This is a genomic window from Paraburkholderia silvatlantica, from assembly GCF_003096715.1.
GTDB lineage: Bacteria > Pseudomonadota > Gammaproteobacteria > Burkholderiales > Burkholderiaceae > Paraburkholderia > Paraburkholderia silvatlantica.
Window position 1 is genome coordinate 1 of the sequence record NZ_QEOL01000003.1, and the last position, 230686, is coordinate 230686.

196 protein-coding genes, 11 pseudogenes and 1 riboswitch (1 of these 208 cut by a window edge) are annotated in these 230686 nt (G+C 65.3%); of the genes and pseudogenes, 120 read left to right on the forward strand and 87 right to left on the reverse strand.

Annotated elements, in window-relative coordinates:
• Positions 1-237 (forward strand): annotated as a pseudogene (locus tag C7411_RS04465) (branched-chain amino acid ABC transporter substrate-binding protein); the annotation flags it as partial.
• Positions 238-301: 64 nt separating this feature from the next.
• Here C7411_RS04465 and C7411_RS04470 read toward each other — a convergent pair.
• The 4 genes from C7411_RS04470 to C7411_RS04485 all read right to left on the reverse strand — a co-directional run bounded on the left by C7411_RS04470 (position 302) and on the right by C7411_RS04485 (position 6300).
• A complete protein-coding gene (locus C7411_RS04470) occupies positions 302-2287 on the reverse strand; it encodes a heavy metal translocating P-type ATPase (RefSeq protein ID WP_110383913.1) in 1986 nt (661 codons plus the stop codon).
• On the reverse strand, positions 2284-3318 hold the full coding sequence (gene hflK / locus C7411_RS04475) for a protease modulator HflK (RefSeq protein ID WP_110383912.1): 1035 nt from the start codon (positions 3316-3318) through the stop codon (positions 2284-2286). The genes C7411_RS04470 and hflK overlap by 4 nt, the downstream gene beginning before the upstream one ends.
• The gene (gene hflC, locus C7411_RS04480) at positions 3315-4298 is read right to left on the reverse strand and encodes a protease modulator HflC (protein ID WP_243413043.1); all 984 of its coding nucleotides are present in this window, start codon (positions 4296-4298) and stop codon (positions 3315-3317) included. Before hflC ends, hflK begins: the two co-directional genes overlap by 4 nt.
• Before the next feature lie 115 nt (positions 4299-4413).
• Entirely contained in the window at positions 4414-6300 is a 1887-nt protein-coding gene (locus tag C7411_RS04485; protein WP_243413044.1) for an SPFH domain-containing protein, read from the reverse strand.
• A gap of 267 nt (positions 6301-6567) precedes the next feature.
• On the opposite strand from C7411_RS04485, the pseudogene C7411_RS04490 reads away from it, so the two are divergent.
• Both C7411_RS04490 and C7411_RS04495 read left to right on the forward strand, forming a co-directional pair.
• Positions 6568-7976, forward strand: a pseudogene (locus C7411_RS04490) (sensor domain-containing diguanylate cyclase).
• Positions 7977-8253: 277 nt separating this feature from the next.
• A complete protein-coding gene (locus C7411_RS04495; protein WP_207786524.1) occupies positions 8254-9579 on the forward strand; it encodes an MFS transporter in 1326 nt (441 codons plus the stop codon).
• A 12-nt stretch (positions 9580-9591) separates the two neighbouring features.
• On the opposite strand, the gene C7411_RS04500 is transcribed toward C7411_RS04495, so the two are convergent.
• The 6 genes from C7411_RS04500 to C7411_RS04525 all read right to left on the reverse strand — a co-directional run bounded on the left by C7411_RS04500 (position 9592) and on the right by C7411_RS04525 (position 20424).
• Positions 9592-10389, reverse strand: a complete 798-nt coding sequence (locus C7411_RS04500; protein ID WP_110383909.1) for a sulfite exporter TauE/SafE family protein — start codon at positions 10387-10389, stop codon at positions 9592-9594.
• Between the two features lie 131 nt (positions 10390-10520).
• Positions 10521-11033, reverse strand: coding sequence for an H-NS histone family protein (locus tag C7411_RS04505; RefSeq protein ID WP_110383908.1), 513 nt, complete (start codon positions 11031-11033; stop codon positions 10521-10523).
• A 231-nt stretch (positions 11034-11264) separates the two neighbouring features.
• Positions 11265-14735 (reverse strand): ATP-binding protein, encoded by a 3471-nt coding sequence (locus C7411_RS04510; RefSeq protein ID WP_110383907.1) that lies wholly within the window; start codon positions 14733-14735, stop codon positions 11265-11267.
• Positions 14736-14738: 3 nt separating this feature from the next.
• Positions 14739-15989, reverse strand: coding sequence for a metallophosphoesterase family protein (locus C7411_RS04515; RefSeq protein WP_110383906.1), 1251 nt, complete (start codon positions 15987-15989; stop codon positions 14739-14741).
• A gap of 2234 nt (positions 15990-18223) precedes the next feature.
• Positions 18224-19219, reverse strand: a complete 996-nt coding sequence (locus C7411_RS04520) for a ParB/RepB/Spo0J family partition protein (RefSeq protein WP_110383905.1) — start codon at positions 19217-19219, stop codon at positions 18224-18226.
• Positions 19216-20424 carry an AAA family ATPase gene (locus C7411_RS04525; protein ID WP_062859876.1) on the reverse strand — a complete coding sequence of 403 codons (1209 nt, stop codon included), beginning with the start codon at positions 20422-20424 and terminating at the stop codon, positions 19216-19218. The genes C7411_RS04520 and C7411_RS04525 overlap by 4 nt, the downstream gene beginning before the upstream one ends.
• A 1396-nt stretch (positions 20425-21820) precedes the next feature.
• On the opposite strand from C7411_RS04525, the gene C7411_RS04530 reads away from it, so the two are divergent.
• Entirely contained in the window at positions 21821-23164 is a 1344-nt protein-coding gene (locus C7411_RS04530; protein ID WP_243413045.1) for a replication initiation protein, read from the forward strand.
• Positions 23165-23418: 254 nt separating this feature from the next.
• On the opposite strand, the gene argG is transcribed toward C7411_RS04530, so the two are convergent.
• A complete protein-coding gene (argG, locus tag C7411_RS04535; protein ID WP_110383903.1) occupies positions 23419-24753 on the reverse strand; it encodes an argininosuccinate synthase in 1335 nt (444 codons plus the stop codon).
• 274 nt (positions 24754-25027) lie between these two features.
• Between argG and C7411_RS38580 the strand changes: the two genes are divergently transcribed.
• Positions 25028-25159, forward strand: coding sequence for a hypothetical protein (locus C7411_RS38580; RefSeq protein ID WP_258365417.1), 132 nt, complete (start codon positions 25028-25030; stop codon positions 25157-25159).
• Positions 25160-25167: 8 nt separating this feature from the next.
• On the opposite strand, the gene C7411_RS04540 is transcribed toward C7411_RS38580, so the two are convergent.
• Positions 25168-26178 (reverse strand): glycosyltransferase family 2 protein, encoded by a 1011-nt coding sequence (locus C7411_RS04540; RefSeq protein WP_110383902.1) that lies wholly within the window; start codon positions 26176-26178, stop codon positions 25168-25170.
• A gap of 326 nt (positions 26179-26504) precedes the next feature.
• Between C7411_RS04540 and C7411_RS04545 the strand changes: the two genes are divergently transcribed.
• From C7411_RS04545 to C7411_RS04595, 11 genes and pseudogenes are all read left to right on the forward strand, one after another.
• Complete coding sequence (locus tag C7411_RS04545) at positions 26505-27590, forward strand: aromatic acid exporter family protein (protein WP_110383901.1); 1086 nt, start codon at positions 26505-26507, stop codon at positions 27588-27590.
• A 94-nt stretch (positions 27591-27684) separates the two neighbouring features.
• A pseudogene (locus C7411_RS04550) lies at positions 27685-27912 on the forward strand (Rieske (2Fe-2S) protein); the annotation flags it as partial.
• Between the two features lie 130 nt (positions 27913-28042).
• Positions 28043-28768 (forward strand): 2OG-Fe(II) oxygenase, encoded by a 726-nt coding sequence (locus C7411_RS04555; protein WP_165822739.1) that lies wholly within the window; start codon positions 28043-28045, stop codon positions 28766-28768.
• A 54-nt stretch (positions 28769-28822) separates the two neighbouring features.
• Entirely contained in the window at positions 28823-29374 is a 552-nt protein-coding gene (locus C7411_RS04560; protein WP_110383898.1) for a methylated-DNA--[protein]-cysteine S-methyltransferase, read from the forward strand.
• Between the two features lie 19 nt (positions 29375-29393).
• Positions 29394-30140, forward strand: a complete 747-nt coding sequence (locus tag C7411_RS04565) for a 2OG-Fe(II) oxygenase (RefSeq protein WP_110383897.1) — start codon at positions 29394-29396, stop codon at positions 30138-30140.
• A gap of 283 nt (positions 30141-30423) precedes the next feature.
• On the forward strand, positions 30424-31134 hold the full coding sequence (locus C7411_RS04570) for a DUF969 domain-containing protein (protein ID WP_110383896.1): 711 nt from the start codon (positions 30424-30426) through the stop codon (positions 31132-31134).
• A complete protein-coding gene (locus tag C7411_RS04575; RefSeq protein ID WP_110383895.1) occupies positions 31131-32081 on the forward strand; it encodes a DUF979 domain-containing protein in 951 nt (316 codons plus the stop codon). Before C7411_RS04570 ends, C7411_RS04575 begins: the two co-directional genes overlap by 4 nt.
• Positions 32082-32091: 10 nt before the next feature.
• The gene (locus C7411_RS04580) at positions 32092-33114 is read left to right on the forward strand and encodes a DUF2891 domain-containing protein (protein WP_110383894.1); all 1023 of its coding nucleotides are present in this window, start codon (positions 32092-32094) and stop codon (positions 33112-33114) included.
• Between the two features lie 151 nt (positions 33115-33265).
• Positions 33266-33706, forward strand: coding sequence for a CBS domain-containing protein (locus tag C7411_RS04585; RefSeq protein ID WP_110383893.1), 441 nt, complete (start codon positions 33266-33268; stop codon positions 33704-33706).
• A gap of 242 nt (positions 33707-33948) precedes the next feature.
• Positions 33949-35514 carry a methyl-accepting chemotaxis protein gene (locus C7411_RS04590; RefSeq protein ID WP_110383892.1) on the forward strand — a complete coding sequence of 522 codons (1566 nt, stop codon included), beginning with the start codon at positions 33949-33951 and terminating at the stop codon, positions 35512-35514.
• 67 nt (positions 35515-35581) lie between these two features.
• Positions 35582-35980 (forward strand): VOC family protein, encoded by a 399-nt coding sequence (locus C7411_RS04595; RefSeq protein ID WP_110383891.1) that lies wholly within the window; start codon positions 35582-35584, stop codon positions 35978-35980.
• A 55-nt stretch (positions 35981-36035) separates the two neighbouring features.
• Here the strand turns inward: C7411_RS04595 and C7411_RS04600 are convergent, their stop codons facing one another.
• The 3 genes and pseudogenes from C7411_RS04600 to C7411_RS04610 all read right to left on the reverse strand — a co-directional run.
• A complete protein-coding gene (locus tag C7411_RS04600; protein ID WP_110383890.1) occupies positions 36036-37778 on the reverse strand; it encodes a Na/Pi cotransporter family protein in 1743 nt (580 codons plus the stop codon).
• Between the two features lie 39 nt (positions 37779-37817).
• Positions 37818-40592, reverse strand: coding sequence for an HAD-IC family P-type ATPase (locus C7411_RS04605; RefSeq protein WP_110383889.1), 2775 nt, complete (start codon positions 40590-40592; stop codon positions 37818-37820).
• A 278-nt stretch (positions 40593-40870) separates the two neighbouring features.
• Positions 40871-41254 (reverse strand): annotated as a pseudogene (locus C7411_RS04610) (cupin domain-containing protein); the annotation flags it as partial.
• Between C7411_RS04610 and C7411_RS04615 the strand changes: the two are divergent.
• From C7411_RS04615 to C7411_RS04675, 12 genes and pseudogenes are all read left to right on the forward strand, one after another.
• Positions 41237-41629, forward strand: a pseudogene (locus tag C7411_RS04615) (N5,N10-methylene tetrahydromethanopterin reductase); the annotation flags it as partial. The pseudogenes C7411_RS04610 and C7411_RS04615 sit on opposite strands and share 18 nt — an antisense overlap.
• Before the next feature lie 89 nt (positions 41630-41718).
• Positions 41719-42222, forward strand: a complete 504-nt coding sequence (locus tag C7411_RS04620) for a flavin reductase (RefSeq protein ID WP_110383888.1) — start codon at positions 41719-41721, stop codon at positions 42220-42222.
• A 2-nt stretch (positions 42223-42224) separates the two neighbouring features.
• The gene (locus C7411_RS04625) at positions 42225-43505 is read left to right on the forward strand and encodes an MFS transporter (RefSeq protein ID WP_243413066.1); all 1281 of its coding nucleotides are present in this window, start codon (positions 42225-42227) and stop codon (positions 43503-43505) included.
• 187 nt (positions 43506-43692) lie between these two features.
• Positions 43693-44859, forward strand: a pseudogene (locus C7411_RS38720) (GNAT family N-acetyltransferase).
• A gap of 201 nt (positions 44860-45060) precedes the next feature.
• Complete coding sequence (deoC, locus tag C7411_RS04640; protein WP_110383887.1) at positions 45061-46074, forward strand: deoxyribose-phosphate aldolase; 1014 nt, start codon at positions 45061-45063, stop codon at positions 46072-46074.
• A 13-nt stretch (positions 46075-46087) separates the two neighbouring features.
• Complete coding sequence (locus C7411_RS04645; RefSeq protein ID WP_110383886.1) at positions 46088-48469, forward strand: aldehyde dehydrogenase family protein; 2382 nt, start codon at positions 46088-46090, stop codon at positions 48467-48469.
• A 48-nt stretch (positions 48470-48517) separates the two neighbouring features.
• Positions 48518-48997, forward strand: a complete 480-nt coding sequence (locus C7411_RS04650) for an RbsD/FucU family protein (protein ID WP_110383885.1) — start codon at positions 48518-48520, stop codon at positions 48995-48997.
• Positions 48994-49935 (forward strand): ribokinase, encoded by a 942-nt coding sequence (gene rbsK, locus C7411_RS04655; RefSeq protein ID WP_110383884.1) that lies wholly within the window; start codon positions 48994-48996, stop codon positions 49933-49935. Before C7411_RS04650 ends, rbsK begins: the two co-directional genes overlap by 4 nt.
• A 39-nt stretch (positions 49936-49974) precedes the next feature.
• Positions 49975-51012, forward strand: coding sequence for an ABC transporter permease (locus tag C7411_RS04660; RefSeq protein ID WP_110383883.1), 1038 nt, complete (start codon positions 49975-49977; stop codon positions 51010-51012).
• A 100-nt stretch (positions 51013-51112) separates the two neighbouring features.
• Positions 51113-52117, forward strand: a complete 1005-nt coding sequence (locus C7411_RS04665) for an autoinducer 2 ABC transporter substrate-binding protein (protein WP_110383882.1) — start codon at positions 51113-51115, stop codon at positions 52115-52117.
• Between the two features lie 73 nt (positions 52118-52190).
• Positions 52191-53711 (forward strand): sugar ABC transporter ATP-binding protein, encoded by a 1521-nt coding sequence (locus C7411_RS04670; RefSeq protein ID WP_110383881.1) that lies wholly within the window; start codon positions 52191-52193, stop codon positions 53709-53711.
• A gap of 35 nt (positions 53712-53746) precedes the next feature.
• Positions 53747-54784: an ABC transporter permease gene (locus tag C7411_RS04675; RefSeq protein WP_373682575.1), complete on the forward strand. Its 1038-nt coding sequence runs from the start codon at positions 53747-53749 to the stop codon at positions 54782-54784.
• A 46-nt stretch (positions 54785-54830) separates the two neighbouring features.
• On the opposite strand, the gene C7411_RS04680 is transcribed toward C7411_RS04675, so the two are convergent.
• The 4 genes from C7411_RS04680 to C7411_RS04695 form a co-directional block, all read right to left on the reverse strand.
• Positions 54831-55559 carry a DeoR/GlpR family DNA-binding transcription regulator gene (locus tag C7411_RS04680; protein WP_110383879.1) on the reverse strand — a complete coding sequence of 243 codons (729 nt, stop codon included), beginning with the start codon at positions 55557-55559 and terminating at the stop codon, positions 54831-54833.
• A gap of 105 nt (positions 55560-55664) precedes the next feature.
• Positions 55665-56087 (reverse strand): GFA family protein, encoded by a 423-nt coding sequence (locus C7411_RS04685; RefSeq protein ID WP_110383878.1) that lies wholly within the window; start codon positions 56085-56087, stop codon positions 55665-55667.
• A gap of 48 nt (positions 56088-56135) precedes the next feature.
• Positions 56136-57029: an alpha/beta fold hydrolase gene (locus C7411_RS04690; RefSeq protein WP_110383877.1), complete on the reverse strand. Its 894-nt coding sequence runs from the start codon at positions 57027-57029 to the stop codon at positions 56136-56138.
• A 96-nt stretch (positions 57030-57125) separates the two neighbouring features.
• A complete protein-coding gene (locus tag C7411_RS04695; protein WP_110383876.1) occupies positions 57126-57968 on the reverse strand; it encodes a DMT family transporter in 843 nt (280 codons plus the stop codon).
• Between the two features lie 108 nt (positions 57969-58076).
• Between C7411_RS04695 and gcvA the strand changes: the two genes are divergently transcribed.
• The 6 genes from gcvA (at position 58077) to C7411_RS04725 (ending at position 65291) form a co-directional block, all read left to right on the forward strand.
• The gene (gene gcvA, locus C7411_RS04700) at positions 58077-58967 is read left to right on the forward strand and encodes a transcriptional regulator GcvA (RefSeq protein WP_110383875.1); all 891 of its coding nucleotides are present in this window, start codon (positions 58077-58079) and stop codon (positions 58965-58967) included.
• A gap of 471 nt (positions 58968-59438) precedes the next feature.
• On the forward strand, positions 59439-59801 hold the full coding sequence (locus tag C7411_RS04705) for a BON domain-containing protein (protein WP_110383874.1): 363 nt from the start codon (positions 59439-59441) through the stop codon (positions 59799-59801).
• A gap of 431 nt (positions 59802-60232) precedes the next feature.
• Positions 60233-60526 carry a hypothetical protein gene (locus C7411_RS04710; RefSeq protein WP_110383873.1) on the forward strand — a complete coding sequence of 98 codons (294 nt, stop codon included), beginning with the start codon at positions 60233-60235 and terminating at the stop codon, positions 60524-60526.
• Positions 60527-60673: 147 nt separating this feature from the next.
• The gene (locus C7411_RS04715) at positions 60674-61783 is read left to right on the forward strand and encodes a GGDEF domain-containing protein (RefSeq protein WP_110383872.1); all 1110 of its coding nucleotides are present in this window, start codon (positions 60674-60676) and stop codon (positions 61781-61783) included.
• Between the two features lie 158 nt (positions 61784-61941).
• A complete protein-coding gene (locus tag C7411_RS04720; protein WP_110383871.1) occupies positions 61942-63774 on the forward strand; it encodes an SLC13 family permease in 1833 nt (610 codons plus the stop codon).
• 44 nt (positions 63775-63818) lie between these two features.
• Complete coding sequence (locus C7411_RS04725) at positions 63819-65291, forward strand: alpha/beta hydrolase (protein WP_110383870.1); 1473 nt, start codon at positions 63819-63821, stop codon at positions 65289-65291.
• Between the two features lie 49 nt (positions 65292-65340).
• Here C7411_RS04725 and C7411_RS04730 read toward each other — a convergent pair whose 3' ends face one another.
• A complete protein-coding gene (locus C7411_RS04730; protein WP_110383869.1) occupies positions 65341-66426 on the reverse strand; it encodes a S1C family serine protease in 1086 nt (361 codons plus the stop codon).
• A 310-nt stretch (positions 66427-66736) separates the two neighbouring features.
• On the opposite strand from C7411_RS04730, the gene C7411_RS04735 reads away from it, so the two are divergent.
• From C7411_RS04735 to C7411_RS04745, 3 genes are all read left to right on the forward strand, one after another.
• Complete coding sequence (locus C7411_RS04735; protein WP_110383868.1) at positions 66737-67786, forward strand: AI-2E family transporter; 1050 nt, start codon at positions 66737-66739, stop codon at positions 67784-67786.
• Between the two features lie 27 nt (positions 67787-67813).
• Entirely contained in the window at positions 67814-69283 is a 1470-nt protein-coding gene (locus C7411_RS04740) for a metal-dependent hydrolase family protein (protein ID WP_243413046.1), read from the forward strand.
• A gap of 564 nt (positions 69284-69847) precedes the next feature.
• Positions 69848-70999, forward strand: a complete 1152-nt coding sequence (locus tag C7411_RS04745; RefSeq protein ID WP_110383867.1) for a hypothetical protein — start codon at positions 69848-69850, stop codon at positions 70997-70999.
• A gap of 248 nt (positions 71000-71247) precedes the next feature.
• Here the strand turns inward: C7411_RS04745 and C7411_RS04750 are convergent, their stop codons facing one another.
• The gene (locus C7411_RS04750) at positions 71248-72174 is read right to left on the reverse strand and encodes a carbon-nitrogen hydrolase family protein (RefSeq protein ID WP_110383866.1); all 927 of its coding nucleotides are present in this window, start codon (positions 72172-72174) and stop codon (positions 71248-71250) included.
• 83 nt (positions 72175-72257) lie between these two features.
• On the opposite strand from C7411_RS04750, the gene C7411_RS04755 reads away from it, so the two are divergent.
• Both C7411_RS04755 and C7411_RS04760 read left to right on the forward strand, forming a co-directional pair.
• Entirely contained in the window at positions 72258-73169 is a 912-nt protein-coding gene (locus C7411_RS04755) for a LysR family transcriptional regulator (protein ID WP_110383865.1), read from the forward strand.
• Between the two features lie 108 nt (positions 73170-73277).
• The gene (locus tag C7411_RS04760) at positions 73278-74387 is read left to right on the forward strand and encodes an aromatic ring-hydroxylating oxygenase subunit alpha (RefSeq protein ID WP_110383929.1); all 1110 of its coding nucleotides are present in this window, start codon (positions 73278-73280) and stop codon (positions 74385-74387) included.
• A 38-nt stretch (positions 74388-74425) separates the two neighbouring features.
• Here C7411_RS04760 and C7411_RS04765 read toward each other — a convergent pair whose 3' ends face one another.
• Both C7411_RS04765 and C7411_RS04770 read right to left on the reverse strand, forming a co-directional pair.
• Positions 74426-74833, reverse strand: coding sequence for a DUF1801 domain-containing protein (locus C7411_RS04765; protein ID WP_110383864.1), 408 nt, complete (start codon positions 74831-74833; stop codon positions 74426-74428).
• Between the two features lie 116 nt (positions 74834-74949).
• Positions 74950-76020: pseudogene (locus tag C7411_RS04770) on the reverse strand (tartrate dehydrogenase); the annotation flags it as partial.
• Positions 76021-76125: 105 nt separating this feature from the next.
• On the opposite strand from C7411_RS04770, the gene C7411_RS04775 reads away from it, so the two are divergent.
• From C7411_RS04775 to C7411_RS04795, 5 genes are all read left to right on the forward strand, one after another.
• On the forward strand, positions 76126-77064 hold the full coding sequence (locus C7411_RS04775; protein ID WP_042264153.1) for a LysR family transcriptional regulator: 939 nt from the start codon (positions 76126-76128) through the stop codon (positions 77062-77064).
• Between the two features lie 192 nt (positions 77065-77256).
• Entirely contained in the window at positions 77257-77895 is a 639-nt protein-coding gene (locus C7411_RS04780; RefSeq protein WP_110383863.1) for an FMN-binding negative transcriptional regulator, read from the forward strand.
• Positions 77896-78040: 145 nt separating this feature from the next.
• Positions 78041-78961, forward strand: a complete 921-nt coding sequence (locus tag C7411_RS04785) for an SMP-30/gluconolactonase/LRE family protein (protein ID WP_110383862.1) — start codon at positions 78041-78043, stop codon at positions 78959-78961.
• Positions 78958-80505 (forward strand): UxaA family hydrolase, encoded by a 1548-nt coding sequence (locus C7411_RS04790; protein WP_110383861.1) that lies wholly within the window; start codon positions 78958-78960, stop codon positions 80503-80505. Before C7411_RS04785 ends, C7411_RS04790 begins: the two co-directional genes overlap by 4 nt.
• 78 nt (positions 80506-80583) lie before the next feature.
• A complete protein-coding gene (locus C7411_RS04795; RefSeq protein WP_110383860.1) occupies positions 80584-81714 on the forward strand; it encodes a malate/lactate/ureidoglycolate dehydrogenase in 1131 nt (376 codons plus the stop codon).
• Between the two features lie 10 nt (positions 81715-81724).
• Here C7411_RS04795 and C7411_RS04800 read toward each other — a convergent pair whose 3' ends face one another.
• Positions 81725-82138: a hypothetical protein gene (locus tag C7411_RS04800; RefSeq protein WP_110383859.1), complete on the reverse strand. Its 414-nt coding sequence runs from the start codon at positions 82136-82138 to the stop codon at positions 81725-81727.
• Between the two features lie 110 nt (positions 82139-82248).
• On the opposite strand from C7411_RS04800, the gene C7411_RS04805 reads away from it, so the two are divergent.
• The 4 genes from C7411_RS04805 to C7411_RS04820 all read left to right on the forward strand — a co-directional run bounded on the left by C7411_RS04805 (position 82249) and on the right by C7411_RS04820 (position 86945).
• Positions 82249-83175 (forward strand): LysR family transcriptional regulator, encoded by a 927-nt coding sequence (locus C7411_RS04805; protein ID WP_110383858.1) that lies wholly within the window; start codon positions 82249-82251, stop codon positions 83173-83175.
• A 148-nt stretch (positions 83176-83323) separates the two neighbouring features.
• Positions 83324-84538, forward strand: coding sequence for a YbfB/YjiJ family MFS transporter (locus tag C7411_RS04810; RefSeq protein ID WP_110383857.1), 1215 nt, complete (start codon positions 83324-83326; stop codon positions 84536-84538).
• Complete coding sequence (locus C7411_RS04815) at positions 84535-85815, forward strand: MFS transporter (protein ID WP_110383856.1); 1281 nt, start codon at positions 84535-84537, stop codon at positions 85813-85815. Before C7411_RS04810 ends, C7411_RS04815 begins: the two co-directional genes overlap by 4 nt.
• A 29-nt stretch (positions 85816-85844) precedes the next feature.
• Positions 85845-86945, forward strand: coding sequence for an NAD(P)H-dependent flavin oxidoreductase (locus C7411_RS04820; protein WP_110383855.1), 1101 nt, complete (start codon positions 85845-85847; stop codon positions 86943-86945).
• An 88-nt stretch (positions 86946-87033) separates the two neighbouring features.
• Here C7411_RS04820 and C7411_RS04825 read toward each other — a convergent pair whose 3' ends face one another.
• On the reverse strand, positions 87034-87498 hold the full coding sequence (locus C7411_RS04825; RefSeq protein ID WP_110383854.1) for a RidA family protein: 465 nt from the start codon (positions 87496-87498) through the stop codon (positions 87034-87036).
• A 112-nt stretch (positions 87499-87610) separates the two neighbouring features.
• Here C7411_RS04825 and C7411_RS04830 point away from each other — a divergent pair, with 112 nt between their 5' ends.
• Positions 87611-88558, forward strand: a complete 948-nt coding sequence (locus C7411_RS04830) for a LysR family transcriptional regulator (RefSeq protein ID WP_110383853.1) — start codon at positions 87611-87613, stop codon at positions 88556-88558.
• A gap of 133 nt (positions 88559-88691) precedes the next feature.
• Positions 88692-89831 carry an NHL repeat-containing protein gene (locus C7411_RS04835; protein ID WP_243413047.1) on the forward strand — a complete coding sequence of 380 codons (1140 nt, stop codon included), beginning with the start codon at positions 88692-88694 and terminating at the stop codon, positions 89829-89831.
• An 87-nt stretch (positions 89832-89918) separates the two neighbouring features.
• Here C7411_RS04835 and C7411_RS04840 read toward each other — a convergent pair whose 3' ends face one another.
• Together C7411_RS04840 and C7411_RS36920 are read right to left on the reverse strand one after the other, a co-directional pair.
• On the reverse strand, positions 89919-90278 hold the full coding sequence (locus C7411_RS04840; protein WP_110383852.1) for a COG4315 family predicted lipoprotein: 360 nt from the start codon (positions 90276-90278) through the stop codon (positions 89919-89921).
• A gap of 82 nt (positions 90279-90360) precedes the next feature.
• On the reverse strand, positions 90361-90645 hold the full coding sequence (locus C7411_RS36920; RefSeq protein ID WP_133253614.1) for a hypothetical protein: 285 nt from the start codon (positions 90643-90645) through the stop codon (positions 90361-90363).
• A gap of 42 nt (positions 90646-90687) precedes the next feature.
• Here C7411_RS36920 and C7411_RS04845 point away from each other — a divergent pair, with 42 nt between their 5' ends.
• The 3 genes from C7411_RS04845 (at position 90688) to C7411_RS04855 (ending at position 93036) form a co-directional block, all read left to right on the forward strand.
• Positions 90688-91758, forward strand: coding sequence for an MBL fold metallo-hydrolase (locus C7411_RS04845; RefSeq protein WP_110383927.1), 1071 nt, complete (start codon positions 90688-90690; stop codon positions 91756-91758).
• Between the two features lie 22 nt (positions 91759-91780).
• Positions 91781-92044, forward strand: coding sequence for a hypothetical protein (locus tag C7411_RS04850; protein ID WP_110383851.1), 264 nt, complete (start codon positions 91781-91783; stop codon positions 92042-92044).
• Between the two features lie 107 nt (positions 92045-92151).
• A complete protein-coding gene (locus C7411_RS04855; protein ID WP_110383850.1) occupies positions 92152-93036 on the forward strand; it encodes an AraC family transcriptional regulator in 885 nt (294 codons plus the stop codon).
• Between the two features lie 181 nt (positions 93037-93217).
• On the opposite strand, the gene C7411_RS04865 is transcribed toward C7411_RS04855, so the two are convergent.
• Positions 93218-93970, reverse strand: coding sequence for a hypothetical protein (locus C7411_RS04865; protein WP_110383848.1), 753 nt, complete (start codon positions 93968-93970; stop codon positions 93218-93220).
• An 836-nt stretch (positions 93971-94806) separates the two neighbouring features.
• On the opposite strand from C7411_RS04865, the gene C7411_RS04870 reads away from it, so the two are divergent.
• From C7411_RS04870 to C7411_RS04885, 4 genes are all read left to right on the forward strand, one after another.
• Positions 94807-95766, forward strand: a complete 960-nt coding sequence (locus C7411_RS04870) for an ABC transporter substrate-binding protein (protein WP_373682574.1) — start codon at positions 94807-94809, stop codon at positions 95764-95766.
• Positions 95767-95827: 61 nt separating this feature from the next.
• Positions 95828-97204 carry a sensor histidine kinase gene (locus C7411_RS04875; protein ID WP_110383846.1) on the forward strand — a complete coding sequence of 459 codons (1377 nt, stop codon included), beginning with the start codon at positions 95828-95830 and terminating at the stop codon, positions 97202-97204.
• 19 nt (positions 97205-97223) lie between these two features.
• Positions 97224-97943 carry a response regulator gene (locus tag C7411_RS04880; protein WP_110383845.1) on the forward strand — a complete coding sequence of 240 codons (720 nt, stop codon included), beginning with the start codon at positions 97224-97226 and terminating at the stop codon, positions 97941-97943.
• Positions 97944-98052: 109 nt separating this feature from the next.
• Entirely contained in the window at positions 98053-99225 is a 1173-nt protein-coding gene (locus tag C7411_RS04885; RefSeq protein WP_110383844.1) for a porin, read from the forward strand.
• 79 nt (positions 99226-99304) lie between these two features.
• Here C7411_RS04885 and C7411_RS04890 read toward each other — a convergent pair whose 3' ends face one another.
• Positions 99305-99604 carry a hypothetical protein gene (locus C7411_RS04890; protein WP_110383843.1) on the reverse strand — a complete coding sequence of 100 codons (300 nt, stop codon included), beginning with the start codon at positions 99602-99604 and terminating at the stop codon, positions 99305-99307.
• 388 nt (positions 99605-99992) lie between these two features.
• Between C7411_RS04890 and C7411_RS04895 the strand changes: the two genes are divergently transcribed.
• From C7411_RS04895 to C7411_RS04905, 3 genes are all read left to right on the forward strand, one after another.
• Entirely contained in the window at positions 99993-101333 is a 1341-nt protein-coding gene (locus C7411_RS04895; protein ID WP_110383926.1) for a 2-hydroxycarboxylate transporter family protein, read from the forward strand.
• A 118-nt stretch (positions 101334-101451) separates the two neighbouring features.
• Positions 101452-103317: an ATP-binding protein gene (locus C7411_RS04900; protein WP_110383925.1), complete on the forward strand. Its 1866-nt coding sequence runs from the start codon at positions 101452-101454 to the stop codon at positions 103315-103317.
• Positions 103307-104677 (forward strand): sigma-54-dependent transcriptional regulator, encoded by a 1371-nt coding sequence (locus C7411_RS04905; protein WP_110383842.1) that lies wholly within the window; start codon positions 103307-103309, stop codon positions 104675-104677. Before C7411_RS04900 ends, C7411_RS04905 begins: the two co-directional genes overlap by 11 nt.
• Positions 104678-104682: 5 nt before the next feature.
• On the opposite strand, the gene C7411_RS04910 is transcribed toward C7411_RS04905, so the two are convergent.
• The 3 genes and pseudogenes from C7411_RS04910 to C7411_RS38850 all read right to left on the reverse strand — a co-directional run.
• On the reverse strand, positions 104683-105120 hold the full coding sequence (locus C7411_RS04910; protein ID WP_110383841.1) for a hypothetical protein: 438 nt from the start codon (positions 105118-105120) through the stop codon (positions 104683-104685).
• A 182-nt stretch (positions 105121-105302) separates the two neighbouring features.
• Positions 105303-107228, reverse strand: coding sequence for a hypothetical protein (locus C7411_RS04915; protein WP_110383840.1), 1926 nt, complete (start codon positions 107226-107228; stop codon positions 105303-105305).
• A gap of 643 nt (positions 107229-107871) precedes the next feature.
• Positions 107872-107976, reverse strand: a pseudogene (locus C7411_RS38850) (aldo/keto reductase); the annotation flags it as partial.
• Between the two features lie 208 nt (positions 107977-108184).
• Here C7411_RS38850 and C7411_RS04920 point away from each other — a divergent pair.
• Entirely contained in the window at positions 108185-109501 is a 1317-nt protein-coding gene (locus C7411_RS04920; protein ID WP_110383839.1) for an ATP-binding protein, read from the forward strand.
• Positions 109502-109547: 46 nt separating this feature from the next.
• Here C7411_RS04920 and C7411_RS04925 read toward each other — a convergent pair whose 3' ends face one another.
• Positions 109548-109913 carry a cupin domain-containing protein gene (locus tag C7411_RS04925; protein WP_110383838.1) on the reverse strand — a complete coding sequence of 122 codons (366 nt, stop codon included), beginning with the start codon at positions 109911-109913 and terminating at the stop codon, positions 109548-109550.
• A 143-nt stretch (positions 109914-110056) separates the two neighbouring features.
• On the opposite strand from C7411_RS04925, the gene C7411_RS38855 reads away from it, so the two are divergent.
• Genes C7411_RS38855 through C7411_RS04935 form a run of 3 tightly spaced genes read left to right on the forward strand, consistent with a single transcriptional unit; the run spans position 110057 to position 111082 of the window.
• Positions 110057-110215 (forward strand): hypothetical protein, encoded by a 159-nt coding sequence (locus tag C7411_RS38855; RefSeq protein WP_373682572.1) that lies wholly within the window; start codon positions 110057-110059, stop codon positions 110213-110215.
• Positions 110212-110376 (forward strand): hypothetical protein, encoded by a 165-nt coding sequence (locus C7411_RS37315; RefSeq protein ID WP_165822740.1) that lies wholly within the window; start codon positions 110212-110214, stop codon positions 110374-110376. The genes C7411_RS38855 and C7411_RS37315 overlap by 4 nt, the downstream gene beginning before the upstream one ends.
• Positions 110339-111082 (forward strand): response regulator, encoded by a 744-nt coding sequence (locus C7411_RS04935; RefSeq protein ID WP_110383837.1) that lies wholly within the window; start codon positions 110339-110341, stop codon positions 111080-111082. Before C7411_RS37315 ends, C7411_RS04935 begins: the two co-directional genes overlap by 38 nt.
• Before the next feature lie 42 nt (positions 111083-111124).
• Here the strand turns inward: C7411_RS04935 and C7411_RS04940 are convergent, their stop codons facing one another.
• From C7411_RS04940 to C7411_RS04960, 5 genes are all read right to left on the reverse strand, one after another.
• Complete coding sequence (locus C7411_RS04940; protein ID WP_243413048.1) at positions 111125-112045, reverse strand: alpha/beta fold hydrolase; 921 nt, start codon at positions 112043-112045, stop codon at positions 111125-111127.
• Positions 112046-112121: 76 nt separating this feature from the next.
• Positions 112122-112778 (reverse strand): TetR/AcrR family transcriptional regulator, encoded by a 657-nt coding sequence (locus C7411_RS04945; protein ID WP_309147572.1) that lies wholly within the window; start codon positions 112776-112778, stop codon positions 112122-112124.
• Between the two features lie 20 nt (positions 112779-112798).
• Entirely contained in the window at positions 112799-114853 is a 2055-nt protein-coding gene (gene fusA, locus C7411_RS04950) for an elongation factor G (RefSeq protein ID WP_110383834.1), read from the reverse strand.
• Between the two features lie 177 nt (positions 114854-115030).
• Positions 115031-115804: a slipin family protein gene (locus C7411_RS04955; protein ID WP_110383833.1), complete on the reverse strand. Its 774-nt coding sequence runs from the start codon at positions 115802-115804 to the stop codon at positions 115031-115033.
• Complete coding sequence (locus C7411_RS04960; RefSeq protein WP_110383832.1) at positions 115801-117345, reverse strand: NfeD family protein; 1545 nt, start codon at positions 117343-117345, stop codon at positions 115801-115803. The genes C7411_RS04955 and C7411_RS04960 overlap by 4 nt, the downstream gene beginning before the upstream one ends.
• Before the next feature lie 200 nt (positions 117346-117545).
• Between C7411_RS04960 and C7411_RS04965 the strand changes: the two are divergent.
• Positions 117546-118255, forward strand: a pseudogene (locus C7411_RS04965) (sulfatase-like hydrolase/transferase); the annotation flags it as partial.
• 207 nt (positions 118256-118462) lie between these two features.
• Here C7411_RS04965 and C7411_RS38585 read toward each other — a convergent pair.
• Positions 118463-118588 (reverse strand): hypothetical protein, encoded by a 126-nt coding sequence (locus C7411_RS38585; RefSeq protein WP_256094506.1) that lies wholly within the window; start codon positions 118586-118588, stop codon positions 118463-118465.
• 325 nt (positions 118589-118913) lie between these two features.
• On the opposite strand from C7411_RS38585, the gene C7411_RS04970 reads away from it, so the two are divergent.
• A complete protein-coding gene (locus tag C7411_RS04970) occupies positions 118914-119276 on the forward strand; it encodes a DUF4148 domain-containing protein (protein ID WP_110383831.1) in 363 nt (120 codons plus the stop codon).
• A 223-nt stretch (positions 119277-119499) separates the two neighbouring features.
• Entirely contained in the window at positions 119500-120534 is a 1035-nt protein-coding gene (locus C7411_RS04975) for a 2-hydroxyacid dehydrogenase (RefSeq protein ID WP_110383830.1), read from the forward strand.
• 88 nt (positions 120535-120622) lie between these two features.
• On the opposite strand, the gene C7411_RS04980 is transcribed toward C7411_RS04975, so the two are convergent.
• A complete protein-coding gene (locus C7411_RS04980; RefSeq protein WP_042264136.1) occupies positions 120623-121045 on the reverse strand; it encodes an organic hydroperoxide resistance protein in 423 nt (140 codons plus the stop codon).
• A 40-nt stretch (positions 121046-121085) separates the two neighbouring features.
• Complete coding sequence (locus tag C7411_RS04985) at positions 121086-121334, reverse strand: DUF4148 domain-containing protein (protein ID WP_110383829.1); 249 nt, start codon at positions 121332-121334, stop codon at positions 121086-121088.
• Positions 121335-121748: 414 nt separating this feature from the next.
• Between C7411_RS04985 and C7411_RS04990 the strand changes: the two genes are divergently transcribed.
• Together C7411_RS04990 and C7411_RS04995 are read left to right on the forward strand one after the other, a co-directional pair.
• On the forward strand, positions 121749-122792 hold the full coding sequence (locus C7411_RS04990; RefSeq protein ID WP_110383828.1) for an alpha/beta fold hydrolase: 1044 nt from the start codon (positions 121749-121751) through the stop codon (positions 122790-122792).
• A gap of 151 nt (positions 122793-122943) precedes the next feature.
• Positions 122944-123351 carry a GFA family protein gene (locus tag C7411_RS04995; RefSeq protein WP_110383827.1) on the forward strand — a complete coding sequence of 136 codons (408 nt, stop codon included), beginning with the start codon at positions 122944-122946 and terminating at the stop codon, positions 123349-123351.
• A 92-nt stretch (positions 123352-123443) separates the two neighbouring features.
• Here the strand turns inward: C7411_RS04995 and C7411_RS05000 are convergent, their stop codons facing one another.
• Positions 123444-124007 carry a thioredoxin family protein gene (locus tag C7411_RS05000; RefSeq protein WP_110383826.1) on the reverse strand — a complete coding sequence of 188 codons (564 nt, stop codon included), beginning with the start codon at positions 124005-124007 and terminating at the stop codon, positions 123444-123446.
• Between the two features lie 318 nt (positions 124008-124325).
• Between C7411_RS05000 and C7411_RS05005 the strand changes: the two genes are divergently transcribed.
• From C7411_RS05005 to C7411_RS05025, 5 genes and pseudogenes are all read left to right on the forward strand, one after another.
• Positions 124326-126194: a cytochrome c biogenesis protein DipZ gene (locus C7411_RS05005; RefSeq protein WP_110383825.1), complete on the forward strand. Its 1869-nt coding sequence runs from the start codon at positions 124326-124328 to the stop codon at positions 126192-126194.
• A gap of 273 nt (positions 126195-126467) precedes the next feature.
• Positions 126468-126668: a DUF4148 domain-containing protein gene (locus C7411_RS38860; RefSeq protein ID WP_110383824.1), complete on the forward strand. Its 201-nt coding sequence runs from the start codon at positions 126468-126470 to the stop codon at positions 126666-126668.
• A 51-nt stretch (positions 126669-126719) separates the two neighbouring features.
• Positions 126720-127508: an alpha/beta hydrolase gene (locus C7411_RS05015; RefSeq protein ID WP_110383823.1), complete on the forward strand. Its 789-nt coding sequence runs from the start codon at positions 126720-126722 to the stop codon at positions 127506-127508.
• A gap of 148 nt (positions 127509-127656) precedes the next feature.
• A complete protein-coding gene (locus C7411_RS05020) occupies positions 127657-128847 on the forward strand; it encodes an MFS transporter (protein ID WP_110383822.1) in 1191 nt (396 codons plus the stop codon).
• Between the two features lie 43 nt (positions 128848-128890).
• Positions 128891-130292, forward strand: a pseudogene (locus C7411_RS05025) (amidase family protein).
• Between the two features lie 109 nt (positions 130293-130401).
• On the opposite strand, the gene C7411_RS05030 reads toward C7411_RS05025, so the two are convergent.
• On the reverse strand, positions 130402-130788 hold the full coding sequence (locus C7411_RS05030; protein ID WP_110383821.1) for an MAPEG family protein: 387 nt from the start codon (positions 130786-130788) through the stop codon (positions 130402-130404).
• A gap of 24 nt (positions 130789-130812) precedes the next feature.
• Positions 130813-132096, reverse strand: a complete 1284-nt coding sequence (locus tag C7411_RS05035; protein ID WP_110383820.1) for a sensor domain-containing diguanylate cyclase — start codon at positions 132094-132096, stop codon at positions 130813-130815.
• 456 nt (positions 132097-132552) lie between these two features.
• Between C7411_RS05035 and C7411_RS05045 the strand changes: the two genes are divergently transcribed.
• Complete coding sequence (locus tag C7411_RS05045; RefSeq protein WP_110383818.1) at positions 132553-133431, forward strand: 4-hydroxy-tetrahydrodipicolinate synthase family protein; 879 nt, start codon at positions 132553-132555, stop codon at positions 133429-133431.
• Between the two features lie 105 nt (positions 133432-133536).
• Positions 133537-133971, forward strand: a complete 435-nt coding sequence (locus C7411_RS05050) for a phosphate-starvation-inducible protein PsiE (RefSeq protein WP_110383817.1) — start codon at positions 133537-133539, stop codon at positions 133969-133971.
• 38 nt (positions 133972-134009) lie between these two features.
• On the opposite strand, the gene C7411_RS05055 is transcribed toward C7411_RS05050, so the two are convergent.
• The 5 genes from C7411_RS05055 to C7411_RS05075 form a co-directional block, all read right to left on the reverse strand.
• Positions 134010-134825, reverse strand: coding sequence for an IclR family transcriptional regulator (locus C7411_RS05055; protein WP_110383924.1), 816 nt, complete (start codon positions 134823-134825; stop codon positions 134010-134012).
• Between the two features lie 54 nt (positions 134826-134879).
• Positions 134880-135608, reverse strand: a complete 729-nt coding sequence (locus C7411_RS05060; protein WP_110383816.1) for an SDR family NAD(P)-dependent oxidoreductase — start codon at positions 135606-135608, stop codon at positions 134880-134882.
• 27 nt (positions 135609-135635) lie between these two features.
• Entirely contained in the window at positions 135636-136937 is a 1302-nt protein-coding gene (locus C7411_RS05065) for an MFS transporter (protein WP_110383815.1), read from the reverse strand.
• Between the two features lie 133 nt (positions 136938-137070).
• Positions 137071-137592: a 2,4'-dihydroxyacetophenone dioxygenase family protein gene (locus C7411_RS05070; RefSeq protein WP_110383814.1), complete on the reverse strand. Its 522-nt coding sequence runs from the start codon at positions 137590-137592 to the stop codon at positions 137071-137073.
• Between the two features lie 115 nt (positions 137593-137707).
• A complete protein-coding gene (locus C7411_RS05075; protein ID WP_110383813.1) occupies positions 137708-138643 on the reverse strand; it encodes a LysR family transcriptional regulator in 936 nt (311 codons plus the stop codon).
• Between the two features lie 174 nt (positions 138644-138817).
• On the opposite strand from C7411_RS05075, the gene C7411_RS05080 reads away from it, so the two are divergent.
• Positions 138818-139957, forward strand: coding sequence for an iron-containing alcohol dehydrogenase (locus C7411_RS05080; RefSeq protein WP_110383812.1), 1140 nt, complete (start codon positions 138818-138820; stop codon positions 139955-139957).
• A gap of 91 nt (positions 139958-140048) precedes the next feature.
• On the opposite strand, the gene C7411_RS05085 is transcribed toward C7411_RS05080, so the two are convergent.
• From C7411_RS05085 to C7411_RS05100, 4 genes are all read right to left on the reverse strand, one after another.
• Complete coding sequence (locus C7411_RS05085; protein ID WP_110383811.1) at positions 140049-141281, reverse strand: MFS transporter; 1233 nt, start codon at positions 141279-141281, stop codon at positions 140049-140051.
• Positions 141282-141445: 164 nt separating this feature from the next.
• The gene (locus tag C7411_RS05090) at positions 141446-144193 is read right to left on the reverse strand and encodes a bifunctional diguanylate cyclase/phosphodiesterase (RefSeq protein ID WP_110383810.1); all 2748 of its coding nucleotides are present in this window, start codon (positions 144191-144193) and stop codon (positions 141446-141448) included.
• Between the two features lie 8 nt (positions 144194-144201).
• Positions 144202-144984, reverse strand: a complete 783-nt coding sequence (locus C7411_RS05095) for a substrate-binding periplasmic protein (protein WP_110383809.1) — start codon at positions 144982-144984, stop codon at positions 144202-144204.
• A gap of 308 nt (positions 144985-145292) precedes the next feature.
• Positions 145293-146645: an MFS transporter gene (locus C7411_RS05100; RefSeq protein ID WP_110383808.1), complete on the reverse strand. Its 1353-nt coding sequence runs from the start codon at positions 146643-146645 to the stop codon at positions 145293-145295.
• 332 nt (positions 146646-146977) lie between these two features.
• On the opposite strand from C7411_RS05100, the gene C7411_RS05105 reads away from it, so the two are divergent.
• From C7411_RS05105 to C7411_RS05115, 3 genes are read left to right on the forward strand one after another with little or no spacing between them, the layout of a single operon-like run.
• Positions 146978-148762 carry an IlvD/Edd family dehydratase gene (locus C7411_RS05105; protein WP_110383807.1) on the forward strand — a complete coding sequence of 595 codons (1785 nt, stop codon included), beginning with the start codon at positions 146978-146980 and terminating at the stop codon, positions 148760-148762.
• A gap of 26 nt (positions 148763-148788) precedes the next feature.
• Positions 148789-149967, forward strand: a complete 1179-nt coding sequence (locus C7411_RS05110; RefSeq protein WP_110383806.1) for a fumarylacetoacetate hydrolase family protein — start codon at positions 148789-148791, stop codon at positions 149965-149967.
• 23 nt (positions 149968-149990) lie between these two features.
• A complete protein-coding gene (locus tag C7411_RS05115) occupies positions 149991-151433 on the forward strand; it encodes an aldehyde dehydrogenase family protein (RefSeq protein ID WP_110383805.1) in 1443 nt (480 codons plus the stop codon).
• A 43-nt stretch (positions 151434-151476) separates the two neighbouring features.
• On the opposite strand, the gene C7411_RS05120 is transcribed toward C7411_RS05115, so the two are convergent.
• Positions 151477-152172, reverse strand: a complete 696-nt coding sequence (locus C7411_RS05120; protein ID WP_110383804.1) for a phosphatase PAP2 family protein — start codon at positions 152170-152172, stop codon at positions 151477-151479.
• A gap of 665 nt (positions 152173-152837) precedes the next feature.
• Positions 152838-153134: a hypothetical protein gene (locus tag C7411_RS05130; RefSeq protein ID WP_110383803.1), complete on the reverse strand. Its 297-nt coding sequence runs from the start codon at positions 153132-153134 to the stop codon at positions 152838-152840.
• Between the two features lie 279 nt (positions 153135-153413).
• Between C7411_RS05130 and C7411_RS05135 the strand changes: the two genes are divergently transcribed.
• The gene (locus C7411_RS05135) at positions 153414-155354 is read left to right on the forward strand and encodes an enterotoxin (protein WP_110383802.1); all 1941 of its coding nucleotides are present in this window, start codon (positions 153414-153416) and stop codon (positions 155352-155354) included.
• On the opposite strand, the gene C7411_RS05140 is transcribed toward C7411_RS05135, so the two are convergent.
• Positions 155351-157180, reverse strand: a complete 1830-nt coding sequence (locus tag C7411_RS05140) for a beta-galactosidase (RefSeq protein WP_110383801.1) — start codon at positions 157178-157180, stop codon at positions 155351-155353. The two genes, C7411_RS05135 and C7411_RS05140, sit on opposite strands and share 4 nt — an antisense overlap.
• A gap of 156 nt (positions 157181-157336) precedes the next feature.
• Here C7411_RS05140 and C7411_RS05145 point away from each other — a divergent pair, with 156 nt between their 5' ends.
• Both C7411_RS05145 and C7411_RS05150 read left to right on the forward strand, forming a co-directional pair.
• A complete protein-coding gene (locus C7411_RS05145; RefSeq protein ID WP_110383800.1) occupies positions 157337-157855 on the forward strand; it encodes a DUF308 domain-containing protein in 519 nt (172 codons plus the stop codon).
• 126 nt (positions 157856-157981) lie between these two features.
• Positions 157982-158362 (forward strand): SHOCT domain-containing protein, encoded by a 381-nt coding sequence (locus tag C7411_RS05150; RefSeq protein ID WP_110383799.1) that lies wholly within the window; start codon positions 157982-157984, stop codon positions 158360-158362.
• A gap of 88 nt (positions 158363-158450) precedes the next feature.
• On the opposite strand, the gene C7411_RS05155 is transcribed toward C7411_RS05150, so the two are convergent.
• Positions 158451-158777: an RcnB family protein gene (locus C7411_RS05155; protein ID WP_110383798.1), complete on the reverse strand. Its 327-nt coding sequence runs from the start codon at positions 158775-158777 to the stop codon at positions 158451-158453.
• 460 nt (positions 158778-159237) lie between these two features.
• Between C7411_RS05155 and C7411_RS05160 the strand changes: the two genes are divergently transcribed.
• Genes C7411_RS05160 through C7411_RS05170 form a run of 3 tightly spaced genes read left to right on the forward strand, consistent with a single transcriptional unit; the run spans position 159238 to position 165070 of the window.
• The gene (locus C7411_RS05160) at positions 159238-160401 is read left to right on the forward strand and encodes an efflux RND transporter periplasmic adaptor subunit (protein ID WP_243413051.1); all 1164 of its coding nucleotides are present in this window, start codon (positions 159238-159240) and stop codon (positions 160399-160401) included.
• Positions 160402-160413: 12 nt separating this feature from the next.
• The gene (locus C7411_RS05165) at positions 160414-163602 is read left to right on the forward strand and encodes a multidrug efflux RND transporter permease subunit (protein WP_110383796.1); all 3189 of its coding nucleotides are present in this window, start codon (positions 160414-160416) and stop codon (positions 163600-163602) included.
• A complete protein-coding gene (locus tag C7411_RS05170; RefSeq protein ID WP_110383923.1) occupies positions 163595-165070 on the forward strand; it encodes an efflux transporter outer membrane subunit in 1476 nt (491 codons plus the stop codon). Before C7411_RS05165 ends, C7411_RS05170 begins: the two co-directional genes overlap by 8 nt.
• A gap of 134 nt (positions 165071-165204) precedes the next feature.
• Here C7411_RS05170 and C7411_RS05175 read toward each other — a convergent pair whose 3' ends face one another.
• The 4 genes from C7411_RS05175 to C7411_RS05190 form a co-directional block, all read right to left on the reverse strand.
• On the reverse strand, positions 165205-165939 hold the full coding sequence (locus tag C7411_RS05175; protein WP_110383795.1) for a metallophosphoesterase family protein: 735 nt from the start codon (positions 165937-165939) through the stop codon (positions 165205-165207).
• A 193-nt stretch (positions 165940-166132) separates the two neighbouring features.
• On the reverse strand, positions 166133-166447 hold the full coding sequence (locus tag C7411_RS05180; RefSeq protein ID WP_110383794.1) for a high-potential iron-sulfur protein: 315 nt from the start codon (positions 166445-166447) through the stop codon (positions 166133-166135).
• A gap of 19 nt (positions 166448-166466) precedes the next feature.
• Positions 166467-167669: a c-type cytochrome gene (locus tag C7411_RS05185; RefSeq protein WP_110383793.1), complete on the reverse strand. Its 1203-nt coding sequence runs from the start codon at positions 167667-167669 to the stop codon at positions 166467-166469.
• Between the two features lie 92 nt (positions 167670-167761).
• Positions 167762-169489, reverse strand: coding sequence for a methanol/ethanol family PQQ-dependent dehydrogenase (locus C7411_RS05190; RefSeq protein ID WP_110383792.1), 1728 nt, complete (start codon positions 169487-169489; stop codon positions 167762-167764).
• A gap of 443 nt (positions 169490-169932) precedes the next feature.
• Here C7411_RS05190 and C7411_RS05195 point away from each other — a divergent pair, with 443 nt between their 5' ends.
• From C7411_RS05195 to C7411_RS05240, 10 genes are all read left to right on the forward strand, one after another.
• On the forward strand, positions 169933-172251 hold the full coding sequence (locus tag C7411_RS05195) for a TonB-dependent receptor (RefSeq protein WP_243413052.1): 2319 nt from the start codon (positions 169933-169935) through the stop codon (positions 172249-172251).
• Between the two features lie 276 nt (positions 172252-172527).
• Positions 172528-174516, forward strand: a complete 1989-nt coding sequence (locus tag C7411_RS05200) for a sigma-54-dependent Fis family transcriptional regulator (protein ID WP_110383790.1) — start codon at positions 172528-172530, stop codon at positions 174514-174516.
• 226 nt (positions 174517-174742) lie between these two features.
• A complete protein-coding gene (pqqA, locus tag C7411_RS05205; RefSeq protein ID WP_006410019.1) occupies positions 174743-174817 on the forward strand; it encodes a pyrroloquinoline quinone precursor peptide PqqA in 75 nt (24 codons plus the stop codon).
• 64 nt (positions 174818-174881) lie between these two features.
• A complete protein-coding gene (gene pqqB, locus C7411_RS05210; protein WP_110383789.1) occupies positions 174882-175805 on the forward strand; it encodes a pyrroloquinoline quinone biosynthesis protein PqqB in 924 nt (307 codons plus the stop codon).
• Between the two features lie 2 nt (positions 175806-175807).
• The gene (pqqC, locus tag C7411_RS05215; RefSeq protein ID WP_110383922.1) at positions 175808-176527 is read left to right on the forward strand and encodes a pyrroloquinoline-quinone synthase PqqC; all 720 of its coding nucleotides are present in this window, start codon (positions 175808-175810) and stop codon (positions 176525-176527) included.
• A complete protein-coding gene (pqqD, locus tag C7411_RS05220) occupies positions 176524-176811 on the forward strand; it encodes a pyrroloquinoline quinone biosynthesis peptide chaperone PqqD (protein ID WP_110383788.1) in 288 nt (95 codons plus the stop codon). The genes pqqC and pqqD overlap by 4 nt, the downstream gene beginning before the upstream one ends.
• 1 nt (position 176812) lies before the next feature.
• On the forward strand, positions 176813-177931 hold the full coding sequence (gene pqqE, locus C7411_RS05225; RefSeq protein ID WP_110383787.1) for a pyrroloquinoline quinone biosynthesis protein PqqE: 1119 nt from the start codon (positions 176813-176815) through the stop codon (positions 177929-177931).
• Between the two features lie 13 nt (positions 177932-177944).
• Positions 177945-178721: an energy transducer TonB gene (locus C7411_RS05230; protein WP_110383786.1), complete on the forward strand. Its 777-nt coding sequence runs from the start codon at positions 177945-177947 to the stop codon at positions 178719-178721.
• 13 nt (positions 178722-178734) lie between these two features.
• Positions 178735-179433, forward strand: coding sequence for a MotA/TolQ/ExbB proton channel family protein (locus tag C7411_RS05235; protein ID WP_110383785.1), 699 nt, complete (start codon positions 178735-178737; stop codon positions 179431-179433).
• Positions 179430-179858 (forward strand): ExbD/TolR family protein, encoded by a 429-nt coding sequence (locus C7411_RS05240; RefSeq protein WP_110383784.1) that lies wholly within the window; start codon positions 179430-179432, stop codon positions 179856-179858. Before C7411_RS05235 ends, C7411_RS05240 begins: the two co-directional genes overlap by 4 nt.
• Before the next feature lie 3 nt (positions 179859-179861).
• On the opposite strand, the gene C7411_RS05245 is transcribed toward C7411_RS05240, so the two are convergent.
• The 3 genes from C7411_RS05245 to zwf form a co-directional block, all read right to left on the reverse strand.
• A complete protein-coding gene (locus C7411_RS05245) occupies positions 179862-180392 on the reverse strand; it encodes a cytochrome b (RefSeq protein ID WP_110383783.1) in 531 nt (176 codons plus the stop codon).
• A gap of 229 nt (positions 180393-180621) precedes the next feature.
• On the reverse strand, positions 180622-181473 hold the full coding sequence (locus tag C7411_RS05250; RefSeq protein ID WP_110383782.1) for an ROK family protein: 852 nt from the start codon (positions 181471-181473) through the stop codon (positions 180622-180624).
• Positions 181474-181510: 37 nt separating this feature from the next.
• Positions 181511-183121: a glucose-6-phosphate dehydrogenase gene (gene zwf / locus C7411_RS05255; RefSeq protein ID WP_110383781.1), complete on the reverse strand. Its 1611-nt coding sequence runs from the start codon at positions 183119-183121 to the stop codon at positions 181511-181513.
• A 232-nt stretch (positions 183122-183353) separates the two neighbouring features.
• Here zwf and C7411_RS05260 point away from each other — a divergent pair, with 232 nt between their 5' ends.
• The 4 genes from C7411_RS05260 to C7411_RS05275 all read left to right on the forward strand — a co-directional run bounded on the left by C7411_RS05260 (position 183354) and on the right by C7411_RS05275 (position 187483).
• Positions 183354-185108: an IlvD/Edd family dehydratase gene (locus C7411_RS05260; protein WP_110383780.1), complete on the forward strand. Its 1755-nt coding sequence runs from the start codon at positions 183354-183356 to the stop codon at positions 185106-185108.
• A 124-nt stretch (positions 185109-185232) separates the two neighbouring features.
• Positions 185233-185336, forward strand: a riboswitch (SAM-I-IV-variant riboswitch).
• Between the two features lie 42 nt (positions 185337-185378).
• Positions 185379-185702, forward strand: coding sequence for a hypothetical protein (locus tag C7411_RS37320; protein WP_165822741.1), 324 nt, complete (start codon positions 185379-185381; stop codon positions 185700-185702).
• Positions 185703-185745: 43 nt separating this feature from the next.
• Positions 185746-186714: an ROK family protein gene (locus tag C7411_RS05270; RefSeq protein WP_110383779.1), complete on the forward strand. Its 969-nt coding sequence runs from the start codon at positions 185746-185748 to the stop codon at positions 186712-186714.
• Between the two features lie 121 nt (positions 186715-186835).
• On the forward strand, positions 186836-187483 hold the full coding sequence (locus C7411_RS05275; RefSeq protein WP_110383778.1) for a hypothetical protein: 648 nt from the start codon (positions 186836-186838) through the stop codon (positions 187481-187483).
• A gap of 188 nt (positions 187484-187671) precedes the next feature.
• On the opposite strand, the gene C7411_RS05280 is transcribed toward C7411_RS05275, so the two are convergent.
• From C7411_RS05280 to C7411_RS05295, 4 genes are read right to left on the reverse strand one after another with little or no spacing between them, the layout of a single operon-like run.
• A complete protein-coding gene (locus C7411_RS05280) occupies positions 187672-189951 on the reverse strand; it encodes a xanthine dehydrogenase family protein molybdopterin-binding subunit (RefSeq protein ID WP_110383777.1) in 2280 nt (759 codons plus the stop codon).
• Positions 189948-190979: an FAD binding domain-containing protein gene (locus tag C7411_RS05285; RefSeq protein ID WP_110383776.1), complete on the reverse strand. Its 1032-nt coding sequence runs from the start codon at positions 190977-190979 to the stop codon at positions 189948-189950. Before C7411_RS05285 ends, C7411_RS05280 begins: the two co-directional genes overlap by 4 nt.
• The gene (locus C7411_RS05290; RefSeq protein ID WP_110383775.1) at positions 190976-191575 is read right to left on the reverse strand and encodes a (2Fe-2S)-binding protein; all 600 of its coding nucleotides are present in this window, start codon (positions 191573-191575) and stop codon (positions 190976-190978) included. The genes C7411_RS05285 and C7411_RS05290 overlap by 4 nt, the downstream gene beginning before the upstream one ends.
• Positions 191514-191972 carry a cation efflux transmembrane domain-containing protein gene (locus C7411_RS05295; RefSeq protein ID WP_110383774.1) on the reverse strand — a complete coding sequence of 153 codons (459 nt, stop codon included), beginning with the start codon at positions 191970-191972 and terminating at the stop codon, positions 191514-191516. The genes C7411_RS05290 and C7411_RS05295 overlap by 62 nt, the downstream gene beginning before the upstream one ends.
• 297 nt (positions 191973-192269) lie before the next feature.
• Between C7411_RS05295 and C7411_RS05300 the strand changes: the two genes are divergently transcribed.
• A complete protein-coding gene (locus C7411_RS05300) occupies positions 192270-193094 on the forward strand; it encodes a CHAD domain-containing protein (RefSeq protein WP_110383773.1) in 825 nt (274 codons plus the stop codon).
• Here the strand turns inward: C7411_RS05300 and C7411_RS05305 are convergent.
• Genes C7411_RS05305 through C7411_RS36925 form a run of 4 tightly spaced genes read right to left on the reverse strand, consistent with a single transcriptional unit; the run spans position 193091 to position 197722 of the window.
• Positions 193091-194659, reverse strand: a complete 1569-nt coding sequence (locus tag C7411_RS05305) for an efflux transporter outer membrane subunit (protein ID WP_110383772.1) — start codon at positions 194657-194659, stop codon at positions 193091-193093. The genes C7411_RS05300 and C7411_RS05305 overlap by 4 nt on opposite strands.
• A gap of 1 nt (position 194660) precedes the next feature.
• Entirely contained in the window at positions 194661-196241 is a 1581-nt protein-coding gene (locus tag C7411_RS05310; RefSeq protein ID WP_110383771.1) for a DHA2 family efflux MFS transporter permease subunit, read from the reverse strand.
• A 10-nt stretch (positions 196242-196251) separates the two neighbouring features.
• Complete coding sequence (locus tag C7411_RS05315) at positions 196252-197436, reverse strand: HlyD family secretion protein (RefSeq protein WP_110383770.1); 1185 nt, start codon at positions 197434-197436, stop codon at positions 196252-196254.
• On the reverse strand, positions 197429-197722 hold the full coding sequence (locus C7411_RS36925) for a hypothetical protein (RefSeq protein WP_133253615.1): 294 nt from the start codon (positions 197720-197722) through the stop codon (positions 197429-197431). The genes C7411_RS05315 and C7411_RS36925 overlap by 8 nt, the downstream gene beginning before the upstream one ends.
• Between C7411_RS36925 and C7411_RS05320 the strand changes: the two genes are divergently transcribed.
• The 3 genes from C7411_RS05320 (at position 197691) to C7411_RS05330 (ending at position 200996) form a co-directional block, all read left to right on the forward strand.
• The gene (locus C7411_RS05320; protein WP_110383769.1) at positions 197691-199487 is read left to right on the forward strand and encodes a thiamine pyrophosphate-requiring protein; all 1797 of its coding nucleotides are present in this window, start codon (positions 197691-197693) and stop codon (positions 199485-199487) included. The two genes, C7411_RS36925 and C7411_RS05320, sit on opposite strands and share 32 nt — an antisense overlap.
• A gap of 366 nt (positions 199488-199853) precedes the next feature.
• Positions 199854-200198, forward strand: a complete 345-nt coding sequence (locus C7411_RS05325) for a hypothetical protein (protein WP_110383768.1) — start codon at positions 199854-199856, stop codon at positions 200196-200198.
• Positions 200199-200249: 51 nt separating this feature from the next.
• Positions 200250-200996, forward strand: coding sequence for a glycoside hydrolase family 15 protein (locus tag C7411_RS05330; protein WP_165822742.1), 747 nt, complete (start codon positions 200250-200252; stop codon positions 200994-200996).
• Positions 200997-201021: 25 nt separating this feature from the next.
• Here the strand turns inward: C7411_RS05330 and C7411_RS05335 are convergent, their stop codons facing one another.
• The gene (locus tag C7411_RS05335) at positions 201022-201759 is read right to left on the reverse strand and encodes an MgtC/SapB family protein (protein ID WP_243413053.1); all 738 of its coding nucleotides are present in this window, start codon (positions 201757-201759) and stop codon (positions 201022-201024) included.
• Between the two features lie 172 nt (positions 201760-201931).
• Here C7411_RS05335 and C7411_RS05340 point away from each other — a divergent pair, with 172 nt between their 5' ends.
• Positions 201932-202231, forward strand: a complete 300-nt coding sequence (locus C7411_RS05340; RefSeq protein WP_110383765.1) for a hypothetical protein — start codon at positions 201932-201934, stop codon at positions 202229-202231.
• A 70-nt stretch (positions 202232-202301) separates the two neighbouring features.
• On the opposite strand, the gene C7411_RS05345 is transcribed toward C7411_RS05340, so the two are convergent.
• The 4 genes and pseudogenes from C7411_RS05345 to C7411_RS38865 form a co-directional block, all read right to left on the reverse strand.
• A complete protein-coding gene (locus C7411_RS05345) occupies positions 202302-203714 on the reverse strand; it encodes a c-type cytochrome (protein WP_110383764.1) in 1413 nt (470 codons plus the stop codon).
• On the reverse strand, positions 203711-204535 hold the full coding sequence (locus C7411_RS05350) for a cytochrome c oxidase subunit 3 (protein ID WP_110383763.1): 825 nt from the start codon (positions 204533-204535) through the stop codon (positions 203711-203713). Before C7411_RS05350 ends, C7411_RS05345 begins: the two co-directional genes overlap by 4 nt.
• A 252-nt stretch (positions 204536-204787) precedes the next feature.
• Positions 204788-204940 carry a DUF6496 domain-containing protein gene (locus C7411_RS37325; protein WP_165822743.1) on the reverse strand — a complete coding sequence of 51 codons (153 nt, stop codon included), beginning with the start codon at positions 204938-204940 and terminating at the stop codon, positions 204788-204790.
• Between the two features lie 60 nt (positions 204941-205000).
• Positions 205001-205150, reverse strand: a pseudogene (locus tag C7411_RS38865) (GMC oxidoreductase); the annotation flags it as partial.
• A gap of 186 nt (positions 205151-205336) precedes the next feature.
• Between C7411_RS38865 and C7411_RS05360 the strand changes: the two are divergent.
• The 3 genes from C7411_RS05360 (at position 205337) to C7411_RS05370 (ending at position 211106) form a co-directional block, all read left to right on the forward strand.
• Complete coding sequence (locus C7411_RS05360) at positions 205337-206326, forward strand: chemotaxis protein CheB (RefSeq protein ID WP_110383762.1); 990 nt, start codon at positions 205337-205339, stop codon at positions 206324-206326.
• A 73-nt stretch (positions 206327-206399) separates the two neighbouring features.
• Positions 206400-210479 (forward strand): CheR family methyltransferase, encoded by a 4080-nt coding sequence (locus tag C7411_RS05365; RefSeq protein WP_110383761.1) that lies wholly within the window; start codon positions 206400-206402, stop codon positions 210477-210479.
• Positions 210480-210512: 33 nt separating this feature from the next.
• A complete protein-coding gene (locus C7411_RS05370) occupies positions 210513-211106 on the forward strand; it encodes a recombinase family protein (RefSeq protein WP_110383760.1) in 594 nt (197 codons plus the stop codon).
• Here C7411_RS05370 and C7411_RS05375 read toward each other — a convergent pair.
• Positions 211099-211455, reverse strand: a complete 357-nt coding sequence (locus C7411_RS05375; RefSeq protein WP_110383759.1) for a hypothetical protein — start codon at positions 211453-211455, stop codon at positions 211099-211101. The genes C7411_RS05370 and C7411_RS05375 overlap by 8 nt on opposite strands.
• Positions 211456-211737: 282 nt before the next feature.
• On the opposite strand from C7411_RS05375, the gene hpnJ reads away from it, so the two are divergent.
• On the forward strand, positions 211738-213159 hold the full coding sequence (hpnJ, locus tag C7411_RS05380; RefSeq protein WP_110383758.1) for a hopanoid biosynthesis associated radical SAM protein HpnJ: 1422 nt from the start codon (positions 211738-211740) through the stop codon (positions 213157-213159).
• Between the two features lie 198 nt (positions 213160-213357).
• Here the strand turns inward: hpnJ and C7411_RS37330 are convergent, their stop codons facing one another.
• From C7411_RS37330 to C7411_RS05390, 3 genes are all read right to left on the reverse strand, one after another.
• On the reverse strand, positions 213358-213510 hold the full coding sequence (locus C7411_RS37330; RefSeq protein ID WP_165822744.1) for a hypothetical protein: 153 nt from the start codon (positions 213508-213510) through the stop codon (positions 213358-213360).
• A 367-nt stretch (positions 213511-213877) separates the two neighbouring features.
• Positions 213878-214138, reverse strand: coding sequence for a DUF1488 family protein (locus C7411_RS05385; protein WP_028204289.1), 261 nt, complete (start codon positions 214136-214138; stop codon positions 213878-213880).
• An 81-nt stretch (positions 214139-214219) separates the two neighbouring features.
• A complete protein-coding gene (locus C7411_RS05390) occupies positions 214220-214474 on the reverse strand; it encodes a hypothetical protein (protein WP_110383921.1) in 255 nt (84 codons plus the stop codon).
• A gap of 149 nt (positions 214475-214623) precedes the next feature.
• Here C7411_RS05390 and sufB point away from each other — a divergent pair, with 149 nt between their 5' ends.
• From sufB to C7411_RS05440, 10 genes are all read left to right on the forward strand, one after another.
• Positions 214624-216072: a Fe-S cluster assembly protein SufB gene (gene sufB / locus C7411_RS05395; protein WP_110383757.1), complete on the forward strand. Its 1449-nt coding sequence runs from the start codon at positions 214624-214626 to the stop codon at positions 216070-216072.
• 13 nt (positions 216073-216085) lie between these two features.
• On the forward strand, positions 216086-216898 hold the full coding sequence (gene sufC / locus C7411_RS05400) for a Fe-S cluster assembly ATPase SufC (protein ID WP_110383756.1): 813 nt from the start codon (positions 216086-216088) through the stop codon (positions 216896-216898).
• Positions 216895-218220 (forward strand): Fe-S cluster assembly protein SufD, encoded by a 1326-nt coding sequence (sufD, locus tag C7411_RS05405; RefSeq protein ID WP_110383755.1) that lies wholly within the window; start codon positions 216895-216897, stop codon positions 218218-218220. The genes sufC and sufD overlap by 4 nt, the downstream gene beginning before the upstream one ends.
• The gene (locus C7411_RS05410; RefSeq protein ID WP_110383754.1) at positions 218217-219470 is read left to right on the forward strand and encodes a cysteine desulfurase; all 1254 of its coding nucleotides are present in this window, start codon (positions 218217-218219) and stop codon (positions 219468-219470) included. Before sufD ends, C7411_RS05410 begins: the two co-directional genes overlap by 4 nt.
• Positions 219467-219919, forward strand: a complete 453-nt coding sequence (sufU, locus tag C7411_RS05415; protein WP_042267683.1) for a Fe-S cluster assembly sulfur transfer protein SufU — start codon at positions 219467-219469, stop codon at positions 219917-219919. The genes C7411_RS05410 and sufU overlap by 4 nt, the downstream gene beginning before the upstream one ends.
• Positions 219920-219947: 28 nt before the next feature.
• The gene (locus tag C7411_RS05420; protein ID WP_243413054.1) at positions 219948-220274 is read left to right on the forward strand and encodes an SUF system Fe-S cluster assembly protein; all 327 of its coding nucleotides are present in this window, start codon (positions 219948-219950) and stop codon (positions 220272-220274) included.
• A 1-nt stretch (position 220275) separates the two neighbouring features.
• The gene (locus tag C7411_RS05425) at positions 220276-220608 is read left to right on the forward strand and encodes a non-heme iron oxygenase ferredoxin subunit (protein WP_110383752.1); all 333 of its coding nucleotides are present in this window, start codon (positions 220276-220278) and stop codon (positions 220606-220608) included.
• A gap of 50 nt (positions 220609-220658) precedes the next feature.
• Positions 220659-220874, forward strand: a complete 216-nt coding sequence (locus C7411_RS05430) for a hypothetical protein (RefSeq protein ID WP_110383751.1) — start codon at positions 220659-220661, stop codon at positions 220872-220874.
• Between the two features lie 70 nt (positions 220875-220944).
• Entirely contained in the window at positions 220945-221691 is a 747-nt protein-coding gene (locus tag C7411_RS05435; protein WP_110383750.1) for an SDR family NAD(P)-dependent oxidoreductase, read from the forward strand.
• A 330-nt stretch (positions 221692-222021) separates the two neighbouring features.
• On the forward strand, positions 222022-223692 hold the full coding sequence (locus tag C7411_RS05440; protein WP_110383749.1) for a phospholipase C: 1671 nt from the start codon (positions 222022-222024) through the stop codon (positions 223690-223692).
• A 95-nt stretch (positions 223693-223787) separates the two neighbouring features.
• Here C7411_RS05440 and C7411_RS05445 read toward each other — a convergent pair whose 3' ends face one another.
• From C7411_RS05445 to C7411_RS05460, 4 genes are all read right to left on the reverse strand, one after another.
• On the reverse strand, positions 223788-225158 hold the full coding sequence (locus C7411_RS05445) for an MFS transporter (protein ID WP_110383748.1): 1371 nt from the start codon (positions 225156-225158) through the stop codon (positions 223788-223790).
• A gap of 188 nt (positions 225159-225346) precedes the next feature.
• Positions 225347-227128: an ABC transporter transmembrane domain-containing protein gene (locus C7411_RS05450; RefSeq protein WP_110383747.1), complete on the reverse strand. Its 1782-nt coding sequence runs from the start codon at positions 227126-227128 to the stop codon at positions 225347-225349.
• Between the two features lie 73 nt (positions 227129-227201).
• Positions 227202-227504: a hypothetical protein gene (locus C7411_RS05455; protein WP_110383746.1), complete on the reverse strand. Its 303-nt coding sequence runs from the start codon at positions 227502-227504 to the stop codon at positions 227202-227204.
• Positions 227505-227521: 17 nt separating this feature from the next.
• Complete coding sequence (locus tag C7411_RS05460) at positions 227522-228091, reverse strand: RNA polymerase sigma factor (protein ID WP_110383745.1); 570 nt, start codon at positions 228089-228091, stop codon at positions 227522-227524.
• Positions 228092-228267: 176 nt separating this feature from the next.
• Between C7411_RS05460 and C7411_RS05465 the strand changes: the two genes are divergently transcribed.
• Complete coding sequence (locus C7411_RS05465) at positions 228268-229218, forward strand: flagellar brake domain-containing protein (protein WP_110383744.1); 951 nt, start codon at positions 228268-228270, stop codon at positions 229216-229218.
• 32 nt (positions 229219-229250) lie between these two features.
• On the opposite strand, the gene C7411_RS38060 is transcribed toward C7411_RS05465, so the two are convergent.
• Positions 229251-230105: a phospholipase D-like domain-containing protein gene (locus tag C7411_RS38060; protein ID WP_243413068.1), complete on the reverse strand. Its 855-nt coding sequence runs from the start codon at positions 230103-230105 to the stop codon at positions 229251-229253.
• Positions 230021-230686, reverse strand: partial view of a hypothetical protein gene (locus C7411_RS05475; protein WP_243413055.1) — the 3' portion only. The gene runs 273 nt beyond the window's last position; 666 of the gene's 939 nt are visible here — the last part of the coding sequence; its start codon lies off the right edge, out of view; it ends in the stop codon at positions 230021-230023. The genes C7411_RS38060 and C7411_RS05475 overlap by 85 nt, the downstream gene beginning before the upstream one ends.

Consider the following 230686-nt stretch of genomic DNA (forward strand, 5'->3'; position numbering starts at 1 on the left):
GTGCTCTCGTACGCGCCGTTCGGCTACGACGCGGCGTGGGCCGCCATCAAGGCGATGCAGGCCGCCAATTCGACGAAGCCCTCCGACTATCGCGCGAAGCTGCAAGCCAGCAGCTTTGACGGCATCACCGGCGATATCGGGTTCAACACGAATGGCTCGCTGAAGAACGGTTCGTCCACGGTCTATCAGGTGAAGAACGGCCAGTGGGTGACGGTCAAGACGGTCAGCGGTCTTTGATCGCCAACGCGGGCTTCGCCGCTTTCAGGCGAGGCCCGCAGCCGTCGACGATAAAGGCCGTTCGTCACTCGTCGCGCAACAGACGCCCCGCGTTCGCGATCACCACGAACGTGCCCACGTTGTGCAGCACCGCGCTAGCCACGGCGCTCAACACCCCAAGCGCCGCGAGCGTGATGACGGCCACCGTCCATGCGAGCCCGATCGCCGCGTTCGCCGTCGCGATGCGCCGGCAGCGCCGCCCGAGGCGCACGCTGTCCGGCACGCGGCGCAGGTCGTCGGCGAGCAGCACGATATCGGCAGCGGCCACGGCGATATCGATGCCGCGCTCGCCCATCGCCACGCTGGTCGCGCCGGCCTTGATCGCGAGCACGTCGTTCAGGCCGTCGCCGACCACCATCGGGCGATGCCCCGCGCCGATCTCGCCCAGCACATAGTCGAGCTTGTCGTGCGGCAGCGCATGCGCCACCATGGTGTCGATGCCCACTTCGGCCGCCACGCGGCGCGCCACACGCTCGCGGTCGCCCGTGAGCAGCGTCGCACGCTCGATGCCGAGCGCGCGCAGCCCGTCCAGCGCTTCGCGGGCTTCCGGGCGCACCGTGTCGGCAAAACCGAACCATGCGAGCAGGCGGCCATTGAGCGCGATGCCTGCGCACGGGCCGTCCAGTTCCGCAGGTGCGGGCGGCAGCACGCTCACGTATTGTTCGAGCAGGTCATGGCGGCCCAGCACGGCCTCGCCTTCGGACGTCGTCGCGAGCACGCCAAGTCCGCGCAGTTCGCGCGCGTGCGGGGGCGGCGCAGTTTGCGGCATTTCCGGCGCGCCGTAGCGCAACAGCGCGCGACACACGGGATGCGCGCTGATCCGGGCGAGCTGCACGGCCAGCGCCAGCGTGCCGGCTTCGTCCGCGCCCGGCTGCAGCACCACCGTCGTCACGCGCAACTCGCCGTGCGTGAGCGTGCCCGTCTTGTCGATCACGAGCGTATCGATCTCGGCCAACGCGTCGATAAAGGCCGCATTCCTGAACAAGATTCCGCGCCGCGCGCCCGCCGCAACCCCGGCGATCGCGGTGGAGGGCGCTGCCAGCACGAGCGCGCATGGGCACGCGGCGACGATCACCGCCAGCATGGCAGAAGCGTTCGCGCTCACGAACCACACGATCGCTGCGATCAGCAGCACGAGCGCGAGGTAGGCGTCCATATAGCGTTCGAGCGCCTGCGTGATGGGCGGCTTCGCGGCCTCGGCGCGCTGCATCAACTCGACGACCTTGCCCAGCGTCGAGGCCGCGCCGACATGCGTGATTTCCACGCGCAGCGGGCCGTCCAGATTCATCGCGCCGCCGAACACGCGCGCGCCCTCGCCCGCGTCCTGCGGCAGCGATTCGCCCGTGATCGGCCCGTTGTCGATGGCTGAGCGGCCGTGCCGCACGATGCCGTCCGCGGGCACGCGCGAGCCGGGCAGCACATCGACGACGTCGCCCGGGCGCAGCGCGTCATAGGGCACGGTCTCGATCGCGCCCGCGGCACTCACGCGCCGCACGTCGCCGGCAGTAAGGCGGCCTAGCGCACGGATCGCTTCCTGCGAGCCGAGCACGCTGCGCTCTTCGAGCGCGTGGCCGAAAGTCATCACGATGGGCAGGAGCGCGGCCGTCGTCATGTCGCCCATGGCCCAAGCGCCCAGCATGGCGAGCGCGATGAGGCGGTCGGTCACGCCGTGCAGACTCGGTGTCCTGAGGCTGCGCCACGCGCCCGCGAATACGGGCGGCGCGACCACGAGCGAAGCTACCGCCGCGAGCGCTTGCGCGAGCGTGGCGTTACCGTTGAACAGATAAGGCCACGCGAGCGAGAGCAGCAGCAACGCGCCCGCGAGCAGCGCGAGCAACGTGTGGCGCGTGATGGCGCGGCGCTCGGCGTCCGACATGACGAGCGTGGCGACGGATTGCCCTGCCTGCCCTTCATGACCTTCGCGCGCGTGGCCGTGGCCGTGCGCCGATCCGGTTTCATGTGCGGCACCGGGCGCGCGCTGACTCGCCGGCGTTTCGTATGGCGTGGTCATGGCGCGCGCCCCGGCAGCACGAGGCTCGACGCATCGTTGGGGTCGAGCGTCGTCACGCGCGCGGCGTGCGCGAGCACCGCCTGCACGCGGTCGCGATACGCGCGCGCAAGCAGCCCCGGGTCGTGGTTCGCGCCCAGTGCCGCTTCGAGCTGCGCGATCGTCGAGGTTTCCGACTGCGCCGTCGCCACGCGTTCCGCCGCGCTGGCTTGCGCGTCCTGCACGATGCGGTCGGCGCTTTGCTGCGCGTGCTGCCGCGTTTTCTCCGCGAGCGTGCGCGCCTGCGCGACATCGCGCTCGGCGTTCTGCAGCGAAGTCAGCACCGCATTGAACGCATCGACCGCCGAAGCCGGAAACGACGCTTGCCAATCCATGCGCGAGACTTCGATGCCGAGCCCAGCATGCACGGCAGTCAGCGCATCGAGCTGACGCTGGACTGCGCGCGCGAGATCGCCGCGTAATTGTTCGCGACGCGCGGCCATTTGCTGATCGGCGGCCATCATCTCCGGGCGAGCGACGAGGATCGAATCGAGGTCGCGTTGCGCCGCGGTTTGCGCGACCGCCGCCGAGACGATGCGTTCGAGCGCGGCATCGAGGCGCCCGAGCTGCAACGCATACGCGTATGGATCGCTCACGCGGTAGAACAGCGTCGCGCTCACCTGCACGACGCCGTTGTCGCCCGTGAGCACGTAGCCGGAGCCGGCGAGCGCGTCGCTGGCATCGCTCAGTTGCGCGGGCGCACCCGGATCGCGTGTGAGCGAGACGATGCGCCGTTCGAGCACACGCTCGCTGCCCGGCACGAGCAGCACCGTTTCGAACGGCCGCGGCAACGCGACGAGCAGCCCCGCGCCCTGGCTGCGCACATAGGCGCCAAAGCGCATCACGACGGCGCTGCTGTCCGCGGGAATGCGGCGTACGTTCGAGGTGGCCCACGCGAGCGCCGCGAGCACGGCCAGCGCAGCGATGAACCAGAACGACACACGCACCGCCTGTGCGCCGGGCCCGAGCGCCGCGAAGTTATCGCTCGTGTTCATGGTGTGTGCCCGCGTGCTCGCACAGTCGTTGCGGGCGCAACGACATGGCTCGATGGCGTCTTGGCCGCACCGAGCCCAGGCGGGCCCTGCACCAGCGCGCGGAATGGCGCGGCGTCGGTGCTCAGGATCAGGTTCGTGTTGCTATTGACGACCGTGCCGAGCGTGTCGAGCGAACGCAGCATCGTGTAGAGCTGCGGATCGGCGGCGTAGCTCTTGCCGTAGATGGCCGCCGCGTCCTTGCGCGATTGCGCCTCGATATCGGCGGCCTTCACGTTGGCGTCGGCGATCAGTACGCGCGCGTCGCGATCGGCGTCCGAGCGGATCTGCGCCGCTTCGCGCAGGCCTTCGGCCGTGCGCTGCGCGGCCACGGTCTCGCGCTCCGCGCGCATGCGATCGACGGTCGCGGCCAACGTCACGGCAGGCAGCGTGAGGCGCTCGAGACCCACCTGCACGACGTGCACGCCATAGGCCGCATAGACCTGCGCATCGGCCTGGCGGCGCAGCGCCTCTTCGAATGCACCGATGCGGACCTGCGACGGATCGGTATTCACGAGCGAAGCCAGATCGAAGCCGGCAGACGTGGTCTGCAACGCCGAGCCGGCCAGCGAGCGAATCTGGCGCGCGGCTTCGTCGGGTTCGTTGCGCACCGCGCGCACGAAGCGGCCAATGTCGTTCGGATTGGCGGGCACGCGCCACGCCACATAGGCCTGCACGATGATGCGCAACCCGTCGCGCGTGCCGACGTCCTGCAAGCCGCTCGACGTCGTGTGCAGCCGCAGATCCACCGGCACTGCCGCCTCGACGGGCGCGGGCAGCCGCCACGCAAGACCGGGCCGCAGCAGCACGCGCACGGGGTCGCCAAAGCGCGTGACGACGGTGGCTTCGCCCTCGCGCACCTGCACGACGCTCGCCACGATGAGCGCGACGATCACGCAGAACAGCGCAAACGCCGCACGCAACGCGAAGCGCCGGGGATTCACGGGCGCTGATCCGGCTGCGCCGTGGTCATGATGATGATGAGAATGCGCATCGCCGTGCGTATGCAAAAGGCTCACGTTCGAATCACCTTGCTCTATATACGTATGGGGTAACGGGTTACCAGGCCTGCTTCATGCCTGCCGCCGTGGGCGGGCTCAACGTGCGCAGGTCGATCGTCGCGCGGCTGCCGCTCGCGAGCCGGTCGTCGATCACGGTCACGCTTGCGTTTTTCAGCCCTTTTTGCAGGCTGTGCAGGTAATACTCGAAGCCGAAAGCCGGGCCGCCGAGCTGCTGCGCGATCACATCGGCGTCGAAGCCGATCTGCTGCGCGCGCGCGGCGGCAAGCGTGTCCGCCGCGTTCGCGCTGCCTTGCGCGATGGTCTCGATCGCCTGTTGCTGCGCCTGCCCGAGCGTCGCCGCCGCGAAGCCGCGCGCCTGCACCACGCTGGCCTGCGCGCGAATCTGCGCGGCCTGCACGCCGTGATACGCGGCGGCCGCGCCCGCGGGCGGATGCACGCTCTCGATCACCACGGCCACGACCTCGATGCCGCTCGCGAGCCGGTCCAGCTCGTGCTGTACAGCGCCGCGCAGCGCGCCGGCCATGGCCGTTTGCGGCGTGTCGAGCAGCGACGGCAACGTGCGCGACGCGAGGTAACGCACGACCTCGCGGTTCGCGATCGAGCGCACGGTGCCGTCCATATCGACCGCTCGATAAAGCGAGGCGCGCGCCGCCGCGTCCGTGAGGCCGACGCGATAATCGAGCCGCACGTCCGCGCTCACGATCTGGAACGCCTGCTGGGCGCCGCTCGTGCCCGCTATCACCTGAGTCGTCTCCCAAGGATGCACCACGTCCCACAGGCGATTCAACTGCGCGGGTGTGTCGCCATCTGCGGAAACGACGGGCGCGGCGCGGCTGCTGTCGTTCGCGCTGCCCGAGACGATCAGTTGATGGACCGCGCCGTTGTCGATCACGCGCGCGCGGCCGAAGGGCCAGGGCAGGCCCGCGTGCAGGCCCGGCTGCCACACGGCGACAGGTGCGCCAAAACGCTCGTATACCGCGCGCTGATCGGGGCCGAGGATCGTCACGCCGCCGAGGAGCCAGCCCGCCGCCACCATGGTCACCAGCGCGCCTGGCAGGAGGCGGGCGAAGCTCCGCAGCGCCCAGTTCTGCCGCAGATCGATGCCATAGCGCATCCGCATTTGGGCATTGAGCACGGCAAGCGGACGTGCCTGCACGCTCAGCACGCCCGCGATGCTGCTATGCAGGAAGCGGCCCTCGTCGGGCTTTGCCAGCGCCGCGAACACCGCACGCAGACCGAGTTCAACGGCAATCGCGCCACAAAGCACGGCGACGATACGCACGAGCCACGTCAGCGCCTCGCCCGCGTAAGCGAGCGCCGCGACCGAAGCCGCCATACTCAACGCAGCGACGAGCACCACGCGCAACACTCCCGCGAGCGCGGCGGATTCACGCGATTGTGCGGCGCGTTGCGCATGAGAGCGCTCGGCCACAAGCACAGCAAAAGCGATCACGAACGCGGCGGCTTGCGCGACGAGGAAAGGCGCGGATTCACGCTGCGAAACCATGGGTGCAAAGGCGGTGGACGTCCACGCAGAAATGGCGAGCGCAAGCGAAACGAGCGCGGCGAGCGGGGCGATCCACCCTTGCCACGGAAGCGACTGCAGCAGGCCGCGCATGTCGGCGGCCTCCGAATTACGCCGGAACGCGAGGCGCAGGAGGCGCAGCGTGGTCTTCGAAACTGGCTCGACGGCCGGCACGCGCGCCGCCAACAGCCGCGCGCCGAAGACGACGATGAAGAGATTGAGGCACGCGCTCGACATCACGGCGCATATGCGCACGTCGAACAACGTAGCGGGAACGAATGCCAGCACGCCGAACACGGCGGCCACCCCCAAAGCCGACCAGCCGAGCCTCGTCTGGCCCGCACGACCGCCGAGCCAGCCATATCCTTCGCGGTGGTCGCGAGATGCGCGATGCATCATCAGCAATCCTTACATACGAATTACACGAAACAGCCCGGTACGATACGCCCGCCGATCGCACCAGACTCAATTTCGCGCGCCCAATGTAGCGCGCTCAAAACCGAAACTCAATATAAGTGGGCCCGTGCATCCGTGCCCCACTATTTAGCCGATTCGGAGCACAATACCTTCAGTCAAATTTGTCTGCTTTCCGGACGCGAGCGGCCCCTCACGCTGTCACACCACGATCACCGTTTTCGAGCTGCGCATCAACCCCAAAGTCATCATATGGACGGCTTGCTGATCGGTCCGGCAACACGCAGGCAGGCGCTGTTCGCCAGCGTATGCGCGTTTGCGATCCTCCTCACGTTCGCGCTCGCGGCGCCGCGTGCGCGCGACGCTCTGCCCGGCATCGCCCCGTTCATGCCGATGTGCGCGCTCACGGTGTTCACCACGTCGAGCATCGCGGCGTTCCTGCTGGGCGCGCGTTTCGCGGCCACGCGCGTGGCCATGCTCGCCGCGCTGGGCGGCGCTTACGCGTTCACGGCCATTACCGTTGCGCTGCAACTGTTGATGTTGCCCGGCGTGTTTGCGCGCACCGGGCTATTCGGCGCGCTCCCGAATAGCGCCGCATGGATGTGGGTGTTCTGGCACGCAGGCTTTCCCGCGCTCGTCATCGTGGCCGAACTGGTGAGAAGCGCCTGCCCGCCCCGCCGTTCGCCCGCGAACGTCTCGACGCGCGCGGCTGGCTGCTGATCGTGGGCCCGGCGGCGGTCGCCGCCCTGCTGGGCGTGCTCGTCACGCATGTCGACCTCGCATCGCCGTTTCGCGACGTTGCGAACGCTGCGCCGGCGGCGGCTCCCTCGCCGGCATCGGCCATCGCGAACAATCTCGCGGGCCTCGTGATTTGCGCGCTCAACCTGATCGCCATCGCGCTCGTGCTGCTCAAGGGACGGTTGCGCCTCGTGCTCGATTTGTGGATCGTCGTGGCGCTGCTCGCGTCGCTCGTCGACGCCGCGCTCAATACGCTCAGCATCGAGCGCTTCACGGTGGGCTGGTATGTCGCGCGCGTGTTCAGCATGTTCGCGCCAGGCGTGCTCGTGTGCGTACTGGTGTGGGAAGTGACGGCGCTCTATCGCCAGCTCGCCGATGAACACGCTACGCTGATCCGCGCCTCCGCCCGCGATGCGCTCACGCGCGTCTATAACCGCAGCTATTTCGACGAGCAGTTCCGCGAGGCCTTCGAGCGCGCCGTGCGCAGCGGCCGGCCGCTCTCGCTCGTGATGTTCGATGTCGATCACTTCAAGCACTACAACGACGCCTTCGGCCATCTGCATGGCGACGCTTGCCTCGGCGCCGTAGCGGGTGCGCTAGCCGCCACGCTTGCGAGCGCGTTGCCCGCGCCGGGCGGTTTCGTCGCGCGCTATGGCGGCGAAGAATTCGCGCTCGTCCTGCCCGATACCGGCGCGGATGAAGCCGCGGCGCTCGCCGAACGCGCACGCGCCGCCGTCGAGCAACTCGGCATTCCCGCTCCGGCCGCAGGCGGCCTCGTGACGGTGAGTGCGGGCTGCGCCACCCGCGACGCGATCGTTGCGTCGTCCCCCAATGCGCTGATCGAAGCCGCCGATGCCGCGCTCTATGCGGCCAAACACGCCGGCCGCAACCGCGTGAGCCACGCGGGCGCGAGCTTCGCGTAACGCGCGCCGCTTATGTCGGCATAAGCGGCATTACCAGAAGCGCAACGCATTTGGGTTTCAACCAGGTGCTTCCATGTCCCGGCATCAATAAAGTGCGTGCTATGGCCTGTATCGGCATTTGCATACGTTGCGCGCAACCATGCAAATACATCGATGCATGCACATATGTTCCCCACACGCTTTCAAAATGTAATGAGGAATCGGGATGTCCATTGAAAAATCGGCGGAAATTGCCGCCCGCTTCGACCGGCTGCCGCCTTCGCGCACCGTCTGGTCGATGGTGATTCTGCTGTCGCTCGGCGGCGTATTCGAGTTTTACGACCTCTTCTTCACGGGCTATGTCGCGCCCGGCATGGTGCATTCGGGTCTTTTCACACCAGAATCGCTAGGCTTCTTTTCCGCACTCGGGCCGCTCAAGGTAGCCGGCTTCGGCACCTTCGTGTTCTCGACCTTCGCCGGGCTGTGGGTCGGCGCGCTCGCGTTCGGCCAGGTCGCGGACCGGTTCGGGCGGCGCATCATCTTCACGTGGTCGCTGATCTGGTACATCGTCTGCACGGCGATCATGGCATTTCAGACGAGCGGCCAGGCGCTCAATATCTGGCGCTTCATCGCCGGCATCGGCATTGGCATCGAGCTCGTGACCATCGACACGTATATTTCCGAGCTGATCCCAAGCGGCGAGCGCGGCCGCGCCTATGCGGTCAACCAGTTCATCACGTTCAGCGTGGTGCCCGTGGTCGCGTTTCTCGCCTATATCCTCAAGGACTCGCACCCTATCGGCCTCGACTACTGGCGCGTCGTGATCCTGATCGGCTCGATAGGCGCGGTGGCGGTATGGTTCCTGCGCCGGAGCATCCCCGAAAGCCCGCGCTGGCTCGCGCGCAATGGCCGCGAGGACGAAGCAGAGCGTATCGTTGCCGACATCGAGCGGCGCGTAGCCGCCGAAACGGGCACGGCTTTGCCGCCGCTCGGGGCGATCTCGCTCGAAAAGGCCGGGCGCGGCTCGCTCGGCGAAGTGCTGCGCGCGCCGTATTTGCGGCGCACGGTCATTCTGTCGATTTTCAACATGGCGCAGGTGATCGGATTTTACGGCTTCGCCGCATGGGTGCCGACGCTGCTGATCGCCCGTGGCGTGCACATCACGCAAAGTCTTGCGTACGCCTTTGTGATTGCCATTGCCAATCCGTTCGGACCGCTGATTGGCGTGTGGTTCGCCGACAAGCTGGAGCGCAAGACACAGATCGTCGGCGGCCTCCTCATGATGGGAGTGGTCATCACGCTATTCGCACAAGCCACGCAGCCGTGGGTCCTGATCGTGCTAGGCGTGCTCTTCACGCTCGCTTCGAACGTGATGTCCTACGCCTATCACGGTTACCAGGCCGAGCTTTACCCTACGCGCATCCGCGCTCGCGCCGTCGGCTTCGTCTATTCGTGGAGCCGCATTGCCGCCGCGTTCGCGGGGTTGGCCATCGGCATTCTGCTCCATCATTACGGTGTGCCTGGCGTCGCGGTGTTCATTGGCGCTTCGATGCTCGTGGGCATCGTGATGATTCTGCTTGGGCCGGTTACGCGCGGGCTCTCGCTCGAATCGATCAGTCATTGAGTCAGGCGATCGTCAAAACAGGACGTGCGATTTGACGATCATCTGCACGGCTGCGGCCAGCACGCACACGAGCACGACCACGCGAAACACGAGCGGATGCAGGCTGTCGCGCAACGGCCGAATGAGCAGCATGCCCGCGATGGCGGGCACGCTGGCCGCCGCCGAAATCGCGAGATCCATGAGACCCGCGTGCGCGCCGTGGCTGAACGTCGTGATGAGCGTGATGACCGAAACGACGAGAATGATCGCAATCTGTTTCGTGAAGGCGCGACCCGTGGCGCCCGACGCGATCAGATACATGGCGAGCAACGGCCCCGGCACGGCGGCAATGCTCTCCATGAGCGCCGCCCCGAAGCCGAGCGCGAAACCCACTGGCCGCGCGAGCGCAGGCGCGAGTTTGAAACGCGGCGAAACGAGCAAAAGCAAGGCCGCCACGATCAACGCCACGCCCGAGGCCGCCTGGGCGTGATGCGGCTCCAGCGCGATCAGCACGGAAACCCCAATCACATTGCCGATCACGGTGCCAATCAACGGCGCCGCGATATTGCGCACGGTAGGCAGCATTTCGCCACCCTCCAGCGCCTGCGGAATATTGCCGAGAATGATCGGCATGGACAGCAGCAACACCGCTTCCTTGACCGGCAAAAAATGCGTGACGATGGGCATGGCCACGAGCGGCACGCCGATGCCCGTCACGCCCTTCACCATACCGCCCAGCACGAGCGCAACCGCAATGCCGAGCCATTGAAGTCCGTCGAGCGACTGCAGATGGGGCGCGAGAAGGCCCGAGGAAAAAGAAAAGCCGGACATCGGTGACGATCAGGGCGTTGGCGCGTGTCGTTTCGCGCCGCTCATGTGAAAGTGGCCGCGGGCGTCGAAACGCCGGCGCGGCCACCGGTTCGCAAGCGAATTTCGCTTATGCGCTTTTCTCAGCGACTTTATTAAGCAGCCGCTGCGGCTTGTGCCGGCCTGGCGGCGGCTTTACGGCCTGCCGTTTTACGCGCCGCCCGCTTTGCGGGTGCAGCTTTCTTCGCGGGCGCGGCCTTGGCGCGTTTCGCCGCGGTCTTTTTCACCGCTGCAGCATTGGCGCGCGGTTTGCGCGCGACCTTGGTAGCAGCCGTTGCCGCGCTGCCGTCGATCAGGAATTTCGAACGGTCTTTCACGTCGCGAATCCATGCCGGCGCACGGCCACGGCCGGTCCACGTGGCGCCCGTTTTCGGATCGGCGTATTTGGCCGCAACGGTGCGTTTTGCACCGGCAGCCCTGACGCCTTTGCCAGGCTTGCGGCCGCGCTTCTTGCCGATGAAGCGGTCGATGTCGGCCACGCTCAGGCCATGTTTGACCATCAGATCGCGGATTTTTGCGAGACCGGCCGACGCTTGTTTTTCCACGATCGATTCGGCCTGCTTTTGCAGCTTCGCGATCTTCGATTGAATTGCATCCAGGGTGACCATTCACATCTCCTTATTCACGGTTTTTACGGACACCCTTCAACCGTTACTGGCCGATCGAATTGCGATCTTGTCGGCCGGGGCGTCGCGAAAGACAGGTGATTATGAAGTCAAATCACGCATGCTGGCAAATTATACGAATGTTTTGTAGTGGAAAACATGTTTCCTGATCAGACTATTGATCGTTCCGCATACAAAGTCCCCATGAATTCTCTTTCGGCAACATTCGCACCGCTACGCGGCGAGAGGCGTGCGCTGCAATTCGACTACATTGACCTGCGCGCCAAATATCTCGCGAATCAAGGGCAAAAGGTGATCGTGGTGCGTGAGAAACAACACCTGGGTTTTCGCGGAGAGATTCCGTAAAGCCGCGAAACCGGCCTTTGCGCGCTCATCGTCGAAATTGATGAAGAGATCGTCGGCAACGAAGGGCAGCGCCGCCTTGCTCACCAGCTGCAATTCAAGGGCCGCGATGCGCAGCGCGAGAAAGAGCTGGTCGCGCGTGCCTTCGCTCATTCCACTCACTTCCACGGTTTTGCCGGTGTTGCGGCGCGCATACAATGCGGGCGGATTGCGTTCGTTATCCACCACGAGCCTCGCGAAATCACCGAGCGTGAGTCCGCTGAATATTTCACCCGCGCGACGCAGCATCGGCCCCTGCTTCTGGTCGCGATAACGGTCCGTTGCCCATTTGAGCAGGCGGCTTGCGGTCGCGGCTTCGAGATATTGCTCCGCGGCGTCGCCCATGGCGCTCAGGGCTTCCTGTCGTTTCGCTTCGGCGAGCGCGGCATTGGCCTGGCCGTTGATCGCGTCGAACGCCTGCCTCGCGCTCACCTGTTGCTGCAGGCACTCGCTCAACGCGCGCTCGCCCGCTTCGCGTTTCTGGTTCACGGTTGCGAGCAGCGCGGGCACCTCGGTGATGGGCTGCTCCGCGATCTCCGCCTCGATGGCCTCTTGTGCAAGTCCGTCGCCTTCGCGCACGAGCGTGTCACGCGCCGCCGAGATCGCTTTCGACAGCGCGCGACGCGCGTCGGAACGCTCGGCGAGCGGCAATGCTGCGTCAATTTCGCTCACGCCGGCCAGCTTCAGGATGGGCTCGATCCGCGCCTGTGCGCCCGCCACCGCCGCCGCGGCGTCGGCCACGCGCGTGCGGGCAACCTGCACGTCGGCGTCGGCCTGGGCGAGGGATTTCGCCGTTTCGCGCGCGGCTGCGAGTCGCGCCGCGAGTTGGCGCGCCACGTCGATGCCATCGCTCGACGCAGGCCATTCGGGCGCGAGCGCCTCGGCGAGACGCCGCGCGTCGGTTTCCAGCATCGCCAATTGCGTGCGGATTGCGCGAATGCGGTTACGGGGTGCTTCGGCGTCCGAAAAAGCGGCTGCAATGGTGTTGGCGAGTTCGACGGCGCCTTCCGCCGCCGCGAGCGTCGCCGCGCGGGCGCCGAGATTCGCTTGCGCGAGTGCCGCGCGCCATTGCGTCTGCCACTTTGCGTAGGCCTCCTGTTCAATCGTCAAACGGGCTTGCGCGGATGCACTCGCGCGTTCGGCGTCGCGAATCTGCGCCGCCAGACCTTCTCGCTGCACGGCGCTCTTTTGAGCCGATTGCACGACGGTTTCCGCCTTGCCGATCAAGGTCGTCAGTGCATCGTCTTCGTTCGCCGGCACCACCGGACGCAACGTTTCGAATAGCGCCGCATGCGCGGCGATGCGCGCCGCTCGACGCGCTTCAAGCTCGCTCGCGCGCCGATCGCATTCGCCCTGTGCGTTGAGCGCCGCTTCGCGATTCGCGAGCCACGCGCTCATATCAGCAAGCGGCAGGCCAGCCAGCTGCGCATCAATGGCAGTTTGTGCCCAGGCATTGCGAAAGGCTTCGAGTTCGCGCTCGCGTTCGCCCAACGCCGCAAGCTTGCGCTGCGCATTCGCGCGCGCCGTTTCGACTTGCTGACGCAAGTTCAGCAACGTGGCCGCAGCCTGCGAAGTGCCGAGTTGCGCGTCGACGAGTTCGTCGGCCAGACGCATCGCATCGTCCACGGCGGGGGCACCCTCAGCGAGACTGACGCGCGCCGCCTTGACTTCGCGCCACGCGCTATCGCGGCGCGTGCGCGCCGCCTGCACTTGCGCAGTCGTGACAACCTTGTTGCCCTGCGTGAAATGCTTCTCCTGCAATTCGAAACGCTCGGTATCCTCCAACGCGGCAGCGGCGGCTTCCTGCGCCGCGGCCACCGCGCTCATGCGCTCGCTTTCTTCCTTTTGCAGTGCGGCGAGGCGTGTGGCCGAGGGCAGGTCGAGCGCGCGCAGCGCCGGCACCGGCTTGCTCCATTGGCCCAGCAGTTGGCGTTTCTCTTCGACTGTGCGCTGCGCATCCGCCAGTTCGCGCTCGAGCGCGCCTTCCTTCGTCGCACTGTTGCGGAACTCGCGCGCATCGTCGAGCGCGGCGTGCAACGCATGCGGCACGTCGATGCCGGGCAGGTGCGCAAGCTGCTGCTGCAATTGCGCAAGCTTGCGCGTCTGTTCGTCATGTGCCTCGCGCGCCGTCGTGAGCGCCTGCTCGCGAAGACCGTGGTCGCGCAGCAGGTTCGTCACTGTCTTGCGCGCGAGCGCGCCGGGCAGCGCCGCGCGCAATGCGGCTTCGTCGCCCGGCCAGCCAAGCTGGGCGGCCGCGGCGAATGCGGCGTCGAGATGGTTGCGGATCTCGGTTTCACGCACCAGCAATTCGCGCGGATGATTGACGCATTCGCCTCGCAGCGTATCGAGCGCGTCGATTTCGGCGGCGAGTGCAAGTGCGGCACGATCGGGCTCGATCGCATCACGTGACGTTTCTTTGCCTGCGAGATCGGCCTGGCGCGCTTCCTGCACTCTGCGCTCGGCGGCGATGTCAGCTTGCGCCTTCAACAGATCGGCATGAGCGGTGGGCGGTAAATCGACGACCTCGCCCAAGGCGGCCAACTCGTGCTGCTTGAGCGAAAGCTCTTCTATATAGGGAGCGAGGCGGCGCACGCGCTCGAGCTTCGAGCGCTGCGACTCGAGACTGCGCTGTTCGGCACGCAAGCGTTCGATGGCCTGTTCGACCGCTTCGAGGGCGTCTTTCTTCTCGACCCAATCACGCGTGCGCACCTGCGCGGCCTTCAGTTCGCTCGTTGCCTCGGCGAACGACGCTTCCGCCTGTGCATATGCACTGCCACTGCGTCGCGCAGCCCAAAGCCCGGCCGCGCGACTCTCCAGTTCCTCGCGCACGGGCCCGAGACTCCCCACGCCCGCCGCCGATTCGAACAGGACCTGCCCGAGTTTGTCCGATGCATCGAGAATGCTGCGGCCGCCTTCAACGAGCCGGGCATGATCAAGGCCGAACATCTGCTCGAAGAAGTCCTTGCTCGTACCGTCGAGAAATGCGGCGAGAAAGTCGTCGGGCAGTTTGTCGTCCTGCGGGGTGCGCAGCGAGTTGCGGCCGCGCGCGCGATGAAATCGTTGCTCGGCCGCGCCGTTTTCCAGCACGCCGCCAATGCGCAATTCCGGCGTGTTGTGGAGAAAGTCGAGCGGCGTTTGCAGGCGCATGCCGAATAACAACTCCGACACAGCGGTCCGCACCGTAGACTTGCCCGCTTCGTTCGGCCCCACGATGACGTGGAAATCGTGCGCCGCGTGGGGAAACGGCAGGGTCGTATCGGTGAACTTGCCGTATTTGATCAAATCGAGTTGCTTCAGACGCACTGGTCATTCTCCCGTGGAAAGGCGCGCAAGCAGCGCGGGACCGACCTGCTCCACCAGCGCCGCGAGTTTGCCCTCGCGCGCGAGTTCGAGCAGCGGCGCGTCTTCTTTCACTTCGCTGCGCACCTTGCCGACGAAGGCGCGCAAATCGCGTTCGAGCAGCGCAAGAAATTCGCCGTCTTGCGCGGCGGCTTCGACTAGCAGTTTGAGATCGGCGAGCGCTTCGATCTGCTCGTTCTGCGCAGCAGCCGTATCGGCGGCGCTCGTTTCGAGCTTGACCTTTTCCAGCCACAGCTTGTCATTGCCGATAATGCCGATCTGATTGAGCACTTCGGCGCGCAATTGCGTAGCGCGCCCGAAAAAGAGTCCATGTGCCGGCGACTTGCCCGTCACCGTCACGCGCACCGCGCGCGGCACATGCGCGTCGACGGACAGCAGCGCTTCGAGCGCAGTGCCAATCTTGCGCGACAGATCCGCGACGCTCTCGCAGTCGCTTGCGTCGACACGCACCGATTCCCAGCGCAGCACGTCGAGGTAGAGACGCTCGACCTCCGTGCGGCCGCCCTCGACGCTCACGAGCACAGCGCCCCGGCGGCCCGTTTCGCGGATGTGCCGGCCCTGCAGATTGCCCGGGAAAACGATGGTCGACTCTTGCGCCCACTGCTGAAATTCGTGGACGTGACCAAGCGCCCAGTAGTCGTAGCCCTTCGCGTGCAATTCGGCACGCGTGCATGGCGCATAGGTCGCGTGCGCGGCATAGCCTTCGAGCGCGGTGTGGAGCACACCGATGTTGTAGTAGCCGGAAACCGGCGACGGATAACCCACGGCGAGATTCTCGACCACGACCTTGTCCTTGAAGCTCTGTCCATGCAGCGCCACCTTGATGTCGTGCAGCGCGTGGGTTTCAGGCTTGCGATGACTGAACACCACCACGTTGTCCGGCAATGTGAGCTTCCTGGTCATTTCACTTTCCGCGTCGTGGTTGCCCCACAACGCGAAGACGCGAATGCCGGCCTTGCGCAGACGTCCCATCTGCTGGCCGAAGAAAATGCCGGTGTTGTGGTCCTTCCAGTCGCCGTCGTAGAGATCGCCGGCAATGACGACGAACGCGACCTCCTCTTCGATGGCTCGATCGACTAACTGGCGCAACGCCTCGCGCGTGGCATTGCGCAATTGAGCGGCCGGCGCATCGGGATAGGCGCTCAGGCCATGTAGCGGGCTGTCGAGGTGCAGGTCTGCCGCGTGGATAAACTTCACGACGTGTCCTCTATGGTGTTTGCGGGCGCTTGACGAAGAAAGGGCGATTGCTGTTTTATCGCTCGAGCGACAAGTGATGCGCGCTGGCGATTCGAGCATGACTGTGAGCCCGGATTGCAGCCTGGCCTGAAATGTGGCTCGGCAACGGGGCCCAATTTTAATCGACGCGGATGGGCGGCTTCGGGCAAGGTGGTGCGTCGAGATTGAAGCGCTCCTCGCACATCAATTCCGCTCTAACTTTGAAAACTACAAAATACGTATTGAAATATACGACTGGCGCCGGTGAGGTGGTTTCTGGCTCGTTGACGACCATTGCCGCTGTGTTTCAGGGGTCGGAGAGCGGTTGTGCCCGTGAAACAAGCACGAGAATTTGGATTGTTTCCGGCGTGTAACGCTTATGGAATAAGGGCTTCGCCAATTTCTCCGTTTAGAGAGAAATGTTTCACGCTGGTTTGACGGTTCTTCGGCGCGGCGCGCCGTGTATCTTGCTCTGACGCGTCCGTTGTTCTCTTCCTCAAGGTCGCTGAGCGGCTGGCTAGCTTCCGGGAGCTGCTCACTCCGGCCGCCTAAAACAAGAAAGCAAAGTAGCGATCAGCGAGCCAACACCGTGGAGATACAACGGAGGCGTTGTACGGGGCGCACGTCTTATATTGCTTGCTCCGTCCGCAGCGGCATTGGTAGGTTTGTCGGTTAGTTGCATTTATAGCGTTTCTTTGCTGAACGAATGAAGCCGATTTATTCAGCGCCGGGGAGACATGTCCCCCTGTCGCTTGCCGGTTGTGCAACGAATAACCGGACAAGCTCATTGCAGGGAGGCGGAGGTCAGCCGCCTTGGCGCGTCGCCGTGGCGAGCGGTATCCACCGCTCGCCTCCCAGCCTTCCCGAAAACTGGTACCACGTGAGAATTAGCGGGCGGCGCTACTTCGGCTATGCCGGAGGCAACCGGTCTGGAATCCCGGCGTAAAGGTCACTGATTGGGCATGAGCGCAAAGCGTGAGAATTTATTCTGGCGCGTGGACGCAGCGCTCGTCGTCGATGATGGTGTCGAGGACAAATCAAGGTCGGCGATGTTGGAAAGTTGTGGCGCTAAGCCACGTGGACGGCTCGCTGTGCCGGCGCTTCATGGGCCACGCCTGGCGTTGGCACAACATCGCAGTCGGTCCATACGGCACTCCGCAACTACTAGCCCTAATTGTCGCCGGTGCATTGTGCGATACGGCTCAATGCGATGGCCTACACATTTCGATCAGCCGCCCCAACGGACGACGCGTCGACATGCCGCGAACGGATGCCTACGAGCACAACGCTAAGCGCTACGCCCGACCGCACCCCCGCTTATTCTTGTTCTTCAAGAGTGGAACATGGCGCTTATCCATTTCATCAGATCGGCCCTATCTCGGCCGGAACGGCTGGGGCGCCATCGTCTTCCGCAGGCGAACAGATACCCCGTATTTGAAGCCATGGAGCGTTGGGGTACGTCGGCGGTGTGTCGACTCGACACACGGGTTGGCATGATGGGACATATGCGCTGACGACGCTAACGGCAACCGTGGCGGCCGGCGCCAAGGGCATCCGCGTGAGCGGATCGTGCATCTTTCACGCGTGGGGCGCGCCAGGCGCTTCCTCGCGAACCGTGCGATCCACCACTGTGGCATGCCCCAAATCATATTGACCTCAGGCCATCACTGTGGGAGCCAACGACCGTGTGTCGACTCGACACACTGCTCCGGGTCGCAAATCACTATGCGAGCGCACAAGCGACGGATCGTCCTCTCGTATGCAGCACGATTAACACGCGGTGGAGATGCCTCATCCTCATGGGGTGTTGTCGTGCGTCCCATGCCTCTGTCCGCGTGTGTCGACTCGACACAGCGGCCAACCCCAAGCAAATGAATTCGGGGACCACTGCACCGGTTTTCGAGCACGCCGCACGCCGACCGCAACCGTTTGACGCCGGGCGAGTAGTCGATGCGGCCATCCCCTTCGTCTTTCGGCAAGCATGATCGGTCGTGTGTCGAGTCGACACACGAAGCAGGTCGACGGATCCTGGCGCCTCGATACGCTTGTCCACGCGACCACCCCCCCGACGCGTCGACCGCAAGCGGCACCGCCCCGCCAACGCGTCGCCCTTGCGATCGACCTTAACCGTGTGTCGAGTCGACACACCACCCAAGCCGCAAAAAAAAAGCCCGCCGAAGCGGGCTTCCATCCACATCAACGACCTCGCGGCTTAATCAGCCGGGCTTTACATTGAACAACTGACTAATCAGCTCCCGAATTTGCGTTTCCTGGGCGTCCGACAACACGCCCGTCTTGAGCTTCACCGTGAAGCTGTTGGTATCTTTGGTTATGCTGCCGGCGTGGCTCTTGCCCGAAAAGATTTTCTCGATGCTGCGCTCGGATACCCTTTCGGACGATTCACCCCGGCTAGCTTGCGCTCCGATCGCCGCGGCCAGCTTGCCTTGATCCAGCGTCCGGCCGACCACGGCCGGCCATAGCTCGCGCGCCGCCGAAAGACCCGCCGAGCCGTACTTCTTGATTGCCGAAACTACCTCGTCAGCAGCCGACCCGCCGAGTAGCCGCGGATTCAAATCAAGATCGCGTCGAATGAAATCCGGAAGATTTTCGAAGGCCAAGAAGCGGTACAGGCCTTTGCGCGACATGCCCAACGCCTCGGCCATGCGCTTGCGAGTCGGAAATTCCCGTTCGGCGCGGCGCAGCGATTGCCCAATTTCATAATCGGTGAGGTCTTCCCGTCCCACGTTTTCCACGAGCGCGAGCACTGCCATGTCCTGATCGGAGCACTCGATCACAGAGGCACGAATATCCTGCGCCTGAATCAGCGCGTGCGCACGAAGACGCCGTTCGCCGGCGATTAGCTGATAGCCGTTCTCCGCGCGGCGAACGACGATCGGCTCGACAAGCCCGACTTCGCGGATCGATTCCGCCAGAGAGGCCAGGCCCTCGTCGCTGAAAATCTTGCGCGGCTGCCACGGGTTCGGCTGAATCGCGCTCACCGGAAGCATGAGCTTGTCGCTCGTGTTCTCCAGTTCCTGGATGCGCTGCTGCGCCACCGCCAACGCGCCGAGCATGCCGGGCCCGGTCTTGAACGCACTGCTGCGGCGCGGCTCGGCCGGCGCGACGGCGGCCGGTCGTTCGGCGGCGGGGCGCTCCGAAGACGAGCCGAGTTCACGGGTCTTCGCCGCCATCTTGTCGCGGAATGAACTCACTTGCCGGCCCTCCATTGTTCTACGTAAAGATCGTCGATCCACTGTACGTAATCAGTCAGCGGCTGACGCACGCGCGCCACCGTCTTGTCAGCGAGGTCTCCCTTGCTGATGTCGAACACGGTGGCCATGGCGAGCGCACCGTTACTCATCGCGGAACTGGCCGGCACCTCGAGCGCGTTCACCCAGTCCTTGTAGGTCCGCTGCACCCATGAACGCACGACGGGTGCCGACGACGTCTTGCCATAGTCGACCTTCGAAAGCAGGACGGAAACGAAGTCGTAGGTCTTCTCGTCGCCGCGCTCCATGATCGTGTGCGCGAGGTCTGAAAACAGGCTCCAGAACGACACCGAGCTGATGAAATCCAGGCTTTCGGGCACGAGCGGCATGACCATCGCGTCGGCGGCCATGAGCGCATTGATCGTGAGATAGGACAGCGACGGTGCCGTATCCAGAATGATGTAGTCGTATTGCTTACGCAGCGCTTCCACTCCCTGGCGCAGCAGATCCCAGAACTTGAACCCCGGGTTCTTGATCACGGTACCGGGAATGTGGAACTCTGCGGAAAAGAGCGTAGGGTGCGCGGGAATGACGTCGAGCCCATCCCAGTAGGTTTCCTGCACGAAATTCAGCAGACCGCCTTCCATATGCGGGTCGTAGATGAACGGCAGGACCGTGCTATCCTCAGTCACTTCCTTTTCGGCATACAGACCGCAGAGTTCCGTGAGCGACGCTTGCGGGTCCAGGTCGATCAGCAGAACCTTGCGGCCACGCAAGGTCAGGCCTTGCGCGAGACACATGGTCGTGGTCGTTTTCGTCGAGCCGCCCTTGAAGTTGGCAACGAGGATCACCTTGCCGTCGGCATCGCGCACGCCGGTATGGAGCGGTGTCTGATAAATGTCGGAAACCTGCTGGACCCAGGTTCTCGCTTCAGGGAGGGTGAAGACCCGGCTGCGCCCGGATCCTTGCGCCACGCCTTGCGGGAGACCCTCGCGGGTGGCGAGCAGGTTGTTCAATTTGATGCGATCAATGCCGCACATCTCTGCGACTTGAGCGGACGTAAATGTGGGCGCCATCTTTCGCGGCCGCGGCGCCAGCATCATCTCCCGAAGCTCTTCGGACAGACGGCCGGCCTCTTCGGCAAATTCAGTGATCGCGGAAAGATCCACACGTCGATCGATCGACGGCAATTCGATGGTTTTTGCCATTAATACGCTTTTTATCAGAATTTGGATAAAGCGTAGAATACAGCAAAAGCGTATGAAAACCCACTAATTGAGGGCGATATGAAAAAAAGTGACCCTCCAAAACGCCCTCTATGGCCCTCGTCGGACACTCCCAAGGGGCAAAGTACCAGCAAAACCGACAACGTCACCAAGGCCTCTGTAGGCCATCCCCCTCCGATCCGCCTAATTTTTATGCAATTTGCCGGGGCCAGTGCTCTCCGTCGCAACCGCGCCGGTCGAGGTTTTTGTGCAAATCGACCTGCGGATCTTTCTGCGTAGGCTTCATTGCTCGCATGCACCTCGGACAGTCACGGTTTTTGTGCAGTTCCCTCGCCTGATCTGCCGGCACTCTCTGGTCAGGCAGCCGGGTAACGATTTTTGTGCTTCCAGATTTTCGCTGGCCAGCCTGGCCGGCGACAATTGCACAAAAACCGTTACCGTGTGTGCCGGGAAAGCCTTGCCGCGTCCGCCCCTGCCGCCGCATTGCACAAAAACCGTTGCCTGATTCCCCCTCGGCGACCCCTACGGTAGCTATTTCGCCATCTCCAGGCGGTTCGACTTCGCCAAAACGCGCCTCCACGCCAACGTTGCACAAATTTCGTTACCTCGCGCAGACGGCGAAGGGCAATACACCACATCGCGAGCGCACAATAAACGTTACCTCCCGTTCGCCTTCCAGGACGTGCACAAAAAACGTTGCCATCACGGAGCCGCTTGCCCGCGCACAAATTTCGTTGCCTTCAGTCCTCGTACCGAAAAATCGCTTCCTGAACAACGTGCCACCGATCCCCCTTACCGCATTCGACTCGATCCCGGCTCGTCTACCGACGCCCTGCACATAACCACGTCCATAGACCACGGGAGCTGCACAGAAATCGTTACCCTTCCACGGGTCTCACTGGCCGGAAAGCAGGTCGAGTCCGGATACCCGAGCGTCGAGAGCCTTTTTACACACGGGCCGTTGAAGCCAATTCGTCCTGAATTCCCTGACCGAATCGCGAGACACAACCCGTCAAAATTCGCGTTGAGCATCTTTTTTGGCGGGCGGTTTGTTTGTTTACTTAAAGATAAAAACCCACCAACCAACTAACGTACGCACACGTTCGCTTTTATTTCAGGCACTTGCCCTTCAAAAGCACCGTTCTATGTGCTCGCTGCACCGTTTTATGTGCGCCCGGGTGCCGTTTTATGTGCTGTCGCTGTAGAGATATTTGTGCGATCAGGTACGGTTTTTGTGCGCGAGCCGGATCGGGTGCCTGTTTGAGGTAACGTTTATTGTGTTGACTTGCGTTTGCGTAGTGATAGAGTGCCCGCCAATGTCGACGGGGAGAGCGTGCGTATGTCGGAGGAGAGCGGGCGAAGGACAACAACACTGCAGATGTCGCTGGGGCTCTTTGAGGAGATGTCCGGTCAGCCGATCAACGAGAGCACGCGTGAGATCGGCTTTCAGCGCAACAACGTGTTCGTCGCCATCAATGGGCTTGGGCTGTCTTCGCGCCGTTTCATCGACGCCGCCTATTTCATTGCCGCCCAGGAACCCGCGCCGCGCGACACCTACGACGTCGACCTGAACTACTTCAAGTGGCTCATGCGTTATGAGAGCCGCAACGTGCGTCATCTGCAGAGCGTCATCAAGGAGGCGCAGCGCGTGCTGATCGAGGTGACCGACACGCCGCCCGACCGAGCGCCCAGCGAAGACGACCAGTGGATTTCCGAGCAGCTGATGGGCAGCGTCAAGATCGGCAAGGGGCGCATCCAGTTCCGCATTCCGCCGCTCATGCTGCGCCACATCACCGGGCCCGACAAGCATCACTGGCTGAATCTGTGCATCACGGCGTCGTTCTCGCAAACCTACGCGCGCGCGATCTACGACTACGTGCTGCCCTTCGTAGCAGCCGGTTTGACCGACTGGATCGAACTCGACGTCATGCGGCGCTGGCCCGGCAAACTCGGGACGAGCGCGTCGGAGTTCAAGCACTTCCGGCCCAAATACCTCGATCCGGCGGTGCGCCAGATCAACGAGCTATCGGACATCGACCTCAGCTACGAAACCCGGGCGGACTCGGAAACCTCGCGCAAAATCAACAAGATCCGCTTCCGGATGAAGCGCAAGGATACGGTCGCCGCACTGCTGTCCCGGCAGCCTGACGCGCACGACCTGCTGCTTACGCTCAAGGAGGAGTTCGGCCTCTCCAACAAGCAGTTCGACGTGATCGCGGAGCACCGCATGAGCTGGACCGACGAGCGCATCCAGCAGGCGATCGAATACACGCGTTTCCGGCTCAATCAGGGGAAGGTGACCAAGAGCCCTGCGGGCTATCTGATGAAGGCGCTGAGCCACAACTGGCAGGTCTCGGAGGCCGAGCGCAAGATGGTGGCGATCCAGGGCGAGCTGGCCGTGGCGGCGGCCGCTCAGGAGACCGCCAGGACGGTCGCGACCACGGCGGTGAAGCAGAGTATCGCGGCGCGCGACGAAGAGGCGCGCTCGCAGCGCAACGAGGAGGTCAGGCAAGGCCGCGAGCACTTCGAATCGGCCGACGAGAAGACCCGCAAGGAGCTGGTGCGGCTCTACATCGCCTCGCAGGCCGGCAAGCTCATGCTCCGTCGCCTGAAGCTCGAGGCTGGGGCGCTGTCCGATGCGAACATCCTCAACCACTCCGACCTATCGTGGTACTTCGGGCAATTCGTCTACGGGAAGATGAAGCAGCTTGCCGCGCAGTAAGTGTCTTCAATACGCCTGACGGCTGATATGCCGGTCAGCGTATTGGGGCCTCGCCCCGTAGCCCTTCACTGCCTTCCGCGTTCACGCGGCGGAAAATATCCAGTCGATCAACGGGTTAGGGCACTCGTTCCAGGCGTTCTCCACAAGCTTGTCAACGAAATCTGTGGGTAACTTCAACGCCACGGCCAAACCCGCGCAGACACAAAAAAAGGGAAGGCGCACTGCCTTCCCTTTCTTCATAAAGCGACGACGCCTTACTTCTTCTCGTCGTTCAGCTGCGGCAGCGTATAAGCCGCACCCGGCGCGAGCAGACCGACCTTCGAGTACACGCGCAGCTTCTCGCGCGTATCGGTGATGTCGAGGTTGCGCATCGTCAGCTGGCCGATACGGTCGCGCGGCGAGAACGTCGAGGCGACCTTCTCCATCGACAGTCGCTCCGGCTGATACGTGAGGTTGTCCGACTTCGTGCTGAGGATCGAGTAGTCGTTGCCGCGGCGCAGTTCGATCTTCACTTCGCCGGTGATGGCGCGCGCGACCCAGTGCTGGGCCGTTTCGCGCAGCATGATGGCCTGCGGGTCGAACCAGCGGCCCTGATACAGCAGGCGGCCCAGACGGCGGCCGTTCTCGCGGTACTGTTCGATGGTGTCTTCGTTGTGGATGCCCGTCACGAGGCGCTCATACGCGATATAGAGCAGCGCCAGACCCGGGGCTTCATAGATGCCGCGGCTCTTCGCCTCGATGATGCGGTTCTCGATCTGGTCGCTCATGCCAAGACCATGGCGGCCGCCGATGCGGTTCGCTTCGAGCAGCAGTTCCACGGCGTTCGGGAAAGTCTGGCCGTTCAGCGCGACCGGCTGGCCTTCCTCGAAGCGGATCGTCACTTCTTCGCGGTCGATCTTGACGTCGTCGCGCCAGAACGCCACGCCCATGATCGGGTTGACGATCTTGATGCCGCTTTCCAGGCTCTCGAGGTCCTTCGCTTCGTGCGTGGCGCCGAGCAGGTTCGAGTCGGTCGAATAGGCCTTCTCGGCAGACATCTTGTACTCGAAGCCCGACTGGCGCATGAACTCGGACATTTCCGAGCGGCCGCCCAGTTCGTCGATGAACTGCTGGTCGAGCCACGGCTTGTAGATCTTCAGGTCCGGATTGACAAGCAGGCCATAGCGGTAGAAGCGCTCGATGTCGTTGCCCTTGTAGGTCGAACCGTCGCCCCAGATGTTGACGCCGTCTTCCTTCATCGCGGCCACGAGCATCGTGCCCGTCACGGCGCGGCCAATCGGGGTCGTATTGAAGTACGTGACGCCGGCCGTCGAAATGTGGAACGCGCCGCATTGCAGGGCGGCGATGCCTTCCGCCACGAGCTGTGCGCGGCAGTCGATCAAACGGGCACCGGCGGCGCCGTATTCGGTCGCGCGGCGCGGGATCGAATCGTAGTCGTCTTCGTCGGGCTGGCCCAGGTTCGCCGTATAGGCGTAAGGCACGGCGCCCTTGAGCTTCATCCAGTGCAGCGCGGCACTGGTGTCGAGGCCGCCGGAGAAGGCGATACCGACCTTTTGGCCGGTCGGAAGGCTTTCAAGAATTGTGCTCATGATGAGAAAAAGACCCGGTAGAACGAGAATGCGGAGGGAATTCGGTCGAACCGCCAAGTATGTTGTATCCCCGGGCTTTCGGCAAGCTTGGCGGGGGGGCCGCCGGCGCCGATCGACGCGGCATCCGCATTAATAAAAAGGGGCATAGCGGGGCGTGTGCCCGGCGCAGGCGGCGCGTGCGCATGCACATGGCGTCCCTGGGTGGGCCGCGGCTTCGGTCAGCTTGCCGTGTGCGTGCCATCGGCACGAAGGAGAATCGCTGAGCGTCGCCCAAGTGAACGACGAGGCGCGCGATCCCACGGAACCGGTGCCCGGCCAGCATAAGACCGCGCAACGGATCGAACGGATCAACGCGCAGGCGCACGTCGCGAACGTGGCCGACCTGCGCCTGCTGTTCACGACGTGATGCGTTCGCTACGGCATGCGCGTTCGGGGTGTATCCCCGACTTGCTCGTCCTTCATGCCCAACAGGGCGACGGGCGCCGTGCCGGGCCGACGCGTGGCTTTCCAGATCATCAGCAGGTGGTAGTAGAGGCGCGGGCTGAAGCCGAACCGGTATGCGTAGAGATTGCCGAGCGCAAGCTGCAGCCCGGCGCGCGCCTCGCGATTGCGCGCGAGCAGCGAGACCACGATCGGCACGAGCCGGCGCATGGCGAGCTTGCGCGCCGGTTCGAGTTCGGGCGGCAGCGCGAGGCTCCTGAGAAAGCGCCACGCCGAAATCGACGATGCGTTGATGCTCGTGCGCGTCGCCTGGGATACCGAAATGTCCGTGATGCGATAGCACGAGACGTATTCGTTCACGTAGCACACGCGTTTTGCCGCGAGGCACAAGCGCGTGCCGAACACGTAATCGCAGCAGGTGCCGTAGTGGTCGTCGTAGCCGATGCGCTTGACGAGCGCCGCATCGGCGAGCCAGCCGTTGTTGGGGAACATCTGCACGATGCCGGCGCGCCCCGGCGGGTATTGCAGCCCCGCGGCGCTGGCCGTACGGTAATACGCGATGTTCATGCGTTCGCTAGCCGCGTGCATGATGCGCCCGTCATGATCGGTTTCGTATTGATTGCCGAACGCGACTTCCAGATCCGGATAGCGTTCCCACTGGGCAAGCAGCTTTTCGATGCAGTGCACGAGGAGATAGTCGTCGTCGTGGATCAGGAGGATCTTGTCTCCGCTCGCCCGCTCGAAGAGGCTGGCCACGTTGGGCGCCTGACCGAGCGCGGGCACGTTGCGCCGGTAGGCGATACGCGGGTCGCTGCCGTAACGCGAGGCGATCAGTTGCTGCGTGCGATCGTCGCTCGAGTCGTCGCCGATCACGATCTCGATGTTCGCATGCGTTTGCATGAGGCACGATTCGATGCAGCGAACCAGCAGTTCGGGCCGGTTGTACGTCGGCAGGCAAATGGAGACCTTCGTTGTTGTCGTCATGGGCAGACCCCAGTGCTGGAGGGATGCGGAGACGTTCGCCAAGGTGGGTTCGTAATGCGAACTTCATCCGTTGGAGATGACGGTAAATGAACAAAACGCGAAAGAAATTGAAAATAATTCGCAAGGAATGGGCCTTGCGCACGGCGACCCGCAGAGCCCGCACGGGCGGGCATCCGCACAAAGTGCCTGGCTTTGGTATGACGAATCGGAAAGAAAAACCGGGCGGCACAATAATCGGGAAGTCGTCGAGGACGGACTGAGTGCCGGAACAGCCATGGCATTAGCGCTAACATTGGCGCTCCGCCCCGAAACGACCGCTGGCATCCATGGCCTCCATCTCCTACGCCCACAAACCGCTCACGCCGTTTCGCCGTGCGCTCGCACGCTTTTCCCTCTCCGAACTCGCGAAATACACGAAACTCACGCTCGGCATGTGGATCGGCTTTGGCATTCCGTATGCATGCGGATTTCCCGAAGCGGCAGTCGCGCTCTCCGGCTCGGCCATGCTCACGCTCGCGCTTGGCAGTTCCATCTCGGCGGCGCGCGGGTACTTCTACAAGCGCGTGATGTCGAACCTCGTCGCGATGCCGGTCGGCACGCTCCTGATCTGGCTGACCGCGCCGCACTTGTGGCTGGGCGTGATCCTGCTGCCGCTCGTGATCTTCACGATCGTGCGTATCCGGCCTTCGGTGTTCCAGATGACGAGCATCACCGTGCCGATGACGCTCGTGCTCTACACGGGCGAGCACATACCGCTGCTGGAGCAGAGGCTGATCGGCGTGGTGCTCGGCATGCTGCTCGGCTTCATCATCCAGCAGATTGCCTTCCCGCCCGATCACGGCTTCTGGGCGAATACACTCGTGAACGACGGCAACGCACAGGCCGAGGCCTTGCTCACCGAGGTCGCAACGAAAACGCTGGACCGCGCGAAGCTGAAATCGGCGACGGCCGCGCTGCGCGTAACGAGCAGCAATCTGAAGCAGGCGCACGATCTCCTCAAGTCGGACCTGGAGCAGTCGTGGGTGTCGGCGCATCTGAAGCGCAATCGCGATCGCCTGCCGCTGTTCGCGTGCTACCACGAGCTATTCGATTCGATCGTCGGTTTCCTCGAAACGCTCGACACGTTCAACGCGCAATACGAGGCGCTGGACGCGCAATGGAGAGAGGCATACCGGCGCGGCCTCGTGCGCCTCGTGGACGTGCATCGGCAACTGGCTTCGCAGGCCGACCTTCGGGTGGAGCGCCCAGGCCTGCTCGTGGCGCCCCTGACTCGCGAGGAGCTGCGTGCGCTGGTCGAGGCGCTGCCCGCAACGGGCGTGTTCACGAGCGTCTATCTCGGGCATTTGACCGGCTACGGCATCCTGCTGAGCCGTTTGAGCGACATGCATACCGGGCATTTGCGCAAAGCGTGAGCGCCGACCTCATTCCTCGCGGATCGATGCCGGGCAATTCGATCGCCATGGCCGCTACGACGACCAAGGTCGCGATGCCGCCGATGCGCGGCCATGGGCTTACGCGAGCCGCTGCCCGCACTTCCCGGTGCCGCTCGACTACGAGCCGGGCCATGTCCCGACGTATCGCGCCCAGGTGATCATGTGCGCGCATCACAGCGCGTTGTTTCGCTTCGAAGACGGGCGGTGCATCGAAGGCCCGTGCGCCGGCGCGAAGCTCGATGCCGTTGCCGTGTGGCTCGACGCGCAGTCCAACGTCGTGGCGCATTGCGGCGGCGCCTGAGTATTCCACGCCGTGGCGCGCGCCGAATTAGAGCGCAACATCCGGATCGGAACGCACGGTGCGTTGGCGTATCGTGGGTCCGTATGCGAGATCGGCGAGTATGCCGGTTGCCAGGGGAGGGATACACGCGATGAAAACCGGAGCCATGCGAGCAGAAAAGCCGGAATCCGGGACGTACGACTGGGTCGAGATCGAGCGATCGCTCGACGCGCGCGGCTATGCCGTCCTGCCCCGCGTGCTCAGGCCCGGGCAATGCGCGCAGCTCGCCGCCCTGTACGCGAGAGACAACGGCTTTCGCTCGCGCATCGTCATGGCGCGCCATAATTTCGGGCGCGGGGAATACAAGTACTTCGCGTACCCGCTGCCGTCGCTGCTTCAGCGGTTGCGGCATGCGCTCTATCCGTACCTCGCGCCCGTCGCCAACCGCTGGAACGAGCAATTGGGGATCGACACACAGTATCCGGCCGATCTCGACGCGTTTCTCGATCAATGTCACCGCGCGGGGCAAACCCGGCCGACACCGCTCATCCTCGAATACGGCCCCGGCGACTATAACTGCCTGCACCAGGACCTCTACGGCGAGCATGTGTTTCCGCTGCAGGTGGCGATGCTGCTCTCACGGCCCGGCATCGATTTCGAGGGCGGCGAGTTCGTGATGACGCAGAGCGCGTCGAACGGTCAGCGTGCCGAAGTGATTCCGCTGGAGCAGGGCGACGCGGTGCTGTTCACCGTCAATCAGCGGCCGGCTGCGAACCGGCGCGGCGGCACGCGCAGGGTGGCCATGCGGCACGGCGTGAGCGCGGTGCGCAGCGGCAAACGGCATACCGTCGGCCTGATTTTTCACGATTCACGTTAGGGCCTGTTCACGCTAATAACAGGCCCTGGCGCACGCAACGTAAAGGAACGCATCATGCAACGGTTTCTCAGCCATATCGAGTCGCCGCCCGGCGACCTCATGCTGGTGAGCGATGCGCAGCAGCGGCTGCATGCGCTCGAATTCGCCGATCATCGCCCGCGTCTGCATCGTGGTTTGCGCGATCGTTACGGCAGTGCGGATTTGATCGAAACTGCCGCGCCCGCTTCGATTGCCGACGCCATGACGCGCTATTTCTCAGGCGAATTGACTGCACTCGATTCTCTGCCGGTCGTCATGGCGGGTTCGGACCTGGAAGAAAAGGTGTGGGCCGCGTTGCGCCGCATTCCGGCCGGCACCACGACCAGCTACGGCAAGCTCGCGAGAGCGTTGGGATTCGAAGACCCGCGCGCGGCGATCGACATCGGCGCGGCGAACGGCGCGAATCCCATCGCTATCGTCGTGCCGTGCCATCGCGTGATTGCCAGCAACGGCGAGTTGAAGGGCTACGCCTGGGGCCTGCATCGCAAGCGCTGGCTTCTCGAACACGAGAAGGCGATTGCGCTCACGCGCGAGGTTGCGCAGACTGCAACGCTCCCGGGATTTTGAAACCAGCACGTCCTCGTCCATGACTTTATCTGCCGATACATTCGAGAAGCTCGATTGGAGCGCAATCGCCGCGCAACTGGCTGGCGAAGGCTATGCGGTACTGCCTCGGCTAGCCGGCGCGGACGAGGCCCGCAGGCTCGCGCGCGAAGCCGGCACATCGACAGCATTGCGCCGCGTTTCGCTTGACTCGCTCGATCTCGGCCGAGGCGATCTGCTGTATTTCGGCGCTGCGCTACCGCAGCCCTGGGCGCGATGGCGTGCGGACCTCTATCGTCATCTGGCACCCATCGCCAATCGATGGAACGAGATGCTTGGCATACCTTATCGATTCCCGGCGGCGCTGGGCGCGTTTCTGGAGCGCAGCCGGCGAGCGGGGCAAACGCAGGCGCAGTCGCATTTGAATCAACTGGGCGCCGACGACTATCTGGCGCTGCATCAGCGCAGCGAAGGCGAGCATGTGTTTCCGCTGCAAGTGGTCGCCTTGCTCACGGCGCCGGGGAAAGACTTCACCGGCGGCGAACTGGTGCTGACGGAGCAGCGTCCGCGCATGCAGTCGCGCCCGACGGTCGTTCCGCTCGGCCTTGGTGACGCTGCGATCATCGCCACGGCCCAGCGGCCATTCAAGGGCAGCAGCGGTTATTACCGTGTGAACCTCCGGCATGCCGTCAGCCGCGTGCGCAGCGGCGAGCGCATTGGCGTCGAGTTGTCGTTCCACGACGCGCCGCAAGCGGCAAACGATCAACGCGCCTTCGATCTGGATACTTGAGTCATCGCGCACTGTCGCGCTGAGGCATACGCAGGCATCCGGATCCATCGCATGCAGATGCAACTAACTGCCTAGCCCGCCAAACCCCGCCTTTCGCCGCGCTAGCGCGCGGCGGCATCGATCCGTCTTCAACCGTCGCGCCCGGCCCAGGGACTTCCCTTATAAAGACTTTGTCGAGTATTTATCGATAAATTCTCGTGATAGATTCCTGGGCTGAACTGGGCGCAACGGGGAAGCGCGCCGGCTCCACGAGACCGGCGGAAATCGATAAGGCGGAGGAGAGATGCTGGTTTTGATAGGGGTGCCGATCGTGGTGATCGGCTTTGCATTGCGCCTGAACGCGCTGCTCGTCGTGACCGCGGCGGGCGTGGCGACGGGGCTTGCGGGCGGGCTGCACACGGTCGAGATCGTCAGTGCCTTCGGCAAGGCGTTCGCCGACAACCGCTATATGGGCCTCATCTGGCTCACGCTGCCCGTGATCGCGCTGCTCGAGCGCAACGGCCTGCGCGAGCAGGCCAAGCACCTCATTTCGCGCGTGCACGCCGCCACCACCGGCCGCGTGCTGATGCTCTATTTCGCGATCCGCCAGATCACGGCCGCGCTCGGCCTCACCTCGCTGGGGGGCCACGCGCAGATGGTCCGTCCGCTGATCGCGCCCATGGCCGAAGCCGCCGCCACGAAACGCTACGGCGAGGTGCCCGACGCCGTGCGCCAGCAGATCCGCGCCAACGCCTCGGCCGTGGACAACATCGCCGTGTTCTTCGGCGAGGACATCTTCATCGCGATCCAGTCGATCCTGCTCATCAAGGGCTTCCTCGAGCAGAACGGCATCGTCGTTCAGCCGCTGCAGGTTTCGGTCTGGGCGATTCCCACCGCGGTCGCGGCGCTCCTCATCCACTGCGTGCGCCTGAAGCTGCTCGATCACGATCTTTCGCGCCGCGTGGGCGCGGCCAACGCGCAGGGCGCCGCGAGCCGTCAGGGAGCCGCATCGTGATCAAGCTCGAATCGCTCTATGTCGTCGCGGGCCTGATGTTCGCGTCGTTCGCGATCTTCAACCTGCTCGACCGCGCGAACCCGCGCCGTGTCGTCAACTTCGTGTTCTGGGGCGTCTATGCCGCGACGTTCCTGTTCGGCGGCGTGCTGCCGCATTTCGTGATGGGGTGCCTCGCCATCGCACTCGCCTTGATCGCGGGCTCGGGCAAGCTGGGCCGCAGCCCCGCGGGCAACGACAACCCCAAGGCCGAGGCGCGCCGCGAACAAGGGGCGCGGCGCTTCGGCAGCCGGCTCTTCGTTCCGGCGCTGCTCATCCCCGTGGTGACGCTCGTCGGCACGCTCACGCTCAAGTACGCGCCCTTCGTCGAAGCGAAGAACGTCACGCTCATCTCGCTCGTGACCGCCACGCTCGTGGCGTTCGGCGCGGCGCTCGTCATGTTGCGCGATTCGCCCGTGCAGGCGCTCAAGGGCGCGCGGCACACCATGGACGCCGTCGGCTGGGCCGCCATCCTGCCGCAAATGCTCGCGGCGCTCGGCGCGCTGTTCGCCGCGGCGGGCGTAGGCCACGTGGTGTCCGAGCTCGTCACGAACTGGATTCCCCAAAATTCGGCGTTCGCGGTCGTGGCCGCCTACACTTTCGGGATGGCCCTCTTCACGATGATCATGGGAAACGCGTTCGCCGCCTTTCCGGTGATGACCGCCGGCATCGGCTTGCCGTTGATCGTGCAACAGTTTCACGGCAACCCGGCTATTCTTGGCGCGATCGGCATGCTCTCGGGCTTCTGCGGCACGCTCATGACGCCGATGGCCGCGAACTTCAACATCGTCCCGGCGGCGCTGCTCGAATTGAGCGACAAGAACGGCGTGATCAAGGCGCAATGGCCGACCGCCGTGCTGCTGCTCGTCGTCAACACGCTGCTGATGTACGCCTTCGTTTTCCGGTTCTGATGAGTTCACGATGACCCCACACCTCACCGCCGCCCATGCCTCGAAATTCGCCTCGCTCGCGCTTGCCCACCTCACGCGCGAGTACCCGAACAAGCTGACGCACTCGCTCGACGGCCCGCAGGACGTGCAGGCCCCGCGCGCGCTGCACCCGGTCTTTTACGGCAGCTACGACTGGCATTCGTGCGTGCACGGCTACTGGCTCGTGCTGCATCTGCTGGAGCGCTTTCCCGGCTTGCCCGAGGGGCCGCAGATCGTCGCCGTGGTCGACGAGCACTTCACGCCGGAGAAGATGGCGGGCGAAATGGCCTACCTCACGCTCGCGCACAACCGCGGCTTCGAGCGCCCTTATGGCTGGGCATGGCTGCTCGCGCTCGCGGCGCAGGTCGAGGCGCTGGCCAGGTCGATGAAGCTGCCGCAGGCCGCGCGCTGGCAGGCGGCGCTGGCGCCGCTGACCGGCTGGTTCGTCGAGCGCTTCGAGGAATTCCTGCCGAAGGCGACCTATCCGTTGCGTGTGGGCACTCACTTCAATACGGCGTTCGCGCTCACGCTCGCGTACGACTTCGCGAAAGCCACGTCGCATCCGGCGCTGGCGACGCTGATCGAAGACACCGCCACGCGCTGGCACGCGAACGACGCGGGCTGCCAGGCGTGGGAGCCGGGCGGCGACGAATTCCTGTCTCCCGCGCTGAGCGTGGCCCTGCTGATGAGCCGCGTACTGCGCGCGCACGATTTCGAGCCCTGGTTCACGCGCTTCTTGCCCAACCTTGCGGTGCAAGAGCCGGTCACGCTGTTTACGCCGGCCACCGTGACCGACCGCAGCGACGGCAAGATCGCCCACCTCGACGGACTCAACCTGAGCCGCGCGTGGTGTCAGCGCTCACTTGCACGCGCACTGCCCGAGGGCGACGCACGCGTGGCCATCCTCAACGAGGCCGCGCAATTGCATCTGGCCAGCGCGCTCGACCACGTGGCCGGGGACTACATGGGCGAGCACTGGCTCGCCACCTTCGCGACGCTCGCGCTCGAAGCTTGAGGCGCGCCATGTGCGCGTGCCCCACGCCCCTTTCCAGACTGAAGATTTACGCGCACGCGGTCGATATAACGGGCTGAAGCCCCGCGCCGCGGCCGGAATCTGCTGTGCATCGGTCCGCTCGGGACATCGAACCCACTCTGGTCTGGAAGGTATGCAAGTAGAGAAATTCATGACGAGCCGTGTTGTCACCGTCGGTTTCGACGACACGCTCGCGACCGTGCGCGAGATCTTCGCGCAAGCGAGCTTTCACCATCTGCTCGTGGTCGACGAGGGCAGGCTGCAAGGCGTCGTCTCCGATCGCGACCTGCTGCGCGCGATCAGCCCGTTCATCGACAGCGTGGTCGAATCCGCGCGCGACCTCGGCACGCTCAACAAGCGCGTGCACCAGATCATGAGCCGCAAGCCGCTCACGCTGAGGCCCGAGTCGAGCCTCTCCGACGCCGTGGCCCTCTTTCTCTCCAGCAAGATTTCGTGCATCCCCATTGTGGATGCCGAATTTCGTCCCGTTGGCATTGTGAGCTGGCGCGACGTGCTGCGCTATCTCGTGCCGATGGACGAGGGCGGGGCGGGCGCACAGGAAGCCGGCGCGTGATGCGGATCGACTCGCCGCCCATCCCACATATTGGTCTGTATTGCGAAGTGCTGCTGACGATCGTACTTCTTTGCTGTGAACCATAAAGTTCGCAAGCTCTCTTGCCGTTGTTATGTACAGGGCGCTTAATCAGCCATGAACGCATGAGCTGCACTGGGTAAGCGCACCGGCACATTCGATGAAAAACGACTGGGACACGCGCGGCCTCCAGAGCCGCGCGCCCCACGCAAGAGAGACCACGAATGCTTCACAAGCTGTCGATACGCGCGAGCCTGACCCTGATGATCGCCTTCTTCGGCATCGTCCTGATCGTCGGCGCCGCCACAGGACTCCTGTCGATGCGGGCGGGCAACGAGTCGCTGCGCACCATGTACACCGTCGATACGCCGGCCGTCGCCGACCTCGAAGGCAGCGCCGGCCAGTTGCTGCGTCTGCGCCTCGCGCTCGCCACCAATGCTTCGCTGTCCGATCTCGGCGACCACGATGCAGCGGACGCGGTGCTCAAGCGCTTCGACCAGTACCTGAAGAACTCGAACGAGCGTCTGGACCACTATCTGTCGATTGCGAGCGGCGAGGGCGAGGCGCAGGACCTCATCGCCGACATGCAGACCAGGCGTAACGCTTTCCTGCACGATGGCGTCGATCCGGCGCTGGCGGCGCTCAAGGCCGGCGACAAGACCGCGTTCCAGGAACTGCAGGGCCACAAGCTGCCGGCGCTCTACAGCAACTACGAAAAGGCGATGCTCGTGCTCGAGAAGCGCCAGATCGACCTCGGCGCGCAGCGCTACCAGGAAGCCCAGGACCGTTTCAATGCGGTAAGCATCGCCGTGGCTGTGGGCATGGTGCTCTCGCTGCTGTTCGCGTGGATTGGCCGCTCGGCGCTCATGCGTGCGATCGTGCATCCCGTAGACGCGGCGATCGCGCAGTTCCAGCGCATCGCCGCCGGCGACCTGAGCGGTACGGTTAATGCGACGAGCAACAACGAAATGGGCCGCTTGCAGGCCGCGCTGCGGCAAATGCAGGATGCACTCATCAAGACGGTCAGCAGCGTGCGCGAGGGCGCGCTGTCGATCGACAAGGGCGTGAGCGAGATTGCCGCGGGCAATACGGACCTTTCGCAGCGCACCGAGGAGCAGGCTGCCTCGCTCGAGGAAACGGCGGCGAGCATCGAAGAGCTGACCTCCACCGTCAAGCAGACCGCCGAAAACGCACGCCAGGCCAGCACGCTCGCGGAGGGCGCTTCCGGTCTCGCCGCGCAGGGCGGCGCGCTCTCGCGCGAAGTGGTCGGCACGATGCAGGACATCGTGGGCGACTCGCGGCGCGTGGGCGAGATCGTCGGCGTGATCGAGGCGATCGCGTTCCAGACCAACATTCTCGCGCTCAACGCGGCCGTGGAAGCGGCGCGTGCGGGCGAGGAAGGGCGCGGCTTCGCGGTGGTGGCGAGCGAAGTGCGCTCGCTGGCACAGCGCAGCGCCGCGGCGGCCAAGGAGATCAAGGAGCTGATCGAATCGTCGACCTCGCGCGTGGAAACGGGCGCGGGCCTCGTCGAGCGCTCGGGCTCGACGATGAGCGAAATCGTCGAAGCGATCGCGCGCGTGAGTGCGATCATGAACGAGATCGCATCGGCGGCGGCGGAACAGAGCACGGGCATCGATCAGGTGAACGTCGCCGTGGGACAGATGGACCTCGTGACCCAGCAGAACGCGGCGCTCGTCGAGCAGGCAACGGCCGCGGCATCGTCGCTCGAAAACGAGGCGCACCGGCTGAACGCCGCGGTTTCGGTGTTCCGCACCGGCCGCGCGGAGTAACGCTGACGCCGCATGGTGCGATGCGCCGGTTATAGTCGTGCATTCACGACTGCGGACTTCCAGCACCATGCAGCTTCTCGATCACGTTTCGATCGGCGTTCCCGATCTCGACGCCGCGCGCCCCTTCTACGATGCGATCATGAATGCGTTGGGCGCGCTCAAGGTCTACGACCGCCCCAATGCGCTCGGCTACGGCGAGCGTTGCGACGCAGCCGAAACGCAGTCGTCGTATCTTTCCGTCTACCTGGATGCCGGCGCCATCGAGCCGAACAAGCGGCACTGGTGCTTCAAGGCCGCTACACGCTCGCAGGTCGATGCGTTCCATGCCGCCGGTCTCGCGTCCGGCGGCCGCACCGATGGCGATCCGGGCTTGCGGCCGCATTATCACGCCCACTACTACGCCGCCTTTCTCATCGATCCGGCTGGCAATCGGGTCGAGGCCGTGTGCCATACTGCATCGGTCTGAAGTTGCGCATTGCTCGACGCGGCGCCTGAAGGCGTCGAGTCAGGCGGCCGGTTCTTCACGCCTGAGCTTGCGCCTCGGTCCCGGCCACGGCTTCCGCGCTTTCCGGCTCCAGCACTTTCACATCGTGCAGCCACCGCGTGGCCTTGGCGATGGCGCGGGAGAGCCGCGCCACCTCGTTCAGCTGCTCGATCACGTCGTTGGCGAAACGGAAAAGGAACGCCGCGCCCTCGTTGCGCAGTTGCAGCGCAGACATGATGCGCTGCCGCGCAGAGTCGGACTGGGCTTCGATTTCCGGCTTGGCGTCGACGATGCCCGTCACGGCGTCGGCCTCCGGGTGCGCGATCATCTGCACGGCAAGCGTGAAACGCTCGATGACGGACCGGGCGAATTGCAACAGCTCGGGGTTGCTTGCCAGCATGGTCACGTCCGCGCTTTGCGCGGCTCGCCTCTGGCTTAGCGCAAGCATGCTCGTCGTGGCCACTTCGCGGATGGCGTCGAGGCAGGTGGCGATACGCGCGAGATCCACCAGTTGCCGGCCTTCGTCGTCGCTTTGCACGGCGTCGGAGAGCTTGCCGATATAGGTGAGGATGGCGGTGCTGAGCGAGTCCGCCGCCTTGTCCTCGTTCGTCACCGTGGAAAGCGCCTGCGTGGAGCTTTCGACCAGGAGCCTCGCGCTATGCTCGACGAGCGTCTGTACGAGCTTGCCGAGCGAAGCCAGCTCGAGTTGCACGCGAGCAATGGCGAGCGCCGGCATTTCGACCAGCGTTTCGTCGAGGTAACGCGGCACGCCGGGGTCTTGCCACCCTTCGCGGCGCACCGGGGCCAGGCGTTCGGCGAGCTTCGCAATGGGCCCCGTGAACCAGATCAGCACGAGGGTACTGAACACGCTGAACACCGTGTGGGCGTTGGCAGCCTGCCGCGGCGTTTCCGCCGCGAGGCGCGCAGCGCCGGTCAACTCGGGCGAGGAAGGCGAGATCGTGCGTATGAAGTCGGCGAACTGGGGAATCACAAAGACGAAGAACAGCACGCCAAGCACGTTGAAGATCAGGTGAACGATGCCGACTTGCGCCGCCTCCGCCGATTTGCCGATTGAAGCGAGCAGCGCCGTGCCGCAGGTGCCCACATTGGCGCCGAGTATCAGCGCGATGCCCGATTCGAGCGGAATCAGTCCCTGGCTACCCAGCGCGATCACGATCGCGAGCGTGGCCGCCGAGCTTTGCACGATGGCCGTAAACACCGCGCCGATCACCACGCCGATGAGCGGATTGCGCATGTTCTGCATCGCGTCGATGAACGGCTGGTAGTCGCGCAGGGGACGGGTGGCGTTGCCCATCATCTCGATGCCGAGAAACAGCAGGCCGAGGCCGAGCAGCGCGCCGCCCAGTTCGCGCAGCGTGTCGCGTTTCGCAAAGCCGTAGAGCAGGAAGCCGCCGCCGAGCATGAACGGCGTGAGCGCGGAGATATTGAACGCGATGATCTGCGCGGTGAGCGTCGAGCCGATATTGGCGCCCATGATCATCGGGATGGCCTGCATCAGCGTCATGAGCCGTGCGGAAACGAAGCCCACCAGCAGCACCGTGGTAATGGTCGACGAATTGAGCAGCGCCGTGATGCCGGCGCCCGCCAGCACGCCGCGAAAGCGGTTGGCGGTGAGCGAACCCAGCAGCGATTGCAGGCGCGCGCCGGCAATCGTCTTGAGCGCCCCCGTCATGAGATCCAGCCCGAACAGGAACAGGGCGAGCCCGCCCACCAGCAATCCGGACACCTCGACCAGGTTCAGGTTCGCACCAGGCAACATGGCATTGAGCCCTCGCTCTGAAGACGGGACGAAACGATTCTACGCGTCATGGTACTGGCTCGTGGCCGCGCCGCGCTGCTGCGGACTGACGGATTTTTTCAGCGCGGGTATCGAGCGAATGACGAGCTTCTCCAGCTCCACCACGAGGAAGAACAGGATCGCACCCGCCACGAGCCAAAGCCAGGTCGCGAGCGGCAGGGACTCGGTATCGAACACGGCGTGAAAGGGCAGCGTATAGGTGAACAGGATCTGCAGCACAATGACAGCACCCATGCCGTACCAGAGATACCGGTTGCCCATGTGCGCGCGTACCGATAGCGCCGAATGGATCAGCGAGCGGCTATTGAGCAGATAGAAGACCTGTCCCAGCGTGATCGCGTTGACGGCGGCCGTGCGCGCCATCGAGTCCGGCGCGCCCTGCGACTTCATCCAGAAGAATGCCGCGAGCGTATAGAGCACGAGCGCGGCGCCGACAAAGAGAATGCGCCACACGCCGAATGGTGTGACGATAGGACGGTCGATCGAGCGCGGCGGGCGCTGCATCACGTCATCCTCGTGAGGCTCGAAGGAAATGACGAGGCCGAGCGCGACGGACGTGACCATGTTCACCCACAGCACCTGCGGCGCGGTGATCGGCAGCACGAAGCCGAACAGGATCGCGATGGCAATCACGGCGCCCTGGGCGATATTGGTGGGCAGCATGAAGAGCATGGCCTTTTCGATGTTGTTGTAGACCGTGCGCCCCTCCTTGACTGCCGCCGAGATCGACGCGAAATTGTCGTCGGCGAGGATCATGCCCGCGGCTTCCTTCGTGACCTCCGTGCCCTTGATGCCCATCGCCACGCCGATGTCGGCCTTCTTGAGCGCGGGCGCATCGTTCACGCCGTCGCCCGTCATCGCGACCACCTGCCGGTTGGCCTGGATCGCCTTCACGAGCCGCAGCTTGTGCTCGGGGCTCGCGCGCGCGAACACATCCACGCTGCGCACGCATTCCTGCAGCGCGGCGTCGTTCATCGCCTCGATCTCGGTGCCGGCCACGGCCGTCTTGCCGTCGCCGATGCCGAGCATGCCCGCGATCGCGGCGGCCGTGACCTTGTGGTCGCCTGTGATCATCGTCACGCGGATACCGCCGCCGTGACATTCGCGCACCGCGTCGATCGCCTCCTTGCGCGGCGGGTCCATGAGGCCCACGAGACCGAGCAGCACGAGCGTCTTCGGCAGGTCCTGCGGGCCGAGGTTGCCCACTTCGAGGCCGGGGTCGGGCAGCCACGCGAGCGCCAGCACGCGTTCGCCCTGCGAGGCGAGCCGCTCGCCTTCGCGCGCAAAGCGCTCGCGCTCGAGCGGCGCGGGGCCGCTCGCCGTTTGCTGGCGGTCGCAATTTTCGATGATCACTTCCGGCGCGCCCTTCACGAGCAGCATCTCGCCTTGCGCCGAGCGGTTCAGCGTGGCCATGAACTTGTGTTCGGACTCGAAGGGAATGCCGTCGATGCGCGGTGCGGCGGCGGCTTCCGCGCCGCGGTCCATGCCGAGCTTGCCGGCGAACGGGTAGAGCGCGCCCTCGGTCGGGTCGCCTTCCACTTTCCACTTGCCGTCTTCTTCGAAGAGGCCGGCGTCGTTGCACAGAATCGATACGCGTCCCATGAGCGTGAGCACTTCCGGCCGCTCGGCGCCGAGCGCCTTGCCGCCCGCGCGCACCTCGCCTTCGGGTGCGTAGCCATCCCCCGTCACTTCATAGGGCGCGTCCGCCGTCACGACCGAGGTCACCATCATCTCCATGAGGGTGAGCGTGCCGGTCTTGTCCGAGCAGATGCGTGAGACGGAACCCAGCGTTTCGACCGCGGGCAGGCGGCGGATGATGGCGTTGCGCTTCGCCATGCGCTGCACGCCAATGGCGAGCGTGATGGTGATGAGCGCCGGCAGGCCTTCCGGGATCACCGAGACCGCGATGCCCACCACGGCCTGGAACAACTGGATGAAGGTCATGTGGCCGAGCCAGTGGCCCCATGCGAAGAGCAGCACGCTGAGGATGCCGATGGCGATCGTGATGACGTATCCAAACTTCTTGATCTGCCGCAGCAGCGGCGTTTCCAGCGCGCTGACCTCGGCCAGCATCTGGTTGATGCGGCCGAGCTCCGTCTGGCTGCCCGTCGCCACGACGATGCCGGTTGCGCGGCCCGAGAGAACCATCGTGCCGGAAAAGGCCATATTCTCGCGGTCGCCTACGGTGGCTTGCGCCGGCACCGCGCCGGTGTTCTTCTCCGCAGGCACGGACTCGCCCGTGAGCGCCGCCTCCTCCGTGCGCAGGTTGCGCGCTTCCACGAGGCGGATATCCGCGGGGATTTTGTCGCCCGATTCGAGCAGCACGATGTCGCCGGGCACGACCTCGTCGGCTGGGACGAGACGCACCTCGCCGGCGCGCAGCACGCGTGCTTCCGCGGAGAGCATGTTGCGAATCGAATCGAGCGCTTTCTCGGCGCGCCCTTCCTGCAGGAAGCCCAGCAGCGAATTGAGGATGACCACCGCGAAGATGATCGAGGCGTCGAGCCACAGGCTCAGCATCAGCTTGATGAAGCCCGCCGCGAGCAGCACGTAGATGAGCACGTTGTTGAACTGGGCAAGGAACCGCGCAAACGGGCCGCTTTTCTTGCCCTGGGGCAGCACGTTCGGCCCATGGGTGCCGAGGCGCTGTGCGGCGTCCGCCACGTCGAGCCCTTGCGACGGATTCACGCCCAGCTGGCGCTCGATCTCGGCGGCGGGCATGGCGTGCCACTGCACGGCACCCGCACCGTTTGCCGCATGCTCGGCAGAACTCATCTTCGCCCCCTTGGTTGCGCAGAGATTCAACGCAATAGTAAGTTTTTTTCGCAGGAGGCACGCGCAACCTGGTGCGCGCAGTTTTTGTCCGTGGCCGCCGCCGTGGGATGTATGGCAACGTCTGCCTGCCGCGACCCGCCCGAGTCATTCCATGCGCATCACGCCTCTGCTCCCGCTGCCGCGGCGGCTACTATGTGATCTCGCCCGGCGACCGCGCGCAGAAGCAGGCGGCATGCCAATCTTTCGGTTCAGAACTTAATCGGGCGGCGTACTCGCATTCAGCGGCGCACGAGCGCCACGACATAGGCACACGGGCCGTTGCCCGGATTGAAGAACGCGCAGTCGGCCGGCGGCCCGAGCTGCAGGCAGTCGCCCGCTTCGAGCGTGTGCACCTGATCGCCTTCCTCGAATACCAGCGTGCCGCTGCGCACCCAGATCTGCTGATGCTGGAACGTGAACGCCGACGCGGGATACGCGACACGAACCCCGCCTGGCAACTCGATTTCCACGAGTTCGAGCATGCCGCCGTTGCGCGGCGAGACGGCCCGGCGCGTGTAGCCCGTTTCGGGGTCTCGCCAGACCGGCTGATCGGCGGCGCGGCTCAAACGCTCGCCGGTTTGCTCGGCGAGCGCGAGCAGCATGGACCCATCGAGACGGGCAAGAGCCAGGCGATCGTCTCCAACGTCGAAGCCATGACGCGCAGCGCCGGGCCGCGATGGACGCGCCGCAAACTGCTCGAGCACATGGTGCTCGGCAGCCGCCAGGCGCCGTGGGTGGGTTCGGCCGAGCGGATCGCGCAAACCTTGATCGAGTGGAGCGAAACGGCCGGCGTGGATGGCTTCAATCTCTCGCGCACGGTGGTGCCGGAATGCTTCGACGACGTGGTCGAACTGCTGGTGCCCGAACTGCAAACACGCGGCGCGTATAAAAGCGCGTATCGTGAGGGCACCCTGCGGGAAAAGCTCTCCGGCGGCGCGCGCCTGCCGGCGTCGCACGCGGCAGCGCAGTATCGCGGCGCGCGTGTGGATGCCGCATGAGCGATGCACGAGTGATGCATGAACGACGCATGAAAATCGGGCACTGAATTCCCGCTACGAGGAGACCGCGGCAGCAAGCGGGCAAGGATATGGTAGACAAATCCCTCTTTCGCGACGCCATGGCCGGTCTTGGTGCCGCCGTGAACATCGTCACCACCGACGGCGACGCCGGGCGCGCCGGCTGCACGGCGTCCGCCGTGTGCGGCGTGACGGACGAGCCGCCCACGCTGATCGTCTGCATCAATCGCACGAGCCGCAACAATGCGATCCTGCGCGAGAACGGGCGGCTCTGCGTGAACGTGCTGGCAGCCGATCAGCGCGAGGTGGCCACGCGCTTCGCCACGAAAGACATGGACATGGACGCGCGTTTCGCGCTCGCCGAGTGGTATCGGCTCGAAACGGGCGCGCCCGCGCTGCGCGGCGCGGTGAGTTCGTTCGATTGCCACATCGCGCGCACGACCGAAGTCGGTACGCACACGGTGTTCTTCTGTGAGATCAAGGCAGCGCGCATGGTGGGCGGGCGCGACGGGCTGATCTGGTTCGGCCGCGCGTTTCATCGCGTGCTTGCGCAGGCGCACGCGGCGGCGGCTTGAGCGTGGCGCGCACGCCTTCGCGAGGCGCTGCCGGTTCCCGTTCGCCGGACGAAACGGGGCCGCCGGGGCTTGGCACGGCGCAACGCGGCAAGGCCGCCTCGCTCGCATTGCTGCTCCTCGCGCAGGTGGCGGCGATGGGCGTGTGGTTTTCGTCGAGCACCGTGGTGGTGCTCATCAAGCAGGCGCACGCCATTGCCGCCTTCGACGAAGCCTTGCTCACGAGCGCCGTACAGTGCGGCTTCGTGGCCGGCACGATCACGTCCGCGTTGCTTTCGCTGCCCGACCGCTACGATCTGCGCCGGCTGCTCGCGGGCTCCGCGCTCGTGGCGGCTGCGGCCACGGCCTCGCTCGCGTTCCTGCCGCCGGTTGGCGTCGCGGTCGTCGCGCTGCGGTTCATCACCGGCATGTGCATGGCGGGCGTGTATCCGGTCGGCATGCGGCTCGCGGCCACGTGGGCGCGAGGCGACCTGGGTCTTCTCGTCGGCCTGCTCGTGGGCGCGCTCACGCTCGGTTCGGCGAGCCCTCATTTGCTGGCGGCCACGGGCGGGCTCGGCTGGCGCACGATCTATGGCGTCGCCGCGGCGTGCGCGGCGGGTGCTGCCGTGCTGATCGGCTTTGCGGGAATCGGGCCGAATATCCGGCGCGCCACGCGCATCGACTTCGCGAAGGTTACACAGGCGTGGCGGCGGCCCGCCTTGCGGCTCGCCAATCTCGGCTACCTCGGCCACATGTGGGAGCTTTACGCGATGTGGGCGTGGCTCGCGCTGTTCCTCCAGCAGACGTTCGTCGCGCGCGGCATGGCCAACGCCAGCACGCGCGCGGAATGGATGACCTTCAGCGTGATCGCGATCGGCGCGGCGGGCGCGTGGCTCGGCGGCGTGCTGGCGGACCGCGTGGGGCGCACGGCGGTCACGGTCGGCGCGATGGCGACGAGCGCAACGTGTGCCGCGCTGATGGGCTGGCTGGCTCACGCGCCGCTCGTCGTGATGGGGGCGGTCGCGCTCGTGTGGGGCGTCTCGGTGATCGCCGATTCGGCGCAGTTTTCGGCGAGCGTGGCCGAACTGGCCGACCCGGACTCGGTCGGCACGCTGCTGACTGCGCAGACCTGCGCGGGTTTTTTGCTCACGCTGGCGAGCATTCATCTCGTGCCGTACGTGGTGGGGTGGCTGGGATGGCGCGGCGGCTTCGGCATGCTGGCCGTGGGGCCCGCGCTCGGCTGTGTCGCGATGCTGCGGTTGCGGCGTCATCCCGATGCCGCGAGGCTTGCGGGCGGACGCCGGTGATCCGCAAGGCGCAGGCGCGCGGGAATCCAGAAGCAGAGGAAAACTGAACAATTGGCGTACGCGCCGCGCCTGGCTGCATGCGTGGTTCCATGCTGCCAGTCATTCGTGGACCTTTTCACGGAACCATGACCTGCGGTAACCTGGCGCGGATAACGGATACTTTCCGCGCAAGAGGAGCCTGTCACGCATGTCAGCAAGACTGAACGAATTCCAGCAGCCCATTGGCGACCCTGTGGCAGGCTGGCAGCCGCGCGAACGGCCTGCGCGCGTGACGATCGAGGGTCGGTTCTGCCGCATCGAGCCGATCGACCTCGACCGTCACGCCGCCGATCTCTTCGAGGCTTACGGCACGGCGGCCGACGGTCGCGACTGGACCTACCTGTTCGCCGAGCCGTTCACCGACTTTGGCGCGTTTCGCGAGTACCTCGCCAAAGCGGCGGCATCGAGCGACCCGTTCCATTACGCCGTGATCGACCGCGCGAGCGGGAAGGCCGTGGGCACGTTCGCGCTCATGCGCATCGAGCCGGTGCATGGCGTGATCGAAGTGGGCAGCGTGACGTTTTCGCCGCGCCTGAAGCAAACTCCGCTTTCCACCGAGGCGCAGTACCTGCTGATGCGCTACGTGTTCGACGATCTCGGCTACCGGCGCTACGAATGGAAATGCGACAGCCTCAACGCGCCTTCGCGCAAAACGGCGTTGCGTCTGGGCTTCCAGTTCGAGGGCATTTTCCGCCAGGCGATCGTGTACAAGGGCCGCAACCGCGACACCGCCTGGTTCGCGATCATCGATCGGGATTGGCCGCTCGCGAAAGCCGCGTTCGAGAGGTGGCTCTCGAAAGAGAACTTCGACGCGCAAGGCCAGCAGCGCGCGTCGCTTGCCAGCTTCAGAGAAGCAAAGGCGTCCTGAATGTCCGCGGCGATCCTGATCCGCGACCTCGCGAGCGCCGACCGCGACGCGTGGTTCGGCCTTTGGGCGGGCTACAACGCGTTCTATGAAACGAGCGTTGCACCGCACATCAGCGAGCGAACCTGGCAGCGCATGCTCGATGCGGACGCGCCGGTATTCGCCCGTGTGGCCGAAGTCGAGGGACGGCTGGCGGGCTTCGGCCTTTGCGTGCTGCATGCGGGCACATGGGTCGATGCGCCCATTTGCTACCTCGAAGACTTGTTCGTCGATCCCGCTTGCCGCGGGCAAGGCGTCGGCAGGCGGCTCATCGAAGACCTCATCGCACTGGCGCGTTCGCGCGCCTGGTCGCGTCTTTACTGGCACACGCGCGAGGACAACCCCGCGCGCAAGCTCTACGACGAATTCGCGCAAGCCGACGCTTTCGTACGGTACCGGTTGCAGTTCTAAACCGCTCTCTGGACGTGGCGTGCGGGTGCGCGCAAACGGAGGTCCCAGGCTAAAGCTGAACGCGCGGCCCGGCGTTCTAACGTCCCAAGCCCGATAGATAGGATTGTAACGAGTATTGTCACGATCATCTCATCGGTATAGGATGGGTGCGAATAAACCACCACGGTTTGATGTGCATTGCACAAATTCGCCTCCCAACCTATGTCAGAAGCCTCAACGAACTCGCTCGTCGTGCTGCGCGGCGCGCCCGTCCAGCCTGCTGCGCATGTCGCGCGCAACGCCGGCGTGGCGTTCGACGCCGCGTGGCTCGATGCCTTGCGCGTCAACCAGTCCGCCGTCGAGCGGCGCACGGCCACGCTCGGCACGCGCCGCGCGGTCAAGAAGGACGCGCAGGCCGCGTGGCTCCTGAAGGCCATCACCTGCATCGATCTCACCACGCTCAACGGCGACGACACCGAAGGCCGTGTGCGGCGCCTGTGCACGAAGGCGCGCCACCCCGTGCGCGCCGACCTGCTTGCGGCGCTCGGCTTTGCACCCGAGGCCATCACGACGGGCGCGGTGTGCGTGTACCACCGCTTCGTCGCGGCAGCCGTGGACGCGCTGGCGGGCAGCGGCATTCCCGTCGCGGCGGTCTCCACCGGCTTCCCGGCGGGCCTCAATCCGCACGCGCTCAAGCTCAAGGAAATCGAGGCCTCCGTTAAGGATGGCGCCGGGGAAATCGACATCGTCGTCACGCGCGAGCACGTGCTCACCGGCAACTGGCGCGCGCTCTACGATGAAGTGCGCGAGTTCCGCGCGGCCTGCGGCGAGGCGCATCTGAAGGCGATTCTCGCCACGGGCGACATCCGCGTGCTGTCGAACGTCGCGCGGGCGTCGATGGTCTGCATGATGGCGGGCGCGGACTTCATCAAGACGTCCACGGGCAAGGAAGGGGTCAACGCCACGCTCGACGTTTCGCTCGTGATGGTGCGCATGATCCGCGAGTACCGCGAGCGCACCGGCGCGCTGGTGGGCTTCAAGCCCGCGGGCGGCGTATCGAACGCCAAGACCGCGCTTGCCTACCAGATCCTCATGAAGGAAGAGCTGGGGCGGCCCTGGCTCGAGCCCGAGCTGTTCCGCTTCGGCGCTTCGAGCCTGCTGGCCGACATCGAGCGCCAACTCGAACACCACGTGAGCGGCCGCTATTCCGCCTTCCACCGCCACCCCGTAGCCTGAGCAGACCATACCGATGAGCGTAGCCGAGTATTTCCGAACGATGGATTACGGTCCCGCCCCCGAGGACGATCAGCCCGTGCGCGCATGGCTCGCGCAGCACGAGGCGGCGTTTGGGCATTTCATTGACGGCGCGTGGCGCGACAGTGTCGATGGCGCGCGCTTCGAAGTGCGCGCGCCCGCCACGGGCGAGGCGCTCGCCGCCGTGGCGCAAGGCGGTGCGGCGGATGTGGCGGCGGCCGTCGCGGCGGCGCGTGCGGCGCAGCCCGGGTGGTATGCCATGGGCGGCGCGGCGCGCGCGCGGCATCTCTACGCGCTCTCGCGTATGGTGCAGCGCCACAGCCGTCTCTTCGCCGTGCTCGAAGCGCTCGACAACGGCAAGCCGATTCGCGAGGCGCGCGACATCGACGTGCCGCTCGTAGCGCGCCATTTCCTCCATCACGCGGGCTGGGCGCAACTTCAGGAGAGCGAACTGGCCGGCTGGTCGCCGCTTGGCGTGATCGGCCAGATCGTGCCGTGGAATTTCCCGTTGCTGATGCTTGCGTGGAAAGTGGCGCCCGCTATCGCGCTCGGCAACTGTGTCGTGCTCAAGCCCGCCGAGTACACGCCGCTCACCGCGTTGCTGTTCGCCGAACTGGCGCATCGCGCCGGGCTGCCCAAGGGCGTCCTCAACGTGGTGACGGGCGACGGCGGCACGGGCGCGGCGCTCGTCGAGCATCCCGGCGTCGACAAGATCGCCTTCACCGGCTCGACCGAAGTAGGCCGCCTCATCCGCACGGCCACGGCCGGCACGGGCAAATCGCTCACGCTCGAACTGGGCGGCAAGTCGCCGTTCATCGTGTTCGACGACGCCGACCTCGACGGCGCGGTGGAAGGCGTAGTGGACGCCATCTGGTTCAACCAGGGCCAGGTGTGCTGCGCGGGCTCCCGGCTGCTGGTGCAGGAGGGCGTGGAGGCGCGCTTTCTCGAAAAGCTCAGGCGCCGCATGGCGACGCTGCGCGTCGGGCCCTCGCTCGACAAGGGCATCGACATCGGCGCGATCGTCGATCCGGTGCAGCTCGAACGCATCGAGTCGCTCGTGGAAGCCGGGCGGCGCGAGGGCTGCAACGTGTGGCAACCGCGCGAAGTCGAGCTGCCCTCGAGCGGCTGCTTCTATCCGCCGACGCTCGTCACGGGCATTGGACCCGCCTCGACACTCGCGCAGGAAGAAATCTTCGGGCCGGTGCTCGCGGCCATGAGCTTTCGCACGCCCGAAGAGGCCGTGGCGCTCGCGAACAATTCGCGCTATGGACTCGCCGCGAGCGTGTGGAGCGAGACCATCGGGCGCGCGCTCGACATCGCGCCGCGCCTGCAATGCGGCGTGGTGTGGATCAACGCGACGAACCTGTTCGACGCGAGCGTGGGCTTCGGCGGCTACCGCGAGTCGGGCTTCGGGCGCGAGGGCGGCCGCGAAGGCGTGTTCGAATATCTGAAGCCGGCCGCATGGAGCAAATTGCCGATGCGCGCGCAGCGCGAGGCGCGTGCGCCGGCACAAGACTTTGCGCACGCGGGCGCGGGTCTCGATCGCACTGCGAAGCTATTTATCGGCGGCAAACAAGTGCGGCCCGATAGCGGCTATTCGCACGCCGTCTACGCGCCGACTGGCGAATGGGTCGGCGAAGTCGGCTCGGGCAGCCGCAAGGACGTGCGCGATGCCGTGGCTGCCGCGCGCGGCGCGAGCAAGTGGACGCAGATGAGCACGCACGCCCGCGCCCAGGTGCTGTACTACCTCGCGGAAAACCTGAGCGCGCGCGCCGAAGAATTCGCGCGGCAGCTCACGCGGCGCGCGGGGCACGACGCGCGCGCGGCCGTGCATGAAGTGGAGACGGCGATCGACCGGCTGTTCAGCTACGCGGCGTGGGCCGACAAGTTCGATGGCGCGGTGCATACGCCGCCGTTGCGCGGTGTCGCGCTCGCCATGCACGAGGCGCTTGGCGTGGTCGGCATCGCTTGCCCCGACGAAGCGCCGCTGCTCGGCTTCGTTTCGCTGATCGCACCGGCGCTCGCGATGGGCAATCGCGTCGTGGCGCTGGCGAGCGAGGCGTGCCCGCTGGCGGCGACGGACTTCTATCAGGTCGTGGAAACCTCGGATGTGCCTGCGGGCGCGCTCAACATCCTGACCGGCGAGCGCGCCGCGCTGCTGCCGGCCCTCGCGAAGCACGACGACGTGGACGCGCTCTGGTGCTTCGGCACGGCGGCCGATTCGTCCCTCGTGGAGCGCGAGTCGGTCGGCAATCTGAAGCGGACTTTCGTCGATCATGGCCGCGAGGTTGACTGGTTCGACCGGACGAGTGCAGGATTGCCGTTCCTGCGCCATGCCGTGCAGGTGAAGAACATCTGGATACCGTACGGCGACTGAGCGCTTCGAAAGACAGAGACGCCAGGCCCATACCGGAGGAGACAAAAAATGCTGAAGAATCTCGACCCGCTTCTGAACGCCGATGTCCTGCAAGCGCTGCGCGCGATGGGCCACGGCGACGAACTCGTCGTTTGCGACGCCAACTTTCCCGCCGACTCGGTTGCGCGCGCCACGGTGCTCGGCAAGCTCCTGCGCATCGACGGTGCCGATGCGCCCCGCGCCGTGCGCGCGATCCTCTCCGTGCTGCCGCTCGACACGTTTGTCGAGGCCCCGGCCATGCGCATGGAAGTGGTGGGCGAACCCGACACGATTCCCGCCGTGCAGCACGAAGCGCAGGCCGAGGTCGACGCCGCGGAAGGCCGCGCCGTGCCGTTCGCGCCCATCGAGCGTCATGCGTTCTATGCGCGCGCCCGCAAGGCCTACTGTGTGATCGCTACGGGCGAAACGCGCGGCTATGGCTGCTTCGTGTTCACCAAAGGCGTGCTGCTCGCACCCGACGCGCCGCGCGCGCAGGAGCACGGCCAATGAGCGGACGTGTCGTCATTCTCGGCATTTATGTGACCGATCTCGCGTTCCGCGCGAGCCGCATGCCGATGATCGGCGAGACGCTCGCCGGATCGGCATTCGCGATGGGGCCAGGCGGCAAGGGCTCGAACCAGGCCGTGGCCGCCGCGCGCGCGGGCGCGCAGGTGGTGTTCTGCACGCGCGTGGGCAACGACGCGTTCGGCGACATCGCGCGTGCGACGTGGGCCGCCGAAGGCATCACGGCGCGCACTCGGGCGGTGGACGGGCTGGCCACGGGCGCGGCGCACATCTTCGTGGACGACACGACGGGCATGAACGCGATCATCGTCGCAGCGGGTGCAGCGGGCACGATGGAGCCCGGCGACGCCGAAGCGATCGAAGCCGATATTGCGGCCTCCCAGGTATTCGTCACGCAGCTGGAGCAACCGCTCGCGGCGGCGCGGCGCGGCCTCGAACTCGCGCGCCGGCATGGCGTGAAGACGGTGTTCAATCCGGCGCCCGCCATGGCGCTGCCCGACGACATCTTCCCGCTGTGCGACTACGTCACGCCCAATGAGACCGAGGCGCAGGCGCTCACCGGCATCGAGATCCGCAATGCCGACGACGCGCGCCGCGCCGCCGACGTGCTGCTCGCCAAGGGCGCGGGCGCCGTCATCGTGACGCTGGGCGAAGCCGGCGCGCTGCTCCATACGCGCGATGCATCGGTGCTGCTTCCCGCCTTCCATTGCGGCCCGGTAGTCGAAACGGCGGGCGCGGGCGACGGCTTCACGGGCGGCTTCGCGGCGGCGCTCGCGCGCGGCGACGACGCGCTCACGGCCACGCGCTTTGGCTGCGCGCTGGCGGGCATTTCCGTTACGCGCGCGGGCACCGCGCCCTCCATGCCGCGCAAGGAAGAAGTCGACGCCATGCTCGCGCGCACGGCGAACGCCGGTGCGCATTGAGCGTTGCCGGGTGAAAACACACCGCAAAGGATGAGGTCCATGAAGTCTGCACTCTTTGCCAAATGGTTCGGCGACCGGCAGTTGAACTTCCTGCTGGCCGTGAACCTGCTGGTCGTGCTGGTCGCGGTCTGGGTGTCGCGCGGGCAGTTCGTCGGCATCGACAACCTGCAGTCGATGGGCGCGCAACTGCCCGAAGTCGCGCTGCTCGCGCTCGGCATCATGCTCTCCATGCTGTCGGGCAACGGCGGCATCGACCTCTCCGGCGTGGGGCTCGCGAATCTTTCCGGCATGATCGCCGCGCTGGTCGTGCCGCGCTTCGTGAGCGGCGACGACTCGCCCGTGCTGTATACGGCGCTCTTCTGCGTGATCGTCTTGTGCATGGGCCTTGTCGGCGGCCTGCTCAATGGCGTGGTCATTGCGCGCCTCGGGCTCACGCCGATTCTCTGCACGCTCGGCACGCAACTGCTGTTCACGGGCTTCGCGGTGGCGCTGAGCAACGGCGCCTCCGTGCACGTGGATTACGTCGAGCCGCTCGCCGATATCAGCAACGGCACGTTCTTCCAGGTGCCGATCTCGTTCCTGCTGTTCGTGGCGGTGGTCGCGCTGCTGGGGTGGCTGCTCAGGCGCACGCCATTCGGGCTGCGCCTCTACCTCATGGGCACGAACCAGCGCGCGGCGTTCTATGCCGGCATTCCGCGCGCACGCATGCTGATCATGACCTACGCGATGTGCGGCGTGCTCGCTTCGCTCGCGGGGCTCGTGAGTGTTTCGCACACGCTCAGCGCGAAATGGGACTACGGCAATTCGTATCTGCTGATCGCCATTCTCATTGCGGTGATGGGCGGGGTGAATCCGGCGGGCGGCTATGGACGCATCATCTGCGTGTTCTTCGCCGCAACGGTGCTGCAATTCCTTTCGAGCCTCTTCAATCTGATGGGCGTTTCGCAGTTTTTCGGCGACTGCGCCTGGGGCTTCCTGTTGTTGCTTTCGCTCGCGTTCGCGGGCGGCGAGCGGGTACGCGCAATTTTCGGTCTGGGCGGCTCCACGTCTGCTGGCAAAGGGCGGACCTCGGGCTGACCGGCGCAACCGTGCAGCAGGCGGGCCTCGAGCCTCGGAGGTCCGCCGCCATCTCTTTCGGGGCGACGGCTAATCGGCTAATAAAAAACGGAGACATCACATGAAGATCAAGCGACTCAGCGTGGCAATCACGGCGTGTGCACTCGCCGCCGGCATGGCGGCCGTGGCGTACGCGGCGGAGAACCCGACCATCGTCACAGTGGTGAAGGTGACCGGCATCAGCTGGTTCAACCGCATGGACGACGGCGTCAAGGAGTTCGGCAAGGGCAACCCGAACGTTTCGGTCTACCAGACGGGGCCGGGCCGCGCGGACGCCGCGCAGCAACTGAAGATCATCGACGACCTGATCGCGAAGAAAGTGAGCGCGATCGCCGTCGTGCCGTATGACCCGCCCACGCTCGAACCGGCCCTCAAGAAGGCGATGGACCGCGGCATCAAGGTCGTCACGCACGAAGCCGACAACGAAAAGAACACGATGGTCGACGTCGAGGCGTTCGACAATTCCGCCTACGGCGCCGCGCTCAACGACCGCCTCGCCTCGTGCATGCACGACGAAGGCAAGTGGGCGACGATGGTCGGCTCGCTCGGCAGCCGCTCGCAGGTTCAGTGGGCCAATGGCGGCATCGACAACGCGAAGAAGAAGTTCCCGAAGATGCAGCTCGTCGAGACGAACCTCGAGACCAACAACGACGGCGAGCACGCCTATGAAGTGGCCAAGGAAGTGCTGCGCAAGCATCCGGACATCAAGGGCTTCCAGGGCTCGTCGTCGCTCGACGTGATCGGCATTGGCCGTGCGGTCGAGGAAGCGGGCCTGCAGGGCAAGATCTGCGTGTATGGCACCGGCTTGCCGACCGAGGCCGGCAAATACCTCGAAAGCGGCGCGATCAACGGCATTGCATTCTGGGATCCGAAGCTGGCGGGCATCGCCATGAACAAGATAGCGATGATGCTGATCGACGGCAAGACGGTGGAGAACGGCGCGAACCTCGGCCTGCCGGGCTACGAGAAGGTCACGGTGTCGAAGGGTCCGGGCAAGGGCATCATCGTGCGCGGCCAGGGCTGGGTGAGCGTGGACAAGTCGAACTACAAGCAATACAACTTCTGATCGGGAGAAGGTGGCGCGCGCAACGGCCATGGAGCCGGGCGCGCGCTTCGCCGTAACGTAACGAAGAGACGACATGGCTTCAGAACCGTTATTGCAGGTGCTCGGCGTGCACAAGCGCTTCACGGGCGTGCACGCCTTGCGCGGCGTGACGCTCGCGTTCGAGCGCGGGCAGATCTATCACCTGCTCGGCGAGAACGGGTGCGGCAAGAGCACGCTCATCAAGATCATCTCCGGCGCGCAGCCGCCCGACGAGGGCGAACTGGTGATCGACGGCGCGCGCCACGCGCGGCTCACGCCGCTCGAATCGCTCGCGGCGGGCATCGAGACCGTGTACCAGGATCTTTCGCTGCTGCCCAACATGAGCGTGGCGGAGAACGTCGGGCTCACCACCGAACTCGCTGAGCATGCTGGACGTCTCGCGCGCACCTTCGACCGCCGCGAACTCGCCCGCACGGCCGAGCGCGCGCTGAAAGCCGTGGGTCTGCCCGGCGACGCCGACTTTCAGGCGACGCTCATCGAGCAACTGCCGCTCGCCACGCGCCAGCTCGTGGCCATCGCGCGCGCCATTGCGAGCGAGGCGAAGTTCGTCATCATGGACGAGCCCACGACCTCGCTCACGCAAAAGGAAGTGACCAACCTCATCGCCGTGCTCGGCCAGTTGCGCGCGCAGGGCGTAACCGTGCTGTTCGTGAGCCACAAGCTCGACGAGTGCTATGCGATCGGCGGCGAAGTGATCGTGCTGCGCGACGGCCAGAAAGTGACGCAAGGCCCGATCGCGAATTACACCAAGGCGCAGTTGAGCGAACTGATGACGGGCCGCGAGCTTTCCACCGAACGCTACCGCAACGCTGCGGCTGAAGCGGACGTGCTGCTCGACGTTCGCGGCCTTGGCCGCGCGGGCCTGTTCAGCGACGTGTCGTTCAAGCTGCATCGCGGCGAGATTCTCGGGGTGACGGGCCTGCTCGATTCGGGCCGCAACGAACTCGCGCGCGCGCTTGCGGGCGTCGCGCCCGCCGATGCGGGCGAGATCGTGCTCGAAGGCCGCGCGATCAAGCTTTCGACGCCGGGTGACGCGAGGCGGGAGCGCATTGGCTACGTGCCGGAAGACCGCCTGAATGAAGGCCTCTTCCTCGACAAGCCGATTCGCGACAACGTGATCACGGCGATGATCGCGAGCCTGCGCGACCGCTTCGGCCAGATCGACCGCACGCGCGCACGTGCGCTGGCCGAAAACACCGTGAAGGAATTGCAGATCGCCACGCCCGATGTGGACAAGGCCGTGCAGTCGCTGTCGGGCGGCAACCAGCAGCGCGTGCTGATTGGCCGCTGGCTCGCCATCGACCCGCACGTGCTGATCCTGCACGGACCGACCGTGGGTGTGGACGTCGGCTCGAAGGACATCATCTATCGCATCATGCAGCGGCTCTCGCAGCGCGGCATCGGCATTCTGCTCGTGAGCGACGACCTGCCCGAGCTGCTGCAGAACTGCGACCGCGTGCTGATGATGCGTAAGGGCCGTCTTGCTGAAGAGCATCACGCCGACGGCCTGACCGAGGCCGAGCTGTACCGCGCGCTGCTTGCAGAGGCAGCCTGAATTCCGCGTAACGTTTTGCCGGACACCGCATGAGCATGAATCAGACAATGAGCACGTCGTCCAACACCGTCGAAGTCGCGCGCCAGAGCGTACCGCTCAACTGGCGCGCGAAGCTCGCCCGCAACCCCGAATGGTTCACGGCCACGCTGATCGTCATTACCTGCGTGATCGTCGCTTCCATCAACCCGCGGTTTTTCCAGTGGGCCACGCTGTTCGACCTGCTGCACTCGGCCACGATCACGTCGCTGTTTGCGCTCGGCACGCTCGTCGTGCTGGCGTCGGGCGGCATCGACGTCTCGTTCACGGCGATCGGCGCGCTCACGATGTACTCGATCACGAAAGCCGTGTTCGCGTGGTGGCCCGATGCGCCGTTCGCGCTCATTCTGCTCACGGGCGCCGCGGGCGGCATCGTGCTCGGCGTCGTCAACGGCATGCTCGTGCACCGGCTGCAGGCGCCCTCGCTGATCGTGACGATCGGCACGCAGTACCTCTATCGCGGGCTGCTGCTCACCTTCGTGGGCACGACGTTCTTCATGAACATCCCGCACAGCATGGACCGCTTCGGACGCATTCCGCTCATCGCCTACAAGACCGCCGACGGGCTCAACGCGGTGCTGCCGGTTTCCGCGATCGCACTCGTGGCAGGCGCGCTTCTCACGTGGTGGCTGCTCAACCGCACGATGATGGGGCGCGGCGTCTACGCCATGGGCGGCAGCACGGCGATTGCGGAGCGGCTCGGCTTCAACCTGCGCGCGATCCGCCTGTTCGTGTTCGGCTATACGGGTTTTCTCGCCGGCGTGGCGGGTATTTTGCACGTGGCGAACAACCGCCTGGCCAATCCGTTCGACCTCGTGGGCTCGGAACTCGACGTGATCGCGGCAGTGATCCTGGGCGGCGCGCGCATCACGGGCGGCAGCGGCACGGTCGTGGGCACGCTGCTCGGCGTGGCGCTCGTTACGCTCATCAACAACGTGCTCATTCTCGTGGGCGTGCCGAGCACCTGGCAGAAGGTGATTGTCGGCGCGTTCATTCTGGTGGCCGGCACGCTGTTCGCGCTGCGCCGGCGCGGCTGAGCCGGCGGGCCATTGGTGCGGCCGGCACTGCGCGGCCGGTCGCCGCTTACGCGCTGTGCTTGCGCAGCGTCTGGCCTTTCTCGGTGATGACGGAGTTGAAGTCGTCCACCTGCGAAAAGCGCCACGCCTTCACGATGCCGTATTTGCTGGCGTCCACAACGAGATGGCTTTCCACGGCGCTGGCCATCGCGGCCTGCTTGAGCGCCACTTCGTGGAAGTTCCAGCATGTGACGCCGCGCGCGGCGTCCACGCCGCCCGCTGAAATAAACGCCTTGTTGATGCCCATGCGGCGCAGCGTTTCCAGGCTCTCCTCGCCGGCAAACGAGTCCGACGACGGCACATACACGCCCCCCAGCAAGATCATGCGCACGTTGGGCATGCGCCGCAGAATCTCGGCCACGTTGAGCGAATAGCACACCGCCGTGATCTGCAACTGGGAGGGGATGAGCCGCGCGAGTGCGGCAAGCGTCGTGCCGCAGTCGATGAACACGGTGTCGTTGTGCGCGATGAGCCGCGCCGCGTGCGCGGACGCTTGCGCCTTGGCCTGCGCAAAGTGATCCTTTTCGTGTTCGAGCGAGTAGCCGGCGGTATTGGGCACGTCCTGCGCGCTCACGATATAGCCGCCCAGATACGTGAAACGCTCGGGATTCGCGGCGATGTCTCGCCGCACGGTCATTTCGGAGACACCCAGCGCGCTGGCTGCATCGCGCAGATGCATGACGTTGTGTTTTGCGAGCGCGTCGGCAAGGGCGCGCAGCCGGTCGGTTTTGGCCATGGAGTGGGTGCTGCGCCGGAGTGTGCTGCGTTCCGGCGAACGTTAGATTTGTTTCGTTCGCGTGAGCGAATTATAACAAGCAAGGCGTGTGATGGCCATGCGGCTTCAGTCAGCCGCAATGAAGCGCAAGGTGCCGGCGAGGCGCGCCGGCCCGCCGGTATCGTTTGGATGATTCACGCCGTCCATGACAGGGACCTCGGCGAAATCGAATGGGCTGACGCCGTCGAGGCAAGCCACGTTCACGCCGTACAGGTTCGGGTTCGAGCGCCGTTGAAGATGGGTGGCGATTCCGCAGCGGGAACAGAAGAAGTGCTGCGCCGCTCCGGTGTTGAAGCGATAGCTCGTTAGCACCTCTTTGCCCTGCAGGAACTCGATCCCACCCATTTCGGCGGCGACAATGACCGCGCCTCGCATACGGCAGTAGGAGCAGTTGCAGCGGCGGATCGAGTTGAGGCCGTCGCTGAGCGTCGCCACAAAACGCACCGCGCCGCAATGGCATTGGCCTGCCCATTGGCTGGTATCGCCCATCGTTGGTTTCTCCTTCGCTGATCAAGCGTGTTGCGCAAGGACGCGGCGTCAACCGGTCCACGCGTTGATGTCGAGAATCGCTGCGGCGAACGCGTCTGGCGCCTCCTGCGGAAGGTTATGGCCTGCATTCGGCACGATGCGGTTCTCATGGCGCCCGCTGAAGCGCTTCGAGCGGGTCTCTCGTACGCCGGGAGGCTGGACACCGTCGGCATCGCCGTCGAGCGTGATCGTGGGCACGGCGATCGGCGGCGAGGCGGCGAGGCGGCGCTCGATGTCGTCGAAGCGGGGATCGCCTTCGACCAGTCCGAAACGGTGACGGTAAGAATGGACCACGACGTCGACGAATTCGGGATTGTCGAACGACGCTGCCGTGCGCGCGTAGATGTCGTCGTCGAAGCGCCAGGTCGGCGACCAGAGCGACCACAGGAGACGGCAGAACGCGCGGCGTTTTTCGGTCAATCCAGCCCTGCCGCGCTCGCCATGCAGGTAGTACTGGTACCACATGCGGTGTTCCTTTTCGGGGTCGGCCGGCTGCACGGCAGCGGCGATATCCTGGATGTTGTAGCCGTTGACCGAAACCAGGCCCCGCGCTCTCGACGGGTAGAGCGCCGCCACGATGCACGCCGCCCGGCCGCCCCAATCGTATCCGCTGAGGATGGCCCGCTCGATCTCGAGGGCGTCGAGCAGCGCCAGCAGGTCGGCGCCAAGTGCCGCCTGCTGGCCTGAGCGCAGTGTCGTGGGCGAAAGGAAGCGCGTTGGGCCGTATCCCCGCAGGTAGGGGACGATGACGCGGGCGCCCTCGGAAATCAGGCGTGGCGTCACCTCGTCGTATGCATGGATGTCATAGGGAAAGCCGTGCAGCAGGACGACCGGCCATCCGTTCGCGTCGCCCTGTTCGTCATAGGCGATGTCGAGCAGTTCGGTTTCGACATGGGTAAGCATGGGGCGCTCCTTTGCGCTCAGTTGCGTGCGAGGTTGCTTTATGTCGTTTGTGACGTCGATGACGCACGGGTAGCAAACGACGTGCGTGAAATCATGTCAGATCCCGAGACAAACCGAACCGGCCGCGACGACCACGCAGGCAAGCCAGCGCGCTCCACTCACCGTTTCCCGCAAAAACATTCGCCCGATCAGCACCGCGAACACCACGCTGGTCTCGCGCAACGCCGATACTGCGCCCATCGCGCCCGACTGCAGCGCCCAGATGACGATGCCATATGCACCGATCGACACGAGGCCGCCGGCCAGCGACGAGGCGATCGACAGCGGCTCGGCGCGTACCGGCGCCCATAGCGCCGCGTGCCCGCGCCGCGCGACGAACAGCACCGGCATCGCCCAATACGACAGGAACATCCATGCGGTGTAGCTGAACGGCTGGCCGTCGGACAACCGTACGCCGATGCCGTCGATCACCGTATAGAGCGCGATCGTTGCGCCGGTCGCCAGCGCGGCGAGCGCACCCGCGCGCGACACGTGACGCCCCTGCAGCGCGATTGCGATGATGCCGCCCGAAATCATCGCGATCCCGAGACCGTGCAACGGTCCGATCGCTTCATGCGCGAACAGCGCCGCGCCGAGCGTGACGAGCAGCGGCGACGAGCCTCGGGCGATCGGGTACGCCAGCGCCAGGTCGTTGCGGCGATACGACCGCACGAGACTCACGTTATAGACGATATGCACGAGCCCCGACGCGACGATATAGGGCCACGAGGCGCGCGCCGGCGAGGGCATGGACAGGACGAGAAGCGTGGCGGCCAGCCCGATGGCGCTGCTCATCCACGCCATGGAGAAAAACCGGTCGCGGTTGCCATGAAGCATCGCGTTCCAGCTCGCGTGGAGCAGCGCGGCGAACAGCACGATACCGCCGGTATAGCTAAGCATGAGGGTGCGGGCACGGTTGCATGAATGGTCTGGCAAGAAGGATAACTATCTTGTAACCGGTCAACAAACCAGATAAATTGGGTATATGCATTAGATAAACTCTCTCGAATGAAGCCGGTATTGCCCCCACTCAATGCCCTGCGCGCCTTCGAGGCTGCGGGACGGCTCGGCAGCTTCAAGGACGCCGCCGTGGAACTTCACGTGACGCCCGGTGCAGTGAGCCAGCACGTGCGCTTGCTGGAGGAGTGGCTTGGCGCGCCGCTCTTCGAGCGGCACAACCGCCGCGTGCAGCTGACGCCGGCAGCGAAGGCTTATCTGGCGGAAGTCGGCCCCTTGTTCGAACAGCTCGCGCATGCAACCGCGAGATTTGGCGTGCCGCAAGCGGTCTCCCGAACACTGTCCGTGAACGCGCCCGCGACATTCACGCTGCGCTGGCTGGTGCCGAGGCTGGCGAAATTCCGCGCCGGGCATCCCGGCGTCGACGTCAAGGTGGAGACGTCCAACGAGCCGCTGGAGAGTCTGAAAGATGACTACGACCTCATCATCCGGGGTGGCCCGGACACCTTCTACGGCTATTCGATGCAGCCGTTCTTGTCCGAAGAGCGGCTTCCGGTCTGTAGTCCTACGCTTTTACGGGGCATGCCGCTGCGCGCGCCTGGCGACTTGCGAGGGCACACGTTGCTGCACACCTCGAGTCTTCCGCGGCTTTGGCCCGACTGGCTGGCGTGCGCGCAGGTGCCTGACCTGAGGCCGGCCGCCGTTTTGACCTTCGACCACTTCTTTCTGACCTTGCAGGCTGCCATCGACGGAATCGGCGTCGCGATGGGGCCCACTGCGCTGGTCTTTGACGATCTTGCCGCCGGCCGGCTCGTCGCCCCGTTCGCAGGTCCACGTCTGCCGTCGCGCAGCTATTGCACTTACGTGGCGCACGAGAAGTCCGGCGATGAGCGGATCGCCTTGTTCCGTGCATGGCTCGAGCGCGAGGGGATAGGTTCCTGAACGCAAACGCGCCGCGCGAAGCAAAAGGAAGTCGGCTCTCGCGCGGATCCGAAGGCTGCCGGGCGTCGCAATTACGCGACGCCCGGCAGTCCTTTTTTTGCGCACGCGCGGCGGGAGACGGGCTGCATTTTTCTTCCAACCGTGAAAACGCGCAGTGAAGTCGTTCGATCGTTGATGGACGCAATTGGGGGCGGCGGCGATGTGACCACAAGCCCGTGGCCATAAACGGTGTTCCTACTCCATGCGGCGGTCGATATCAAGCCATTGCATCAGCCGCATTTTCCCCGCCCTGTGCCGCACATTACATTCTTATAATCTGCCGCGCGCTCGCGCAAATGGGCGCGATGCGGCAACAAAATACGGCCCTGCGTCGCGCGCCGTTTTGGGTACGCGAATGCTTAGTCGTGGATGGTGTAGTGCAACGGCCCGTTCGTGGGCCCACAACAAGACTGTGACAACAGGAGAAACTGCATGAAGGCTATTCAAGTATTCAAGCTGGCCGCGGCGACGGCTCTCGTGGCGGCGTCCTTGCACGCCTATGCGCAGGGCGACGCGACTGCCGCTGCCCAGCAACAAGCCAGCCCGACGCAGGCGCAATCGAAGCAGGCCAAGGCCGCTAACCGCGCGCTCAGCCACAAGATCCGCTCCGCTCTCGCCAAGGACAAGAAGATCGACATTGCCAAAATTACCGTGCGTGTGCGCGACGGCGCCGTGGTCCTGCAGGGCTCGGTACCGGAGCAGTCGCAGATCGAACACGCCACCGAAGTCGCCAAGGGCGTGCAAGGCGTAACGTCGGTCAAGAACGCGCTGACGATCCGTCCGAACGAGTCCTGAGCATCGCTCACACAGCATTGCGCCCAACCGGGCGCATGCACCGACGCCCTGCGTATGCAACGAAAATCGCGCAGGGCGATTATGTGGCCCGCAATAAACGCGCCGGATTTTTCGCAATATGGATGCGAAACGTAGTCTCGCAAAATGCGGTGTAAATCGTTAAGCCGATTTTCAACCGTGGCGGCAAGAATCCATTACGGCATTGCGGGTAATTGCCAAAAAACGAAATATATCGTTGCGCACAATGCGCTTAATTATCCGCGCTCGCTTTCCTAAACTTGTTATGAACTGGCAGGGATTTGCTTTACGTGCACCTCTGCGAACAGTTACGCGATTTTAATCGCCGCGAGCCGCGCATAACGACCGCCCAATGAGAAATATCGCGGGTCGTTTGTGCCGGAATTCCAGTCCAATCAAAGGAGGAGCGAGTCATGAACAAGACAACCAGCACACTGATCGCGGCCGTCGCCGCACTCATGCTGTCTGGCGGTGCGTATGCACAGAGCAACAATACGCTGGCAACCCCGAGCGTTGTGTCGCCCGCCGCTGCCAATAACACTGCAACGAGCGGCTACGGCACACCAGGCGCCACCAGCTCGGACAGCGGCATGAGCGCCGCGTCGCCGAACAACTCGAGCGCGAACAATAGCGCAACGTCGGTCACCCCCGCGTATGGCAGCAACAACACGCTGGCGAAGCCGACGACCGCGTCTCCGGCCAAATAACAGCAGTCTGTTACCGTAAGCAAGACCGCTGCCCTCACGGACAGCGGTCTTTTATTTTGCCCGACCTCGTGCGGCTGTCGCCGTCCCACGCTCAAGTCTGTCCCAAGGCTGCCGTAATAGCAGGCTTCGGAATATTCTCGATGCATCGTGACACATCCCGGGACTCAGCCTTCACTGGATCTTGCCGCGCTAATCGAAACCGTCCAGCGCAACGAGCGTGCGTCGAAGTCGTTCCAGGACGTGGAGCTGCGCCTGATCGGCGCGCACGACTGGTGCGCCTTTCTCGAAGGGATATTCGTCTATCTGCCCGAGGTGTTCCGGCTGGCTTCAGCCGGCCTCTGGCTCGACGTGCGCATGCCGCTGCTGCGCGACCTGCTCGAATCCGGCTGCGGGCGCGCCGACCTCGAAGCGAACCTGCGATCCGGGCTCCAGGGCGGCCTCGCGCTGTCGCGCCTGTGCGCGGGAAGCCAGCCGTGGCTTGGCCGCGTGAGCGAACTGAGCGATCTCGAGCCCGCGGTGAGCGAGACCTTTTTCGACGCGCGCACCGCAACCGGCAGCGCGATCGTGTTGCCGCTTCTGAACCGCACCCAGCTGCTCGGCTATCTGTGCCTCGCAAGCGATGACTCCGCTCGCTTCGACGCCAGCATGGGAACCGATCTGCTCGCGCGCTTCAGCCGCGTCGCGGCGGCGAGTCTCGACAACGTCGCCCACCGCGAGCATCTGCGCAAGACCGGCGTGACCGACCCGCTCACGGGCCTGTCGAACCGCCGCTACTTCGACGAGCGCCTGCATCACGAGATTCGGCGCGCGAACTCGCACGCGGCGCCCATGTCGTGCCTGTTCATCGACATCGATCATTTCAAGCAGATCAACGACACGCACGGCCACGCAACCGGCGACCTCGCGCTGGGCGCCATCGGCACCTGCCTGAAGCAGCAGGTGCGCGTGGGGGACACGGTGTCGCGCTACGGCGGCGAAGAGTTCGTCGCGCTGCTGATGTGCGAGCTGCCCGACGCGCTGGCCGTTGCGGAGCGCATCAGGATCGCGGTCGAGGCGCTCGAAGTGCTCGACGACGAGGGCAGACGCATTGCGCTCAGCGTGTCGATTGGCGTGGCGGCATACCGGCTGAACAGCGAGGCGAACTCCGGCGCCGCGAGTCCCGAAGCGCTGGCGCGCTCGCTGCTCGACCAGGCCGATCAAGCCATGTACCGCGCCAAGCACCAGGGGCGCAACCGCGTTTCGCTGCGGGAGGCGTGAAGGCATCGACGTTTACAAACGTTGCATCAAAACGGCGGCGTCGCGGGCATGACGCGCGAGTTCGACTCAAGGCCGCGCTGAAACGTAAGTTTTCAAAATCCGGCACTATTTGCGGTAGCAGTGGTTTCTGAGGCCCGCCCAGCAGGCAAAGCGAAATCATGTCTACCGACCTTTTGATGACCGTTGCCTGTCTGGCCTGCGCGATCGCGATGTTCCTGATCGGCCGGCCGCGCGCGGACGCGGTGGCGCTCATCATGATCGTCGCGCTGTCGCTCGCGGGCATCGTGACGGTCAACGAGGCGCTGGCCGGCTTCTCGGACCCGAACATCGTGCTCATCGCGGCCCTCTTCGTGCTCGGCGACGCGCTCGCGCGCACGGGCGTCGCCCAGCGCGTGGGCGACTATTTGATCGAGCGCGGCGGTTCCAACGAACGCCGCCTCGTCGTGCTGATCATGATCATTGTCGGCGTCATGGGCTCGGTCATGAGCTCGACGGCCGTCGTGGCGATCTTCATTCCCATCGTCGTTCGCATTGCGCGCCAGTCGGGTGTCTCGCGCGCGCGCATGCTCATGCCGGTCAGCATGGCCGCGCTCACGAGCGGCATGCTCACGCTCGTCGCCACGACGCCGAATCTCGTCATCAACAGCGCGCTCGTCTATCGCGGCTACCGGCCCTTCAGTTTCTTCGCCATCACGCCGCTGGGCGTGCCGATTCTCGCCGCGAGCATCGGCTGGATGCTATTCGCGAGGCGCTTTCTGAGCGGCACGGGTGGCGCCGAGACGATCACGCGCCCCTCGCTGAACGACTGGGTCACGCGCTATTCGCTCGCAGGGCGCGCCTTTCGCCTGGAAGTCGGCGCGGATTCCCCGCTCGTGGGGCAGACGCTCGGCCACACCGGGCTCGACGACGACCCCGTGGCGCACGTCGTCGCGATCGAGCGGCGCGCGCGCATGGGCGCGACCGTGCTGCCCGCAACCGCGGACAGCAGCATCGCGCCCGGCGACGTGCTCCTGCTCGACGTGGAATCCGCGAGTTTCGACGTGCAGGCGTTTTGCGCGCGCCATGCGCTCGCGATGCGCCGCATGTCGGGCGCCTACTTCACCGACCAGAGCCACGATGTGGGCATGGCCGAAGTCATCGTGCCGCCGGACTCGTCGCTCGTGGGTAACGTCGCGCGCAGCTCCGCGGCGCTGCGCCGGCACGGCGTGACGGTGGTCGGCCTGCGCCGCGCCGATGCCGCGCTCGAGCAGGACCTGCAGGCCACGCAGCTCAAGGTGGGCGACACGCTGCTGGTGGTCGGACCGTGGATCGACATCTTCTCGATGCAGTCGGTGGAACGCGACATCGTGTGTCTCGCCATGCCGGTCGAAAGCGACGCCTACGTGCCGGTGCCGCACAAGGCGCTGCACGCGCTCGCCATCATGGCGCTCGTCATCGCGATGATGCTCACGCCGCGCGTGCCGAACGTGCTCGCGGGCCTGATCGGGTGCCTGCTGATGGGCGCGTTCGGTTGCGTGAGCCTCGACAGCGCGTATCGCGCGATTCACTGGCGCAGCCTCGTGCTGATCGTGGGCATGCTGCCGTTTTCCATCGCGCTGCAGCGCACGGGCGGCATCGACATGGCCGCCGACGCCGTGCTGCGCGTGGCCGGCAACTGGGGCGCGCATGGCCTGTTGGGCGCCGTCTTCCTGCTGACGCTCGTGATCGGCACCGTGATTTCCGGCACGGCAACGGCGGTGCTGATGGCGCCCGTGGTGCTTGCGATGGCGGCGCACCTGCATGCGTCGCCGTATCCGTTCGCAATGACGACGGCGGTTGCCGCGTCGGCGGCCTATATGTCGCCGGTCTCGACACCCGTGAATGCGCTCGTCAGCACGGCTGGCGGCTATCGGTTCCGGGAATTTTTCATGGTGGGTTCGCCGGCTGCCCTCGGGGCGCTCGCGATCACCGTAATGCTGGTACCGCTCATTTGGCCGGTTTTCCCGCGCTAGCGCGAGGAAAAGCCGGCCACCCGTTCGCGAGGCATTGACCGGACATGGCGAATTTCTTGACGAGTGCGTGGGCCCTTCGCTGGATCAAGCGGTTTGTCCTTTTCGTGCTGATCGCATTCGTGTGCATTGCCGGCGTGCGGTTCTACGACGCGCAGCGCAAGGCGCCGTTGAGCCTGTGGCACACCTATGTGCCGGAAGACATGCACGCGCACGAAATCGATCACGCGACGTGGGAGGAGTACATCGCGAACGAGAACCGCCTGTTCGACTCGGTGAAGAAGAACGTAACCGACAAACTGCCGGCAGAAGAACGCGTTCCCGCCAATCGTTATTTCTCGGGCAGCCCGATTTACCCGGGGCACTTTCGCACCGACTGGAACCGCTCGTACACACTCATGCCGCAAGGTCCGCCGCGCGGCGTGGCCGTGATGCTGCATGGGCTGACCGATTCTCCCTATAGCCTGCGGCACATCGCGCAGCGCTATCAGAAAGACGGTTTCGCCGTGGTGGCGGTGCGCTTGCCGGGGCACGGCACCGTGCCCTCGGGGCTGACCGAAGTGACGGCGGAAGACTGGGAGGCGGCCACGCGCCTCGCCGTGCGCGAAGCGCGGCGCCTCGTGCCGGCGCCTGCGCCGCTGCATATCGTGGGTTTTTCGAACGGCGGCGCGCTCGCGCTGCAATACTCGCTCGAGGCGCTGGACGACCCGAGCCTGCCGAAAGCGGACCGCCTGATCCTGCTCTCGCCGATGATCGGCATTACGCGCTTCGCGCGTTTTGCGGGGCTCGCGGCACTGCCCGCGATCTTGCCCGCGTTTGCGAAAGCCGCGTGGCTCGACATCGTGCCGGAATTCAATCCGTTCAAGTACAACTCGTTTCCGGTGAACGGCGCACGCCAGTCGTGGCGAGTCACGCGCAAGATCCAGCAGGAAGTGGCGGACGCGGCGCGCAACGGCAAACTGGCGGCGCTGCCGCCCACGCTCACCTTCCAGTCCGTACTCGACTTCACGGTGAGCACGAGCGCGATCGTCAGTTCGCTGTACGCGCAACTGCCCGCCAACGGCAGCGAGCTCGTGCTATTCGACATCAACCGCACGGCACAATGGAGCCCGCTGCTACGCGCTTCGATGCGTGACGCGCTGCGCCGTATCGCGCCCGTGCCGCCGCTGCGTTACCGCCTGACCGTGCTCACCAACGCCTCCGCCACCTCGCCGCAGGTGGTCGAACAGAGCACGGCGCCGAACGGGACAACGGCGAAAGTCGAACCGACGGGGCTCGACTATCCGCTCGATGTCTATTCGCTTTCACACGTGGCCCTGCCGTTTCCGGTGACCGATTCGCTGTACGGCCGCAACCCCGATCCCGACGACGACCTGGGCATCCATCTGGGCGCCCAGTCCGTACGCGGCGAAACCGGGGCGTTGATCGTGGGCGCGGGGCTCCTCACGCGGCTCTCGTGGAACCCCTTCTACGACTACATCGTCGAGCGTATCGACTACCTGGCGAGCCATGGGCCGTGATCGTCGCGCAATCCGCACGCGCGAGATCAGGCCCGGACCCGGCGAGAGATCAGGCACGCGGCGCGAGTTCGACCTGCGCGGTCATTTGCTCGCCGTCGCGGGCCACGACGATCGATACGTTGCTGCGTGCGCGCGCGATCATGCTTTGCAACTGCTCGACGTTGTCCACCTCGATGCCGTTGACCGCGACGATCACGTCGCCCGCGTTGATGCCGGCGGCCTTTGCCGCGCCGCCCGCTTTCACGACGAGCACGCCGCCGTTCACGCCGATCTGCTGCGCTTCGTCGCCGCTGAGCGCGCGCACGGCGACGCCGAGACGCGGGTGCGCATTGCGGGCCAGCGTGGTGCCATTGCCGTTGCCGCCGCCCTGCACGATCTGATCCTTCATGTGCATGGCTTCGTCGATCGGAATCGCGAACGAGAGACCCTGGAAGCCGCCCGTGCGCGAATAGATCATCGAATTGATGCCGATGACTTCGCCGTTCAGGTTGAAGAGCGGGCCGCCCGAATTGCCCGGGTTGACGGGCACGTCGGTCTGGATGAGGTGCGTCGGGCTATCTTCCGAGAGCTGGCGCGACTTCGCGCTGATGATGCCCGAAGTGACGGTGTTGTCGAGACCATAGGGCGAGCCGATCGCAACGACCCAGTCGCCCACCTTGCTGTTCGCCGGATTGCCGATCTTCACCGTGGGGAAACCCGTGCCGGCGATTTTCAGCACGGCCACGTCGCCGGCCTTGTCGGTGCCGATCACGCGCGCGGGGAACTTGCGGCCGTCGGTGAGCTTGACTGTCACGTCGTCGGCGCCTTCGACGACGTGATTGTTCGTCAGGATGTAGCCATCCTGGCTCACGATGAAGCCCGAGCCCAGGGCGCCCGAATGGCCGTCTTCGGAGTCCGGGTTTTCCTTGACGACCTCGACATGGACCACAGCCGGGCCGTACTGCGCGACGATTGCCGAGAAGTTCGGCGCCGCGCCCCTGACGTCGTCCGCCTTCGGCACGGGAGCCGACAACGTCGTTTTCGTGATGCCGCTTTCGTCCGCGCTGGCGTGCTCGTGGCTCACGACCCAGGCGCCGGCAAGCGCCACCGCCACACCGGCGATCAGGCCCCGGCGCCGATATTTGATGGTACTCATTGCTATGGTCTTCGAAGAGATTGGTGAAGGTGCGCGTAAGGTACTTTTTGCTGCTTAAACGTGACTTAAATGCCGGAGAGATCTTTTGACCGCTCGAAGAGTCGATGTGCGCGCAACGAAAATCCAGGGTGCGGTTGTGGGCAGTCCTCGCCAGCCAGCGCGCACGTCTTCGTCAAAGCGGCTAGTCTTGCGAAGTAGCGCCGATCGCGCCCCGAAGACGCTTTATTGAGGGCCGGATAATCGCGGCGAGGCGTCGATCGCTTGCAAACGTCTCACCTGCGCAACGTGGTTCGTCATCCAAAGCATCTCCATGAAACAGGATCTCGTCACGTTCACCTGCGTGGCCGTCATCGCCGTCATCACGGGGTGGGTGCTGTACATCGGGCGCCCGGTGCTGGTGCCGATCGCATTCGCGATCATTACGTCGTATGTGATCTACGGTCTCGCCGAGATCCTGCGGCGCGTGCCCCACGTGGGCACGCGCATTCGCGCAGGCGTGCGCTACTGGAGCGCCGCCGCGCTCATACTCGCGGCCGCCTGGCTCGCCACCGAACTGCTGCTCTCCGACACCGACCGCATGCTCGCCGTGGCGCCGAAGTACGAAGCCACGCTGCTTGCGCTGCTCGCGAAAATCACCGCGCTGTTTCATCTCGAGACCGAGGCTTCGTGGACGGCGTTCCGCCGCGAGCTGCTCGCGACCGTCAACGTCCAGTCGCTGCTCACCTCGCTGCTCGGCTCGCTCTCTTCGCTCATGGCGACGACGCTCGTCGTTCTGCTGTACACGGCGTTCTTCATGGTCGAGATGGGGCGGTTCCGCCGCAAGCTTTCCGCGGTCATGCGTGGCAAGGCGGACATGGAGCCCGTGATCGATGCCATCAATTCGAAGATCGGCACGTATCTGGCGTTGAAAGCGCTGCTCGGCGTGGTGCTCGGCATTCTCAGCTGGATCTGCATGCATCTGGTCGGGCTGGAGTTCGCGCCGCTGCTCGCCGTGCTCATCGTGCTGCTCAACTTCGTGCCCTATGCGGGGTCGCTCATTTCCGTTGCGCTTCCCGCCTTGCTCGCGGCGCTTCAATTCGGCCAGTGGAACGAATCGGTCACGCTGCTCATTGCGCTTTCGGCGATCAACTTCGTGATGGGCAACCTGCTCGACCCATGGTTGATGGCGGGGTCGCTGAATCTGAGCCCCGCGGTCATCCTCATGAGTCTCGCCACATGGACGGCGATCTGGGGCATTCCCGGCGCCTTTCTCGCCGTGCCGGGAACCGTGGCGCTCACGATCATTTTCTCTGCGTTCAGCTCCACACGGCCGCTGGCGCTGCTGCTGACGAAGGACGATGTCGTCAGGCATGCAGAATAAATGCATGGGCTTCTTCACAGGTGATCTATGGCTTCCAGAATCAACCGCCGCGGCAACGCGATCGGCCCGGTTTCCGCGTGCCTGTGCGACAAGGCGCTCGCGGAGTTCGCCAATCGCCGCATCGGCGCCGATCTTGCCCGGCGCGGCTTCCTGATCGGCATGGGCGCATCGCTGTTGAGCGCGGTGCTGCCCGAGTTCAGCAGCGCGCAGCAGCCCGGCGCCGCGGCCCCCGCGCAGCCCACGACGTTCACGAACTTTCGCCTGTTCGACGGCAAGTCCGCGGCGCTGCAGGACGGCATGTCCCTCGTCGTCGACGGCAACCGCATCTCGCAGCTGCGGCGGGGCTCGCCTGACACGCAGAACGCGTCGGGCGGCCGCGTGATCGACTGCGGCGGCAAGGTGATGATGCCGGGCCTCATCGACATGCACTGGCATTCGCTTCTCGCCGCGGTCCCGATTGCGACCATCCTTCAGTCCGACCTCAATTTCGTCTACCTGGCCGCGGGCGCGGAGGCCCAGCGCACGCTCTTGCGCGGCTTCACGACCATTCGCGACGCCGGCGGTCCCGCGTTCGCCCTGAAGCAGGCCATCGACGCCGGCATGCTGAGCGGTCCGCGCATTTACCCCTGCGGCGCGATGATCACCACGACGGGCGGCCACGGCGACTTTCGTCTGCTGACCGACGTGCCGCGCACGAGCAGCCAGATCAGCGAGATCGAACGAACTGGCGCTGCCGCCATTGCCGATTCGGCCGACGAAGTGCGCCTGCGTGTGCGCGAGCAGTTCATGATGGGCGCCACACAGATCAAAATCGTGGGCTGCGGCGGCGTTTCCACGCCGCGCAGTCCGCTCGACATGCTCACGTTCACCGAGCCGCAACTGAGGGCCGCGGTGGAAACGGCGTCCGACTGGGGTACCTACGTGCTCGTGCATGCCTACACGCCGGAATCAGTGAAGCGCTCGGTGGCTGCCGGCGCGCAATGCGTCGAGCACGGACATCTCATCGACGACCGCACCGCCGAAGTTCTGGCGAAGAACGGCACATGGTTGAGTACGCAACCGTTTACCAGCGAAGAGGATGTTGCGCCGTTGGCGCCGTCGAGCCGCGAGAAGTTTCTCGAGGTGACAGCCGGGACCGACAACATGTACAAGCTCGCGCGCAAGCATGGGCTCAAGGTGGCGTTCGGCACGGATTTGATCTTTTCGCAGGCGCTGGCCACGCGGCAAGGCACGATGCTCGGGCACATGACGCGCTGGTATTCGAATGCCGAGGCATTGCGCATGGCCACGGCCACGAACGGGCAGTTGCTCGCGCTGGCGGGCGAGCGCAATCCGTATCCGCACAAGCTGGGCGTGCTGGAGGAGGGCGCGTACGCGGATCTGCTGGTCGTGGCGGGCGACCCGCTTCAGGACATGACGCTGCTGGCCAGGCCCGATCAGAACTTAAGCCTGATCATGAAGGATGGCCGGGTCTACAAGGATGCGTTGAAGGCGTGAGGCTGCGGGGCGCGGGCCCTTCGCGTCACCAGGGCACGTAACCGGACCCCGGCATCGCGATCGCGATTTGGCACGCAAATCGAAGGCCAGAACAGCCCGCTCGGGCATGGCGAACGCTCCGTTCATGGCGTATTAGCCACAATGAGCCGTGCGATTTCTGTATCAAGATGTCACGGCGTGGGGACGCATCGAGCGGGCACATTTGCCTGCGCGGCGCAGCCATCATGGCACGTCCAGAGGGCCCCCGGCGGGGGTCGAAATCCCGTCTGTCCAAATCCGCCATCTGGCCGATTCTGCCGGTTGAACTTCGCGGCGAAGTAGCCCATATTCAAAACGACTATTTGTTACACCCGTCCAGCGATCCGCGCAATACAGTAGGGACTACAGTCGATACTTCGAATCCGTGCCGCCTGGTTGCCTCCGTTGCGACGCGCCAGTCGCCGGTAGCCAACCCGAAACCATCCTGTCAAAGCTTCCATGCCTGCAATGTTCAACGAACCTGGCCGCGCCAAGTCTGGTCCGTGGGGATGTCCATACTGCGGGACCGGCTTTAATGCGCCACTGATGATCTGTCCTCAGTGCGGCGCGAAGCAGCTTTCCTCCGGCCCGCGCATGCCGCCGGCAAGCGAACCCGCCGCGCCCGAATGGCACGATGGTTTCGCGCGCCATGCGCGCACGGAATGGAACCCTTCCGCATTCAGTTTCAGTGGTGCGCCGCGCGACAGCGATTACGAGCTGCGCGATGAAGCGCCTCGAGCGCAACGCTCGTGGATGCCTTTCTATGCCATTGGCAGCGTGGTGTCGATCGCGTTCCTGCTGACCGCGTACATGATTTCGCACCGGACCGAGCGGGAGCCGGCCCTGGGCGCCCAGATCGTGGAGGGTGCGATCCTCGGACCCAAGGCCACATCGGCCGCGCATGACACGAAGCCGCACACGGTGCGCAGTGCGCCGCCCGTAGCCGTCGCGCAGTTGCCGCCTCCGGCTGCCAGTGCGCCATCTGCTCCCGTTGCCAGCGTGCCGCCCCCGGTCGCCAGCGTGAAGCCGCCTGCTGTCAATACAGCGCCGCCGCCTGTGGTGGCCCATGTCGCGCCGCCCGCACCGGCACCCCAACCGATGCCGGCTCAAGCGCAGCCGCCGCGTACCGCGACGGCTCGCGCGGAGACCGTGCCGTCGAGCGTTGCCGCGCGCAAGAGCGCTGCCGAAGAGCGCGCGCTAGCTGCAGCGAAGGTCAAGGCAGACAAGGCCAACGCGGAGAAGGTCGCCGCCTCGAAGGCCAACGCAGAGAAGCTTGCCGCAGCGAAGTCCGCCGCCGATGCGCGTGCCGGCGTCTCGAGAAATCTGGCGATGGCGCGCGCGAGTCTCGACAAGAACAGCCTCGGGCCCGCGCGCAGCGCGATCAATTCCGCGCTCGCGGAACAGCCCGGCAACGGCTCCGCGCTGCAAATGCAGGCCGAATTGACGTCGCGCGAAGATCAGCGCGATTCGCTGCTTGGCTACGCGCGGCTTTGCGCGCGTGATGGGCGGTGGGTGTGCGCCTGGCATAACGCGGGACACGCGCTGACCGTCGATTCGTCGAGCGCCGAAGCGCGTGAGATCCTCTCGCGTTCAATCGCAGCTCAGGGCGCGGGCAACATGGCACAGGGAGTGGGCCCAGCGGCCCCGATGAGACAGGTGGACTCGGGCCCTCCGGGGCCGCCGATCGATCCCAATTGACGAAGTCCATAGCGCAGGCGAGCACAGGGCTTCACGTATTTCACGGCGTTGTTGAGAGGCAATCCGGTCGTTGCGCGAAAACGCGAGACCGCCGCCCAGGCCACCCGTCGCCGCATTAGCTTGAGCCTCGGTGGCGCGCGCAGCCACGCGGCGCTGCGAGATGGGCTGGAACTGCTGGCGCGTACGCTGCGCAACGGGCCGGAAGGGCATTATTCGGCGTGACGGCGGGCCTTTGACTTCGCGCCGCGTTACCCGGCGATGAACGAGACCGTGCGCTTGCGCCGTTCATCGACCGAAAGCGCAAACACATCGGGCCGCGCATAGTGGCCCACCACATCGAAATCGTAGCGGGCGCGCGTGAGTTCTCCGGTGTCGATCTCGGCGACGATGAGTCCGGCTTCGCCGCGCAGCGGGCCGGCCAGCACGTCTCCGAGCGGCCCGACGATCAGGCTGCCGCCATTGATGAGCGGCCGGTCCTCGTCCCAGCCCGGCACCTCGACGCCGAGCGCCGCGGGCGACGGCTGCACCTGGCAGGCGCTGATCACGAAGCATCGTCCTTCGTGCGCGATATGGCGCATGGAGCACTGCCAGATGTCGCGCTCGTCCACAGTGGGCGCGCACCAGATCTGCACGCCCTTTGCGTACATCGCCGTGCGCAACAGCGGCATGTGGTTTTCCCAGCAGATTGCCGCACCCGCTACGCCGGATTCGGTGCGAACGGTGGGCAGCGTCGAGCCGTCGCCCTGCCCCCAGATGAGCCGTTCCGTGCCGGTCGGCATGAGCTTGCGATGCTTCGCCACGAGCCCCTCGCCCGGATTGAAGAACAGCGCGGTGCAAAAGAGCGTGCTGCCATCCCGCTCGATCACGCCGATCACGAGCGATGCGCCGCAACGCGTCGAAAGCTCCGCGAGCGCTTCGGTCTCCGCACCGGGCACGTCGATCGCATTCTCGTAGTAGTGCGCGAACGCCTCGCGGCCTTCGGGCAGGCGGTAGCCCAGACGCGTGCCGAATATTTCTCCCTTCGGGTAGCCGCCGAGCAACGCCTCGGGCATGACGACGAGCTTCGCGCCCGAGGCGCGGATCTGCGCTTCGAACGAGAGAATCTGTTCCAGCGTTTGCGCTTTGCCGGCGGCGGACGAACCGATCTGCAGCGCGGCGACTTTCGACTTGGCCATGATGGCGTGCTCCCACGGGGTTGGACAGCCCACATCTTTCCACGGCGATAAAATCGCGAGAACGTATATCGATACTATGTGATATGAACCAGTTTGATATCGCCGGCGTGGACCTGAATCTGCTGAAGATATTCGAGGCGCTGTTCGAAGAGGGCGGGGCGAGCCGCGCCGCGATTCGCCTCGACATGACGCAGTCGGCCGTGAGCGCGGCGCTCAGGCGTCTGCGCGCGCTCTATGCCGATACGCTGTTCGTGCGCACCGGCCGCGGCCTCGCGCCGACCTCGCGCGCGCAGGAGCTCAAGCCCGTGATCAGCGAAGCGCTCGACCGTTGCCGCCATAGCCTCGCGATCGCCTCTCCCGATGCCACCACGTTTCACGGGCGGGCGGTTTCCATCGGGCTTTCCGACGACTTCGAGGTGGCCATCGGCCGGCGCATCATCGAAACGCTGGAAACCAGCGCCCCGGGCCTGCGCATCATCTTTCGCCAGACGCACAGCCAGATCGTCGCCGACGCGCTCGCGAATCAGGACATGGATCTCGCGGTCGCGGCGGGCGGCTTCGCTTCGCGCGGCCTGAGCCACCGGGTGCTCGGCGAGGGCAGCTATGCGTGCCTCGTGGACGACGCTGCGCGCACGCCGCGGCGTTTGACGCTTGCCGACTACGTGTCGAGAGGGCACATCCTGGTGTCGTCGGGCGGCGTGGTCGGGATCGTCGACGAAGGGCTCGCCGCGCGCGGCCTGAAGCGCAATGTCGTGGCATCGACGACGCATTTCGCCGCGTTGCCCTTTCTGCTCAAGGGCACGCGCAGCGTCGCCACGATTCCGCGCCACGCGGCCGAGGCGATCGCGCGCGTGGCGGGCCTGAAACTGCTCGCGTGTCCGATCGATCTGCCGCGGTATCCCGTGGAACTCGGGTGGCGCAACAGTTCGCTGCGCGACGCCGCCATCGTCAAGGTTCAGGCCGCCATCATCGCGTGCTTTCCGGCAAAACACTGATCGACACCCATGCGCCATTCGCGTTGAATGGTCGGGCACGAGATTTGCGCCGAGGCATTGATTTTCCATAACGACGATATCGAAGGACTCGACAAGGAGTGTCTCCGCATGCGCGCAATGCCTTTCCCCGACGGCTATACGATCGAGTCACCTTTGCCGGAACCGCGCGACCTGCGCCGAGTGCCCATTCATCCCGATCACTGGTATCCGCTCGCCTGGTCGCGCGAACTCAAGCCTGGGAAGACGCTGGGCACGCAATTCGCCGGCGAGCCCATCGTGCTCTTTCGCACCGCGTCGGGTGCGGTGCACGCGCTGGAAGACCGCTGCGCCCACCGTCAGGTGCCGCTGCATGCGGGCGTGGTGGACGGCGAGTCGTTGCGCTGCGGCTACCACGGCTGGACCTACGATTGTTCGGGCCAATGCGTGGACGTGCCTTATCTCGGCAGGGAGCGCCTGCCCAACGGCGTGCGCGCGTATCCGTGCCGCGAGGCGCACGGCATGATCTTCGTCTTTCCGGGCGACGCCACGCTCGCCGAAGAAACGCCGCTGCCCGTGCTGGATTCGGTGACGGACAAGGCATACAAGACGCGCCGCTTCGGGCGGGAGGTGAAGTGCCACTACTCGTTCATGCACGAGAATCTGATGGACATGAATCACCAGTTTCTGCACCGCCGCCAGATGGGCCAGATGCGGGCGCGCTCGCTCGGCCGGCGGCGCGGCGAGAACGCTATCGAAGTGGACTACACGTTCGCGCGCATGGCAGGCAAGCAGCCCGCGGGCGAGGCGCTCGTGTTCGGCGCGAGCAGGAACCGCGCGAACCCGAGTGACCAGAGCGTGATGACGATCCGCACGCAATATCCGTATCAAACGCTGAAGATACGCTCGAGCGACGACTCGCTTCTCATGGACCTGTGGATCGTCTACGTGCCGCTCGACGCGCGGCAGCGCACGAACCGGACATTCGGACTCCTTTCGGTCCGCAGGCCCGCTGTGCCGTTCCTGCTCGATGCGGCGTGGCCGCTGCTGGTCTGGTTCACGGAGCGCATCTTCAAGGAAGACCGCACCATCGTCGAACTCGAACAGGCCGCGCACGACAACCAGGGCGCCGACTGGAATCACGAAGTGTTTCCCGTCATCAATGATTTGCGCGACCTGCTGCGCGATTGCGGCGCGCGCACCGTGATTCCCATTCGCCAGGTTAGCGAAGCCGATGCCTGAGGCGAAGGCGCCTCGACGCGCCGCGGCTTGCGCTCGCGTCAGGCCGTTTTGCTGGCGCGCGGCCTGGCACGTGCTTTATTCTTCGCTTTGCCCTGGTTAAATTCGATCGCCGCGCGAACGAGCGCCGTCAGTGCGCGCTTGTCGACCTTGTCGCCCTCGAGATAGTCGATGGCGCGTCGCGCGTTGCCGTCGAGCCCGGCGTTGAACAGCTTCTTCGGGTCGGGCAGGCTCGCGCCGCACAGGAACGTGAGATTCACCTTGCCCTTGTGCGCGTTGCCCACGGCGATCATGCCGTCCCGATACCACACGGGGCTGCCCATGTATTTCCATTCCTCGACGATCGCCGGGTCGGCCGCGAGAATGGCATCGCGCATCGCGGCGAACGTTTCGCGGCGCCAGTCGGTCAGTTCCGCGATTAGCTGGTCAATCCGTTCCGATGGTGTCATTCGCGCTCCGTGCGTTGGATGACTTCCTGTTGTCGCGCAATCTCGCTGGCGGCTTGCGGGGTTGCGGTGCAGCTGGCGGGCAAGGCGTGACGCGCTCTGCCGATGCCGCGTTCGCGGGCCGCCTTCCCGACGAGTTCGCACACCGCGGCCGTGACCTGCGCGGTGGTCGCCTTGCCGCCCAGGTCGCCGGTGTGCAGCGCGGGGTTGGCGGTCGCGGTCTCGATGGCCTGCATCACATGAGAAGCGGCTTCGATCTCGCCGAGGTGCTCGAGCAGCATCACGACCGACCAGAACGTGCCGATCGGATTGGCGAGCCCCTTGCCCATGATGTCGAAGGCCGAACCGTGGATCGGCTCGAACATCGACGGATAACGCCGCTCGGGGTCGATGTTGCCGGTCGGCGCAATGCCCAGGCTGCCCGCGAGCGCGGCGGCGAGGTCGCTGAGAATATCCGCGTGCAGGTTGGTCGCGACGATCGTATCGAGCGAAGCAGGTCGGTTGACCATGCGCGCCGTGGCCGCGTCCACCAGTTCCTTGTCCCACTTCACGTCCGGGAACGCCTTCGAAATCTGTTGCGCGATCTCGTCCCACATCACCATGGCATGGCGTTGCGCGTTGCTTTTGGTGATGACCGTGAGCAGCTTGCGGGGGCGCGACTGCGCGAGGCGGAACGCAAAGCGCAGAATGCGTTCGACACCGGCGCGCGTGAGGATCGACACGTCGGTCGCGGCTTCGAGCGGATGGCCCTGGTGCACGCGGCCGCCCACGCCCGAATACTCGCCTTCGGAGTTCTCGCGCACGATCACCCAGTTCAGGTCTTCGGGCATGCAGCGCTTCAAAGGCGCGTCGATGCCGGGCAGGATGCGCGTGGGGCGCACATTCGCGTACTGATCGAGCCCCTGGCAAATCTTCAGGCGCAGGCCCCAGAGCGTGATGTGGTCGGGCACGTCCGGGTCGCCTGCGGAGCCGAACAGAATGGCGTCCTTGTCGCGGATGGCGTCGAGGCCGTTGGCCGGCATCATCACGCCGTGCTGGCGGTAGTAGTCGGCGCCCCAGGCGAAGTTTTCGAATTCGAACGCGAAGCGCTGCGTGGTTTTCGCAAGCGCTTCCAGCACCTCCTTGCCCGCGGGCACGACTTCCTTGCCGATGCCGTCGCCGGGAATGGTTGCGATGCGATAGGTCTTCATGTCTCGTTCCCTGGAGTGTCGTGTGGGTTCACTTTACCAAGCTCCCGGTTCAAAAACCGATGCTAGACTCCAAGCATCCTTAACCTGAATTCACAAGTGGCGACCGTGACCGACACCGTGCTACCCGCCGATCTGGGCTTTTTCTCGACACTCGCCTCCTCGGGCAGCCTGAGCGCCGCCGCGCGCGAGCTTGGCCTCACGCCCGCCGCCGTGAGCAAGCGGCTTGCGCAAATGGAGGAGCGCGCCGGGGTGCCGCTCGTGAACCGCACGACCCGCCGCATGATGCTGACGCCCGAAGGCGAGGTGTACCTGGAGCACGCGCGCCGCATTCTCGACGAGATCGACGAGCTGGGCGAACTGCTGGGCGGCTCGAAGAAGCATCCCAAGGGGTTGCTGCGCGTGAATGCGACGCTAGGCTTTGGGCGCAGCCATATCGGGCCGGCGCTTTCGCGTTTCGTCGCGCAGTATCCGCAGGTTTCCGTGCAGCTTCAGCTTTCGGTCATGCCGCCGCCGCTCACGGAAGATTCATACGATGTCTGCATTCGCTTCGGCGAGCCGCCCGATACGCGCGTGATCGCACGGCGTCTCGCGGCGAACCGGCGTTTGCTGTGCGCTGCGCCCGCCTATCTCGCGAGCCGGGGCACGCCCGCCACGCCGCACGATCTCGCGAAGCACAACTGCATCAGCATTCGCCAGGGCGACGAAGCCTATGGCGTGTGGCGGCTTTCGCACGAGCGCGGCAATGCCCGCAAATCGGAAGCAGTCCGGATCAATGGCAATCTCACGACCAACGACGGCGAGATTGCCGTGAAGTGGGCGCTGGACGGGCATGGCATCTTGATGCGCGCAGAATGGGACATCAACGAATATCTGGCGGACGGGCGGCTCGTGGTCGTGCTGCCCGAGTACGAAACGCCAGGCGCGGACATCTACGCCGTGTATGCGCAGCGGCACCAGCTTTCCACGCGCATTCGGGCGTTTGTCGACTTCCTCGCGATCGAATTGAGCAAGTCGCAGCGATGTCCAGTAGCCCGGAGCGTTTAGCCTCGATTCATTGCGCCGCCGTGGCAAGCACGGCGGAGAGGCGCTCTGCGGCCTGCGCGGTTCCCGGCATGATTCTGGTTCACTGGAATATGAATAAACTGGATCTGCCGGATAAGCCGCTTTTGAGGCAGACTCGGGTCTGCGGCGGCTCCAGCCGCGCCGACCCACCACCTTACGAGCAGGGACAGACGCATGTACGTACCAGCCCATTTCGCCGAAAACCGCAAGGACGTCCTGCACGATTGCATCGCCCAACATCCGTTCGGCACGTTGGTCACGCAGGGAAAAAACGGGCTCGATGCCAATCACATTCCCTTTGAACTTGCGGCGGGCGAGGGCGAGTTGGGCGTCCTGCGCGCGCACGTCGCGCGGGCCAACCCGGTTTGGCAGGACGTGGCGAACGGCGACGAAGTGCTCGTGATCTTCCGCGCGGGCGACGCGTATATTTCACCGAACTGGTATCCGAGCAAACACGAGGCGCACAAGCAGGTGCCGACCTGGAATTACGTCGTGGTCCATGCTCACGGGCGCATCAGGATTCTCGACGACGAGCGCTACGTGCGCGGCGTGATCGGCCGCCTGACACGCGCGCACGAAGCCGCGCAGCCCAAGCCGTGGAAGATGGCCGACGCGCCGAAGGACTACACGGACACGCTCGTCAAGGCGATAGTCGGCGTGGAGATCGAGATCACGCGTCTGGTCGGCAAGAGCAAGCTCAGTCAGAACAAGGAAGAGCGCGATATTCGCGGCGCGGGCGAAGCGCTCAAATCGGGCGGTGAGTCTCGCATAGCCGGCGCCATGCTTGCCGCTGCCGACGAAAAGGCGCAATAGGGTAAGCACGGGTAAACCACATTCCAGGCGCTTGAAGAAAATCTTCACAGGCCTATTCAACTAGTATTTAATAAACCGGCGCGGCATTGAGCGACGGGTCACGCGCGTCGCCGTGACCTGACCCTGACGGTACGAGGCCGGAACGATGAATCCCCACGAATACGAAATCCACGATGCGCGCTTTCGCATGCTGCTGCAGCCTAACGCGCAGTTCGAGAAGCTCGCGGGCGGTTGCATGTGGGCGGAAGGACCGGTGTGGTTTCCCGCCGGCGACTTTCTTGTCTGGAGCGACATTCCCAACAACCGGATGATGCGCTGGGTGCCCGGCATCGGCACGGGCGTGTTCCGCGCGAACTCGAATTTCAGCAACGGCAACACGCTCGACCGCGAATGCCGGCTCGTGACCTGCGAGCACGGCACGCGCCGAGTCACGCGTACGGAGCACGACGGGCGCGTCACCGTCATTGCCGACCGCTTTGAGGGCCATCGGCTGAATTCGCCTAACGACGTGATCGTGCATTCGGACGGCTCGATCTGGTTCACCGACCCCGACTACGGCATTCTCGGCGACTACGAGGGCTTTCGCGCGCCGAGCGAGATCGGCGCATGCCATGTGTATCGCGTGGCGCCCGATACCGGTGTGGTGCAGCGCGTGGCCGACGACTTCACGAAGCCCAACGGGCTCGCATTCTCGCCCGATGAATTGCGGCTCTACGTGGCCGACTCGGGCGCATCGCATATCGAGAACGGCCCGCATCACATCCGCGTATTTGACGTGGACGCGCAAGGCGGGTTGCACAACGGCCGGTTATTCGCCGAGGTGTCGCCGGGTGTGCCCGACGGCATGCGCGTGGACGAGCACGGCAACGTCTGGACGAGCGCGGGCGACGGCATCCACTGCTATGCGGCTGACGGCACGTTGCTCGGCAAGATCCTCGTGCCGGAAACCGTCGCGAATCTCGTGTTCGGCGGCCCGAATCGCAATCGTCTTTTCATTGCAGCCAGCACGTCGCTGTACTCGCTTTACGTGGGCGTGCGCGGCGCTTGCCTGGGAGACCGGCCATGACGCTGCTCGACCCCGCTTCGCTTTCGGCCGCGCTCATTCTCCTCAACCGGCGCGACGACGTTGCCATCGCGCGCGGGCAGTTGATGCCCGGCTCGACACTGTACGGCGACCATACGGTCGCGGGCATGATTCCGCCTGGCCACAAGGTCGCGTTGCGCGACATCGAGCCAGGCGAACCGGTGCGCCGCTACGGACAGATCATCGGCTTCGCGAGCCGGCCGATCCGCCGCGGCGAACACGTGCATACGCACAATCTCTCGATGGGCGACTTCGAGCGCGACTACGCATTCGGCGTGGACGCGCACGAGACGCCCGCCGCCGCGCAGCCTGCCACGTTTCTTGGCATTCGGCGCGCGGATGGCCGCGTCGCGACGCGTAACTACATCGGCATCCTCACGTCGGTCAACTGCTCGGCCACGGTTGCCCGCGCGATAGCCGATCACTTTCGCCGCGACATCCACCCCGAAGCGCTGGAGGCGTTCCCCAACGTGGATGGGGTGGTGGCGCTCACGCACGGCGAAGGCTGCGCGCTCGCGGCAGAAGGCGAGCCGATCACGGTGTTGCGCCGCACGCTCGCGGGCTACGCGCGGCATGCCAACTTCTACGCCGTGCTGATCGTCGGCCTCGGCTGCGAGACGAACCAGATCGACGGCCTCGTGGAAGCCGAGCAGCTCGAGCGCGGCGCGCGCCTTTCGACCATGACGATCCAGCAGACGGGCGGCACCGCGCGCACGGTTGCAGCGGGCATCGAACAGGTGCGTGCGCTGCTGGCCGACGCGAATCGCGTGACGCGCGAGCCTGTCGATGCGCGTCATCTCATGGTCGGCTTGCAGTGCGGCGGTTCGGACGGCTACTCCGGCATTTCCGCGAATCCGGCGCTCGGCGCGGCGGTGGACAGGCTCGTCGCGCACGGCGGCACGGCGATCCTCTCCGAAACGCCCGAAATCTACGGCGCCGAGCATCTGCTCACGCGGCGCGCGGTGTCGCGCGAAGTGGGCGAAAAGCTGGTGGCGCGCATCCGCTGGTGGGAAGCGTATTGCGCGCGCATGCAAGCCGACATGAACAACAACCCTTCTGCCGGCAACAAGGCGGGCGGCCTCACGACCATTCTCGAAAAGTCGCTCGGCGCGGTGGCGAAGGGCGGCACGACGCGGCTCGTCGAAACCTACGAGTATGCGCAGCCCGTGCGCGCGCAGGGGCTCGTGTTCATGGATACGCCAGGCTACGACCCGGTGTCCGCCACCGGACAGGTGGCGGGCGGCGCCAACCTGATCTGCTTCACGACGGGCCGCGGCTCGGCCTACGGCTGTGCGCCTTCGCCGTCGCTCAAGCTGGGCACGAACAGTGCGCTGTGGCGGCGCCAGGAAGAAGACATCGACCTGAACTGCGGCCGCATTCTGGACGGCGAGCAAAGCGTGGACGAGACCGGCGCAGCGATCTTCGAGCTGATGCTCGCGACGGCCTCCGGGCAGCGCACGAAGAGCGAGCTGCACGGTTACGGCCAGAACGAATTCGTGCCCTGGCATCTGGGGGCGGTCATGTAGAGCAGGAGCGATTCGCACAGGCGCCGCTAGCGCATCGGCACCGCCTCTTGCTTCGCTGCCACACACAGGGTCACGTACATGTCGAATGCCACTGCTGCTAAAGGTTCGGAAGTCGTTATCGAGGCTCGCACGCTGCACGCCTTCGTCGTCGCCATCTGGCGTGCGGCCGGCAGCGAGGCGCGCGAGGCGACGCTGGTTGCCGATCATCTTGTCGAGGCGAATCTCGCCGGGCACGACTCGCACGGCGTGGGCATGATTCCGCGCTACATGCTGGCGTGCCGCGAAGGCGAGCTCAAACTGAACGCGCACGCGCAGGTCGTGCGCGACGCGGGTGCGGTGCTCACGATCGAAGCCGGGCGCGGCTTCGGGCAAGTCACGGCGTTCGAGGCCATGGAGCATGGCATCGAGCGCGCGAAGTCGCTCGGCGTGTGCGCGCTCGGCCTGCGCAACGCCCATCACATTGGACGCATCGGGCACTGGGCGGAGCAATGCGCGCGCGCCGGGCTCGTATCGTTCCACTTCGTCAACGTCGCGGGCGATCCGCTCGTCGCGCCGTTCGGCGGCATCGACCGGCGCTTCGGCACCAATCCGTTTTGCGCGGCGTTTCCGCTGGAGGGGCGCTCGCCTCTCGTGCTCGACTTCGCCACGAGCGCGATTGCCGCGGGCAAAGTGCGCGTGGCTTACAACAAAGGCGTGGATGTGCCCGCCGACGCGTTGATCGACAGCGACGGCCGCCCCACGCGCGATCCGGGCGCACTCTTCAGCGATACGCAGCATGGCGCGCTGCGCGCATTCGGCGGCGCGGTGGCGGGCCACAAGGGGTCGGGGCTCGCCGCGATGTGCGAGATTCTGGCGGGCGCGCTCTCGGGGGGCTTTACCACGCGCGAGCAAACCATCGTCTCCACGCATGCGATCGTCAATTGCATGACGTCGGTGATCGTCGATCCGGCGGCGTTCGACGCGCCCTCGCGCGAGCAGGAAGCGCTCGCGTTCGTCGAATGGCTAAAGGCCGCGCGGCGGGCTGCGGGTGTCGACGAGATCCTGCTGCCCGGCGAGCGCGAGGACGCGACGCGGCGCGCGCGCGAGGCGCAGGGCATTCCCGTGGATGCAACGAGCTGGTCGCAAATCGTCGACGCCGCGCGCATGGCGGGCGTGACGGAGGCGGAAATCGCGGCGTGCGAGCCGCTCAAGCCAACTGCGTCGCGCTGACTACGATCGTTCACTCGTCGCACTTCACCTCGTTGCTGGGCGCGACGATGATTACCGGGTAGGTGCCGCGATCGAGTTCGACGCGCACGACGATGGCGGTGGTGGCAGGGTCGCTATCGTCGTACACGCTCACCTTCTCGTTCTTCAATAGCGTGACGCCGGTGCAGCCGGACGCGTGGCTGTCGTCGTCGGCGATCTTGCATTGAATCTCGTTGTCTTTGAGGTAGCGAATGCGGTCGCGCTCGGGCGTGGCCAGATAGTCGCGCACGCTTTGCGCCGAGCCTGCAACGCCCGTCACATAACCGATTGCGCAGTCGCGCTTCGAATTCGAAGCGCCCGCCGACGTTTGGGCAAGGGCGGGCGCGGCGGCCAGCGCCATGGCAGCGAAGGCAGCGAGGACCGGCGAGAGGGTGAGGCACTTCATGAGTGATCGATTGCCGCAAAAGTGGAAGCGCCGATTTTAACGCTTGTGCGATATCCGCTAAGATCGACGCGGAATTCACAGAGCGAAGCGACCGCACGCCAAAACGCGCAATGGACCGAATCGACGCCATGAAGGTTTTCGTCGCCACGCTCGACGAGGGAAGTCTCGCGGGCGCGGGCCGGCGCCTCGGCCGCTCGCCCGCGGCGGTGAGCCGCGCGATTGCGTTCCTCGAGGCGCACACCGGCACGCCGCTGCTGTACCGCACCACGCGCACGATCCGCCTGAGCGAGGCGGGCGAGCGCTATGCGCTGGCGTGCCGGCGCATTCTCGCCGATCTCGAAGAAGCCGACCTGCTCGCCGCCGACGAGCGTTCCGCGCCGCGCGGGCTGCTGGGCGTCACGGCGGCAGTGGCCGTGGGCGAGGAGGTGCTGCGCCCGATGATCGAGGAGTTCATCGACCGCCACCCCGAGGTGTCGATCCGCCTGCACCTGCTCGACCGGCCCGCGAGCCTCATCGACGAGGGCATCGACGTGGCGTTGCGCATTGCGCATCTGCAGGATTCGACGCTCGTCGCCATTCCGGTGGGTGAGGTGCGGCGCGTGGTGGTGGCCTCGCCCGGCTATCTCGCCACGCATCCGGCCATCGAGACGCCCGCCGATCTCGCGAGCCACGTGATCATCTCGATGACCCATTTCGGGCTCGACTCGTGGAGCTTCCCGGCGGCGCGCCAGACCGCGCTGCCCCAGGTCGTGCAGTTCTCGCCGCGCTTCATCGTCAATACGATACGCGCGGCGCGGGCTTCGGCCGTGGCGGGGCATGGCGTCACGCGGCTCTTTTCCTATCACGTGGCCGAAGAGGTCGAGGCGGGGCGGTTGCGGATCGTGCTGCGCGACAGCGAGCATGCACCGCTGCCCGCGAATCTCGTCACGCCGCACGGGCGCCTTTCGGTGCCCAAGGTGCGTAGTTTCGTCGATTTCGCCGCGCCCCGGCTGCGCGAGTACTTCGAGCAGGCGCGGCGTATTACAGACGCGGATTGAGAGAGCCGGCCTGAGCGGCATAGGCCCATCCGTTCGCCGCGCGGAAGAATGACTTACGCGCCGCGGCGATTCTCTCGCCGGGCGATCTAACCTAGACTGATTCCCATTTTCAGCGGGCGCTTCATTGTCTCGCTTGCCGGGAGTCGTCATGCATCAAGCCGTCTCGAATCCTGCCGCGCCTGCGGCCTTCAACGTCTGGAGGGGCACGCTCGCCGGGGCCAGCGCAAGCCTGATCGGCATAGGCCTCGCGCGGTTCGCCTACACGCCGCTGTTGCCCGCCATCATCGGCGCGCACTGGTTTCCCGCCTCGACTGCCGCCTACCTCGGCGCTGCAAACCTCGGCGGTTATCTGGCCGGTGCGCTGCTCGCGGGCGCGATGGCCCGCGCCGCCAAACCCGCCGCCGTGCTGCGCGCGATGATGCTGCTCGCGACCCTCGCCTTCGTCGCCTGCGCGGTGCCTGTTTCGTTCCTCTGGTTTTTCGTCTGGCGCTTCGCCTCGGGCCTCTCGGGCGGCGCGCTGATGGTGCTCGCCGCGCCCACGATCCTCGCGCACGTCCCTGCCGCGCGGCGCGGCTTTGCGAGCGGCGGCATCTTCACGGGCATCGGACTCGGCATTGCCGCCTCGGGCACGATCGTGCCGATCCTGCTGCGCCAGGGCCTCACGGCCACCTGGCTCGGACTCGCCATCGTTTCGCTGCTGCTCACGGCCGTGGCGTGGAACGGCTGGCCAGAGCACGGCGCGCCCGCGCTCGCTCATGCTCACGCGCCTTCGCGCTTCGAACATGCCAGGGCCTACCCCCGCGCGGAGCTGCGCGCGCTGTACGCCGAATATGGGCTGAATGCCGTGGGGCTCGTGCCGCACATGATCTTCCTCGTCGACTACGTGGCGCGCGGGCTGGGCCGCGGCGTGGATGCGGGCGCCGAATTCTGGGTGCTGTACGGCATCGGCGCGATCGTCGGCCCGCTCGCGGTGGGGCACGTTGCCGACCGTGCGGGCTTCGGTCCGGCATTGCGCGCGGCGTATCTGGTGCAGGCCGCCGCGGTCGCGATTCCGGCGCTCGGCCTCTTCGGCCCGGCGGGGCTGATGGTGTCCGCCGTGCTGGTGGGCGCGTTCACGCCCGGCATCGTGCCGCTCGTGCTCGGCCGCGTGAACGAACTGCTCGCGCATCATCCGTCGGCCGTGAAGAACGCGTGGACCCGCGCCACGACCAGCTTCGCCGTGATGCAGGCGGTTGCGGCCTACGGCCTGTCGTTCGTGTTCTCGTCGAGCGGCGGGAATTATCTCGTGCTGTTCGCCATCGGTGCCGCGGCGCTCGTGCTCGCGCTCTGTGTCGATCTCTTCATCGCGTTGAGGGCCAAGTGAATACCACGCTTTCTTCCCCGGCGGCCGCGCCGCGGCAGACAAAGCCGCCGCCGCGCGGCTACGCGGAACGCAATGCGCACTACTGGCGGCGCAATCTCGTCGTGTGCGTGATCGGCTCGTTCACGACGCTCGTGAGCCTCAGCATGCTGCTGCCGTTCCTGCCGCTCTATGTGCGGCAGCTCGGCGTGACCTCGCAGTCCGCCGTGATCCAGTGGTCGGGCGTGGCGTTCGGCGCGACCTTCCTCGGCACGGCGCTCACCGCGCCCATCTGGGGGCGCCTCGCCGACCGCTATGGCCGCAAGCCCATGCTCGTGCGCGCGGCCATCGGCATGGCCGTGGTGATGTCGTTGATCGGCGTGGCGCACAATGTGTACGAGCTCGTCGCGCTGCGTCTGATCGCCGGCCTCGTGGGTGGCTACGCGTCGGCTTCAACGGTGATGGTCGGCACCCAGGCGCCGCGCGAGCGCGCGGGCTGGGCGCTCGGTATTCTTTCCACGGGGGCGCTCGCGGGCAATCTCGTCGGACCGCTCGTGGGTGGCGTGCTGCCAGGCTGGATCGGCATTCGCGGCACCTTTTTCGCCGGCGGCGCAATGATCGCCGTGGCGGCGCTCCTGACCATCTTCGTGGTGAAGGAAGAGTTTCATCCGGAAAGCGACGCGAAATCGCACGCGCGCCACGCGGCGGCCGGTTCGGGCAGCGGCGTGCGCCGTCCCGATTATGCGGTGGTGTCCGCGCTGCTCGTGACCGCGATGATGGTGCTGCTCGCCAACATGTCGATCGAACCCGTCATCACGGTTTATATCGGCAGTCTGGGCGTGGGCGCGGCGCATCTCGCGCGCGTGGCGGGCGTGGTCATGGCATGCTCGGCGCTTGGCAGCATGCTCACGGCGGCGCGCCTCGGCGCACTGGCCGACCGCTTCGGGAGCTGGCGCGTGATCGTCGCCTGCCTCGTGCTCACGGGGCTCGCGATGGTGCCGCAAGCGTTCGTCGCACACTGGTGGCAGCTTGCGGGCCTGCGCGTGGTGATGGGCATGACGCTCGCGGGGCTCTTGCCTTCCATCGGCAAGCTCGCGCGGCAGTCGGTAGACGAAAGTAAAACGGGCCGCATGCTCGGCTATCTGCAGTCGGCGCAATTCAGCGGCCAGGTGGTGGGCCCGGTGATCGGCGGCGTGATCGGCGTTCACTTCGGCCTGCACGCCGTATTCTTCGCGACCGGCGCGCTGCTGGTCGCATGCGGTGGACTTGCGCACTGGGCGCAGCGCCGCGCTCACGCCTGAAACTGGAACGCATCCGGAGGGAACGCAACATGAGCACTCAAGTGGACGAACGGGCGTTGTTGCGCTCGCTCGGCATTCAGAAGCCGATCATTCAGGCGCCTATGGCGGGCACCACCACGCCGGCGCTGGCCGCCGCCGTGTCGAATGCGGGTGCGCTGGGCTCGCTGGGCGTGGCCGCGATGAGCGCGGAGAACGCGCGCCGCGCGATCCACCAGACGCGCGAGCTGACGGCCAGGCCGTTCAACGTCAACGTGTTCTGCCATCGCCCGGCCACGCCCGACGCGGCCGTGGAGCGTGCATGGCTCGACTGGCTCGCCCCGGTGTTCGAGCAATACGGCGCGCAGCCGCCTGCGTCGCTCTCGGAGATCTACACGAGTTTTGTCGTGGACAAGGCCATGCAAACCATGCTGCTGGAAGAGAAGCCGGCGGTGGTGAGTTTCCATTTCGGCCTGCCGCCCGATGCGGTGATCGCCGAACTCAAGCACGCCGGCATTCGTTTGTTTGCGAGCGCAACGAATCTCGACGAAGCGGCCGCGGCGGTGGAGGCGGGCGTGGATGCGATCGTCGCGCAGGGTGTGGAGGCGGGCGGCCATCGCGGCGTGTTCGATCAGCATGCCCGCGACGACGGCCTTGGCACGTTCGCGCTCACGCGCCTGCTGGTGAGCGAATTCGACGTGCCCGTGATCGCGGCGGGCGGGATCATGGACGGCGCGGGCATTGCGGCTGCACTCGCGCTGGGCGCGCAGGCGGCGCAACTGGGCACGGCGTTCGTGGCCTGTCCGGAGAGCGCGGCCGACGAAGGCTATCGTGCCGCCTTGCTCGGCGACGCGGCGCGCCATACCACGTTCACCTCGGCGATCTCGGGGCGGCTGGCGCGCAGCATCGTCAACCGCTTCACCGCACTTGGCGAAGACCCGAAGGCGCCGCGCATTCCGTCTTATCCGATTACGTACGATGCTGGCAAGGCGCTGATCGCGGCAGCGAAGGCCAGGGGCGAATTCGGCTACGGTGCGCAGTGGGCGGGCCAGGCCGCGCCGCTCGCGCGTGCGTTGCCGGCGGCGGAGCTGGTGGCGCAACTGGAGCGTGAAACGCGCGAGAGCATTGCACGGTTGCAGTCGGTATGGGCTTGAGCGGGACCGGATCGACGCAAACGGGAACATCGGCACGCGCGGGCGGCTGCGCGTGCCGATGTTCCTTTACGTGGCGGACAAGACGCCCTCAGGCAGGCAGAATCTGCGCGATCACCACGAGTTCGACGGGTAAATCGAGAGGCAGTCGCGGGTGCGAGAACGCAGAGCGAGCATGCCCGGCCTTCTCGCCGAGCACGGCAGCGAAGAGATCCGACGCGGCGTCGAGCACGGCAGGCTGCTCGAAAAAGCCTTGGGCGCTGCTCACGTGGCCCTCCATGCGCACGATGTGATGCAGGCGCTCGAAACTGCCCAAATGCCGCTTGATCTGCGCGAGCACGTTCAAGGCGGTGAGCTGCGCGGCCTCGCGGCCTTCCTCGAGCGTCAGCTCCGTGCCCACGCGTCCAGTCCAGCGCAGTTTGCCGTCGACGAGCGGCCCCTGGCCGGAGATGAAGAGCAGATTGCCCGCCTCGGAAACGGCCGTGTAGTTGCCGAGCGGTTGCGGCGCGGCGGGCAGGGCGAGACCGAGATCGGCAAGTTTCTGTTCGACGGACACGATGTTCTCCTCGAGTGGTGGTGAGCATTTGCCTGATGTGGGAGCCTTCAGAATAGAACTAAAGCATCAGGCGCCAACAGGAGCAATCAGGAGCAATCAGGAGAAAGCGGGCATGCAACGCAAATTCGACGATCTGCTGCTGGGCAGCATTGAACTGTTTTGCCAGGCGGCGGAACTGGGCAGCTTCACGCTGGCGGCCAATGCGGCGAGCGTCACGCCCGCCGCGGTGAGCCGGTCCGTGGCGCGGCTCGAAGAGCGGCTCGGCGTGCGCCTGTTCGTGCGTACGACGCGGCAGATCCGCCTGACCGATGCGGGGCGGCGTTACTTCGAGCAGTGCCGCCAGGCGCTCTCGCAACTCGTGGACGCCGAGCGCGAAGTCACGGGCGAACAGACCACGCCGGCTGGCGTGCTGCGCATCAGCATGCCCACGCCGTACGGACACTATCGCGTGCTGCCGCTCTTGCCGGCGTTTCGCGAGCGCTATCCGGAGGTGCGGGTCGACATCCATCTGAGCAACCGCAACATCGACTTCGCCGACGAAGGCTTCGACCTGGCGATTCGCGGGCGCGCGCCGGCCGATTCCAACCTGGTGGCGCGCAAGCTGGAAGACGCAGAGATGGTGGTGGTGGCCACGCCCGCTTATCTGAAGCGCGCGGGCGTGCCGAAGACCGTGGCGGATCTGCAGTCGCACGAATGCATACAGTTCGAACTGCCAAGTAGTGGGCGCCATGTTGCGTGGACGTTCGAAGGCAATGCCAGTGAAGATGGCGATGTGATCACGAGCGGAAGTTACGGAACGTCGGGCGACGCGCTCGCCGGGGTGACGCTCGCTCGCGCGGGTGCGGGGCTCTTCCAGACGTATCGCTTCGTGGTGGCCGGCGACCTGCGCGAAGGCAGGCTCGTGGAAGTGTTGCGCGAGGAAGGGGGACGTACCCGGCCGTTTATCCTGCTGTATCCGCACGCACGTTATTTGACGTCGCGTGTGCGCGCGTTCGTGGATTTTCTCGTGGAGCAGCTGGCGGGGCCTGCGGATGCGCCGCGCGCGAAGCGTGCGCGGTGAGGGGGCGACCAACGGAATAGCCTCGCCGCAGGATCGTTTACGCAAAACGCGGGGCGCGCGAAGCATGGTGCGTTCACTGGCCGCGCGAGTTGTCCCGGCGTTCCGGATCGTCCCCGCGAGAAGGAGGTGTCAGATGAAAGCTTCTCGCTCGTTGTCTGCATGTCGTTCATACATCCGCAGGAACCGGGCAGCGCTCGTGCCGCGAATGCGCTGCCTCGCGTTGGGCGCCGGGCTCTTCGCCCTGTCGCTGGGAACGGTTCGCGCCGACCCCCAGCAAGCGATCCTGCCGCCGGCGTTCGCGACTTCATCGACCGTGCCGGCCAATGGCGACGTCAATCCGTATGGCATTGCGTTCGTACCGGTCGGCGTGCCCTCATGGAGCACGCTCAAGCCCGGCGATGTGGTGGTGTCCAACTTCAATGCGCAATCGAATCTGCAAGGCACCGGCACGACGATCGTGAAGCTCGTACCGAATGACCAGCCGGTGACGTTCTTCCAGGGCGCGCACCTCGGTCTCACGACGGCGCTCGCCGTGCTGAGAAGCGGCTTCGTGCTGGTGGGCAACGTGCCGACCACCGACGGCAAGAACGTGATTCCGCCGGGCTCGCTTCTCGTCATTAATCCGCAGGGCCGGCTCGTCAAGGAGCTGAAAGATGCGCGCCTGCTCGATGGCCCCTGGGACCTCACCGTGATCGACGGCGGGAAATTCGTGAAGGTCTTCGTCTCGGACGTGTTGAACGGTACGGTTGCGAGAATCGACCTCGCGATTGGCGAGAACGGCGTAACGGAGTTGCCGACCTCGACGATCGTCGCTTCAGGGTACTTGCATCGCACCGATCCGGCCGCGCTGGTCGTCGGCCCGACGGGGCTCGCCTATGATGGCCAGCGCGACGTGCTCTACGTCGCCTCGACGGGCGACAACGCGGTGTTCGCCATTTACGGCGCGGCGGATGCGAACCATAGCGGCGGAGTGGGGAGGCTGATCTATCAGGACAACACTCACCTGCATGGACCGCTTGCCCTGGCGCTCGCCCCTAACGGCCATCTCGTCACCGCCAACGGCGACGCCGTGAACGCTGATCCGCAACAGCCCAGCGAGATCGTCGAATTCACCGTGGATGGGCAATTCGTCGCGCAAATGTCGGTCGATCCCACGGCGGGATCGGCGTTCGGGCTCGCATTCGGCATGGACAGCCAGCGCCACGCGCAGTTTGCCGCGGTCGACGACAACACCAACTCGGCGACGGTCTGGACACTGCGCACCGGCAACTGACAGCGACGCAACGTCATGACTCACGCCCCGCTCCGAAGCGCCGGAGTGGGGCGGTCGATGGAAATTCATTAGCGTGCCGAAATAGCGTCAGGGCTTCACGGTGTGCCACATCCCTTTGAAACCGTCGCCGTTCATTTGTCCGGCTTGTGTGTCCTTCGAGTAGCGATAGAGGGGGTGGCCCTTGTAGGTCCATTGATGCTTCCCGTCAGCGGAAGCGATGAGCCCCCAGTCGCCGCTGGCCTTGTCGTAAGGGTCGGCGCGCGCTGCCGGCCACATGGTTGCGCACGCACCGGTGCAGGCGCTTTTGCCGTGTGCCGTGTCCTTGTCGAACGTATAGAGCGTCATGCCGTCGTCGTCGACGACCATGCCGTTGGCCACCTTCGGCGCCTCCGCGAACACCGCAATGGGCAGAACGCAAGCCAGGGCGCACAACAAGATTCTGGTCATGATTTCAGTCCTTGTAAAAACCCCGCCGGGATACGTGTTAAACGGCTGAACGCGGCCTTTCTTCCATTTTCGGTTCGACCTGTCACGAACAGGAGTGATGCCGATCGTGCCGGATCGTCTGGACGATGGGCAGATGGCTTTCGATATGAACCTGCGGCACGAAGCACTGGCCGGAGAGGTCGGCCGGCTGGGTCCCGAGTCGTTCGAATTCGGCGGCGGATGCTGCGATTGCGCCGCAGCGCTGGCGAGGCAACGGTGGACCTGGTGAAGCATTGGCATTGCCGGCCTCGCGCTCCTTCGTACGCTGCCGAACAAACGCGGGTATATGGCGCACGTCGAGCAGCCGGGCGGAAAGCAGATGCGGCATACTGCAAAGCGAACCACGCGTTTGCCAAAACAGAGCGCCGCGATGATCTTTCGCCAGCTTTTCGACCCCGTATCGTCTACTTACACCTACCTGCTCGGCGACCCCGAAAGCGGCGAGGCGCTGCTGATCGACCCTGTCTACGAACAGGTGCCGCGCGACCTCGCGCTTTTGCAGGAACTGGGCCTGCGCCTGAAGGCGACGCTCGATACCCATGTGCACGCCGATCATGTCACGGGCGCATGGCGCTTGCGCGAGCGCAGCGGCAGCCAGATCGCGCTCGCCGAAGTCGTGGGCGCCGAGGGCGTGAACCTTCCGTTGCGGCACGGGGACCGCATCGCCTTCGGCAAGCGGTATCTGGAAGTGCGCGCCACGCCCGGCCACACCAGCGGCTGCCTGACCTACGTGCTCGACGACGCAGGCATGGCTTTCACGGGCGACAGCCTGTTGATACGCGGCTGCGGCCGCACCGATTTTCAGGGCGGGAGCGCGGAACAGCTGTTCGCTTCCGTGCGCGAGCAGATCCTCACGCTGCCCGGCGACTGCCTGCTCTACCCGGCGCACGACTATCGCGGCATCACGGTCACGAGCGTGGCGGAGGAGCGGCGCTTCAATCCGCGCCTGGGCGGCGACGTCGATCTCGGCGACTTCGCGGGCTACATGCACAACCTGAATTTGCCGCACCCGAAGCAGATGGCTGTCGCGGTGCCCGCTAACCTGCGCTGCGGCAAGCCCGAAGGCGACGCGCCCATCCTGGACACGCCCGACTGGGCGCCGCTCACGCTGCGCTTTAGCGGCGTATGGGAAATCGAGCCCATGGCGCTGCTGGAGCATGCGGCTCAGATGCAGATCGTCGACGTGCGCGAGGCGCCCGAGTTCATCGACCCGCTCGGACATCTGCAGGATGCGAAGCTCGTGCCGCTCTCGCAGCTCATGTCGCGCATCGACGAGCTCGATCGCGACCGGCCGGTCGTGGCGGTGTGCCGCTCGGGCGTGCGTTCGGCGCAGGCAAGCATATTGCTGACCAAGGCAGGCTTCGGCAAGGTGGCCAATCTCGCCGGCGGCATGTTGCGCTGGAAGGCCGAGGGATTGCCCGTCGCGCCGTGCAGTCCCTGATGACGCCCTGGAGGAGACGACCATGACAGCCCACGACTTCGCCGAGTTTTCCTGGGACGAGCAGGAAGACGTCAAGGCTGTGCTCGCGAGCCGGGGCCTCGACCTGCGCGAGTTCCGGATCTCGGCCAACGAGAAAACCGCCGCCGGAGGCGAGCGCGCGGCGATCCGGCAGGTATGCGTCACGCGGATCGCAAACGGCAAGACGGCTACCTACGACACCGACCACTTCGCCCCATGGATCACGGATTTCGACGAAGCGCTGAAGGCCGGCGAATTCGACGACTGAGCGACGGCTAAACGCGGCCGAACGGGCGCCGAGGCCGCGTTCCGTCCTCTGCGCATGGCTGGCGTACACTCGTGCCCTTGGGAAAGGAACCGGGAACGAGGCTAGCCATGACGAACGCGACGGTGACTGAGGGCCGGAACGATCACTGGCTCGTCGCGCGGCGCGATGCGCAGACGGGCGTCGAAAGTCTGCGCGCGCATTTCAGCGGCCACGCCTACGACCCCCACGATCACGACGACATGCTGATCGGCTATACGGAGCAGGGGGTGCAGCGTTTTCAGTGTCACCGTTCGCTGCATACGAGCGTTCCGGGCCGGGCGATCCTGATCGAGCCGGGCGCGCTGCACGACGGCCATGCGCCCGAGCCGGGCGGCTTCACCTACGCGATGTTGTACCTGCCGCAGCCATGGGTCGAACGCGCGGCGCGCAGGCTGAACATTGCGGGACTCGGCGGCGTGGAGGCCGCATTCGGCCAGACGCTCGTCGACGACCCGCGCCTGATCGATGCGATCCGCCGCGCGTTTCTCGCGCTATACGGCGAGGAAGGCCGGCTCGCGCGCGATGAGGCGCTCGACCGCTTGCTGGAGCACCTGGGGGGCCATCTGCTCGATACGGCCGCGGCGGCGACGCCCACTTCGCCCACTTCGCCCACTTCACCCGCGCTCGCCCGCGTGCGCGATCTGCTGCACGAACACATGAGCGCGAACATCGGGCTCGACGAACTCGCCGACAGCTCGGGCATCGACCGGTTTCGTCTGACGCGCCTGTTCCAGCGCGAGTTCGGCACGTCGCCCCATGCGTACCTGGTGCGCTTGCGCCTGCGCGCCGCGCGCAGGCTGCTGGCGGCGGGCCACACGCCGGCCCGGGTCGCCGCGGAAGTGGGTTTTGCCGACCAGAGCCATCTCGGCCGCTGGTTTCGGCGCGCGTACCGCATGACGCCGGCCACTTACCGGCGCATGTGCGTGCGCATGGATATGGGCACGCCCGACTGAACGCATCCCGCAGGCAATGTCATATCGACTCCAGACTCGGTGACCGGCGCACACCATCGCACCGCGGCGGTGCCTGGCGCGGTGATAGAAACTGGACGGCAACCGACTGGTTTTTTTCTGGCGCCGCGTTTTCGGCGATTCCCGTCTGGCTGCTCACGGTCTTCTCGCGGGAAGGTCTGCGCTAGCGGCTCAACGCGGCCTGAGCCCGTTGCAGCCACTCGCTATTGTGCTCGCGTGCGTGGCGCGGCCAGTGCTTCGCGTCGTGCACGATGTCGGCATAAAGCTCGCGCGAGCGCTGGCGATCGGCGTCGCCGGGCTGCTTTGCCAGCCAGTCGGCGAAGAGGCATCGCGGGGCGGCGTCGCTCGCGCACGAAAGCGCGGCTTCGAACGCGGCGCGCGTGCCCGCAGCGCCATTCGCGGCGAGCGAGCGTGCATACAGCAAACTGGGTTCCGGCTGCTGGCGGGCGACAGGCTGGACGGCGAACAGCTTTTCCAGCGTCTCCTGGGTGGCCGCCGCATTGCCATTGGCAAACTGCGCGCGCGCGAGGCCCTCGAGCAATGCGGGATCGGATGCGAACGGCCCGGTGGCCGCGGCCTGGTAATGCTCCAGCGCTTCGCCGGCATCGCCCGCGTCGAGTAGCGCAGCGCCGAGGCGCATACGGTGCGCAACGGTCGGCGCACGGTCGAAATCGTTGCGCGCTTCGCGCACCGCGCGGTTGGGATCGACCAGTTGCGAGATGGCCCGGCCAGTCGCCCTCGCCCCGCGCGACTGGCGCAGGCTCGGCAGATAAATGACGAAGAAGTAGACGAGGCTGCCAAGGCCGGGAAACAGAAACAGGATCAGCAGCCAGTACATGTTCTGCTGGTTGCGGATGGCATGCACTGCAAAGAGCAGGGCGACGATGACGTAAAGGCTGATTCCGAAGATGCGCATTGACGAGAGGGCCCGTGGTGGTGGGGGGGGTGTGTCTTTTCAATGATACCCGCCGGCAGCTTGCGTTCGTGCGCAGCCGCCGTGTTATCGCGGGCTTTCGGATCGGCAATGGATGGGCCGGCTCCCGCGCCGATCAACAACGCGGGGGTGACGGGTTCGAAAGCGGTCTGCCGCCAGTACGCCGGGCGCGGGCCCGGCGTGCTGCGAGCACAGCGATCATGAGCGTCAGCGCAAACAGCGCCAGCGCCACGGCGCCTGCAATGCCGCCAGCCTTGCACAGCGAGCAGGACGATTCCCGCCGCGAAGAGGCGAGTTCCTTCTTCGGGTTTGAACAGGGTCCAGGGCAGGCTCGCGGTCATCGAGGCAACCGGCACGAAAAACGCATAGCGTGCGGCGCGCGGCAAGCGCAGCATGCGGGTGAGTTCGAGCCGCTCGGCGGCGAGAGAGCCAGCACGGCACGGAAGACGACACATCGTTCGTGCATAACGCTCTGGCGCATTCCAGCCCTGTGCTAATTGACCGCACATCCAGAGGAATATTCTCGCGCTCAAGCGCAGGAGGCCGGCGAAAAACGACTGCATACCGGTCTTCATTCTGAATAAAAGCCATTTTTATTCAGAATGATTGAAAGCATGGATAATGCCGCCGCTCATGGAAATCCCGTATAAATCGGCCCGACCCGCGAAAGCTTCGGGAAGGGTTTGAATCACTAGAATCCCCGAAACGATCGAGGTGGCGAGCATCGCGCCGCCGGCCCTTCCCGACGGAGACAATCCATGCAATTGAGTTTTGGCGCGCTGCGTCGAGCCGCCCTCGCCGGCGGCGTGCTGTTTGCCATGACGCTTCAAGGCGCGCATGCCGCCGACGAAGCCGGCGACAAGATCACTATCATGGTCGGCGGTATTACGAAGCTCATTTACCTGCCCGCGCGCCTCACCGAGCAACTGGGCTATTTCAGGGACGAAGGGCTGAACGTCGAGTTGCTCTCGCAGCCCGCGGGCGTGGATGCGGAAAACGAACTGCTCGCCGGCGCGGTGCAGGCCGTGGTGGGCTTCTACGATCACACCATCGACTTGCAGACGAAGGGTAAGGACGTCAGGGCGATCGTCGTGTTCGGTCAGGTGCCGGGCGAAGTGGAAATGGTGTCGTCGAAAGCGGCCGGCACGATCAAGTCGATGGCCGACGTCAAGGGCAAGACGCTTGGCGTGACGGGCCTTGGGTCTTCGACCAGTTTTCTCACGCAGTATCTCGCGAGCCAGCATGGCATTGCCTCCAGCGCATACACCATGTTGCCGGTGGGCGCGGACGCGAGCTTCATCGCGGCCATCAAGCAGGGGCGCATCGACGCGGGCATGACGACCGAGCCGACCGTCTCGGCGCTGCAGAAAGCCGGCGACGCGAAGGTGCTCGTCGATATGCGCACGGTGGAAGGCACCCGCGCCGCGCTCGGCGGCACCTATCCCGCCGCAAGCCTTTACGTACAGGACGCGTGGGCCGAGTCGCACAAGGCTCAGGCGGTGAAACTCGCGCACGCGTTCGTGCGCACCATGCAGTTCATTCACACGCACAGCGCCGAGGAAATCGCCGCGCAAATGCCCGCCGACTATCAAAAGGACAAGGCGCTTTACGTGAGCGCACTCAAGGCCTCGCTGCCGATGTACACCTCGGACGGCAAGATGCCCGCCGACGGTCCGGCAACCGTGCTGAAGGTGCTCTCCAGTTTCAATCCGTCGGTCAAGGGCAAGCACGTGGATTTGTCTGGCACCTACACGAACGAATTCGTCAGCGCGAAATGAAGCATGCCCGGAGCCGCCGTCCGGCGCGCGCCTCGCGGTTCGGTATCTGAGAGAGCGCGACATGGTGCATAGCCTGCGTGGGCGATTGCTGTTGTGGCTGCTGGTGCCGCTCGCCGCGTTTGTCGTCGTGACGGGTTGCGAGTCGTACGATGCCGCGCGGCAGACCGCGGATCTCGTGCAGGACCACTCGCTGCTGGATTCGGCGCGCACGATCATCGAAGACGTCGACTGGGACAACGGCTCCCTCAGCGCGACGATCCCGCCGGCAGCGCTGGAGCTGTTCGAGTCGCCCTGGCAGGATCATGTCTTCTATAAGGTGCTCGCCGGCAATGGCCGCTTGCTGGGCGGCGCGCCGGACTTGCCGCTGCCGCGCGCGAACACAGCCGAGGCGCCCGTGTTCTACGACACCACGTATGCGGGTCTGCCGATCCGCGCCGTGGCCTACGAGCGCATGCTCTACGACTCGGGCCGCGCCGAGCGCGTCATGGTGATCGTCGGCAAGACGATCGCATCGCGCGAGGCAATGATCAACGCGTTGTGGAGGCCGCAGCTCGCACGCCAGTGGTTCATGCTGGCGCTCGTCGCGCTGCTCGTGCCGCTCGGGCTCACGCTCGAGCTGCGCCCGCTCATGAAGCTGAAGGACGACGTTGCCGACCGCGAGCCCGTGCAGCTGGAGCCGATCCGCCCGGATCATCTGCCATCGGAGCTGAGGCCGATCGTCGAGGCGATCAACCAGTGCATCGCGCGGCTCAAGGTGCATGCCGCCACGCAGCGCCAGTTCATCGCCGACGCGGCGCACCAGCTGCGCACGCCGCTCACGCTGCTAACGACCCAAACCCAATTCGCGAGTCAATGCGAGCCGGGCGATCCCGCGCTTTTCGACGCACTCAACGGCGTGCGCCGCACCAGCCAGAAAATGGCGGAGTTGACGAATCAACTGCTATTGCTCGCGCAGGCCGAATCGATGACACAGTCGTCGCGCGGCCAGACGCGCGTCGATCTCACCGAGGTGGTGTCTTCCGTGCTCGAAGAGATGGTCCAGGCCGCGGAACGGCGCGGTATCGATCTCGGCGCGGAACTCGACGAAGACGTGCACGTGGCGGGCAACACGGGCCTGCTGGCGTCGCTCGTGGCCAACCTGATCGATAACGCGATCCGCTATACGCACAAGGGCGGCCGCGTGACGGCCGTGTGCCGCAGCGAAGGGGAACAGGTCATGCTGCAGGTGGTCGACAACGGCCCCGGCATTCCAGCCGAGGCGCGTGCGCATGTGTTCGAGCGCTTCTATCGCGTGGCGGCGGATACCGAGGGCACGGGGCTCGGTCTCGCCATCGTCCATCAGGTCGCGCGCTCGCACGGCGGCTCGGTGAGCGTTGCTGCGGGCGCCGAGCGGCTGGGTCTGGTCGCGACGGTGCGCTTGCCCGTCTGGCGCGGATGAGGAGAGGTGAGGGGGGATCGTGAAGCTGCTGCTCGTAGAAGACAACGCCGAACTCGCGCACTGGATCGTCAACCTGCTGCGCGCCGAAAATTTCACGGCGGACTGCGTGGCCGATGGCGAAGCCGCAGACTCCGTGCTGCTCACGCAGAGCTACGATCTCGTGCTCCTCGACATGCGTCTGCCGCGCCTGAGCGGCAAGGATGTGCTCAACCGTTTGCGGCGTCGGCGCAACAATGTGCCCGTGCTCATGCTGACCGCGCATGGTTCGATAGACGACAAGGTGGCGTGTTTCGGCGCCGGCGCCGACGACTACGTGGTCAAGCCGTTCGACAGCCGCGAACTGGTTGCGCGCATCAAGGCGCTGATACGCCGGCAGACGGGCGAGAGGTCGGGTTGGCTGACCTGCGGCGACCTGCAGTACGTCTGCGACACGCGCGAGTTCCGCCACAAGGACGTGCCGCTCACCCTGCGCCGGCGCGAACATTCCGTCCTCGAAGCACTCATGCTGCGCCAGGGCAAGGCTGTGCCGAAGCAGGCGCTGCTGGAGCGCATCTGCAGCCTGAGTGACGAACCGAGTGCGGACGCGATCGATATCTACATCCATCGCCTGCGCAAGCATCTGGCGGAGTCGAGCGTGCAGATCACCACGCTGCGCGGCCTGGGCTACATCCTTCGCGCGAAAGAGCCGGCGGAGCCCGAGCAGGTAGGCTTCTTTACCGGTATTGGTGGATGTACTTAGGAATACGCATCGCTCGTGAAAGAATCGCGAAGGATTCACTTCTCTACTATTCGTCTCACCCGCTGATTCACACGGCTCGCCGCAACCGGCGAGTGATGGCAGCGGGTCCATGAAAACTTCCAACGAAGCAACCCTGGAGACGATCTTGAAGAGAAAACAATTTGCCGCCGCTGCAGCCGGCGCGACCTTCGGCGTATTCGCGGCAAGCGGCGCACACGCGCAGTCGAGCGTTCAACTCTATGGCCTTATCGACCTGAGCGTCCCCACGTATCAATCGCATGCAGACGCCAACGGCAACCACGTGATCGGCATGGGCATTGCCGGCGAGCCGTGGTTCAGCGGCAGCCGCTGGGGCTTGAAGGGCGCAGAGGACATCGGCGGCGGCACGAAGGTGATCTTCCGGCTCGAGAGCGAATACCGCGCGAGCGACGGCCAGATGGAAGACCCGGGCCAGATCTTCGACCGGGACGCCTGGGTAGGTGTGGAAGACGAGCGCTTCGGCAAGGTCACGGCGGGCTTCCAGAACACTATCGCGCGTGACGCCGCGGCCATTTACGGCGACCCGTACGGCAACGCGAAGCTCACGACGGAAGAGGGCGGCTGGACCAACGCGAACAACTTCAAGCAGATGATTTTCTACGCGGCGAGCGCAACGGGCACTCGTTACAACAACGGCGTCGCGTGGAAGAAGGTGTTCGACAACGGCATCTTTGCCGCGGCGGGCTACGCGTTCGGCAATTCAACGAGCTTCGGCAACAATGCGAACTATCAGTTCGCACTCGGCTACAACGCTCCGACGTGGACGGCCTCGACCTTCTATAACCACGTGAACCGCGACGGCAACACGAACCAGGCGTTCTCGGTTGGCGGCAACTACACGATCGGCATCGTGCGCGCCAATGCGGGCTATTTCCGCTACTGGGGCAACCAGGGCGCGCTCGGCCAGCGCCAGGACAATGCGTGGACGGTCTCGTTCAAGCTCGTGCCGAAGGGGGCGTTCGACTACGAACTCGGTTATCAGCAAATGCGCACGCACAACGCCGCGTATAACGCCGATGGCGATATTCCGAACGCCAACATCGGCGCGTTCGATCCCACGAGCGGGCTGCACAACGGCTTCAAGGAAACGCTCTACGGCTCGATCTTCTATCACCTGTCCAAGCGCACCGAGGTGTATCTGGCCGGCGACTACATGAAGCTGCACGGCGGCTACACGGTGGGCACGACCTTCGGTGCGACCAACCAGGTCGAAGTGACGACGGGCGTGCGCACGCGCTTCTGATCCGGCTTCTCAGCGATTCTCGTAGCATGCGTGGCTCGATTCGTCAGGCGAATCGAGCCACGCGGTTCTTTCTGCGGCATCAACCCGCATCCACGCAGGCAACGCTCGGCGCCGTATAGGCCGAGGGATAAGGCGATTCCGGTCCGCTCACGAGCCTCAAGCGCTGCGTGGCGAGGACGTCGGCTTCCACCTGCTCGCGACGCGTGAGCGTTGCCGTTTCGCCGGCAGGCTGTGATTCGTTCACGCTGCAAAGCAGATTCCTTCCGCTCGATAACTGCACCGGCGTCTGGTAGGCCGACCCCGGCGGCGAGGCCAGCGCGCCGGCACTCCACAGCGCCGCGGCGCAAACGGCGGCGCACCCTGGCAAGACGATCTTCATGGCTCGCTCCTCACATTGCGGTGATTCATCTTCTGCCAACGATCGGCGTCGTTCCAGAGCGAATTCTGAAAATCACTCTTGCCATGCCGTCAAAGGTCAGGCCGAGATTTCAGCCAGCGGCTCGGGTCGATTCTGAAATCTCGGACCGGTAGCGGCTTCGCGACAAGTGGCGTTCCTGAAAAACATCAAGAAAATCAACGCGTTACCAATTATTCCGGAAGCCGGCACGCGCTGGCACGGCTACTGCTTTACAGAGACCCGGCGGCCTATCTCCCTCGATAGCCCGCAACCCTCATTAAACAAGCACCGGAGACGCGACGCAGTCCGGTCGCGAAAACGAAGGAGACATCCCGTGCAGAACAGCGCATCCGTACCCGCCGCCTCGCAGGTGAGCCAGGCGGTCCCCGAGTCATCCCCGACGACCCAAACCCGCTTCTGGCCCGAAGGCTGGTGGAAGCTGATGGAAATCCGCATCGGCATCATTCCGCTGCCGATCTACGTGATCCTGTTTGCGCTGATCGCGGGCTTCGCGCTCACCGGCAAGGTGCCCGGCGAGATCTCGATGGCCATCGCCGTGCTCGCCTTTTGCGGCTTCACGTGCGCCGAACTCGGCAAGCGCTTGCCGCTGTTGCGCAATATCGGCGCGGCGGCGATTCTCGCCACCTTCGTGCCCTCGGCGCTCGTGTACTACCACGTGCTGCCCAAGCCCGTGCAGCACCTCACGGTCGAGTTCACGAAGCAGACCAACTTCCTGTATCTCTTCATCGCCTCGATCATCGTCGGCAGTATTCTCAGCATGGACCGGCGCGTGCTGATTCAAGGGTTCCTGAAGATCTTCATTCCGCTTGCGGCCGGCACGGTGGCGGCGACCATCGTGGGCACCGCCGTAGGCGCGGCGCTCGGACTCGGCGTCAAGCACACGCTGCTCTATATCGTCGTGCCGATCATGGCCGGCGGCGTGGGCGAAGGCGCGATTCCGCTTTCCGTGGGCTACTCGGAAATCATGCATGTCGCGCAAGGCGACCTGTTCGCACAGGTCTTGCCGCCCGTGATGCTCGGCAGCCTCATGGCGATCATCCTCTCGGGCATGCTCGACATGCTGGGCAAGCGCATGCCGCATCTCACCGGCAATGGCCGTCTGCAAGTCGGCGCGCGCGATGAACTGGCGTCGTCGAACGACGAAGTCCGCGCTCACGTGGACGTGAGCCACATCGCCGCGGCCGGCATCACGGCGATCACGCTGTACCTCATCGGCCTGATGGCGAACAAGCTGTTCGGTCTGCCCGCGCCGGTGGCGATGCTGTTCCTCGCCGTGCTCGTCAAGCTTGCGCGCGCGGTTTCGCCGCCGCTGCAGGAAGGCGCGTTCGTGGTCTACAAGTTCTTCTCGACCGCGGTCACCTACCCGCTGCTATTCGCGATCGGCGTGGCGATGACGCCGTGGGACAAGCTCGTGGCCGCGTTCACGCTCGCCAATGTCGTGACGATCGCCGCGACCGTGGTCACCCTCATGGGCACGGGCTTCGTGGTGGGCCGCCTGATGAAGATGTACCCTATCGACACCGCAATCGTGAACGCGTGCCACAGCGGCCAGGGCGGCACCGGCGACGTGGCGATCCTCACCGCCGCCAACCGCATGCAGCTCATGCCGTTCGCGCAGATCGCCACGCGCATCGGCGGCGCCATCGTCGTGACCGTGACGCTCATCCTGCTCGCCCATTTCGGCGCATGACGCGCGGGTGTGCGTCCCTCGCGCGCGCCTTCGCGATGGCAGCGCCGGTGCATCCGGCGCGCGGTATCCGCTGAATCCGCCGTCCGGCGGCAGCCAATCGACGAGGGCGAACGTGCAGATGCGTTACAAGGGCATTCCATGGTGGGGATGGGCGGCGGCGGCCGTGCTGTATGTCGGTGCGGCCGCCGCCGCGGTGGAGTTCGCATGGAATCGCGCGATCGACGCGCTGGCCGACGTCGGCGAGCATCGGCTCGATCTCTACACGGCAAGCCTGAAAAGCGAGCTGGGACGCTTCGAGTTGGTCCCGGCACTGGTGGCGCGGCAGGACAGCGTGCGCGCGTTGCTCAAGGCCTCGCCCGATGAAGCGCACGGCATGTTGCCCGCAGTCGATACGTACCTCGAAGCCGTCAACAACGATGTCGGCAGCGGCGCCGTAGACGTGATCGACGCGCACGGCACGGTGGTGGCCGCGAGCAACTGGGACCAGCCGGTCAGCTTCGTCGGCACCAACGTGTCGTATCGCCCCTACTTCAAGGATGCGCTCGCAAAGGGCAGCGGCCGCTTCTTCGGCATTGGCACGAACACCGGCATTCCTGGGCTGTATTTCGCGAACGCGATCCACGATGGCGACACGGCAATCGGCGCTGCGGCCGTGAAGGTCAGCGTCGACGCGCTCGAATCCGCGTGGCGCACGCCTGGCGAGGCGGCGATCGTCGTCGACAGCAACGGCGTCATCGTGATCTCGACGCAGCCCGAATGGAAATTCACGGCCATGCGTGCGATGACCGAGCCGCAGCAGCGCGATATCCAGGCGTCGCGCCAATACGCGGGCCGCATCGTCGAGGCGCTGCCATACCGGCGCGTCGGCGACTGGAATGACAACGCGTGGCTTGGCATCTTTCCCGACCTGCGCGACGCGGGCCGCACGGCCCGTTTTCTCGTGATGTCGCGCCCCGCGCCGCAAGGGCAGGACACGATCATGGTGCTGCTCGACACGGCGGGCGCGCGGCGGCAGCAACGGCTCGCGCTTGCGTTCGTGACGGGCGTGTTTCTGATCGCCGCGCTCTATGCGCTGTATGCGGTGCAGCGGCGCCGCGTGATCGTGGAAAAGCTCCGGTCGCAAGAAGCCTTGCGGCGCGCGAACGACCAGCTGGAAACGACCGTGGCGCAGCGCACCGCCGCGCTAAGGGAAGCCAACGCCCAGATGCAGCGCGAGATCGCCGAGCGCGAACGTACCGAGCAGCGCTTGCGCGCCACCCAGCAGGAGGTGGTGCATGCCGGCAAGCTCGCCGTGATCGGCCAGATGGCGGCGGGGCTCACGCACGAACTGAACCAGCCGCTCGTCGCGATCCGCACGCTCTGCGACAATGCGCGTACCTTCTTCGAGCGCAATCAGGGCGCACAGGCGAACGCCAATCTCGAGCGCGTCGGGCGCCTCGTGGACAGCATGGCAGTGCTCACGAGCGAGTTGAAGGCGTTTGCGCGCAAGCCGGAAGTCGAGCGTGTGGCGGTGTCACTTGGCGAAGCCGTCGCGCATGCACGGCTCATCTACGAGCCGCGCATTCGCGACGAAGCGGTGCGGCTCGACGTGCGGATCGCGCCGGGCACGACGGTGTATGCGGAGTCGAGTCAACTGCAACAGGTGATCGTCAATCTGCTCGGCAATGCGCTCGACGCCGTGCGCGAGGCGAGCACGCGCGTGATCGCGATGCAGGCGAGTGAGCCTGACGCGCAAGGCCGCGTGCGCTTCACAATCGAAGACAGCGGCCCCGGCATCGCGCCGGATGTGCTGGCGCACCTGTTCGAGCCGTTCGTGACGACCAAGCCGCGCGGGCAAGGTCTCGGGCTCGGGCTGGCGATCACGTCGCGCATCGTCGAAGGCTTTGGCGCGAAAATCACCGCAACGAATCGCGACGAAGGCGGAGCCCGCTTTACGATCGAATTCGCGGCAGCCGGGCCGCAAAGGACAGAACATGGCAGATGAGATTCGGGTGCTGGTCGTCGAGGATGACGAAAATGTCCGCATCGGCGTCGAGCAGGCGGTGGCGCTGGCGGGCTTTCCGGTGAGCGCGTATGCGTCGGCGGCCGACGCGTATGCCGACATCGCGCCGGGCGCCCCGATCGTGATCGTCTCGGACGTGCGTATGCCCGGCATCGACGGCCTGCAACTGCTCGACCACGTAATGGCGATCGACCCGCAAATTCCGGTGCTGCTGATCAGCGGTCATGCGGACATTTCGACGGCGGTCAGCGCGATGCGCGTGGGCGCGTACGACTTCATCGAAAAGCCGTTTTCGTCCGACGTGATCGCGGGCCGCGTGGCGCGTGCGGTCGAGAAGCGGCGGCTCACGCTCGAAGTCGAGGGCCTGCGCGCATCGCTGCACAACTGGCAGGGGATCGAGGCGCTCGTGCTCGGCAAGTCGCCGGCCATGGCGGAGGTCCGCAAAAAGATTCTGCGCCTCGCGGATACCTCCGTGTCGGTGCTGATCACCGGCGAAACGGGTACGGGCAAGGAACTGGTCGCACGCAGCCTGCACGACTTCAGCGCGCGGCGCGACGCGCATTTCGTGGCGCTGAACTGCGGCGGGTTGCCCGAGCAGGTGTTCGAGAGCGAACTGTTCGGGCACGAGGCGGGCGCGTTCACGGGCGCGATCAAGAAGCGCGTCGGCAAGATCGAATGGGCGAATGGCGGGACGCTCTTTCTCGACGAGATCGAAACGATGTCGATGCCGCTGCAGATCAAGATGCTGCGCGTGCTGCAGGAGCGCGTGGTCGAACGCCTCGGCGCAAACGAACTGATTCCGGTGGATTGCCGGATCGTCGCCGCTTCGAAGGCCGACCTCGCCGAAGTGTCTGCGCAAGGAGACTTTCGCGCCGACCTGCTGTACCGGCTGAACGTCGCGCAGATCGAATTGCCGCCGCTGCGCGAGCGGCGCGAGGACGTGCCCCTGCTGTTCGAGCATTTCGTGCTCGCGGCCGCGCGGCGCTTCGGCACGCCGGCGCCGGTCGTGACGGCTGCGCAGGTCTCCGAACTCATGATGCACGCGTGGCCCGGCAACGTGCGCGAGCTGCAGAATGTCGCCGACCGCTTCGTGCTCGGGCTGACCGGCGACAGCCTGCTTTCCGCTGGCGCGGCTGCGCTGAAAGGAGAGACGCTGGCGGACCAGCTAGCGTATTTCGAGCGGATGCTGATCGAGAACACGCTGCGCCGCCATCGCGGCAACGTCGCCCAGACGAGCGAGGAGCTTGGGATGCCGAAGAAAACGCTTTATCACAAGCTGCGTCAGCTGAAGATCGCGGACCGCGACTCGCAGGGTGACGAGAAAGACGAGAAAGACGTCTAACCGGGTTAGTTGGTGCGGTACGTGGTCGTTGACGATTGCAGCCTGGTGAGCGTGCCGTTTTTGAGCCGGAACCAGCCCTCCGAGCCTTGCATCACGACTTCGTCGGGTTGCCAGAACACGCGCTTGATCGTCATGTGTGCGCTCACGTGCCGCACGAGCGGCGGATTGTGGCGAAAGTCGTACAGCACCGGGCCGTAGCCGGTCTGCACGAGCATGCGCGTAATCGTGCTGTTGTCGTGGCCCACTTCGTCGAAATGCGCGAGCGTCTTCGCGTCGAAGCGGTCGAAGATATCCTTGCCGAGTACCGCCACGAAGTCGCGGTCGTCGCGCACGAATTGCACTGTGCCTGCGGGGGTGGAGAACGAGCCGGTCGCGTCGCTTTGCGCGTGAGCGCAGGTCGCGAACGAGGCGGCGGCGAGTGCGGCGAGTAACAGTCGTTTCATGTTTCTATCCAGTGGGTTCGCAGCATTTTCGTTCATTTCTGTTGTAGCGTCGCAAGTTTACCGCGGCAAGCGTGCTCCGCCGGCCATAAACGGAAGAGGCGCCCGGTCCGCTGAACAGTGTCCGCGGACCGGGCGCCTCAAGGTACAGCCCTTTCGTGCGGCCGGGTGGCCGCCCGGTTCGATTAGTTCGCCACGTAGCCCGCGGGCAGCGTCGCATTGGCGCTCGCGACCGTTGCGTTCTGCGAAATCACATACACCGGCGATTCGGTCAGGCTCAGCGCGACCTTGCCGTTGCTGTAGCTCTTCGTCGTCGGATTGCCCATTTCGTCGAGCACGGTGACCGTGCCGCTCGTGCCGGGTGCATCCACCGCGAGGCTGTAGCCCACGCTATACGTCGAACTGTAGCCGGCGCTCGCGCTCCACACGTTGTTGTTGTGCGTCCAGAGGGCTGTGATGACTGCGCCGTTGCTCAATTGCCGGAACGCATAACCGTAGACGCCCGAGGGCGTGCTCTTCACCGGGCCGAGCGTGTTGGTGCCGTCGAGAATGCGCGTCATTGCCGCGACGGCCATGGCCGCCGGCTTCGGACTGATGTTCTGCGCACCATATTGGCCCTGCGCGTCGGCGAGATCGAAGAACGTGCCGTAGCCCACCAGGCCCGGGAAATCCGCACCATAGAAGATCCAGGTCTGATCGGCGCCTTCGCCCAGGATGATCACATGGCTGCGTGCTACCAGCGCGCCTTGTGCGTACAGGACATTGCCAGTCGGATAGCTGGCGCTGTACGTCGTGCCATTGTCGTAGCTGATGCCAAGCTCCGTGCTGAACAGCTTCATGCCCGGCTTGTAGTCGGCCGCCATTTCGCTGCGCAGCGCGCGCATTTGCCCCATCAGCGAGCCGGACGCGTTGGCCGGATCGGTTTCGAGACGCTCGGGCGGAAACGAAGGCGAGCTGCCGTTGATGTCGTAGTAGCCGTGCGTCGTCACGCCGTCGATGTCCTGCGCGTAGCCGAGCGGCGCGAGAGCCTTCAGATGGTCGGCGGTGCCGGACGGCGCTGTATCGGTCGGCCCCATTACGACCGCGTGAGGATCGGTCGAGTGGATACCCTGATAGACGGCCTGATAGAGCTGCACGAACTGCGTGTTCGTGCCTTGCCATTGGGCATCCGGTTCCCACGTCAGCTGGTAGTAGTTGGCCGCCTGCTTCGGAAAGTAAGTCGTCCGAATGAGGTTCGATTCCGTACCGATGCGGGCCATGTAGTTCTGGTAGTAGCCGGAGTCGGCCGGCGGAAGCGATTCGTCCTCGAACGCGCCCGTCGGGCTCGCCCAGGCGGGAATGCCGTCCAGACGCACGAGGCGCATCACGTTGCCCGTGGTGTAGAACGGGTCGAGGTTGTTCGCGTTCGGATTGAAGGTGTTGGGGCCGCTCGGCTCCATGTTGTACAGCTCGCGGTGGTCATAGGTCCACGAGATGCCGAGCGAGGAGAGCACGGACGTGTTGTCGTCTTCGCCTTGCATGCCGAAGCGGTGCAAGTCCTGATGCGGATAGGTCACCGCCGGCACGATGCCTGCCAGATTGGGCAGCACGCCGAAGGTCGCAGTACCGGCGGGGCGGGTGCCCAGTTCCGGGAGCTGGCCGCCGGCAGTGGCGAGCTTCGCGCTCACGGAGAAGTAGCCTGCGAGCGTCGACGTGCAGCTCAGCGTGGTCGTCGCCGGACCTGCCGTCACGCGCAGGCTGCCGCTCGTGACCACCTTGCCGACGTGGTCGGTGATCGACCAGTTGAGCATGTCGGCTGCGGGCGCATTGGTGGTGAACGCGAGGGGAAACGCCGTACCCGAGGCGAAGATACGGCCGCTTTGCGTGGTCGGCGTATCGGCGCTCACCAGCTCGCTGCTGGAGCTTGCGCCCGATTTCACGGCGGAGCCGCAGTGCAGCGTGCCGCGCGTGCTGGTGGCCGCATTCGCGGTGGCGTCCGCGGCGGTCGCGTCACTCGCGTTTTGTGCCGTGGCCGAGGCATTGGACGCATCCGTCCCGGAGCTTCCGGAACCGCCACCGCCGCACGCCGCGAGGAAGAGCGACGACGACAGCAAGAGATAGAAGAGTTTCATCGATCGAAAAAAATGGACAAAACGACGCCCAGCCGGCGACGGCGCGCAATGCGCGCCCGGATGCTGGCTAAGGTCTGAAGAATGAGATTTAACGGACGCCGCACAACGGCTCGCCGAGCCCTGCGCCCGCTACGTGCGCCGCGCCGCTCGCGCTATTGCGCGAACGTGCGTATCTGTCCTTTTGCTTTCGCGCGGGTAAATATTGCCCCCTCGCTACGGCTGCCCCGTCGGGAATTTCGGCCCTGCGCTGGATCCCTGAAGGAGGGGAGACGTGCGCAATTTTTTCGGACGAAGATTACGAAGTCACTGCTTGAAGTCAGACGCGCGGCGGATATTACCGATAATTCCCCCTGGCATGTGAAAATCAGACGTAACAAAATGTCACACGAATTGCCTCGAGTTTCAATTACCGAAACTTAGTCAATTTCCGCCAATAGCAAGGTATTAATTACCTCAAATACAGGAGGTAATGCTTACTGCATGGATTGCGTGTTTCACCTGCTATTGCCCGCTATATCGGCAGTTCCGGGATGGACTGAAGCGCGCGGATGTAATTTATTCTTTAGTCTATATTTCCCTTTTAAATCCCTTTCTAATTTATTCGGGTCGGACGTTAATTGACTCTGCTGATGGTATTGCGGGCATGCGAATCGAGCCGTGAAAGCTTCGCGGTGCCAGGAACAGGAATCGGCACGATCCACGGCTTTTGCGCGAGCAGCCAGGCCAGCGCGACCTGCGCGCGCACCGCAGCGCAAGCCACAGACGTAAAAGGACGCGCTGAAACGAACCGGCCTGCAATGTATTGTGTCCCGCGCCCGCACCGATACAGTGAGATACAAAGCCTCTCGCGGCATGCGGTATAAACCCATCATTCCCCGCACATGGAGTCCGAACATGCTCGCCGATGGATTTGCGGTCTGCCGCCGCGCACCGCTGGTTTTGCGGATGGCGCGGCCATGAGCGCGCCGCACTGGCCGCGCACGCTGTTCGCGCGCCTCGCCCTGATCCTTTGCGTCGGCCTCGCGCTCGCACAGGGGCTGTCGTTCAAGCTCACGATGACCGAGCGTAACGACGCCACCGCGAACATGATGACCAATTACATCGCGCGCGAGGTCGCCATTTCCGTGGCGCTGCTCGACCATCTGCCCGCAGCAGAGCGGGCGGCGTGGCTGCCGCAGCTCGCGCGGCGCACCTACAGCTTCATCCTCGGTCCCGGCACGCCGGGCGAGCCGCCCGAGGCGAGCCGCTCGAAGAGCGTGGCCGCGGCCATCGCGGCGGGCCTCGGCGAGAAGTACGCGCTCACGACCAATTCGGTGCCCGGCAAGGGCGAGCGCCTGCAGATCCATCTGCGGCTTTCGGACGGCTCGCCGCTCACCATCGATTACCGTCCGGGTCCCGCGCTGCCCCTGTCGGGCTGGCTGCCGGCCGTGCTCATCGCCCAGCTGATCGTGCTGGCGGCGTGCTGCTGGTTCGCGGTGCGCACCGCCACGCGGCCGCTGCACGAACTCGCGCGCGTGGCCGACGCGCTCGGTCCGGACCTGAAGGCGGAGCGCCTCGAGGAAGACGGGCCTTCCGAAGTGGCGCGCGCGGCGCGTGCGTTCAACGCGATGCAGCAGCGCATCTCGGCGCACGTGGCGGAGCGCATGCAGATACTCGCGGCCATCTCCCACGATCTGCAGACGCCGATCACGCGCATGCGGTTGCGCGTGGACCAGATGGACGACGAAGCGCAAGCGGACAAGCTCGCGCAGGACCTGCACGAGATGGAGCAACTGGTGAAGGAGGGCGTGGCCTACGCGCGCACGCTGCACGGCACCGGCGAAGCGCCCGCCCGCGTCGACCTCGACGCGCTGCTCGACAGTCTCGTGTGCGACTACGTGGATGCGGGCTCGCCCGTCACCTTCGAGCGCCGCCTGAACGTGGCGATCGTCACGCGCGTGCAGGCGCTGCGCCGCATCGTCGGCAATCTCGTGGATAACGCGCTGAAGTATGGAAGCACGGCTGCCATCGAGGTGAGCGCGTCGCCGCGGGACAAGACCGTCACGATCTCGGTGCTCGACAGCGGCCCCGGCATTCCCGAGGACGCGCTCGAAAAGGTGTTCGAGCCGTTCTACCGGCTCGAGACCTCGCGCAACCGGGGCACGGGCGGCACGGGCCTCGGCCTCGCAATCTCGCGCCAGCTCGCCGTGGCGATGGGTGCAAAGCTCACGCTGCGCAACCGGCCCGAAGGCGGGCTGGAAGGGCGGCTCGTGCTCGGCGGCGCGGATGCATGAAGGGCAGCGCGCCACGAGCGCCACGCCGTGCGAGTCGAGCCGTTGCTCAAGCGAGCGGAATGAACACGTTGAACTGGCCTTCCTCGGGATGGCGCGAGCGATGGCCCTTGCCCACGGTGTCTTCGCACAGCACGACCGTGCCCGGCTCGCAGTGGCGCGTGTCGCCGTCGCTCGTTTCGAACTCGACCCAGCCGGTCATCCAGATCACGAACTGCCGAACCGGCGTGGTGTGCCAGTCTGCCTCCTTGAGGCCCGCCGGCACCCAGCCGAAGCGCACCGCCTTCGCCTGCTCCCACGTCGAAAGATAGATGGGCGGGATGTTGGGAAAAAGCTCGAGCGGCGTAAGCGGGATATCGATGTCCTCGAAATGGGACTCGCCCTGGGCGTCGGCGTAGATGCGCAGACATTTCATGGGAACCTCCTGGAGCCGTTCTCTCTCGTTTCGCCCGCTTCCAGCGTACATTGTCGTCCCGAATCGGACCGCACGGTTCCATGTTGTACGCGGCGGGTGGCGCGCTATCCATCGCCTGTTAAATCAATCGAGCGGAGCGCAAGATGAGCGCGTCGACGAGCACAACCAGCTGGAAGGGTTTCTGTCATTGCGGTGCGGTACAGTTCGAAGTCAATCCCGGCTGCCTGGAGGGCGCGGACGGCTACGCGCTCGAAGCATCGGTTGCCGACGGCGGCAGCCTTTCCGTAGTGGAGAACGCGTGAAACGCCTGCTCGCCATCCTGTTCTTCGCTGCGAGCGGCCTGGCTGCGGAGATTGCGCATCCGGTGTACTGTTCGTGCATCGTGGAAACCCGTTCACGCCTCGCGCGCAAGGAGAAAAACACCGATGACGGAGAAGATGGACCACGTTCTGATCGTCGATGACGATCGCGGCATACGTGAGTTGGTCGGAGCCTACCTCGAAAAGAACGGCATGCGCGTGTCGCTGGCCGCGAACGGCCGCGAAATGCGCTTGGTTCTGGAGGGCGGCGCGCCCGACCTGATCGTGCTCGACCTCATGATGCCCGGCGACGACGGGCTCGTGCTGTGCCGCGAGTTGCGCGCGGGCAAGTTCCGCGCCGTGCCCGTGGTGATGCTCACCGCGCGCAATGAGGAGACGGATCGAATCGTGGGCCTCGAAATGGGCGCCGACGACTACCTGCCCAAGCCCTTCGCCGTGCGCGAACTGTTCGCGCGTATCCGCTCGGTGCTGCGCCGCACACGCATGCTGCCGCCGGGCATGGAAGTGAGCGAGTCGGCGCAACTGCTCGCGTTCGGCGACTGGCGGCTCGACACCACGGCGCGGCACCTGCTAGACGCCGAGGGCACGATCGTGGCGTTGAGCGGCGCGGAATACCGGCTGCTGCGCGTATTTCTCGACCATCCGCAGCGCGTGCTCACGCGCGACCAGCTGCTTAGCCTCACGCAAGGCCGCCAGGCCGACGCGTTCGACCGCTCGATCGACCTGCTCGTGAGCCGGCTGCGCCAGCGCCTGCGCGACGAGGCGCGCGAGCCGCGTTACATCAAGACGCTGCGCAGCGAGGGGTATGTGTTTTCGTCGGCGGTGACCACGGTCGAGGCGCCGGAGTAACGCCGGTCCGGGTCAGGATGGCCCGCGTCAGGGCGGCCCGCGTCAGGGTTGGCCGAAGAAACGCAGCAGTTCTTCGGCCACGGCTGCGGGCTGCTCCTCCGGCAGGAAGTGACCGCACCAGGCGATCGTCGCGCCTCGCACCTCATCGGCGTAATCGCGCAGCGGACCCGCCATGTCCGCAATCGAGCCCAGATCGGCGCTCAGCGCGAGAACGGGCATCCGCAATTTCCCGCGCGTGCTCAATTCACGATTCTGGCGCGCCGAAACATCGGCCGCGCGGTAGTAGGCGAGCCCCGCGCGCAATCCGCCTTCCCTGGTGAATACGCGCAGATATTCGTCGATATCGGCATCCGTGAAGGTTTGCGGATTCGCCGTTTTGCGGCGCAGAAACCACTCCAGATACGTGCGCTCCTTGCCCGCTATCAGCAATTCCGGCAGATCGGGAATCGCATGGAAGGCGAAGTGCCAGGTGCGCCACGCGCGCTCGGGCGCGACGGGCAGCGCTTCCGGCAGCGTGATGCCTGGAATGCCGGCGTCGAGCAACGCGAGTTTCGACACTTCGTCGCCGAATAGCGCCGCATAAGGGTAAGCGACCCAGGCGCCGACGTCATGGGCGGCCAGGTGGTAGCGGTGCGCTTCGAGCTTTTCCAGCAACGCATGCAGCGAAGTTGCAAGCGACTGCGTGTCGTAGCCGCCTTGCGGGCGATCCGAATCGCCCTGGCCCGGCAGGTCGGGCACGATCACACGGTATCGCTCGGCAAGGAGCGGCATGACCTTGCGCCACGCGAACCAGCTTTCCGGATAGCCGGCCAGCAGCACGACTGTTTCGCCATCCTTATTTCCTCCGATTACGTAGTGGAGTCGTGTGCCTTCGATGGTCGCGAAGCGATGCTCGAAGCCCGGCAGGATGGGATCGGGCAGCGACGCCGGACCGTGGTCGATCATGTGTGAGGGCGTATTCATGACGTGAAGCTCCTATGGACGTAGTGGAACGCAGGCGTAGATTGGAAATAATCATTTCCAAATTGGCCAAAAAAATTCAACCGAGCAAACGCATGGCTTCTTCAGTGGCGGCCAGCATGTCGCGCTGCGTGCGACCGGATTTGCCGATCAAACGAAAACCGTGAAGCAGAGCGAGCAACGTGCGCGCCATGGCCGGGACGTTGATTTCGTGTGCAACGGAGCCATCTTTCTGGCCTTGCTGGAGGAGTTCGCGCAGCATCTCTTCGGTGCGCCGCATCGTGGTTTCGATGCGCGTGGCGATTTCGTCGTCAAAGGTGGCTAGCGCCGTTGCGCTTGATACGACGAGGCATCCGCGCCGTCCTTCGCTGCCATGGGACGATTCGGCGTAGAAGAGGAGGATTACGCGGATTTTTTCGCTTGCTTTGGATTGCCTGGCGATGCGATGGCGCAATTCGGCGTTGCGTGTGGTGACGTAATGATCGAACGCGGCGAGAAAAACACCGCGCTTGTCGCCGAACGCTTTGTAGAGGCTGCCTGCGGTCAGACCCGTAGCTTCGCTGAGATCGCCTACGGAAGTGGCGTGGTAGCCGCGCTCGCGGAATACGCGCACGGCGCCGTCCACGACGGTTTGCATGTCGAATTCGCGCGGGCGGCCGGGGCTGCGGGCTATGGGTTGGGATGGGGACTCGGATGTCATGGGGGCGATTATAGGAAATGTTCGTTTCCTAATCAACTACCCCATTTCAAACACCCTCACTCCACACTCTCCCCCCGCCCCTTATGCTGCGCCGCGAGTCTTTCCTGATGCGTCGGCGGCACCGGATCGTAATGGCTCAGCTGAATGCTGTAATTCCCATGCCCGCCCGCGAGCGAGTTCAACCGCGACTGATAATCGTTAAGCTCGGCTAACGGCACCTTCCCCGCAATGACCATGGCCTGCCCGCCTATCGTGCGCGTGCCATGCACCTGCCCGCGCCGCGAAGAAAGATCGCCGATGATGTCGCCCATCGCGGCTTCGGGCGTCATCACCTCGATATCGACAATCGGTTCGAGCACGATGGGCTGTGCTTTCAAAACCGCATCGATAAACGCCTTGCGCCCCGCGGTAACGAACGCCACTTCCTTGGAATCGACCGGATGGTGCTTGCCGTCGTACACGATCACGCGCACGTCCTGCATGGGGAAGCCCGCGAGCGGCCCGCTGTCGATCACCTGCAAGATGCCTTTTTCCACCGCAGGCATGAACTGCGAAGGAATCGCGCCGCCCTTTACGGCATCCACGAATTCGAATCCCGCGCCGCGCGGCAACGGCTCGACGCGCAACATGACTTCGCCGAACTGACCCGCGCCGCCCGTCTGCTTTTTGTGACGGCAATGGCCCTCGGCTTTGCCGCCAATCGTTTCGCGCCACGCAATCGTAGGCGGACGCGTCACGACTTCGAGTTTGTACTGATCGGTGAGCCGCTCCAGCATATAGCGCAGGTGCAGTTCGCCCAGCCCACGGACAACGGTTTCATTGGTGCCTTCGGGGTGATCGATCTGCAGGCAGGGATCTTCCGCCGCGAGCTTTTGCAGCACTTCCCACACGCGTTGCTCATTGCCGGGCCGCGCCGGTTCGATAGCGAGACCGTAAATCGGATTCGGGAACGCGGGCGGCGTGAGGTGGATGTTGCCGTCCTCGGGCGCGTCGTGCAGCACGGCGTCGAAGCCGATGTCGTCGGCCTTTGCCACCGCGCAGATATTGCCGGGCCCCGCGCGCTGCACCTCCGTATGCTCCTTGCCTTGCAGCATCAGCAGATGCGCCACCTTGAACGGCTGCCGCGCGTTGCCGATATATAGCTGACTGTCGCGCGTCACCGTGCCCTGATGAATGCGAAATACGGCGACCTTGCCGATATACGGGTCCATCACGATCTTGAACACATGCGCGAGCACGTGCTTGTCGGCATCCGGCTCGGCGTGCACGGGCTCCTTACCTTCCTTGCCGTCCACCTCGCGGTAGAACAGCGGCGGATTGCCCTCGGTGACATTGGGCAGGAGCTTCACGAACACGTCGAGCAGTTGCGCGATGCCCGCACCCGTCGCCGTGGACGTGAAGCACACCGGCACGAGATGCCCTTCGCGCAACGCGCGTTCGAACGGCTCGTGCAGTTGCTCGGGGCTGATGGCTTCGCCTTGTTCGAGGTACAACTCCATCAACTCGGGATCGAGTTCGATCACCTGGTCCACGAGCGCGTTGTGCGCTGCCTCCACCGAATAAAAATCGGCCTCGCCAGCCGGATTGAAAAAGCAGTCCACCACTTCGCGCCCGCCTTGCGCAGGCAGATTGATCGGCAGGCAGGTCTTGCCGAAGGTCTCCTGGATCTGCGCGAGCAGTCCCGGCAAATCGACCTTTTCCGCGTCGATGCCGTTCACGACGATCATCCGGCACAGCTTGCGCTGCTGCGCGTACGCCATCATGCGGGTCGTCGTCATCTCGATGCCGGTGCGCGCGTTGATGACGATGGCCGCCGTTTCCACCGCGGGCAGCGCGCTCATCGACATGCCGGCGAAGTCGGGGTAGCCGGGTGTGTCGAGCAGGTAGATGCGCGTGTCCTGGTGGTCGAAGTGAGCGATGGCGGAGTTGAGGGAGTGGTGGTACTTGCGTTCGAGGGGATCGAAATCGCAGAGGGCGGTGCCGCGATTCACGCTGCCTGGCGCGTGCAGCGCGCCGCCCTGGTGCAGGAGCGCTTCGGCAAGCGAGGTCTTGCCGCAGCCGGCATGGCCGACCAGAGCGATCGTGCGGATGGCTTCGGGACTGTAATCCATGGCCGCCGTCGTCCGTTAGTGAATGTTCGGCAATTATTGGCGATATTTCCGCGCTCTGCCAATCCCAAGCGTAAAAGAAGCGTGCACGAACGCGCTGCCCCGCTATTTTCGCTGCGCTGCAATATTCAGGTGAACTGTAGAAGACGTTGGACGTCAGTCACTGGGGGGACGGATCGCTCAAGGTTGGCGCGGCGGACTGGTCCGCTCGATCAGCGCGTTGAGCAGTTCGATAGGCAGCGGGAAGACGATGGTGGAATTCTTGTCGGCGGCGATGGTGGTGAGCGTCTGCAGATAGCGCAGTTGCATGGCCTGCGGCTGTTTTGCGAGACATTGCGCGGCCTGCAGCAATTTTTCGGACGCCTGCAGTTCGCCTTCCGCGTGAATCACCTTTGCGCGGCGCTCGCGTTCGGCCTCGGCCTGGCGGGCGATTGCGCGGATCATGGTTTCGTTGAGGTCCACGTGCTTGATCTCGACGTTCGACACCTTGATGCCCCATGCGTCCGTTTGCGCATCCAGCACTTTCTGGATGTCGGCGTTCAGTTGCTCGCGCTCGGCGAGCAGGGCGTCGAGTTCGTGTTTGCCGAGCACGGCGCGCAGCGTGGTCTGCGCGAGCTGGCTCGTCGCCTCGATGTAGCGCGCGACCTGTATCACGGCCTTTTCCGGGTCCACCACGCGAAAATAGACCACGGCATTGACCTTCACCGATACGTTGTCGCGCGTGATGACGTCCTGCGAAGGCACGTCGAATACCACGGTGCGCAGGTCGATGCGCACCGCCACCTGCACCACGGGAATGATGAGCACGAGGCCCGGCCCCTTGACCTTCCAGAAGCGCCCGAGCATGAACACGACGCCGCGCTCGTACTCCTTGAAGATGCGGATGGACGATAAGGCGATCAGCACCAGCAGCGCGACCAGGAGACCTGTGAAGCCGAACGTGAAGCCGATCATGAATGTTCTCCCTTGTCGTTTGCCTTGTCGGGTACTGCGCCGTGCAGCGGGGTGACGGTGAGCGTGAGGCCGCTGCGCGAGCTCACGCGCACGCGGCTGCCGGCGGCGAGCGGCGTGGCGCATGCCACGTGCCAGCGTTCGCCGTGCACGCGGGCCCAGCCCGTGGCCAAGGCTGCGTGGCCGGGCCGCGGGTCGGGATGCAGGCCCTCGTCGATCACTTCGCCGGTGGCGCCGACCATCGCCTCTGCGCCGGTCACCACGGGCCGCCGCCGCGCGCGCAGCGCCACGCTGGAGGCGGCGGCGACGAACGCCGCGCCGCCTAGCGCCAGGCCCGCGATCAGCGGGATGGGGATGCCGTAGCCGGGCGCGCCGGTGTCCATCAGCATGAGCGCGCCGATGGCGAACGCCACGATGCCGCCGAAGCCCAACACGCCAAAGGTCGGCAGAAATGCCTCCGCGATGAGGCACGCGAGCCCGAGCAAAACGAGCCCGAGCCCCGCGTAGTTCACGGGCAGCAGTTGCATGGCGAAGAGGCCCACCAGCAGGCAGGTCGCACCCGCCACGCCGGGCAGCACGAAGCCTGGGTTCGCGAACTCGAAGAAGAGCCCGTAAATGCCGATGGTCAGCAGAATCAGTGCGACGTTCGGGTCGGCGACGATCGAGAGAAAGCGGTTGCGCCAGTCGGGCGCGACGACTTCGAGCGGCGCGTGGGCGGTAGCGACGCGCAGTGTGCCCGCCGTGGTCGTGACAGTGCGGCCGTCGAGCCGGCGCGCGAGATCCGCGGGGTCCTGCGCGATCAAATCGATCACGTGCTGGTCGCGCGCTTCTTCGTCCGAGAGGCTCACGGCCTCGCGCACCGCACGCTCGCCCCACGCAGCGTTGCGCCCGCGTAGCTGCGCGAGGCCGCGAATGTAGGCGGCGGAGTCGTGCATGACCTTGCGGGCTTCCGTCGATTCGTTGTCGTCGGCGTGCGGGGCCGAGGCGCCGGAGGCGGTTTCGGGGGCGCCCGGCGGGCCGCCGGGAAGGCCGCCGCCATTGCCGCCGCCGCCGCCCACGCCTAGCTGCACCGGCGACGCCGCGCCAAGGTTGGTCCCCGGCGCCATGGCCGCGAAGTGGCTTGCATAGACGATATAAGTGCCCGCGCTCGCGGCGCGCGCGCCGCCGGGTGCGACGAACGCCGCGACTGGCACCGGCGAGGCGAGAATCGCCTTGATGATCTGGCGCATCGACGTGTCGAGTCCGCCGGGGGTATCCAGTTCGAGGATCGCGAGCGGCGCGCGCTCGTGTGCGGCACGCTCCAGCGAGCGGACGATGAAATCGGCGCTGGCGGGTCCGATCGCGCCGTTCACCGTCATGACGACGACGGGCGGGCTCGCCGCCGCGAACGCACCCGGCACCGCGCCCGCGGCCGCCAGGGCGGCCCACGCGACGAGCAAGGCGACGAACACAACGGCGCGAGCAAGCCGCGCGGAGAGCGGATGGTGTGGGTGAGCGTGCGGCGCGTCGTGCACCGCGGCATGCGAGGGGCGATGATCGCGCATCGGGAGTCCGGAAGGTGGCGCACGTTCCGGTTCACAGATGGGGCAAGAGCCAATACCTCAAGATTAGGCGCTTTCCGCCCAAAGCGCGAACCCGCCGCAATGGCGTGAATCCGTACCGAACGTTGCGCCGCATACTTATTCCGAGGCTCCGAAAGCAATCGAGGAATCGAGATTTGGCGCGCCGGGTGCCGAGCTTCGTGGCGGGCCGCATTCTCACGAACCATCACGCGGTCGCGGTGTGCGCGATCACGCGCGCCATGCTGATTTCGGGCACCGACTATCACCTCGTGGGCGAAGGCGCCATGGGTGTGCCCACCGACGAACGGCGCGACCTGCCCGGTTACGAAGGCTATTTCAACGACCGCGCGCTTTCGGTCGCGCAACTGCTCAAGGACGCCGGGTACTACACCTGCATGGCGGGCAAGTGGCACCTCGGCTCGGGTATCGTTGGGAGTGCTACGGGTAGCGGGCAAACATCCGACCAGTGGGGCTTCGAACATAGCTACGCCCTGCCCGGAGGCGCAGCGACCAATCACTTCGCGCACGAACTCGCGGGCTCGAAGAACTACACCGAAGAGCGCGAATTGCGCGGCAGAACCCGCTCGGCCTCATTCCCGCCGACTTCACGCCGTTCGAAGGCTTGCCCGAAACGCTCACGTGCTCGCCTGCCACCGCCAACAACGGCACGGCGAACGCGAAGTACGCGAAGTACATTAGCGCCGTGCATCCGGCCTCGGAGGGTTACACCGATTACGGCCAGGGCAACGTCGACAAGGCCTGGTCCAGTCTTTCCGCGGATGAGCGCAAGGCGCAGGCGCGCTACATGGGGATTTATGCCGGCACGGTCGAGGACCTCGACTACAACATCGGACTCCTGATCCAGCATCTGAAGGACATCGGGGAATACGAGTAAGTTGCGTGGCTTTGCGCAGGCCTATGCCGGCGCACGCGAACTTCTGGCTGCGCCGGGATGGCGGCCCGACGCGGCTCGCGCGGATACCGACGAAATCGAGGCCTGGCTGGGCGCCGCATGAAACCCGACCGCTCGATGCGGCCGCGTGTTGCTACTCGTCCCGCGCTCGTGCAGACGAGGACGCTGACTGCAGTCAGGCGCGGATTAGTACCAACGGCGCTGAGCTTCCGCGAGCAGTTCGCAGTATTCGAGGTGACGGTTCAGCGCTTCGGCGCCAAGACGACGCAGTGCAGCCAGAACTTGGGTCAGTTTTTCGACGATTGCACCCATGATTTTCCTCTTCGCTAGGGTTAGTGCCTAAGGGATAACCCTAAGTTTAGAGATCTTGGGGGCAGAATGCAAGGCTCGAAGACGCTAAGTGTGCAGTGCAGCAACACTTTTGATTCGCCCCTTATTGGCGTGCCAGTGGACCCCGTCCCAGCCGATCGGGCGCGTTCCTGTATCGCACTGTGTCTGGCCGCCTGCCCGACAAGCGCGCTTGCAAAAACGCCCGTGTGCGCAAACAAGCCAGATACATCGCGGCGTTCAAATGTCTCCTACGCAAGGTTGATACACAACAGTGCGCAACCAACCACCCAACGTCAGGAGAATCACCATGAAGCTCGCACAATCGCTCGCCGCCGCCGCTCTTGCTGCCCTCGTTGCCGTTCCCGCGCTCTCGTTCGCGCAGTCGAGCGAACCGGTCACCCGCGCCGAAGTGAAGGCCGAACTCGTGCAACTCCAGAAGGCCGGCTACAACCCCGCCAGCGACAACACGCAATACCCGGCGAACCTGCAAGCCGCGCTCCTGCGCGTGAGCGCCGGGAACGGCGCGGCGGCTTCGGCATTCGGCGGGGTGGTTCAGGGCGCGTCCGCAGCAGGCAGCCGCACGCATGCGCGCGCCGTATCGAATGCCGCCGGTGCAAACGCGGCCGGTCAGGATGTCGTCGGACTCGGCCCGATCTACGCTCACTCGTAATGCGCGCGGCACGACGCCGCCAACCGAGCCGCGAAGCGTGCCGCACACCGGCAAGCTTTGCGGCTTTGTGCTGTCCATGCCTCGCTCGCTTGTGCCTGATCGCACGCTGCCCCTGCTGTTACCATGTGCTTGCGCGCCCACGCGGCGCGCGCGAGAACGCTCTCGCGTTCGAGTTCAAGACGCATCCATGCGCATACACCCCCGAAGCTTGCACGAGGTCAACATGCCGGGAACCCAGATCCCCATTTCCGCTCGCCCACGCATGATTCTGTTCAGCGCGCGCCAGTACGACGTCGATACGTTCACCGAGGCGAACGCCGCTTTCCAGTATGAATTGCACTACCAGGAATCGCATCTCGATGCCGATACCGCCGTGATCGCCGACGGCTATGACGTAGTCTGCCCGTTCGTCAACGATACGGTCGACGCCGCCACGCTCGAGCGCCTCTACAAGGGCGGCACGCGGCTCGTGGCGCTGCGCTCGGCGGGCTTCAATCACGTCGATCTTGTAGCGGCGCAGCGTCTTGGCATCACCGTCGCGAGAGTGCCCGCGTATTCGCCGCATGCGGTGGCCGAGCATGCCGTCGGGCTGATCCTCGCGCTCAACCGCAAGCTGCCGCGCGCCGTGTCGCGCACGCGCGAAGGCGACTTCTCGCTTGCCGGGCTGCTCGGCTTCGACCTGCACGGGAAGACGGCCGGCGTGATCGGCACGGGCATTATCGGCCGGTGTTTTGCGCGCATCATGGCGGGCTTCGGCATGCAGGTTCTCGCCCATGACCCGGGCCCCCCGTCGGCCGACTTGCTGGCGCTCGGCGCGCGCTACGTGCCGCTCGATACGCTGCTTGCGCAGTCCGACGTGGTGAGCCTGCATTGCCCGCTCGTGCCCGCAACCCGTCATTTGATCGACCGCCACGCGCTCGCGAAGATGAAGCGCGGCGCCATGCTCATCAATACCGGCCGCGGCGGTCTCGTGGAAAGCACCGCGCTCGTGGACGCGCTCAAGAGCGGCCAGCTGGGGCATCTCGGCCTCGACGTGTACGAGGAAGAAGGCGGCCTGTTCTTCGAGGACCACTCGGATGCGCCGCTGCAAGACGACGTGCTCGCGCGTCTCCTGATGTTTCCGAACGTGATCGTCACGTCGCACCAGGCGTTCTTCACGCGCGAGGCGATGAACGAGATTGCGCAAACGACGCTGCGCAACGTCGAGGCCTGGCGCAACGGCTCGCCGGGTAATCTCGTGGACGCGCCGCACGGCTAGCGCGCAACGCACGCGGCAACGCGCAAAAGCGAAGCGAAGCGGGGCGCGCGCAAGCCGCCCCGCTTCTTTGCTTCGTACTGCAATGCGATCACGCCTCGACCACGCTGAGCGTGACGTCGATGTTGCCGCGCGTGGCCTTCGAGTATGGACAGATCTGGTGTGCCGTTTCGACGATGCGCTGCGCCGTCTCGCGATCGACGCCGGGCAGCGTCACGTTCAGGCGGCCGCGCAGCTTGAACGCGTCGTCGGCGTTGACGAGGTCGATCTCGGCGTCGACTGCCACGTCGCGCGGCAGCGTCGTGCCGAGCTTCGTGGCGGCGCGGCCCATGGCGCCGATGAAGCACGCCGACCAGCCCGCCGCGAACATCTGCTCCGGATTCGTGCCCGGCGCGCTCGAACCGGGCGGCGACAGCTTCACGTCCAGACGCCCGTCGTCGCTGCGGGCCGCGCCGTCGCGGCCGCCGGTGGTGTGGGTCTTGCCGGTGTACAGCACTTTTTCTGCCTGCGTCATGGTGTCTATCTCCTGAGGTTAGCGTCGTGAGGGCAATGATTTAGCTGCCGCGATACAGTTGCTGGATTGCTGCAAGCTGGCCGTCATGCTGCGCCTGAATCAGTTCCTGGCGAACCTGTGCACGCGTGATCTTTGCGTTCGCCGCATTGCCGGCGGGTGTCCACGCCTGGCTTTGCTGAACCGGGGATGGCGCCGCGCCCGGCTGAGCGGGCATGGCGGCGAAGACCGGAGCAGCGGCGAGGACGGCGGCGCTGGCGGCAAAGGCGAGGGCGAGCTTCGAAACGTTCATGACTTTCTCCTGGGAAGGGTTTGAAATCCGTCCGGGTTTCAGCAAGTTCCGGCGTTGATGCATTACAACCGCCGGACGTATCTGCCGTGTTTCATGAACGCCGCGTTTTGCAAGGGCATGTGTCTGCCGTCGGCGCTTATACATTGCGATACAAACTCGCCGCTCGTGCAATCCCGCCCGCGCCGCGATCGATCCTGGCACGCCGACGCTTTTTTGATTCGTTTTGTGTACGCGCTCGCAACAGACACATTGGGATACGTGGCGCTTCCTGTCCGGTTATAAATTCACCGTGGCGTTCCGCCTGCCGCGGCGAGCGCGATCGGCCGATTCGAGCGATCTGCTGCCGCTGGCTCATCAACGAGGCCAAGCCGTTTGGGCATGGCCTGCATGCAGACACCTCAAGGAGAATGGATCATGTCAGATCCCGTCAACGTCCGGCGCCGTCGCCTGCTCGGCACCTCGCTTGCCGGCCTCACGCTCGCGGACTTCGCATTCGGCGGTTTCGCGCACGCGCAGTCGGCCGGCGGCACGCAAGGCAACACGCGCACGGGTAACGGCGCCTCGTTTGGCCCGCTCAAACAGATCGACGCGGGCCTGCTCAATGTGGGCTACGCCGAAGCGGGACCGAAAAACGGCCCGGTGGTGATCCTGCTGCACGGCTGGCCGTACGATATCCATAGCTATGTCGAGGTGGCGCCGATGCTGGCCGCGTCGGGCTATCGCGTGCTCGTGCCGTATCTGCGCGGCTACGGCAGCACGCGCATTCTCTCCGATGACACGCCGCGCAACGGCCAGCAGGCCGTCACGGCCGTGGATCTCGTCGCGTTCATGGACGCCCTGAAGATCGATCGGGCCATTCTGGGCGGCTACGACTGGGGCGCGCGCACGGCGAACATCGTTGCGGCGCTGTGGCCCGAGCGCGTGAAGGGGTTGGTCTCGGTAAGCGGCTATCTGATCGGCAGCCAGGAGGCGAACCGCAAGCCGCTGCCGCCGCAAGCCGAACTGCAGTGGTGGTACCAGTTCTATTTCGCGACCGAGCGCGGCGCACAGGGTTATGCCGAGAATCGCGATGCGTTCAACAAGCTGATCTGGCAACTCGCTTCGCCGAAGTGGAACTTCGACGACGCGACCTACGAGCGCAGCGCAGCGTCCTTCCAGAATCCGGACCACGTGGCTGTCGTGATCTCCAACTACCGCTGGCGCCTCGGGCTCGTGCAGGGCGAAGCGAAGTACGACAGCCTCGAGCAGCAGCTCGCCGCCGCGCCGGCGATCACCGTGCCGACCATCACGCTCGAAGGCGACGCCAACGGCGCGCCGCATCCCGCGCCAGCCGCTTACGCGAAGAAGTTCACGGGCAAGTATCTGCACCGCGATATCGATGGCGGCATTGGCCATAATCTCCCGCAGGAAGCGCCCAAGGAGTTCGCGCAGGCCGTCCTGCAAGTCACGCATCTGTGAGGGCGCGCGCTGCATTGCGCGCCACGCTTCGAAGGTGAAGGAACGCGACTACGTGATTGCGCGTTTCGTGCCTTGACACAATGCAGGGGTTCCGGATTCAGGACCGGTGACATAATCCCGCGAATGTCTTCAAACTGATCGGGAGAGCCCCATGCGGCGGACATACCGTGGTAGTTGCCATTGCCAGTCGGTGAAGTTCGAAGCCCTGATCGATTTCAGCACGGGCACGGGAAAATGCAACTGTAGCTACTGCGGAAAACTCCGCCTCTGGCTTGTCCAGGTTCAGCCCCAAGCCTTCGTCCTGCTCTGGGGCGAAGGCGATCTCACGCATTGCGAAGGGAACAACCCGCTAGCCCATCATCCATTCTGCAAACACTGCGGCGTGCACGTGTTCGACCGCGTCGATATGCCGAACGCAACGGGCTACCCGTACGTTAACGTGAATATCATGTGCATCGACGACTTCGACCTGAACGAAGCGCTGGATGCACCGATCTCCTATGCCAACGGTCTCGCGAATGACTGGGGCAATCCGCCTCGAGAAACGCGGCATCTCTGAGTGTCTCGGAACGCTCGTCTCGGCTCTTCACTCGCGGACTCGATGGGTATGACCCCCGCCGCCCCGCATGCATGAGCGGCGGCGCCACCCGATCATCCCTGCTTGCCCTGAATGCCCAGCAGATCGCGAACTTTCTGCTCGGTCTGCGCGTAGTCGCCCTCGCCGAAGTGGGTATAAACGAGCTTGCCGTTCTGGTCGATGAGATAAACGGCCGGCCAGTACTGATTGCCATAGGCGTTCCACGTCGCGTAACCGTTGTCCTGCGCGACAGGGTACGTAATGCCGTACTGCTTGATGGCCTTCTGCAGGTTGCCGGTGTCGCGCTCGAACGAATACTCGGGCGTGTGCACGCCGACCACCACGAGACCCTTGTCGCGGTAGCGCGCGTCCAGCTCCTTGATGTGCGGGATAGTGTGCGCGCAATTGATGCAGTCGAAGGTCCAGAAGTCGACGAGCACGACCTTGCCGTGCAACTGCTTGAGGTCGAGCGGCGGGCTGTTGAGCCAGTTGTTGATGCCGGCGAAGTTGGGCGCCTGCGCGCCGGTTTGCAGCGCGGCCGAGCCGCCCGACGGCGCTTCGCCCGAAGCGTACGCGGCGAGCCCGGCGGTGGCGGCGAGGCCGATGGCAACAGCGGCAATCTTGAGACGAGAGATCATGAGCGTTCTCCTTGTGTGGACGACGAGCGTATTGGAACGCCCCCACGTATCTGGCTCGTGTCGCGTTTGCGGCGCTGTTGCAACGTAGTGTGTCGCCGCCGGGGCGCGATACGTGGAGATACAAATCGTCCACAGCGCGTGCCCAGCCTCGAGCGCGCCGCTGCACGCCGCGCGCGTGTTTGTATCCGTTTGTATCCAGCCGCTTTCGCGATACAGGACGATGCACGGCGAGCGCGTTCCAGACATTTCCCGGATACATGTCCGCGCTGAAATACGGCACATGGCAAGTCCGCCGACATTCGTCTGGAGACCGAACTCATGTTACTCATCGTCATCGCATTCGTGGGCGGTGCGTTCACCGTCCTGAGCCCCTGCATCTTGCCGGTTGTGCCGTTCGTGTTCGCGCGTTCCGAAGAGCCTTTCCTGACTGGCCGGCTGCCCATGCTGCTCGGCCTCGCGCTCACGTTCGCGCTGCTCACGGGGTTCGGCGCCGCCGGCCTGAACGGCGCGGCGCAGTTGAGCGAGTACGGCCGCTGGATCGCGCTCGGGCTCTTCGCGCTGTTCGGCGCCGCGCTGCTCTTTCCCGCGCTCGCCGCGCGCCTGTCCACCCCGCTCACGGCGCTTGCCGACCGCTTCATGGCGCGCTCGCAGGACGACGGCGCGTCGCGCCGCATCGGCTCCGCCGTGCTGCTCGGCGCGGCCACGGGCCTGCTCTGGGCGCCGTGCGCCGGGCCGATCCTCGGCCTCATCATCACCGGCGCGGCGCGCCACGGCGTGACCTGGCAGACCTGGGCCGCGCTCGCGGCCTATGCCGTGGGCGCGGCCAGTTCGCTCGCGGTGGCGGCGGGACTCGGCCATCGCGCGATGGCCGCGCTCAAGCGCTCGCTCGGCGTGGGCGAGCATGTGCGGCGCGCGATGGGTGCGCTCGTGCTCCTCACGGTCGGCGCGATCGCGCTGGGCCTCGATACGCGCCTGCTTGCGCTGGTGCCGGGCGCGCCGACCAATGGCGTGGAGGCGCGCCTCGTCGACCTGCTTGCGAGTCCCGCTGCGGCACGGCAAGCGCCGGGCGCGGAGCGAGCGCGTCACGAGGAGGGGGAGGGCCAGGCACGTCCAGCGGGACAAGACGAACAAGCGGACGAACAAGCGGACGAACAAGCGGACGAACAAGCGGCCCACATCGTGCGCGTGTCGCTGCCGGCCGCGGCGCCCGCCGTCGATCTTCCGGTGGAAGGCCGCCTGCCGGCGCTCGACGGTGCGAACGCGTGGCTCAATTCCGCGCCGCTCACGCCCGAAGCGCTGCGCGGCAAGGTCGTGCTGGTCAACTTCTGGACCTATTCGTGCATCAACTGCTTGCGAACCCTGCCGTATCTGAAGACGTGGGCCGAGCGCTACCGTAACGACGGCCTCGTCGTGATCGGCGTGCACACGCCGGAATTCGGCTTCGAGCATGACACGGGCAACGTCAAGCGCGCGCTGGCCAACCTGGACATCCGTTATCCCGTCGCCGTGGACAGCGACTACCGCATCTGGAACGCCTTCGGCAACCAGTACTGGCCGGCGTTCTATCTGGTCGATGCCGAGGGCCGCGTGCGCTACCACCACTTCGGCGAAGGGGACTACGCGCAGGCCGGGCAGGCGATCCAGCAACTGCTGGCCGACAACGGCCGCGCCGCGCCCGCGGCCACGCCGGCAGCACCGCAGGCAAGCGGCGCGCTGGCCCCCGCGGATCCGCGCGATATCGGCTCGGGCGAAACGTATGTGGGGTATCGCGAGGCGCAGGGCAATGCAAATGCGGAGCGCGTGCAGGCCGATACAGCCGCGGCCTATACATTGCCGCGGCAGCTCGGCCTGAACCAGTGGGCGTTCGGCGGGCAGTGGAGCGTGGGCGCCGAGTCCGCGGTGGCACGCGCGCCGCTGGCGAGCATCGCCTATCGCTTCCATGCGCGCGACCTGCATCTGGTGCTCGCGCCTGCCGCCGACGGCAAGCCCGTGCGCTTTCGCATCAGTATCGACGGTGCGCCGCCGGGCGTCGCGCACGGCGCCGATGTTGCAGCGGACGGCAGCGGCGTTGCCACCAGCGCGCGCCTGTATCAACTCGTGCGGCAGTCCGGCCGCATCGCGGACCACACCTTCGAGATCCGCTTTCTCGACCCGGGCGCGCACGTCTACAGCTTCACGTTCGGCTGATACGCGCCGCGCCATGCCACGCCGCCGTGCCTTGGCGGGCCCGGCGGCGTTTGCGTGACGGCCCGTGCCGTGCATCGTGGCGGGCTTTTTGTAGCGCAATGTATCTGCGCGCAATCCGGACACGTTCATATGCAAACCGCGCCCCAAATGGAAACACGGCAGATACATCCGGACGTTCAAATACACCTACGCCAGCTCGATGCACCACTCGCGCTGGACCGAACCCGGTTTGAACCCGACCGCTGTCTACCTCATTCCTCTTTGGAGAACGTCATGAAAGCCCTCAAGTTCCTCGCTCTTGCAGCTCTCGCCGCCGCCCCGGTTGTTTCGTTCGCCCAGCCGAACGAGCCCGTCACCCGTGCCCAGGTGCGCGCCGAACTCGTGCAGTTGCAGAAAGCGCATCGCGCCGCAAACGCCCAGCGCGCCGCGCACGACGACGTCCCCGGCCTCGGCCCGATCTACGCGCATTCGTAATCCGCCTTTCCCGACCCACCGGACAACCCGATAAGAGAAGAGAGATAAACGATGGCTTCGATCAAGCAGATTGTCACGTCCGTGGCGCTCCTCGGCGGCCTCTTCGCGCTGCAAGCGGCGCACGCCGCGCCGCCGCAGGACCTGAAAGGCACCAACGTCGTGCTGGTGCACGGCGCATTCGCCGACGGCTCCAGCTGGAACCGCGTGATTCCGTTGCTCGAAGCGCGCGGCCTGCACGTCGTGGCCGTGCAGAACCCGCTCAGCTCGCTCGCCGACGACACGGCCGCAACGCGGCGCGTGATCGAGCAGCAGAAGGGCCCGGTGGTGCTGGTCGGCCACTCGTGGGCAGGCGTCGTGATCAGCGAAGCGGGCAACGACAAGAAGGTGAAGTCGCTCGTGTACGTGGCGGCCTTCGCGCCCGACAACGGCCAGTCGATCGCCGATATCACGCAGGGCCAGCCGGACGCGCCCTGGGCGAGCGAACTGCGCAAGGACTCGGCGGGCTACCTGACGCTCTCGGACAAGGCGATTCGCCAGGACTTCGCGCCCGACCTGCCGCCCGCGCAGCAACGCGTCGTGGCGGCTACGCAGGGCCCATGGTTCAGCGGCGTGCTCTCGCAGAAGGTCACGCAGGCCGCGTGGCATGACAAGCCTTCGTATTTCGTCGTGACGACGCGCGACCGCATGATCGACCCCGCGCTGCAGGAATCGATGGCGAAGCATATCGGAGCGAAGGTGACGCGCGTGAACGGCAGCCACGTCTCGATGCTGAGCCAGCCGAAGGCGGTGGCCGACGCGATCATCGACGCGGCGGAGCACGCGCAGCAGGACGCAAAGTGACCGGCCCGCGCCGGCCGCCGAGTGGCACCGCTTTCTCTGGGCGGCCGTTCGCCTGCCACCGTCATCGCACCCGAGGAGCACCTGAATGCAGCGCTGGTTACAGGGACTGATAATCTGGACACTTCCGTCATCGTCCGGAATTCCCGCCGTGCGCCCATTCAGTGCCCTCGTCATGCTCGTCGGCGTCCTGCTCGCATCGGCAGGTTATGGCGCGACGTTCCTGTTCTCCATGCACGTGCGCGCCATTGGCGGCAACGACATCAACACCGGCGTGGCGCTCGCGGGCGCCGCGCTCGGCACCTTCGTGGGCGTCTCGCTCACGGGCTGGGTTGCCCAACGTGTGGGCGCGGCGCGCATGGCGGGGCTCGCAGCGCTCTGCGTGGGCGCGGGCGTGGTGAGCTTCGCGCTCGTCGAGCACGTGAGCAGTTTCGACGTCGTGCCCGGCTTCCTCGTGGGCTTGGGCTGGGGCGCGTTCTGCCTGGCCGCCCCCATGGCGCTCGCCGAGCGCACGAACGACGCCGAGCGCGGCCTTTGGTTCCTGCGCTTCGCCACCATGCAGATGACGGGCATCGGCGGCAGTCCGGCGCTTGCGGGCTTTGCGATCCGCTTCTGGCGCATGCCGCTTGGCGGTGTGCTCTACGCGATCGGCGGCCTGTGCGTGCTGGCGGCCGTGCTGCTCGAGCTGTTCGGCAGGCTTGCGCCGCACGTGCGCTCCGCTTCCGCGGCGCAGGAGCCGGCCTCGCCGGACCCGTGGCTCCTGAAGATGGGCGCGATCGCCCGCACCCGCGCGGTGTATCCCATCGTCATCATCGCGCTGGGCGGCTGCGTGTTCTCGGGCCTCATGACGTTCCAGATGTCGCTCGTGCAAGGCACCGAGGCGAAAGCGACGACCTTCTTCAGCGTCTACACGGTGACGGTCATCGCCACGCGCTGGCTGCTCGCGCGCGTGGTCATCAAGATGCGCTCCGAAACCGCGACGAAAGTGCTGCTCATCATGATGGTGATGGGCAGCGCGGCGATGTTCGTCGTGCCGTTTCATGTGCTGTTTCAATCGGCGGCCGCCGTGCTGCTGGGCACCGGGTACGGGCTCGCTTACCCGATCGTCCAGCTCCAGGCCGTCAACGACTCCATTGCCGCGCATCGCCGTGCCGCGCTCACCTGGTTCGTCGCTGCGTACTTCGTCGGCGCGTTCGGGTTTCCGAGCGTCGGCGGGTGGGTGCTGGTACACGGTGGCCGGACGGCGCTGCTCGCGCTCATTGCGGCGTGCGGACTCGCCGCGCTCGCGCTGGCGGTTCTGCGCGACCGGCGGCGTGTCGAGACGTTATCGGCCAGCGCCTGAACCGGCCCTGGCCATTCTCAATTGCCAACGAACCGGAGGGATCGTGACTGAACTGTGGCATTTATCCGCAACTGAACTCGCCAGGCGGGTTCGCGCGCGCGAAGTGGCGGCACGCGAGGCGGCGAAGGCCGCGCTCGAGCGGCTCGAAGCCGTCAATCCGCTGATCAACGCGGTGATCGACTACCGGCCCGAATGGGTCTTCGAGCAAGCCGACAAGATCGACGCGGCGATTGCGCGCGGCGAAGACCCGGGGCCGCTCGCGGGCGTGCCCGTCACCACGAAGATCAACATCGACCAGGCGGGCTTCGCCACGACCAACGGCACGCGTCTGCAAAAGGATCTGATCGCGCAGGTCAACAGCCCGGCCGTCGAAAACCTCGTGCGCGCGGGCGCGATACTGCTCGGCCGCACCAATTCGCCGACCTTCGCGCTGCGCTGGTTCACGAGCAATCAGGTCCACGGGCACACGAAAAACCCGCGCAATGCGTCGCTCACGCCGGGTGGTTCGAGCGGCGGCGCGGCGGCCGCGGTCACGGCAGGCATCGGGCCTATCGCGCTCGGCACCGACATTGGCGGCTCGGTGCGCTACCCGGCCTACGCGTGTGGCGTGCATGGCCTGCGGCCCAGCATCGGGCGAGTGCCGGCGTTCAACGCATCGTCGCCCGAGCGGCCGATCGGAGCGCAGATGATGTCGGTCGCTGGGCCCGATAGCGCGCACGGTCGAGGACCTGCGCGTGGCGCTCGCGGCGCTTGCCGCGCCCGACCAGCGCGACCCCTGGTGGGCGCCGGCGCCGCTCATCGGGCCCGACGTGCCGCGGCGCGCGGCGCTTTGCCTGCACCCTGGCGGCATGAGCATCACGAAGGAGGTGGAGGACGCCGTGCTCGACGCCGGCCGCCGGCTCGCCGACGCGGGCTGGACGATCGAACCGATCGACGACGTGCCGCTCTTGCGTGACGCCGGGGAAGTGCAGGAACGCCTGTGGCTTGGCGACGGCTTCCCGGCCCTCGCCGACGCCGTAGCCCGTGACGGCGACCCGGGCGCGCAAGCGGTGGTGGACGGCATGCGCGCCAAGGTCGCGGCGATGCCCGAGAACGTGGTGGTCGCGTCGCTGGTGCGCCGCACGACGCTCACGCGCGCATGGCGCCTGTTCCTCGCGGAATATCCGGTGCTGCTGCTGCCGGTTTCGGGCGAACTGCCGTTCCCCGATAATCTCGACATGCAGGGTGCGGCGGGATTCCAGCGCGTGTGGGACGCGCAGTTGACGATGCGCGCATTGCCCGCGATGGGCTTGCCGGGACTCGTCGTCTCCACGGGCATGGTGAAGGACGTGCCGGTTGGCGTGCAGGTCGTCGCCGGGCACTTCCGCGAAGACCTGTGTCTGCTGGCGGGCAAGGCCATCGAGGAACGCGGCGCGCCGCCTTCGCCCATCGACCCGGCCATGTGAGTCTGGCAGTCGTCACGCGGGCTTCTTGACCACGGTGTCGCGAGGGGTGAGCGCGTGCCTCTCGCGGGTCTGGCCGTGTTTCGAGAATGGCCGCCTCGACGCCCTCGACTCAACGCAGCAACGCGAAACTCAACGCGATACCTGCCGCATAAGTGCCGATCGCACCGAGAAATCGTGCGGGATTCGGTTTCGCCATCGTAGGAAACGCGATCAGCCCGACGACGAGAAGGCACCGGCTGACGGTCGCGGCCACGACCAGCGCGAGCGTGGCGGGCGAGGGCGAGTGTGCGCCCAGATAGAGAAACAGCACGGCCAGGAAGGGCGCATATTCGGCCGTGTTCGCGTGCGCGCGAACGAGCTTGTGCAGCAGGCGTGCCGGGTCTGGCGCGCAACCCGAGAGCACGCCTTCGCGAAAGCGCAGCATGGAAATGCTCGCGCCGAGGCCAAACAGCAAAAGACCCAGCACGGCCACACAGGCCAGCGCGATTCTGTCCATTAGAGACTCCTTGGCGAAAGGGGGCTAGCCGACTTCCACGCGGTTGCGTCCGTTGTCCTTCGCTCGATACAGCGCGAGGTCCGCGCGCTTGACGAGCGGCCCCAAATCGCGCTCGCCCGGCAGTCGCTCGGTCACGCCAATGCTCACCGTAAAGGGAACGGGTTTGCCGAGCCGCCAGGTGTGTTCGAAATTCTGCTGCTCTATTGCGAGCCGCAATTCTTCTGCTGCCGCCGTTGCCTTCCCGATATCGGAGTCGGGCAGCGCAGCGACGAACTCCTCGCCGCCCCAGCGGGCAAACACGCCGATCCGGCAGTCGGAACTCATCACGACCTTGGCGAGGACGCGCAGCACTTCGTCGCCGACGTCGTGTCCGTAGCTGTCGTTGATCTTCTTGAAGTAGTCAATATCGAGAATGAAGACGGAGAGCGTATTGTCCGATTCCAGAAGCTTGTCGACGATGTCGGTGAATTCACGGCGGTTCGGCAGGCCGGTCAGCTCGTCGGTCACGGCCTGCTTCTGAAGCAGGTCCATCAATTGAACGCGGTCGGTGATATCGCGAATCACGGCGGTGAATTCGATCAGCCCGCCCACGTTGATTTTCGAAATCGCAATTTCGACGGGCAGCAGCGACCCATCCCGATGCAGCCCATACACGCGGTTGCGCTCGTCCATCTGGCGGGAGCGCACCGGCGAGCGCGCGAACTGGTGAACGTATTGAGAATGATTGGGGCGGTAGCGCTCGGGCAGAAGGTCCGTGATCGGTTGGCCGAGCATTTCCTCGGCGGAGTACCCGAACAGGTTTTCGGCGGCGCGATTGAATAGCGTGATGCAATGCTGCTGGTCGATCGTGATGATGGCGTCGTAGGCCGCGTCCACGACTGAACGAAAGCGCGACGTGCTGACTTCCAGTTCGTGCGTCAACAACATTTTCGTGGTGATTTCAAGGCCCGTCACCATGATTTCGAGCACGGAGACACCGCTTTCGGCGTGGCGTATCGGCTTCAACGACAGGCGCCACCAGTGCGTTCCGTCCCTCAGGTCGTATGCCTGCTCGAGTTCCCGGGCAACGCCGGATTCGAAGCAGTCGGTCAGCTTCTGGCGGAATTCGGTCCGGGCGTAATTGGGAATGAGCGCATCGAACGATGCCGGGAACGATTTGATCGCGCTGCGCCTGCCGCCCGTCATTCGCATGAAATGGTCGTTGCAGGCCGAAACCACGAACTGGCCCCGCTCGTCGCGGCCGATCATGGCCACGCTCGCAGCGATTTCGTCGACGAAATCCCGCATCATGTTCGACCAGTCGGCCATCGAGCCTCCTTTGCATGGTTGCCCAATACACTGACGATATAGTAATCCGCATTGCGCGGCGTGGCGGTGTAATGTGCCCAACGGACGTTTCCGAACATGCCGGTTCGCGCGCGCCGGGGCAGACCCAATCGGCAAAGAAGCAGGGATTCATCGGTCCCGCGCGAACCGATGGAGGTGCGCACCGAGCGCGACTCGAAATTGCCAACGCGTGCCGGCGCCGCTGCCTCGTCGTGCTGCATCTCGAGTTGAATCTCCCGCTCGCACAGGGTATGTGAAATTTAGACACGGCACACCGCTATTTTTAACACTGGTTTTACGTGTTAGGTAATACGCTGAAGGGGTGTTCACAACCTGCGAATAGCAATTCAAATCTCATGGCTTGCGCAAATCCCATCCCCCGTTACAAGATCGCGGCGCCGCTTGCGCGCCCGCGCAGCGGCTACAAGAGGGTCTGATATGTTCGAGGGAATCTGGTTGCCCATCGTGACGCCGCTGCGCGATGGCGAAGTGGATATCGAGGCGTTGGAACGCCTGACGGACCAATACGCGAGTGACGGCATTGCCGGCATCGTCGCGCTCAGCACGACCGGCGAGGCGGCGCTTCTGAACGACGTGGAACGCGTGAGCGTGCTGCAGGCAGTAACGGAGGTCGCAGCGGGGCGCGTGCCCGTGATCGCGGGCCTGGGCGGCGCCGATACGCGTGCCTTCGTGCAGGATCTGCGCGCAATGGAAAGTTGGGACGTGGCGGGCTTTCTCGTTCCCGCGCCATCGTATGTTTGCCCGGACCAGGCGGGGCTCGCATGGCACTTTGCGCAGATCGCACGCGCCACGTCGAAGCCGGTGGTGCTCTACGACGTGCCGCATCGCACAGGCGTGGCGATCGAAGTCGAAACGGTGCGCGAACTGGCGGAATTCGACAATATCGTGGCGATCAAGGCTTGCGCGAGTGAGCGCTTCAAGGCGCTGGGGCAACTGCCCATCTCGCTGCTTTGCGGGACGGACGAAGCGTTTCTGGAGTGTCTCGAAGCGGGCGCCGCGGGCGGCATTCTCGCAAGCGCCCACGTTTGCCCCGACTTGCTGCGCGATGTGCGCTCGCTCGTGAAGGCGGGCTACGGCGAGGCGGCGTCCCGGCTTTTCGCGCGCTTCAAGGGCGTGCTGCGCCTGTTGTTCGCCGCCCCGAACCCGAGTGCGATCAAGGCCATGCTGGCGCTCGACGGCGCCATATCGCCCGAAACGCGTATGCCGATCCGGCCGGCTTCGCCCGCGCTCGTCACGCAACTCGAATTCGCCCGCGCCGTGCTCGACGACCTGCGCGCCATCGCGCCTTCGCCCTGATTTCGCTGCACGGCCGCGCGCCGTCGCGGATTTTTTTTCCGCATTTTCGTACTTTCATCTTGTCGCGCTACTATCCCCATACCGTGTCATGGGAAAACCGCGAAGATGAAGTACGAGAACGCTCTGCAGCGAGCGATCAAGGGGCGCCTCGAGCGCGCCATGGAACTGGCCGAACTGTTCGGCCTGTTGATCATCGGCATTGGCACCGTGGCGGCCATGGGCGTACTGATATGGCGCATGGTGCAATCGGACGGCGTGACGCTGACCGACCTCCTGCTGATGTTTCTCTACCTCGAGATCTTCGCCATGGTCGGGCAGTATCTCAAGGCGGGCCAGCTGCCCGTACGCTTTCCGCTCTACATCGCCATGGTGTCGATTGCCCGGGACCTCATCCTGCGCGCGGGCGCGAACACGGAGCTGCATTTGCTGGCTTCCGCAGGCGCGATCGTGCTGATTGCGCTGGGCGTGCTGATCATCCGCTTCGGGCAGGCGAAATATCCCAGCAACACCGATGAGCGGCGCGTGGAAGAGGCGAAGTAGCCCGGCCCGGCCAGACCTGCCGCTGTTGTGCCGCCAGGTTATCGCGCGCAAACCGGGCCGAGCCGCGCGGCGATGATGCGGCACGCGGCGAGCAGCGGTTCGATATAGCTGCGTTGCGCATCTTCCTGGCGGCGAAACATCGGCATGCTGACGCTCACGCAGCCCACGGCGCGGCCATCGGCGCCAGGAATCGCCGCGCCGTAACACCAGATCGATTGCTCGTTTTCCTCGCGGTCTTCCGCATAACCGCGTTGCGCCGTGAGTTCGATCTCGTCGCGGATCGCGCCGAGATCGGTCATCGTATGTTCGGTGAAACGCACGCGCGGCGCCTGCGCAAGCAGTGGTTCCCGCTCGGCCGGCGTGAGCGTGGCAAGCCAGGCTTTGCCGACCGAACTCGACGTGAGTGCCACGCGCGTGCCGATACGCGATGCCATTCGCACGGCGTGCGGACTTTCGAGCTTTTCGATGTACACCATGGCGCCGTCGCTGGGCACGGCGAGGTGCACCGTTTCCGAGGTAGTGTTGCGCAGTTCCATGAGCGCGTCGACGGCGGCGATGCGCAGGTCGGAGCGCTCCCAGCTGCGGCTTGCGAGATTCACGAGACGCGGCCCGAGCGCGAACGTATTGCCGCCGCCCACCGCCGCGACGAGCCCCTCGGCCTGCAGCGCGGCGACGATGCGATGCACGGTCGGACGCGGGTACCCGCTCGCGGCCACGAGCTTCGCGATGTTCGGCGGCGTGCCGGCGTCGGCGATGAGCTGCAGCACGGCGATGAACTTCGAAAAGGCGGCCGTGCCGGCAACGCTCCTGGCGTCGCCGGGTTGGGAGGAGGCGGGGGAATCAGTCGTCGACATCGGAAAGCTTGCGGGCGCCATGTGTGGCGCCATTATGCCCGCAATTTCAGGCCATCAGGCGCACAGATAGCCGCCGTCCACGGGCACGATCGCGCCCGTCATGAACGAAGCGGCGGGCGAGCAGAGAAACGCGGCCACATTCGCGACTTCTTCGGGCTGCCCCCAGCGCTTCATCGGCGTGCGCTCGAGTATGCCCTGCGCGCGGCCACCGTCGTCCTGCAGCGCCTGGGTGAGCGGCGTCGCGATCCAGCCGGGCGCGAGCGCATTCACGCGGATATTGTCGCTCGCATACGCGATGGCGAGCGAACGCGTGAGCTGCGCCACGCCGCCCTTGCTGGCGCTATAGGCCGGCACGAGGCCGCCGCCGAAGAAGCTCAGCATCGAAGCCGTGTTCACGATGCAGCCCGACGACGCCCGCAGCAGTTCGCGCGCGCTCGAACACACACGCATGGTGCCGTTGAGATTGATGTCGAGCACGCGCTCGAACGTCTCGATCTGGTGCTCTTCGCCGCGGCTGATCACGCCCGCGCAGTTCACGACGATATCGAGCCGCCCGAAACCATTAACCAGTCGCGTCACGTCGTCTGTCGACCGCACGTCGAGCGAGGCGCGCTGCACGCCGGCATCGAGGGCATCGGGCGTGCCGGCGGGCGGCGGCAGGCCGGCGGCCGTCGTGCGCGCGCCGAGTTGCGCGAGATGGTTGGCGATGGCGGCGCCGATGCCGGAGTGGCCGCCCGTCACGAGCGCGACTTTGCCCACGAGGCAGTTGTCCTTGAATGTCATGATACGTAATGCGAATGAATGGATGAATCAGGTGAGTTGGGTCGCGACCGCCTGGCGCTCACCTTCCGGCGCGACTTCCCTGACGACGAAGAGATAGACGAACGCCGCGGCGAACGCGACGGCTGCGCTGATAAGCAGGGCGTTCACGAACGAATGCGTCTGGTCGACCACGATGCCGGTGATGACCGGCGCAAACGAGCCGCCGAAATAGCCGCCGAAGTTCTGCATGCTGCCGAGCGACGCAACGAGATGGCGGGGGGCCGCCACACTCACGAGCGCCCAGGCCGCGCCGCTCGACATGTTCACGAAGAACATCGCAACGGAAACATAGGTGATGGCGAGCGCGGTGCTCGGCGTGTAGGCGGCCGGCACGGTGAACGCCGCCGCGCCGATCAGGCCGACACACAGCGGCCATTTGCGGCTGCGGATGGGCGCCATGCCGCGCTTGAGCAGGTAATCCGAAATAAAGCCGCTGCTCGCCATGCCGATCGTGCCGAACACGTAGGGAATGGCGACAAGCCAGCCCGTATGCGCAATGGAGATATGACGCTCCTTCTCCAGATAGCCCGGCAGCCACGTGAGATAGAGCCACACCATGTAGATCACGCCCATGAAGCCGAAGATCATGCCCCACGTGTTGCGCTGCTTGAGCAGCATGCGCCACTCGGCGAAGCTCAGCGCGCTCTTTTTCGGGGCTTCGGTCGCACCGTCTTCGAGCCATGCCGTTTCTTCGGCGGTGAGCGTGACCTGATCGCGGTTGCGATAGACGACATACCAGCCGATCGAGACGAGCACGCCCAGCACGCCCATGATGACGAACATCGGGCGCCAGCCGAATGCGAGCATCAGCATGGTGAGGAGCGGCGGCGCGATCATCGGCGCGATGGTCGACGAGGAGACGAACGTGCCGGTTGGCGCGCCGCGTTCGCGCACGGCGAACCACTCGTGAATGACCTTGGCGCCGGCCGGAAAGAGCGGCGCTTCGGCTATGCCCAGCACCACGCGCGCCGCCAGAAAATGGTTGAGCGTCTGGATGAAACCGCCCGTGACCTGTGCAAGCGACCACACGAGCATGCCGAGCCCGAGCATCACGCGCGAGCCGAACCGGTCGAGCATCGCGCCCACCGGCAACTGCGCGAACGCGTAAGCGAGCGAGAATGCCGAAAGCAGCAAGCCCATTTGCGAAGCGTTCAGATGCAGTTCCTGTGCCACCGAATGATTGGCGATGGAAAGCGTGCTGCGATCCAGATAGTTCACGATGCCCGCTATTGTCAGAAAGGCGATGGCTATCGTCTGCGTGCGTTTGAGCCTTTGCGATTTTTTGATCATGGCGTGTCTCCTTTTGACTGTTATCGTGTGGGTGTCTTCGGGCGCGTCGGGTGTCAGTACGTGGCTCGGCCGATTCCACTCGCCGCGCCGGCCACGACGGCCACGCGTCCCGCGAAGTCGTACTGGGCGCGGCTCACCGGATGAACTGGTCCACGTAACTCTCGCCAAGACCCACCGCCGCGTAATGCTTGCGGCACATGTCGATCTTCGTGAACACGTCCTCATAGCCCGTGTAGTTGCCCCATGGATCGCAATAGAACATCACGCCGTTCACCTGGAAGCAGGTGATCATCTCTTCGACGTCGTCCGGTACGTAGAGCGTGTGCGTTTCGCCGGGTGGTTCGAACACGTAGCTGCCTTCGGTCGCTTCCCAGTCGTGCTCCAGATAGCGCCAGCGGCCCTTGAGCACCATGCCGTGAACGGCCTGCGGATGCCGGTGCCTGCTCAGGACGCCTGATTTACGCACGCGCAGCAAATTCATCCAGTAACCCTGTGCCGCGTTCAGACACAGCGGGCGGAACCACACATTCTCGGCCTGGGGCACCCACACGCGCTCGTCGGTGGGAATGGCGTGGGGAATAACGATTTCCTGCTGTGCTTCCTTGGGGAACGGAAGCTGATACGGCGTCATCGGGGAATAGGTGTTGTCCGTCATCCGTCGCCCTTGTTGTGTTCACAATATGGACAATAAGTCCACGATATGGCCCATTGTGCGGGAGGGATTTGACGTAGGTCAATGCCAGGGTTTCCCCGGTTCGGCTGCGGCGCACTCAGAATTCAATGCCCTGCTTGTCGCGCAGCGTTTCGATGAGCAGCCGCGCCGCGGGCGCGAGCGGCGCACCCTGGCGCCTGACCAGCTCATAGGGTTCGCTGCGGGAAGCGAGGCGCAGCGGCAGGATGCAGGCCATCGCCTGGCTGGCGAAGAACTGCGCGACGTCGATGGACACCAGCGCGACGAACGACGGATTGCCCTGCAGCAGCGCGAGCGTCGCGAACGCTGAGGTCGTTTCGAGCAGATGCGTGGGAAAGCGGAGTTCGGCCTCGCGAAACTCGCGTTCGAGCAACAGCCGCATCGGCATGTTCGCGCGGTAGACCACCCAGCGATATTTCTCCATGTCCTTGAGCGTGAGCTTCTTCGCGCGGTGCAGCGGATGCCGCACGTTGGCGATCACGGCGAGCGTTTCGTCCTGAAGCTTGAGGCTCTCGTAGAGTTGCGGCGTCTGGCTGACCGTGGTGCGGCAGATGGCGAGATCGAGCCTGCCCGCATCGATCTGGCTCAGGAGCGCAGCGCTCGTGTCTTCGACGATTTCAACCGACATTTCCGGATGCGCCGCGATCATTGCGGAAATCGCATCGGTCAGCAGCGGCACCGCGCCCATGATGACCCCCACCGCTACGCGTCCGCCTCGCCCGCGCGAAAGACCGACAAGCTCCTCGCGCAAATGTGTGAGATCAGTGTGGATCAAGCGCGCGTAGCGGATCGCGCAGTGTCCGGCCTCAGTGGGCTCGAGGCCTCGATTGGTGCGATTGAAGAGCGCGGTGCCAAATGTCGTTTCGATCTCCTGCAGCGCCTTGCTCGCACCTGGCTGCGTGAGTGCGACCTGTTGTGCGGCCTTCAGCAGCGAGCCGTGATCGCCCAGGGCGATCAAAAGCCGGAGCTGCTTCACATGGAGGCGGGAGATGATCGAATTGAGCGACGGGGTCATGGATTGAGGAAAAGTTATATCTGTATCAAATCTTCTCAATTACCGCGTAATGGGCGTCTCCTTATACTGGCCCAAGACAATAGCACCTCGCAGCCGAAATGCGGTAATCAACATTGCGGCTGCCAGCGATTGCTGTCGTAACGGTCGAATTCACTATAACTGAAGCTCAATCCTGTGTCCCTCATCAACTACGTCACGCAGATCCAGTTCGATTTTGGCTCCATTTGTCTGCTCAAGAGCGAATGCGAACGTGTGGGCATAAGCCGGCCATTGATCGTCACGGACAAGGGGGTGCGGGCGGCGGGGATAATCGATAGCGTGCTTGGCGCGCTGCCAGGCGTTGCGCCCGCAACGATCTACGACGGCACCCCGCCCAATCCGAACGAAGCGGCAGTGCGAGAGGCCGTGGCGGCCTATCGTGCGGGCGAATGCGACGGCATCGTCGCCGTTGGCGGCGGTTCGTCAATCGACCTCGCCAAAGGCGTCGCCGTTTGCGCCACGCATGAAGGACCGCTGCAGCGCTTCGCCGTGATCGAAGGCGGCGCGGCGAACATCACGGCGAAGACGGCGCCGGTGATCGCCGTGCCGACTACCGCAGGCACCGGCAGCGAAGTGGGGCGCGGCGCCATTCTGATTCTCGACGATGGCCGCAAGGTCGGCGTGATTTCGCCTTACGTCGTGCCGCGCGTGGCGATTTGCGATCCTGAACTCACGCTGGGCCTGCCGCCCGTTTTGACGGCGGCAACGGGCATGGATGCCATCGCGCATTGCATCGAGACCTTCCTCGCGCCGGCCTTCAATCCGCCCGCGGACGGCATCGCGCTGGACGGATTGTGGCGCGCGTGGCGTCACATCGAGCGCGCGACGCGTCATGGCGGCGACCGCGTGGCGCGGCTGAACATGATGAGCGCATCGATGCAGGGCGCGCTTGCGTTCCAGAAGGGGCTGGGTTGCGTGCACAGCCTGAGCCATTCGCTCGGCGGCATCAACCCGCGTTTGCATCACGGCACGCTGAACGCGATTTTCCTGCCGGCTGTGCTGCGGTTCAACGAGCAAGCGCCTTCGGTGCGCGAGGAAGGCAAGCTCGACCGCCTCGCGACGGCAATGGGGCTGGGCAGCGGGGTCGAAGTGGTGCCTGCCGTGCGTACGATGACCGAACGCCTCGGTTTGCCGACGGGCCTCGCGCAGCTTGGTGTAAGCGCCAGTCTGTTCCCCGAGATCATCAAGGGCGCGCTCAAGGATCATAGCCACAAGACCAATCCGCGCGAGGCCTCCGAAGACCATTATCGCGCCATGCTCGAATCGTCGATGTAACGTGGCGCGGCTTCGGTCAAGCGCGAATAGGGGAATCTTCCTGATGCCGCTCCCAACCAAAAATGATTGGGTAACCTAAGCGAATAATGTTTTAACGCGAGCGCCGGTTCATGACGAACTGGACGACGACGAGCGCAACGCCGCCAAGTGCAATGAGCGCGCCGGCAACCGGCACCGCGCCGTAGCCGAGACCGGCTGAGAGCGCGGCGCTGCCCACCGCGGCGCCCAGTGCGTTGCCGAGATTGAACGCGCCGACATTGACGGACGAGGCGAGCCCCGGGGCATCGTGAGCGGCGCGCATCACGCGCATTTGCAGCGGCGGGACGACCGCGAAGGTCGCGATGCCCCACACGAGCAGGGCAGCGGCCGCACCCGCCTGCGTCGCGGCCAGCGCCGGAAACGCGAGCATCACGACGATCAACAGCGCGAGGAAGCCCAGCAGCGTGCCGTCGAGCGAGCGGTCGGCGAGACGCCCGCCCGCCGCGTTGCCGATGGAAAAGCCCACGCCGATCAGCACGAGCATGGCCGTCGCGAAGCCAGGCGTCGCGCCCGTGAGATGCGTGAGCGTGGGCGTGACATAGGTGTAAAGCGTGAACATCGCGCCGGCGCCGAGCACCGTGGTCGCGAGCGCACCCAGCACCACCGGGCGCGTGAGCACACCGAGTTCGGCGCGCAGGTTGGGCATTTCGCCCGCCTCGCCTCCCGGCAGCGCGGCCCACAAGCCTGCGATGGCGAGCGCGCCGAGCCCGGCGGTCGCGGCGAACGACATGCGCCAGCCGATCGTCTCGCCGAGCCACGTGGCCGCGGGCACGCCGCCGATGTTCGCGATGGTGAGGCCCATGAACATCGTCGCGACGGCGCTTGCCTGGCGCTCGCGCGGCACGAAGCCCGCGGCGACCACGGAGCCGATGCCGAAGAACGCGCCGTGATTCAGGCTCGTGACGAGCCGCGCGAGCAGCAGCGTAGTGTAGTCGGGGGCGATGGCGGAAAGCAGGTTGCCGAGCGTGAAGATGCCCATCAGCGCCATGAGCGCGGTGCGCCGCGGCCAGCGGGCGAGGGCGAGCGTCATGAGCGGCGCGCCCAGCATCACGCCGATGGCATAGGCGCTGATCAGCATGCCGGCGCTGGGGATCGACACATGCACGCCCTCGGCGATCACGGGCAGGAGGCCCATCGGCGAGAATTCGGTCGTGCCGATACCGAAGGCGCCAACGGCGAGCGCCAGGAGCGGCAGTGCGGCGCCGCGCTGCGCCGGCGGGTTGGCGGGAGGCTGATGGCGGGGCGAACGTGCCGTGGCGGGCAGACTGAGGTCGCGGTCGAGCATGGCGTCATGCCTTGTGGGGCATTGGCAAGTTGGGACCGCTGCATTGTGCGGATTTTACTTTTGACTAAAAACCCGCCTGTAGACCAAAGTGTTTTGATTTCGAGTCAAGAATGAAGGTCACTCAACCCGAAGTGCCCGCGTGTGCGACGGGCGGCGGGGCACGCTTACGCCGTCATGCACGCCGGCGCCTCGAGTCCGCGCAATGCCGCCTCGAACTCCTCGACCGGGACGGGGCGGCAGAACAGATAGCCCTGATACGCGTAACATCCGGCCGAGGCGAGGAAGGCGCGCTGCTCCTCGGTCTCGACCCCTTCGGCGATCACGCCGAGTCCCAGGCTGTGCGCGAGCGCCACGATGGTGCGGGCGATCACGGCGTCGTTCGGGTCGACGAGAACATCGCGCACGAATGAGCGGTCAATCTTCAGTTGATCGAGCGGCAGGCGCTTCAAATACGAAAGCGACGAATAGCCGATGCCGAAGTCGTCGAGTGCGAAGACGATGCCGTTCGCCTTCAGCGCCTCCATTTTCTCGATGATCTCCTGCACGTTGTCGACCAGCACGCTTTCCGTCAACTCGAGCTTCAACCGGTCCGCTCTCGCGCCGGTCTGTTCGAGCGTGGTCAGCACGCTTTGCACGAAGTCCGGCTGGTGAAGCTGCTGCACGCTGACGTTGACCGCAATGGTCAGATGCCCGGTGTCGGGCTGTGTGGCCCAGCGCGCGAGCTGGGTGCAGGCCGCGCGCAGCACCCAGTTGCCCAGCTCGGCGATGAGCCCGGTTTCTTCGGCTACGGGAATGAAATCGGCCGGGTACACGAGCCCGCGCAGAGGATGGCGCCAGCGCACCAGCGCCTCGACGCCGGTGACACGGCCGCTGTCGATCTGCATCTGGTAGTGAAGCACGAACTGTTCGTTTTCGATGGCTTCGCGCAGCGCCGCTTCGAGCGCGGCACGCTCCACCACGACCGTCTGCATGTCGGGGTCGAAGAGGCGCACCGCGTTGCGTCCGCGTTCCTTGGACTTGTACATGGCGAGGTCGGCCTGCTTCATGAGGTCGTCCGTCGATGCCTGGAATCCCTTGAATACGGTTGCGCCAATACTTGCGGTGCTGCGATAGTCGATGTCGTCGAGTCGATAAGGATTCCCGAGCACAGCGAGAATCCGCTCGCCCAGGGCCTCGGCCTGGCGGGCCGCTTCGCATGGAACCGGGTTCAGATTGCCCACCACGACGACGAACTCGTCGCCGCCCACGCGCGCCACGGTGTCCCCCGCGGGGATGCTCGCCGCCAGGCGTTTGGCCACTTCCTGCAGCAGCAGGTCGCCCTTGTCGTGACCCAGCGTGTCGTTCAGCGTCTTGAAGTGATCCAGATCGATGAACAGCAGCGCGCCGCTCGTGCCGTTCCTCGCGCTGTCAGTCAGGGCGTCTTTCAGGTTGTCGAGCAGCAGCGTGCGATTGGGCAGACCGGTGAGCGCGTCGTAGAAGGCCAGTTCCTTGATGCGCTGGTCGGCGATCTTGCGCTCGGTGATGTCGCGCCCGCTGGTGCGGAAACCGATGAACTCGCCCTTCGAGTCGGTAATCGGCACCCACGAAGCGGAAAGCCACATGAGCGAGCCGTCCTTGCGCACGCAGCGGAATTCCAGGTTGTCTCCGCGCGAGCCCAGTTGCGCGCCGCGGAACTCGGGCGCGACGTAGGAGGCGTCGCCGGGATAGATCACGGTGCAGGCGAAGTCGCTCATGGCCATGCACTCGTCGACGGTATAGCCGATGTACTGCTCCACCGCCGAGTTGATCCAGCGCGGCTTGCCTTGCGGCGACCACCAGATTTCCCAGTTGACCGTGCAGTCCGCAATGGCGCGAAATTTTTCCTCGCTTTCGCGCAATTCCTTCGTCATCGACGAGGCCAGCCGTATCGCGCGGCTGCGGCCCGTCATCATGAGGCGCATGAGCAGCGCGAGCAGCAGGCTCAAGCCCGTGCCGGTGATCGCGATGAGCGTTGCCGCGTCGCGGCCGAAACGGGCCTTGAAGCCGTCGCGCGCCATCAGCTTGAGCATCCAGTCGTGTCCGCAGACCACGAGATATTCGGTCGCCGAAAGATCGCTGGGCAGATGATGGGCGGCGGCGCCCGACGTTCTGTAGAGCAACGCGTCCGGCGACGATTCCACACCGTCGTAGATGGAGACCGAAAGGCCGGGCGGTTCGTCGCCGTAAAGGCTGGCGATGACGTCGTGCATGCGAAAGGACGCATAGACCCAGCCGACCAGCTGCGCCTGGCGTTCCGTGGCGTTTTCCGGCGCCTGGCCGCGTGCGTAGACCGGCATGTACATCACGAAGCCGGGGTCGGCGGCGGGATCGGTGTCGACCGAGAGGCGCACCTTGCCGGAGATGGTCGCCATGCCGGTGTCGCGCGCCTGCTCCATGGCGCGCCGGCGCACCGGGTCGGCCCAGGCGTCGAAACCGGGCGCCGCGCGATTGGCGCCGATATACGGCTCGCGCTGGATGATGGGGGCGTAGTTCGCACGCGCACCGTCGGGCTCGATCGAGTAGCCCGGCAAGCCGCGCTGCTGCATGGCCGCGATATGCGCGGCCTTTTGCGTTTGCGGCACCCACGCGACGATGCCGATGGCCTGGATGCCGGAAAAGTTGGCGTCGAGATTGAGCGTGTTGACGTAAGCCCGGAATGCGTCGCGATCGACCTCCCCGCTGGCGGCAAAGAGGCTCTGCACGCCGCGCAGCAGCAGCTCGTACGTGCCCATGCGCTGTTCGATGCGGCTCACGACGTCGCCGAGCGAAAAGTCGAACTGCGTGAGCAGTTCGTGGCGAGCCGCTTCCCGCTCGTGGTTCCAGAGCGTCCAGGTCACGCCGAGCGCGGCGGCGAGAACCAGTAGCGGGAGCAGAACGAGGCGCGTCCGGGTCATGGCGGTGTCTAGAAGGGGACCATCGAGTCGGCGAGGTCAGGCTTGAAATACTTCGTGAAGATGCGCCGCACCGTGCCGTCGGCGATCATTTCGTTGACGAGGGCGCGCCACTTTTCCCGCTCTTCGGGCGAGAGCGCCTTCTTCGACATGATGAGTCCATGCGGAATGGGTGGATCGTCGAACTCCACGATATTGGTCACGCTCCGAATCTTCGCTTCATCGATGGCGGGATAATCGAACGGCTCGATGATCATTCCCTGAATGCGGCCAAGAATCAGCGCCTGGTAAAGCGGCTCGAGGCCCCCGGCCTGACTCACGCGGTTATCGGCGGAGAGCGAATCGACCAGACGGTTGGCCGACTCGCTGTAGCGGAAGCTGCGAATCACGCCGAGCTGAAACTTGTCGTTGTGCTCGAAATCGGCCAGTTGATGGATGCCCGAATCCTTGCGAACCAGCAGATAGTACTTGTTGCTGAAGTACCAGGCAAAATCCGCGTATTGATTGCGCTCTTCGTTGGCAATGCCCGAAAGACTAAAATCGAGCGCGCCCGATTCGATCAGTTTCCAGATGCGCGCGCGCGACATCAGGCTCACGCGGATCTGGCAGCCGCTGCGCCGCGCCAGGGCGTCGGCGAAGTCCTTGTCGATGCCTGTGTCCGTGTCGACGGAGTAGAGCAGTCCATGATCGTGTAAGGCGAGCGTAAATGAGCGCGAGCAGTCGGGGCCCGCGGCAACCGCGGTGCCAATGCAACCGAGCGCGAGCGCGAGGCCTCCAAGGCAGTTTCGAATCACGGCATCTCCGTTGCTTGTCAATGGCCCGATGGCGGTGCGTCGGGCGAAAAACAGTCGTCACGTCTTATCGGCAGCGTGCTGTAATTCTTGAGACAATTCCAATTGTATTTTTTTGCGCGCTTTTCGTGTGGCCACCGGGGTGTTCAGGCAGGACGATTGCCCTTGCTCGCCGGACCGCGAATCCGTGAAGAACCAAAAGAAAAAGCGCCGGCGCAAGGCCGACGCAATTGTCTAAAAGGAATCGTGCAAGGAAGGCGTGCCCAGAGGGCGGCCCTCGCAATGGTCGATTTAACCGATCCGCATAACGCTCAGTTCTCTTCCACCGGGTCGCGGTTCAGCATGCTTTTCGGAATCGACAGAATCAGAACGCAGCTCACGAGCAGGCACGCGCCCAGCGCATAGGTGCCGTTGTTGATGTCGCCGGTCAGGTCCTTCGCCACGCTGGTGATCATGGAGCCCGTGAAGCCGGACAGATTGCCGACCGAGTTGATGAGCGCAATACCCGCCGCCGCGGCCGTGCCGGAGAGAATCTGCCCCGGGAACGTCCAGTAAATCGGCATGAGCCCGAGGATCGCGCAGGTGGCGATAGTCAGAAATACGATCGAAAGCGGCACGTTGTGCGCGAAGAGCGCGCTCAGAATCAGGCCGACGCCGCCAATACAGGCTGGAATGGCCGCATGCAACCGGCGCTCGCCCGTCTTGCGCGAGTGCGACCCATTCCAGAGCATGGCGGCCACGGCGCTGAGATAGGGAATGGCGGTCAGCAAGCCGATATTGAACGTGCTCTTCACGCCGGAGGCCTTGATGATGGAAGGCAGCCAGAACGCCAAACCATAGAAGCCGGTATTGAAGGTCAGCAGAATGAACGTCAGCAGCCAGACACGCGGGCTTTTCAGCGCCGCCACGGCGCTATGCGTTTTCTTCGCGCTTTCCTGTTCGAGATTCTTTTGAAGCACGGCTTTCTCGGCGGCGCTCAGCCACTTCGCCGACTGAATGCCGTCGCCCATGCACAACAGCACCACGAAAGCGACGAGAATCGAAGGGATGCCTTCGAGCAACAGCATCCACTGCCAGCCGCCCAGACCGAACAGGCCGTGCGTGTTTTCCATGAGCCAGCCCGAAATAATCCCGCCAAGCGTGAGACTCACCGGAATGGCGATCAGGAAGCCCGACATCGCAACGCTCTGGCGACGCGCGGGAAACCAGTAGTTCAGGTAAAGAATGATGCCGGGGAAAAAGCCCGCTTCGCATACGCCGAGCAGAAACCGCAGGATGTAGAACATCGTCGAGGTTTGCACGTGGAAGAAGCTCGCGAGCGGTGCGATAAAGGCGAGGGACGAAGAGACGATGCCCCACGTCACCATGATGCGCGCAATCCAGAAACGCGCGCCATAGCGATGCAGCAGCAGGTTGCTCGGCATCTCGAAGAGAAAGTAGCCCCAGAAAAAGATGCTTGCGCCCACGGCGTAGACGCTGTCGCTCAAGTCCAGCGAATCGAGCATCTGCAGTTTGGCAAAGCCGACGTTGACGCGGTCGAGGTAGGCGACGACGTAGCACAGAAGCAGAAGCGGCAAGATGCGCTTCAGTACCTTGCGGTACAGCACTTCTTCGGCTTCGTTGACGGCGGCCGGCGAGTCCGCAATCTGGGTCAGGGTTGGCATGGGATGTGTCTCCTTTCATATGTGCCCTGGAATGGTCCCGCTGCTGGGGAGGCGATTCCACGAGCTTCGTGGTGTATTTGCTGGATCTCTGCGCCCGCTGTGAACAGCGCTTTTTCTGTTATCGGTAACACAGCGGTCGCTAAATTAGCATGAGACGAGGCGTCACAGCAAGTCGAAAGCCGGCACCGAGGTCGGGAAAACGTGTGGTGTCACCTGGTGCACAGGGCGAGCGCAAAGTGCTAATATCCAGCGATGTTACCGATAACAAACCGGCGCGGACCCCAATGTGCGCCTGCCACATCGTCGAGACAAGGAACAAGGAAGTGAGTGATATGACCCAGCCCAACGCACGGCGGCTGCGCAGCCAGGAATGGTTCGACGATCCTGCCCACGCGGACATGACCGCGCTCTATGTCGAGCGCTTCATGAACTACGGTCTGACCCGGGAAGAACTGCAGTCGGGCCGCCCCATCATCGGCATTGCGCAAACGGGGAGCGATCTCGCCCCCTGCAACCGTCACCATATCGAGCTTGCCGCCCGCACCAAGGCGGGCATTCGCGACGCGGGCGGCATCCCGATGGAATTCCCGGTGCATCCGCTGGCCGAGCAGAGCCGCCGGCCCACGGCGGCGCTCGACCGCAATCTGGCCTATCTGGGTCTCGTCGAGATTCTTCACGGTTTCCCGCTCGATGGCGTCGTGCTGACCACGGGCTGCGACAAGACTACGCCCGCTTGCCTGATGGCCGCGGCAACGGTCGATATGCCCGCCATCGTGCTTTCGGGCGGGCCGATGCTCGACGGCTGGCATAACGGCCAGCGCGTCGGTTCGGGCACGGTCATCTGGCATGCGCGCAATCTGCTGGCGGCCGGCGAGATCGACTACGAGGGCTTCATGGAACTGACGACGGCTTCGTCGCCCTCCATCGGCCACTGCAACACGATGGGTACGGCATTGTCGATGAACAGCCTCGCCGAAGCGCTGGGCATGTCGCTGCCCGGCTGCGCCAGCATTCCGGCTGCCTACCGCGAGCGCGGGCAGATGGCGTACGCAACGGGCAAGCGCGTTGTCGACCTCGTGCGCTACGACATGCGGCCTTCGCGCATCATGACGAAAGAGGCGTTCGAGAATGCCATCGTCGTGGCCTCCGCGCTGGGTGCGTCCACCAACTGCCCGCCGCACCTCATTGCCATCGCGCGGCACATGGGCATCGAGCTGAGCCTCGAAGACTGGCAGCGCGTCGGCGAACAGGTGCCGCTCATCGTGAACTGCATGCCGGCAGGCGAGTATCTGGGCGAGAGCTTCCACCGCGCGGGCGGCGTGCCCGGCGTGCTGCGCGAACTCGATCGCGCGGGCCTCGTGCACCGCGAATGCCTCACGGTATCGGGCCGTACCATCGGCGCCATCGCCGACAGCACGCCCGAGCCCGATCGCGAAGTCATCAGGACCACCGACGATCCGCTCAAGCACGGTGCAGGATTCATGGTGTTGTCGGGCAACTTCTTCGACAGCGCGATCATGAAGATGTCGGTGGTCGGCGACGCCTTCCGGCAAACTTATTTGAGCGAGCCGGGCGCGGAAAATACCTTCGAAGCGCGCGCAATCGTGTTCGACGGTCCCGAGGATTACCACGCGCGCATCAACGATCCGTCGCTCGAAATCGACCAGCACTGCATTCTCGTGATTCGCGGTACGGGCACGGTGGGTTATCCGGGCAGCGCCGAAGTGGTGAACATGGCGCCGCCGGCGGAACTGGTGCGCCAGGGCATCACGTCGCTGCCCACGCTCGGCGATGGCCGCCAAAGCGGCACGTCGGCGAGCCCGTCGATCCTGAACATGTCGCCCGAGGCGGCGGTGGGCGGCGGCCTCGCGCTGCTGCAAACGGGCGACCGCATTCGCGTGGATCTGAATGCGCGCAGCGTGAACGTGCTGGTCGACGAAGCCGAGCTTGCGCGGCGCCGCGAAACTGCGCACTTCGAGGTTCCGCCTGCACAGACGCCCTGGCAAGAGCTTTACCGCAAGACGGTGGGGCAGCTGTCCACGGGCGGATGCCTGGAGCCGGCCACGCTCTATCTGAAAGTCATCGCCGAGCGCGGCAACCCGCGCCATTCGCATTAACCTTCGGACACCAAACTGGACGCACCATGACCTCGAACACCCCCTCAAACTGGCTTCCCCGCGATGTCGGGCAGGCGCTGCTCGTTGGCCGCGTGTGGCGCAAGGCAGGCGAGCATGAAGGCCCCTGCGTCGTGCTCGTGCGCAACGGCGAAGTCATCGATATCACGGCGAGCGCGCCGACCACCGCGGATCTGTTCGACCGCGAGGACATCGCGCAATTTGCGCGCACGGTGAGCGGCGAATCGCTCGGCCCGGTGGAGAAGCTGATCGAAGCGAATCTGCCCGGCGGCGGCGAGCCGGCGCTGCGTCTGCTCGCGCCCAATGACGTCCAGGCTATCAAGGCCTGCGGCGTGACGTTCGCAGTGAGCTTGATCGAGCGCGTGATCGAGGAGCAGGCGGGCGGCGATCCTGCGAGAGCGCAGGAAGTGCGCGAAACCATCGCGGCAACGATCGGCACCGATCTTTCGAAGATCAAGCCGGGCTCGGAAGACGCGATGAAGCTCAAGGCGGAACTCGAGCGGCGCGGTGCATGGTCCCAGTACATGGAAGTGGGTATCGGGCCCGACGCCGAAGTCTTTTCGAAGTCGCAGCCCATGTCGGCGGTGGGCTTCGGCGCGGCGGTGGGCCTGCTGGCCGCTTCGGTCTGGAACAACCCGGAGCCGGAAATCGTGCTGGCCGTGAACAGCCGCGGCGAGATCGTCGGCGCGGCGCTCGGCAACGACGTCAATCTGCGCGACATCGAAGGCCGCTCGGCGCTGCTGCTCGGCAAGTGCAAGGACAATAACGCCTCGTGCGCAATCGGCCCGTTCGTGCGCCTGTTCGACGAGTCGTTCAGCCTCGACACGGTGCGCAAGACGAGCGTCGCGCTGCGCGTGGAGGGCACGGACGACGACTTCGTTTTGGAAGGCATCAGCCACATGAGCGAAATCAGCCGCGATCCGGCCGACCTCGTGGCGCAGACGTGGGGCCCGCATCACCAGTATCCCGACGGCTTCATGCTCTTTCTCGGCACCATGTTCTCGCCGATCAAGGACCGCGACACGCAAGGCGGAGGCTTTACGCATCACCTGGGCGACAAGGTCACCATTTCCGCGCCGGAGCTCGGCGCACTGATCAACACCGTGCAATTGAGCACGGCACTCGCGCCGTGGACCTTCGGCGTGCGCGCGCTCTATCGCAATCTGGCTGAGCGCGGATTGCTGTGAGCCACTGAATCGGGAAACGCGACATGAACCAGTTCGACAACTACATCGGCGGCCAGTGGGTGCGCGGCGCCACGGCATCAGCCAACATCAATCCCTCCAATCTCGACGATGTGATCGGCGAATTCGCGCAGGCGGACGAAGCGCAGACGCGCGACGCCATCGCCGCCGCGCGCAAGGCGTTTGCGCAGTGGTCGCTCTCCACGCCGCAGCAACGCTTCGATTTGCTCGACCAGGCGGGCAGCGTCATTCTCGCGCGCAAGGCCGAATTGGGCCGCCTGCTCGCACGCGAGGAGGGCAAGACGCTGCCCGAGGCCATCGGCGAAGTAGGCCGCGCCGCGCAGATCTTCAAGTTCTTTGCCGGCGAGGCGCTGCGCCTGGGCGGCGAGATCGTGCCTTCGGTGCGGCCCGGCATGACCGTCGAGGTGACGCGCGAGCCGATCGGCGTGATCGGGCTCATTACGCCCTGGAACTTTCCGATCGCCATTCCCGCCTGGAAGATCGCGCCCGCGCTGGCCTATGGCAACACGGTCGTCATCAAGCCCGCCGACCTCGTGCCGGCCAGCACGTGGGAACTCGTGAAGATCATCGCGGAAGCGGGCGCGCCGGCCGGCGTCATCAACCTCGTGATGGGGCGCGGCTCGGTGGTGGGCGAGGCGATCGTCAGCTCTGCCGATGTCGATGCTGTCAGTTTCACGGGCTCGGTCGCGACCGGTCGAGCGATCGGCGCGAAGTGCTTTGCAACGGGCAAGAAATTCCAGCTGGAAATGGGCGGCAAGAACCCCATGGTCGTGCTCGACGACGCCAATCTCGACGTCGCCGTGGAAGCCTGCATCAACGGCGCATTCTTCTCGACGGGGCAGCGCTGCACGGCGTCGAGCCGCCTCATCGTGACCGAAGGCATTTACGACCGTTTCATCGAAGCGATGAAGGCCCGCATGAAAGCGCTGAAGACGGGCGACGCGCTGGCGGACGGCACGCATATCGGGCCGGTGGTGGACGACAAGCAGCTTCAGCAGGACGAACGTTACATTGCGATTGCGCGTGAAGAGGGCGGCGAGGTGTACGGCGGCGAGCGCGTGGAAGGCGCCACGCGCGGCTACTTCCTCGCCCCGGCGCTGATCACCGGTACGACTGCGCAAATGCGCATCAACCGGGAAGAAGTGTTCGGTCCGGTCGCCTCGGTCATCAAGGTGAAGGACTACCACGAGGCGCTCGCCGTGGCGAACGACACGGAGTTCGGCTTGTCGGCCGGCATCTGCACGACGTCGCTCAGTCATGCCAACCATTTCCGCCGCCACGTGCAGGCCGGCATGGTCATGGTGAACACCGCAACGGCGGGCGTGGACTATCACGTTCCGTTCGGCGGCCGCAAGGGTTCGAGCTACGGCCCGCGCGAGCAAGGCAGCTATGCCCGCGAGTTCTACACCACGGTCAAGACGGCGTACGTCAATCCGGGCGCAGTGTGAAGCCGCGCGGGCGGTGTACGGAATACGCCGCCCGCACCGGTTTTCAGGCCATCCCGTGCACCACGGAGTGAGCGAGCCTCAGCAGATCGTCGAATTGCGTGACCAGTTCGAAACACACGAGAAATGTCAATGCGGCAGCCGCCCCGGGAAAGCGCACCATCAGGCGCAGAGCGGGCTCGGCGGTCCGTTTCCTGACTGTATCGCGCGTCATCAACCAGGTAATCACCACGCCGATTGCGCCGCCTGCGATCAAATCCGTGGGGTAGTGATAGCCCAGATAGGCACGCGGCAAGCAGATGACCAGTACCACATATAACATCACCAGCGTGCCGACCACACGCCAAACCAGCAAGATCCCCATTGCGATCGCCACCCACAACATGGCGTGATCGCTCGGAAACGAGCTGAAGTCCGTTAGCCCGGCCGCCCGCAGCGACGACGAGGCGAAATGCAGATGCAGGTCGGGATTGAAGAGCGGCCGTTGCCGGAACGGCAGGCAGCGCGCGAGGAGGCGTCCCACTGCGAGCGCGACAAGGCCGCTGGCCACCGTGGCGATCATCATCTCGCGCCGCCATTCGCGCCGCGCGTTCGGCTGGAACCAGATCCACCAGATGAGCGGGATGAGGAAATAACCCTTGAACGTATAGAGTCCGACCATCACCCGGATCGCGTGATTGAGCAGTGGCGGCAGATCGATTTGGGTGAGGGCTCCCAGAATGACGGTGTCGAAGCTGTTCATTTATTGTGGGCCATGCCGCTGACTTGACTTATGAATGAGAAAGGCGGCCGGAAACGGAGGTCTCCAGCCGCCTTGGGCCCCGATGTTCCGGGCGCCAGCCATCGTAGGGTTCAAATCAGCGCGCATAGGTAAGGAATCGAAAGCAAGTGTAAATAGCGCTTGCTCCTGCCCTCGATGCGCCGCAACAGCAGACGTCGGCCATCGCGGTGCGCCTGCCGGCTTGCTGTTACGCCCCGTCACACATCGTTTCGTTTCCAGACGAACTGTGCCGTATAACGTGTCCGTTATCGGGCACGACCCCATATCATTTCGGGCGATTTGGCCGTTGCGTCGCCTGGGCGGGCAGCAGGGAGCGGCCTCTCGCATCGCAGCGCGCACGACGGCCACGGCCTGCTGTGCGTCGCCGCACAGCCGGGCGTCGACACGCGGGGGAACGAGTTCGGCGAGATCGTGGAAGTGGCGGTTGAAGTTGGCCGCTGAAGTTGGCCGCTGAAGTTCGCCGCGGTGCCGCTTTCAAAACGGCCGGGCAGGCGTCGATAACTTTGGAGGCTGGCCGAGCAGGACTACTGTCGCGGTCAAGGGGGCGTGGGACTGGCGCATGCGGGGAGACGGCAGGCCCGCACACGATGTTGCGTGCGCAACGATATGGGTGGCGGGCGCACCGGTCAATCGTCGTCGCGATGGTGATGTTCCCAGCCGCGATGACGGCCGTGGTCGTGCCAGTGGTGTTCGTCTTCGTCGCGATCGTAGCGGTAGTAGCCGTAAGCGGGGGCCGCTTCGTAGACCGCAGCGGGCGGCGCTGCATAAACGACGGGCGGCGGCGCCTCGTACACCGGTTCGGGCGCGGCATAGACCGGACCGGGAACGCCGAGATAGACACCGATATCGGCATGGGCGGATGCCGCTGTGCTGACACACGTCCCTGCGAGTCCTGCGAGGAGATAAAACGTCAGGCGATTCATGGTGATCCCTATTCCAGTCAACGGACGCGGTTGCAATGGAAGCGGATTCTAGACGCTGGGCTTACGAACGGGATGCGCAGATTTGTCAATCGTGTAACCGCTGGTAAAGCCGCGCGAAAATTGGTGGCCTTAAGGTTCCCATAAGGAAAGGGCGCGCCCCGGAATTGCCGTTCGTCCGGCCGTTTTGGGGCCATTACGCGTTTGAGCCGTTGCCGTTACCCTATAGAGGCCGCTCGCGCCCGAGACAGGTTGCCCATGCATGCCGACGATCGAACTTCCATGCAAGCCTGCATGCCCGAATTCCGGACAAGGGGCGATGTCTGCTCGTTCGGGAACGATGCCGTCGCATTGCGCTGGACACTCGAGGGCGACCACCTCATGCACTTCGCGCTGGTCGATTGCACCGGGGCATGCGAGCTGCCCCTCGTCGCGCCGTTCGCGCTCACGTTCGCGGACGGCACCACACTCGGCGCGGCCGGCATGCGCGTGCTCGCACCGGCACGGGAAGACGCGCTCGCCGCCGACCCCTACGCATGGCGATTGGCCGAGCGCGTCGCGGGCCGGCGCGCGAGCGTCATGCTGGGCGACGCCCAGGGACGCCTGGCGATTCAATGGAGCGTGGAGCAGCGCGACGGCGCAAGATATCTGCGCATGACGCTGAACGTGACGGCCCTGCGCCAGGCCGAAGCGATTACCGTCGTTTCATTGCTGCAGGCGCGCGCGGTCGGCGCGCAGACCTGCAGCGAACGCAAGGGCACGCCGGTCGTTGCGGGCACCTTCTATCTGGGCTTCGAGTTGCCGCTTGCAACCCGCCACGTGGAAACGGATAGCGTCGGTTTTACGCTGCAACGCGCGCTGCCGCTGGAAAAGAATCGGACGCTGACGTACTCCGCCGTGGCGGGCGTGGCTCGCGACGGTCAGTTGCGGCGCGATTTCGCCACCTGTCTCGAGCAGGAGCGCGCCCGCCCATATCGTCCGTTTCTGCACTACAACAGCTGGTGGGATATCGGGTACCTCACGCCTTATGCGCAGGACCAGGCGCTGGAGCGCATCGAAACGATCGGCCGCGAATTGCATACCGCGCGCGGCGTGCAGATCGATTCGTTTCTTTTCGACGATGGCTGGGACGACCTTGGCGGCGGCTGGCATTTCAGCCAGGCGTTTCCTCATGGCTTCGTACCGCTGCGCGACGCGGCGGCACGCTATGGCGGCGCGCCCGGTGTCTGGCTGTCTCCCTGGGGCGGCTATTGCGCGCCGAAGCATGAGCGCGTAATGCGCGGCCGCGCCGCGGGCTATGAAGTCATCGACGATGGCTTCGCGTTATCGGGGCCGCGCTATTACGAGCGCTTTCGCGAAGTCGTGATGAGCCTGCTCGCGAGCGACGGCGTGAATCAGTTCAAATTCGACGGGACAGGCAACGCGGACCGTGTATTTCCAGGCAGCCTTTTCGATAGCGATTGGGACGCGGCGATCCAGCTGATCGGCGACATTCGCGCGGCGAAGCCGGAAACCTTCATCAATCTCTCGACCGGCACGCATCCCTCGCCGTTCTGGCTGCGCTACGTCGACGCGATCTGGCGCGGCGGCAGCGACGACGGTCAGGCGGGCAGCGGCACGAGCCGCGAGCGCTGGATCACCTATCGCGACGCGCAGACGTACCGCAACGTCGTGCTGCGCAGCCCGCTCTTTCCGCTCAATTCGCTGATGCTGCACGGCATCGTGCTGGCGCAGTGCAATCCACGGCTCAATGCGCCGGCAGGCGATGCGTTCGCGCACGAAGTGCGGTCCTTCTTCGCGAGCGGTACGCAGTTGCAGGAGTTGTACATCACGCCTTCGCTGCTGGGCGAGGAGCACTGGAACGTGCTCGCGCAAGCGGCCCGATGGGCGCGCGCGAACGGTGACGTATTGCGCGACAGCCACTGGATCGGCGGCGCGCCCGACGAAGCAGCCATCTACGGCTGGGCCGCGTGGGCGCCGCACAAGGCGATCGTGACGCTGCGCAATCCGCACGATCGGGCCCAGCGCTTTGCACTGGCGTTGCGATATCAACTGGAACTGCCGGATGGGGCCGCGGGACGATTCCGTGCGCTGAGTCTCTGGCATGCAGGCACCCCCGGCATTCCCGCCATACTGAACGCGGACGTACCGTGTGAAATCGAGCTCGCGCCATTCGAAGTGCTCACGCTGGAACTGCTGCCGACCGATGTCAACAGGCCCTAATACAACGAATTCGCCAGTGGCACCGGCTTCGTTTCGGTCTGGTGCAGGTCGAAGATCAGCACCTCGTTCTCTCCCGGCGTGAGCCACGGCGCGGGGCAGTACAAGCGCGTTTGCGGGCCGATACTCCAGTAGCGCCCCAGATTGTGCCCATTGACCCAGACCACGCCCTTCGTCCAGCTGCCCATATCGAGCCACGTATCGCCGATTTCATCCAGAACCAGGCGCGCCCTGAAAAAGAGCCCGGGTTTCAGCGGATTCGTGCAGCGTTCCTGCAACCCGGCGACGTACGCCTCATCCATCGGCAGCGAAAAAACTTCCCATTCCTCGAGCAATGAAACGGACCCATCGCGGTATTGCACGTTCACGGGATCCAGCAATCCTTTGCGGTCGACGATCGCCGGTCCGAAGTTGACGCGCCCCATGGCCTCTACCAGGATTTCCAGCGTACCCGGCGCACCGGCCATGGTGGCGGGCAAGGCGAGCGGCGCGCGATGTGTCACGCGTAACCGCTGTGCATAGTCGTGCGGAATGCGCGCGCGGGAGACGCCGCCCGCGTAGCGCTCGCCGACAAAAACCGCCGCATAGTCGTGAACGCCGCCGATATCGAGCGCACCAACCGGTTGCGCAAGCAACGTTTTCCGATACAGCATGAAGCCGAAACTCTGGCCGTAGTGCTCGAACGGCAGCGGATCGACGCTCGACTCGCGCGGCAGGGGCGCGGGGAGGTTGTCCCAGATCGAGGCGAAGCGGGCCGGCGCCAGGGTGCGCCCCGCGACTGTGGGGATGGCGTCGGGAATATCCGGCAATGGCTCGGCCAGATAGCGGGCGATGATGTCGCGATACCTCATGTATTTCGCCGTGGCCGCCCCGTGCTCGTTAATCGGCGCACCATAGTCGTAACTCGTGATATCGGGTTGATAGTTGCCCGACTCGTCCACATTTGCGCCGGCATAAAAACCAAAGCTCGTGCCGCCGTGAATGACATAGAGGTTGAACGACAATTGCGACCGCATGAATGCCGTCAAGATGGCGGAAAGATCGCAATTGAGTCCGGCGAATTCCGGCTCGCCCCAATGCGTCAGCCAGCCCGGATAGACCTCGCCCGCCATCGCAGGCACGGCAGGAAACGCGCGCCGCACCGCTGCGATTTGCGCCGCGTTGCCGTTGCTCAGCGCGACGGCGCCACCCGTCACCGTAGTGCGATTGCGTTCGAGTTGCGCGAGACCATCCTCGGTGTAGAAAGGCCCGGCTATGCCGCCCCGTAGCCAAAGCTGCCTGAGTTCTTCGAGGTAAGCGGGATTGCTTGCGTACGAACCGAATTCATTTTCTATCTGGATCATCAGGATCGGGCCGCCTGCATCGATCATCAACGGCTTGACGCGCGCAGCGAGTTCGCCGATATAGCGGGCAACCGCGGCCATGTAACGGGCATCGGTGGCGGAGTCGGTGCGCAGCTGAATGTCCGGTTCGCCCAGCAGGTAAGCGGGGAGGCCCCCCAGGTCCCACTCGGCGCAAACGTAGGGGCCAGGACGCAGCAGCACCCAAAGCGCTTCTTGCTGACACAGGCGGATGAAGGCTGCGATATTGCGGTTGCCGCTTTCGAAGTCGAACACGCCTTTGCGTGTCTCGTGGTAGTTCCACATGATGTACAACGCGATGCAGTTCATGCCCATCGCTTTGGCCATGCGAATGCGATGCAGCCAGTACTCGCGCGGAATGCGCGCGGGATGCATTTCGCCGCTGCGAATCTGCAAGGGCTCGCCGTCGAGCAGGAAGTGCTCGCCGTTCGGGCTGAACGAGAAGGTATGGCTGCGTTCGAGATTCATGGTGCAATCGCGCCCTTGTATTTGCACACTCACGCACTATACTTCCACGGCTGATAGTAGAACGCTTAATTTCGCTCAAGCCTGTAATTCGGCAAGAATACGCGCAAGTCAGATATGCCGAGCTATGTAACCGTATTGACGCAGTTACATTCGAATATGAAAAAGCGTGCTATTTTTCCGATTGCCAGTTCAACGCTTCTCGTCGCGGCGGGAATTTTCTGCATCGTCCTGTCGCTCTCGACAAGGTCCCTGATTGGAACGCTTTTCATCGCAAGGATGCTGCTGTTCTGCGGCTTCGTGCATGCCTTGAATCTCTTCACGACGAAAGACTGGAAACTCGCAATCAGGCGCATTCCGCCAGTCATCGTGCCCATACTCATCGGCATTCTCATTCTGGTCAATGACAGCGCCCGGGCGCGCGGGCTGACCGTGATGCTGATGATCTTCTTCGTACTCGACGGCTTCTTCAAGATCATTGCGTCGGTCGGGCAGGACGTGAAGATCAACAATATCGGCATTGTCAGCGCAGCGCTGTCTTTCCTGCTCGCCATTTTTCTGGCCGCCAATTTCCCGAGCGTGCCGTTGCCCTTGCTCGGATTGTTCCTCGGGCTGGATCTCATTTCCATGGCCGTAGTGCCGTTTGGCGGCCGGGAGCGCAGGCGCGATCTGACCTGACGAAAGCGCGGTCGGCGGCCGCGTCGCGGCCGTGCATGACGTTTCGCGCGCATACGGTGTCGCCATCGATGCCCGTATCAGTGTGCGGTAGCCGTTTTACACACGCAAAACCGACGGAGGCGATTCATGATCTTCGCAAATGGCTTTACGTTTTCGAACTTTATTATCGATGCGTTTTCGATATTCATGTTCATTCTGTGGTTCTGGCTGTTCATCACGATCACGAGCGACTTGTTCCGTCGAACCGACATATCGGGCTTCCTGAAGATCGTCTGGGTGATCTTTCTGATTGTTTTGCCCTATATCGGCATATTTGCCTATGTCCTCACGCAGGGCAGAGACATGGCGCATCGCAACCAGGAACGGGCGCAGAAGGCGCGCGAAGAACTGCGCCACATCGTGGGCTACAGTGTCGCGGACGAAATCGAGAAGCTCGACAAGCTGAAAACGACAGGCTCGATTACCGACGACGAGTACAAGCGTCTGCGCGCGCGGCTCGTCGAATGAGAGGGGCGGCAGGCATGGCAACCGTCCATGCCTGAGCCATGCTGCAACCGCGCGGGCTACGGCAGCGCAGCCCGCCGCGTCATTCCGGTCATTCAGTACCCGAAACGATCTTCGAGATCCTCCAGTTGCTTCTCGTCACCAGCACGTAGTCGCCATTCACGCCAAGCCATTGCTGGCCGCGCTTCGGTGCGTCCAGGTTATGCGATTTCCAGTCGTTCATCACAAAGTTGTAGTGCCGGTACTTCGAGGGAACCTGTTGGCCCTCGTGCCAGTCGCGATGTGGCATGGTCGGCATGACCTGCTGGCGACCTGTCCCCTGGCTTTGATCTCCACCGGATGTGTCTTGCGCCATGGCGGCCGAGGAGACACCGACGAGGAGCGCAGCGATGACTGAGAGGACGAGTTGGCTTTTCATGATTCGATCTCCGGTGGCAAGAAGATGATTGACGTCGCCATGACCTATGGCTTCTTCGGTTATAGGACATCCCGAAAGCCGTGATATCCAACTGTGCGAACGTGCCCTTAAAAGCGTATGGGAAAAGGCAGGAAAACGAACGAATCGGGCGGTGTGAATAAGGGTGGAAGCGTCTATCCATAGTAGTAAACGGAATTCCGACTTCAAGAAATTTACGAGTGGTTGATTTTGTGGCGTTTTTTCGTAATTCCCGTGAATGCGTGAAAGCGCTGTTTGTTAGATAACGATCGAGGCGTTATGCGCATTTCGTGCATTTTGCGCGCTTCTGCACTGGCGGACTGCGCACATCGGGGGCCGTAATTCGCAGTTTGAGTGAACATTGCAATGATCCGGTCGCGTACTGCGCAATGAGCCGTTCGGGGCGCGCCTGTACCGCCTCTATTTCCCGGTGGAGCCTCGCGTGCCAAACTGCGAACCCAGACGCTGCAGACCGTGGCTGATCGGCATTGCGGCAATGCTGCTGCTGGCGGCCTTCGGATGCCGCGACCGGCAAGCCCGGAGCGGCGCAGCGCCACCGCCGCCGAGCGTGCTCGTCGAAACGGTTGCGGCGCAATCCATTCCCCGCGTGATCGAACTGCCGGGGCGTATCGAAGCGATCCGCTCGGCCGAGGTGCGCGCCCGCGTGGACGGGATCGTCGAGCGGCGGCTCTTCGAGGAGGGCACCGACGTGCGCGCCGGCGCGCCGCTCTTTCTCATCGATTCGCGCGACTACGAGGCAGCGCTGCAGCAGGCCCAGGCGGCGCTCAACCGGGCCCGGGCCGTGCAGGGCAATGCGGCCTCCGAGGTTACGCGCTTCAAGCCCCTGGTGGCGCGCCAGGTCGTGAGCGCCCAGGAATTCGAGGCCGCCACGGCCGCACTGCAGCAGGCCGACGCGAACGTTGCGGACGCGCGCGCCGCGGTGACGCTGGCGCAGCTTCGCCTCGATCGATGCACGGTTCGCGCGCCGATAGCGGGCCGTGTGGGGCGCGCGCTCGTCACCGAAGGTGCGCTGGTCAGTGCGGCCGGCGCGACCTTGCTCACGCAGGTCAACCAGCTAACGCCTGTGAACGCCGTTTTTACGCAGTCGAATATTTCATTGCTGGAAGTACGCAAACAGATCGCGTCCGGCGCGCTCGCGGCGCCGGCCGCGGACCGCGCGCAAGTGTGGCTCACACTCGCGAACGGCGACGACTATAGCGAGCCGGGCGTGCTCGACTTCACCGATCTCGTCGTCGATCCTTCCACCGGGACGCAGGTGCTGCGCGCGCGCTTCAACAATGCGTCGCGCATCCTGTTGCCGGGGCAGTTCGTGCGCGGGCGCATCGTGATCGGCACGATACCGAACGGCCTCGTCGTCCCCGCGCGCGCGGTGCAGTTCGACAGCAACGGCGCGAGCCTCTCGCTCGTTGCCGATGACGGCACCGTCGTGCGGCGCAATGTCGTGCTCGGCCCGCAGGAAGCGGGGCAATGGGTCGTGAAGGATGGGCTGGAGCCGGGTGAGCGCGTCATCGTCGACGGCTGGCAAAGGGTGCAGCCGGGGCAGCGCGTGGACGCCCATCCCTTTGCCGCGCCGGGCCGCTCCTGAGCGGTGCGCCTCATGAACCGGTTCTTCGTCTACCGCCCCGTCTTCGCGTGGGTCGTTGCGCTCTTCGTCACGCTCTTTGGCGCCCTCGCGCTCATGCTGCTGCCGGTCGAGCAGTACCCCGACGTCGCGCCGCCCTCGCTCTCGATATCGGCGGTCTACAGCGGCGCCGATGCGAACACGCTGGACCGCACGGTCACGTCGATCATCGAAGACGAGATGAACGGGGTCGATAATTTCCTCTACATGTCGTCGCAGAGCCGCTCGAACGGCACGGCGCAAATCACGCTCACGCTCAGGCCCGGCACCAATCTCGACGTCGCGCTCTCGCAGGTCCAGGACCGCCTGAGCCGCGTCGAGCCTCGCCTGCCGCTGGAGGTGAGGCAGGTTGGCGTGAGCGTCACGAAAGCGTCGTCGGGCTTTCTGATGCTCGTTGCGCTGCAATCCGCCGATGGTTCGATCCCGGCCGTCGAACTGGGCAACTTTGCCGCCAATAACATCGTCAACGAATTGCGCCGCATTCCCGGCGTCGGCGACGCACAGCTGTTCGGTTCGTCGTATGCCATGCGGATATGGATCGACCCGGAAAAACTCAGCAGCTTCGGTCTTTCGGCTAACGAAGTGATGACGGCCATCCAGGAGCAGAACAGCCAGACTGCGGGCGGCAGCCTCGGCGACCAGCCCATTGCGCCGGGCGCCGAACTCAATGCGCAGATCGTCATGCGCGGCCGTTTTTCGACGCCCGAGCAGTTCCGCGAGGTGATCGTGCGCTCGAACCCGGATGGCTCTACGGTGCGTGTGGGCGATGTCGCGCGCGTGGAACTGGGCAACGACAGCTATGGCTTTCGCTTTCGCGTGAACGGCAGGGAGTCCGCCGGGATCGCCATCCAGCTTGCGAGCGGCGCGAACGCGCTGGCCGTGGCGAACGCCGTCCGGCAGCGTCTCGCGCAATTGCAGCCGACGTTCCCGAAGGGCGTGGCATGGGTCGTGCCGTTCGATACGACGCCGTTCATCACGACCTCGCTGAGCGGCGTGCTGCGCACGATGGTCGAGGCGTTGCTGCTCGTCACGGTCATCGTGTTCCTCTTCCTGCAGCAATGGCGCGCGACGCTCATTCCCACTCTGGTCGTCCCGATCGCGCTGATCGGCACGTGCGTGGGGATTTATTTGTTCGGACTCTCCATCAATCTGCTTTCGTTGTTCGCCATGGTCGTGGCGATCGGTATTCTCAACGACGACGCGATTGTGGTCGTGGAAAGCGTCGAGCGCGTGATCCAGGAAGAGGGCTTGAGTTCGCGGCGGGCGACCGTCAAGGCCGTCGGGCAGATTGCGGGCGCCGCCATTGCGAGCACGCTCGTGCTCATTGCGGTGTTCGTCCCCATGGCGTTCTTTCCGGGCTCGACGGGCGCGATCTATCGCCAGTTCTCGGTCACGCTCACCGTCTCGATCTTTCTCTCGACCTTGCTCGCGCTGACGCTGGGCGTGGCCATGTCGGCAACGCTGCTGGGCAGGAGGACGAAGTCCGGTGACGGCACAGGCAAGGCCGCCGCCACGCACTGGCCGGCCCGCGTGCAGCAGCGCGTGTTCGATGCGTTCAACCGTGGCATGCAAACCGCCACCGAGCGCTACGTGCTGGCCGTGCAGGCCATGCTGCGCAAGCCGGTGCGTTGGCTCCTCGTATTCGTCGTGGTGTGCGCGGCGACCGGGTTTCTCTTCACCCAGTTGCCGCGCGGCTTTATTCCGGGCGAGGACCAGGGGCATATTTTCGTCGCGTATACGGCGGCGCCCGGCGCGACGGCGCAGCGCACGCAACAGGTCGTCGACCAGGTCGAGGCGTTTCTCAGGCAGCAGCCGCAGGTGCGCAATATCGCCTCCGTCACGGGATTCAGCTTCTTCGGCCAGGGGCAGTCGGCGGCGATGTCGTTCGTCGACCTGAAGCCGTGGGCCGAGCGGCCGGGCGCGGCCAATTCGGCGGGGGCGCTGGTTGGGCGCGCGAACGCGGCGTTCCGCAATATTCCTCAAGCGCTCGTCTTCGCGCTCGATCCGCCGGCCATTCCCGCGCTCGGCAATGCGAGCGGCTTTACGATGAAGATACTCGACCGCAGCGGCGTGGGCGGCGCCGCGCTGCAGCAGGCGAGCGCGCGCATGCTGGCGGAGGCGGCGCGCAGCCCCTTGCTGGTAGGCGTGCGTCCCGACGGTTTGCCGCCCGCGCCGCAGCTCTATGTCGATATCGACCGCGTGAAGGCACGTGCGCTGGGGCTGCAGATCGGCCAGGTGAACAGCGCGCTCGCGCTCGCATTCGGCTCGAACTACGTGAACGATTTCGTCTACGAGGGGAATGTGCTGCGCGTGCTGATGCAAGCCGACGCCGACCAGCGCATGCGGCCCGAGGATATCGGCGCGCTGCGGCTGCGCAACAACGTGGGCGAGATGGTGCCGTTCTCGGCGTTCACGAGCGTGCACTGGAGCGCGGGGCCGCAGCAGGTCGAACGCTACAACGGCTTTCCTTCGGCCACGATCTCGGGGCAGGCGGCGCCGGGCCGTTCGAGCGGCGCGGCGCTCGCCGAGATGGAGCGCATCGCGGACCACGTTCTTTCCGGCAGCCTGACCTACGAGTGGACCGGCACGGCGTTCGAGGAACAGCAGGCGGCCGGGCAGATCGGTGCGCTGCTGCTGCTTTCCTTCGTCGTGGTGTTTCTGCTGCTTGCCGCGCTCTACGAGAGCTGGGCGATTCCCATTGCCGTGCTGCTCATCATTCCGCTGGGCGTGCTGGGCGCGGTGCTCTTTACCATGGCACGGCGTTTTTCCGCCGACATCTACTTCAATATCGGCCTCGTGACCATCATCGGCCTCGCGGCGAAAAACGCCATTCTGATCGTGGAATTCGCGATCAAGGAGGAGGCCTCGGGCAGCGATACGGTGAGCGCGGCCGTGAACGGCGCGCGCCAGCGCTTGCGGCCGATTCTGATGACGAGCGTGACCTTCGTGCTCGGCATGTTGCCGCTCGTGCTCGCCACGGGTGCGGGCGCGGCGGGCAGGCAGGCGGTGGGCACGGGCATCATGGGCAGCATGCTCACGGCCACGCTGTTCGGCGTCTTCTTTACGCCGGTGTTCTACGTGGTGGCGCGCCGATGGCTGAGCCGCAAACGCACGCACGACGATGACGAAGAAAACGCGCGGCCCGCGGGAGCGCACGATGCTTAAGCCTGCCAGGCGGTGGGCGATCGTCGCGTGCCTGACGCTCGCGTCGTGCAATTTTGCGCCGCGCTACCAGCAGCCGGAGTTGCCGATTGCGCAAAGCTACGAGAGCGCGGATATTGCCGTGCCGGGCGGCGAGCGTCTCGCTTCGGAGCTGACGTGGGAGGCGTTCTTTCGCGATCCGGCGCTCAAGCAGTTGATCGCCATGGCGCTGGCGCGCAACCGCGATCTGGCGGCATCGGTTGCGCGCATCGAGCAGGCTCAGGCGCTCTATCGCGTGCAGCGCACTGCGCAGTTTCCACAAGTGGCTGCGGGCGCGGACGCAACCCGCACCAAAACGCCGCTCAACTCCATCGAGCCCGAGCTGCCCAACAACAACACGTCGATTCACTTCAACCAGTACAGCGTGCAGGTGGCCGTCACGTCGTTCGAACTCGACTTCTGGGGGCGCGTGGCCAACCTGAGCGAGTCGGCGCGGCGCAACTATCTGGCGACGCTGGAGGCCAACGAAGCATTTCGTCTCTCGCTCATCAGCAATGTGGCGGCGACTTATTACGCCATCCTCTCGGGCAACGAGGGCATCGCCCTCGCGCAGCACACGCTGCAAACGCGCCAGTATGCGCTGGAGGTCGCGCGGCTGCGCCTCGAAGCGGGTGCGACCTCGCTCATGGACTATGAGCAGGCGCGCATTCTCGTCACGCAGGCACAGACGCAGCTTGCCGATCTGCAAAGAACGACGGGCCAGCAGCGCGATCAGTTGGTTGTCCTGATAGGCGGCCCGTTGCCGGACGCCGCGGACATGACCCAGCGCCACGTGCTGGCCGACGCCGACCAGTTCGGCCCGCTCGACGCGGGCCTGCCTTCCTCGCTGCTCGCGCTGCGCCCCGACATTCGCGCAGCCGAGCAGTCGTTGCGGGCCGCCGACGCCGATATCGGCGCTGCGCGTGCCGATTATTTTCCGCGCATTTCGCTCACGGGCAATTTCGGCTACGTGTCTCCCGAGCTGAGCGACCTGTTCGTGCCCGGCAAGCAGGCGTGGCTCATATCCGGCTTCGTCACACTGCCGATCTTCGATGCGGGGCGCCGCAGCGCGCAAGTGCGCCTGTCCGAAGCGCGTCAAACCGAACTCGTGGCGAACTACCAGAAAACCGTGCAGGTGGCGTTCCGCGAAGTTTCCGACGCGCTGATCGCGCGCCAGCGCCTGCAGGAGCAAATCTCGGCACAGGAGCGCGCGGTGGCGTCCGAGTCGCGCCTCGCCGAGGCGGCGGAACTGCGCTACGAGAACGGCATTTCCATCTACCTGGAAGTGGTCGATGCGAAGCGCAGCCTGTTCGCGGCACAACAGCAACTGATCCAGCTGCGCGCGGCGGCGCTGCAAAACGGTGCGTCGCTTTATGTCGCGCTGGGAGGCGGGCAGGACGCGCCCCGCGCCGGGCACGTGGGCGAGGCGTCTGGCAGCGTCGCCAACCCATAGCCCGGCGAGCGCACGATCGGGACGCCCAATGGCGGGGCGGCGGTGGTGGCGTGCTGGCTCAAGGCGCTGCAGCCGCATATCGGCGCGGGGTGAGGTGCGGTAGCGGCGAAACGCGAAGCCATCGGCAAAAACGATCAGCAATATCCGGTGCGAAGCGCCGCTGCCCAGTCGGGCCGGCCGTTGGCGGCAGCACGTTCGGCAGCCGCGTGCCAGTCGTACTCCACGGCGCGAAACTCCACCTTCCAGCCGCGCGGGGTGCGGGTGACGCTCGCGTAGCGTGCGTGCGGCGTGCCCGTTTCCATGCGATGCGCAAACGGATGCGTGTCCTCGTACGCGGGCAGGCCGACACTGCCTGGGTTCACGACGAGGCGGCCGTCGGCGAGCTGCATCGAGCGCGCGAGATGCGTGTGGCCGCACAGGATCAATGCCGCCTCGACTTCGGCCGCGCGGCGTCTGACCTCGCCATGCGTAGCCGTTCGGCATCCGCTTGCCGTGACGGTTTCGAGGAAATAGGAGAGGTCGTCCTGCGGCGTGCCGTGCACGAGCAGCACGTCGCTTTCGAGCCAGAGCGTGGCAGGCAAGGCGCCGACCCATGCCAGCTGTGCTTCGCTCAGCGCGCCGCGCGCAAAACGGTCCGATGGCCCCATGCGGGCGCAATCCGCGCCGAGCAGCTGTCTTTCGTGGTTGCCGCGAATCGTAGGCAACCCAAGCTGCATCAACCGGTCTGCCGTTTGCGACGGATAAAGCGGGCCGGAGAGGATGTCGCCGAGATTGACGATCACGTCCGCGCCTTGCCGCCCGATATCGTCGAGCACCGCTTCGAGCGCGGGCAGATTGCCGTGAATGTCGGAAAGCGCCGCGATTTTCATGGTGCGAACGGAGGCTGGCCGCGAAAGTCGTGAATTGGCCGATTCTGGACGATTCGCCACCCGGTGTCCATGGGCAATCGTTTGTATTTGCAGATGGCATGGATCCATCAAGCCGGCTCATTGCGCTATGAGCGCGCGGCGGACCGGGACGGGACCGCCGGGCTCGGTGCGTGCCGCGCGCTCAGGTGTGTCCTCAGGCACGCTGCGCGTAGACGTTGCACCAGCCATCGGCGGCAACGCTCTTGCCTGGAAACATCGGGCACGCGCCCGAGGTGTCGGCCGCCGCGCCGGCATAGAAGCGGCAAGTCGCGCAGCGCTGACCCGCTGCGTACTTCGGAAACTTGCCTGCGTCGACGCTGCTGGCTTTGGCGCGATAGCCGAGCGTCTTCGCGGTGGCGTCGTTCTCGTCGACGAGGGCAGGCCCGGCGAGTGCGCGCCCGGCCGTGGCGAGCGCGGCGCAAAGGCCGGCGGTGTGAAGGATGAAGGTTCTGCGATTGCGGGAGATCATGCTGGTTTCCTGGGTTGTGTTAGTGGCGCGGTCCGGCGTTCAGCGGCGTGGTCGACGATTGCGCGGCATCGGAAGTGAGCTTCGCGTTGCCCGCGTCATAGCCGTTCGTGTAGAGCAGGAAGGCCATCAGATCGGCGTACTCCTGATCGGTCATCTTGCCCGGGCGGTCGGCCGGCATGTTGGTCGACATGTACTGGTAGATGCCGCCGATGGTCAGATGCGAATTCGCAGCCGGGGCGAAGGCCGGTCCGCTCAGCGCCGGCGCGGTGATGCCTTCGAGCTGCGCGCCATGGCATTTTGCGCAGGATTCCGAATAAAGATGCTGGCCGTGCTCGACCTGTTCGTGATCGAATGCGGGGGCGTTGCCGCCAGCCGTTGTGGAGACCTTGATGAAGGAGCCTCGGCCGTCCATGGCTGTGCGCCGATATGAAGGCTTCGTGCTTTCGAGCAAGGCGTTCGCGGCGCTTTCCGGCAGCGTCCAGCCGCGCGTGAGCGCGGCGAGACGGCCGTCGTCGTTCATGCGCGCAAGGGCGTTGTCGATGCGCATTTGCAGCGCACGCATGCCAGACCCCGAAGCGAACACGAGATGCCAGTCGGCATACGGCGAAGCCGTCGCCGCGACCGCGAATCGATGCTGCGGATGCGCGCGCTGATAAGCCACGACGGCCGGATACCAGACGATCGCGCGCTGCGCGCGCCCTTTCGCGACCGCGTCGACGGTCAGCGCGGAGGTGTTCTCCAGGTCGAAGCGCGCGTTCTTTTGCTGCACGGCGATGAGTTGCGACGGACTGGACCAGGTCGCCGCGACCGTTTCCTTGCCGTCGGCAGCGGTTGCGGCGGCGCGCGGGTGGCGCAGCGTGACGCTGACGTAGCCCGAGCGCAGGTAGCCTTGCGAGAAAATCATCTGCGAGCCCGATGCGTCGGCGACGCTCGAGCGCGGGAAGCCTGCAACGAGGTCGCAGTCGCGGCCCAGCGAACTGGCGAGTTCGTGCGCCGAGATGCCGTCGTCGCCGCCATCGTCGTCGATGCCGTGGGTGACGAACGTTGCGGCCACGCCGGCGGTTTTCAGCACGGCGCGCGCGACGGCCTGGTCGAGCGCGGCCGTGGGGCTGCCCGGCAGCGTGCAAACACGCACGGCGTTCGCCGCAGCATGAGCGCTGGTATGCGCGCCGCCTGCCGCGAACGCGGCGGCCATGGCGAGCCAGGTGATCCGGATGTTCATGATCGTGTGTTCCAGTGAAGTCGGGGCCGCACACAAGCGCGGGTGGCTTGCGCTGCGTGCGGCGGAAGACGGGAGCGTCGTTCGGCCCGGGTTCAGCCCCGGTCCAGTGCGAACACGTACAGCGTGCCGCCGCGCGGGACATCCTTTGCCACATCGGCCATCGGGCCGCCCCAGATCGGATTCGCGCCGCCGTAGCCCGCAAGCACGGCAACGTACTCCTTGCCGTCGACTTCGAACACGGAAGGCTGCGCGACGATGCCGCTCGCGAGTTGCGGACTTTCCCAGAGCACCTTGCCGGTGGCGACGTCGAACGCATAGAGATGGCCGTCGAGCGAGCCGCTGAACGCGAGACCGCTGGCCGTGGTCGCCACGCCGCCGTTCCAGGGCATCTTGCTCCAGTGGCCCCAGAGCTTCTTGCCGGTATTCACGTCGATGGCCTGCAGTTCGCCGTAGCCTTCGCTGCCCGGTTCAGGCTTGATTTCGAAGCCTTCGCCGAGATAGGGCAGGCCTTCCATATAGCTCACCGACTTGCCCGAGAGGCTCATGCACGCGTGCAGCGACGGCACCACGGCGATGTGCCGCTCCGGATCGTAGGACACCGACCACCAGTTCTTGCCGCCCAGGAAGCTCGGGCAAGTATCGATCGTCGTACCGGCCTTCGGGTATTTCGACGGGTCCTGAACCGGCTTGCCGTCGTCCGTGTAGCCCGTCACCGAGGTCGCCTTGACGAATGGCTCCGCGTAGATCAGCTTGCCTGTTTGCCGGTCGATGGCGTGGAAGAAGCCGTTGCGGTCGGCATGAATGATGGCGTCGTAATCCTTGCCCTTGTACTGGATGTTCGCGAGGATCGGCGTGTTGACGCCGTCATAGTCCCACGTGTCGTTGCTCGTGTACTGGTAATGCCATTTGAGCTTGCCGTTCTTCGGGTCGAGTGCGAGCAGCGAATCGGAGTACAGATTATCGCCAGGACGCAGCGCGGCGAGCCACGGGCCGGGGTTGCCCACGCCCCAGTACAGCGTGCGGCTTGCGGCGTCGTAGGTGCCGGTGAGCCACGCGGCGCCGCCGCCGTGCGCCTGCATGCCGTCGGGCCAGGTTTCCGCGCCTTTTTCGCCTGAGTCCGGAATGGTGTAGCGCTTCCACACGATCGCGCCGTCGTCGGGGTTCAACGCGGCGATGTAGCCGCGAATGCCGTACTCGCCGCCCGAGGTGCCGACGACGATCGAGCCGTCGAGCGCGAGCGGCGCGAGCGAGAACGCGTAGCCGAGGCCCGGCTCGAACATCTGCTTCTTCCAGACCAGGTTGCCGGTCTTCGCGTCGAGCGCGGCGATCTCGCCGCTCAGCATGGCGATATAGACGTTCTTGCCATACAGTGCCACGCCGCGGTTCACCACGTCGCAGCACGCGGTCTTGAACGACTCCGCGCCGAGCTTCGGCTCGTATTTCCAGCGCTGCGCGCCAGTCTTTGCATCGAAGGCGTAGACGTTGTCTTTCGGCGTGCTGACGAAAAGGTAGTCGCCGTTGACGATGGGCGTCGCCTCGAAGCCCTGCTTCAGCTCGGCGGGAAACTGATAGCTCCACGCCTGTTTCAACTCGCCGACGTTCGACGCGTCGATCTGCTTGAGCGGCGAATGCGATTGGCCGCTGTAGCTCCGATAGTACGTGAGCCAGCCCGGGTCGCTTTGCGCGCGGGTCAGGCGGTCATAGGTCACGGGCGGATAGTCCGAGGCGGCATCCACGGGGCCCGCGTTCAAGGACATCGCCGCTGCGATGGCCATTGCGCAGGTCGCAAGCCGGCTTGCCGCAGCCGAGCGTCTCTTCATCTTCGTCTCCTGAATATTGTCGATGCACGGCCGGGAAGCGGTCAGGCTGGATGCGCGGGGATGGGGCCGGTCCGGGTGCGCTGCCGTTCTCGCAAGTCGTATGCCATTCGCCGCGAAGCGTTGCGCCACGGGCGTTGCAGCCCGTTGACCGGCCTCCCGGCGAGGTGCCCCGCGTGTGGTCGATGTGTTGCATTCCGGTACAGCCCGCGGTGAAAAGTGTTGGCGAACGTGACAGTGGGCCGGTCGCGCAACGAGGCGCTGCACGGTATCGCGCATACCGAGGCACGCGCGGAGGCACGCGCGCCACGGCAAAGGACGCCGCCATATACGCTGGCACGTTCCTGGCTAGATCACGGCAAAGAGGAGACGGTTGTGTGCGCATCGGTCGACGCCCGACACTACGGCGTCGAGCTACGCGAGCGCATAAAAAATGGAGACGAAAGTTGATTCCAGAGAAGGCGGCGGGCGCGAGCCGGGGCAGCGCGAGGCGCGCGTATGCGACGCTTGTCGCAAGCCTCGCACTCGGCGCGCTGTGCGCCGGCGCATCCACACTGGCCGTCGCACAGGCGCAAAGCGCGGCGGACAAGAACGCGCCGGGCCCGATCGTGCTGCCCGCCGTCGTGGTGGTCGGCACGACGCCGCTGCTCGGCATCGGCACGCCGCTCGCGAAGGTGCCGGCCAACGTGCAGACAGTGAATGCGCAGGACATCGCGACACAGCACCGCGAAACGCTGACCGACTTTTTCGCCGCAAACCTGCCGGGTGTGAGCGTGACCGACGCCCAGGGCAATCCTTTCCAGATGAACCTCGACTATCGCGGCTTCACGGCTTCGCCGGTGCTTGGCACCCCTCAGGGATTGTCGGTGTTCGTCGACGGCGTGCGCGTGAACGAGCCGTTTGGCGACGTCGTGAACTGGGACCTGATACCGGCCGGAGCGATCGACAAGATCCAGCTCATTCCGGGCTCGAATCCTGTCTACGGCCTCAACACGCTGGGCGGCGCCATCGCGATCACGACGAAGAACGGCCGCACGAGCCCCGGCGGCGACATCGATCTCTCGGGCGGCTCATGGGGGCGCAAGAGCGCGCAGTTCGAGCAGGGCGGCACGTTCGGGCCGCATGTCGACTACTACGCGAACGCGAACATCACGAACGACAACGGCTGGGCCGACCACAACGCGAGCCGCGTGCGCCAGGCATTCGGCAAGCTGCGCTATACCGACGACGACACGACGCTCTCGATATCGGGCGGCGGCGCGGACAACCAGCTGTACGGCAGCCAGACCATACCGCGCTCGTTTCTGGACGACCCGAAACAGGCCTACACGTTTCCGGACCTGAATCGCAACAGCGTGGGCTACCTCACGCTTTCGGGAGATCATTTCTTCAACGACAACGTGGAGCTGAGCGGCAACGCCTACTATCGCCATCTGCGCAACGAGAACATGAGCAGCAACAACAACACGGATTACGGCTCGGTCGACGCTGGCGGCAACGTCGACACGCTGCAGGGCACCAACGTCGATTCCATCGTGACGACGGACAGCTTCGGCGCGAGCCTGCAATTGACGCTGCTCGGCAAGCTGGGCGGCATGGGGAGCCAGCTCGTTGCGGGCGTGGCGGCGGACTTCGCGAACTCGCGCTACGTTTCGTCTTCGCAGGACGCCGCCTTCACGCCCGAGCGCGCGACAGTCGGTATCGGCGATTTCGTGCAGCAGACCGATGCGAAAACGCGCAACGCGAACTATGGCATCTACCTGAACGAAACGCTCGCGATCTCGCCGCAATGGACGCTCACGCTGTCCGGCCGCTACGACTGGGCGAGTGCGCGCATTGCGGACGAAAGCGGCATGCAGCCGCTGCTCGACGGTTATCACACGTTCTCGCGCTTCAATCCGGCCGTGGGGCTCAACTGGAATCCGCTGCCCGCCGTCACCGTGTACGCGACCTACAACGAAGGTATGCGTGCACCAACCGCAATCGAGCTGGCCTGCGCGGACCCGGCTGCGCCATGCTCGCTGCCGAACGACTTCGTGGCCGATCCGGCGCTGCAACCGGTGGTCTCGAAGACTTTCGAGGCAGGAGCGCGCGGTCGCGTCGGCGCGCAGACCACGTGGAGCGCCGCGGCGTTCAGCACCACGCTCTCCAACGACATCGAGTTCGTGAGCGCGGCGGGCAGGACGCAAGGCTATTTTCAGAATGTCGGCAAGACGCGCCGCCAGGGTGTCGAGCTGGCGGGACACACGGCGTTCGGCCCCGTAGGCCTCAGCCTGAACTACAGCTATGTGGATGCGACCTACCGCTCGACATGGACCGAACAGAGCCCCGCGAATGCTTCGGCGGATGCGCACGGCGTGATCACGGTGCGGCCGGGCGACCACGTGCCCGGCATTCCCGCGCACGCCGTCAAGCTGCGGCTCGACTACGCGGCCACGGCGCAATGGAGCATCGGCACGAACGTCACATGGCGCAGCGGCGTGTATGCGCAAGGCAACGAAAACAATCAGGATGCCAATGGAAAGATCGCGGGCTATGTGCTCGTGGATCTCGACACGCGCTATCGTGTCACGAAACGGCTGGAGGTCTACGCGAACGTGACGAACCTGTTCGACAAGCGCTATGCGAGTTTCGGCGTGCTGGGCCGGAACTTCTTCAACGGGCCCGGTCACACGTTCGACGGCGCGAATCCGGTGAACGAGCCATTCGTCGGACCGGGCGCGCCACGCGGTTTCTGGGTGGGTCTGCATTACGCCTGGGATTGAAGGAGGCCTGAGCGCACGCATCGGGGTGAGTCCGCATTCCTCCACGCGGGCCATTTGCGGTAATACACAGGTTGGCGGACCGCCGCGGCACATGTTTCGATCGACGCACGCGGCCTTGCATACGATTCGCTTACACAGCGTGTTGCGCGTCGCGTGCGCGTCCGGCGCAATCCGGCTGCCTGGAATCGGTGGCCGGATGGCCCGGAGCTTGCTAATAGAGGACACCGAGAAAGATCGAAGTGTCCGGCAAGGTACCGGCCAATCGTGGAGGAGAGCATGCGCGACGACGTTCATATGGCCGCGGGGCAAGCGGTCCAGGTATCCAATGGCTGGCCCGCACCGGCCATCCGGAAGGCGCACGAGCGCTCGGAGACCTTCGGTCTGCGCGCGACGGCGAGACCGGATTACGATGTGCTTTCGGGCGCGGGGCTCGAGCTCAAGCGCGAGCAGAACCGCGTGCTGTGCATGCATGCCACGCCGGTCATGGAGACGCTGCACGAGCAGATCGTCAACACGCAAAGCATGATCGTGCTGACCAATGCCGAAGGATTGATCCTGCATTCGATCGGCGACGACGATTTCCTCCAGCGCGCCGAAAAGGTCGCGCTGCGGCCCGGCGCCAACTGGGCGGAGGACCGCCAGGGCACCAACGCCATCGGCACCGCGCTCGCCGAGCGCTGCGCGATGGTCGTGCACGGCGACCAGCATTACCTTGCGGCGAACCGCTTCCTCACCTGTTCGAGCGTGCCGATCTTCGACCCGTACGGCGATGTGATCGGCGTGCTGGACGTGACGGGCGACCACCGCAGCTATCACCAGCACACCATGGCGCTCGCGCGCATGTCCGTGCAGATGATCGAGAATCATTTGTTTGCGACGACTTTTCAGGAGACGCTGCAGATCTCGTTTCACGGCCGCCCGGAATTCCTCGGTACGCTCATGGAAGGCATCGCCGCCTTCACGTGCGACGGACGTTTTCTCTCGGCCAACCGCAGCGCGCAATTTCAGCTCGGCCTCTCGCTCGCCGCGCTGCGCGCCCATACGCTCTCGTCGCTATTCCAGACGACGAGCGCGCAACTCATCGACCGTATGCGCGCGGGGCTGGAATCGCACCTCATGCTCAATCTGGCCAGCGGGGCAGTGGTTTGCGCGCGCGTGCAGGCGAGGCGCGCCACGCTGGCCGAAGGCGCCCGGCCCGTTGCGGTGCACGGCGCTGCGATGCAGCCGGCCGCCTGTACGATGGCGCAGCCGCCTTCCATGGGCCTGTCGCGCCTGAGCTACCTCGACACGGGCGATCCGCAGGTGGCGCTCGTGATCGCGAAGGTTCGCAAGGTGATCGGCAAGGACATTCCGGTTCTCGTGACCGGCGAAACCGGCACGGGCAAGGAACTGCTCGCGCAGGCCATTCACAACGATTCGCCGCGCCGCGACCAGCCGTTCGTGGCAGTGAATTGCGCGTCGATTCCGGAAACGCTCATTGAATCGGAGCTGTTCGGCTACGAGGAGGGCGCCTTTACCGGCGCGCGGCGCAAGGGCGCGGCGGGCAAGCTGTTGCAGGCGAACGGCGGCACGCTGTTCCTCGACGAGATCGGCGACATGCCGTATCCGCTGCAAGTGCGCCTCTTGCGTGTGCTGCAGGAGCGCATGGTCAATCCGCTCGGCTCGACGAAGACTATCCCCGTCGATATCGCGATCATCTGCGCGACGCACCGCGATCTGCGCGAGATGATCGCGCAGAACCGCTTCCGCGAGGACCTGTATTACCGGCTCAACGGCCTCGTGGTGCGTCTGCCGCCGCTGCGCGACCGCACGGATCTCGCGGTGGTGATTCAAAAGCTCTTGCATCGCGAATCGCACGGACGTGCGAACGCGCAGCCGCTCAGTGTCGCACCGGACGTGATGGCGCTGTTCGAGCGCTGCGCCTGGCCCGGCAACTTCCGGCAGCTCGGCAACCTGCTGCGCACGGCCGCGGCCATGGTCGACGACGACGGCCAGATCCGGCGCGAGCACCTGCCCGACGACTTTTTCGACGATCTGCGCTGCTGCGGCCAAACCCAGGCATTGCCTTCCGCGCATGCCCACGCGGAGCCGCTCGCGCCGGAGGACGCACGCCTCGAAGACGTGACCGCCTCGACCATCGCGGCCACGCTTGCGCGCCATGGCGGCAACGTGTCCGCCGCGGCGCGGGCGTTGGGCGTGTCGCGCAATACCATCTACCGCAAGATGCCCGCTGCCGATCCCGGCCGCGGTTCGGGCGCCGCCTGAAGCGCCATTCGCACGCGCGGCCAGGCCGCTTCCTTGCTCTTGTTCTGTCCCACGGGTGTTGCATCCTGTAGCACCCGTGTTCCGAAACGCAACACCCTTTGCCTTGCCGGCAGTACTTGCCGCATCGAGCGAGCGCCGGCCCGCACCGGCATGCCCCTTGCTTTGAAGAGACTGGCCGCACATTCGATGCGGTATGCCGCCTCAATCTCAAACAAGGAGACATGTCATGCAGTGGACCACCCCCGCTTATACCGACCTGCGTTTCGGCTTTGAAATCACGATGTATATCGCCAACCGCTGAGCACGTGCCAGTGCCGTCCGCGCGGCCATCAGGGAGCGGCGGACGGCATGCAGCGAGAACGATCATGAAGATCCGGATACTGGGTTCAGGGGCGGGCGGCGGCCTGCCGCAATGGAACTGCAACTGCGTGAATTGCCGCCGCGCGCGGCAGGCGTGCGGCGATGTGCTGCCTCGCACGCAGTCGTCGATTGCCGTGAGCGGCGACGGCGTGGACTGGGTGCTCGTCAACGCGTCGCCGGATCTGCTTGCGCAGTTGCGCTCGCATCCCGATCTGCAGCCCGCGCGCGCCACGCGCGATAGCGCGCTCGCGGCCGTCGTGCTGACCGACGCGCAGATCGACCACGTAACGGGCCTGCTGATGCTGCGCGAACGCACCTCGCCGCTGCCGCTTTATGCTTGCGCGCCGGTGCTCGACGATCTGTCGGACGGGCTGCCGCTCGTGCCGCTGCTCGGCCATTACTGCGGCGTGGAAGCCCATCCGGTTATGCCCGGCGAGCCCTTCACGATTGCCGCTTGCGCCGGCCTGCGCTTTATCGCGCTGCCCGTGCAGAGCAAGCCGCCGCCCTATTCGCCGCGCCGCGAGGCGTCCGCGCCGGGAGACAATATCGCCCTCCTGATCGAGGATGTCGCGGCGGGCACGCGCGCGTTCTATGCGCCGGGTCTCGCAACGATGAGCACCGATGTACTCGGCACCATGCGCAACGCCGACCTCGTGCTCGTCGACGGCACGTTCTGGACCACTACCGAAATGATCGACCTCGGCCTCTCGACGAAGCACGCGGCCGACATGGGGCATCTCGCGCAGCGCGGCGACGCCGGCAGGCCGGGCATGATCGACTGGCTCGACACATTGCCGCGCGGCACGCGCAAGGTGCTTACGCATATCAACAATACGAATCCGATTCTCGACCCGCATTCCGTCGAGCACGCGCAACTGCGTGCCCATGGCATCGACGTGGCCCACGACGGCATGCAGTTTCAGGTATGACGATGAACGCACCTCTCCCGTTGCCGGACACGCACGCAATACCATGGACTGCGAATGAATTCGAATCGCGTCTTCGCGGGCTCGAATCGCGCTATCACATCCACCATCCGTTTAACCGCATGCTCAACGGCGGGCGGTGTTCGCCCGCGCAGATCCGCGGGTGGGTCGCGAACCGCTTTTATTATCAGATCAACATTCCGCTCAAGGATGCAGCGATCCTTTCGAACTGCCCCGACCGCGCCACGCGCCGCCGCTGGATTCAGCGTCTCATCGACCACGACGGGCAAGGCGGGAACGAAGGCGGCATCGAAGCCTGGGTGCGGCTCGGCGAAGCCGTCGGCGTCGATCGGGACACGATGTGGTCGCAACGGCTCGTGCTGCCCGGCGTGCGCTTCGCAGTGGATGCCTACGTGAATTTCGCGCGGCGCGCGCCGTGGCAGGAGGGCGTGTGTTCGTCGCTCACCGAAATGTTCGCGCCGCAGATTCATCTGGACCGGCTCGCGGGCTGGCCTTCGCATTACCCGTGGATCGAGCCGCAAGGCCTTCAATATTTTCGCAGCCGCGTGCCGCTCGCGCAGCGCGACGTCGAACACGGGCTAGAAGTGACGCTGAGCCATTTCCGTACGCCCGCCGAACAGCAGCGCGCGGTGGAGATCCTGCAGTTCAAGCTCGATATTCTCTGGTCGATCCTCGATGCGGTCGAAAAGGCGTGGCCCATATGAACCCGATAGTGCCCGATGCTGGCAGCGGCGTGCCGCTGCGCCCGCGCTTGCGCGGCATGTACCGCTTGCAGTGGGAGGCGGCCCAGGATGCGTATGTCCTGCTCTATCCCGAAGGGATGGTGCAGCTCAATTCGAGTGCGGGCGAGATACTCGTGCGTTGTGACGGCGCGCACGAACTCGACGAGATCATTGGCGAACTGGAGCGGCTTTTCAGCACCTCCGAGCTGGCGCCCGATATCTATCGCTTTCTCGATCACGCGCGGCTGCGCGGCTGGCTCGACTGACATGGCGACCGCAACTGCTGTCCTGCCCAAGCCGCTCTGGCTGCTCGCCGAGCTGACTTACCGCTGCCCGCTGCATTGCGCGTTCTGCTACAACCCGGTGGACTTCGCGCGGCACGGCGAAGAGCTCGACACCGGAACATGGCGCGCGACCATCACCGCCGCTCGCGAACTGGGCGCGGCGCAGATCGGCTTTTCCGGCGGCGAGCCGCTGCTGCGCGGCGACCTGGAAGCGCTCATTGCGCATGCGCGCCAGCTTGGCTTCTATACGAACCTGATTACGTCCGGGATCGGCTTGAACGTCGAGCGCATCGAGCGGCTCAAGACGGCCGGGCTCGATCATATCCAGGTGTCGATGCAGGATTCCACGCGCGAACTCAACGACTTTCTCACGAGCACGCGCACGTTCGAACTCAAGCGCAACGTTGCGCGGCTCGTGAAGGCGCATGGCTATCCCATGGTCCTCAACTGCGTGCTGCACCGTTTCAACCTGCCCCACATCGCGCAGATCATCGACATGGCGCTCGAACTGGGCGCCGATTATCTGGAGCTTGCGAACACGCAGTATTACGGCTGGGCCATGCTGAACCGCGATCAGTTGATGCCCACCGCCGAGCAGCTTCGCGAAGCGGAGGAGACCGTGAACCGGTATCGCGCACGGATTGGCGAGCGCTGCCGCATTCTGTTCGTCGTGCCCGATTACTTCGAACAGCGCCCCAAAGCGTGCATGAGCGGGTGGGGGAGCGTGTTTCTCGGTGTGGCGCCCGATGGCGCGGCGTTGCCTTGCCACGCGGCGCGCGCGCTGCCGGGCCTCGTGTTGCCGAACGTGCGCGATATGCCGCTGCGGCAGATCTGGTACGAGAGCAAGGCGTTCAACGCGTTTCGCGGCGACGGCTGGATGCGCGAGCCCTGCCGCAGTTGCGATGAACGTCACACCGATCATGGCGGCTGCCGATGCCAGGCCTACCTGCTGACCGGCAACGCCGCCGAGGCGGACCCGGTGTGCTCGAAGTCGCCGCACCACGGCCGCATCGCGCAGGCCGTCGAATTCGCAATACGCCCGACGCGCGACGACGAGCGGCCAATCGTGTTCCGCAGCCGGCAGAACTCGCTCGCGCTTTGAGTGGAGAATCGACATGGCGCCGGCTGTTGCGTGCTTCGATCGCGGTGAGCCTGCGGTATTCGGCCGGCACGCGTTTGGGCGGCGTGCCGCGGTTGCCGGTGTGGTTGCGGGCGTGCTCGTGCTGCATGCCGCGCTGATTGCCGTGGCGCGGTGGGAGGCGCCCGCGTCGCACGTCATGCCGGTGCGCGCGAGGATTGTGGACGCCGCGCTGATCGCGCCGGTTGCGCCGCCGGTTGCGCCGATTGCGCCGGTGTCGCATACGAGCGAAGCGGCTGCGCGAACGTCATCGCCCAGTCATTCGATTCATGAAGCAATCCGAAGCAATCTTGCGCAGCCGGCTCGAACACGTCCAGCGGCGCCGGTGCATGCGCAAAACACTGCACGCACGCCGCCGCCGCTAGCGGTGCCACCGGCCGAACACGCTGCGCCCGCGGCCGCGCCGCCAACGCAACGCATGGCCGGACCGCAACCGCAACCTGCGCCCGTCGCCACCGCGCCTGCCGCGGACGCGCCCCGCCACGTCGCCCATCTGGACTGCGCGCTCACGAAGCCCGACTACCCCGCGCAGTCCTTGCGCCGCGCCGAGGCCGGCACGGCCATCATCGAACTCGAGACCGCCGTGAACGGCCGCGTGGTCGGCGCACGCGTCGCGACGACCAGCGGCTACGCGAGGCTCGACGAAGCGGCGCGCGACGCGGCGCTCGCGAGCCGCTGCCAGCCCTATGCCGAGGACGGCAAGCCAGCGCCGGCGCGTGCCGACGTGCCGTTCACGTTTACCCTCAGCGAATGAAACGGAGGACCTCATGCCAACCTATGGAATCGCGCACCTGTGGGCCCAGGGCGATCCGATGACGCGCTTCGTGGCGGCGCTGCTCGTCGCGATGTCGGTCGTGTCGTGGTCGGTGATCGTGTCGAAGGCGTTCGCGTTCGCGCGTCTGCGCCGCCATGCTGGCTGCGCGCAAAGGCACTTCCGGGAACCCGGCGATGGCGGCGATGGCGTCGCCGCGCTGGGCCGTCCCGGCACGCCGTTCTTCGAGTTGGCCAGCGCCGGCCAGCGCGCGCTGGCGCACCACGTGGCGAGCGGTGCCGCGCACCGGGGGCGCGTCGACTTGAGCGAGTGGCTGCTGCGCTGCCTCAGGGCTTCGGTGAGCGAGAGCTCGGCACGTCTTCAGCGCGGTCTTGGCCTGCTTGCCTCGATCGGCAGCACGGCGCCGTTCGTCGGCCTGCTCGGCACCGTGTGGGGCATCTACCATGCGCTGCTCGCGCTCGGCGCGAGTGGCGACGCCAGTCTCGAACACGTCGCGGGGCCCGTTGGCGAAGCGCTCATCATGACGGCACTCGGACTGTGCGTGGCGATTCCCGCCGTGCTTGGCTATCACGCGCTTGCGCGTGTTTCGCGCGATATCGTCGCGCAGCTCAACCGCTTCGCATACGGCGTGCACACGCTGTTGCTCACGGGCAGCGTACCTGCGCCGTGTGCGGCGATGAAGGAACGGGTATGAACGACGATCGCGATCTGGAAGACGAAGCGATGCCGGCGGCCGACATCAACATGACGCCGCTCATCGACGTGATGCTCGTGCTGCTCGTCATCTTCATGGTGACTTTGCCTGTTCTGCACCATGCCGCAAAGCTGGCGTTGCCGCGCGCGAGCAGTCAGCGTGAGGATCTGGCCGTGCCGCACGTCGATATCGTCGTCGATGCGCTTGGCCACATGAGCTGGAACGCGCAGCCAGTCCAGGAGTCCGGCCTGGCGGCGCGGCTCGCAGAAGCCGCGCGGCTCACGCCGCAGCCCGAAATCCGGCTTTCGGCCGATCGCGCCACGCCGTACGGGCGTGTCGCGAGGCTGCTCTCGGCGGCCAGCGCCGCAGGACTCGCGAAGGTCGGCTTCGTCACCGAGCCGGACCCGCCGCGGCATGATCCATGACAGTTAGAGCTTCATGCGCTGCAGCACACGGTCGTTGAGCACGAAACGATGAAAGAGCGCCGCGGCCACGTGCAGGCAGATGAGCGCGAACAGCACCCAGGCGAGCACGCTGTGGACGTCGCCCATGGCGTGTCCGAACGACGACCCCGCAGCGGAGAGCGCGGGCAGGGGAATGGCGCCGAACAGCGTGACGTCCCACGCGCGCGACGACGCGTTGATCCATCCGAGCACGGGCACCGCGATGAGCAGGGCGTAGAGGCCGCCATGCGTGAGCGCCGCCACGGCGCGCATGAACGGCGTCTGGTCGTCGGGCGGCGGACGATGGGTGGCGCGCCAGACCAGACGGCACGCCATCGCGGCAAGGAGCGCCGTGCCGACGCCCAGATGCCACGCGATTTCGCCAACGGGGCGCGTATCGCGGTGCACGTCGGGCATGGTCCAGCCGATCACGAACTGTGCCGCGACGAGCGCGACGACGAGCCAGTGAAGCAGGCGCGCAACGAGGTCGTAGCGCGAATCGGCAGTGATTTGCATGGGCGCTCCCTTCTCAGCAATGGTCGGTTGAAAAGGGTGATTTTAGCCTGCCGAGATTAACGGATCGTTAACTGCGCGGCTTGCGGGCTCCCTTAAAGCCACGTCTGCCTTGCCGTTCGCGTTGCCGTTCGTTCGGTTCCGGGCGCGTCGAAATCGCGGATCCAGTCCAGATGATTGAGAACACCCTCGCGCGGGCCCGGCGCGCACAGTTTCGCCGCGCAGGGTCCTGCTAGCGGAATTTGCCTGCGCGTTGCGTGGCCGCGGGCAACTGCCGCGTTTCGCGCACCGAACGCGGATGCCACAGGCGCGCGCCGCCCTCGATGCCCCGGTCGTTCGGCACGGTCGCCACATTGGGCGGCAGATCGAACGCGAGGCGGGCCGCGTTGCCGCCGCCTATCCACAGCTTGTCGTAGTGCACGAGCGAGTCGAGTATGCCGATGATCTTCTCGACGCGCGCGTTCCAGCGCTTGTTGCCGGCCTTGCTGCGCGCGGCGTCGCCGATGTACTCGTCGTATGCGCGTTTCTTGCTGACCGGATGATGTGCGAGTTCCAGGTGCGGCATCAGTTCGCCGTCGCGGAACATGGCCGTGCCCACGCCCGTGCCGAGCGTCATCACGAATTCGAGGCCTTGCCCTTCGATCGCGGCGAGGCCCTGCATTTCCGCGTCGTTGATCATGCGCACCGACGCAATGCCGAGGCGCTCGCCGAGCATCTGGGCGAGCGGCACGTCGTTCCAGTCACCGGGGCCGAGATGCGGCGCCGTGATGACGTGATTGTTGCGCACGAAACCAGGAAAGCCGATCGAAACGTGCGTGGCAGGATACGGTTCGAGCAGCGGTTCGACGAGCGTCGCGAGCGTTTCGACCAGCAAGGCGGGCGGGCACGGATGCGGCGTCGCCACGCGCACGCGTTCCGTGCGCATCACGCCGTTCCCGTCGATGACCGCGGCCTTCAGGCCCGTTCCCCCTATGTCGATGGCGAGAATATTTTCGATGTCCTGCGAGGCGTGCGTCACACTTGCCGCGCGCTTTACAGCGCTTTTCACAGCGCTTTCCTTGACCGCTTTTTCGATTTTGGCCATACGTTCTCCTTGGCTGTCTGGTTGACTTCTTCCTGGCTTAGGTCGGCGCGAGTGCGCGCCACGCCCGGCCGTCGCGCGCGAGCAGGGCATCCGCCTGCGCCGGGCCTGCGCTGCCGGCGGCGTAGTCGTACACGGGAAGCGCCGCGTCGAGTTCGGGGTGCAATACGCCATCCACCGCCGACCATGCCGTTTCGATGCCGTCGGCGCGCTGAAAGAGTGTCTGGTCGCCGAGCATGCAATCGTAGAGCAGGGTTTCGTAGCCGACGTTGGCACGCTCCGCGAAGAAGTCGTCGTAGTCGAACGACGAATGCACCGGGCCGATCTGCATGATCGGCCCCGGCGTCTTCACGTTGAAGTCGAAGCTCGTGCCATGCGACGGATCGATGCGCAGCGTCAGCACGTTGGGCGTGAGCGTATCGACTGGCGTGTCGCGAAAAAGGAGAAACGGCACGCTCTTCAACTGCACCGAAATCTCGGTGCGACGCGCGGCGAGGCGCTTGCCGGTACGCAGATAGAACGGCACGCCCGCCCAGCGCCAGTTGTCGATCTGCACGCGCGCGGCGGCATAGGTTTCGGTGCGGCTGTCCTGCGCCACGTCCGGTTCGTCGCGGTAGCCCGCGCCCGCCGGGCCTTTTGCGTATTGACCGAACACCACGTCGTCCGGCGCGAGCGGCTTGAGCGCTTCGAAGATTTCGGCCTTGTTGTTGCGCACGGCTTCGGCGTCGAACGAGTTGGGCGGCTCCATCGCGACCATGCCGAGCAGCTGGAACAGGTGGTTGGGCACCATGTCGCGAAACGCGCCGGTCTGTTCGTAGAACTTGCCGCGGCCTTCCACGCCGATCACTTCCGAAGCGGTGATCTGCACGCTGTCGATGTACTCGCGCCGCCAGACGGGCTCGAACATGGCATTGGCGAAGCGCAGCGCGAGAATGCTCTGCACCGTGTCCTTGCCGAGGAAATGGTCGATGCGATAGACCTGCGATTCCTTCGCGACGCGCAGCACATGCTGGTTCAAGTCGCGCGCCGAAGCGAGATCGGCGCCGAAGGGCTTTTCGATCACGACGCGGCGGAACACGCCGTTGCTGTCGCCGCCCTCTTCGAGCAGCCCGGCCTTGCCGAGACGTTCGATAATCGGCTTGAAGAAGCGCGCGCCCACGGCGAGGTAGAACACGACGTTGCCGCGCGGCTTGCCGTTCCACTGCTGCGCGAGCCGCTCGAACGTGCTGTCGTCCTCGAATTCGCCGGCCATGTAGGCGAGGCGCTGCGCGACCCAGTCCCAGGCCTTGTCGTCGAGCTTGCCCGCGTGGAAAGTGCTCGCCTTGTCGGCGGCGAATTTTTCGAGCGAGGCGTGCAGGTCGTCGGCCCATGCCTTCGTCTCGCGCTCGCCATGATTCACGCCGATGATCTTCATGCCGTCGTCGAGCAGGCGGTCGACGGCGAGGTTGTAGAGCGCCGGCATCAAGAGGCGTTTGGTCAGATCGCCGCCCGCGCCGAAGATCACGAGCGTGCAGGGCGGCGCGGGATGCTTGCCGGCGGGCGAGGCGGGGGCGGCGGCCGGTGCGCCGTGCGGATGCGCAGGCACCTTCGCGCTGGGGGCCGTGCGGGATGCCTCGTTGGAAGCATCGGGTTGGGTCGGTTTCGTCGACATGATTTCGCTTCAGAGGGCCGAAATGAATTGAGCGAGCAAATCCGGTATCTTGAGTGACCGAGTTTGCGCGCGTTCGGTTCAATTCGGGTTCAATTCGCTAAAGAAAGTATTTTGTAATGTCGTGAGCGCGCGGTGTGCCTGCCCGCCATGCCGCTGATTGCGCGATTCGCAGTACCCTTACCGGCGACGGCACTTCGGCCAATCTGAATGAACCGACCCGAGGATGGTGGCTATGTCCGAAAAGCACTCCCCCAACGAAGACGATTCCCGTGATCCGCAGGGCATGCGCGGCGGACTGACGAACTACGGCGACACGGACTTCTCGCTGTTCCTTCGCAAGGCCTTCATCAAGGGCGCCGGGTATACCGACGACGCGCTGGCGCGTCCCGTCATCGGCATCACGAACACGGGCAGCGCTTACAACCCGTGCCATGGCAACGTGCCCCAGCTCATCGAGGCGCTCAAGCGCGGCATTCTGCTGGCGGGCGGATTGCCGATGGAATTTCCGACCATTTCCATCCACGAGAGCTTTTCGCAGCCAACCAGCATGTTCATGCGCAACCTCATGTCGATGGACACGGAGGAGATGATTCGCGCGCAGCCCATGGATGCGGTCGTGCTCATCGGCGGCTGTGACAAGACGGTGCCCGCGCAATTGATGGGCGCGGCATCGGCGGGCATCCCGGCCATTCAGCTCATTACCGGGTCGATGGTGACGGGGGCGCACCGCGGCGAACGCGTCGGCGCGTGTACGGACTGCCGCCGCTATTGGGGCAAGTTCCGCGCGGGAGAAGTCACGGCGGAGGAGATCGCCGAGGTGAACGACCGCCTCGTGCCGAGCGTCGGCACCTGCGCCGTCATGGGCACGGCCAGCACGATGGCCTGCGTGGCGGAAGCCATGGGCATGACGATGCCGGGCGGGGCCTCGCCGCCGGCGGTCAGCTCGGAGCGCATGCGCGTGGCCGAGCAGACCGGCGCACAAGCCGTGGAGATGGCGCGACGGCGGCTCACCATCGACCAGGTGCTCAGCGGCGAGTCGTTCGAAAACGGCTTGCGCGTGCTGCTGGCCATCGGCGGGTCGACCAACGGCATCGTGCATCTCGCCGCGATTGCCGGGCGCATGGGCTTCGATATCGACCTGGACGCGGTGGACCGCATGGGCCGCGAAACGCCGGTACTGCTCAACCTGAAGCCGTCCGGCGAGCACTACATGGAAGATTTTCATCGGGCCGGCGGCATGGCCACGCTGCTTCACGAACTGAAGCCCTTGCTGCATCTCGACGCCATGACCGTCACCGGCCGCACCCTGGGCGAGGAGGTGGAGCGCGCCGGGCCGCGCTTCGCGCAGGACGTGGTGAAGCCGCTCGGCGCGCCCATCTACCCGCAAGGCGGCCTGGCCGTTCTGCGCGGCAATCTTGCGCCGGGCGGCGCGGTCATCAAGCAATCGGCCGCCTGCGCGGCGCTCATGGAGCACGAGGGCCGCGCGGTCGTGTTCGAAGACGCGACCGACATGGCGAAGCGCATCGACTCCGACGACCTCGACGTGCATGCCGACGACGTCATCGTCCTCAAGCGCATCGGGCCCAAAGGCGCGCCGGGCATGCCCGAGGCCGGCTATATCCCGATCCCGAAAAAGCTCGCGCGCGCCGGGGTGAAAGACATGGTGCGGATCTCGGATGGACGCATGAGCGGCACGGCATTCGGGACGATCGTGCTGCACGTCACGCCGGAAGCCGCCATCGGCGGCCCGCTTGCGCATGTCCGCAGCGGCGACCGCATCCGCTTGAGCGTGGCCAACCGCGAGATTGCCTTGCTCGTGGACGACGAAGAACTGCGGCGCCGCGCGCAGGCGAATCCGGTGACCGCGCCCACGGCAAGCCGCGGTTATCACAAGCTCTTTCTGGACACCGTGACCCAGGCGGACAAGGGCGCCGATTTCGATTTCCTCAGGGCGGCCGAAACACGCGGCGCCATCCCCAGGAAGTAGCCTGAGGCCGCAAAGCCGGGCACGGAGTTGCGTGCGGCCGCACGGCTTGCCCGGCGCTCTGGTTCCGGTATAATGAAAGTTCGTTCGAAATATCGAACGTGAGATACCAGGCAACAGCAAAGCAGCAAAGCATCCAGAGTCGGACTGACCGACGCCAACCTGCCCTCCCGGGCAAGGTGGAAGCCCTCGAGGCGATGCGGCCGATTTACGGCAACGAAACGGGAACAGCCTGGCTGGCACCGGTTCGATCAACCTTCATCCGGAGCCACCATGCATCAAGCTATCCCCGTCTCCTCCTCGCCGACCGTCTGTGAAGACCTGTCGCACTGCCTTCCCGGCTTCACGCTGACTCACACCGTTCATCTGGTATCCGGTCTGGACCTCGGCGTCGTTTCGACCGCCGCCGGCGTGCTCGACGGCGAGCAGGTGGTCGTCGACCGCTGGGCCGTGACCCGCTTCGGCGACGTGCTCGAGCAAAAAATCGTATTTGGCGACATGACGGAAAGGCGGGCGGCCCGGCTGCGCGAACAGCTCGCGGCCGTCGACGGCGTGTTGCGCGCGAAGATAGAGCATCATTTCGTTCGCGCCCGCTGAAACCGCAGGCTGGCGTCGCCGATGCACTTGACGAGGAGCCAGGGTGCCAGATACCAGCGTTGAACAAGGGCAACACCCACGCGTCTTTGTCGCGGACATCGGCGGCTCGTACATCAGGTTCGGCGTATCGGACAGTCCGGGCAGCGTGCGCCTCGTCGAAAGCGTGCCGACGCCCGTCGACAGTTGGGAGGCGTTCGGCGCGACCCTCGAAGCCCTCGCGGACCGTCATATCGGCGAGACCGGCTCGCCCCTCGTCATCTCGATGGCGGGGGCCATCGATCCCTCAAGCGGCGTGATTTGCGCTTCCAACGTCCCTTGCGTCTCGGGCCGCGTGCTCGGCGCGGAGTTGTCCTCCCGGCTTCGGCGGCGCATCCGCATTGCAAACGACGCAGACTGCCTCGCATTGGCCGAGGCCGTCGAGGGCGCGGGTGCGGGCCACGATGTCGTGTTTTGCGTGGTGCTGGGCTCGGGCGTCGGCGGCGGACTCGTCGTGGGCGGCCGTGTGGCTGGCGGAGCGAGCGGCATCGCGGGCGAGTGGGGCCACGGGCTGCCCGTCAGCACATCCGTCGACTTCGACGGCACGGGCCACGCGCAGCCCGTGAGCGCATTGCGTTGCGGCTGCGGGCGCCTTGGCTGCGTCGACACCATTGGCGGGGCACGCGGTCTGGAACGGCTCAACACACTCCTGAACGGCGAACAGAAAGATAGCCACGCCCTTCTCGACGACTGGCAGCAAGGCGGCGAGCGCGCGCGGCGCACCGTTTCCGCCTGGCTCGCACTGGTATCGGAGCCGCTCGCAGCCGTCATCAACATTACGGGCGCTTCGGTCGTCCCGGTTTGCGGCGGCCTTGCAAATGTGGTCCCACTGATCGACGCGCTGGATGCGGCAGTGCGCAAGCGCACGCTGCGGGAGTTTCGCGAACGCGTCGTGGTTCCGGGTGCGTTCCGTCGTGAAGGCGGACTCGTCGGCGCGGCCATCATTGCGAGGCAGGACGGCGCGCGGGAGCCGTAATGCGCCGTGATCGCACGCGCAGGAAAAATGGGTTTCCGACGCCTAAAATACTTTATGCAGCCAACCGGCTATCGGTCACGTACCGGTTACGTACCGGTCAGCGGCTATCGGGGTAAGCATCATGAAAGCGCGTGAATTGTGCAGACTCGTGCTCGTGCTCGTGGCGCTATGCAGCAGCGCCGGGGCGAGCGCGGGTAGAGGCGGCGGCTGGGTGCACGGCGGCGGCGGTGGCTGGGGCGGCTATGGCGGCGCGAATCACAGCAGCGGCTGGAGCGGCGGCTACCATGGCGGCTATAACGGCGGTGGCTGGTATCACGGCGGTTATTACCACGGCGGCTACTACCATGGCGGTTACTATCACGGCTACGGCTGGTACCACGGCGGCTACTATCGCGGCTGGTATGGCTGCTGCCGTTCGGCGAGCGTCGGCTTCTACTTCGGCCCCGGCTTCATCTACGGCTATCCGTTCTATCCGTACTACTATCCGCCGTATATCGCGGGCGTCTACTACCCCTACGTCTCCGGCGACATCTCGCAGCCCACGCAGTGGATCGAACAAGGCCAGGGCCAGGCCGAGCCCCAGTACGGCGGCGCCAATACGTACGATCAAAACGAGCAGTATGGACAAGGCGGCGGGCAAGGCGGCCAGGGTGGCGAGGCGCCATACGGCGTCTGGTACTACTGCGTCGCGTCGCAGACCTATTACCCGTATGTGCGGACCTGCCCGGGCGGCTGGCAGCAGGTGCCCGCGCGGCCACCCGACAGTTGAATGATGGCGCGTCAGCGCACCGCGTAGCGTTCGGCGTCGGCGTGCCGGAACGTCGGGCCGTGGCCGTTGCGCGCAAGGTCGGGCGCGATATGCCCGGCGCTCAGGCGCGGCGCTCGCGCCGCATGCCGGGCGCCTGCGCGTAGAGGCGGGCTATCCGGGCGGTGTTCATGATGTCTCGCGCGTGCGGCTCACAGCAGCTTGTCGAGCGTGACCGGAAGATCGCGCACGCGCTTGCCCGTGGCGTTGTAGATCGCGTTCGCCACGGCGGCGGCCACGCCCACCACGCCGATCTCACCCACGCCCTTCGCGCCGAGCGGGTTCACCACGTCGTCGTGCTCGTCCACGAACAGCACGTCGATCTCGCCGATGTCGAGATTCACCGGCACGTGATATTCCGCGAGGTTGTGGTTCATGATGCGCCCGAGCGTATGGTCGAATTGCGCTTGCTCATGCAGCGCCATGCCGATACCCCATACCACGCCGCCGGCGATCTGGTTCGCGGCCGTCTTCGGGTTGACGATGCGGCCCGCCGCGACCGCGCTCACCACGCGCGCCACGCGCACCACGCCGAGCGTTTCGTCCACGCGCACTTCGGCGAACACGGCCGAATGCGTCGCCATGGAATACTCCTTCTGGCGCGGCTCGGGCTCGAGCGTGACCTGCGCGTCGAGCGTTTTCATGCCCGCGTCGGCGAGCACGTCGGCAATACGGGCGCGCGTTTCGGGCCGGCCGGCGCTCTCGCGCAACCTCACCTCGCCGTCCTCGATCACGAGCGCTTCGTCCAGCGTGGCGGGGTCGAGATTGGCGAACGCCACGCCGCCGTGCGCGGGCAGCAGTTGCGCGAGGCGCGAGCGCAGCCGCGTGCAGGCAAGCGATGCGGCGCTGCCCACCGAAGCCACGGTCCACGAGCCGCCCTCGATCGGTGCGCTCGGCAACGACGTGTCGCCGAGCGTGAACGCCACGTCGTCGATGGCCATGTGCAGGGCGTCGGCGGCGATCTGCGAAATGGCGGTGTAGGTGCCGGTGCCGATATCCGCCGTGGCGCTGGCGAGTTCGAGCCGCCCTTGTGCATCGAGCACCGCGCGCACAGTCGCTTCGGTCTGCAACGCCTCCCAGATGCCCGTGGCCATGCCGTAGCCAACCAGATCGTGGCCCTCGCGCATGGCGCGCGGCGTCGCAATGCGCGCGCCCCAGCCAAAACGCTCGGCGCCCTGCGCGTAGCAGTCGAGCAGCGCCTTGCTGGAATAAGGCAACGGTTTGTTCGCGTCTTCGTCGGCGTAATTGCGGATGCGCAGTTCGAGCGGGTCCATGTCCAGCGCGACGGCCAGTTCGTCCATGGCGCATTCGAGCGCGTAGAGGCCTTGCGCGGCGCCGGGCGCGCGCATGTCGAGGGGCGTGTACACGTCGAGCCGCCCCAGCTTGTAGCCGAGCTGGACGTTCGGCGCGCGATAGAGCCGTCCCGCCCAGTTGACGACCACGTCGGTGAAGTCTTCGAACTGCGAAGTTTCTCCCACGGCTTCGTGGATGATCGCTTCCAGGCGGCCGTCGCGCTGCGCGGCGAGCGCAACGTGCTGGATCGAGGCGGGCCGGTGCCCGAAGGTGAACATCTGCGCGCGCGTGAGCGCCACGCGCACGGGCAGACGCAGCGCGCGCGCCGCCATCATCGCGAGCGGCAGATGATATGGCGGGCGCAGGCCGGAGCCGAACGCGCCGCCCACAAACGGCGAAATCACCCGCACGCGGTCCTGCGGCAGGCCAAATACCTTCATGAGGTACTGCTGAGTATTGTTCACGCCCTGGGTTTTCTCGTAGACGGTGTAGCGCCCGTCGGCGGAAGGCACGACGGTGCAGCCGTGCATCTCCATCGGCTGATGAAACTCCGTGGGCGTGCTGTAAAACGCGTCCGTGCGCGCGTGGGCGCGCGCGAGCGCCCGGTACGCGCGGCCGCGCGGCGCAGGCGGCGGCTCGAAGCCGCCTTTGTCTGTCGAGGGGTTGACCGCGTCCTTCAGAACGCGGGCCAGTTCGGTCTGGTGCGCTTCGCTGCGGTACCGCACGCGCACGAGCGACGCGGCGTAGTGCGCGAGTTCGGGCGTTTGCGCCACTACGAGCGCGACGGGCTGGCCCGCGAAGGCGACGTGCGCGCCGGCGAGCGGGCGAAACGGCGTGCCGCCCGGTGCGACCTGATCCTTCCAGGCCGCGTCGTCTTCGGCGAGCGCGGGGCGGTTCTCGTGCGTGAGCACGTGCAGCACGCCTGGCAGTGCGAGCGCCGCCGACGCGTCGATGGCGACGATCTTGCCGCGCGCAATCGTGGCGTTGACGACTGCGCCGTGCACGAGCCCCGTGGCCGTGAATTCGGCGGCATAGCGCGCGGCGCCCGTGACCTTGCTGCGGCCATCCACGCGCGAGAGCGGCGCGCCGATGCGCGCTACGGGAGTCGCGACGCGACGGGATTCATAGGCGGTGCTCATGCTGATTCCTCCCCCGAGCCTTCTGCGCTAGCGCCTTCGGCACGGGGCGCCAGCGCCTGTTCGAATGCGCGCACGATCGCGCGCCGCGCGAGATCCACCTTGAACGCATTGCCGGGACGCGGGTCGGCGTGCGCGACTACGGCGTCGGCGTAGCGTTCGATGGCGCGCGTATCGTCGGCGGCGTGGCCGATCAGCCGCTGTTCCGCTTCGCGATCGCGCCAGGGCTTGTGCGCGACGCCGCCCAGCGCGCAGCCTAGCGCGCGCATCTCGCCGTCTTCCACGCGCATGCCGAGCGCGACCGAAACGAGCGCGAACGCATACGACTGGCGATCGCGCAGCTTCAGATAAGTGAAGTGCTGCGCATAGCCTTCGCGCGGCAGTTCGACGGCGGTGATCAGTTCCTCGTCGGCGAGCGTCGTCTCGCGGTGCGGCGTGTGGCCCGGCAGCCGGTGCAGGCTGTCGAAGGGCAGCGTGCGCGCGCCGCGCCGGCCCGCCACGTGCAGTGTGGCGTCGAGCGCTTCGAGGGCGACGCACAGGTCCGATGGATGGGTGGCGATGCAGTGTTCGCTCGCGCCGAAGATCGCGTGCATGCGGTTCACGCCATCGAGCGCAGCGCAGCCCGTGCCCGGCGCGCGCTTGTTGCAGCACGTGGCGGGGTCGTAAAAGTAGAGGCAGCGCGTGCGCTGGAGCAGATTGCCGCCCACGGTCGCCGCGTTGCGGATCTGCGCGGATGCACCGGCGAGCAGCGCTTGCGCGAGCAGCGGATAGCGCTCGGCCACGCGCGCGTCCCATGCCAGCGCGCTATTGGTCACCAGCGCGCCGATGCGCAAGCCGCCGCCTTTCGTTGCCTCGATCTCGCGCAGCGGCAGCCGCGTGATGTCGATGATCGCCGCGGGGCGCATGACGTCCTCGCGCATCAGATCGACGAGATTCGTGCCGCCGGCGAGGAATTCGGCGCCGGGGGTGACGGAGTGCAGGCGCACGGCGTCGGCCACGCTCTTCGCGCGCGCGTACGAGAAGCGGTTCATGGCGTGTCTCCTTCTTCCTGATTGCCGCCGGCGAGGTCCTGCGCGCGGCGCACGCTTTCCACGGCGTTCGCGATGTTCACATACGCCCCGCAGCGGCATAGATTGCCGCTCATCTGCTCGCGCACGTCGTCGCGGCAATGCGCGTGGCCTTCGGCGAGCAGCCCCACCGCCGAGCAGATCTGGCCCGGCGTGCAGTAGCCGCACTGAAACGCATCGTGGTCGATGAAGGCCTGCTGCACGGGGTGCAGCGCGCCGTCCTGCGCGAGCCCTTCGACCGTCGTGATCTCCGCGCCGTCGTGCGACACGGCGAGCGCGAGACACGCGTTGATGCGCACGCCGTTCACGAGCACCGTGCACGCGCCGCACTGGCCGTGATCGCAACCCTTCTTCGTGCCGGTGAGATGAAGCTGCTCGCGCAGCAGGTCGAGCAGGCTGGTCCAGGGTTCGACGCGCAACGCATGGCGCGCGCCGTTGATCGTGAGTTCGAGCGGCACGGTTTCGGGCGGGCTCACGGCCTCGCTGCGAAGATGCGTTTCATCGTGCCTCGCCTTTGCGTCGTGCGCGCGCGGCGCGCGGTTGCGGGTGGCTGTGTGCATGACGGCCTCGTTGTCTGGGCGGGTTGTTCCGGGTGGTCGATCGGGCTCGGCGGGTTTCAGGGGCGTGAATCGCGCCCGCATGCTGGCCGCGAGCGGTGCGACGACGCAATGCGCAATGCGCTTGCCTGGTCAGCATCGCGTAGAAGTGCGTCTCGCGGCCAAAGCCCAGCGGATGCTGTTCGTTGGGGCGGTTGCGGGCCGCGCGCCGGCCCGCGATCAGCAGAAGCGGGTTCAGGCAGTCGGCGCTGGAGTGGGCGGCCTCGGCAAACGTGGCGCCCGAATTCGTATAGGCCGCGGCGGCGAACTTGCACAGCGCCACCACGACATTCGAGGCGAGCGCGTAGTAGACGGCGCGCGGAACCGTGGCGCTCGCCTGACGAGGCGCGCCGCGCCCCATCAGAATCTCAGGATTTCGCGCGCCGCGCCGCTCGACAGGGGCGCACGCCCGGGCCGTGCCGCAACGTCCATTGCCTTGATCCACGCAGCCATACTGTGCTCCCGTACACGGGGTCCCTATTGCGAGCGGGCGCGCAAACCGCGTGCCGGGGGCGCACAGGGGCGCACGGGCCGGCGCGATTTCGATGGCACAGCGCTTGCGCTACAGGTTGACGCGCGCGCTCGCCCCTCGCCTTGTGGATTGCATCGCGAGCGGCGACGAAGCCGATCTCGAACGCGTGCGGAAGGGGCAAAGCAAATGGACGAGTCAGGCACACAAGCGAAGAAACATGCGCGCAGCGACGCGCAATCGCAGTTCTCGCGCTATGCGCAGCCGCTGGTGAGCGAGGCGCTTGCGCGTGTCGCCGCGTTGGATGCCGAGCCCGAGACGCTGCACGCGCTGCGCGTCGCCTTGCGGCGGCTGCGCACGCTGTTGTGGGCGTGGCGGCCGCTGCTCGGGCGTGCGCGGGTCGAACCGCAGCGCGCGTTTTTCAAGCGTGCGGCGTCGGCCGCGGGCGAGGCGCGCGATTGGGACATTGCCCTCTCGCTGCTGGGCGCGGACGGGGCGCTCGCGACCGGGCCGCTCGCGTCGGCACGGCGGGCAGCCGGAGAGCATGCCCAGCAGACGCTGCGTGCCGCCGATCTCAAGCATGCGCTGCGCGACATGCTGCATGAGCTGAACCGCGCGTTGAACACGTCGCCGCGACGCACGCCGCTCAAGCGCCTCGCGCGCGAACGCGTGCGAGTGGCGCACAGGTCGCTGGCAAGGCGCATGCGGCGAGCGCGCCGCGCGAAACGCCGCGATTACGCCGCCTGGCACGAGGTGCGCAAGGGCGCGAAGCGACTGCGTTATCTGCTGGAGTTCTTCGGATCGGTACTGCCGCGCCGCGAAAGCCGGCGCGTGAAGTCGCTCAAGAAGCTGCAGGATCGTTTCGGCAAGCTAAACGATGCGGTGGCGAGCGAGCGCCTGATCGCGCAGCATCGCGAGATCTTCCCGGACACCGCGCAGGCCGATGCCGCGCTTTCGACGCTGCGCCGCGAACGTAAGCGGCGTCGGCGAAAGGCGGCGAAGCTGCTCGATTAGGGCGCCTGCGAAGAAGCGGACGAGGCGATCGGCCCCGCTTGCTCCCACCCGCCGCCCAGCGCCTTATACAACGCCACGAGGTCCGTGCACACCTGCAATTGAGCTTGCTGTGCGTTTTGCTCGGCGCTGCTCAATTGCCGCTGCGCGTCGAGTACGTCGATGAACGAGACAATGCCCTTGCGATAGCTGTCGCGGGCGAGATCGAATGCGCGCCGTTGGGCTGCTGCGCTTTCGTCGAGCGAGAGAAGGCGTGCCTGATCGGTGCGGTACACATCGAGCGCGTTGTTCACGTCGCGCAGCGCACCGAGCACGGTCTTGCGATAGTCGAGCGCCGCTTCGACCTGCTGGAGCTTCGAAAGCCGCAGGTTGGACACGAGCGCGCCGCCCTGGAACACGGGCAGGGAAACGCTCGGCCCCCACGACCAGAAGAGGCTCGCCCAGTGCGCGAGATCGTGCGGCGAAGTCGCGCGCGTGCCGATTTGCCCAGTGAGCGAGATGTCGGGATAGAACTGCGCCACGGCCACGCCCACGTTGGCCGTGGCCGCGTGCAGCGAAGCCTCGGCACCGCGGATGTCGGGGCGGCGGCGTGCGAGCGTAGCGGGCAGCCCGACCGGCACCGCGGGCGGCGTGCCGGGCAGCGCCGCGGGCGGCGTGAGTTCGGCGTCGAGCGCACCTGGCGCTTCGCCCACCAGTACGGCGAGCGCGTTGAGCGACTGCGCGATCTGCTGATCGTATTGCGGCAGTAACGCCTCGGTCTGCGTGCGTTCAGCATCGGCGCGCGCGACGTCGAGTTCGCTTTGGAGCCCGTGCGTCGCGGCGCTGCGCGCGAGCGCTTCCGTCTCGCGCTGCTCGGCCACGAGGTTCTGGGCGGTTGCGTGCAGCATCTGTGCGCCGCGCAGTTGCAGATACGTCTCGGCCACTTCGGCTTCCAGCGAGACCTGCGCGTCGCGTTGCGACTCGAGCGCAGCCTCGGCCTGGGCGTTCGCGGCTTCGACCGAGCGCCGCACGCGCCCGAAGAGGTCGAGTTCCCATGACGCGTCGAAGCCCGCCTGCCACAGGTTCACCGGCGCGGTGAGCTGGTCGAGCACGCTTTGCGCGCCGCGCTCCACCTTCGGGCCCGCACCGGGCGCGATCTGGTCGATGGGCGAGTTGGGTGCGCCGAGCGCATCGACCTTGTTGTACACGCCCGCCGATTCGAGTATGCCCTTCGCGCCCAGCTGTTCGCGTTTGTAGCTCGCGCTCGCGCGCACGTTCGGCAGACCTTGCGCGGCGGCCTGCTGAGTGTGTTCGCGCGCTTCGGCGATACGCACGACCGCGATGCGCAGATCGGGGTTGCCGCTCAATGCGCGCGCTATCAGGGTGTCGAGCGTGGCGTCGCCGAAGCTGCGCCACCACTGCGGGTCGGGATTCGATTCGGCGGTGGGTGTCGACGCGCCGTTGGATTCGTTCGCAGTGCGTTGCATCGCATGCCAGTCTGCGGGCGCGTTCGCCTGCGGCGGCTTGAAGTCGGGGCCGACGGTGCATGCACACAGCGATACGGCCAGGACGGCGGCGAGCGCGCGCATGTCAATGGCCTCCCGAACCGGCCGCCTTCGCGGGCGAGAACAGCAGCGCGAGCGGCGCGAAGGCCAGGCAGAAGCACGCCAGTATGCCGAACACGTCGATATAGGCGAGGATGGCGGCCTGCGAAACGAATGTTTCGTAGAGGTGGCCGTTCGCCGTCTGCATGGCCTGCGCGAGCGGCGCCCCCGTGCCTTGTATGACGGTTTGCGCCTCGCGCGTGAGCGTGTCCTGATAGTTCTGCGAAAACGGCGACGTGTGTGCGGAAAGATGCGCCATCCATGCCTGCGAGCGCTCGCGGATCAACGCGGTGGAAACCGAAATGCCGATCGAGCCCGCCACGTTGCGGAACATCGTGAAAAGCGCGGAGGCGTCGTTGTTGAGTTCCTTCGGCACGGTGAGGTACGCGAGCGTCGTGACGGGCACGAACAGAAAGCCGATGGCGAGCGACTGCGCGCTGCGCAGCTTCACGAGCGTGAGGTAGTCGATATCGGGCGTGAGCGTGCGTGCGTAGATGAGCGCCACGGTGAGCATGATGAAGCCGGTCAGCACGAGCATGCGCGTCTGGATGTGCGGCATCAGCCGGCTGACGACGGGAATCTCCATCGTGATGAGCAGCGCGCCCGGCGAAAGCACGAGGCCCGCGAGGGTGGCGGTGTAGCCGAGCTGCTGCTGTGCGAGCTGCGGAATGATCACGGCGCTGCCATAGAGCACCGCGGCGAATGCGGCGATCATGCAGCAGCCCAGGGTGAAGTTGCGGTCGCGCAGGCAGCGCAGATCCACGACGGGATGCTTCGCGTAGAGCAGCCGCAAGGTTGCGCCCACGCTGCCGAGCAGCGCGAGCACGGCGAAGGTGACGATGAACGGCGACGAAAACCAGTCGTCGTCCTCGCCGCGATCGAGCATGACCTGCAGGCAGCCGAGACCCACGGCGATGAGCCCGATGCCCCAGAAGTCCGCCGTGCGCCAGTTCATGCGTCGATGCGTCTCGTGTTTCACCCATGGCGGGTCTTCCACGAGCTGGAACACGGCGAGCGTCGTGAGAATGCCGACGGGGACGTTGAGCAGGAAGACCCAGCGCCACGAGACGTTGTCGGTGATCCAGCCGCCCAGCGTCGGGCCGAGCACGGGGGCGACGACAATGGCCACGGCGGAGATCGAAAATGCGCGGCTGCGCTGGCTGGGCTCGAAGGTGTCGAGGATGATGGACTGCTGGTTAGGCTGCAGGCCGCCGCCGAAGAAGCCTTGCGCCACGCGGAAGATCACGAGCTGGCCGAGGCTCGTGGCGATGCCGCAGAGGAACGAGCACACCGTGAACGCGACGATGCAGAGCATGAAATAGCGCTTGCGTCCGAGCACGCGGCCGAAGAACGCCGAGATGGGCAGCACGATGCCATTGGCGACGAGGTAGGACGTGAGCACCCAGGTGGCTTCGTCGTAGCTCGCCGACATCGTGCCCGCGATATGGGGCAGCGCGACGTTCACGATGGTCGTGTCGAGCACCTCCATGAACGCCGCGAGCGTGACCGCGATCGCGATGAGCCAGGGGTTGCCGGCGGGGCGCCAGTTGCGCTGCGAGTCGCTCATGGCCGCACTCTCACTCCGCAAGATAGACCGTAGGCACGACCGAAAGGCCCAGCGGCAGCGGCCGGTTCCCGGGCAAGCCGCTGTCTATGACGATCTTCACCGGCACGCGCTGCACGATCTTGACGAAGTTGCCCGTTGCGTTCTCGGCGGGGAACGCCGAAAAGCGCGAGCCGCTGCCGAGCTGGATGCTGTCCACGTGGCCATGCAGTTCCAGCTTCGGGTAGGCGTCCACGCTGATCTTGACCTTGTCGCCCGGACGCATGCGCGTGAGTTGGGACTCCTTGAAATTGGCGGTGATCCACATTTGCGGCGTGACGATGGTAAAGAGCGACGCGCCCGCCTGGAGGAACGTGCCGTACTGCACGTTGCGGCGCGTGACCCAGCCGTCGGAGGGCGCGCGCATATCGCACCATGCGAGGTTCAATTCTGCCGTGTCGAGTTGCGCCTCGGCCTGCGCGACCTGTTCGCGTCGCGCTTCCACGGCGGCCACGGCCTGGCGGATTTGCTGCGGCACGAGGCTCGCCGTCTTCAGTTGCGCGCGGGCGCTCATGACGCCGGCGTGCGAAACGCGCTGCTGGTTGTTGGCCGTGTCGATGTTCTGCTGCGTGGTCGCGCGAGGATCGACGCCGTGCTGGCGTTCGTAGTCGGCTTGCGCGCGGGCGTAGTTCGCGCTGGCGGTTTCGATCTGCGCACGCGCCTCGTCGTACTGCGCGGGGAACTGCACGCGCGCGATGTCGAGCTGCGCCTGCGCGGAAAGCAACTGGGCCTTCGCGAGGCCCAGCTGCGCACGCGCCTCGTCGGCCTGGGCCGCATAGTCGCGCCGGTCGATCTGAACCATAAGTTCGCCTTTGTGCACATAGACGTTGTCGTCGACGTTGAGTTGCGTCACGTAGCCCGACACCTTCGGGGCGATGGTGATGGCGTTGCCGTCGGTATAGGCGTCGTCGGTGCTGACCTCGTTGCGCGTGACGAACCACCAGACAAGCGCGCCGACGGCGATGACGAGCAGCACGACGCCGATCACGACGAGCGGCTTCTTGCCGGGTCGCTTGCGGCCCTGTTTGCCGTTCTTTTCGCTGCCTTGCGCGCCGTTCTTCGCGCTATTCCTCGATTTCGCGGCGTCCGTTCGGCGCGGTCTGCCCCGATGCGCGCGCGACCACGCGCCTACGCCGCCTGTTCCTTCTGGTTCAGCCATGCGCAGTTCCTGGTTCGCCGGTGATATCGGCTGAATAGGGGAAGGTATTCATACGGATGCCGGTGGATTCCATGTCCTCGGAAAAGGCAATCTGCCCGCTCAGAGCAATCGCTATGCCCGTGCTGAGGGTGTCGCATGAAAGGGAACGTGCGCCGAGGCAGAAACGCCGCGCTCCTCTCCCGGCTCCAGGTTCGACGTTTGCGCGGGACGCCAGCACGGCAAATAAATCGGACCATCCACAAGGAGAACGGCACATGGCGACGACCACGGTGAGCGACTTCATCATCGAGCGGCTGCACGAATGGGGCGTGCGGCGCATCTACGGCTATCCTGGCGACGGCATCAACGGCATGTTCGGCGCGCTGCAGCGCGCGCACGGCAAGATCGAATTCGTTCAGGCGCGCCACGAGGAAATGGCCGCTTTCATGGCGAGCGCGCATGCCAAGTTCACGGGCGAGCTGGGCGTATGCATCGCCACCTCGGGGCCGGGGGCGGCGCACCTGCTCACGGGGCTCTATGACGCGCGGCTCGACCATATGCCCGTGCTCGCCATAGCGGGCCAGCAGGCGCGCGCCGCGCTCGGCGCGCACTATCAGCAGGAACTCGACCTCGTCTCCATGTTCAAGGACGTGGCGGGCGCATACGTGCAGCAGCCGAGCGTGCCCGCGCAGGTGCGCCACGTGGTGGACCGCGCGGTGCGCATTGCGCTGTCGCGGCGCACGGTCACGGCCATGGTGCTGCCCAACGACTTGCAGGAACTCGAATACGAGCCGCCCGCGCGCAAGCACGGCACGGCGCATTCCGGCGTGGGCTACAGCGCGCCCGAGGTGGTGCCGCGCGAGGCAGACCTCAAGCGCGCGGCCGGGGTGCTCAACGCGGGCAATCGGGTGGCGATACTCGTCGGCGCAGGGGCGATGCACGCCGGCGACGAGGTGGTCGCCGTGGCCGAGCGCCTGCACGCGGGTATCGCGAAAGCGCTGCTCGGCAAGGCCGCGGTGCCCGACGACATTCCATGGGTGACGGGCAGCATCGGCCTGCTCGGCACCAGGCCGACCGACGAGATGATGTCCTCCTGCGACACCTTGCTGATGATCGGTTCCGGCTTCCCGTATGCGGAATTCCTGCCGAAGGAAGGCGACGCGCGCGCGGTGCAGATCGACATCGACGCGGGCATGCTCAGCGTGCGCTACCCGATGGAGGTGAGCCTCGTGGGCGACAGCGCGGCCACGCTGCGCGCACTCTTGCCGCTGCTCGAGCAGAAGAACGCCGCGAGCTGGCGCAACCGCCTCATCCATGCGGGCGAGCGCTGGCAGCGCGTGCTCGAGGACCGCGCGCACGCGGCGACGAGCGGCAGGGTGAATCCGCAGCGCGTGGTGACCGAGTTGTCGCCGCGCCTGCCCGATGGCGCGATCGTCACGAGCGACTCGGGCTCGTGCGCGAACTGGTATGCACGCGACCTCAAGATCCGGCGCGGCATGATGTGCTCGCTGTCGGGCGGGCTCGCCTCGATGGGGGCGGCGGCGGTTCCTTACGCCATCGCGGCAAAGTTCGCCCATCCCGGGCGGCCCGTGATCGCACTCGTGGGCGACGGCGCCATGCAGATGAACAACATGGCCGAACTCGTGACCGTGGCGAAGTACTGGCGCCAGTGGGCGAGCCCCCGCTGGATCTGTTGCGTGTTCAACAACGAGGACCTGAATCAGGTCACATGGGAGCAGCGCGTGATGCAGGGCGACGCGAAATTCGAAGCCTCGCAGGACATTCCCGACGTGCCGTATCACCGTTTTGCGGAGCTGGTGGGTCTCACGGGCATCTACGTGGACGACGCGGAGCAACTGGGCGACGCCTGGGAGCAGGCGCTCGCGTCGGCGCGCCCCGTGGTGCTCGAAGTGAAGACCGATCCCGGCGTGCCGCCGCTGCCGCCGCATGTGACGATCGAGCAGGCGCGTCATTTCGCGCGCGCGCTCATGCAAGGCGATCCGGACCAGGGCGGCATGATTGCCAACACGGCGCGCCAGGTGATGGCGAGCGTCATGCCTGGCAGGAAATGATGCGCGCGCAAGGCTTCGAGCGACTCGCCGGGGCGCATCCGCGCGGCAAGCTCGTGGTGATGCGTCAGTGGCGCGATGCGCTTTGATTTTTCGCGCGCGCGCTGCGGGGATACGGCGTTGCAGGCCGAGAGCGCGCGGCGCACGCGTTTCAAGCCTTACGCGTAATTGATGCAAGCCGGCGTGCAGCCGGCGACCACCAAAAAGAAGCTGCGAAGCCCGCGCAAAGGGACGCGCCCTCTTTGGGTCTGCCAACCTTTCGGGAATCCGAAGTGCTGGCGCAGGTCTTGATCGCGCCTATCCGCGCGCGGGTGGCGCCAGCGTCCATGACCCACACAACTCTCAGAGGGCGCGCACGGCAGCGCGCGCGTGATCGACTTCATGGCGGCCGATAGCGTTCAGGCGTGCATCATGCGCATCGTCGAAGGCACGCACGGCAGTATGGATATGCACATGATCGTGCAGCCGCGACGCGCCGATGGACCCGCTGCGCGAGCCGCGATAGACACAAGCGGCGCGGCGACAGTGCACGCCGCAGGTGGCCCGCTGATGTTGCGCGCCGATGTGCCGTTGCGCGTTCACGCGCAGGCGCTCGAAGCCGCGTTCACCGGGCGCCCACGCGAGCGCCTCGTTTTCACGCTATCCCAGGGCGAGGGCGCAGGCGTCGATCCGGCATCCGCCGTCACGGCGCTGCACGACACGCAGCGTCACTGACGCCGCTGGATCGGCCACTTCGACAACGCGCGCACGCTCTGGCCGCAAGCGGTGCGGCGTTCGCTGCTCACGCTCCATGCCCTCGTCTACCGTCCGACGGGCGCGATGATCGCTGCGCCCACCACGTCTTTGCCCGAGGCGCCGGGCGGCGAACTCAACTGGGACTATCGCTATTGCTGGCTGCGCGACGCGAGCTTCGCGCTGGAAGCGCTGCTCGAAGCGGGCTTTCACGACGAAGCGCGCGCCTGGCGCGACTGGCTGCTGCGCACGATCGGCCACGCGCGCGGACGCATTCACGTCATGTATTGCGTCGCTGGCAGCCACGTGCCGAACGAACGCGAGGTCGGACGCTTCGCGGGCTGGCAGGGCGCGCGGCCTGTGCGCTTCGGCAATGCGGCGTGCACGCAGTATCAGCCGGATGTGTTCGGCGAGGCGTTCGATTGCCTCTATCTCACGCGCCGCGCGGGAATCGTTGCGGCGCAGGAGGAAGCCGAACTCGAAGCGCGCCTGATCGGCTGGCTGCTCGATCATGGCGGGAAGCCGGGCTCGGGAATCTGGGAGACGCGGGGCCGCGCGCGCCACTACACGCTCTCGCTGCGCGGCGACGAGGACGAGGCCATCGCGCAGTTCGAGCGCGTGCTCGCCGTGGCCAACGACGTCGGTTTGCTCGCCGAAGAATACGACGTGGGCAAAGAGCGGCTGGCGGGAAATTTTCCGCAGGCGCTCAGTCATCTGGCCGTGGTCAAGACGGCGATGCTGCTGAGCGGATCGGCGCAAGGCCATCGCCGCGCCAGGTGAGCCGGCGCGAGCACAACGCCCAGGCTCATCGCTCGATGGACCACGACGCTTCTTCGTGCACCCGCGCCACGAGCGAAGTGAGTGCGGTTTCGACCGCGTCGTCACCGGGGAGAGCCTGCCAGCGCACTTCGAACGAAGCGTCGAGTCGCTGGTGCGATGCCGTTTCCGCCGTGCGATGCGTGACACCGAGCAGCACCACGCGCGCCCGGCTTCCGCGCAACGCTTCGTCGATCAGCTTGCGGGCGTCGTTGCCGGCATCGTGGCCCAGCGTGATATGGGCGCGTCTGCCGCGCGGCAGGCGATGTTCGACGTGCTCCACCGTATGCAGCACGACGAGGCCGAGCAAGGTGCCCGCAATGGCGAGCACGTACTGGCCGCCGCCTGCGCAAAGCCCGATCACCGTGACGTACCACATGGTCGCCGCGGTGGTGACGCCTTGCACGAGTCCATCCTTTCTCAGGATCGACCCCGCGCCGATGAAACCCATGCCGGAGAGAATGCCGAGCGGCAGCCGCATCAGGTCGAGCGTCACGAAGGAATCCTGAGGTTTTCCATGCAGCACGAGCAGCACGTTCACCTGAAGCATGGCGAGGCAGGCGGCAAGGCAGACGAGCAAGGTCGTGCGCAACCCGGCCGCGTTGCCCGACTCACCGCGATTCAGGCCGATCAGCGCGCCGGCCGCGATTGCCACGACGAGCCGCCCCGCGAAATCGGGCCAGGTGACGACGAGCGGCATCGGATTCATGAGGGCGGCGGGATTCATTGCGGGCTTGGGGCCATAGTGACGCACAGGTGAGCGCAAGCGGTATGCCTTTGCGCTGCGGCGCCCGCCGGTGCCGGTGGCACACCGTGTGCGCTACGAAGGGCTCGCGCGCGGGTGGTTTTCGGCACGGCCGCCCGTACTTCCATCCAGACAATGATGAGGAAAGCCAACCATGAAGCCACGACACTATTTCATTTCTGCACTGGCGGGCGTGACGCTTGCCGTATCGAGCCTCGCGCTCGCGCAGGGTTCTGGCGGCGGCAGCAGCAGCACGAATCCGGGTGCCGCGACCGGTGGCGCGAGCGGAGTGTACCCGGCGCAGACCCAGGGCGTTGAACAGAATCCGTCCGCGACGGGCACGATGCACAAGTCTGCGCATCACAATAAGCACACGAAGAAGATGTCCAAACAGATGAACGACACGACCAACACCCCGGGTGCGGACGCAAGCAGCGACACCAAGGGGCAATAAGCCCGTCAGCCCCGACCTGCATGGCGCACGGCCGTTCCCAACCGCACGCCATGGTCTTGCCAGGGCGCAGTCAACGGTGGATCGCCTCGCGCAGTCGCGTCACTTCGGCGGGCGCGATCGGCGCGGCGTTGTTGCCCCACGCGCCGCGCACGAAGCTCGCCACCTGGGCAATCTCGCTGTCCGTGAACTGCGTGCGGAACGCGGGCATCTTGCGCGGCGTGCCGCCGTTGCCGGTTTGCGGACTCTGGCTGCCTTCGACGATGAGGCGCAGCACGCTCGTCGCGTCGGACGAGAGCGCGAGCGAGCTGCCCGCAAGCGGCGGCGCCTTGTCGGGTTTGCCGGCGCCGTTCGCGCCGTGGCATTTCGCGCAGTACGAAAGATAGAGTCCCGCGCCAGGCCGCTCCGGCGTGCCGTCGTGCAGCGCCGCCATGGTCGAGGCGCGCGCGGCGGCGGATTCGGCATACTGGCCGCTCGCCTCGCGTGCAGGCAGCGACTTCAGATAGGCGGCGATGGCGAGCAGATCGTCGTCACCCAGGTATTGCGTGCTCGCGCCCACCACAGGCGCCATGGCGCCGAACGCATAGGCGCGATCGTTGTGGCCGTCGCGCAGGAACGCGGCAATGTCGCCGGCGCTCCAGCGGCCCAGACCGCTGCCGGGGTCGCCCGTGAGATTCGGCGCGTACCAGTGGTCGGTCACGCCGCCCGTCAGATAGAGCGGGCTTTGCGTGTAGCCCATTTCGTTGTAGGCGGGCCCGCGCGGCGTGTGGCACGCGCCGCAGTGGCCGAGTCCCTGCACGAGCCACGCGCCGCGGTTCCACTGCGCGGAGTGCGCCGGGTCCGGCTCGAAGCGGCCATGTCGGGCGAACGCGAGACGCCAGAACAGCGTCACCCAGCGCTGGTTGAAGGGGAACGGCAGACGGGTTGGCGGCGCGGCGTTCGGTACGGGCTTCACGCCATACATGAAGTACTGGTAGAGCGCGTTCACGTCGCTTGCGTGGAGCGCCGCGAACGACGGATAAGGCATCGCCGGATAGAGCCGCTTGCCGTCGCGCGCCACGCCGCGCTGTAAGGCCGCGGCGAACTGCGCGGGCGTGTACTCGCCGATGCCGTGAACCGGGTCGGGCGTGATGTTGCTCGCGTAGATGGGGCCGAACGGCGCGCGCTGCGGCGTGTCGATGGCGGCGCTTTCGCGCCACGTACGGCGCGCCAGCAGCGCGCCGGTGAGCGCAAGCGCGAACGCGCCGGCGCAGGCGAGCGCAAGCGTCCAGTGCACGACCGGCCAGGGCTCGCCATTGCGTTGCGGGACGCCACCCGCGCATGCGGTGGCCGCGAGCGTCTGGCAAAACAGGACGTGTGCTGCCCAGATGGCCGGCACACCGACAATGCCGTACCACACGGCAACATGTTGCCGCAGCGTGGGCCGCGTGCGCGCGGGAACGGGCGCTGGCGGGGCCGGTGGCGCGGGAGCGGCGGGTGGCATCATCGTCCTCGCATCCAGTAAGGCGACAGATAGAGCACGGAGAAGATGAAGAGCCACACGACATCGGCGAAATGCCAGTACAGGCCGCCGATGGTGAGCGCCGCATCGCGTCGGCCGTCGAAATAGCCGCGCGCGATCCAGAACGCGAGCGCGGCGAGCATCAGCAGGCCCGCCATCACGTGCGCCATATGAAAGCCCGTGATCGTGAAGTAGAGCGAGCCATACAGATTCGTCGCGAGCCCATAGGGCCGGTCGTGCCACTCGAAGCACTGGATCGTGACGAACGCGGCGCCGAGCGCAATGCCGACGATCATCGACCAGAACGCGGGCATCGATCGCGCGCGCCGCACGAATGCGCCCGCGAGCCATACGGACACGCTGCTCGTGAGCAGCAGCGCCGTGTTCGGCCCGCTCATGCCGAGTTTGGGCAGGCCTTCGGGCGGCCAGGGCTGCGCGCTCTGCGAAGCGAGATAGAGATACGAGAAGATCAGATAGCCGAACAGCGCGAATTCCGTCACGACGAGCGTGAGCACGCCCCACCAGCCGCCCGCATGTTCGCCGGCGCTGCCGACGGGCAGGGCGAGGGTTTCATCTTCGCTGCGGATCGCCGTTGTCCCGGCAGCCTTGCCGGCAGGCGTGGCGCCTTGCGGCGCAAACGGTTCGCGCTGACCGGGCGAGCGCCGCGGCCACAGCCACGAAAGCAGCGCGAGTCCGCACGCGAGCCCGGCGAGCGCAGTGAACGATGTCGAATGGAACAGCAGCCCGACGAACATGAACGTCGAGGCCACGCCGAGCACGAAGGGCGCGTAGCTGTCTTCAGGCATCTTGAGGATGACGTCGGGCTCGCCCGCGAGCGGCGTGACGCCCAGCGCCTCGCGTCCGCGATGGAGCAGGTAGCCGGGACGCGGCGCGTGCGCATCGGGCTGCCAGAGCGGGTCGCGCGAGCGAGGCCCCAGTCGAGCGCCTGCACCGGACCCGATGCGGGGCCCGCACTATGCAGGAAGTAGGCGAGCGGGGTCATGGCCGGCGCAGCAGCGTGGGGCTCCGGAATGTTTTCGCGTGCGCGGCGCGCCGGGTCACTTATGGGTCTTCTTCGGAATCTTCGCGCCGGACTTGCGCGCCTGGTTCAGCGCAATGGCAACGGCCTGCTTCTGTGACTTCCCTTGCTTGACTTCCGTCTTGATGTTCTTCGAAATCGCTTCGCGTGTCTTTCCCTTGCTGAGCGGCATGACGGCCTCCATTTGAAAAACCCTTGCATCCACGCATGACGCGTGCCCGGACCAGCGTCGTCAAAGCTCGCCTCGCGCCGCGGCCAGCGTCTTGATACGGTCGGCGGTGCGGTACGCAACAGCCCGGATGGCGAGCGACGGATTCACCCCTCCCACGGTCGGAAACAGGGAGCCGTCGCAGATCCACACATTCGGAATGTCCCATTTCTCCGCGCGCGCGCCCATTGCGCTGCTTGCGATGGCCGCAGCCCCGCGCGTGGTTTGTGTCATCGGGCTGTCTCCCGGTTCGTTTTGCCGCAAAGCGAAGCAGCAAGGCAGATGCCGCGACGCACAGGCAATTCCGGGCATGCCAATTGCGGCACACAGCGGATTCACCCGGGCCAACCTGGACACAAATTGATCTACCGAGACTTCATCGCCATAGGCACATCGTCGGGTGGCGTCGATGCGCTTCGAAGTCTGGTGTCCGGGCTTCCGTCCGACCTGCAGGCGACGATCGCCGTCGTGCTCCACGTGGGCAGCCACTACAGCCATCTGCCGTCGCTGCTCAGCACCGCGGGCCCGCTGCGCGCGGTGCATGCCGAGGACGGCGAAACCTGGTCGCCCGGCACGATTTACGTGGCGCCCCCTGACCAGCACATGATCGTGGAGGGCCCGCGCCTGCGTCTCGTGCATGGCGCGAAGGAAAACTTTGCCCGCCCCGCGATCGATCCGCTCTTTCGCAGCGTGGCCGCGCAACTGGGGCCGCGCGGTATCGGCGTGATCCTCACGGGTCTGCTCGACGACGGCGCGGCCGGGCTGGAAGCGATCCAGGCCTGCGGCGGCACGGGGATCGTCCAGGACCCGTCCGACGCTTACGCGAGCGAGATGCCGCTCAACGCCGCGCCCTTCGCCGACTACATCTTGCCGCTTGCGGGCATGGCCCATCGGCTCGTGGAGTTGACGGGCCGCGTGCCATCGGCAACGGCGGCCGAAAGGATCGCGCGGCGCCGCGCAACGGAGCGCGTGAGCGCCGAGCAGCGCGCCTGGCGCGAAGGCAACGGGCTTGCGGGCGACCTGAGCCGCATCGCTTCTCCCTCCACGTTCACGTGCCCCGAGTGCAATGGCACGCTTTGGCGTCTCGATGATTCGCGCCTGCTGCGCTACCGCTGCCACACGGGCCACGCCTACACGGCCGCCTCGCTCGACCGGGGCCGCAGCCGCGACGTGGAGCGGGCGCTGCGCGACGCCCTGCGCGCCCTGCGCGAGCGCGAATCGATGAGCTGGGCCCAGAGCGAGCATTACAGGCGGTGCGGCGACGCCGACGCGCAGCAGCGGGAAGAGGAAAGCGCGCGGCGGGCGGGCGATGCGGCAGGTCTATTGCAGTCAATGCTCCTGGAGGGATAATGTTGTCGCAGCACACGCGGCTTAAGGGCGCGATTGCGAACGCTATTCATTCCATCTTCAGGACCTGGCAACCATGCCGAAACGACGTGGCCACATGCCCCGCAGCCAGACCCATTATCCGATCGTCGGCATTGGCGCATCGGCAGGCGGTCTTAGCGCGCTGCTGGCCTTCTTCGAATCCCTTCCCGCCCACACCTCGATGGCGTTCGTGGTGGTCGTGCATCTCGCGCCCGACCACGAAAGCAGTATGGCCGCGCTGCTGCGCAAGGCGACCGCCATGCCGGTGGTGGAGGTGACGAGCCCGACGCCCATCGAGCCCGACCATGTCTACGTCATCACGCCGTCGCTCGATCTCGCGATGGTGGACGACTATCTGCGCGTTTCACCCAGTCAGCCCCAGGAGGGCCGCCGCGCGGCGATCGACGTGTTCTTCCGCACGCTGGCCGAAGCGCACCGCGAGCGCGCCATCGGCATCGTGCTCTCGGGTGCGGGCTCGGACGGCTCTGTGGGCCTCTCGCGCATCAAGGAAATGGGCGGGATCACGCTTGCCCAGGATCCCGCGGAGGCGGAATACGACAGCATGCCGCGCAGCGCCATCGCCACCGGCATGGTCGACTTCGTCACCACCGCGGCGGAGATGCCGCAGCGGCTGATGGACCTCTGGTCGACGGCGAAGGAAATTCAACTGCCCGTCGCGGAAAGCGAGGAGCGGCGCGAAGAGCATGTCAACGAGGCGGCCGAGCGGGCGCTGCGCGAGATCATGATCATCCTGCGCACGCGCACGGCGCACGATTTCCGCCACTACAAGCGCGCCACGGTCCTGCGCCGCATCGAGCGGCGCCTGCAGGTCAACGGCATCACCGACCTGCAGGCGTATCGCGACCATCTGCATCTGCATCCCGAGGAAACGCAGGCGCTGCTGCAGGACATGCTCATCAGCGTCACCAACTTCTTCCGCGACAAGGAAGCGTTCGACGTGCTCGAGCGCGAAGTCCTGCCGCAGCTGTTCGAAGGGCGGGGCGAACAGGACCGCATCCGCGTGTGGTCGGTGGGCTGCGCCACGGGCGAGGAGGCCTATTCGCTGGCGATGCTGCTCCAGGAGCGCTCGCTCAAGTCGACGGAAGGCACCTCGTTCCAGGTCTTCGCAACCGACATCGACGAACGCGCGATTTCGTTCGCGCGCACGGGCCTCTTTCCCGACTCGATCCTCGCCGACGTCACGCCGGCACGCGTGCGCCAGTTTTTCTCCAAGGACGCCGCGCATTATCGTGTGAAGAAAGAGCTGCGCGAGCACATGCTGTTCGCGCATCACAACGTGCTCAGCGATCCGCCGTTCTCGCGCCTCGACCTGATCTGCTGCCGCAACCTGCTGATCTATCTCGACCGCGAAGCGCAGATCGAAATCCTCAAGATGTTCCACTTCGCGCTGCGCCCGGGCGGCGTGCTGTTCCTCGGCAGTTCCGAGTCGGCGGACAGCGTGAGTTCGATGTTCACCGTGGTGGACAAGCGCAATCGCATTTACCGCGCGAACATGGCGGTGCGCGGCGACACGCCCATGCCCGTGGCGATTTCCGGCACGATGAACGCGCGGCCCGTGCTTTCGACCGTGCAGCCGCCGGGACGCCGCCGCTTCTCGTTCGGCGATTTGCACCAGCGGCTCGTCGAGCAGTACGCGCCGCCTAGCGTGCTGGTGAGCCGCGATTCGGAAATCGTGCATCTTTCGGACCGTGCGGGCCGCTTCCTCCAGTATTCGGGCGGCGAGCCTTCGCACAACATCGTCGCGGCCGTGCGCCCGGAATTGCGGCTCGAACTGCGCACCGCGATCTACCAGGCGCTGCACACCAACCGCAGCGTCGAGGCGCGGCGCGTGCGTCTGGAGCGCGACGGCCGCTCGTATTTCGTCAACATGACGGCGCGGCCGGTGCACGACCCCGAGGCCAACGCCGACTTCGTGCTGGTGCTCTTCGACGAAGTCGAAGACAGCATGAGCGGGATGGAAACGGCTTCCGTGGACGTCCAGAAGGACCCGATCATCACGCAGCTCGAGCGCGAGCTGCAGCGCACGAAGGAGCAGCTGCAGTCGACCATCGAGCAGTCGGAAACCTCGACGGAAGAACTGAAGGCGTCCAACGAGGAACTGCAGGCGATCAACGAGGAGCTGCGCTCGGCGACCGAAGAGCTCGAAACCAGCAAGGAAGAGCTGCAGTCGATCAACGAGGAACTCACCACGGTCAACGCGGAGCTGAAGTCGAAGGTCGAGGAGACCGGCAAGATCAACGACGACTTGCAGAACCTGATCGCGGCGAACGACATCGGCACGATCTTCGTGGACCGCAACATCTGCATCAAGCGCTACACGCCGCGCGCGACCGACGTGTTCAGCATCATTCCCTCGGATATCGGCCGCTCGCTGCTCGACATCACGCACCGGCTCGAATACGACAAGCTAGCCGACGACGCCGCCGAGGCCTTCGACTCGCTGCGCCTGATCGAGCGCGAGCTGAAGAGCAACGACGGGCGCTGGTATCTCGCGCGCTTCGTGCCGTACCGCACGACCGAAGACCGTATCGACGGCGCGGTGCTTTCGTTCATCGACATCACCGGGCGCCGCCAGGCCGAAGACAAGTTGCGCGAAGGCGAGCGGCGCATGCGCATCGTCGCCGAGGGCACGAAGGACTACGCGATCATCACGTTCGACGACGAAGGCTACGTGACGAGCTGGAACGCGGGCGCGGAGCGCATTTTCGGCTATACGGAGGCCGAAATGATCGGCCAGTCCGCCGACCTGCTCTCGACCGACGAAGACCGCGTGAACAAGGTTGCCGACCGCGAGTTCGCGCTGGCGCGCCAGCATGGCCGCACCGACGAGGAACGCTGGCACACGCGCAAGGACGGCACGCGCTTTTTCGCGAGCGGCGTGCTTTCGCGCCTCGATGAGGCGGGCGTGAGCGGCTTTGCCAAGATCGCGCGCGACCTGGGCGAACTCGTGTCCTCGGACACGGACGTGCGGGACACCGCGCTCGAACAGGTGCGCGACGCCGGCGAGCGCGACGGGCAGCGTCGCCAGGACGAGTTTCTCGCCGTGGTCTCGCACGAACTCAAGCATCCGCTCAATCTGATCTCGGCGAGCGCGGAACTCATTGCGCGGGCGCCGGAAACGCGCCAGAGCCTGAACCTCACGCGCGCCGCGGACACGATCCGGCGCACCGTGGTCGGGCAGGCGCAGATCATCGACGACCTGCTGGATATTTCGCGCGTGCGCACCGGCAAGCTCTCGGTCATGCGCTCGGCGGTAGACATGCGCGAGATCGTGCAGCGCGTTTGCCACGCCGTGCAGTTCGAGGCGCAGCAGCGCGGCATTGCGCTGAACCTCTCGATCACGCAAATGCCGGTGATCCTGCACGCCGATTTCACGCGCATCGAGCAGATTGTCTGGAACCTCATCAGCAACGCGATGAAGTTCACCCATCGCGGTTCGGTGAACGTCTCGCTGGAGGTCGCGGAAGACGAAGCCGTGCTGCGCGTGGAGGACACCGGCACCGGCATCGAGCCGGCGCTCCTGCCGTACATCTTCGACATGTACAAGCAAAGCCGCCAGTCCGCCGCGCGGCGCTCGGGTCTCGGCATTGGCCTCGCGCTCGTGCGCGAACTCGTGACGATCCACGGCGGCAGCGTGCACGCGGAGTCGCAAGGCCTGGGGCGCGGCGCGACGTTTACGGTGACGCTGCCGATGCAGCGTTCGTTCGCGCATGCGGACAGCCGCGCCGGCGCGGCCTTGGCGTCGCTGCAGGGGCTCCATGTCCTGATGGTCGACGACGACGCCGCCACGGTCGAAACGTTCAAGCTGCTGCTGGAGAGCGAAGGCGCGAACGTGCAGACGGCCACGAGCGGCGAGGAAGCGCTGACGCTGCTCAACGGCCGGGCGCCGGATCTCGTGCTCTCCGATCTCGGCATGCCGGGCATGGACGGGTACGAATTCATCGGCAAGCTGCGTGCGCAGCCCGCGCTCGGATCGGTGATCTGCATTGCGCTAAGCGGCTTTGGGCAGGAGGCCGATGTGGAGCAATCCGGGCAGGCGGGGTTCGACGCGCACCTCAAGAAGCCGGTGCTGCTCGAAGACCTGCTGGCGACGTTCGCGCGCTTGCGACGCTAGTTCGCGAGCCTCTGGCGAGCATGGGAGCCACGTGTGCAACGGACGTTTTTCTACATCAACGGTGCAAGCGAGGGCGCGTTTCCCGAGCGGGAGCTCATCCAGCTCGACAAGGCGGGCTACGCCGTGGCGCTCAGCCGGGTGGTCATGGACGCGGTGGCGCCCTATGTGGCCGCCGCCGAGCGCCCCGCGTTGACGAGGCTGCTCGGACGCATCGACGCCGAGGACGAACTCGTGGTTCTGCAGCTTTCCGCCCTGGGCTGCAACGCGCGCGACGTGCTCGCCACACTGCTTAGCTGCCGCAAGGGAAAGATTGGCGTTCGCTGTGTCGAACTGGGCGGCGTCGATCTGACGGGGCGCCCCGAGCCGCAAGCGGTCAAGATGCTGCGCGCGGTGGTGCGCATGGAGGCGGCGACGCGCAGCGAACGCAGCCGCAACGGCCTGCAGGCCGCGCAGCGCAGCGGGCGCCCCACGGGCAGGCCCGCCTCGCTCTCGGCGCACGACCGCGCGCGCGTGATGAGTTCGCTCGGCAGCGGGCTCTCGGTGAGCGAGGTGGCGCGGCGCTTCGGCACTTCACGGCAGACGGTCCTGCGCATACGCGCCGCCGCGGGTACGCCGGATTTCAGGTAACGAGCGTATAAGGGTCTGCTTCCAGCGCCACGCCCGCGCCGCGAATCACCTGCATGTAAGCGAACGTGTCGCCCACGGCGGCGCTGGCCTGTTCCGCGAGACTGCGCACATCCGCCGATTTGTCGGCGCGCGCCATCATGGCTTCGAGCGCCGCCGAATCCGCGAAGCCGTGCGCCGCCGCGGCACCGAGAACCGCATCGAGAATACGCCGGGCCGCCGCCCGGGCATCGACCGATGCGAGCGGGGCACGGTAGGCAAGAAAGCCTGCCATCAACAGAAAATCCGCCGGGCTGATACGGTGGCCATTGCCAACCGGCACGCCTTCCGGCATGTCGTGATATCGCGACATACATCGCCTCCCGATTTGAAGCGCTGTGAATGCTGCTGCGGATGCCAGAAAAATATAGTACAGAAAGCATCGCTCATGCCGACGAATGCGCTGTTGTGCAGCGTTCGACCGGCGGCAGCCCGGTTAAGCTGGGGATTTCGATAAGCACATACAGACATTTTTTCGACGTGCCGCGATAGCAAGTCGTAGTATTCTTGACCCGGCAAAGCAGCTATCCAGCAAAAGTGTCATGTTTTTTTCAGGCTTCGAGACAAATGCACGATTTTTCTCCGAGGGCAATTCATGAAAACGCTGTTTCTGCAGGCACCTTCCTATGAAGGCTTCGATGGCGGCGCGGGCTCGCGCTTTCAAACGAAGCGCGAAATCCGCTCGTTCTGGTATCCCACGTGGCTCGTTCAGCCCGCTGCGCTGGTCGAAGGCAGCCGCGTGGTGGATGCCCCCGCAGACGACCTAACGCTCGAAGCGACCCTGGATATCGCTCAGGAATACGAACTCGTTATCATTCACACGAGTTCGCCTTCGTTCCAGAGCGACATCCAGTTCTGCGAGCATCTGAAGCGGCGCAGGAGCACGATCCTCATCGGCATGATCGGCGCGAAGGTGGCGGTCGATCCTCATGGTTCGCTGGCCGCGAGCGAGGCGCTCGATTTCGTGTGCCGGGAAGAATTCGATTTCACGTGTCTCGAGATCTCCCAGGGTATGCCGTTCGAATCGATCCTTGGCCTGAGCTACCGGCTGCCCGACGGCGGCATCATGCACAACGACGCCCGGCCGATACTCGAAGACATGGATCAGCTCCCGTTCGTCTCGCCGATCTACAAGCGCGATCTCACGCCCGAGCATTACTTCAGCGGTTATCTCAAGCATCCTTATCTTTCGCTCTATACGGGGCGCGGCTGCAAGTCCCGCTGCACGTTCTGCCTCTGGCCGCATACGGTCGGGGGCCATCGTTATCGCACGCGCTCGGTCGAACACGTACTGGAAGAAGTGAAATGGATTCGGGACAACATGCCTGAAATCAAGGAGATCATGTTCGACGACGACACGTTTACGGATCTCAGGCCGCGCGCCGAAGAGATCGCGCGCGGGCTCGGCAAGCTGGGCGTGACGTGGTCGTGCAATGCCAAGGCGAACGTGCCGTACTCGACGCTCAAGGTGATGAAGGATAACGGCTTGCGGCTCCTGCTCGTGGGCTACGAATCCGGCGACGACCAGATTCTCGTCAACGTCAAAAAGGGCGTGCGCACGGACTTCGCGCGCCAGTTCAGCGAGGATTGCCGCAAGCTCGGCATCAAGATTCACGGGACCTTCATCCTCGGCCTGCCGGGCGAGACGCACGAAACGATCCAGAAGACCATTCAGTATGCGAAAGAGATCAATCCCCATACGATTCAGGTCTCGCTCGCGGCGCCTTATCCCGGCACGGTGCTTCACAAGCAGGCGGTCGAAAATGGCTGGCTGAACGACACCAGGGTCATCACGCTCATCAATTCGGCCGGCACGCAGGCCTCGACGATCGGCTATCCGCACCTGTCGCGCGAAGAGATCTACCTCGGCGTCGAGGAGTTCTACAAACGCTTTTATTTCCGGCCGTCGAAGATCTGGGAAATCGTCCGCGAGATGCTGGTGAGCTGGGAAATGATGAAGCGGCGCCTGCAGGAGGGCGCGGAGTTCTTCAAATATCTGCGCGCGCGTAAGGTCTGACGCAGCGTCCCCTCCAGGAAAAACGCCCGGGATTCCGGGCGTTTTTCGTCACTCGTCTGTCACAGTCCCCGCTGTTCACGTACGCAGTATTTGTGTAAACCGTGCTCCGGCGCTGGCAGCCGGCTTCCATGCGCATCTCGCGAAGCCCGCCGACATCGGACGGCTGCGCGCGATGCTCGTGACGTGCGCGCAAGACGGCTAGCGCAGGTGCGAAGAGCGGATGCCGTCGTGGCGAAGGTTGCGCAACAGGCTTGCGCGGCGCCGTTCGCGGCGATAGTGCGCGATCACGGCCGTGGCCGCGATGACCAATACCATCACGCCGATCGCGGTTCCCCACTGTAATGCATCCATGTCTGCCTCCTTGTCACGTCAGGGCCGTCGCGTCGAGGCGAACGGGTTCAAACGTAGTGTGACTGGCAGGATGCGTTCCGCGGCAAGCGCCGGGGAAAAACAACGCGACGCACACGAAAGGGTGGCGCTGGTCGCGGACGCAAGAAAATATTAGCCGATTGCGATGCGCAATTGAACCGTGCAGGGGTGTACGGATGCCAGCCGTTGTGGACACTTCGGCCTCGCCAAACTGACTGACGCCGGGCGAGCGCTTTTCAGTTCCTTGGGGAGGTGTCGAGGCCTGCCGGGAGCAGGCCGGTTGAGCTGACGATCCGGCCCTGTTGAGACTGCAATTTGCAATTGCGTTTGCGTCGGCGCGATTATGCGATTACTCCAGATCGCGCGTTTCAAGCTCCACGGACTGACCCCCGTTTTTCTCCAGCGCGTGCCGCGCGGCCAGTTCGATGCTCGGGCGGTTCGCCTCGAAGGCGCTCAATAGCGCATGCGCCGATGTGCCGGTGTTGCCGAAGCGGTCGTTCAACGCGTCGAGCGACACGCTGCACCATACCGGGCGATTGTCCACGTTGGCCTCGAACGCTACGCGTGCGGCAGCCACTGCGTGACGGCGACTCGTGAATTCGATTCTCATCCTGGTCCTCCGTGAGTTTTATCTTTAAAGGGTAGAGCCTGGCGCAGCCAATGGTGAGTTCTTTTTGCGCTTCTTTTCGCGCTATTTCGCCTGAGCGTCACTGGCGGGGTCGCTGCGCATCATCTTGTCGTGCGTGGCGGGCCCCTTGGGTTTCTTGACAGGCATGTTGTCCGGGTTGGATTCGCTTGCCGCGCCTGGCACTGCGGCCGGCGGCTTCGCCATCGGCGGTGCAGGGGGGCGAGCAGGCGTTTGGGTCTGGGCGTTGGCGGAGAGCGAGGCGGCGGCGAGCACCAGACAGGCGGTCGCCCCCCAGACGGGGACATGCGGTGGCTTCATTGTCATCTCTTTCTTGTGAACATGGGGTCTCACGCATTGGGCGTGCCTGCTTCGTAACTCACGCGAGGCGGTTAAACCCCGGCAATGCCAGGGTTATGCCGGCGGTTCTAGAATGAGGTCGTGAGTGTAAAGGAGACCGTAATAACGTCATGGATACACAAGCGAAGACATTCGAGGAATTGCTGCGGCGGGAATATCGGCACGGGTTCGTTTCGGACGTGCAGTCGGACACGTTGCCGCGCGGTTTATCCGAGGACGTGATCCGCCTCATCTCGGAGCGCAAGCAGGAGCCGGACTTCATGCTCGAATGGCGGCTCGCGGCCTACCGGCATTGGCTCACGATGACCGAGCCGCATTGGGCGAGCATCGAACACCCGCCGATCGACTTCCAGGACATCGCCTACTACTCGGCCCCGCATACGCAGGCGAATCGTCCGAAGAGCCTCGCCGAAGTCGATCCGGAACTCCTGCGCACTTACGAAAAGCTCGGCGTGCCGCTGCAGGAGCGCGAGATGCTCGCAGGCGTGGCCGTGGACGCGGTATTCGACAGCGTGTCCGTCGCCACGACGTTTCGGCGGCAACTGGGCGAGCTTGGCATCGTCTTCTGCTCGTTTTCGGAAGCGGTGCGCGATCATCCGGACCTCGTGCGCCAGTATCTCGGCTCGGTCGTGCCTTATACCGACAACTTCTTTGCCACGCTCAATTCTGCCGTATTCAGCGACGGCTCGTTTTGCTATATCCCGCCGGGTGTGCGCTGCCCGATGGAGTTGTCCACGTACTTCCGCATCAACGCGCGCAACACAGGCCAGTTCGAGCGCACGCTCATTGTGGCCGACAAGGGCGCTTACGTGAGCTACCTGGAAGGCTGCACCGCGCCGATGCGCGACGAAAACCAGTTGCATGCCGCCGTGGTGGAGCTCGTTGCACTGGAAGGCGCGCAAATTCGCTATTCGACGGTGCAGAACTGGTATCCGGGCGACGCGCAAGGGCGCGGCGGCATCTACAATTTCGTGACGAAGCGCGGCGACTGCCGCGAGGCCGACGCGCGGATTTCGTGGACGCAAGTCGAGACCGGCTCCGCCATTACGTGGAAGTATCCGAGCGTGATCCTGCAGGGCGACAACTCGATTGGCGAGTTCTATTCGGCGGCGCTCACCAACCACTATCAGCAGGCCGATACCGGTACGAAGATGGTGCATATCGGGCGCAATACGCGCAGCACGATTCTCTCGAAGGGCATATCGGCCGGCCGCGGCAAGAATGCCTATCGAGGCCTCGTGAAAATGGCGCGCTCGGCCGAGAACGCGCGCAACTACACGCAGTGCGATTCGCTGCTGCTCGGCGACCGCTGCAGCGCCTTCACGTTTCCCTATATCGAGGTGACGAACCCGAGCGGGAAGGTCGAACACGAAGCTTCCACGTCGCGGATTGGCGAAGACCAGCTGTTCTATTGCCGGCAGCGCGGGCTCAGTGAGGAAGACGCGGTGTCGATGATCGTCAACGGCTTTTGCAAGGACGTGCTCAAGGAGTTGCCGATGGAATTCGCCGTGGAAGCGCAGAAGCTGCTGGGCGTGAGCCTGGAAGGCAGCGTAGGTTGAAAGGGAGAGAAGGATGCTGGAAATCCGCAATCTGAGTGCCGAAGTGCAAAGCAAGCCGATTCTGCGCGGTGTGGATTTGCGCGTGAATGCGGGCGAGGTTCACGCGATCATGGGGCCGAACGGCTCCGGCAAAAGCACACTCGCCCATGTGCTGGCGGGGCGCGAGCAATACGTGGTCACGGGGGGCAGCGTGCAGTACGACGGCTGCGACCTGCTCGCGCTTGCGCCCGACGAGCGCGCGCGCCGCGGGCTCTTTCTCGCGTTTCAGTATCCGGTGGAAATACCGGGCGTGAGCAATATCTATCTGCTCAAGGCCGCGCTCAATGCGCAGCGCAAGCATCGGGGCGAGGCGGAACTCGATGCCATGGACTTTCTCGCACTGGTGAAGGAGAAAATGGCGGCCATGGAGATGAAGGAAGACCTGCTGTACCGGGGCGTGAACGAAGGGTTTTCGGGCGGCGAGAAAAAGCGCAACGAGGTGCTGCAAATGACGGTGCTGGAGCCGCGTCTCGCCATACTCGACGAGACCGACTCCGGGCTCGATATCGACGCGCTGCAACTGGTCGCCCGCGGCGTGAACCAGATGCGCAGCGCGAACCGGGCCATCGTGCTCGTCACGCATTACCAGCGCCTGCTCGACTACATCGTGCCGGACCAGGTACATGTGCTTTCGCAGGGGCGCATCGTGCGCTCGGGTTCGCGTGAGCTTGCGCTCGAACTGGAGCAGAAGGGTTATGGCTGGCTCGGCGTGCAGGATAGCGACGGACCGGCTGCGGGGCAGGGCGCCGGCACGCAACACACGACATCCGCCAGGGAGCAACGATGAGCGAATCAACGCGCGAGCATTACCGCGACGCCTTCCGCACGATGGCGGGGACGCTGGCGGGCGTCGAGCTGCCGTGGTTGCGCAAGGCGAGACGGCACGCGTTCGACCGATTCGAGACGCTGGGCTTTCCCGGCACGCAACTCGAAGCGTGGAAATACACCAACGTGATGCCGATTGCGAAGCCGCATTGGCATTTCATGCCCGCGGACGGAGAGCAAACCGGCTATGCCCGCCTGATCGACGACCTCGTACCCGCCGATGCCGGCGGGCGTATCGTGTTCGTCAACGGACGGCACGTGCCGAAGCTCTCGTCCTTACCGCCTTTGCCGGAAGGCGCGTTCGTCGGCACGCTCGCACAGGCAATGCGCAGGATTCCTGAGCGGGTCGAATCGATCATGGCGCGGCGCGCGCCCGAGGACGGTTTTGCGGCGCTCAACGGCGCATTTCGCAGCGACGGCTATGTGGTCGTACTGCCGCCGGGTTGCGCGCTGGACTGGCCGCTGAACGTGCTGTTCTTCAGCAGCGAGGCTGCGCTCGCCATGCATCCGTTCAACGCAGTGGTGGCGCAGCGGGGTGCGCGGTGCTCGATCGTCGAGCAGTTCGCGGGCATTGCCGACGAAGCCTATTTCGTCAACACCGCTACGGAAATCGTCGCGGACGAAGAGGCCGACGTTCAGCATTGCCGCATCCAGCAGGAGGCGCGCAGTGCGTTTCATATCGCGCACGTAGGCGTTTCGCAGCGGCGCGCAAGCCACTTCACTTCGCACTCGTTCGCGTTCGGCGGGGCATTGTCGCGCACGCAGATCGACACGCGCCTCGACGCGGAAGACGCGCAAGCCGACCTGAACGGCCTGTATTTCGTGAGCGCGCGGCAACACGTGGATCACCACACGCGTATCGATCATGAGATGCCGCGCGGCACGAGCCGGGAATACTATCGCGGCGTGCTCGACGGCGCTTCGCATGCCGTGTTCGATGGCCGCGTGATCGTGCACCAGGACGCGCAGCAGACGAACGCGCATCAAGGCAACGACAATCTGTTGCTCTCGCGCAACGCCGAGATCGACACGAAGCCGCAACTGGAAATTCACGCCGACGACGTGAAGTGCACGCACGGCGCGACCGTCGGCCAGCTCGACGAGAACCCGCTCTTTTATCTGCGCTCGCGCGGCATGGACGAGCGCATGGCGCGCGCGCTCCTCGTGTGGTCGTTCGCGCGCATGAGCGTGGATCGCGTGGAAAGCGCTGCGCTGCGCAGCCGCCTCACGCAACAATTGCTCGCGCGCCTGCCCGGTGGCGAATACCTGCGGGGACTATCATGAATCTACTCGAACCGGTGGGGATTCCCGACACTGAAGCGGTAATGCGCTGGCGCCGCGACTTTCCGATTCTGCGGCAAAGCGTGCACGGCAAGCCGCTCGTGTACCTCGACAACGCGGCGACCACGCAGAAGCCCGCGAGTGTGATCGCCGCCGAGCAGGCCTATTACGAGTCCGGCAATGCGAACGTGCATCGCGGCGTGCATCTGCTGTCGCAGCGCGCGACCGACGCTTACGAGGGCGCCCGCGCGCGCATTGCGCGCTTCGTTCACGCGGCGAACGAAAAGGAGATCGTGTACACGCGCGGCACCACGGAAGCGATCAACCTGGTGGCGCAAAGTTACGCCCGGCCCCGCCTTCAGCCCGACGACGAAGTGCTGATCACCGCGATGGAGCATCACTCGAATATCGTGCCGTGGCAACTCGTCTGCGCGCAGACGGGCGCGATACTGAAGGTGGCGCCGATCGACGACGACGGCACGCTCGACCTCGGCGCCTACGAGCGCCTGCTCGGCCCACGCACGCGCATCGCGGCGGTGGCGCATGCGTCGAACGCGCTTGGCACGGTCAATCCGCTTGCGCAAATGATCGAGCTTGCGCATGCTCGCGGCGTGCCGGTGCTGGTCGATGGCGCGCAGGCGATTGCGCATCTTCCCGTGGACGTGGCCGCGCTCGATTGCGACTTCTACGCGTTCTCGGGTCACAAGATCTACGGTCCCACCGGTATTGGCGCGCTGTACGCGAAGGCCGCGCTGCTCGACGCCATGCCGCCATGGCAGGGCGGCGGCGACATGATCCGCTCCGTGACGTTCGAGAAGACCGAGTACAACGTGATCCCGTGGCGGTTCGAAGCGGGCACGCCGAATATTGCCGGCGCGATCGGGCTCGGCGCCGCGCTGGACTACGTCAGCGCGATCGGCCTCGAAGTGGTGCAAAGGCACGAGGCCGACCTGCTTGCGTATGCCGACGCAGCATTGCGCGCGATGCCGAATGTGAGGATGATTGGAACTGCGAATGAAAAACTGGGAATCCTCTCGTTCGTCATGGATAACGCGCACGCCCACGACGTCGGCACGATACTGGACCAGTGCGGCGTGGCGGTGCGCACGGGCCATCACTGCGCGATGCCGGTGATGGAGCGCTATGGCGTGCCGGCCACGGTGCGCGCGTCGTTTGCGCTGTACAACACGCGTGCCGAAGTCGACGCGCTGCTGGACGGCCTCGCGCGCGTAGAGGAGGTGTTTGCGCCATGAGCGACTTGCGCGACCTGTACCAGGAAACGATCTTCGACCACTACCGGCGGCCGCGGAACTGTCACACCGTGCCCGGCGCGACGCATACCGCCGAAGGCTACAACCCGTTGTGCGGCGACCGCGTCACGTTGTATCTGCGTATCGAGGACGGCGTGGTCAAGGACGCCGGCTTCGAGGGTGCGGGGTGCGCAATCGCAACGGCTTCGGCATCGTTGATGACCGAAGCGCTCAAGGGCCGCACGCAAGCGGAAGTCGAGGCGCTGTTCGAGCGCTTTCACGCCATGGCAACGGCGCCCTCGGATCGCCCGGCCTCTGCCGAGGGGCTCGGCAAGCTCGCGGTGCTCGCCGGCGTGCGCGAATTTCCGGCGCGCATCAAATGCGCGACGCTGGCGTGGCACACGCTGCACGCCGCGTTGCGCGACGAACGCGGGACCGTTTCGACGGAATGATGCTGCGCGTGCCCGGAGGCAAATGACGATGAATACGCAAACGGCGAGCAACGACCTGCGCGAACGCGTGATCGACGCGCTGCGCTCGGTGTTCGATCCGGAGATACCGGTGAACATCTACGATTTGGGGCTCGTGTATCAACTGGACGTGGACGCCGAATCGGGGCGCGTGACGATCCGCATGACGCTGACCGCGCCGGGCTGTCCGGTCGCGCAAACTTTCCCTGGCACGGTCGAAGAATACGTGAACGACGTAGAAGGCGTGAGCGCGACGAACGTGGAGCTGGTCTGGGACCCGCCGTGGACGAAAGCGCGCATGTCCGAGGCGGCGCGGCTGCAACTGGGGATGCTCTGACATGGCCGATTGGGTCGACGTGGCGCCATACGCCGAATTTCAGCCGGGTTCCGTACGCAGCGTCGACGTGGACGGCACACCGGTCGCCGTGTTCAATCTGGACGGGACCTGCTATGCCATCGAAGACACCTGTCCGCATGACGGCGGCGTGCTCACGGGTGGCGACGTGGAGGGCGACGAGGTGATTTGCCCGCGCCATGGCGCCCGGTTTTGCATCAAGACGGGCAAGGTCCTCGCGCCGCCCGCGTATGAGGATGTCGCGGTGTTTGCTGTGCGCGTGGAAGCGGGCATGGTGCAGGTGCGCGACACGCGCTGGGACGAGGGCTTTTCCTGAGCGCGGCGCTCGCCGCGCTTTGCATGCGTTGCCATTATCGAGAGGGATCCATGAAGGCACTGTTCCATCTTGCGGCGGCTGCCGCGGCAGGCACGCTTGTCATGTTCTATCTGGACCCGGTTTCCGGCCCGCGTCGCCGCGCGCGGCTGCGCACTCCGCCGTTTTCGCGCCGTGGCAGCCGTGCGAACGCTCACGGCCACGCGGCCGAGCCCGGCGTAGACGGCGAACTGGCGGGCCCGGGCGGCGGCATTGGCACCGCGCCGTGAGCGCGTCGAGGCGAGTGTCTTGCGCAAGGGCGGTAGTGAACTGGAAACGAATCGCAGAAGGGAGTCCGCCATGGCCGCGCTTTTACCCGACCTGAATCATCGCGTTGCGCTCGTGACCGGCGGCTCGCGCGGAATCGGACGTGCCATTGCCGTGGCCCTCGCTTCGGCCGGCGCCGCAGTTGCCGTGAACTACCGGCAGCGCGCCGACGAAGCGGATCACGTCGTCGCGCAGATCGAGGGTGCCGGAGGCAGCGCGTTCGCCGTGCGCGCCGATGTGTCAGTGGCAGGCGAGGTCACGAGCATGATCGGCGAGATCGAGCGGCGCCTCGGCGCGGTCGATGTGCTCGTGAACAACGCCGGCACAGGCACGTTCAGCGACATCGAGTCGCTGACGGAGGCCGAATTCGACCGCACGCTCGCGGTCAATCTCAAGTCGGCGTTTCTGTGCACACAGGCGGTGTTGCCCGGCATGCGCGCGCGTCGCTGGGGGCGCATCGTCAATCTCTCGTCGGTCGCCGCGCGCGGCGCAGGCGCCGTCGGGGTTCATTACAACGCTTCGAAAGCGGGGCTCGAAGGCTTGACGCGAGGCTATGCCTCGCGTGTGGCACGAGAAGGCGTGACCGTCAACGCCGTGGCGCCAGGACCGATCGACACGGAAATGGCCGCGCCGCTGAAAGCCGCGAACGTCGCCGAACGGCTGCCGGTTGGCCGCCTCGGTGAAGCGGATGAAGTTGCGCAGGTCGTGTTGATGGTGGTCGGCAATGGCTTTGTCACGGGGCAAACCATTGCCGTCAATGGCGGCATCAGTTTCATCTAGGCCGCGTGTTCAATAATGGGCCGCCGCGTTGCGGCCCATTCCATTTAGTTCACCTTGTTTGCTAACCGGTGCGCGAGCGCCGCGCAATCTTCATACCTGAAATCAAGGCCGGCTTTAGGCTTTATCGTTTCAGCGTTTTCAGCGTCAAACTTTCCTGTCGAAAATGTTTCGTAAGGAGTCTGACGCCGAGCATTCATACCTCGATGCTCTAATCCTCATGCCGTGTAGCCTCCGCATTCAGCTGGCATGAGCGCCACGATGCGAGCTGCATATCGCCTTCATCCGGCTTCACGGTGACCCCGACAATACGAAACCAACCAGGAGCCGAAAATGCAATGGCGTCACGTCGCAGTTGGTTCGCTCACAGCCGCAGCATTCGCATCGACAGTTGCGTGGAGTGCTGGTGACGATCACGACAAGAATCATCCGGAACACAATCACACTGCCACCCCGATCAAGCACCTGGTCGTGATCTATGGTGAGAACGTTTCGTTCGACCATTACTTCGCGACCTACCCGCACGCGACCAACCCCTCCGGCGAGCCCGCATTCAGGGCCCAACCCGGAACGCCCGAAGTGAACGGTCTGACGGGCATGCTGCTCACGAAGAACCCGAACTTCACGAATCCGGCCAATGGCACAGGCGCGGCCAATCCGTTCCGTCTGGATCGCACGCAGGCGGCCACGGCCGACCAGAACCACGCTTATACGGCCGAGCAGCAGGCGTACGACGACGGCCGCGCCGACCTCTTCCCGTTGTACACGGGTAACGGCACGAGCGGCGGCGCCGGCGCGTTCGGCACGAAGGGCCAGGTGATGGGCTATTACGATGGCAACACCGTCACGGCGCTGTGGAACTACGCGCAGCACTTCGCGATGAGCGATAACGCCTATACGTCGACCTACGGTCCGTCGACGCCCGGCGCGCTCGAAGTGATCTCGGGTCAGACCAACGGCATGAAGGTTGTGCTCACAACGAAGAAGCCTTCGGCCGCCGGTTCGTACTATGTGAACGACGGGCAGAACGGCTTTACGATGATCAACGACGTCGATCCGGCCTACGATCTCTGTTCGAGCGCGACGGACACGGCGCAGATGACCGGCAAGAACATCGGCGACCTGCTGAACGCGCGTAATGTCTCGTGGGGCGGCTTCATGGGCGGCTTCAACCTCGCGACGACGAACAGCAACGGCACGACCGGCTGCAAGCGCAGCACGCTCTCGCCGGTGGTCGGCGCGGCGACGGCCGACTATATTCCGCACCACAACTGGTTCCAGTACTACGCTTCGACCTCGAACCCGCAGCATCTGCGTCCGGGCTCGCTCGCCGCGATCGGGCACACCGTGGGCAGGAACGGGAACCCCGACCCGGCGAATCACCAGTACGATACCGACGACTTCTTCAATGCCGTGAAGGCGGGCAATTTCCCGTCGGTGAGCTTCCTGAAGGCTCCGGCCTACCAGGATGGCCACGCGGGCTACTCGGATCCGCTTGACGAACAGGCGTTCGTCACGAAGGTCGTGAACTTCCTGCAGCAGCAGAACGACTGGGAAGATACGGCCGTGATCGTGACATGGGATGACTCGGACGGCTGGTACGACCATGCGTACGCGCAGCCCACCAGCGCTTCCTACGACAGCGTTGCCGACCAGTTGACCGCGGCCGGCATCTGCGGCACGGGTTCGGCGCCTGCCGGCTTGAACGGCAAGCCCGTGAACGGACGCTGCGGTCCGGGCACGCGCATTCCGTTCGTCGTGATCTCGCCGTGGGCGCGCGAGAACTACGTCGACCATACGCTGATCGACCAGTCTTCCGTGGTGCGCTTCATCGAAGACAACTGGCTTGACGGGCAGCGCATCGGCGGCGGTTCGTTCGACGCGACCGCGGGCAACCTGATGGGCATGTTCGACTTCGACCGCCGCGGCCGCGGCCACGAAGACCGCAAGCTGTACCTCGACCCGACGACGGGCGTGGTGCTCGACAAGGCACCGAAGGCTTGACCGATCAGGATCGCTGATCGTTGTCGATGGGCCAAAAGAAGCGCGCCCCTGCCAGATTCGTCAAGCGGGGGCGCGCAGTGTTTTTCAGCAGTCGGTCACGCGGGGCGGGAAGCGTGACCGTGATCGCCTGTTCCGCGCGCGTCGTCGTATTCGCGCGAAATATCCTTGTTCGTGTAATCGCCCATGCGCCAGGCGGCGAGCAGACTGATTACCGCGCACACCGCGATATAGATCGCAATGGCATAACCTGTGCGGTAGTACGCGAAGAGCGCCGTGGCGATCAACGGCGCCGGGCCGCCCGCAATCACCGAAGCCAGCTGATAACCGAGTGAGGCGCCGCTGTAACGCAGCCGCCCCGTGAACGACTCGGCGATGAACGCCGCCTGCGGACCATAGAGCATGGCGTGCGGCACGAGCGAAAGCACCACGGCCGCGAAAATCCACGCCGGGTTTCTCGTATCCACCATCCCGAAGTAGATAAAGCCGAAAACGCCCACGGCGACTGCGCCGATCATGTACATGCGCTTGCGCCCAATCAGGTCGGACACGTGCCCAAAGAACGGAATGGTCACGAACTGCAGCACGGCGGCTGCCAGAACTGCGGTGAGCATGAGGTCGCGCGATACATGCAGCGTCTTCACGCCATACGTGAAGACGAAGGCCGTGTAGATGTAGAACGGCGCCTGTTCAGCCATGCGCGCCAACGCCGAGAGGAGAATGTCCTTGGGCTGGCGGCGAATGACTTCGACCATCGGCATTTTCTCGATCCTGTTCTCGGCGAGGAGCTTCGCGAAGATCGGCGTTTCAAGAATGCTCAGCCGGATATAGAGGCCGATCGCGACGAGCACGATGCTGAGCAGGAACGGCACCCGCCATCCCCACGTCATGAAGCTGTCCCCGGAGAACTGGCTGACGGCGAGCACCACGAGATTGGCGATGAAGAGTCCCGCCGGCACGCCGAATTGCGGCCAGGAAGCGACGAAGCCGCGATGCGAGTTGGTGCGCGCCCACTCCATCGACATCAGGACGGAGCCGCCCCATTCTCCGCCCACGCCCACGCCCTGAATGAAGCGCAGCACCGTGAGCAGAACGGCGCCCCAGATGCCAATGGTTGCATAGGTAGGAACAAAGGCCACCGCAAAGGTGGCGACCCCCATGAGCAGCAGCGTGACGATCAGCGTGGCTTTGCGGCCGACACGGTCGCCGTAGTGGCCGAATATGGCTGCGCCCACTGGGCGGGCGACGAAGCCCACGGCATAGATCAGAAAGGCTTGCAGGGTGCCAACGAGCGGATCGGATTCAGGGAAATACAGTTTCGCGAAGATAAGCCCGGTGACAATACTGTAGAGGAAAAAGTCGTACCATTCGATCGTCGTGCCGATGGTGCTGGCAATCACCGCGCGGCGCAACTGGCGATGGGCGTCTTCTTCCGAAAGGAGCGTGGCTCCCGGTTGATCGGCATTCATTTCGCACCCCCAAGGCAAGGGCGATATGGCCAATGCAGAACGCATGGCCAGGGCTCCCGGTGGTGCGCAAAAAACGTGCCCCCATCTGCCGGAATGCTGGCTTCGCCGCGATTTGCGCACGTTCGAAACGCAAGCATGCAATCGGCCGAAGCGGCGCGGCTGAACCGCGGTTGAACCGCGGTTGAACGTTACGCGGCAGTATTCGCGTGCTGCGCGCCGAACTGCAGCGCCGCGAGCTGCGCATAAAGCGGTGAACTCTGCAACAGGTCCGCATGCCGGCCTTGCGCCACGATGCGGCCTTGCTCCATGACGATGATGCGGTCGGCTTGCTGCACGGTGGCGAGACGATGCGCGATGACGAGCGTCGTGCGGTTTTGCGCAGCGTTGTCGAGCGCCGTTTGCACGAGGCGTTCGCTCGCGGCGTCGAGCGCGCTGGTGGCTTCGTCGAGCAGCAGAATGGGCGGGTTCTTGAGAATTGCGCGCGCGATGGCAATGCGCTGCCGCTGCCCGCCTGAAAGGCGCACGCCGCGCTCGCCGAGAAACGTGTCGTAGCCTTGCGGCAGCTCCTCGATAAAGCCGGCCGCCGCCGCCATGGCGGCGGCGCGCCGGACGGCTTCGAGCGTGGCGTCGGGCGAGCCGTAGCGGATGTTGTCGAGCACGCTGCCCGAAAAGATCACGGACTCCTGCAGCACGACGCCGATCGCCTGGCGCAACGCGGCGAGCGACACCTGTCGCGTCGGGACGCCGTTGATGCTGAGGCCGCCCGATTGCGGATCGTAAAAGCGCAGCAGCAATTGAAAGAGCGTGGTCTTGCCCGCGCCCGACGGACCGACCAGCGCGACATGCTCGCCCGGGCGCACGTCGAGCGAGAACGCGTCGAGCGCGGCAATGCCGGGGCGCGAAGGGTAGGAGAAGCCGACGTTGTCGAAGCGGATGCCCGCGCCATGCGCGGGCAGCGGCACGGTGGCGGCCGCCTGCGCCACGGGCGAGCGCGCGGCGAGCAGTTGCAGCAGCCGTTCAGTGGCGCCCGCGGCCCGTTGCAGATCGCCCCATACTTCGGCAACGGCGCCCACGGCGCCGGCCGTGAACACCGCGTAGAGAATGAACTGGGAGAGCTGGCCGGCGCTCATCTGGCCGGCCAGGACCGCCTGTGCGCCGAGCCAGAGCACGAACACGATGGCGGCGAACACGAACACGATCACCACGGCCGTCAACCCGGCGCGCGCCCGAATGCGCTTGAGCGCCGTTTCAAAGGCCATCTCCACGGCGCCGCCAAAGCGCTTTGCCTCGAACGATTCCTGGGCGTACGACTGCACGGTGGGCATGGCGTTGAGCACTTCGCCCGCCAGGGCGCTTGCACTCGCCACCTTGTCCTGGCTCGCGCGCGAAAGCCGCCGCACGCGCCGCCCGAAGATGACGATAGGTGCGACCACAACGACCAGTGTCGCGATGATGTAGCCGGACAGCACGGGACTCGTCGCGACGAGCATCGCCACGCCGCCGACCGTGAGGAGCAGGTTGCGCAGGCCCAGCGAGAGGCTGGTGCCCACCACGGTCTGGATCAGGGTCGTGTCGGTGGTGAGACGCGAGAGCACTTCGCCCGTTTGTGTGGTCTCGAAGAACTGCGGGCTCATGCGTATCACGTGGTCGTACACGGCGCGCCGCAAGTCGGCCGTCACCCGCTCGCCCAGCCACGAGACCCAGTAGAAGCGCAGCGCCGTTGCCGCGGCGAGGATCAGCGAAACCACGAAGAGCGCGACGAAATAGCGGTCGATATGGGTGCGATCCCCGCTGGCGAAGCCACGGTCGATCAGGTATTTGAACGCCACCGGGAGCGCTAGCGTCGCACCCGCCGAGGTCAGGAGCGCGAGGAAGGCGAGCGCCCAGCGCCCCGCATAGGGGCGCAGGAAGGGCAAAAGCGCGAAGAGGGGCGCGACGCGCGAAGGGCGGCGGGCGGCGGCATCTGGCATGGAGCTTCCTGGCGGATCGACAATGAAGGGATTGTGCCAGCGCGTGGCAGGGCCAGGCTGGCCGTGGGCTGGCTTACTGCGCGCCCGGCGTGGCGCCATTGCGCAGGTGCTCGCGCTCTTGCGGCGTCATGTGCTGCCACTGTTGCCACTGGTGCCAGTGCATGCGTCGGCGGCAGCCGCCATGCCCGCGGAATCCGCCGAACAGGATCCGGCAGAGCACCAGCAGGCCGATCGCGCGCGGATAGTCGATGGCATGCGCGTTGGCCACGATCGCCGGCGCGATCCAGTTCCACAGGCCCATGACGATCCCGCCCAGTACAGCGATGACCGCAACCATCAACAGCGCCTTGGCGAATATTTTGCGGCGAAGCTTCATTCCATTTCTCCTTCGGTTCAAATTTCGAGGTCGTCCCATGACGCGCGCAAACGTTCGCGCAGATGCAGCACCGCATAACGTTTGCGCGCCAGCAGCGTGTTCACGCCAACCCCGTTCGCGGCTGCCAGTTCCTTGAAACTGCGCCCGTCCAGTTCGTGTGCGATGAACACCTCGCGCTGGCTGGCGGGCAATTCGTCGAGCGCGGCGCGCAGTGCGTCGAGCATCGCTGCGCGCTCGTAAGCGGCCTCGGGGCCGGCGTCGGGCGAGGGCAGCGCGAGGTCGAGGCGGTACTCGCTTTCGTCGTCTTGCGGTTCCACGAGCGGCACTTCCCTGCGCTTGCGAAACCGGTCGACGATGCGGTTTCGCGCCACGCGAAAGAGCCACGCGCCAACCTGCTCGATGGGCTCCGGCAGCCGCCACGCTTGAACCAGTTCCTCGAATACGTCCTGAAGAATGTCCTCGGCCTCGTCGTGGTCGATCACGCGGCGGCGGATGAAGTTGCGCAGCCGCGGGCGCTCGCGCGCGACCGTGTCGGCGATTTCGCGCTCCTGCGTACTCAGCGGGCTGGGGGTGGGCGGCGGTTCCATACCCGTGTAGACGATCCGGAAAGAGAAATATTGTGACGCGTAGTCGCCGGTTTTATGTGGCATGAATATTTCGTCGAACAAGGACCGAGACAACCGCATATTTATTGACATCGGTCACTATATTTCGGTCACAATGCAGCATCGAACAAGACCAACACATTCACACGCTATCGGTCATGCACCTTCACGAGCCTGGCAGCGGTAACGCGTCGAAAACTCTGGAACGCCTCGCCGACCCTGGGCAGTTGCCCCTCGAAACGCCGCTGCCATTGGCGGTGTTTCACCACGACGGAACGATGCTGCTGCCGCAAGGCGGGGTGCTGAACAGCGAGCAGCGCGAGTTCCTCTTCGCGCACTTCCAGCCTTATCGCAACACGGCAGAGGAGGCGAGTCTGGCGGGCACGCAGGACGGCCTCGCCGATCGTGGCGATCGGAGCGATCGGGGCAAAGCGCTGTTGAAGCTGGACGACATGAATCTCGCCATTGGCGCGCTGCTGGGCATACGCAGCCAGGCGGGCACGGGGCGCGAAATGCTGCCGTGCCGGCTGATCGGCTTCCGGCCGGGCGGCGCGATGTTCGTCACACCGCCCGCTGCGAGCAAGCCCGCGTGGGAGCCGTTCCAGGGCGAACAGGTCGAGATCGTTGCGATCGCAACACAAGCCGTGTTCTGGCTCGTCTGCACCGTCGAGGCGGTCTGCACGCATCCGTTCCGCTATCTCGTGCTCTCCGAACCCGGCACGATTCGCCGGCTGCGCGAACGCCGGGCCGTGCGCGTGCGCACGCAACTCGCGGTGCGCTATGGCGTGGACTTGACGGGATCGCAACTGGACCGGCTCGGTATTGGCTGCGATATCAGCGTGCTGGGGATGTCGCTCGCCGCCGGTCGCAAGATCGGCGAGGTCGGCGAGCGCATTTGCGTGGTGTTTCCCATCGAAGCGGGCAACGTGGGGGCGACGTTCCAGGCCGTCGCCGTGATTCGCAATCTGCGCGCCGATACTCCACAGGCAGGACTCACCTTGCACGGACTGGAATTCGACCCGCTTTCTCCCGAGAGCCAGGTCGCCCTCAAGACGTTCGTGTTCGATCGGCAGGACGCCGTGTCTTACTGGGCTGGCATGCCGACCTGAACACGTACTACGCGTGTGATGCCTGATTGCGGTTAATTCCGCCGACTGCGCTTTGCCGCCACTGGGCTTTTCCTTGCGGCCGCCGCCGCGGCCGTGGTTTTCGCGGCGGCTTTGCTGGTCGATGCAGCGGGCGCAGCGGCGAGTGTGTAACCCTGTGCTTTCACTGTCATGTGTTCGGCGATCAATTCGGTCTGAAACCGGTTGACCGTATCGGGGTCCGTAAAGATCGTCTGCGTGTTGTTTTGCGCCAGGTAGCCCGGGCCTCCCGGCGTGCCCTTGATGACGAACGTGCCCTCGCCGGCTGCGGACCAGTTCACCGATCCCTCGCCGCCCACCTTTCCGTCGGCCACGAATCCCTTCGTATGACTGATTTGATGGGTCGCCGATTCGCCGATCGCAAAGAACGTGTTGAATCTGGCCGGGTTCTGCGCGATATCGGACTCGAGCAGTTTCTTTTCATGCACGCCGCCTGCCTGGCTTTTGTCGAGCGTGATCATCATGGTGATGGACGGGTCGAGTGCCTGCTGCATGAGGATTTCGTTGAGCTCTTCGTCGTCGAATCCGAACATGTTCATGTAAAGCGAAACGCTGGCACGGGAAAGGACGTACTTCAGGATGTCGTGAACGTCGTCGCGCCCCACGTAGAAGAGATGGAAGTCCTTGCTCGCCGTGCTCGAGTAGCTTTTCTCGCGGGTATACTGCTGCAGTTCGAGCAGATCGAAGGTCTGCAGGGTTTGCGTGACATCGGATATGACGTTGCTCGCACTCACGTTCTCTGCCATTTCAGGTTTCCTCGTTTGGGTCAGTGCAATGGCCGGGTATTCGAACCCGAAGGCATGGGCGTGAACGTGCAATTCGGATCCTTGTGAGCCGGATCTTTGCAGCATGCCAGCAAGGCAGCGACCGACGCGACGTTTGCCTTGTCCCATTGCTCGTTGCTCATCGCGTTGTCGGTCGGCATCCAGTGGTTCAGTGGATAACTGTTGGCAAGCGGGTCGTTTCCCGGCGCTTTCAGCTTGCCTACCGAAAGCCCGAGATAAACCGTACAGCTCTGCTCGCTGCCAATGCGGTGGCAGCCGATGCAGGTATTGCCCGGTGTGCTCATCGTCATGAGGTGATACGACAGGAAAGCCTGCCCGATGCTCGAATACTTCCCCCATGGGTCCGTGGGCACCTTGTCCCACACTTGCCCGATATACGGGCTGAAGATGAAGGGTCCCGCGTCGTGGCATTGGAGGCATGTGGGCTTTTCGGAGGCGACCGCTGCGGGTGTTTCCCAGAATTCGACTGCGGAGGGTTGTCCGGAAGGCGGCTTTCTCTCGTTCGGCGGCGGCACACGTGTCGCGACGAATCCACTGCTCGTCGGCACGTCAGCCAGCGATTTCGGTAATGGCGGCGGCTTCGACGCGAACCAGCAGGTTTTGCCGTTACCCGAGTGATGCATGACGACAACTACGCCGTCGTAGCG

Bases quoted from the DNA above. Each gene is read 5' to 3' on its own strand.
- C7411_RS04470 (WP_110383913.1), bottom strand. From the start codon at position 2,287: ATGACCACGCCATACGAAACGCCGGCGAGTCAGCGCGCGCCCGGTGCC.
- hflK (WP_110383912.1), bottom strand. From the start codon at position 3,318: ATGAACACGAGCGATAACTTCGCGGCGCTCGGGCCCGGCGCACAGGCG.
- C7411_RS04485 (WP_243413044.1), bottom strand. From the start codon at position 6,300: ATGATGCATCGCGCATCTCGCGACCACCGCGAAGGATATGGCTGGCTC.
- C7411_RS04495 (WP_207786524.1), top strand. From the start codon at position 8,254: ATGGTGATTCTGCTGTCGCTCGGCGGCGTATTCGAGTTTTACGACCTC.
- C7411_RS04500 (WP_110383909.1), bottom strand. From the start codon at position 10,389: ATGTCCGGCTTTTCTTTTTCCTCGGGCCTTCTCGCGCCCCATCTGCAG.
- C7411_RS04505 (WP_110383908.1), bottom strand. From the start codon at position 11,033: ATGGTCACCCTGGATGCAATTCAATCGAAGATCGCGAAGCTGCAAAAG.
- C7411_RS04525 (WP_062859876.1), bottom strand. From the start codon at position 20,424: ATGGCAAAAACCATCGAATTGCCGTCGATCGATCGACGTGTGGATCTT.
- C7411_RS04530 (WP_243413045.1), top strand. From the start codon at position 21,821: ATGTCGCTGGGGCTCTTTGAGGAGATGTCCGGTCAGCCGATCAACGAG.
- argG (WP_110383903.1), bottom strand. From the start codon at position 24,753: ATGAGCACAATTCTTGAAAGCCTTCCGACCGGCCAAAAGGTCGGTATC.
- C7411_RS04540 (WP_110383902.1), bottom strand. From the start codon at position 26,178: ATGACGACAACAACGAAGGTCTCCATTTGCCTGCCGACGTACAACCGG.
- C7411_RS04545 (WP_110383901.1), top strand. From the start codon at position 26,505: ATGGCCTCCATCTCCTACGCCCACAAACCGCTCACGCCGTTTCGCCGT.
- C7411_RS04555 (WP_165822739.1), top strand. From the start codon at position 28,043: ATGAAAACCGGAGCCATGCGAGCAGAAAAGCCGGAATCCGGGACGTAC.
- C7411_RS04560 (WP_110383898.1), top strand. From the start codon at position 28,823: ATGCAACGGTTTCTCAGCCATATCGAGTCGCCGCCCGGCGACCTCATG.
- C7411_RS04565 (WP_110383897.1), top strand. From the start codon at position 29,394: ATGACTTTATCTGCCGATACATTCGAGAAGCTCGATTGGAGCGCAATC.
- C7411_RS04570 (WP_110383896.1), top strand. From the start codon at position 30,424: ATGCTGGTTTTGATAGGGGTGCCGATCGTGGTGATCGGCTTTGCATTG.
- C7411_RS04580 (WP_110383894.1), top strand. From the start codon at position 32,092: ATGACCCCACACCTCACCGCCGCCCATGCCTCGAAATTCGCCTCGCTC.
- C7411_RS04585 (WP_110383893.1), top strand. From the start codon at position 33,266: ATGCAAGTAGAGAAATTCATGACGAGCCGTGTTGTCACCGTCGGTTTC.
- C7411_RS04590 (WP_110383892.1), top strand. From the start codon at position 33,949: ATGCTTCACAAGCTGTCGATACGCGCGAGCCTGACCCTGATGATCGCC.
- C7411_RS04595 (WP_110383891.1), top strand. From the start codon at position 35,582: ATGCAGCTTCTCGATCACGTTTCGATCGGCGTTCCCGATCTCGACGCC.
- C7411_RS04600 (WP_110383890.1), bottom strand. From the start codon at position 37,778: ATGTTGCCTGGTGCGAACCTGAACCTGGTCGAGGTGTCCGGATTGCTG.
- C7411_RS04605 (WP_110383889.1), bottom strand. From the start codon at position 40,592: ATGAGTTCTGCCGAGCATGCGGCAAACGGTGCGGGTGCCGTGCAGTGG.
- C7411_RS04620 (WP_110383888.1), top strand. From the start codon at position 41,719: ATGGTAGACAAATCCCTCTTTCGCGACGCCATGGCCGGTCTTGGTGCC.
- deoC (WP_110383887.1), top strand. From the start codon at position 45,061: ATGTCAGAAGCCTCAACGAACTCGCTCGTCGTGCTGCGCGGCGCGCCC.
- C7411_RS04645 (WP_110383886.1), top strand. From the start codon at position 46,088: ATGAGCGTAGCCGAGTATTTCCGAACGATGGATTACGGTCCCGCCCCC.
- C7411_RS04650 (WP_110383885.1), top strand. From the start codon at position 48,518: ATGCTGAAGAATCTCGACCCGCTTCTGAACGCCGATGTCCTGCAAGCG.
- rbsK (WP_110383884.1), top strand. From the start codon at position 48,994: ATGAGCGGACGTGTCGTCATTCTCGGCATTTATGTGACCGATCTCGCG.
- C7411_RS04660 (WP_110383883.1), top strand. From the start codon at position 49,975: ATGAAGTCTGCACTCTTTGCCAAATGGTTCGGCGACCGGCAGTTGAAC.
- C7411_RS04665 (WP_110383882.1), top strand. From the start codon at position 51,113: ATGAAGATCAAGCGACTCAGCGTGGCAATCACGGCGTGTGCACTCGCC.
- C7411_RS04670 (WP_110383881.1), top strand. From the start codon at position 52,191: ATGGCTTCAGAACCGTTATTGCAGGTGCTCGGCGTGCACAAGCGCTTC.
- C7411_RS04675 (WP_373682575.1), top strand. From the start codon at position 53,747: ATGAATCAGACAATGAGCACGTCGTCCAACACCGTCGAAGTCGCGCGC.
- C7411_RS04680 (WP_110383879.1), bottom strand. From the start codon at position 55,559: ATGGCCAAAACCGACCGGCTGCGCGCCCTTGCCGACGCGCTCGCAAAA.
- C7411_RS04685 (WP_110383878.1), bottom strand. From the start codon at position 56,087: ATGGGCGATACCAGCCAATGGGCAGGCCAATGCCATTGCGGCGCGGTG.
- C7411_RS04690 (WP_110383877.1), bottom strand. From the start codon at position 57,029: ATGCTTACCCATGTCGAAACCGAACTGCTCGACATCGCCTATGACGAA.
- C7411_RS04695 (WP_110383876.1), bottom strand. From the start codon at position 57,968: ATGCTTAGCTATACCGGCGGTATCGTGCTGTTCGCCGCGCTGCTCCAC.
- gcvA (WP_110383875.1), top strand. From the start codon at position 58,077: ATGAAGCCGGTATTGCCCCCACTCAATGCCCTGCGCGCCTTCGAGGCT.
- C7411_RS04705 (WP_110383874.1), top strand. From the start codon at position 59,439: ATGAAGGCTATTCAAGTATTCAAGCTGGCCGCGGCGACGGCTCTCGTG.
- C7411_RS04710 (WP_110383873.1), top strand. From the start codon at position 60,233: ATGAACAAGACAACCAGCACACTGATCGCGGCCGTCGCCGCACTCATG.
- C7411_RS04720 (WP_110383871.1), top strand. From the start codon at position 61,942: ATGTCTACCGACCTTTTGATGACCGTTGCCTGTCTGGCCTGCGCGATC.
- C7411_RS04725 (WP_110383870.1), top strand. From the start codon at position 63,819: ATGGCGAATTTCTTGACGAGTGCGTGGGCCCTTCGCTGGATCAAGCGG.
- C7411_RS04730 (WP_110383869.1), bottom strand. From the start codon at position 66,426: ATGAGTACCATCAAATATCGGCGCCGGGGCCTGATCGCCGGTGTGGCG.
- C7411_RS04735 (WP_110383868.1), top strand. From the start codon at position 66,737: ATGAAACAGGATCTCGTCACGTTCACCTGCGTGGCCGTCATCGCCGTC.
- C7411_RS04740 (WP_243413046.1), top strand. From the start codon at position 67,814: ATGGCTTCCAGAATCAACCGCCGCGGCAACGCGATCGGCCCGGTTTCC.
- C7411_RS04745 (WP_110383867.1), top strand. From the start codon at position 69,848: ATGATCTGTCCTCAGTGCGGCGCGAAGCAGCTTTCCTCCGGCCCGCGC.
- C7411_RS04750 (WP_110383866.1), bottom strand. From the start codon at position 72,174: ATGGCCAAGTCGAAAGTCGCCGCGCTGCAGATCGGTTCGTCCGCCGCC.
- C7411_RS04755 (WP_110383865.1), top strand. From the start codon at position 72,258: ATGAACCAGTTTGATATCGCCGGCGTGGACCTGAATCTGCTGAAGATA.
- C7411_RS04760 (WP_110383929.1), top strand. From the start codon at position 73,278: ATGCGCGCAATGCCTTTCCCCGACGGCTATACGATCGAGTCACCTTTG.
- C7411_RS04765 (WP_110383864.1), bottom strand. From the start codon at position 74,833: ATGACACCATCGGAACGGATTGACCAGCTAATCGCGGAACTGACCGAC.
- C7411_RS04780 (WP_110383863.1), top strand. From the start codon at position 77,257: ATGTACGTACCAGCCCATTTCGCCGAAAACCGCAAGGACGTCCTGCAC.
- C7411_RS04785 (WP_110383862.1), top strand. From the start codon at position 78,041: ATGAATCCCCACGAATACGAAATCCACGATGCGCGCTTTCGCATGCTG.
- C7411_RS04790 (WP_110383861.1), top strand. From the start codon at position 78,958: ATGACGCTGCTCGACCCCGCTTCGCTTTCGGCCGCGCTCATTCTCCTC.
- C7411_RS04795 (WP_110383860.1), top strand. From the start codon at position 80,584: ATGTCGAATGCCACTGCTGCTAAAGGTTCGGAAGTCGTTATCGAGGCT.
- C7411_RS04800 (WP_110383859.1), bottom strand. From the start codon at position 82,138: ATGAAGTGCCTCACCCTCTCGCCGGTCCTCGCTGCCTTCGCTGCCATG.
- C7411_RS04805 (WP_110383858.1), top strand. From the start codon at position 82,249: ATGGACCGAATCGACGCCATGAAGGTTTTCGTCGCCACGCTCGACGAG.
- C7411_RS04810 (WP_110383857.1), top strand. From the start codon at position 83,324: ATGCATCAAGCCGTCTCGAATCCTGCCGCGCCTGCGGCCTTCAACGTC.
- C7411_RS04820 (WP_110383855.1), top strand. From the start codon at position 85,845: ATGAGCACTCAAGTGGACGAACGGGCGTTGTTGCGCTCGCTCGGCATT.
- C7411_RS04830 (WP_110383853.1), top strand. From the start codon at position 87,611: ATGCAACGCAAATTCGACGATCTGCTGCTGGGCAGCATTGAACTGTTT.
- C7411_RS04835 (WP_243413047.1), top strand. From the start codon at position 88,692: ATGAAAGCTTCTCGCTCGTTGTCTGCATGTCGTTCATACATCCGCAGG.
- C7411_RS04840 (WP_110383852.1), bottom strand. From the start codon at position 90,278: ATGACCAGAATCTTGTTGTGCGCCCTGGCTTGCGTTCTGCCCATTGCG.
- C7411_RS36920 (WP_133253614.1), bottom strand. From the start codon at position 90,645: ATGCCGCATCTGCTTTCCGCCCGGCTGCTCGACGTGCGCCATATACCC.
- C7411_RS04845 (WP_110383927.1), top strand. From the start codon at position 90,688: ATGATCTTTCGCCAGCTTTTCGACCCCGTATCGTCTACTTACACCTAC.
- C7411_RS04850 (WP_110383851.1), top strand. From the start codon at position 91,781: ATGACAGCCCACGACTTCGCCGAGTTTTCCTGGGACGAGCAGGAAGAC.
- C7411_RS04855 (WP_110383850.1), top strand. From the start codon at position 92,152: ATGACGAACGCGACGGTGACTGAGGGCCGGAACGATCACTGGCTCGTC.
- C7411_RS04865 (WP_110383848.1), bottom strand. From the start codon at position 93,970: ATGCGCATCTTCGGAATCAGCCTTTACGTCATCGTCGCCCTGCTCTTT.
- C7411_RS04870 (WP_373682574.1), top strand. From the start codon at position 94,807: ATGACGCTTCAAGGCGCGCATGCCGCCGACGAAGCCGGCGACAAGATC.
- C7411_RS04875 (WP_110383846.1), top strand. From the start codon at position 95,828: ATGGTGCATAGCCTGCGTGGGCGATTGCTGTTGTGGCTGCTGGTGCCG.
- C7411_RS04885 (WP_110383844.1), top strand. From the start codon at position 98,053: ATGAAAACTTCCAACGAAGCAACCCTGGAGACGATCTTGAAGAGAAAA.
- C7411_RS04890 (WP_110383843.1), bottom strand. From the start codon at position 99,604: ATGAAGATCGTCTTGCCAGGGTGCGCCGCCGTTTGCGCCGCGGCGCTG.
- C7411_RS04900 (WP_110383925.1), top strand. From the start codon at position 101,452: ATGCGTTACAAGGGCATTCCATGGTGGGGATGGGCGGCGGCGGCCGTG.
- C7411_RS04905 (WP_110383842.1), top strand. From the start codon at position 103,307: ATGGCAGATGAGATTCGGGTGCTGGTCGTCGAGGATGACGAAAATGTC.
- C7411_RS04910 (WP_110383841.1), bottom strand. From the start codon at position 105,120: ATGAAACGACTGTTACTCGCCGCACTCGCCGCCGCCTCGTTCGCGACC.
- C7411_RS04915 (WP_110383840.1), bottom strand. From the start codon at position 107,228: ATGAAACTCTTCTATCTCTTGCTGTCGTCGTCGCTCTTCCTCGCGGCG.
- C7411_RS04920 (WP_110383839.1), top strand. From the start codon at position 108,185: ATGAGCGCGCCGCACTGGCCGCGCACGCTGTTCGCGCGCCTCGCCCTG.
- C7411_RS04925 (WP_110383838.1), bottom strand. From the start codon at position 109,913: ATGAAATGTCTGCGCATCTACGCCGACGCCCAGGGCGAGTCCCATTTC.
- C7411_RS38855 (WP_373682572.1), top strand. From the start codon at position 110,057: ATGAGCGCGTCGACGAGCACAACCAGCTGGAAGGGTTTCTGTCATTGC.
- C7411_RS04935 (WP_110383837.1), top strand. From the start codon at position 110,339: ATGACGGAGAAGATGGACCACGTTCTGATCGTCGATGACGATCGCGGC.
- C7411_RS04940 (WP_243413048.1), bottom strand. From the start codon at position 112,045: ATGAATACGCCCTCACACATGATCGACCACGGTCCGGCGTCGCTGCCC.
- fusA (WP_110383834.1), bottom strand. From the start codon at position 114,853: ATGGATTACAGTCCCGAAGCCATCCGCACGATCGCTCTGGTCGGCCAT.
- C7411_RS04955 (WP_110383833.1), bottom strand. From the start codon at position 115,804: ATGATCGGCTTCACGTTCGGCTTCACAGGTCTCCTGGTCGCGCTGCTG.
- C7411_RS04960 (WP_110383832.1), bottom strand. From the start codon at position 117,345: ATGCGCGATCATCGCCCCTCGCATGCCGCGGTGCACGACGCGCCGCAC.
- C7411_RS38585 (WP_256094506.1), bottom strand. From the start codon at position 118,588: ATGGGTGCAATCGTCGAAAAACTGACCCAAGTTCTGGCTGCACTGCGT.
- C7411_RS04970 (WP_110383831.1), top strand. From the start codon at position 118,914: ATGAAGCTCGCACAATCGCTCGCCGCCGCCGCTCTTGCTGCCCTCGTT.
- C7411_RS04975 (WP_110383830.1), top strand. From the start codon at position 119,500: ATGCCGGGAACCCAGATCCCCATTTCCGCTCGCCCACGCATGATTCTG.
- C7411_RS04980 (WP_042264136.1), bottom strand. From the start codon at position 121,045: ATGACGCAGGCAGAAAAAGTGCTGTACACCGGCAAGACCCACACCACC.
- C7411_RS04985 (WP_110383829.1), bottom strand. From the start codon at position 121,334: ATGAACGTTTCGAAGCTCGCCCTCGCCTTTGCCGCCAGCGCCGCCGTC.
- C7411_RS04990 (WP_110383828.1), top strand. From the start codon at position 121,749: ATGTCAGATCCCGTCAACGTCCGGCGCCGTCGCCTGCTCGGCACCTCG.
- C7411_RS04995 (WP_110383827.1), top strand. From the start codon at position 122,944: ATGCGGCGGACATACCGTGGTAGTTGCCATTGCCAGTCGGTGAAGTTC.
- C7411_RS05000 (WP_110383826.1), bottom strand. From the start codon at position 124,007: ATGATCTCTCGTCTCAAGATTGCCGCTGTTGCCATCGGCCTCGCCGCC.
- C7411_RS05005 (WP_110383825.1), top strand. From the start codon at position 124,326: ATGTTACTCATCGTCATCGCATTCGTGGGCGGTGCGTTCACCGTCCTG.
- C7411_RS38860 (WP_110383824.1), top strand. From the start codon at position 126,468: ATGAAAGCCCTCAAGTTCCTCGCTCTTGCAGCTCTCGCCGCCGCCCCG.
- C7411_RS05015 (WP_110383823.1), top strand. From the start codon at position 126,720: ATGGCTTCGATCAAGCAGATTGTCACGTCCGTGGCGCTCCTCGGCGGC.
- C7411_RS05030 (WP_110383821.1), bottom strand. From the start codon at position 130,788: ATGGACAGAATCGCGCTGGCCTGTGTGGCCGTGCTGGGTCTTTTGCTG.
- C7411_RS05035 (WP_110383820.1), bottom strand. From the start codon at position 132,096: ATGGCCGACTGGTCGAACATGATGCGGGATTTCGTCGACGAAATCGCT.
- C7411_RS05045 (WP_110383818.1), top strand. From the start codon at position 132,553: ATGTTCGAGGGAATCTGGTTGCCCATCGTGACGCCGCTGCGCGATGGC.
- C7411_RS05050 (WP_110383817.1), top strand. From the start codon at position 133,537: ATGAAGTACGAGAACGCTCTGCAGCGAGCGATCAAGGGGCGCCTCGAG.
- C7411_RS05055 (WP_110383924.1), bottom strand. From the start codon at position 134,825: ATGTCGACGACTGATTCCCCCGCCTCCTCCCAACCCGGCGACGCCAGG.
- C7411_RS05060 (WP_110383816.1), bottom strand. From the start codon at position 135,608: ATGACATTCAAGGACAACTGCCTCGTGGGCAAAGTCGCGCTCGTGACG.
- C7411_RS05065 (WP_110383815.1), bottom strand. From the start codon at position 136,937: ATGATCAAAAAATCGCAAAGGCTCAAACGCACGCAGACGATAGCCATC.
- C7411_RS05070 (WP_110383814.1), bottom strand. From the start codon at position 137,592: ATGACGGACAACACCTATTCCCCGATGACGCCGTATCAGCTTCCGTTC.
- C7411_RS05075 (WP_110383813.1), bottom strand. From the start codon at position 138,643: ATGACCCCGTCGCTCAATTCGATCATCTCCCGCCTCCATGTGAAGCAG.
- C7411_RS05085 (WP_110383811.1), bottom strand. From the start codon at position 141,281: ATGCTCGACCGCGACCTCAGTCTGCCCGCCACGGCACGTTCGCCCCGC.
- C7411_RS05090 (WP_110383810.1), bottom strand. From the start codon at position 144,193: ATGACCCGGACGCGCCTCGTTCTGCTCCCGCTACTGGTTCTCGCCGCC.
- C7411_RS05100 (WP_110383808.1), bottom strand. From the start codon at position 146,645: ATGCCAACCCTGACCCAGATTGCGGACTCGCCGGCCGCCGTCAACGAA.
- C7411_RS05105 (WP_110383807.1), top strand. From the start codon at position 146,978: ATGACCCAGCCCAACGCACGGCGGCTGCGCAGCCAGGAATGGTTCGAC.
- C7411_RS05110 (WP_110383806.1), top strand. From the start codon at position 148,789: ATGACCTCGAACACCCCCTCAAACTGGCTTCCCCGCGATGTCGGGCAG.
- C7411_RS05115 (WP_110383805.1), top strand. From the start codon at position 149,991: ATGAACCAGTTCGACAACTACATCGGCGGCCAGTGGGTGCGCGGCGCC.
- C7411_RS05120 (WP_110383804.1), bottom strand. From the start codon at position 152,172: ATGAACAGCTTCGACACCGTCATTCTGGGAGCCCTCACCCAAATCGAT.
- C7411_RS05130 (WP_110383803.1), bottom strand. From the start codon at position 153,134: ATGAATCGCCTGACGTTTTATCTCCTCGCAGGACTCGCAGGGACGTGT.
- C7411_RS05135 (WP_110383802.1), top strand. From the start codon at position 153,414: ATGCAAGCCTGCATGCCCGAATTCCGGACAAGGGGCGATGTCTGCTCG.
- C7411_RS05140 (WP_110383801.1), bottom strand. From the start codon at position 157,180: ATGAATCTCGAACGCAGCCATACCTTCTCGTTCAGCCCGAACGGCGAG.
- C7411_RS05145 (WP_110383800.1), top strand. From the start codon at position 157,337: ATGAAAAAGCGTGCTATTTTTCCGATTGCCAGTTCAACGCTTCTCGTC.
- C7411_RS05150 (WP_110383799.1), top strand. From the start codon at position 157,982: ATGATCTTCGCAAATGGCTTTACGTTTTCGAACTTTATTATCGATGCG.
- C7411_RS05155 (WP_110383798.1), bottom strand. From the start codon at position 158,777: ATGAAAAGCCAACTCGTCCTCTCAGTCATCGCTGCGCTCCTCGTCGGT.
- C7411_RS05165 (WP_110383796.1), top strand. From the start codon at position 160,414: ATGAACCGGTTCTTCGTCTACCGCCCCGTCTTCGCGTGGGTCGTTGCG.
- C7411_RS05170 (WP_110383923.1), top strand. From the start codon at position 163,595: ATGCTTAAGCCTGCCAGGCGGTGGGCGATCGTCGCGTGCCTGACGCTC.
- C7411_RS05175 (WP_110383795.1), bottom strand. From the start codon at position 165,939: ATGAAAATCGCGGCGCTTTCCGACATTCACGGCAATCTGCCCGCGCTC.
- C7411_RS05180 (WP_110383794.1), bottom strand. From the start codon at position 166,447: ATGATCTCCCGCAATCGCAGAACCTTCATCCTTCACACCGCCGGCCTT.
- C7411_RS05185 (WP_110383793.1), bottom strand. From the start codon at position 167,669: ATGAACATCCGGATCACCTGGCTCGCCATGGCCGCCGCGTTCGCGGCA.
- C7411_RS05190 (WP_110383792.1), bottom strand. From the start codon at position 169,489: ATGAAGAGACGCTCGGCTGCGGCAAGCCGGCTTGCGACCTGCGCAATG.
- C7411_RS05200 (WP_110383790.1), top strand. From the start codon at position 172,528: ATGCGCGACGACGTTCATATGGCCGCGGGGCAAGCGGTCCAGGTATCC.
- pqqB (WP_110383789.1), top strand. From the start codon at position 174,882: ATGAAGATCCGGATACTGGGTTCAGGGGCGGGCGGCGGCCTGCCGCAA.
- pqqC (WP_110383922.1), top strand. From the start codon at position 175,808: ATGAACGCACCTCTCCCGTTGCCGGACACGCACGCAATACCATGGACT.
- pqqD (WP_110383788.1), top strand. From the start codon at position 176,524: ATGAACCCGATAGTGCCCGATGCTGGCAGCGGCGTGCCGCTGCGCCCG.
- pqqE (WP_110383787.1), top strand. From the start codon at position 176,813: ATGGCGACCGCAACTGCTGTCCTGCCCAAGCCGCTCTGGCTGCTCGCC.
- C7411_RS05230 (WP_110383786.1), top strand. From the start codon at position 177,945: ATGGCGCCGGCTGTTGCGTGCTTCGATCGCGGTGAGCCTGCGGTATTC.
- C7411_RS05235 (WP_110383785.1), top strand. From the start codon at position 178,735: ATGCCAACCTATGGAATCGCGCACCTGTGGGCCCAGGGCGATCCGATG.
- C7411_RS05240 (WP_110383784.1), top strand. From the start codon at position 179,430: ATGAACGACGATCGCGATCTGGAAGACGAAGCGATGCCGGCGGCCGAC.
- C7411_RS05245 (WP_110383783.1), bottom strand. From the start codon at position 180,392: ATGCAAATCACTGCCGATTCGCGCTACGACCTCGTTGCGCGCCTGCTT.
- C7411_RS05250 (WP_110383782.1), bottom strand. From the start codon at position 181,473: ATGGCCAAAATCGAAAAAGCGGTCAAGGAAAGCGCTGTGAAAAGCGCT.
- zwf (WP_110383781.1), bottom strand. From the start codon at position 183,121: ATGTCGACGAAACCGACCCAACCCGATGCTTCCAACGAGGCATCCCGC.
- C7411_RS05260 (WP_110383780.1), top strand. From the start codon at position 183,354: ATGTCCGAAAAGCACTCCCCCAACGAAGACGATTCCCGTGATCCGCAG.
- C7411_RS37320 (WP_165822741.1), top strand. From the start codon at position 185,379: ATGCATCAAGCTATCCCCGTCTCCTCCTCGCCGACCGTCTGTGAAGAC.
- C7411_RS05275 (WP_110383778.1), top strand. From the start codon at position 186,836: ATGAAAGCGCGTGAATTGTGCAGACTCGTGCTCGTGCTCGTGGCGCTA.
- C7411_RS05280 (WP_110383777.1), bottom strand. From the start codon at position 189,951: ATGAGCACCGCCTATGAATCCCGTCGCGTCGCGACTCCCGTAGCGCGC.
- C7411_RS05285 (WP_110383776.1), bottom strand. From the start codon at position 190,979: ATGAACCGCTTCTCGTACGCGCGCGCGAAGAGCGTGGCCGACGCCGTG.
- C7411_RS05290 (WP_110383775.1), bottom strand. From the start codon at position 191,575: ATGCACACAGCCACCCGCAACCGCGCGCCGCGCGCGCACGACGCAAAG.
- C7411_RS05295 (WP_110383774.1), bottom strand. From the start codon at position 191,972: ATGGGGCGCGGCGCGCCTCGTCAGGCGAGCGCCACGGTTCCGCGCGCC.
- C7411_RS05300 (WP_110383773.1), top strand. From the start codon at position 192,270: ATGGACGAGTCAGGCACACAAGCGAAGAAACATGCGCGCAGCGACGCG.
- C7411_RS05305 (WP_110383772.1), bottom strand. From the start codon at position 194,659: ATGCGCGCGCTCGCCGCCGTCCTGGCCGTATCGCTGTGTGCATGCACC.
- C7411_RS05310 (WP_110383771.1), bottom strand. From the start codon at position 196,241: ATGAGCGACTCGCAGCGCAACTGGCGCCCCGCCGGCAACCCCTGGCTC.
- C7411_RS05315 (WP_110383770.1), bottom strand. From the start codon at position 197,436: ATGGCTGAACCAGAAGGAACAGGCGGCGTAGGCGCGTGGTCGCGCGCG.
- C7411_RS05320 (WP_110383769.1), top strand. From the start codon at position 197,691: ATGGCGACGACCACGGTGAGCGACTTCATCATCGAGCGGCTGCACGAA.
- C7411_RS36925 (WP_133253615.1), bottom strand. From the start codon at position 197,722: ATGATGAAGTCGCTCACCGTGGTCGTCGCCATGTGCCGTTCTCCTTGT.
- C7411_RS05335 (WP_243413053.1), bottom strand. From the start codon at position 201,759: ATGAATCCCGCCGCCCTCATGAATCCGATGCCGCTCGTCGTCACCTGG.
- C7411_RS05340 (WP_110383765.1), top strand. From the start codon at position 201,932: ATGAAGCCACGACACTATTTCATTTCTGCACTGGCGGGCGTGACGCTT.
- C7411_RS05345 (WP_110383764.1), bottom strand. From the start codon at position 203,714: ATGATGCCACCCGCCGCTCCCGCGCCACCGGCCCCGCCAGCGCCCGTT.
- C7411_RS05350 (WP_110383763.1), bottom strand. From the start codon at position 204,535: ATGCCTGAAGACAGCTACGCGCCCTTCGTGCTCGGCGTGGCCTCGACG.
- C7411_RS37325 (WP_165822743.1), bottom strand. From the start codon at position 204,940: ATGCCGCTCAGCAAGGGAAAGACACGCGAAGCGATTTCGAAGAACATC.
- C7411_RS05365 (WP_110383761.1), top strand. From the start codon at position 206,400: ATGCCGAAACGACGTGGCCACATGCCCCGCAGCCAGACCCATTATCCG.
- C7411_RS05375 (WP_110383759.1), bottom strand. From the start codon at position 211,455: ATGTCGCGATATCACGACATGCCGGAAGGCGTGCCGGTTGGCAATGGC.
- hpnJ (WP_110383758.1), top strand. From the start codon at position 211,738: ATGAAAACGCTGTTTCTGCAGGCACCTTCCTATGAAGGCTTCGATGGC.
- C7411_RS37330 (WP_165822744.1), bottom strand. From the start codon at position 213,510: ATGGATGCATTACAGTGGGGAACCGCGATCGGCGTGATGGTATTGGTC.
- C7411_RS05385 (WP_028204289.1), bottom strand. From the start codon at position 214,138: ATGAGAATCGAATTCACGAGTCGCCGTCACGCAGTGGCTGCCGCACGC.
- C7411_RS05390 (WP_110383921.1), bottom strand. From the start codon at position 214,474: ATGAAGCCACCGCATGTCCCCGTCTGGGGGGCGACCGCCTGTCTGGTG.
- sufB (WP_110383757.1), top strand. From the start codon at position 214,624: ATGGATACACAAGCGAAGACATTCGAGGAATTGCTGCGGCGGGAATAT.
- sufC (WP_110383756.1), top strand. From the start codon at position 216,086: ATGCTGGAAATCCGCAATCTGAGTGCCGAAGTGCAAAGCAAGCCGATT.
- sufD (WP_110383755.1), top strand. From the start codon at position 216,895: ATGAGCGAATCAACGCGCGAGCATTACCGCGACGCCTTCCGCACGATG.
- C7411_RS05410 (WP_110383754.1), top strand. From the start codon at position 218,217: ATGAATCTACTCGAACCGGTGGGGATTCCCGACACTGAAGCGGTAATG.
- sufU (WP_042267683.1), top strand. From the start codon at position 219,467: ATGAGCGACTTGCGCGACCTGTACCAGGAAACGATCTTCGACCACTAC.
- C7411_RS05420 (WP_243413054.1), top strand. From the start codon at position 219,948: ATGAATACGCAAACGGCGAGCAACGACCTGCGCGAACGCGTGATCGAC.
- C7411_RS05425 (WP_110383752.1), top strand. From the start codon at position 220,276: ATGGCCGATTGGGTCGACGTGGCGCCATACGCCGAATTTCAGCCGGGT.
- C7411_RS05430 (WP_110383751.1), top strand. From the start codon at position 220,659: ATGAAGGCACTGTTCCATCTTGCGGCGGCTGCCGCGGCAGGCACGCTT.
- C7411_RS05435 (WP_110383750.1), top strand. From the start codon at position 220,945: ATGGCCGCGCTTTTACCCGACCTGAATCATCGCGTTGCGCTCGTGACC.
- C7411_RS05440 (WP_110383749.1), top strand. From the start codon at position 222,022: ATGCAATGGCGTCACGTCGCAGTTGGTTCGCTCACAGCCGCAGCATTC.
- C7411_RS05445 (WP_110383748.1), bottom strand. From the start codon at position 225,158: ATGAATGCCGATCAACCGGGAGCCACGCTCCTTTCGGAAGAAGACGCC.
- C7411_RS05450 (WP_110383747.1), bottom strand. From the start codon at position 227,128: ATGCCAGATGCCGCCGCCCGCCGCCCTTCGCGCGTCGCGCCCCTCTTC.
- C7411_RS05455 (WP_110383746.1), bottom strand. From the start codon at position 227,504: ATGAAGCTTCGCCGCAAAATATTCGCCAAGGCGCTGTTGATGGTTGCG.
- C7411_RS05460 (WP_110383745.1), bottom strand. From the start codon at position 228,091: ATGGAACCGCCGCCCACCCCCAGCCCGCTGAGTACGCAGGAGCGCGAA.
- C7411_RS05465 (WP_110383744.1), top strand. From the start codon at position 228,268: ATGCACCTTCACGAGCCTGGCAGCGGTAACGCGTCGAAAACTCTGGAA.
- C7411_RS38060 (WP_243413068.1), bottom strand. From the start codon at position 230,105: ATGCTGCAAAGATCCGGCTCACAAGGATCCGAATTGCACGTTCACGCC.